This is a genomic window from Lacipirellula sp., from assembly GCF_965279485.1.
Taxonomy (GTDB): domain Bacteria; phylum Planctomycetota; class Planctomycetia; order Pirellulales; family Lacipirellulaceae; genus Lacipirellula.
This window is the reverse complement of record NZ_CBDIIC010000001.1, coordinates 1207880-1437460: the sequence shown is the minus strand read 5'-3', so window position 1 is coordinate 1437460 and position 229581 is coordinate 1207880. Positions and strand designations below refer to the sequence as shown.

Sequence of the window (229581 nt, the reverse complement as noted above, 5' to 3'; positions counted from 1 at the left end):
ACGTAAACGCGATTCGGGTCGACCTCTTCCACGATGATCATGTCCTCGATCAGTCGCTCGAATAAGCGATCGATGTGCGGTTCGTGCCAGAGGTTCCAGTTGTCCGTCGGGGCGCGGGGCGCCACGTACACGCCCTCGGCTGGTTCGTAGAGTCGTTGTTGGTTCTTCCACTGTTGGTCGTTGACTTCGGCCGGAGCGCCGCCGCCGCCGTGCATCGAGATGAACAAGCTGCGGCCGCTCGCTGGTTTTTTACCGAACGTTCGGTAGAAGATTGGCATCGTGTGATCGCCGATCGTGATGCTGCCGGAGGCGAGTTCGGCGGATCTTTCGGCATGCAGGCGACGACGCCAGTCGGTGATCAGCAGCTTGCGAGCACGTGCGGCTTCGGCTCGCGACAACGGCTGGTCGGCGAATGGCTGTTTGCTGATCGCTCCGCGTTGGCCGTCGGGCTCGGCGAGGAATTTGGCGAGTTGTTCGACCGCTGAGGATCCTGCGGCGGACGCCATCGGGACCGTCGCCACGAGGGCGAGCAGCCAAATTCCGCAGGTGCTGGCAACGCGGAGCATGTCGAGGCCTCGACGAAAAGCGGAGAAGTTCGCGGCGGGGCGTCGGCCGTGACTCGCGGCCCGTTTACGCCCCGCACGCAATGCGCTAGCATACAGGCTTCGTTGGGTTCCATCGACTGCTGCAGGGCGGTCCGCGACCGGCGGTCGCGGCTTTTTGTTGACGTTTTGTATTTGATATGGCCAAAGATTTTCTTAAAGACGCCCGCGATCACTACGACGTGGTCGTCATCGGTTCCGGTTTGGCGGGGCTGACGGCCGCGAATGTGCTGGCCCGCGCCGGGCGGTCGGTGCTGTTGCTTGAGCAGCACTATAAGCTTGGCGGCATGGCGACGTGGTTTAAGCGTCCCGGCGGGCATATTTTCGATATCTCGCTGCACGGTTTTCCGGTCGGCATGATCAAGAGCTGCCGGCGGTACTGGTCGCAAGAGATTGCCGACAGCATCGTGCAGTTGACGGGTATTCGGTTCGACAACCCGATGTTCTCGCTGACGACGACGTTCAACCGCGACGACTTTACGAAGCTGCTGATTGAAGAATTCAAAGTAGCGCCCGAGGCGGTGCAGGGGTTCTTCGATACTGCCCGTGGGATGAACTTTTACGACGACCAGCAGACGACGACGCGGCAGCTGTTCGATCGGTTCTTTCCGGGACGCGAGGACGTCATCCGGCTGCTAATGGAGCCGATCACTTACGCGAACGGCAGCACGCTCGAAGATCCGGCGATTAGTTACGGCATCGTGTTTTCGAACTTCATGTCGAAAGGCGTGTTCACCTTCGAAGGGGGCACGGACCGGCTGATTGGCCTCATGGAAGAGGAACTGAAAAAGAGCGGCGTTGATATTCGCATCAACTGCAACGTCGAGCACATCGACTGCACGGGCGGGCAGGTCCGCTCGGTGACGGTTAATGGGCGGACGATCAGCTGCGGCGCCGTGATGTCGAACGCGAACCTCAAGCAGACGATTTTTAATCTCGTCGGCGAGGAGTATTTCGACAAGGCGTTCGTCGACGATGCGCGTGAGGTGCGGCTGAATAATTCGAGCACGCAGGTGTACATCGCGCTGAAGCCGGACGACGTCATCGATGAATCGACGGGCGATTTGCTGTTCAGCAGCACGGCGCCGGTGTTTCAGACCGATTTGCTGCTAAGCCGCGACATTACCAGCCGGACGTTTTCGTTCTACTATCCGCGGACTCGGCCCGAAGGGCGGCCGCGGTGCTTGGTTGTTTCGAGCACGAACGCCCGCTACGAAGATTGGGCTAACCTGCCTGAGGACGAGTACGAAGCCAGCAAGCAAGACTTGTGCGAGACGACGCTCGACGCGCTCGACAAGTATGTGCCGAACATTCGCGAACGGGTTGATCACGTCGAGGCGTCGACGCCGGTGACGTTCAAGCATTACACGCAGCACATCGCGGGGGCGAGCTTCGGAACGAAGTTCGAAGGGCTCGCGGTGAGCCGGGCGATTCCGCAGCAGGTGAGCGGGCTGTTCCACGCGGGGAGCGTCGGCATCATCATGAGCGGTTGGCTGGGGGCGATGAACTACGGGGTGATCGTGGCGAATGAAGTTGATACGTGTTTGATGTCGCAGCATTCTTCCACATAAAAGTTTATTGAAAGGATCTCGCAGAGGCGCAGAGGCGCAGAGAAAATGCGAAGGAGCAGATCGCCTTCCATTCACTCTGCGCCTCTGCGCCTCTGCGAGAGATGTCTTAGTGTCCCTCGAACAAATCAAAGCCGCTATTCCGCATCGCGAACCGTTTTTGCTCATCGACGAAATCGTCGAGCAGTCGGAGAATCGGATTGTTTGCCGGAAGACGTTTAGCGGCGACGAGTTTTGGTATGCGGGGCACTACCCCGATTACCCGATTACGCCTGGCGTGATTTTGTGCGAAGCGTCGATGCAAGCGGGCGCCGTGCTGCTGTCGAAGCTGGTGAGCGACGCCGACGATCGCGTGCCGGTCGCGACGCGGGCGAACAATGTGCAGTTCAAAAAAATGGTGCTGCCGGGCGATACGGTGGAGCTGGAAGTCGAGCTGACCGAGCGGCTGTCGACGGCGTTTTTTATGACGGCGAAGGTGACGGTCGGCGGGAAGGTGGCCTGTCGGTTGGAGTTTGCTTGCACGTTGGCGCCGAAGAATTGAACCGCTGATCAAGTAAAGCACATGTCTGATTTTCTCCAACTCGCCGGTCGCCGTATCGCGCTGTTTGGCGTCGCCAATCGCAAGAGCGTCGCGTTTCACGTTGGCCGCGTGTTGCAGGACGCGGGCGCCGAGGTGGTGTACGTCGTGCGGTCGTCGGCGCGGCAGGCGTCGGTGGCGAAGCTCGTTGGCGAGGCGCCGGTCTATGTGTGCGACGTCGAGCATCAGGATCAGATCGACGCGCTTGCCGCGAAGCTAGCGACGGACTTTGACGGATTCCACGGGCTGGTTCATTCGATTGCTTTCGCCGCGTACGACGAGCGGGGGATGCGACCGTTTCATGAGACGTCGCGCGAGCAATTGCTGCGAACGTTCGATGTGAGTTGTTTTTCGCTGATGGCCTTAGCGAACGCGATGAAGGATCAGCTCGCCCGCGATGCGTCGGTGGTGACGATTTCGATCAGCACGACGCGGATGGCGAGTGAGAACTACGGCTTCATGGCGCCGGTGAAGGCGGCGCTTGATTCGAGCCTCGCGTTTCTGGCGAAGTCGTTTAGCCAGTTCTCGGAAGTGCGCTTCAATGCCGTGGCGCCGGGGCTGCTGAAGACGAGCGCGTCGGCGGGCATTCCGGGATACGTCGATTCGTACCTCTACGCCGAGCGGGCGACGCTGCGGGGGAGGGCGGTGGCGACGGAGGAAGTCGCGAACGCCGTGGCGTTTTTGCTGAGCCCGCGGTCGAGTGGGATGAACGCGCAGCGGCTGGTGATCGACGCGGGAATGGAAGTGAACTACTTCGACCCGCGGCTGGTGAAGCCGGCGGTCGATGCGCTGCCGCGCGAGTAGCGAGTAGGGTGGGTGTACTCACCCACCTCCGTTGTGTGGCGTGCAACGGTCTTCAAGACCTAATCGATGCGTTGCAATGAAAGGTGGGTGCAAGCACCGCACCCTACTTGGCGCGATCAAACTGCAGCTTCGGATCCATGTCGCTGATCGTCACGCTAGCGATCTTCCCTTCCGCATCGCGCTCGACGGTGAGTTTATTCATCGGCTTCGTCTTCAGCGGCGGGTAAGAGACTAGCTGGTCGAGATCGAGCACGCCCTCTTTGCCTGGGTTGACGACGCAGTAAGTTTTCGGGCCGAACCAGTCGATGGTGGCGCGGATATGCCCTGCGACTAACGTGATCACCATCGTACGGCCTTTCGCGTCTGTGTACTTGCCGATCAGTTCCTTGGCGAGTTTTTTGTCGAGTCCCTTCGCTGCCCCCGGCTTCTCACCGGCGAGGATCGCTTCGCACTTTTCTTTCACCAAATCGAACGCAGTATCGTCGTCGTTGTTCGCGAGGATGATAAGACAGCCGTCGCGCTCGGGGTCGCGTCGTACCGAAGCGAGGAAGCCGCGGACCTTTCCGCTGTGCTCGTGCACAGTGTGCTTCTCGTCAAGTTCGACGACGCGCCAACCGAGAGCGTAGTCGTCTGGCCCTGGCAGCGTCATTTGAGCGAGCGACGTGGCATTGAGCAGCTTGCCGCTCTTAAGGGCGCGATCAAATCGCCAGAGATCGACGAGATTGGTGACGATGCCGCCCATGCCGCGGTACTGAAAGCCGTACTCGCCGTAGGGGTGGTCGAGCGCCGAACGCGGGTCGCCGCCCGTCGACTTGCCAACGGCGACGGTGACTTTCGGCGGCGCCTTGTCGCCGGTGAAGCACGTGCTGGTCATCTTGCAGGGCGTGAAGATCGCCTCGCGGCAATACTCGGTGTAGGGCTTGCCGCTGGCATTGGCGATGACTTCGCTGAGGAGCGAGTAGCCTTGGTTCCAATATTCATGCTTCTCGCCGGGCGTCGTGAGCGGACCGCCCTCAAGGAATGTGGGCAGCACTTTAGCTAAGTCTGTACCTGATCCCGTCGAGTTCTTGCCAGGAATGCCTGAGGTGTGTTGCAGGAGATGGCGGACGGTGATTTCCTGGCAATTGTCGGGGATGCCAGGCAAGTGCTTGGAAATTGGATCGTCGAGCGAGAGCTTGCCTTCCTCGGCGAGTTTCAAGATCGCGACGGCAGTAAACGACTTCGTGCAGGAGGCGATTTCGAAGAGCGTCGATGGATCGAACGGCTTGCCATCGACATCGCCCACCGACACGGCGGCGATGACTTTGCCTTTCTCAGCGGCGAGGACGGCGCCGGTGAAGCCATCTTCCTTGTGGGCCTCGCGCACGGCGGCGACGATCCGCTTGCCTTTGGCGCCTTCTTCGATAACGCCATCGTATTTTGGTTTAGCTGTGGCTGGCGTGGGGGACGCCATAAGGCAAACGAGCGCCGCGATGGCGACCGACTGCGGGAACACGCGGCGAAGAGGGAGCATTGGTCTGCTTTCGCGTCGAGAGTGAGAAGGCGCTGCGGCGAGCATTGTAGGCGCGTTCTGTATCGACAATTAAGCATTCGCGGTGCTATCGCTATATCGACGAACCGCTCCCCTGAATTGGGGATGGCAAAGGTGGAGGTGAGAGCCTTTACCCCACGATGCGACGCTCGTGGTCTAGCAACCACTGCTTGCGGGCTAGCCCGCCGGCGTAACCAGTGAGACTGCCGTCGGCGCCGATGACGCGGTGGCAGGGGATGACGATGGCGACGCGGTTCTGGCCGTTCGCTGATGCCACCGCGCGTACGGCGGTTGGTTTGCCGATGCGTTCGGCTTGTGCGCCGTAGCTGCGCGTCGTGCCGTAGGGAATGGTCAGCAACTCGTCCCAGACGCGCTGGCGGAACGGCGTTGTCGGCGTGTGGAGCGGCGTTTCAAATGTGGTGCGCGTGCCGGCGAAGTATTCTTGCAGTTCGCGATCGAGCTGGCGGAGGTGGGAATTGTCGTCGGCGGGGAGGATGACGGCGTTCAGGCGTTTGCGGAGATCGGCGAACTCGGTTTCAAGCATGCGGCGGTCGGCGAATTCGCAGAGGCAGACGCCTTGCTCAGTGGCGCAGGCGATCATCGGGCCGAGCGGCGTCGAGAGCCGAACGAGGTGAATCACGGTCGCTGCGCTCGCTTGTGATGGGGGCGTGCCGAGGGCATTGCGAAAGCCGTCGGTAAAACCGCTCAGCGATTCGTAGCCGGAGTCGAACGCCGCCGCGGCGACCGATTGGCCGGCCGAGAGTTCGCGGTAGGCGCGGTTGAGACGCAGCATCCGTTGGTAGGCGTTGAACGTCATCTGGTGATGACGCAGGAACCACCGCCGCACGGTGGCCGGTTCGATGCCGCGGCGCCGTAGGTCGTCGGCGCGATAACGGAGCGACGGGTCGGCCTGCAGTTCCTCGATGAGCGCTTGGATGAATCCAGGCGTTTCGTCGGGCGCCTCCATCGGCTTGCAGACTTTGCAGGGGCGGTAGCCGTGAACGATTGCTTCGTGAGCGGTAGCAAAGAACTCGACATTTTCGCGCTTTGGCGTGCGGGCGCGGCACGTCGGATGGCAGAAGATGCCGGTGGTCTTCACGGCGGTGACGAAGGTGCCGACGTATTCGGGATCGCGGCGCGTGATCGCGTCGTATCGCTGGTCGAAGTCGGTTGTTGAGGGGAGGGCGTTGGCGGTCATCGTTTGTTCCTCGACTGTGTCCCTTACAGCATGAGGCGCGGCCCCCCTCAAAGGCAACCGCTAACGTGACAACCATATTTTTCTGGGGAGATTTTTTGCGGAATTAGACGGCGGCAGCATCACGGAGATCGGCGAGGCGACGCGCGGCGCGATGCCGGCCGTAACGCAGAGTGAGCTCGATCAGGCAATCCCAGGTCGCTTCGTTGTTAGCATTCGCGGAACCTTCGAGCAGGCGGTCGACGAAGTCGATGCCGGCCGCGTCGGCGGCCGTCGTGCAAATGATTCGTTCGCCGCCAAGCTTGGCCGCGAAGCTGCGCGGCGTCATTGCACGCTGCTTGTCGGCTCGATGGGCGCGGTGCGCGGCGGCCGATGGGCTGTAGGCGGTGAAGTAAGCGGTGCGGGCTTTCGACAACATCGCGTCGATCGCAGCGGTGGCGGTCGAGCGGCGGGTGGTGATTGCGGAGATGCTCATGGTCGGGGCGTTTATCCAACGGCGAATAAAAAACCCTCGGCCCGCCAGCGTGGCGGACCGAGGGGCGTTTCAAATTACGCAGAGGTCAGCAATCAGAATTCTTCGAACCCGTCGTGACCGGCGCCGGCGCCGACCAGTTCGAGCTCTTCGACGCGGCGGCTCGCAGGCTTCGCGGCAGTCCGCTTAGCCGGCTTGTTCGGCGTCGAGTAAGACGGAGCGGTCGCCTTCGGAGCTGTGTAGCCCGTCTTCTTCGGTGACTGCTTCGCTTCGCGATTCAGATTGAACTGAGCCACGACCGATTGCAGCTGCTCGGCTTGGCCGGAGAGGGCCACGGCCGTGCCGCTCATCTCTTCGGTTTGCGAAGCATTCGACTGCGTCACTTGGTCCATCTGAGCGACCGCCTTGTTGATCTGCTCGATGCCGACCGTTTGCTCGCGGCTGGCAGCGGCAATCTCTGCGACGATGTCGGTCACGCGCTTCACGCTCGTGACGATGGCGCCAAGCGTTTCGCCCGACTTATTGACCAGTTCCGAACCGGTTTCGACCTTCTGCACCGAGTCTTCGATGAGGCCCTTGATCTCGCGGGCGGCAGTCGCACTGCGTTGAGCCAAGTTACGAACTTCACCGGCGACGACCGCGAACCCACGACCTTGTTCGCCGGCACGAGCGGCTTCGACCGCGGCGTTGAGGGCAAGCAGGTTCGTTTGGAACGCGATCTCGTCGATCGTCGTGATGATGTCGGCAATCTTCCGCGACGAGCGGTTGATCTCGCCCATCGCGTCGACGGCTTGAGCGACGACGGCGCCACCCTTTTCGGCCGTTTCACGCGAGCTGTTCGCGAGTTGGTTGGCCTGGTCGGCGTTGTCGGCGTTTTGGCGAACCGTCGCCGTGATCTCTTCCAGCGACGAAGCCGTTTCTTCCAGGCTCGACGCCGATTGCTGGGCGCCCGAGCTCAGCTGCTCGCTCGCTGCAGCGAGTTGCTGCGAAGCAGAGCTCACCGAGTTCGAAATATCGTCAACTTCCATGATCGCCTTTGCGAACCAGCGAGCGATCAGGTAGCCAAGCGTTAGGCCGGCCAGGACTCCCACGGCAATGACGCCGATCATGAGGGTGCGAGCCTGCGTGAAGACTTCGTCGCCGGTAGCCGCCGCCGCTTTGCTAGCAGCGTCCTTCGCTTCGCAGAGCTCGTTGACGTTGCGGCCGATTTCCTTCGCTTGGGGAAGATTGCCGGCGATGATCGCGTACGACTCTTCATCCTTGTTCTCCAGGCCGAGCTGGATCGCCTTCTGCAACTCGACCCAGTAGGGGGGGAAGAGGGCCATCACGCGATCAAACTTCTCTTTGTCGGCAGGGTCGGTAATCGTGGGGCGGGCAGCTTCCAGTTGCTCTACGACCTTATTGCCGAATGCGAGGGCTTCTTCAGAATTTGCGCGGTTCGTTTCAGGATTTGTCTCCAAGACGATTTCGCGGGCCGAACGGCCGATGCGAACGATGCACATGTTGGCCTCTTTGAGGGCCGAAATGCCGACGGTTTGCTTGACGTACATCTCGTCGAGCATGGCATTGATGGTCCCGAGTTTGACCAACCCGACGACGCCGACGATCGCGCTGATCGAGCAGACCGCGGCGAAACTGAGCAGTAACTTCGTTTGGACGCTTAAGTTCTTGAACCAATTCATCATTTAACCTTCCAAGAAATGACGCCTGGGGCGTCGTGGTGAACAAATTGCATTCGGTAGTCGGTCAAAGTGACACGCGTTAGGCAGCCGATACTTGCAGGGCCGAGAAGTTCTCGGGGCTTACCAAGCGAGCGGTGTCGAGCAGCATGACGATCCGTTCGCCGAGCTTCCCCATGCCGGTGATGCAGGAAGCGTTTTCCAAACTGGCCAGTTCAGGCGGGTCGGCGATTGAGTCGGTAGGAATGCTCAGCACGTCCGAAACGGTGTCGACCACGAGCCCCACGACGCGATTAACGACGTTGACCACGACGATACACGTGAACTGGTCGTACTCCTTTTCAGTCATTGAGAATCTCGCGCGGAGATCGATGATTGGGACCACGGTGCCGCGCAGGTTCATCACCCCCCGGACGAACGGCGGTGCGTTCGGGATGGGCGTGATTTTCGAGAACCCTTTGATCTCCTGCACCTGCAGAATCTCAATGCCGTATTCCTCGTTCTGAAGGGTAAACGTCAAAAACTGCCCGTTTTCTCGGGCCAAATCTAACTCTCCCGCCGCGTAATCGTCTTGCATCGCATCCTCCGTTCATGGTTCGCCGTCGCAGGCGCACACCGCTAGCGACCCGGGCAATCAATTGATTGTCGCGGCAAGAAGCGAGTTGAACTGCAACTCAATAGCTTGGCGATGCAGCAACAGTACGCTCGCCGCTGCGCGACGCTCATTTGCCTGCGATGCGGGTATGTGCGTAATAAAAGATATCAGGCGCCAATTATATATTTAACCGCGGCAGTGCAGGTTATGACGCTGCGCCGACGTTTTTAATCACGAGCGAGCCTTGCGTGGCGACCGCTTAACAAGGCGCGTGAGACGTTTCGAGAGGGGATTGATCGCGACTGCGAGGACGTCATTTGCCAAATTGATGGCGAGGGTAATCCGTGCGCGAACAGTGTACAAAAATGCGCAATGCGCATATTCATATCCGCCAATATGTCGATTGGGTGCGCAGGAGGGTCGTGCGAGGCGTCGGTTTTTTCGACGCGAGCGCCCAGCGTTCACTGTCGCTAGCTTCAAATCTCGCCTAAATTAGAGCGATGGAGTCCTATCGAGAATTTTTGCGTCCGATCGTCTGGCTCTCGGCAGTAGCTGGTTGCCTTCTCGCAGGCCTTTCGGCGGTGATAGCGGCGGATGAGTTCGAACAGCCTCCCATTAACTACAGCGGTTCCACGCCTGATAACGCGGCGGCGCGGTTGCAGGGGAGGCTGGAACGAGGGCAGTCCCTCGGCTGGGATGCCGAGCAGGGGTATCTGCCGGCACTGCTGCGGGAGCTGAAGATCTCGCCGGCGACGCAGATGCTGGTCTTTTCGAAAACGAGCCTGCAACGCGATCGGATCTCGCCGCGGACGCCGCGAGCGATCTACTTCAGCGACGACGTGTACGTTGGGTACTGCGTGGAAGGCGAAACGCTGGAAGTGGCGGCGGCCGATCCGCAGCTTGGGGCGGTCTTTTACACGCTCGATCAAACGGAGGGGAAGGCGCCGCAACTAGAGCGGCAAACCCATCGCTGCTTGCAGTGCCACGTCGTCACCGACTCGACGCCGATTCCTGGCTTCCTGGTTCGCTCGTTGTTCACGAGCCCCAGCGGCCAGCCGATTCTGTCGGAAGGGAGCCACCGAGTGGACCATGCCACGCCAATCGCCGACCGCTGGGGTGGATGGTATGTCACCGGGACGCATGGCGCGCAGACGCATCTCGGGAATCAGCTGATTCCCGACCGTAAGGCGCCCCGACCCTGGACGAACGACGATGGCCACAACGTGGTCGATTTGACTGGCCGCTCGCGGACGGAGAATTATCTCACTCCCCACAGCGACATCGTCGCGCTAATGGTCTTCGAGCACCAAACGCATGTGCACAACCTCATCACGCAGGCCAACTTTGCTGCGCAGCAAGCAATGTACTACGAGGCGGCGCTCAATAAGGCGCTCGGCGAGCCTGATAGCCACCGCCTAGAGAGCGCCACGCGCCGCATCGCCAGTGCGGGCGACAAGCTCGTGGCCGGCCTACTGTTCGCCGACGAGGCGCCGCTTACGCACCCGATTGCCGGCACGTCGCCGTTCGCGCAAGAGTTTCAACAGTCAGGGCCGCGCGACAGTCAGGGGCGTTCGCTGCGCGAGCTTGATCTGACGACGCGGCTGTTCAAGTACCCGTGCAGTTACCTCATTTATTCGCCAGCGTTCGATGCGCTCCATCCGGCAATGAAGTCTTACGTTGGTCAGCGGTTTCGCGATATCTTGGCGGGGCAGGGGGGAGCCGACTTTGCGCACCTCTCGCCGGCCGATCGCCAAGCGATTGCCGAGATTCTCTACCAGACCAAGCATGATTTATGGTCGAGCGAGTAGCATGAGCGAACGCGACGAGTGGCGGAGCGGCACGATGCGAGGCGCGGTGGAGTCGATTCAGATCGGCCGCGTGCAGACGCTCGACGGCGTCGCTCAGGGTGAGACGCTGGCGCGACCCTGGACGTCGGCCATCGTGAAGCACGGAGTTGCGGGACCTGTTGAAGTAGGATCGCGCGGCATCGTGGGCGATGAGCAGGCTGATCCCAAGCATCACGGCGGCGTCGACAAAGCGATCCTTGCTTACGCTGCTCGCCACTACGCGGCTTGGTCGGAGGAATTGCCGGAGAAGCGATTGGGGCCTGGCGCGTTTGGCGAGAATCTCACGGTGACGGAGGTCGACGAGAGCCTGAGTTGCATTGGCGACGTCGTGCGGATCGGCGGCGTGCTGCTGCAAGTGACTCAGCCGCGGCAGCCGTGTTGGAAGCTGTCGCGACTATGGAATATCCCGCAGTTTGCGGTTCGCGTGCAGCAATCGGGGCGGACGGGTTGGTATTTTCGCGTGCTCGAAACGGGAACGCTGGCTCCCGGGGACGAGTTGATGCTTGTTGAGCGTCCTCACCCGGAGGTCACCGTGGCGAACGCCCACGCGGTGATGCACGATCGCCCACATGTGCGCGAGGTCGACCTCGCGCTCGCGGCGTGCCCGGCACTGGCTGCTTCGTGGCGAACGACGCTCACGCGGCGGGCTTCTGGTGAAGAGCTTCCGAGCCCGCTGCGGAGGCTGGAAGGCGAGGCCGCGGGATGACGGAGAAACGCTGGCGGGCGATCGGAGCGGTCGGCTAGACTGAGCGGCGTTTCGTGGAAGCCGCCGCTCGGTTGCAGCGGAGCCGTTTGATTTCTAAGTGGAATGCCATGCTACGCCGCCATCGACTACTTGCCCTTATTGGTTCCTGCACAGCGATTCTTGCCATGTCGACCGCCGCTGCTGAAGAGACGCGCGTTCCCGTGAAGTTCACGGGCGGGCACGAGATCGCGAAGAAAGACTTTGGACGGCCGATCCCGCTGATTGCGGCGGCGCTCGGCGTGAAACCGGAAGTCTTCCGCAAAGCGTTCAGCGGCGTCACGCCGGCCCGCGGGCGCGGACCTTCAGGCGATGAAGCTCGCAAAAATAAGGAGGCGCTGCTCAGCGTGCTCGGTCCGCATGGCGTCACGAACGAGCGACTCGACGAAGTGTCCGACTACTATCGCTTCCGTCCACAGAAAGACGAACTGTGGCCGGTAAAACCCGCGAAGGCGGAAGCGATCGTTGAGGATGGCCAAATCAAGCGGATCATCGTTACCGAACCGGGGCACGGGTACTCGACGCTGCCGCGTGCGAGTGTGAAGGGCTATGGCGAGGCGAAGCTGAGCGTCAAGCTGGCGTTCAGCAAAGCGTTCAAGAAGAACGGCGCCATCAAAGCGGTTGAACTCGAAAGCAAGTAGCTTCAGGATCCACGGCCCTCAGGCGACGACGCTAGGGCGCGGTTCCGATCGCGTCCGCGCACGAAAAAGCGGGCGTTTGAGAAGTGACTTCTCAAACGCCCGCTTCGTTTTGCTTCTTGCAGGTCTCGCAGCTTAGTTGCTGCTAAGGCCTAACGACGGCGAGTCCAAGCCAAGCCGACCAGACCCAGGGCTGCGAGAGCACAGCTGGCCGGTTCCGGCACAACCGTGTTCGGGCCAAGCGTATTGTTGTTCTGGGCGTCTTGCAGCGTCAACGCATGGCTGTAGATGCGCAGCTCAGCGACGCTGGCGTCGATCAACGAATCGGGCCACATCGAGCGACCGAGCCAGACGTTGACGTCGGCCAAGGTCGTGACCGGGAAGGCAGTTGCGTTCGCGGCGATGTTGAGGTTGTTCGCGATCGGGGCTGGGTCGCCATACTGCACGCCATTGCGGAAGACGGTGATCGTGCCAGGGAGACCGCCCGATTGATCGAAGACGGCGATGAGGTGCTCTTGCACGCCGACTTGCAGGTCGGTGGAATCGCCAGGGGCGTCGACGAAGCTTTCCGGGCCGGCTACGCCGTTGCTGGTGACGCGGAGGTCGTTGCCTGCGCCGCCGTCGCCGGTGCGCGGAATGATTTGGAGGTAGGGGAAGTTGTCGTTGCCGCCATCGGAGTTGCCTTCGATGCCGCTGCTGCTGATGCCGGCAGCGAAGAGGGCGGACCAATCACGATTGGTATTCATCGTGACCCACATCTCAACCGAGACGGCGCCATACTGATCCGCCGCGGCGGCGTCGCGGATGAGGAAGTTCGGGAAGTCGACGTACGATCCGCTTACCGGAACGTTGCCGTTGTTGAAGGCGCCCGAGCCCGTGTTGGTCGGGTTGCTGAGAACGATCTGGCCGCCGGCGTAGGTGGCCGTGTTGCCCATGACGACGCCATTGGCGGTGCCGACCGAGTCGTTTGCGTTGCCATCGAAGGTGTAACGATGCACCAGGGCGCCCGATGCCGACGTCGCGCAGAGCGCGAGTAGGCAAGTGCCTGCCAAAAGTTGCCGCTTCATTAGAACGGTGCCTCCAAGGAGAAAACAGAACAGAGTGCTAACTGCCGCTTACCGAACGGAGTCCGGCTGCGGCTTGTTCGAGAACACTAAGTGAAAATTGATAAGCAGACTAGTCCGATAGCAGTGCCAGCAACGTCAGCGAGCACTTGTGCAATCGAAGTCGAGCCCCAATCAACTCGACCCCCTCACTGTAATCCGCCGTTGCGAAATCTAAAAATGGTTCGCTGGCAATTTCACGGTTTCCGCAGTACGCAGAATGCAGCAAATGACCGCTTTTCAAACGCAGCGGCAAGGTGCGGTCGATCCGCTGCTGGTGATTGTTTTGTGATGTAAGTGGTTGCTGCGTATGGTGATGTGGTTGTCGGCGGGTGGCGTGGATCGCCAGGCAGCCCGCGACCGCACGCTTAACGGGCTCAAGGTAATTGAGTTTCTTTGCGGATGAAATTGTCGAGAAAAAAGACGGCAGATCTCAGTGCGATTTCAATCCTTTTCGCCGGAAATTTGTTGCAAAAGCGGTCTGCCGCAACCGTGCGACATCAATCGGACGCAGAGCGGGCTTTTTGAGATCGCTTTGCAACGGTGATTTGGGCTTTTGACGACGAGGCAGTCTGGGCGAAAGTTCCTCAAAGCTGCGCCGGGAGGGTGGTTAGGGGGACTAGGGACCAGGCGGCGTTGCGTCGTTTCTCGATCGCCCCCGTCGATTAAATCGACGCATTGCGGTCTCCCACGATCGGTTGCTGGCATTGCTGGCCGGAGCAATAACCTCATGCTATGATGGGAGTTGAGGCGACCACCCAGGCGGAGCCAGCTCCCGCGAACCGTTGCAAGTGAGGCGGCAACGACCGTGCGGACCCGTATCCAGGGAGTCCCTATGGACAGAGACAACTCATCTCGCTCGAGAGGCTCGACCAGCGGCTTGTTTCCGCAGGCGGCGGGCGTGCAGGCCTTCTGCTCACTCGCCGCGCTCCAAGCTGGCGGCGGCTTCTTGCGCACCCTTGGCTGTTCCAAGTCATGACGGCGAACGAATTTATCGATCTGGTGCGACGCAGCCAGTTGGTCGAGGAAGACCAGCTGGCGAAAGCGCTAGGCGCCGTCGCCGCCAAGAACGGCCACCGCCTGCCAGAAGACGCCGACCCGATTGCAGTCGCCATGGTCGAGGCTGGGGTGCTCACTGAATGGCAATCCGAAAAACTGCTCGCCGGGAAGCATAAAGGCTTCATGCTTGGCAAGTACAAGTTGCTGCGGCATCTCGGGAGAGTTCAGGAGTATTTAGCTGAGGATTTGGAGATCAAACGACAGGTGGCGATCAAGGTCGTCGCCGGTTATCCAAAGGCATGACGGCAAACGAATTCATCGATCTGGTGCGACGCAGCCAGTTGGTCGAAGAGGACCAACTGACGAAAGCGCTCGGCGTCGTCGCTGCCAAGAACGGCCATCGCCTGCCCGAGGAGGCTGAGCCGATCGCCGCGGCGATGGTCGAGTCGGGTGTCCTCACCGAATGGCAGTCGGAGAAGTTGCTCGCCGGGAAGCATAAAGGCTTCATGCTCGGCAAGTACAAGCTGCTGCGGCACCTTGGCAAAGGGGGCATGAGCCAGGTCTACCTCGCTGAGCATATGCTCATGAAGCGGAAGGTGGCCATCAAGGTGCTGCCGTCGAACCGCGTGGAGGATTCGACCTACCTCGAACGGTTCCGCACCGAAGCCCGCGCGGCGGCGAAGCTCGACGACCCGAACATTGTTCGAGTTTACGACATCGACAATGACGGCAAGACGCACTACATCGTCATGGAGTTCGTCGATGGCCGCGACCTGCATGTGCTGGTGAAAGAGGAGGGACCGCTCGGGTACGAACGGGCGGCCGACTACATCGCGCAGGTCGCGCGCGGCATTGCCCACGCCCATGAGATGGGGCTAGTGCATCGCGACATCAAGCCGGCCAATTGCATGGTCACCAAGCATGAGGTGGTGAAACTCCTCGACATGGGCTTGGCGCGGCTGATCGACGATGAAGCGTCGCTCACGCTCGAGAACAACGAGAACGTGCTCGGCACGGCCGACTATCTGGCGCCTGAGCAAGCGCTCAACAGCCACAAGGCCGACGCGCGGGCCGACATTTATAGTTTGGGCTGCACGCTCTACTTCTTGCTCACGGGGCATCCGCCGTTTCCGGAAGGAACGATTTCGGAGCGGTTGCTGAAGCATCAGGTCGAGCAGGCGCCGAGTATTCTGAAGGATCGCCCCGACGCGCCGTCGATCTTAGTGAGCATTTGCAATCGGATGATGGCCAAGCGGGCTGACGAACGCTATCAAACGGCCAACGAAGTCGTCGAGCAATTGACCGAATGGCTCGCGGACCGCGGGATTGCCGTAGGCGACAGCGGCAAGCGGAAAGACCCGAGCGGCTCGGGGGCTGGCGGCGGACTTGGCAGCGACGTCTTCCGCAGGTTCGCGGCGTCGATGAGCAAGGTGGGGAACGACTCGGGGAATCGCGCTCCGGCGCCTCCTCCGGGTAGCGGCGGACGAAAGCCGCCGGTCGTTGCCGTGCCGGTACGGGTCGAGCCAGAAGAAGAGATGGAGCTCGCGCTGCTGGAGGACGAACCGCCGCAGAAAGTGGTGATTCCACCGCCGCCGATAACAACCGCCCCGTCGCCATCGTCGACGGTAAACGGCTCCGCCCCGTCGGCGCCGAAGCCGCCGGAAAAGCCGAAAAAGGTGAAGTCGCTCTTCGAGGAAGAGTTCGACGCAGCTCGCGCCTCGCAACCGAAAGTTCGACCCCCGCGACGTGAAGGTGATTTTGACCCGTTGCGGCCGCCGGGATTCTCAGGTCCGAGTTATGGCCCGCCGGGGTGGGTGTTCCCCGTCATCGGCGTGGGCGTGCTCGTTGTCATCGGCGTCGTAGCGGCGGTGTTGCTCGGCGTGTTTTAGCCCCGGGCTTTGCCCAGGGGTCGGCGTGAAGTAGGGGCGACGTTCCACGGAGTGGTGCGCGACCCCCGGGCGGAGCCCGGGGCTAGGTAGGGCTCACTAGCCGCGGGCGAGGGCGTCGCTCTGCTTCACGAAGTCGTCGCCGCGCCATTGATCGTCGGCGCGAATCATCTTCTCCGCATCGTGCTTCGCCTTCGCGGCGGCACGGGCTTCGGCCTGACGCTTCACCAGATCGGCGTGCGTCGTGAAGTACGGCAGGCTGTGGCCGCGGAAGTCTTCGATCCGCTCGAACTTGTGCTTCTCCATGAACGCGAGGAGGCTTTCGCAGAGCGGCTTGATCATGCCGTAGCCATGCTTCATCACGCCGGTGCAAACCTGCACGGTATCAGCGCCGAGGAGAATGAACTGGGCCGCGTCTTCACCGGTCTCGACGCCGCCGATGCCGCTGATCGAGCGACCGGGGAATTCTTTGCGAATAACCTGTGAGATTTCCATCACCATGCGGAGCGCGATCGGCAGCACCGCGCGGCAGGAGTAACCGCCGGGGGTGGTGTAGCCTTCGACGCTCGGTTCAGGGCGGAGCGTGTCGAGGTTCACGCCCAGCACGCTGCGGATCGTGTTGATCGCACTCACCCCCTCGCACTCGGCGCGGAACGCGGCGCGGGCAGGGTCTTCGATGTGGGTGACGTTCGGCGTCATCTTCGCCCAGACGGGCTTCGTGGCGACGGCGTTCACCCAACGAGAAACCTCTTCGAGGATCTCGGGGTTCTCGCCCATCGCCGAGCCCATCTTGCGCTCCGGCAGGCCGTGCGGGCAGGAGAAGTTTAGTTCGAACGCATCGACGCCAACGGCTTCGCAGCGTTCGACGATCTCGACCCACGCGTCCTTACGGAACTCTTCCATGATCGATGCGATGAGGATCCGATCGGGATACTTGTCCTTCACCGCCTTAAGCTCATCCATCCACACGCTGAAGGGGCGATCGCTGATGAGCTCGATGTTCTCCCAGCCGATGATCTCGTCGGAGCCTTGCGCCCGCAGCCGCGCGTAGCGCGGCTGGACGTTGGTGACCTTGTCGGCGTCGAGACTGATCGTCTTGCAAATGACTGCGCCCCAGCCTTCTTCGAAGGCCTTGCCAATGACGTTGCCGTTGGTCCCTGGCGGGCCGGAGCCGATAACGAAGGGGTTGGGCAGCTTCAGGCCGTCGACGACTGTTTCGAGCGTGGGCATGTTTTTTGATCTGCTAAGAAAGGTCTCTCGCAAAGGCGCAGAGGCGCAAAGAACACGATGGGATGGCGGGATTGATTGGCACGGTCAACTGAGCAGATGAAATCACGTTCGGCGAGAAGTGTAGCCGTCTTCCTTTGCGCCTCTGCGCCTTTGCGTGAGATCTGCTTTCTAACGCTTCAATTCAAGTAATACCTCATCCAGCGTATCGACCAGAAAGTCCGCGTCGTCTTTGTTGAGGCACATCGGCGGTTTGATGCGGAGCGTGTTGCCGAAGAGGCCGCCTTTGCCGATGATCAGGCCGCGCTCTTTGGTTCGCTCCATGACGTCGGCCGCTTCGGTGTTGGCGGGCTCTTTTGTTTTGCGATCGCGGACGAGTTCGACGCCGAGCATCAGGCCTTTGCCACGGACGTCGCCAATGAGCGGGTGGCGTTCTTGCAGTTCCAGTAGGCGGTTCTTGAGGTGCTCGCCGATCGTTTTGGCGTTCTGCTGAATCTGATCGCGGTCGATCACTTCTAGCGTGGCGAGGCCCTGGGTCATCGAGATCGGGTTGCCGCCGTAGGTGTTGAAGTGGATGCGGTTCTTCATCATCGCGGCGATTTCGGGCCGCGTGGTGCACGCGCCGAGCGGGGCGCCGTTGCCGATGCCCTTGGCCATCGTCACCATGTCGGGCGTGACGCCGTAGTTTTCAAAGCCCCAGAAGTGGTCGCCCGTGCGGCCGAAGCCGCTTTGCACTTCGTCGGCAATGCACAGGCCGCCCGCTTTGCGGACGATGTCGTAGACGATCTCGAAGTAGCCGGGGGGCGGGGTGACGGCGCCGCCGACGCCTTGGATCGACTCGGCAATGAACGCCGCGACTTGGCCGCTGGTTTCGTACTTGATGACGTTCTCGACATCCTTGGCGCACTTTAGCCCACAACTCGGATATTCGAGTCCGTAGGGGCAGCGGTAGCAGTAGGGGGCGAGGGCATTCTTGACGTTGATCGTCGGGTTCTGCTTGAACTTCCAGGTGCTGTGGGCCGTGAGGGCCATCGTCGCCTGCGTACCGCCGTGGTAGCCGTTGCGAAGGCTAATCACCTCCTGGTTGCCGGTGAACTCGCGGGCCGAGAGGATGGCGATTTCGTTCGCTTCGCTGCCGGAGTTGGTGAAGTAGGTTTGCGTCAGGCCGCTGCCGTCGGGGAAATGCTCCGCCAACTTCTTGCCGAACTCGCCGATCGTCGGGTGGAGGTAGATCGTCGTGACATGCTGCAGCTTGCCGACTTGCTCCTGCACTTTCTTGACGATGTCGGGATGGCAGTGGCCAACCGAAACGGTGACGATGCCGGCGAAGGCGTCGAGGTAGCGCTTGCCCGTTTCGTCCCACAGGTACTGCATGTGGCCTTCGACCAACAGCAGCGGATCGCGGTAGTAGGTGATGAGCCCCGGCGTGAGATATTGCTGGCGGAGGGCGAGGACTTCGGACTTCGGCGGGCCGTCGTAGGGGGCGGGCGTGTGGTCGATGATCGGCAACGAAGCGCGAGATTCGGTGGGCACGGGGCGGCTCTCGATAGGCGTAGGCGGGGTTGCTGCGCTGATTCTAGCGGCTTAAACGGCTCGATACTACAGAATTTCGCTGGTCGAACCGTGTTGTTCGGCGTTGACCTGAAGAGGCTGCCGATATTTACTGAGAGCCGCAACAGCTGGCGGCAACGGCTTTTGGCATCAGACTTGGTTTCACTTCGTCCGCAAGGATTCTGTGCATGTCCGCCCCCGCGTCGCAGACGGTCGTCGATGGTTTGGTCGAGACGAGCGTCGACCTTTCACAGTCGCCCTACTACAGCCACGACATGGCGCCGACGACGCGGGCCGAGCGGCGATGGGGGATGCGCGACATCGCTGTGCTGTGGATCAGTATGTCGGCGTGCATTCCGACGTATATGCTGGCGTCGTCGCTGATCGACGGCGGTATGGATTGGCGGCAAGCGGTGCTGACGGTGTTTCTCGGCAACGTCGTCGTGCTGATTCCGATGGTGCTGAACGCTCATGCGGGGACGAAGTACGGCATTCCGTTTCCCGTGTACTGTCGCGCGAGCTTTGGGATCTTGGGCGCCAACGTGCCGGCGCTGTTGCGAGCATTGGTGGCGTGCGGGTGGTTCGGGATTCAAACGTGGATCGGCGGCGAAGCGATCTACACGCTGCTCAAAGAGTTCTTCCCAGCGTGGCGTGACTTGCCGCTACTGTTCGCAGATGCCAGCGATCCGCAGAGCACAGGGCTAGGAATCAACGGCGCCCAACTGACGTGCTTCCTGGCGTTTTGGCTGGTGAACATGTTCGTCATCTACAAGGGGATCGAATCGATTCGCTTGTTGCTGAACGTGAAGGCGCCGCTGCTGATCGTGCTGGGACTCGCATTGCTCGCATGGGCTTACGACGCGGCCGGCGGATTCGGCGAGATGTTAACGCGGCCTTCGCAGTTCGCCGAGGGGGGACCGAAGGCGGGTAAGTTTTGGGGCTTCTTCGTTTTGGCGCTGACGGGCAACGTCAGCTTCTGGGCGACGCTCGCGCTCAACATTCCCGACTTCAGCCGCTACGCCCGTTCGCAACGTGATCAAGTGCTGGGGCAGGCCATCGGGTTGCCGACGACGATGGGGCTCTATTCGTTCATTGGCGTGGCCGTCACGTCAGCGGCGACAGTGATCTACAAAAACCTGCCGGCGGACCAAGCGAAGAAACTGTGGGACCCGGTCTTCTTGTTGTCGTTGTTTGAAAACCGGGCGGTGCTGATCATCGCAATGATTTCGCTGGCGATCGCCACGCTGGCGACGAACATCGCGGCCAACGTGGTGAGCCCCGCGAACGACTTCGCCCACCTGTGGCCGCGGAGAATTTCGTTCCGCATCGGTGGATTCATCACGGGCTTGATTGGCATTCTGATTCAGCCCTGGCACTTGGTTGCTAACACGGAAGTGTACGTCGGCAAGTGGCTTGTCGGCTATTCGCTGCTGTTGGGCGCTGTGGGCGGGGTGCTGATTGCCGACTACGTGGCGCTGCGGCGGATGCAGCTCGACTTGGCGGGACTCTACCGCAAGAACGGGCCGTATTGGTACGTGAACGGCATCAACCCGCTGGCGCTTGCGTCGCTGCTGCTCGGGATGTCGCTGTGCGTGCCGGGGTTCATGGCGCAACTCGGCTACATTTGGCTCGCCGGCGACTTGAACGCTCCGCAAGGCGCCGAGACTTGGCCGTCGATCTGGGGCGATCTTTACAGCTATGCGTGGTTCACGAGCTTTGGGGCGGCGTTTGTCTCTTACTTAGCGCTGATGCTGACGTTTGGGCGGAAGTTTCGGCGCTAAGCGGCGAGTCGCTGGGGACGCTGTATGTCACGGGGTTGTAATGGCGCCATAAGTTTCCGGCCGGCGGTCGCGGTAGAACTGCCAGGTGTTGCGCACCTCGCGGATAAGGTCCATGTCGATGTCGGCGACGACGATGTCGTCTTTGTCGCGGCAGCCTTCGGCGATGATTTGTCCGCGTGGGTTGCAGAAGTAGCTTTGGCCGTAGAACTCGCCGATCCGCCACGGGTCTTCCCAACCGGGGCGGTTGATGGCTCCGACCCAGTAGCCGTTCGCGGCGGCGTGGGCTGGTTGCTCGAGCTTCCACAGGTACTCGCTCAGACCGGCGACGGTGGCTGAGGGATTGAAGACAATCTCGGCGCCATTGAGCCCCAGGCAGCGGGCGCCTTCGGGGAAGTGGCGGTCGTAGCAAATATAGACGCCGACCTTGCCGACGGCGGTGTCGAACACCGGGTACCCGAGGTTACCGGGGCGGAAGTAAAACTTCTCCCAAAAGCCGGGGTTCACCTGCGGGATGTGGATCTTGCGGAACTTGCCGAGATACGTGCCGTCGGCGTCGATGACGCTCGCCGTGTTGTAGTAGAGGCCGGAGATTTCCTCTTCGTAGATCGGCACGACGAGGACGATGCCATGCTTCTTGGCGACTTCGCACATCAGCTTTGTCGTCGGGCCGTCGGGGATGCGCTCAACGAGATCGTACCACTTTGTTTGCTGTTCGGCGCAGAAGTAGGGGCCGTAGAAGAGCTCTTGGAGGCAGACGACTTGTGCGCCTTTGTCGGCGGCTTGGGCGATGAGCGCGAGATGCTTGTCGATCATCGACTGCTTGATCTTGGCGACTGGCGCCGTGGCCGATTCACAGAGAGTGGCTTGGATCAAACCGCCGCGGACAGTGCGAGGCATCGCGTAGCTCCTACTGAATTCATGCAAGGGGAACGCCGGGGTCGTCCGCGCCGCGTCTGGGCAACCTTGGCTCGGGTGGTATCATATCGTGTTACCCACGAAACTCCTACCAGTTTTCGACGCTCGGCGGGGCGCTTGCGAGGATGTCTGATATGGCTGCTGCGACTACCGTTGACGTTGTTCCATCCTTCTCCGCCGGCCAGTGGCGCCGCGACGCCTCGGCTCGCAGCGGCGAGGTATTCAATCCTTCGACGGGCAAGCTGATCGCGCGGGTGCCGCTCGCGAGCGCGGCGGAGACTGATGCCGTGGTACGGGCCGCTAAAGCGGCTCTCGCCGATTGGGCGGAGACGCCGGCGGTGGAGCGGGCGCGGGTGATGTTTCAGTTTCGCCACTTGATGGCGGCGAAGTTTGAGGAGCTTGCGGCCCTCGTCACGCGCGAGCATGGCAAGACGCTCGCCGAGTCGCGGGCCGAGGCGCAGCGCGGGCTTGAGATGGTCGAGTTCGCTTGCTCCGTGCCGACGATGCTGATGGGCGACACGCTGCCGAACATCGCCGGCGGCGTCGACGCCGAGACGAACCGCCACCCGGTCGGCGTCTGCGTCGGCATCACGCCGTACAACTTTCCGTGCATGGTGCCGCTGTGGATGATTCCGGTGGCGATCGCCTGCGGCAACACATTCGTGCTGAAGCCGTCGGAAAAAGTGCCACTGTCGGCGGTGCGGATCGGGGAGCTATTGGAGGAAGCGGGCCTGCCGGCAGGCGTGTTCAACATCGTTCACGGCGATAAGGAATGCGTCGACACGCTGCTGACGCATCCCGACGTCGCGGCGATTTCGTTTGTCGGGTCGACGGCGATCGCGAAGTACATTTACGAAGTCGGCACGAAGCATGGTAAGCGGGTGCAGGCGGCCGGCGGCGCGAAGAACCATCTCATCATCATGCCTGACGCCGATCTCGATCAATCGGTGAAGGCGTTGGCGGCGAGTGCATACGGCTGTGCAGGACAACGTTGCATGGCGGGGAGCGTGGCGGTGGCGGTGGGCAAGATCGCCGATCCGCTGGTCGACGAGCTTTGCTCGTATGCCGGCAACTTCAAAGTGGGGCCGACTGACGGCTACGAAGCGGTCGACATGGGGCCTGTCATTCGCGCGGAGCATCGCGATCGCGTGGCGGGGTACCTCGATATCGCCAAGCAAGAAGGGGCGACCGTGCCGCTGGACGGGCGTCGCGACTTTGCTGGCGATGGGTTTCTGCTCGGCCCGAGCGTCGTCGATCGCGTTGAACCGCAGATGCGGCTGGCTCAAGAAGAAATCTTTGGCCCGGTGCTGTCGGTGGTGCGCGCCGACTCGCTCGATGCGGCGCTCGAAGTCGGCCGCAACTGCCCCTACGGCAACGGCGCCTCGATCTTCACCCGCGACGGCTACGCAGCAAGGGAGTTCAAGCACCGCTTCAACGCTGGCATGATCGGCATCAACGTCGGCGTCCCAGCGCCGATGGCGTGGTTCCCGTTCACTGGCTGGAACCAATCGTTCTTCGGCGACCTGCACATCCAGGGGACCGAGAGCGTTCACTTCTACACGCGGCAGAAGATGACGCTCACCCGCTGGTTCAAGAGCTCGGCGGATTCTTTCCAGGATCCGGTTTGGAAGACTGTTCGCAAGGGTTGAGTTGATTGAAGACTTAACTCCCGCGATACGTGCTGTAGCCGAACGGGCTCAACAGCAGCGGCACGTGGTAGTGCTCGTCGGCGCGGATGATTTCGAATTCGATCGTCACGCACGGGTAAAAATGCTCGACCTGCTGCTCTTCGAAATACCCGCCAGTGTCGAACGTCATGCGATGGCGGCCCGGGATGAGGCCGCCTTCGGAGAGGAGCGCCGGCACACGGCCGTCGTCGTTGGTGGCGCCGCGGCTGAGGAACTGCCACGAACCGTGAGCATCGCGGCGCTCGAGCGTGACGCAAACGCCGACGGCGGGTCGGCCGAGGCGGGTATCCAAAACGTGGGAAGTGATCGGCGACATCCTACCGTCGATCCTAGGACTGGTTTTATCCATTCGCAAGCTTTTCGATTCTGAGGCGGGTGATTTTGAGTTGTTCGGCGGCGGCGTTGGCTAGTTCTTGGTCGCGGCTGTTGTTGATCCGCGACTTGAGGATGGCGAGCATCTCGTCGGCCGTTTTGCCGGTGGCGAAGACGATGAAGATGAAACCGAACTTTTCAGCGTAGTCGCGGTTCAGTCCGGCTAGCTCGTGGAGCGTCGCCTCGCTCGCGGCGTCGACGCCCGATTGTTCGCCGGCGGCGAGTTGTTTGGTCGCGGCGTATTTTTTGCGGAGGCTGTCGACATCGCCGATGAGGGGGTGGGCGGCGAAGGCTTCGAGCCAGTCGGACTCAATGAGCGTGGCAGCGATCCCATCGCAGGCAGAGCACAGGGCGGCGTCGCTCGCGAACGGGCGGGCGGTGACCATGCCACTGACCCATTTCTCGGCGGCGCAGCAGTTGGTGAGCGCCACGCGGGCGTCGTCGTCGGTGAGGCCGTTGAGTTTCGCGGTGATCGACATTTAGTTTGCGGGCGGGCGGCGAAGGAGTTCGCCGATCGGGCCGGCGGGGAACTGGCCGTCGTCGTACGCTAGTTGGCCGCGGACGTAGGTGCGCTTCACGCGGCCGCGGAGGCGTTCGCCCTCGTACGGGGTGAGTTTGTGGCGGTGCTGCAACTGCTCGCCGACGACGGTCCATTCTTCCTCGTGGTTCCAGACGCAGAGGTCGGCGTCGCAGCCGACGGCGATGCGGCCTTTGCGATCGGCGAGGCCGACCAAGCGGGCCGGATTGGCGGAGAGCCACTGGGCGACGCGGGCGAAGGGAATAATCTGCGTGCGGAGGCCGCGCCACACGATCGGCAGCGTGAGCTCGACGGAGCTGATGCCGCCCCACGACGATTGCCAATCGCCGCTAGCGAGATGCTTCATGTCGGGAGGGCAGGGGGAGTGGTCGGAGCCGATCGTGTCGATCACGCCGGCGATTAGCGCTTCCCAGAGCCGTTGGCGATCTTCCTGACGACGAATCGGCGGGGCGCACTTGAACCGCGGATCGGCGTTCTCAAGTCGTTCGGCGTAGAAATGAAGATAGTGGGGGCATGTTTCAACAGTTAGCGGCAGGCCGTCTTGTTTGGCCCAGAAAAAGTGGCTGGTGAGCGGACCGCTGGCGAGGTGGACGACGTGGATTGGCGCCAAGTATTCAGCACAGAGAGCCCGTAGCAAGTTGATCGCGTTGCGTTCGAATGATTCGGGACGCGAGGCGAGCCAGTCGGCGTAGGAACGGATCTCTGTCTCTGCGGCGTGCTCGTCGGCGAGTTCGGCATGAACCAGTAGCGGAACGCGGCGTTTCGCTAGCAGCGGTAAGACTTGGCGGAACTCGCGCTCGCCCGTGGCAGGAAACTCGTCGAGCCCCGAGTCGCACATGAACGCTTTGACGCCGCAAACGCCGGCGTCGAGGAGCGATTCAACGTCCTCGATGTTGCCGGGCACTAAGCCGGCATGAAAGCCAACGTCGACCCAGCATTTGCCCGTAGCGGCGGCACGCTTCTCTTCGAGCGCCGCCACCGTCGTAGTGACCGGCGAACTGTTGAGCGGCATGTCGATGAGCGTCGTCACGCCGCCAGCGGCTGCGGCGCGGGTGGCCGTTTCAAAACCTTCCCAGTCAGTGCGGCCCGGTTCGTTGACGTGAACGTGGGCGTCGACGATGCCGGGGGAGATCACGAGGCCGTCGAAATCTTCCAGCGGAATGCCGGCGGGCGCCGACTCGCGGTCGACGATCACCTCAATCTTGCCGTTGCTGATCACGATCGCCGCGGCGCGAGTTCCCTCCGGCGTCACGACGCGGCGACTGGCGACGGCGAAGCGTTGGGGCGTGGTGCTCATGCGGTGTTCGTGCCCGAGTTCGTGTGGCTCCCTCCCCTTGGAGGGGAGGGCTGGGGAGGGGGGCCGGCGCCCGGTACCCGCTTCCGTCACCCCTCCCTAACCCTCCCCGTCGAGGAGAGGGGACCAGAGAAATCCATTTTCATGGCGGCTAACCGTGATCGTGGTCGTGAGCGTGCGCCTCCTCCGCCCGCTCGCGGCAGATGCTCGCGGTGATGTTGCCGTGCGGTTCGTCGGTCGGGAGGAACAAAATATTCGGATTGTCGAGATCGAAAGACGTCAGGTTGATTAAGTGGCGATGGAGGTTGGGCATCGTCAAGTTAATCTCTTCGACGGCTGGTTCGGCATCGAGCACAGCCGAGGCCATTTCGAACAGCGTCGCCTGCACCGAGGGGCTGAAGCGTGCCGAGAATTCGCGGATGAGGATCGTGCGGATCCGTTCGCGAATCGCCCGCCAGTTATCGGGCGTGTCGTTGTAGACCCACTTCGCCGAGAGCGTCGTCGCGAAGATGCGATCGTTCACTTCGGGCAGCGTCGTGTATTGGTCCTTCAAGAACTTCGAAAAGCCCGAGTCGGTGGTCTTCAGCAGCGTCAGGCCTTCAAGGCCGCATTCGATGGCGCCCTCCGGCTCTTCGCCTTCCTTCGGCGGCGCCGTGATGACGGCGTGGCAGGTGTTCCGCTCGGTGGAACTGCCGCTAAAGGCATGGGGGTGGGCTTCGCCGTCGATCACCAGCCGCTCCCACGGCGTTTCGGTGATCTTGATCGCCGCGTGCGAGATGTGATCGAAGTTTTCGACGAAGTGGCTGCCGAGCGTCCAAGCAAAGGTTTCGAGTTCGCATGGATCGAGCTCGCGGGCGAACGCGTAGACCGTGTTCTTCATCGTGTCGGTCGGCAGTGCGAGCGTGTTGTCGCCCTGCGTGTACACGGCGTCGAAATCGCCGTCGAGTTCAACGTCGACCGAGAGCTCGGTGTACTGGTGCACGTCGGTGTCGCGATCGACCTTGGCGAGACGGACGCGGGATTTGCCGTAGCTTTGGGTCCAGACTTGGTGTGGCATTTTCTTTATCGGGGTGGTTGCTTGCTAGGGTCACTCGCAGAGACGCAAAGGAATTACAAAGACGAGAAAGCAAGTCAGCGGTGCGGTGAATACACGTGCTTAACTGTGCGATCGAATTCGGGTTAAGGTCTTCTTTGCGTTTTCTCTGCGCCTCTGCGAGAGGCGTATTCTAATGAGCGAGTTGGTAAAGCGTCCGAGCCAGGACTTCGATGCCTGCGCGGATGGCTTCGGGGGACGAATATTCTTCTGGGCGGTGGCTCATCCCGTCTCGGCAGGGGATGAAGATCATCGCGATTGGGCAGACCAGCGACATGAACAGCGAGTCGTGGTAAGCGCGGCTGACCATCCGCTGGTGCGTGAGCTTGGCGTCGGCGCATGACTGCTCGATCGCGGCGACGATCGCCGGATCGCTCTTCGCTGGCGGGTCGGCGTTGATCATTTCGATCGTCGTCGGCACGCCGAGTTCGTCGCCGAACTGCTGGGCTTTTTGTTTGATCCGCTCAAGCACTCGATCACGGCGGGGGCCGTCGATGTCGCGGACGTCGATTTCGAGCAGCACGTCGCGGGGGATGCTGTTGACCGCGCGGGGGTGAACGTCGAGGACGCCGACGGTGCCGACCGTGTCGGGGCTGCCGGACTCGCGGGCGGCCGCGTCGACTTCGAGCGCGAGTCGCGATGCGGCGAGGAGCGGATCGCGGCGGTCGGCCATCATCACGCCGCCGGCATGGCCGCCGGGGCCGGTGTAGCGGACGCGGAGCGCGGCGGGTGCGGCGATCGCGGTGACGGCGCCAATGTCGAGATTCGCACGCTCAAGCAGCGGGCCTTGCTCGATGTGGAGCTCGGCGAAAGCGGCATAGTGGCCGGCTTCCAGTTGCACGTCGGCGAGCGGGCCGGTGAAGCCGGCGCGCTGGCGGACGTCGTCGAGGTTATGGCCGTCGGCGTCGGTGAGCTTGGCGGCGGCGTCGGGCGGGAGTTGGCCGCTGAGCAGGCGGCTGCCGAGGCAGCCGTAGGCGAAGCGGGTTGGTTCCTCGGAGGTGAACATCACGAGTTCGATGGATCGGCGGGGGGCCGGGGGCGAGGACGCCCCGGCTCGCGTGGCGCGTTGCAGCGTGCGGATGGCTTCTAGGCCGCCTAAGACGCCGACGGTGCCGTCGTACTTGCCGGAGTAGGGGATGGCGTCGGTGTGCGAGCCGGTAGCAACGAGCGGCAGCGTGGGGTCGGTTCCTTCCCAGCGGGCGAAGATGTTGCCGACGGCGTCGTGCCGCACTTTCAGACCGGCTTCTTCGAACAGGCCGACGAGATAGGCACGGGCCGCGAGGTCGGTCTCGGTGAAGACGACGCGCTGGACGGCGGGGGCGGGTACGTCGGAAAATTGGGCGAGGCGGTCGAGCTCCGCGGAGCAGCGTGCGATGTCAACTTTCAGGTCCACGTTCGGCTCGCCAATCGCTAAAATGCCAGATTCGCCGCGGCCGATTCTACTGCGGCGAGCGGCAAATTGCGAGCAGGCCCACGATTCTGGAGCGTCCGTCAATGAGCTTGGAAATTCGACCAGCACTGGTCGCCGACTTGCCGGCGATGATGGGGCTCGTCCGCGAACTCGCGGAGTACGAGCGGCTCGCCCACGCGATGGTGGCGACGGTGGAGAGTTTCCAGGCGGCGCTGTTCGGCGAACGGCCGACGGCGGAGGCGTTGGTCGCGCTCGTCGACGGCGAGCTGGTCGGTTACGCGATCTACTTCCAGAACTTTTCGACGTTCGTGGGCCGCGCGGGAATCTATCTGGAGGACCTCTATGTTCGACCCGAGCGGCGGGGCGGGGGCATTGGTAAGCAGCTGTTAGCGCGAGTCGCGCAGGTTGCTGCCGAGCGCCAGTGCCAACGGCTCGAGTGGGTCGTCCTCGACTGGAACCAGCCGTCGATCGAGTTCTACAAACGCCTCGGCGCCGAGCCGCTTGATGAGTGGACGATCTTCCGGATGACTCCGGAGGCGATCAAAAAATTAGCGGGCTCATCAACCGCTTGAGGCGATCAACGAGCCCGCTGTGATGCGAGTTGATTGGCGGACGCGTGGCTGCACTATCGCCGCTTGCGGCAAGCGATGGCGGCCAAGCCTGCGATGACAGCGAGCGCGGCCGTCGCAGGTTCTGGAACGGCGCTCACCGGCGGGGCGGGGATGCCGGCGCCGAAGTTGTCCTTCCAGGCGGTGAGGTCGAGATCGTTGACGGCCCCGTCGCCGTTGGCGTCGCCTTGGTTCTGCTGGGCGGCGCTGGCGAGGCCGAAATTCTGTTGCCAGATCAGGAAGTCGGCGCCATCGACGATGCCGTCGCCGCTGAAGTCAGCATTGATCGTCGGGGCGTTGGCGACGATGTCGTAGGAGACGGGAACGCTCAGCCGAAAGCCCTTCAGCCCAAAGCTGGTGGCGGCGCCCATCGTCATCGTCAGCGGCACGTCGCCGCCGGCTGGCGTGAACGTAGAGCTAAAATCATTCTCCATCTTGATGCCGCTCTGGACCGTGCCGATGGCGCCGCCGAATCCCCAGGTGTTCGTGCCGTCGGAGAGCGTGACGGCTTCGTTGATCGACTCGTCGAAGTTGAACGAGCGGAAGGAACTGAACTTGGTCGTCCCGTGCGAAATGGGCGTGAACGTAAAAGCTCCGCTAGGCGCCCCGCCCCACTGATAGTTGGAGGTGGTGATCGCGCTGAAGTTTAGAACTTCGCCCGTGTCGAGCGTGCCAGAATTGGCGCCGCCGTTTGCGATGCCGAGGCCGTTCGACGTATTGCCGGTGGTGCCGACGAGATTGCTTCCATTGCCGGACGAGATGGTGAAGGTCACGTCGTAGCTCAGGGTAACGCCGGTTGGAAGGTTGTTGCCGTCGAGCCAATCGTCGGCAGTCCCTGCTATCAAATCGACGCCCGCGGAAGTCGCATTCCCATTCACGGTGACGCGGCCGCTGACTGTTGTGCTCGATCCGGCTGAGAGCGTGGTACTCGGATGATTCGGGGTCTTGATGCTGCCGATCAAACCGCCGGCCGGAACAGTGAGGTAATCGATTCTCGGGCTGGCGTCGGTATCTCTTAGCGCGGCGAAGAACGGCGATTCGACGATCACGGGAGAGACGTTAAAACCGCTGTGCGTGTGATCGGTGAAGCCGAGGCCGTTGATTTGCACAGCTTGAGCCGGCGACGGCGCGAGCGAGGAAAACGCACAAGCGAACGATGCCGCGGCGAGCGGCCAAGCAAAAATGCGGCGCATGGAGAGCTACCTTCGATGCTGATCAATCGGGAGCAGAAGACCGAGCAGGCGAGGACAAGGTCACGGTGAAAAGACAGATTCCACACTAACATGCGCTTCCAGCGCCACATACAGATTAATGGCGTATGGCAAATGTAGCTGATGGGCGATCGCGGCACGGAGGCGAAATCGGAGCGGAGGATTTATAAATGGCGCCGGAGAGCCGGCATTTCGGCAATGCGAAGTTGCCCGTTCAGTTTCACGCGAATTCGGCAGGACGCCGATAACGTTCGCCACGCTGTGCGAACGGATCGTAAATCCGACACCGCAGCCGAGACGCCCGTACGCCAGCAGATCTCGCTCAGCGGCTTTCAGAAATTTAATTCAACGAGAGATGCGCCGCTGGCGGGCAAGTTCGCACTAGGTGCGATAGTCGGCGTTCAGGCGGACGTACTCGGCGGTGAGGTCCGAGGTCCAGAAGCGCGCCGAGGCTTCGCCTTCGTCGAACAGCAGCACGACGCCCGTGTTGCGGTCGGCTTCCATCTCGCGCGAGACGGCGTCGCCGTCGAAGGGAACCGGCTGGCCCCGCTCGTAAAGGAGCGAGCCGTTGAGGTGGAGGCAAACCTTCGAAGCGTCGAACTGCACGCCGGCGTAGCCCGCGGCCGAGACGATGCGGCCCCAGTTGGGATCGTTGCCGGCGATGGCCGTTTTCACCAGCGGGCTGTCGGCGACGGTCTTCGCGATTTGGATCGCTTCGTCGCGGGTGCGGCAACCGTGGACTTCGACGGTGATGAGGTGCGAAGCGCCCTCGCCGTCGGCGGGGATCGATTGGGCGAGGTCTTCGCAGACCTCGACGAGCGTCGCCTGGAACTTCGCGAGCGCGTCGCCCTTCAACTCCGGACCACCGGCGGCGCCGTTGGCGAGGAAGAGGACGCTGTCGTTGGTGCTGGTGTGGCCTTCGACGCTGATGCAGTTGAACGATTCGTCGGCGGCGTCCTTCAGTCCCTCTTGCGCGTCTGGCAAGCCGATCCGCGCGTCGGTCATCACTACCGCGAGCATCGTCGCCAGATTCGGGCCGATCATCGCGGCGCCCTTAGCGACGCCGCAGATCGAGATCGTGTGGCCGTCGATGGTGACGATGCGGCTTGAAATCTTTGGCCGCGTGTCGGTCGTCATCATCCCGCGGGCGGCGTTGACAAGCGAATCTTCGTCCGTGCCGAGGAAGGTAGCGACCTTCTCGATGCCCGGAACAATCTTCTCCATCGGCATCAGTTCGCCGATGACGCCGGTGGAAAGGACCAGCACGTCGGTATCGGTGAGGCCGCAGACTTCGGCGACGCGGGCGGCCATCGCCTTCGCGTCGCGATCGCCAAGATCGCCCGTGCAGGCGTTGGCGTTGCCCGAGTTGATGACGACGGCCCGCACCGTTTCGCTCGGCGTCCGTTCACGGCAGAGCTTTACCGGCGCGGCGAACACGAGGTTCTGCGTGTAGACGCCGGCGGCGACGCAGGGAGCGTCGGAGACGAGTAGCGACAGGTCGAGTCGCGACGTATTCTCCTTCACGCCGCTGTAGATGCCGGCGGCGCGAAAGCCTTTGGGAAGTTGCTCGGGCATAGGGGGGACCTGTTTGCCAGCGGCTATCGTTCACTCGGCGTTAGAGCGCCGTCGTTTCCTCGAAGCCGTACATCAAATTGAAGTTTTGCACCGCTGCCCCGGCGGCGCCCTTGATTAAATTGTCGATCACGCTGATCGTCACCACGCGGCCGCGAACGACGCGAGCGGTGAGGTCGCAGTAGTTCGTATTGGTCACGTCCTTGGTCGTCGGCAAGCCGTCGACGACGCGGACGAACGGCTCGTTCGCGTAGAACTTGCGGAGCTCGGCAAGGATCGTGGCGGCGTCGACCGGTTTGGTTGGCGTCGAGTACGTCGTCGTCAGGATGCCGCGATCCATCGGCACGAGGTGCGGCGTGAAGATTACCTCGGTCGCCTTGCCGCCGAAGTCGGTGAGGACTTGGTCGATCTCCGGCATGTGGCGGTGGGTGCCGACGCCGTAGGCCGAGAAGCTTTCGTTGGCTTCCGGGTAATGGAAGTTCAACTTCGGCGTGCGACCGGCGCCGCTGACGCCGCTCTTGCTGTCGACGATAATTCCGTCGGGCGAGATGAGTCCGGCCTTCAGCAGCGGTGCGAGCGGTAGGATCGTCGACGTCGGGTAGCAGCCGGGATTGGCCACCAATTGCGACCGCGGAATTCGAGCGCGGTAAAGTTCCGGCAGCCCGTAGACCGTCTCGGCCATCCGCGCTGCGTCGGGGTGATCGTGGTCGTACCACTTTTTATAGACGGCCGGATCGTTGAGGCGGTAGTCGGCGCTGAGGTCGACCGCACGCATCCCGAGCGGGAGGATCTCTTTGATCACTTCGGCGCTGGCAGCGTGCGGCAGGCAGCAGAATGCACAGTCGGCCCGTTCGGCGAGTTGAGCGGTGCTGAGGTTCTCGAGCCGCAGGTCGAGCCGACCGCGCAGCGACGGGTGGATGTCGCCGAGATGGGGCAGGTCGTCCTGGCGAGTAGTGAGCGCCGTGATCTGGGCGTGGGGATGCGCCAGCAGTAGCCGGATCGCTTCTTTGGCGGAATATCCGGTAGCGCCGAGGATGGCAACTCGAACCATAACGATGCCGCAGGCGGTTGGGGGGCAACCTGACGAACCGCCGACGAGGGACCATGCCTGGTGGCGGCCGCTCGCCAGTCGGGAACTCCCAAATATACTTTGCCGCCCGGCAGGTCGCTACGGGCGCGGGTGCCTAAACGACACGGAGCGGGGGAGTTCGGTTCAAAGATAACTTCCGGTTCCCTCCCCTTGGAGGGGAGGGTTAGAGAGGGGGAAAGAAGTGTGTACCAGCGTTCCACCCCCTCCCCAGCCCTCCCCTCAAGGGGGAGGGAGCCACAACATTTCATGTTAGTGATTGGGCGCTAGCGACTTGCGATGAGGCGTGCTTGGATGACTGCCAGGATCTCCCGGGCGACGGATTCCTTTGAGCCGGCGGCTGCGCGGAGGACTGTTCCTTGCGGGTCGAGGATCTCGACTTCGTTCTCCAGGGAGTTCATCGCCGCGACGCCGTTGGAAACCATCAGGTCGCAGCGTTTGCGTTCGAGCTTCGCCAGGGCCCGCAGGCGATGGTCGTCGGTTTCGAGCGCGAAGCCAACGACCCAGCGGGCGCCTTTTTCGGCGGCGAGAGTGGCGACGACGTCGTCGGTTTCGAGCAAGTGGAGCAGCAGCGGGGCGCCGGTCTTGGCGATCTTTTGATCTTCGACCCGCTCGGGGCGGTAGTCGCAAGGAGCGGCGGCGCCGATCAAGCCGTCGCAGCGGGCGAACGCGGTGCGGGCGGCGGCGAGCATCTCCTCGGTGGAGACGACCGGAATGACCTCCGCGGCCGCGGGGTAGGGGACTTCGACGGGGCCGGAGACGATCGTCACCTCATGGCCAAGCTCAATCGCCGCGGCGGCGAGAGCGCTGCCCATGCGGCCGCTGGAGGCGTTCGTGAGGTAGCGGACCGGGTCGAGGTACTGCCGCGTCGGTCCGGAGGTGATGAGGATGCGGGCCATGCGGGGCGACGAGTTGGGAATCAAAGCCACCGGCTATGCCGGTGGACGAAGTGGACGCGACGTTTGCCGGTTGTTTGTCCACCGGCGGAGCCGGTGGCTTCTATTAAACGGGCTTCGATTGTTCGAGCAAACGGCGGACTTCGGCGGCGATTTCCGCCGGCTCGGCCATGCGGCCGACGCCGCGTTCGCGGCAGCTTTGCCAACCTTCCGATGGGCCGACGAAGTGGTAGCCGTCTTCGCGAAGCTGGGCGACGTTTCGCTGCACCGCGGGCTTGGTCCACATTTCCTTGTTCATCGCGGGGGCCAGAATGACCGGACCGATGAACGAGAGCAGCAGCGTACTGAGCAGGTCGTCGGCCATGCCGTGGGCCGCCTTCGCGAGGAAGTTGGCCGTGGTTGGCGCGATGCAAAGGAGCTCGGCCTGGCGGGCAAGCTGAATGTGCGGCCCGAGCGGATGATCGCCACGCGGAAACGAGCGCGTGGCGACAGGGCGACCGGTGAGCGCGCGAAAGGTCGCTTCGCCGATGAACTTCCGGGCACCGCCGGTCATCACGACGGTGACGCCTACGCCCGATTGTACGAGATCACTGACGAGCGCCGCCGTTTTGAACGCGGCAATGCCGCCGGTGACGCCGACCAGAATTTCACGTGGCGCAGACATGCGGACAAACGTCCCAGACTACAGCGACGACAGATCGAATTCCGGCGGACCGCCCAGCGGGCGATGATCGGCGGCGGTGACGACACGGTTCGTCGCGTCGAGGAAGATCTTGTCCTGCAGGATTTCCTGGACGACGATCTCCATTTTGTCGTCGCTGCGGAAATCGACGAGCGGGCGAGCGCCGGAGTTGATGGCGGCCAATCGCTTTTGAATCAACGTCGACAGCTTGAAACGGCCGCCGACCTTGTTGACGATCTCTTCTTCCTTCAGTGCGTCAATCATCTTCCTACGCCTCGGGTTCTAAACCCCGACTCCGCAAAATATCGCTAATTTGGTCGACCGCCTGGTCGACCGTGTCATTCACAACTTGGTGAGAGTACTGGCTCGAGAGCTGCAACTCGTGTCGCGCGACGGCCAGTCGACGTTGCACCGCATCCTCGTTCTCGGTGCCGCGCGAGCGAAGACGGCGCTCCAGTTCTTCGACCGAATCGGGCCGGATAAAGACCGTCACCGCTTCGGGAAACTGGCGCAGAACCTCCCCGGCGCCATCCACGTCGATCTCTAAGATTACCCACTTTCCCTGGGAGAGACTAGACCTCACCTCGCTCCAGAGGGTGCCGTACCAGTGGCCGCGGCCGAAAACCTCGATGCATTCGAGAAATTCGCCCTCGCCGCGGCGGCGTTGGAACTCGGCGTCCGTCAGGAAGTAATAGTCGATTCCGTCCCGTTCGCCCGGACGGGGAGGGCGGGTCGTGGCCGAAACGCTCAGCCGGATTGCGTGGCCGAGCTTCTTCAAGACTTCCCGCACTACCGTGCTTTTGCCGACGCCCGACGGGCCGGAAATAACGACGAGCTTTCCGGGCTTGGCGGCAATCATGGGTTCTTGCACTGCGGAGTCGCACAGGCGCTCAAGAAGCTCAACGCCGAGTTCGGCGTCGTTCGAGTCGCTACTCCACGTTCTGGATTTGCTCCCGGATTCGCTCCAAGGCTGTTTTGATTTCAACGACTTCATGGGAGATCTCGGCGTCGTTTGCTTTGGAGCCGATCGTATTGGTTTCGCGGCCCATCTCCTGACAAATAAACTCTAGCTTGCGACCGGCGCTTTCGGCGGCCTGGAGGGCCTGGGAGAATTGCGCCAGGTGGCTGCGTAACCGGACTATCTCCTCAGAGATGTCGCTCCGATCGGCAAATACGCAGATTTCGCGGACCACGTCGATGGGCTCGATCGAGGCGTTGAACTTGGCCAGCACCTCGCCGACGCGGTCTTGCAGGCGTTGTCGGTACCCTTCGACGACTTGCGGCGAGCGGGCGGCGATGGCGGCCAGGCTCGTTTCGACCGTGTGGCATTGGGCTGTCAGGTCGGCGGCCAGCGCGGCGCCTTCGGCCGTGCGCATCGTGGTGAGGGCTTCCAGCGACGCGCGGAGCGTTGGCTCCAATAGCGGCCAAACTTCCTCGGCGTCGCTCGCTTCGCTGGAAAGCTGCTCGATAACGCCTGGCAGATCGGCGAGCGACTCTAGCCGAATGTCTTCGGCGAGGTGACGCTTCGCGGCGACCTTCTGGAGTTGGTCGACGTAGTTCTCCAACACCGCCACGTTGACGCGGTAGTCTTCCGCATCGCTCATGTGGCGAATGCGGAGGTTGACGTTCACCGTCCCGCGGCGGACGTACTCGCGAACCACGGCTTCGATCCGCGAATCGAGGGCGGCGTAGCCGTCCGTCGTGCGCAGATTCAGCTTGAAGTGGCGATTGTTGATCGTGCGCACTTCGGCCGTGATGGCGTGGTCGTCGCGCTCGTCGCGAGCGTCGCCGAATCCGGTCATGCTCAACAGCGGCACGGGGCAAACTTCCTGGGTGCGAGGATCAAGCGGTGAGGAGGATGAGCGTTAGTTCTCGGCCGCGGGTTCGGCCGGAGCGGCGGCTTCAGCGGCGGGCGCTTCGGTCGATGCCGCCGGAGTTGCGGCGGCGGGCTCGGTGGCAGCGGGCGCTGCGGCAGGAGCCGATTCAGTCGCAGCGGCCGGGGCCGATTCGGCCGGAGCGGCGGTCGTGGCCGCGGGGGTTTCCGTTGTCGACGACGCGGCTGGCGTGGTCGTTCCGCTCGCGGCTGCCGGCGTCGTGTCTGCTGGAGTCGTCGTTGCTGCGGCGCCGGGGGCGTCGGTCGTCGTGTCGCCCGTGGAGGCGGGCGTGCCGAGGTCCAACCGGGCGCGCTCGCTCGATCCGGTGGCGGCGAAGATGATGCAGAGCAAGATCCAAATCACCGCGGCTACCGACGTGATCCGCGTGAAGATGTCGCCGGCCTTGGCGCCGAACGCGCTCGATCCGCCCATGCCGCCGAGGGCGCCGGCCAAACCGCCGCCGCGACCTCGCTGCACGAGGATCAGCAGGATCAAAAACACGGCCACGACGCACAGCAGGAAGCCGAGCAGCGATTGACCGAGTGCGGCGAAAATGGGAAGGGGCACGTGTCGCTCCGTCTAAAAACTCAACAAGTAACTTGGTAATAGTTGCGGCGACTTGAGGGCAAGTCAGCCGGCAATATGGTGTTTAGTTCAGCCTGCCGCGGCGATGGCCAAAAAGTCGTCGGCCTTCAGGCTGGCGCCGCCGATGAGAGCTCCGTCTACATTCGGCTGCCCGAGCAGTTCGGCCGCATTGTCTGGCTTGACGCTGCCGCCGTAGAGGATCCGAACCTGATCCGCCGTTGCGGCATTGTAACGCTCCGCTATCAGCTTGCGAAGATCGGCATGGACCTCCTCGGCCTGCGTGGGCGTGGCGACTTTTCCGGTGCCAATGGCCCAAACGGGCTCGTAAGCGATCACCGTGGCTACCAGTTGCTCGGCCGAAACATCGGCCAGGGAGCCGTCAAACTGCGTGCGGATCACTTCGGCGGTCTTGCCCGCTTCGCGTTCTTCGAGCAGTTCGCCAACGCAAACGATTGGCACGATCCCGGCGGCGAGGGCGGCCAGGGTCTTCTTATTCACGTCGGCGTCGGTCTCTTTGTAGATGTGACGACGTTCGCTGTGGCCGAGGATGACATGGGTGCAGCCGCAATCCTTGAGCATCGAGGCCGAGATTTCGCCGGTGAAGGCGCCGCTCTTTTCGTGGCTCATGTTTTGGGCGGCAAGCATCACCGTGCCGCCGTTGAGCACCGACCCAACCGTCTTCAAGTAAACGTACGGCGGGGAGACCAACAGATCGACCTTGCCGTAGGCCGGCGAGGCGTCGGAAATGGCGCGAGCGAGCGCAGTCGCGCCGGCGCCATCGAGGTTCATCTTCCAATTGCCGGCGATCAACGGTTTACGCATTGATTGTTCTTCTTACGTTTTTCGTTGTTGATGATTGGGTTTTCTCTCGCAGAGGCGCAAAGGCGCAGAGAAAACGCAAAGAATACAAAAGTTGAATGGCAATGATTTCGTCTTCTCAGCAACCCCTCTGCGCCTTCGCGCCTCTGCGAGAGATCTTTTTTTTGGCTTAGCCGATCTGCTTGTCAACAGCAGCGCCGACTTTGCGGATTTGGTCCATCAGCTCCGCGTACTGCTTCGGCAGCAGGGCTTGCGGGCCGTCGCTCATCGCCTCTTCGGGCTTGTCGTGGACTTCGATGTGGACGCCATCGGCGCCAGCCGCGACGCCGGCGAGGGCACAGGCCGGAATTAAATCGGGGCGGCCGGTCGCGTGGCTCGGGTCGACGATGATCGGCAAGTGCGACAGCTTGTGAATTTGCGGCACCAGGGCGACGTCGAACGTGTTGCGGGTCGCGGGGTCAAAACCCTTCACGCCGCGTTCGCAGAGGACGACGTTCGAGTTCCCTTGAGCCATGATGTACTCAGCGCTCATCAGGAAGTCGGCCACGGTCGCGCTCATGCCGCGCTTGAGCAGCACTGGCTTGTTGGTGCGGCCGACTTCTGTCAGCAGAACGAAGTTCTGCATGTTGCGGGCGCCGAGCTGGAGCATGTCGGCATACTCGCAGACCAACTCGACGTTGCGGGGGTCGACCACTTCCGTGACCACCGGCATGCCATGGCGGGCGCCGACGTCGCGAAGGATTTTGAGGCCATCCTCGCCCAAGCCTTGGAACGAGTAGGGGCTAGTGCGGGGCTTAAAGGCGCCGCCGCGGAAGATATTCGCGCCGGCCGCGCGGACCGACTTGGCAATCGATTCCATCCGCTCTTCGGATTCGACCGCACAGGGGCCGGCGATCATCGCCATGTGGCCGCCGCCGATCTTCACCGGGCCGACTTCGATGATCGTCGGCTTCGGGTGGGCCTGCTTGCTCGCCAGCTTATAGGCGGGCATCACGGGCACGACCTCAGCGACGCCGGGAATCGCGGCCAGCGGCGCCGACTGCAGCTTGGTCTCGTCGCCGATGACGCCGATCACCGTGCGGTAGGTGCCGCGGCTGATCGAGGTCTGCAGGCCGAGCTGTTCGACCTTGCTGGCAACGTGCTTGATTTGGTCTTCAGTGACGGTTTCGTCGAGAATGATGATCATAGAACGCGCGGGTTCAAAATCTGGGAATGGGGCTGCCATAGCCCTCCCCGGCGGACCGGAGAGAAGCCCTCCAGAGTAACCTGAAGCGGGCGGCTCCACTAGCCGTCCTGGCGGGGGCGCCGCGGGGTGGGGAATCAGGCCTCGCCGGCGGCTGGCGGGGGAGGGGAGGTGGCCGCAGGGCTGGCTTGCCGGCGGAGTTGGCGGCGGGCCTGCTCGTAGATGATTTGGAGCCGCTTGAATTGCTCGACGGTGCCGCCCCGATCGGGATGAGCCTGCTTGGCCTGCTCGCGGTAGGCCCGTTCGACCTCCTCGAGCGTGGCGTCTGAGGTGAGCCCCAGAGCGGTGAGAGCCGGCGCCGGGCCTTCGCCCGTCCGCAGGCTGCCGAGCCAACTGGGGGCGGCAAACTCGCGGTATGCCCGCAGTTCTTCGCGGATGCGGTAGCCATGGATCGCCATGCCGGCGAGCGCAGCCGCCAAGCCGGCGATGGCGGCGATCTCCAGAAACTGGTGGAGTTGCAGTCCGTACAGCTTCGAACTGGCCGGATCCCGCGGGTCGGTGATGAACAGCAGCCCCATGATCGCGGCCACGCCGAGCACAGGGCCGAACAACACGAACAGGAGCGAGGCAATGGGCCCCGACCGACCCCGATTGCGGAAATGGAGCAGGATGACCGCTGTGAGCAGCAGGACGAGCGTCCCATGAATGACGATCGACCAGTGCTCAAAGAGTGTGCCGGCAGGCGAGTTCATCTTAGTGGCAGATGATAGGCGCCCGCCGGAGGAGCGGCAATCCGATTCGACTGCGGCGTTGGCAGGCTACCGAGCGCTAGGAGGCGAATCGATCGGTAGTTCAAAGCTGAACGTCGCCCCGCGCTCCGGATTGATTTCCGCCCAAAGTCGGCCGCCATGGTTCTCGATGATCGAGCGGCTGATCGACAAGCCCAGGCCCAGGCCCTCCTGCTTGGTTGTGAAGAAGGGCTGGAATAGTGACGAGAGGGCATTGGCCGCGATGCCCGCTCCATAGTCGATGACGTCGAGTCGGACGCACTCCTTTTGCAGGGAAGTGCGCACGATCACCGGTTGAGTGGCGCCAGAATCGACGGTTGATTCGAGGGCGTTGCGAATCAGATTGACGAGCACCTGTTCGATCTGAATCGAATCGGCCGCAATCATCGGCAGCGCGGGGCCGAACTCCGCGATGATCGGAATCGCCTCGGCTCGCCCCATCGCGGGGCCGAAGCACGACTTCGTCAGCGTGATCACGCTGGCGACCAGTTCGTTAACGTCGACTCCCGCCGAGAGAGACGCGTTTTTCTTCACGAACGTGGTAAGCCGTTTGACGATCTCGCTCGCGCGTTCCGTCTGCTTCGAGACGTTTTGCAGCAGGCTGAGGACGTCGGCCGGGAGTTCTTGTCCGGAGGTTAGCGGCCAGCGTTGGCACGCGCGGGCGAAGTTGTTGGCGGCAGCCAGCGGTTGATTCAGTTCGTGAGCGAGGCCTGAAATCATTTCGCCCAGCGTGCAGAGGCGATTCGCGTGGGCGATTTCCGCCAGTCGCTGTCGTTCGTTCTCCTCTGCCTTGCGCCGCTCGGTGATGTCGATGAACGCTCCGACGGATCCGCGCGGGTTACCGGACGAATCGTTCAGCGGCGCCGAGTACCCCAGCATCCGCATGATGCGACCATCTTCGTGGATAATCTTGAACTCAAGGTCGCGAATCTCGGTTCCATCGCGCGCGGAGATCTGCATCGGCAGCTGATCGTCGGGGATCAGCCGCCCGTCGAGGCCGACGCAGACGAAGTTCGTGGGACGTTCGGCCGCATCGGCGGTTTTCGACGAGTTCTCGGCCGCGTCGAGATCGAGAAAATTGGCCAGGGTGTTGTTTGTGCGGATCCGTTTGCAAAGCGGATCGAACGCCACGCCGATGCCGACGGGGATGACGTTTAAAAGTGTGTCGAGTTCCGTCGCCCGCTCATGGAGCGCCGCCTCCAGTCGAGCCACTTCTGCCTCAAGGCGAGCGATCCGCTCCTCGGCGGGAACTGGATCGGTCTGGATCGCAAGCTCCCCGACGATGGGGGCTGCGCTGCCAACAATCTGTGCGAGGACGATTCTCACGGAAACCGCACGAGGGGTTGGAGGGGATATGCGAATAATGAGGAGGGGGCCGCTTAATTGCCAGTCATTGAGTCGTGGATTTCCACGTTAGCTCGGCCCTTAACTTTCGATCAAGCACCACGACAGCGAAGAGTCTGGCTGTTTATTATGCAATATGTCACAAAAAGCGACGCAATATTGCGGAGTTGTAATCCTGTAGCCCGCTACCAATAACTCCCTCATGGGGGTTTAACCCTACAAAATCGCTCTCTCCGACCATTCCAAGTGTGCGCATGGGAATGGGCTTTTGGCTTCTTTGCGAATGATTCAGTTGGGGCTGCAGCCCTAAACTCTTGCTAGTGAGTACGGATTTGCCCGCAGCTTGGATTCACGGCCCATCGGGGGGCGGAGCGTTAGTTTCCGTTCGTGGCGAGAATAATTCAGACGTATAATCGAAGTTGGCCGACCAACGTGAAGGATGGCCGATCCAGGCCGTGACCTTGCAGAGAGTTCGACGATGAAACGAATCCGATCAATCCTCGCTACGACGGTCATGGCAACGCTGGGCGGAGCAGGGCTGGGGCACGCGCAACCCGCGGCTCCGACCGGCGCGACTCCGCCGCCGACCGATGCGCCTTACACGGAATCCACCCCGCAGTCGCAGGCCGAGATCGACAAAGCACGTGCCGCTATCTGGGAGAGCGCGGAAATGGTCGCCGCTCGCGAGTGGCTCGTCGACCACATGGCTCGTTCGGCGCGGATTACGCCTTCGCAATCGCAACGGTATATGGAAGAGTTAAAGCGCCTCTCGCCGGAGCAGATGAAGCTGTGGCTGATCACGTTCGAAGAGCAGCAAGCCGAACGAAACCGCCAGCATGAGACCTTTGAATCGGCTCGCCAAATGTCGGTCGATCGCGCGATGCAGGCCAACCAAGCGAGCCAGCAAGCGGCGGAGAACGCTACCCGCACGCGCAATCAGGCGGCGCAGACCGCGCAAGAGGCGATGCGGAATCAGCAACAAACGGCGCAGCAGCGCGCCCAGCAACGCGCAAGTGATCGCGACGCTGCCGCACAAGCGATGCTTCAACCTTCGGCGTACATCTGGTTAAATACCGCTCCCTGGGGCCCGTACGCCGGCTATCCGGTCGGCGGCGGAGCGGCCATCGATCCGGCGGCGTTCCAGGGCGTGCTGGGCGTCACCAATCGCGAGCCGGCCAACACGATTTCGCCCGGCGCCCGTCGGCCTGAGACGAATCGCTAAAGCTAATCGGCGATCGCGTGCTCTTGCTAAACGGGCAGCAGCAAATCCCACCGGCGCGAGGGCGATCGGCTTTGGGTATGCCGACCCGCGCATGAGGCTGCGGTCGCGTGGTCGCCGCATCCTGTTCGCGCGTCGCGTCATGCTGGCGACGAAGCTGAATACTCGCCCAAGTTCGACGCTATAAAAACAACGGCCCGAGAACGCGAGTGTTCCCGGGCCGTCGTGGGGAGAGTTTCGTTATCGCGGCGGCGAGATCACCACGTGAAGCCGCAGCCAAGAGCCAGACCGACCAGGTTAGCTCCGCCGATGCCGGCCGAAGCAAACGAATTGGTCGTCAGTTCGCCGATCGTGCCGCCGAAGCCGGCGCCGCCCGTTGGCGGTCCGTCGACGTCCCATTGCTGGTATTCGAGGGCCGTGCGGAAGAACGCATTGGCCGGGATGTACTTCAGCGGGAAGTCCATCTGCAGACCAATCTGGTATTCCAAGATATCAAGCTCGGCGTCGGCGTCGGCGCGGCGCACCGTCGCGGCGCCGACGAGCGGCGCGCTCGGCGAGGAGGCCACGGTGCCGTCGGAACGGCCGAACGAATCGGTGTGGCCGCCAAGGTACGAAACGCGGAAGCCTGAGAAGAACGTGAACGGCGAGTCGCCGATTTGGCGACGGACGTTGATGCCCGTCGTACCGCCGGCGCCGTTGAAGCTGAAGCCGTTTTGCAGCGTCAGGTTGATAAAGTTACCGGTCGTGAAGACGCCGAAGGCGAGGAAGTCGGACTCGGTGCCGATCATCGCCTGACGGGCGCCGAGCGAGCCGTCGATCTTCCACTTGCCCGGCCGGAAGCTGCGGACAATTTCGATGTCGGCGGTTTGGAGGTGAGCGCGATTCGTCTCGAAGATCGTGGCGAAGTTGCTGCCGGTGTTCGGAATGGCGGGATTCGGCGCCGGCGGCGTGTCTTGGTTGCTGGTTTCCAGATTCCAGTAGCGGCCGACGACCGCCCACCGCTCGTTTAATTGCAGGCCCATCCATAGGCGAGGGGCGGCGGCGAACTTGTCGTTGATGCCGTCGCCGTCGACCGTTGCGAAGGTCGAGACGCCGGGCGCCGTCGTATCGGAGAACGAAGCCGTGATCCGTCCGCCGGTGGTCGCGTTGACGTTCATCAACGTCGCTTCCGTTCCGGCGAAGAAGAACGGTCCGCTGCACTTCTGGCAGCGGGCGAGTTCGCATTGAACGGGTGCGTCGGACGCAACGACCGTTTCAGCTTCGTCGAAGAATGAGGCGACCGAATATCCCGTGTCGCCGAACGCTGAAGCCGGCGCGACAAACAGCGCAGCTGCGGCCCAGCGAAGGACCCATCCATTGGTCTTCATCGTGATTCCTTCCGGCCGTCCATTGGCCAGCGTTAAACGTGGACGGCGTCTGCAGGCATGAGACGACCGCCTCCCCAACGTCCACGGTGAAAACGATCGACCACTTGAAGCGGAAACACGCAATTCTGCGGTTGCTAGCAGTAGGGTCGCCGTAGGCCGCAAAGTCGACGATTCGCCTCAAGAGGCTGCGATAGCGTTAGATCACGGCGTCGTATTCAAGCCCCGGGCTCCGCCCGGGGGTAGGCGTCCAATCCGGTTGGCGTTGTCGCTCGTACTGCCACCCCCGGGCGGAGCCCGGGGCTAAAAGACGCCGCGGCATTCACCTGCTAGCCAACGACTTCCGACTCGGCATACGACCCGAGCAGCGAAAGGCGGAGCGACTTCTTTTGCAGCGAGGCAATCGCCCGCTTCACCCGCAGTTCGGCGGGGTGCCCCTGGAATTCGAGGAAAAACAGGTACCGCCCGCGAGCGCTCGGAATTGGGAACGATTCGATCCAGGTGAGGTTGAGGCGGTGGCGTTTGAAGATTGCCATCGCATCGGCGAGCGAGCCAGGCTCGTGGGGGGCTTCGAACACAAGCGCCGTCTTGTCGCGGCCCGAACGTTCCGCTGCGTTGGCGCCAATAACGGCGAACCGGGTGACGTTCTCCGCGTTGTCTTCGATGTTCCGCGCGAGGATCGACAATCCATTGTTGACTGCCGCTTGTTCGGCGCCGATTGCGGCGGTATCTGGTTCGGCCGCCGCCAGACTGGCGGCTTCGGCGGAACTCGAGGCTGGTTCCAGTTTCACCCCCGGCAAGTGGGCGGCGAGCCAGTTGCGGCACTGCGAGAGCGCCTGGGGCTTGCTGCAAACGCGGCGGATCTCGCTGCGGGCGCCTCGGCCGAGCAGGCAATGGTGAATTCGCAGCGGCACTTCGCCGCAGATTTGGACGTGGGTCGCGCCCGATTCGCCGCTGCCGTTACCATTGGCAACGGCGCTGAGGCGGGCCAAGCATTCCAGTGAATCGGCGACGCGGCCGTCCGTAGAGTTTTCGATGGGGACGACGCCGAACTGGGCGTGCCCTTGTTCAACTTCGTCAAACACGCTGGCGATGGTCGCTACAGGCACGAGCTCGGCGCTCTGACCGAACCGGGCGATCGCCGCCAAGTGGCTGTAGGTGTAGGCGGGGCCGAGGTATGCGGCGCGGATCGGTTGGTTTGCCGAGCGGATGCCGCTCAGCAGTTCGCGGAAGATCGCCTGGATTGCGGTGGCGGTGAGGGGGCCGTCGTTGTTTTCGGTGGCATACTTCAGCACCGCGGGGTCGGCGACGCCTGAAGCCGTTTGATCGGCGGCAGATTCGCCGCGAGCTTCGGCAAGCTCGCCGTTCGCGATGGCCGCCGCGGCGCGTTCGTTGAGCAGGTCGACCAGTTGGCGGTCGAGCTTCCGAAGCTGAGCGGCGGTGACTTTTTTGGCGGCCATGGCAGTGAGCGGGAGGCGGAGCGAACGTGGGTGTCAAACTGGCATGTCGTCCGAAATCGGGAAGCGTCGAGCGCTTGCTAAATGCTGCCAAACTGACAGTTGGCGAAATTAGTCCAGTTCGCGCCCTCAATTCTAGCTTGCGATTTAACTCGTTACTTTGCAGTACTTTACAGCGATCGGGCGGCATGCCCAGCCAGCCGGCACGGCCTTTGCATAAATATGTGACCGTACCTCGAAAAAACAAACGGCGGCTGCCGCGATGGCATGCTGCGCGTTGAAATACAGCATATCTTAAGCGATCAACCTCCAACTAGGAGAGGAGCTAACACTTATGGCAAGCGGCGAAAAAATCATCGGTATCGATCTCGGCACCACCAACTCGGTGGTTGCTGTGATGGAAGGCAAAGAAGCGAAGGTCATCCCGAACCCGGAAGGGAACCGGCTGACCCCCAGCGTCGTGGCGTTCACCGACAAGGGCGAAGTCCTTGTCGGCGACCTCGCGCGGCGCCAAGCGGTGACCAACCCGACGAAGACCGTTTACTCGATTAAGCGGTTCATGGGCCGGCGGCACAACGAAGTCGCTTCGGAAGAAACGATGGTCCCCTACAAAGTCGTGGGCGGACCGGAAGACTACGTGAAGGTCGACGTCGGCGGGCAGGAATTCACTCCTCCCGAAGTCTCGGCGAAGATCTTGCGCAAGCTCAAGGAATCGGCCGAAGCTTACCTCGGTCACAAGGTGAACAAGGCGGTCATCACCGTTCCGGCGTACTTCAACGACGCCCAACGTCAGGCGACCAAAGACGCCGGCCAAATTGCCGGCCTCGAAGTCGCGCGCATCATCAACGAACCGACCGCGGCGTCGCTCGCGTACGGCCTCGACAAGCAGGCGCAAGAGAAGATCTGCGTCTTCGACCTCGGCGGCGGTACGTTCGACGTCTCGGTGCTGGAAGTTGCTGACGGCGTCTTCCGCGTTATGAGCACCAACGGCGACACCCACCTCGGCGGCGACGACTTCGACGAAGCGTTGATGAAGTACGTGGCTGGCGAGTTCCAGAAAGAGCAAGGGATCGATCTCCGCAAAGATCGCATGGCGCTCCAGCGTTTGCAGGAAGCGTGCGAAAAGGCGAAGAAAGAACTCAGCACGGCGCAATCGACCGACATCAATCTGCCGTTCATCACGGCCGATGCGAACGGCCCGAAGCACTTGCAGATGAACATCACTCGGGCGCAGTTCGAGAAGATGGTCGACGGGCTGGTGGAGCGCTGCCGCATTCCGCTGGTGCAGGCGCTCAAGGACGCGAAGCTGAAGCCGAGCGAGATCGACGAAGTCGTCTTGGTCGGCGGTACGACCCGCATCCCAAAGGTGCAGGAACTCGTCAAAGAGATCTTCGGCAAGGACCCGCACAAGGGCGTGAATCCCGACGAAGTCGTGGCGATCGGCGCCGCGATCCAGGGCGGCGTCCTTTCGGGCGAAGTCCAGGACATCCTGCTGCTCGACGTCACTCCGCTCAGTCTCGGCATCGAGACCCTCGGCGGCGTGATGACCAAGCTCGTGGAAAAGAACACGACGATCCCGACCGAGCGGAAGCAAGTCTTCAGCACGGCCGACGACAACCAGACGGCTGTCACGGTTCGCGTGTTCCAAGGCGAACGTGAGATGTGTGCGGACAACCGGCTCCTCGGCCAGTTCAACCTGGAAGGGATCCCGCCGGCCCCGCGCGGCGTGCCGCAGATCGAAGTGAAATTCGATCTCGACGCCAACGGCATCCTTAGCGTCGCTGCGAAGGATCTCGGCACTGGCAAGGAACAAACCGTCAAGATCGAGCAATCGAGCGGTTTGTCCGACGACGAGATCAAGCGGATGCAGGCCGACGCGGCCTCGCACGCCGAAGAGGATAAGAAGAAGCGTGAACTTGTCGAAGCTCGTAACCAGGCCGACTCGATGGCTTACCAAATCGAGAAGACCATCAAGACGAACGCCGACAAGCTGAAGGACTCAGACAAGCAGGCGCTGGAAGCGGCTGTGACGAAGGTCCGCGAAGCAGCCAAGGGCGACAACGCGGCGGCCATCAAGACCGCCGTGGCGGAACTCGAAGCGGCGTCGCACGCGATGAGCGAAGCCTTGTACAAGTCGGCAGCCGCCGGCGGCGAAGGAGCACCGGAAGGGGCGTCAGCCCAAGCCGGCGGTTCGAACGCCGACGACGACGCGATCGACGCGGAGTTCGAAGTGAAGAGTTAAGTCAGGAAGCCGTAAGGCGTGCAGACTAGCGACTAGCTGCCGGCCAGGTTTTCCTGGCTGGCAGCTATTTTTTTGCAGTGAACGCGAGATTTCGTTTCAATTAACCCGTCGTTCGAGCGCCTGAAAATTCGTCAGCGCTCGGCGACGGCTCAAGATAAGTAAATAAAAAACGGTCGGCGCCGTCTCGCCGGGAAGGAGGCCCAACCTATGGCCTTTCGTTTCGATAAATTAACTCAGAAAGCTCAGGAAGCAGTGCAGCGGGCGCAAGAGATTGCGGCCGACGCGGGGAATCCGCAGATCGAGTCGCTTCATCTGCTGGCGGCGCTCATCGACGAGCAGGACGGCATCGTTCGTCCGTTGCTCGACGCGATTGGCGCCAATCAGCAGCAGTTGCGGCAGATCGTTACTGCCGAGCTTTCGCATTTGCCGAAGGCGAGCGGCGGAGCTCCGCCGCAGTTAGGCGCGGAACTGTCGCGCGTCCTCGACGGTGCGCAGCAAGCTGCCACCGAGATGAAGGACGACTTCGTCTCGACCGAGCACCTGCTCCTCGCGCTCGCCCGCGTGAAGTCGAAGGCGCAAGACACGCTAAAGCTCAACGCGGTGAGCGAGAAGGATCTGCTCGCGGCGATGCAGAAGGTCCGCGGCTCGGCCCGAGTCACCGACCAGAACCCGGAAGGAAAGTTCCAGGCGCTGGAAAAGTACGGCATCGACCTCGTGGCTCGTGCGGCGCAAGGCAAGCTCGATCCGGTCATCGGCCGCGATCAAGAAATTCGCCGCGTCATTCAGGTGCTGTCACGCCGCCGGAAGAACAACCCGGTGCTCATTGGCGACCCCGGCGTCGGCAAGACGGCGATCGCCGAAGGGCTCGCGCTGCGCATCGTGCAAGGCGACGTACCGCAGAGTCTGAAGAACAAGAAGGTCGTGGCGCTCGACATGGGCGCCCTCATCGCCGGGGCCAAGTACCGCGGCGAGTTTGAGGAGCGGCTCAAGGCGGTGCTGCGCGAGGTGCAAGATTCGCAAGGGCAGGTGATTCTGTTCATCGACGAACTCCACACCGTCGTCGGCGCTGGCGCCGCCGAGGGGGGGAACGACGCGGCGAATCTGCTCAAGCCGCAACTCGCCCGCGGCGAACTCCGCTGCATCGGCGCCACGACACTCGACGAGTATCGCAAGTACATCGAAAAGGACGCCGCGCTCGAGCGGCGGTTCCAGCCGGTGTTCGTCGGCGAACCGTCGGTCGAGGACACGATCGCCATTCTCCGTGGGCTGAAGCCGCGCTACGAGGCTCACCACAAGGGGGTGAAGATCAAGGACTCGGCGCTTGTCGCCGCGGCCGAACTCTCGCACCGTTATATCGCTGATCGATTCTTGCCCGATAAGGCGATCGATCTGATGGACGAGGCGACGAGCCGGCTGGCGATGGAACTCGAAAGCGTGCCGGAGGAGATCGACCGCATCCAACGGCGGCTCGTGCAACTCGAACTCGCGGCCCGGCAACTGGCCGACGAGAAAGAGGAGCACGCGCAGCAGCGGCTCGAGGACATCAACGAGGAAATGGACGAGCTCCGTCGCGAGCTCGCCAACCTCCGCGAGCAGTGGGAGAGCGAAAAGCTCGGCGTCGGCGACGTCGCGCAGGTCCGCGAGGAATTGCAGAAGGCCGACCACGAGTACCAGCAACTCGCCGCCAGCGTGAAGGAACGGCAGTCGATTGGCCAGATGGTCGGCGAAGACTTCTACCAGTCGCTGTACGAACTCGACACGAAGCGGAAGAAGCTGCAGCAACGGCTCGAAGAACTGGAGAAGGTGCAAGGCACGCCCGAAGCGGAGGCTTCGAAGGGGAAGAAACGCCTGCTGCGGCAGGAGGTCGGCCCCGACGAAATCGCCGAAGTGGTGAGCGCCTGGACCGGCATTCCGGTGAGCCGCATGCTCGAAGCCGAGCGGGCTAAGCTGCTCGTGCTGGAAGAACGGCTCCACCAGCGAGTCGTTGGCCAGGACGAAGCGGTGCGGGCCGTGGCGAACGCGGTGCGCCGCAGTCGCAGCGGGCTGCAGGATCCTGATCGGCCGATCGGTTCGTTCTTGTTCTGCGGTCCGACCGGCGTCGGCAAGACCGAGCTCTGCAAAGCGCTTGCCGAGACGATGTTCGACGACGAGAACGCGATGGTCCGCATCGACATGAGCGAGTTCATGGAGAAGCATACCGTGAGCCGTCTCATCGGCGCGCCTCCCGGCTACGTTGGCTACGAGGAGGGAGGCAAGCTGACCGAAGCGGTCCGCCGGCGTCCTTACTCGGTCGTGCTGCTCGACGAGATCGAGAAGGCTCATCGCGACGTCTTCAACATCTTGTTGCAGGTGCTCGACGACGGCCGGCTGACCGACAATCACGGTCACACGGTCGACTTCACCAACACGATCGTCGTGATGACGTCGAACGTCGGCAGCCAGGTGATTCAGCAGATTGCGGCCGAGGATGGAACGCAGGAAGAGATGCGCGAGGCGCTCGACGAAGCGCTGAAGACGCGATTCCTGCCGGAATTCCTCAACCGGATCGACGACATCATCGTGTTCCATCCGCTCGATCGTTCGCAGGTCGGTCGGATCGTCGACTTGCAGTTGGTGCGACTGGAAAAGCAGCTTGCCAAGCGCGGGCTGTACCTTCACGTCACACCGGCGGCGCGGGAACGGATCGCGACGCTGGGTTACGATCCGGCGTTCGGGGCTCGTCCCGTGAAGCGGGTGATCCAGCAGACGATCCAGAATCCGCTGGCGACCGAGCTGTTGCGGGGCGAGTATCCAGAAGGCTCGACGATTGAAGTCGACGTCGACGGCGAGGGGGACGAGTTCCTCTTCCGCCGCAACGACGGGGCGGTCAATCAGCCGGCTGGTTCACGAAAGTGATCCGCGAGTTCGTGAGGACGACGCTAACAACGGCGCCGTGGCGACGCACTGAGTGCGATCGTTGCGGCGCCGTTAGCGTTTCAGCAGCGACTCGTCGCGGGGCGCGCCGTGCCGCAGCGAATCCTTCAAGCTGATGAAGTCGGACAGCAAGAAGATCACCGTCACGAACGCGAGCGTGATCTCGGTGAGCGTTAGCAGCTTCGCCGGGATCGACTGCGGCGTGATGTCGCCGTAGCCGAAGAACATGAAGTTCAGGGCGCTGAAGTAGAAGAACTCGAAGACGAGCGCAGCGCCGGTCAGCGATTCGTTGACGCCGGCGAAGCTCTCACGCCGCAGTACGTCGAGCAGGTGAAAGTCGAGCGCGAACGAGGTCATGATCTGCCACATATTCACGAGCATCAGCAGCATGAACTTGTGGTAGGGCGTGTTTTGCGCCGTGGCGTGCCACAGCTGGCGGATGTTCTCTGCGCCGAAGAAAAGCGTCTTCGCCCAGGCGACGATCAAGATCGTCGCGATCACCCACGGCGCAGCGAGGCGGCCGGAGTCGATGACTTCCAGAATCGCCCACCACGCGCCGAAAATTACGGCAAACTCCAGCGCGTTGCGGACGATCATTCTGATCGGATTGAGCCGCATGCCGCGTGGCGCCTCGGGCTAGGCTTAGCGATCGCTCTCGACGAGCTTCCAGCGATCGATCAGTTCTTCCGCGCCAGGCGTCAGGTTGCGGAGCTTGCGGGCGATTTCGGTCTTTTCCGACTGCGTCGCCTTCGGCAGCTTGCCCTTCAGCTTGGTCAGCTTTTCCTGGCGCGAACGGCGTTGACGAAGATCACGTTTACGTTGAGAGGCGCCCACGCGATGGTTCCTTAGCTACGGTCGTTAGTCGGTAAATCGAACGGCGATCGAGCCCGAAACTGACAGGGCGACCGCAACGCTTCGTCGAGAATCCCCGGTTCTAACAGCCACGCCCGCCCCCGTCAATTCCGTCCGCCCGCTCGGAGGCGAGAGAGACCGCCAACCACCGCCAAGCGAAACTCCGATAGCGGCGAAACGCCCTGTTTGGCAAAATCTACCAATGGACTATCCGGGAATAGACGGGTTTTTGGGAACGCGAGCATCGCTCATGCTCGACGTCGTTTTCCTGGCGATGTTCGCGATCGTTCCGGCGCTGGGGTGGAGCATTTGGCTGGTAAAATTCCGCCAGAACTACCAACTCCACAAGCAGATCCAGGTCGTGCTGATGGTCGTCCTGGGCGTCGCCGTCACACTGTTCGAACTCGACGTCCGGTTCCTCAGCGGCTGGCGGGAACGGGCGGAAGCGTCGCCGTACTATGCTTCCGTCGAGTCAGCGGGGCCGGTGTGGGACGCCATCTTCGTGAAGGGGCTAGGGCGTCCGGCAACGCCGGGTTGGGTCTTCCGGATGCTGCTGATCCACCTCCTTTTTGCGGTGACGACGGCGATTTTGTGGGTGTGGGTTGGCGTAAGAGCGCTACGGCGCTACCCGCATCCACCCGTGCCGGCGCCGCATAGCCGCAGCCACATCTTGTGGGGCAAGATCGCGGCGTGGGACATGCTGATGACTGCCGTCACGGGCTGGATCTTCTACTGGCTGGCCTTCGTGGCGTAGCGCTTACGCATTTCTAGCCCCTGGCTCCGCCAGGGGGTCGGTCACCATGCCAATAGGCGCCGCCAAACGAAACGCTACCCCCTGGCGAAGCCAGGGGCTAAGGGTTGAAGAGCCTTCCGGCCCTACATCGGCGTGCCAGGGGGGAAACGCACATCGACTAGCGTTCCCGGCTTCAGCGGCAGATCCGTCGGCAGCGTGATTCTCACCGGCAAACCGCGGGTGGTGGCGCCGCCGCTGGTGCCGTCGTAGATGATCGCCGAAGCGACGATCGGCCCGATGCCCTCAATCTCGGCTGCTGCCCAACGATTACCTCCGCCGCGCAAGCGGACGGCGACCATCGTTCCCGGTTCCGGGGGCTTCGACCCGTTGTCCGGCACATGGCAAGTGATGAACGTCGGCTTCGAGGAGGCGATTTGTAGAATCGTTTCGCCCCGGCCAACCCACTGGCCCGGTAGGCCGCTGACTTTGGTGACCACGCCGTCGATCGGCGCCGACAAGTCGAGGGAGCTATCCTCGCCAACGGCCAGTGCAATGCGCGCGGCCGTGACGCCGGCGGAGACTTTGCCGAACAGCGGCCATTGGCCGCCTGGTTGCCCCTCAACCGGTTCCAAGCGGCCATCGACAGGGCTGCGAATATCGACGATTTCCGCTCCGACTTCGCCATGCACGAACGGCGCGACGCGGCCTTGCTGTTGCCACAGCCAGCCGCATGCAGCGAGCGTCGCCGCCAAGCAAATGGCGGGGAGCGCTCGTTCGCGGAAGTTCTCCCAGCGCTGGGCGGAGGGAATCGGAATTCGTTCGGGACGCGCGTTCATGAAGCGAATTAGCAGCCGCGAGCGGCGGCATGCCTATTGGAAATCTTTTTTCGACGGAGCGGGTTGGTGGACGTACGAGACTTCGTGCAGCTGACCTTCGTCGGCGAGTTCCATGCGCAGGTCGCCGGAACGCGATCGATCGCGGAGGTGGAGGCGGTAGGTGACGACCGAACCTTGGCCAGGCGTCGTCTGCTCGGTCGCGACGTCCCAGCGGCTGGCGTGGCGGTAGAGGAGCCGGTTCATCGCGTCGCGTCCCAGCTTCTGGTCGCCTGATATTTCCACGCTGAGCTGGCCGTCGTAGCGGCGATCGACGCCAAAATTAGTAATGCGCAGGTACGCGAGCACGATGCCGATCGCAATCGTGCCGATGACGGCGGTTGAGTAGCGGAACGTGCCGACCGACATCCCCTCAACGATCGCCCACAGGACGAACACAGTATCGCGGGTGTCGCGCAGCACATTGCGGAAGCGAACGACGGCGAAAACCGCCAACAGCCCGAACGCCACCATCAGACTGCCGGCCATCAGCATCATCAACAGGGCGACGATCACTGGCATCACGACCAGCGAGGCGACGAACGCTTTGGTGGCGTCAGGCGCCGTGTTGGTCGCCAGGTAGACCCAGCCGATGATTTGGCCAATGGCAAAGGCCAGAAGCAGCGTAAAAGCGAGCGTCGTCGGTTGAGAGAGAGAGCCGTGATCGCTGTAGAGGATCATGTCGATCCACGAACCGATGTTCATCGCGATCAGCCTGCCTTCGAGGGACTGGGGGCTTGCCCGGAGATCCCTAGTATATCCAGCCCTTTGACGAACTTCGAGAACGAGGTGCGGCGGAGCTTGAATTTCTTCAGGGTGTCCCGCAGCCAGAGGGGGCGCGTGCCGGCGTACTTGAACTCAAGCAGCACGTTCAGGCCGCCGATGTTCGAGCCGAAGCGAGGGGCGTTCAGGCCGGCGGAACGCATGGCCGCGTTCGTGGTGATGCGACGATCGAACGTGATGCGGACGCGCGGTTCGTCCTTCGAATTGTAAGCTTCGCGTTCGTAGGCGACGAACAGCTTCGGGTCGGCGCCGAGGGTCTGCCGGCGCTGGGCGAATTCTTCGAGGGCGGTGCCGCGGGCGCCGTTGCTGAGGGCGTGCTGCAGATGTTCGCAGTTCGGGTTGCGAAGCATCGACTCGATCATCGACTTGTGAATCGAGAAGCGACGCTTGAAGGTGAGCCCCTGCGACTTCTGCTTTATTTCGACGTAGGCGATTCCCTCCGGATCGTGGTCGTAGTAGCGGATGCGAAGCTTGACTCGCTCCTTCAGCCCTTGCCGGCTCTGCTGGTAGAGATCAAGCGCTGGGGTGTCGAGATAAAGGCTCAGCACCTGGTAGCCGCGCACGCTCTCCGGCGGGGTATGGGCGTCGACGTCGAGGTAGGGAAGCAACTCGTTGCGGAGGGCGACGGCCATCGTGTCCGTCAAAAGATATTTCCGCTCGTAACGGCCAGTCGGAAAGTCACCGAGATCATTCATCGTCTTGGCGGGAGATGGAGGAGTGGCGGGAGGGTTAGAACGGCAGGCTTTCGATTTGCTCTTCGCCGTCGCGAGAGCAAAGGCTCATGATGACGTCTTTTTCGATTTCATCCGCGGCGAAGTGGGCGGAGCCGTCGCACATCAAGAAAGTCGCGCCGCCGGGATGATCAGAGAAGATTGTCTCCTTGTACCAAGCGTCTGGGGCGGTCTCTCGATTGACGCCCTTGGTGATGTGGCTGACGTTGCTGCCTGAGGCCCAGGCGCCGTTGAGCGACTTAATTTCCCCGTCGTCCATTTCGACGCCGCGGCCGGTGCATTCGGCGACGGCGATCGTGTTGGAGAGCCCGTCGGTGACGTGGGCAACCTTTACTGGCGGCGGTTCGAGAATGGTGTCCTCGTTCGGCATCCCCTTCGTGCCGATGAGCACGCCGCGCTGTCGGCCGTACGGTTCGGTCGAACCGGGCGGCTTGTCGTCCTTATCGGGGCCCGACGAGCCGAGGTAGTCAATGCAGGCCATGCCGCCGCCGGGGACGCCAAGTTCAATCAACCGTCCGTCTTCGCCACGATGGGCTTCGATGCGGACGGTGCTCGGGCAGCGATAGACTTCGATGATCGTGCCGGTCACCGGCAGGTTCGAGGGATCGGCGAGGGGAACGGCAAAGTTCAGCTTCGGCAGCAGGTTTCCTTGCTCCATGTAATTGAGCAGGAACGATGACCAAGCGACTTGCTGCGTCTGCGGCAGGCTGCGCTTGTTGGTCCACTTCTTCCCGGCAGGGAATTTGTCTTCAGCAGCAATGTGGTTCTGCAGTCCCAGGCCAATCTGCCGCAGATTGTTAAGGCACTGGCTGCGACGACTCGACTCGCGGGCCGCCTGAACGGCTGGCAAGATGAGGGCCACGAGCACCCCGATGATGGCGATAACCACCAGGAGCTCAACGAGCGTGAAGGCGGTGGTAAGGCGACGGGATTTCGCCCGATGATCGCCCCTCAGCGGTAGCCCGCTTCGGTTAGCAACGCTTCGATTAGCAATACTGTTGATAGGCATCGATTTCCAGGCGATCACTCGCGAAAAGGGCCGGAATCTGCGTACCTGTTTTTGCAGGAGGGGAGGCGTTCGCGCGAATGCCGACGCGGCCACCTACTGCCTGCCGCAGCTATCCTGCAGCAAACCACATGATAATGGCCATTTTCGCAGCCAACAATGAGAATCCTTATAAATCCTTCACGGGAACTTCATGTATTTGCTGTAGGGGTTGGCGGCGTTCATTGCTTGCCAGAACGGGGGCATACCCGTGGGGCTGACGATTTCGCAATCTGCAGCCAAGCGGCGGAGTCGCTGTGCAGGGGCGGCGTCGAAAAGAGGGTTTCTGCGTGCCCTGGCGTCGCTCTTTAACCGTCCGTAGGATAGTGAGACTCGCCGCCAATTCGCGGCTCACGGTCGGGTGGCAGAGCGGTTGAATGCACCGGTCTTGAAACCAACTTGGCACGCTCCACCATGCCCCAATAACGCAATATATTGGGGCAATCTTACTTCCGCCGCCCTCAGTTGACTCCACTTAGACCTGCCTACAGGTGTCGTGGTGTCGCCCTTTTTCAAGCCTGTCGGGTGTCGGATGCCATCAATGGGATGGTAATAGGAGTTTTCGCCGTGAACGAACGTAAAGCCGCCCTCATCGCTCGCATTCAACAGCTTCACAATGCTCGTCTGGCCGAGATTCGGGCCATCGCTCGTCTGGAGGCTCGCCCACGCATTCGCATCCTAGACCGGGCGTTTGCCCAGATTGGCGCCGCCTGCCTCATGTTGGCCATCTTCGCCGGCTCCGCGGAGGCTCGCACTATTTCCAAGCCGATCGGCTATTGGGTCCGCTCTGGCGGGCAAACAACGGTTGTCGTGTACGCTCCGCCATTGCGGCAGATGATCGTCTACCAGACGAACGTGATTCGGCCGACCTGCCCGCCAGTTGCGGCACCGACGCCGCGTCCTCGGTTCCAAGGCTCATCGAAGTACGCAGCCGGCAACTGATCGAACCAAACAGCCCCGAATCAGCGAAACCCCGTCTCAGTTGAGGCGGGGTATTCTGTTTGCTAGCGTGCTGGAGTGATGTTGGCGGTGCGACTCAGTACCCATTAGAATCCTAGCGGTCCGCTATATCCCCGTGCCGCATGGAGGCCCCGTATGTTGCGTGTAACTTTAGCAGCGTTTTCGATTTTCGCTCTACTGAGCGGGAAGGGAGTGGAGCAAGAAAAGGCCCACATCCTCGTGACGTATCCTGTTGGGGATTTATCGGTATGGTCACAAAAGGATGGTAAGACGAGCTTTGAACCATCTATCCTAGTAAGCCTCTTGAAGAACATCGAACCTGATTCTTGGGTGGCGTCGGGCAAAGGCGAGGGCGAAATCATGGCCCACGTATGGGATGAATCACTCGTCATCGCACAATCAAAAGAAGTACATGCCCAAATATCGGCGTTGCTTGACAAAATGCGAAAGGACGCCAGCCATCAAGGTGCCGTAGAATCCTGGAAAAGCACCCGCCATCGCACAACCCGTGTCTATGCGGTGAGCGATTTAGTTACGCCGTGGCCTCTCGATAATAAGGGGAAGCCGGATTTTGATTCGTTGGTCGACTTAATCAAAGCGACAACCGGTGCAGGACAATGGGACGCTGAATCAGAAATCACGGTTGACGAAACTCGTTATCTGTTGACGGTAGTTCACGCTCCAGTCGTTCAGTCGGAGATTGAGGACTTACTGGGGAAACTTCGCGAGGGCAATGAGCAGTACGCGAGTCGCATTGACAATGGAAAATGTGGCCACTGCGGGCTTGGTGCTGCTCCAGAAACTGGCCAGCGGTGCGACAAATGCAATATCCTGCGTAGTGACCCTTACACGGCTCCGTCACGCGACTGAGGCACCCACAATCATCAAACGCAAAAGGCCTCCAGGGTTAAACCTGGAGGCCTTAATCATTTATCGGGAGTCGATGCGGCTTGGCGATCGTTAATTAAACCCTCCGCCGCGCGCCGCGGTATGGCTAGGGCCTCTGCTATTTGCTGGTAGGTGAATCCCAACTCCCTAAGTCGTATTGCTTTCGGCCGGAGCTTCTCCAGCCATGATTCATAGTTGGTCATGCTGCCTCCCTACCAGTTCACTATGACGCCGTCGTCACGTTGCGTGATGCCCATCCCTTGCCCGTTGAGCAACTGTTGCAGCTCGCGGAACACGTCGGCGCCGTGTTCAAACGGGAATGCCCGTTGACGTACCAGCGGTTCCGCGTCGACTGCCGCCAGCAGCTCCTCTGAGTATTGCTCAAACAATGTTCTAGCGATTGCGGCGGCCGCCGGGTCGATCCGATCGCTAGCCGCTTGGATTAGTCGGTCCTTGAGATTCATCGTGGAACCCTCCGCCGCTCTGGCGGCAAGTTGAAGAATGCTTCTAGGTTGTTCTCGCTAATGAACTCATCGCGGACCCACGCCGCACTTACGGCATCGTCTGAGCGGTGCAGCGTCACACGGCAACCGTTATCGAGCACGATGGACGATTGCCACTTGTCATTGACCCAATGAACGTCAACGAACCCGCTCGCCCGTGCCTCTGGTTCAACTGTCTTCACACGCTCGCCGAAGAATTCTTCCACTGAGGATAGCTTCATATCGAGTCGCTCGGCGATGCGTTCATTGTCGAACCCTTCCCGGCGGAGCATGTCAGCCCACACGGCATTCGGGTATCGCGTTGGCGATATCGCCATGTTCACTTCGGTTCCGGTGATGTTGAGCAGGAGGGCGACTTTAGGCACGCCGTAACCAGCGTCCATCAATTCTGCGATTCGTTTTCTCATTGTGTCTTCCTTGTGATTGATAAACCCGCCCGCCGGCGGAATAGTAAACACCGGCGGACGGGCCAGACTTCAAGCGGCAGGGCGCATCCAAGCCGCGAGTCGATGGATTGAAAAGCCGCCGCCGGTGACCTTAACCAACACCGGCGACGGCACGACTCAAGGCGGGAATGGGTAATTCGCCTGAGTCGTTGTAAGAGCGCCGCCCACGTTTCGCCTGGAGAACGTGAACGGCTAACGTCAGCAGCACGCCGCAACTGACGTGTAAGGCGCCACGGCGACAAGGCGGCACCCCGCCGCCGCGGCTCAAGATCATTCGTTCTCAAGCATCCAATGGATATTGAGTGCGATTTGAGTAGGCGAAGTAGCCGTTCCTACGATGATCGCGAATTCTCCGCTCGCTTCCGTGTACTCAGTCGTCAACCCGCCGGGGACGGTTGGGCTTAAGTAATAGACCGCCCGTGGAGTGAGACTCCAGGCTGGATTGTCGACGACGCCGGTAGTCCTGTAGCTAACAGCTTCTCCGTTGACAGCCGTTACCATGCCGATTGCGAACGCCTTGTCGTCGCTGTCGTCGACAGCCGGGCTAGCTTGTGCCAAATCAACGTGACCGTCTCCGCTCGCATAGATAACGTCGCCCACATTCATGGGAACGTCTGCCACGGCTGGAGTATCCGGATTGACTAACCTGTTGAACGGCCCGCCGCCCGGTGTAAGAAAAGTTGTCATTAGCTCTGCTCCAACATGTAATGGATGTTCAAAGCCAACTGAGTCGCAGACGTAGCTACGCCAAGAATCACAACAAAGTGGCCAGCGGTCTCCGGGTAAATCGTCGTCATGCCGCCCGGTGTGAACGGGTCGAGGTAGTAAACCGCCTTGGGAACCAAGGCCCACGCCGGGTTCGTCACGACGCCGGTTGTGCGGTAACTGATCGCACTGGAGTTGACACTCGTCACAATGCCGATTGCCGTCGTCGTCTCACCGTCATTGGCCTGCGCCTTGTCGACACGCCCCGGCCCGCTCGCATAGATAACGTCGCCCACATTCATGGGAACGTCCGCCACGGCGGGAGTGTCGAGAACGGCGTCTTTTCCATCACGCCCAGGGCGGCCGCGTTGTGCGTAGACGACGGCTTCGCCATCGGCCCCATCGGCGCCGGCGGCTGCAAGTAGCTGCCAAGCCTTCCCCGGTGGTTCCGATTTGGTTTCCACCTTGGCGATATAGCTGCTGCCCTCGTGCGTGACGACGCTGTTGGCGCCGTAGACTCGATTGCGTTTGTATTCGCCAGCAAGAATGAGTTCGGCATTTTTGCCATCAACGCCATCCCGGCCGTCTTTTCCATCACGCCCATCGGCTCCGGCGGTGCCTTCGATCGCTTGCGGCAACTCCGGAAGGTAGTTGGGCGTCACGGCTTCGATCCAATCTGGCGACGGCGGGAGATTCGCGGTCTGCCGAATTGGGGTCCAGGCTTTTCCGTCGACTACGAAAACCTCCCCTCTCTTAAAACTTTTCCGCATAGTCACTCCGTAGCCGAATCAACTCGGCGTAATTGTCGCTGTTGTCGTACATCCAATGCCAAAGTTTGTCCGCGAGTAGTTGCCCGCCTTTCGGCATCATCTTTTGACTGACCTGCAAGCGACGGTTGTATTCGTCGTCAACGGCCCGCTCGGCGTCCTTAATCGCTGTCGCGAGCGCATGGCGGGCGTAGTCGTGTTCATGCTTCGCCATCTTGGCTTTCAATGCCGCCAGTTCGGCTTTCGTGGCGGTCACGTCGGCGCCGAGAACCTCATTCTCTGCTGCCAGCAATTCCTGATATTGGATTGAGAAGCTGACGGCGGAGGACCAAACGGAGTACCACTCTTGCAGGCTCATTGACACGAACCCGATTGAGACTTCCTCCCTTGAAAGATTCGTTGCTTCTACAACCGCTTCGATGGCGTCCGCTAGTGGAAGCTGGAAGCAAATCAATTTGGCCGCTGTTGCTGCGGACCATAGGCCGCCGTCCTCTCTAGCTGCGAATCGTCTCATTAGACGGCCCTCCGTTTGCGTTCGACGAACATGCTTTCACACTCAATTTGACGGCCGCGGCGATGAACGCTCGGCGCCAATCTGAATCAGGTACTGTTGTGTTCAACAGTCGATCGGCCTCCAGGCCGGAGACGAGTTCACGCAACGAACGGTGAGCCACCGCCCTCGGAACATTCGCCGCCAGAATTTCGCCGTCTGCGATCACCACATAAGTGGCGTCGGGGTAACGCTTCGCGAGGATCATGCATCACCTCCGACCGGCGGCGCCGACTCCAGCAAGCTGCCCAGAGCATTCTGGGCATCGGCGATACGCTGATTCTGGGCGGCCACTGCGGACGCATGACGTTCTAGTTCTTGAATCCGAACTCTCGCCAACATCGTGACGCCCGCTTCCCGGTCTCCGTTCGGCTCACGCCATTGGGCCTCTACTCGGTCGAGTGCGGCCAGCTCGGAGGCAGTGCGGGACGAATCCCACAACATGTTTTTCCGGATGGCGTCTACTTCTTTAAGTGCTGCCGCAACCGCTGGGGTTTCGAGGTGGGCATTCAGTTCGGCCAAGACTTCCAACGAATCATCGTCAACGCCCGCGGCGGCCTTGGCGAAGGCCAGCAATCGCGCGTTGCGGTCTTGCATGGCATAGGCCTTATCGAACGGAGTCTTTGTTTCAAGGTTCTCAGCCGCCCGTTCCATCTGTGTTCGATTGTCTGCGATTGCCAACTTCGGCTTGAACGCCTCGTGCTCGGCTCGCTCATGATGGCTCATCGGCTCACGGTCGAGGCCGTTGAACTGCTCACGTTGCGTCAGCTTGCGGCCGGCTCGCTTCTCGCGAGCGGCAATCACGGCTTCGCCGTGAGCTTGTGCCTTGGCGTAAGCATCGCGGGCGGCCTGAGAGTTCGACCCTTGTTTCTGGTCGTATTGAAATTTCGTTTGTGGATCGGCGGCATGAGCGGCGAACCCTAAACCAGTAAGAAGCATTCTGTATTTCCTGCGACGGCGTGTCGCGGTTAAGTGAAAAGAAGCCGGCCACCTCCACGGACTATGAAGGCAGCCGGGCAACTCGCTCAGAGGGTGCCGGTCCGCTGAGCAGACTCCCCGCCGTGTAACGCGGCGGGGTCGCAGACGATCGTTGTGGCCTCAGTAGCTTTGCTGAGGGTCCGTCCAAAACGATCGGCGTTGAGAGAAGAACCCCACGACAACAAGTCGCGGGGAGCGGCAGCGTCCGCCAAGACTTAGCCGCGTGAGTTAGGCCGCGTTGCGACTGCGATAGGCCTTATCGAGTTCGCCGAACGAATAATCGCCGGAGAGTAGGCCTTGAGCTTGGAGTTTGCGAATCAGTGATTCTTGATGTTCTTCCGCCTCTAGCTGCGTGCGGAACTCATGTTCCGATAACAGACACGCATAGCGGTTCCGTCCAAGTTGTTTCGTGAATGTGTTCATCTAGGCAATGCTCCGCTGATAGGCCGCCTGGAGGGTGTTCACGTTGTATTGCGGTTCCTTGCCGATGTAGCCGCCGGCTTGCAACGCCGCGATTGTCGCGGCTTGGGCCGCACGAGCGGTTGCCCACGCCGCGGCGGTACTCTCAACACTGTGCGAGTAGGACGCGACCACGGCGCCGGAAATCATACATTTGATGTTCCGCCGCGAGTCGCCGACGCCGCTGCTGGCCGTGCTGAAAAAATCTGTGTTGTTCATTGTTGTTCCTCACTGTTGAAAAGTTGAAAGACTGGCCGCGATGCTCTCAAGAGACGCGGCGATACGTTCGGCCTTGTCGTCGATCGACGTAAGGCGGGTGACGATGGCGACGAAGTCGTCGCCGAAACAATCGTCGAGCGCCGGAATAACGTGACTCGCGATAGCCGCCGCTGAAATGGTGGTTCGGGGTAGGTCGCTCATTTGTTCTCCAGAGCACTTGCGATGCGTGACAGTGAAGACGCAATACTCTGGTTGTATTCAGAGTTGTTAAGTGCGTTCACGATGGACGTTTCAACGGCCTCCCCGACCGCTTTACCGACCATCGGAGCTATCAGAGTGGTTAGGGCGTTGACGAGTGCTGTCATCTTCAATTCTTCTTTGCTCATTCTTTCCCTCAATCGTTTCTCTCGCCGCCAGCGAGCGTTGTATTCAAGGTGTCGTTGATATTTTTCGGGGTCGAGCCGACGATTAACCCACTGGGGCGACCAACCTACGCAAGCCGCGGCAGCAGTCTGGTCCGTGATGCTACTGATCCAGGAGGCTCTTTCCGTTCGGCTCGGTATCGAAAACAGGTCTCCGCAACGGTCGCGAATCTTCGCCATTTCGGGATCGTAAATCGGGCGCATCACTTCCCCTTACGGCTCTTGATAAATGCATCCAACTCGGCAGCATCCCAACGCTGCGAGCCTCCTAACTGAATGGGTGCCGGCAGTTCGCCTTTGCGAACCAGCGTCCGAACGGTGTCAGTGGTCACTTGCAACTTTGCGGCGACATCGCCGACTTTCAGAAAATCAGACATGGTGAGAACTCCTCTAAGAACGGTGTATGAAAAGAAACGACGGCCGCCGGCCAACTCTTCCGCACGGCCGCCGTCCCAACTAGGCGGGTAGGTTGACCACGCGGATTCCCTCAATCAATGAGACGCGGCCTTTGGTGGTTGGCTCATGCGGCAACTCTTGATATCCCTTTGGTCGCACCATTCGCCGCGGTGGTTTGACTCCGGCGAGCAACTTGCTCAACATGCCGGGGAAGGATTTCTGACTGATATGGTCTCCGCCGTTGTCGTTGTGCCAGCGGTCATACAATTTGTAGAGGGCATCGCTGGAGACGCACGAACCACGGTCTAGCTGAATGTGATCGTCAACAAACGCTTGCAGCGGCGACGACGATTCAGCGAAGGATTGCAACGCCGCTAGTGACGACTCCGGCAACTGAAACGATCCGCGGTTGTAGAGCCGCTGGAATCCCTCCAGACACCAATTGAGAATCGCCGGCATTTCCGGTTTCAGCTTCTCGAAAAACTGCATGTCGGGATTCTGAATCTTCTTGTGAAAGTAGAGAATCACTAACCGGCGCAGAATCGAACCTTGGCTGTCTTTGATGTGTGCCAGAATGTCGTTGCTGTTGAGCAAGGGCGTTGGGAGGTGAGTCAACTCGACATAGCTCCCATGCTTCACGTCGACCGATGCTTTGTCTCCGCCGCTGTAACGCTTAATGAGCGTGACAAACTTCGCCAACGTCTTAGAGTCTTCCGTCTCTGCCTCTGGCACGGCAAACACCGTGCGGCCTTGCATGTCGGCTTGTCCGAAGCCGCGTAAGGCTTGATCTATCTCGCGAGAGAGGCCGTAGGTTCCGGCAATCTCCAACGTCGCCAACATGTAGACGCCTTTGCCTCCGCCGCCGGCACCTTCCGTCAGAATGATGTACTGGCCGGGGAAGCCGTAGAACACCGCGAACCCCATTGCTTCCTGGAGGTTGCGTAGCTCATCGTCGGAGAATTCCAAATCGCGTAGGTACTTGTCCCAATTGGGACGATGCTGCGCCTTCGGATCGTAGTTCACTTCACTTGCGAACCGGTGGAAGAGTGCAGGGCTGCGATTAGTGCAGAAATGCGGTTCACCGGTCGCGAAGGCAACGGGATTCAGCATTCCATTGCCGACGACAAAAACGTGATTCGCATCATCCCAAGCTGGCGACGATATCACCGGCTCCCCGGTCCACCATTGCGGCGGACGGCCGCCGATCATGATTTGGGTACGGCTCTGCATTTCGCGGAGCACTAGGCCTAAACCTTTGTCGTCTAGCTTGAACCCGATTTCGCGGGCCTTTGTCTTCAACATCGGCAGCAGGATTGTCTTGGCGGCTTCACGGCTCAGCGTTAGATACTTCCCCTCAAGCCAGACGTAACGCTCGTCAAAGTCAACGGCGTAGAAGCAATGGAGTTGATCCAAGGCGAGCTTGGCTAAGACTTCAACCGGCTCTTGGCATACCGGGCACGGCGAACCGATGGCGGTTTCAAGATCGGCGAGCAACAAACCTTGGCACTTGGAGTGCTTGCAGTTCGGCTCAACCTTGCCATTCTTCCACACGCGGATTGCGGCAGCGCCGTCGTTCTCGTCCGGACGGAATGGGCAGACCTGGAAAAGAATCAGTGAGAAGTTGTCGTCGTGTTTCGTTTGCTTGTAACCGAATGGCGAGCCTTTAGCCCAATCTTCGATGAGTGTGACGTTGTTCGCGTGCCGCGAGTTCTTACGCGACTTCGCTTTCGGTTTGGCCGGCGTCATTGCCGCGAGTTGGTTTGATCCAATCATTTCCTAAAATCCTAGTGGGGATACGAACGCCATCCCGGACGTTCCAGGTACCGATAAGGCGAGTTAGCCGGCCGCTGTTTGAGCAGCTCACATCGACACAGTTAAACTGTTCGTTGAGGCCGTGCAGAAAATCTTTCACTTGCTTGTTGGATGCCCGATCCGTTGGGAGATCGGTTTCGTAAATCAGGCCGTACCCATTTCCAGTGAAGGTTTCAATTAACACCGGCCAGCCTAGATGGGCCTTCACGGCATCCTTTTGGCGTTCGGCCTCATCGAGCGGAACGCCGTGGCCGTCTATGTCGATAAGTAGCCGACTGCGGCGGGCAATCATCACGTCTTTGACGGAAGAGCCGTGCTTAGGCCGAACGCTTAGATAGCGTTCCTGCAACGGATTGAGGTTGCAATAAACGGCGTTGTATTGCTCTGCCAGCCACTCGATTTGGTCAATGCGGTCGGTCTGGTCAACAGGCCATAGAACTTGCATCGGCGGTGCTCGATCGTCGACAGGCTTGCGAGCAACGATCGCAACCGGATGGCCGATGCGATCAAGGAATTCAACGATGGTTTGTTTCATGCTGCCCTCTCTTTCAGACGACGTTCCGGCGGATTATTTAAGACGGCGAACTCGCCGTGATGCTGTTTGACGTAGTTGTCACGAACCCAACCGGCAGAAATCAGGTCATCGAACAGACCTAGACTCTTGTTTCTGCCGTTGACTCTGGCTTGGGCGTTCCATTTCTGAGAGGCCTTATGCCAAGTCACGCCGATGAGTCCGCTGGAGTTGTCAGTACGCTTACGCTTATTGCGTTGCTGCTCGGTCCTCGTAGCCGAACGTAGGTTGCCGCGGGTGTTATCCAAGGTGTTGTGATTTTCGTGGTCAACCGTGCGACCATTCGACAGGTCCAAGCCGATGAGTTCCGCAATGAATTGGTGCATGAGTTGAGAGGTCCACTTGCCACCACGGCGGATATTGCGTTGTGCGTAATAGGTGTTCGTCATCTTGCTTTTGCAAGCACGCCACTTGTGAGCGTTCACGGCTTCAAAGTCTTCGGCGGAGACTAGGGCAACTTGCTCTTGGGTTAGTTGAATCTGGCGCATACCGGGAGCCTGTAGGAGGATTGGAGAGGCCCCTAGCAGCGTGCTAGAGGGGCGGAAGAAGGGAACCAAGCAATCCAGTGGTTCAAGCGTTCAGTGGCCTGCCAGAGGCAGGGAGGCGTCGGAGTCAGTGGTTCACTGATTCCTTGCGGTGCCGAGAGGCGGAACACTAGGTCCCGCTGTAGTAGTCTTGTCTCACTCTTGCCCGGCTCCGGCCGAAATCTGCCAGAAACCGGGAAATAGTTGTCCCGCTGTAGTAGTCTTGTGACAAAGTGGACCCGATTCGCCCGAATTCTTTAAGAATTCCGAAATCGTCCAGGCAGTGACAGGCACAATCCAGGCATTTTGAGCGCCGTCAACATGCGTTTGAGCCTATGAAAATAGGCCTTTTTGAGCAATCGTCCAGGCATGACAGGCATTTCGACGATTCCAATTCTCTTTCGCTATGAACGTAGCGTCGCACGTTATAGCTATTACGTTAGACACGTCGTTACCTACAGAAACTAATTCAGAATGAAAAATGCCTGGCTTGCCTGGACGATTTAGGTGTAACTCCTTAGGGCTAAAGGAGATACGGCGACGCCGAAAGCATCAAAGTGCCTGGATTGACCCTGTCTGTGCCTGGACGTGCCTGGACGATTTAGGCGTCTAGACCGTTCTCAAACGTATTGAGGCCGATCAACTGCTCAATCACGCCATCCGTTTTCGGCGCTTTTTGAAAAAGCAGCCTCCAACACGCCCGGCCGCCACCGCGGTCGCAGGGGTACCCTACAACCGGCCGGCCGTCACAATCCCACCTCCGAGGCCTCATTTGACGGATTCGACCACATTTCGCTTGGAATGTAGTTGAATTCGTAGGGCTATGAGGCAGACTTTGAGTAATGTGGTCAATCTCGTCTTTTGAGGTCTCGTCATGACTTGGACCGTCGCCCGTAGCCGCGTGCTGACCCGCTCTGAAATTCAGGCCGTGCTGGCCGACCTGAAGCGTAAGGCCCGCCGCTCGCCTAACACCGCTCAGAACCTGATACTCTTCCGGCTCGCGTGCTGCTGCGGCCTACGGGCCTCTGAGCTAACGCGGCTGCGGTTGTGTGACCTGCGAGTGAGCAGCACTAAGCCGACAATCAAGGTGCCTAAGACGATCGCCAAGGGTGCCAAGGAACGCATTGTGCCGCTATGGTGGGACGGTTCCACGTTGGACGACTTGCGAGCGTGGAAGGCCGCCAGAGAGGCCCAAGGGGCATTGGGCAGTGATTCCTTGCTGGTCACTCGCACGGGAGGCCAGATTGACCGCCTGAACGCTCGCAAGCGTTTCCAGGCGTGTTGCCGCGTTCTCGGCGCCGAGCGCCACGTCACCATCCACGACGGGCGGCACTCGTTTATTAGCCATGCGTTGCACGCTGGCCGTAGTATCGCCGAAGTGCGAGACGCGGCGGGGCATAGCAACATCGCAACCACTAGCGTTTACACGCATCTAGTGAGCGATGGCGATGAGACTGTTGGCAATCTCTTTGACTAGCAGCAACAGCCTTGCTTAATGCTGCTACCTGGATGCCGGGGTGGTGCCGCCCGCCGGCCCGGCGCCGGGGGTGGGTTGCAGCGGGTCGATGATGGTCGGTCGTATCGACTGTGCCGCCGCGTGCCCTATAGCGATTTCTTGAGCCGTTCGGCCAGCCTGAAAGCAGACAACAAAATCCACAATCAGGGAGGCGGGTGGATCAAATAAGTCGCTGAACCCTTGGTTGTTACGGAGCCGTCCAGGACAGTCGCGTCTCTTCAGCGTCGGCTTTCATAATTGCATCCAGTGAACCACCGCCGGCCTCCACGGCTCGCCGATGCAATACCGCCCAGAATTCGCGGCCGACGCTTGTCGTTAGTCCCTCTCGCGAACGTCGCATGATGATAATGAAATCAGGCCCGCCGGAACCGTTTATGCACCCGTAGGTGAGCATCGTCATTGTGGGATGTAGATTGCCGCCGGCGACAAATTCTTTCACCCGATCGGAGGCGAGTTTTTCAATCACTATCCTCTGGCGGTCTGCGAACAAGAGCGGCTGGAGGTGGGCAAGCAAGTACATGCAATCGTCTAGGTGGTAGGTCAGATCGCAACCACGAAAACGAATGATTTCATCGGCTTGATTGTCGCCCAGAATCATGGCGTCGCGCCATTCGTCCCGCCACTCATCGTGGAATTCTTTGCCGTCACACTCCAGGCCGACGCGGCGCCCGCCCACTTCCACCATGAAATCTAGGCGGAACTTTCCGCATAGCGTTTGCACCTCAACTTGAGGCTGTATCGACACGCCCCGCGGAAGTCGCTTCAAAAGTTGATCGTGAAAGAGTCTTTCCAGAGGGCTTTCAAAGGCATCCATTGCGTTTGTCCTGTGCGGGATAGGGGACAGGATTCTAACAGGATTGTGCCGATTGATCGAACCAGCGGGTTCAATCATTCCCCTGGTTCATCATTGAATCTGTTCAACGCTCTTTGAACCAGCGATGAATGTCCTCTCCATAGGACCAAAGGCCGAACGGTATCAGTAGAGGAATTGCGATTGCCCAACCGCTAATAACCACTGCCAGAAACGGGCGAACAAGCTCTACCACGGCATTCAGCAAACCGAAGGGGAATTCGTGGTCTAGGGTGAACTCCCAAACCCGCCCCTTGCTCGCCCAAACCTCTAATAGACCCTTCGCAACGCCGAAATACATAAGCAAGCAACCAAAGATGTAGACGCCAATCCAGATTTTGACCTTCCGCGACAAGAGCGGCGCATCTTTTTCCCGTTCTCGTTTTTCCGCCTCATAGATGAACTCTCGTTGCTCCCAAGTGAGGGCGTCCAATAGCTCATAATTGGGCATTTCGCTGATATTCATTCGGTTTTCCCTCCGAAAATTGCAGGTCCGAAATGTGTTCTACACTTTAGATGGTCCTCAGGGGAGTAGCCGTGAAAGCCTTCATTCAGAAACGAATCCGACAGGTCGAATCGTGGTTGAAAGAACTCCCGATCGGCGAGCCGGGCGGGGATTGTTTCCGCGATGAGTGCTTGAGCATTGGTCGTGAGATCAAGGCGGAGGCGATTCGGACCGGCCATCCGGCAATTGTCGAGCTTTGCCAGCGGAGGAACGGTGGACTGCGGTACACGCAACGTCTACTCGCGGATTGCTTGGCGACGTTTGCGCCAGAGACGTTGACTCCGCCGGAAGTGGCTCGCCGCTTGAAGAAGTCGCCGGACTATGTGCGGGATTGCATCCGCCGCGGGCAGTTGAAAGCCTCTAATCTTGGAAAAGGCCGGCCGCGTTGGGTGGTGACTACAGCCGAGCTTGATAGGTTCATGCAAGGCAAACAGTCATTGGCGCCGACGACGCCGAAACGCCGAGTCAAAACAGGCTCATACAAGAGATATTCGACCTAGCGTCCAGTCGCCAACAAAGTTGACGCACTTCTTCAGCTGCTCATCGAAAACCTTTTGGCGGTAGACGGCCGGAATATCGTGTTCGGCGTGGCCCATGATCGCATTGATAATGGCTTGCGGAACCTCGGACGCGGTTGCAACCGTCTCGAATGTGCGCCGTAGGCTGTAGAACGTCGTGACGCCTTCGCGGTAGACGCCCGTTCCGATGCAGAGTGCTTGGAACGCTCTGGCGACAACGTGCCGATTCCAACAGCCCTCAAACACGGGTCCGCTGGTTCGTTCGCCAATCACGGCCTGGAGTGCGGCGGCAGTGCTTGGCCAGAGTGGGCAACGCCGCTTCACTCCCGTCTTAGGGCGTGAGAACGTCTGCCAACCGCCGACCAAATCGAGGGCCTCAATCGGCACTTGCCGACAGTCGGCAGGGCCAAACCCACAATTGATTCCTAGTAATGTCATGGCCCGCAGCGGAGGCGTGGCCGCCTTCACTATTTTCTGGATATCATCGGGCGTAAACAGTCGCTCGCCGATGGCTTCGCGAGCCGCTCGGATCGCTTTCGCCGGCGGGGTTCGCAATGCCTTTTTGTATTTGATGCTCGTTCCTAATTCCTCATTAGCGAAGTAGAACGGCATCCGAGCGAACGTCAGCAATCGCTTTACAGAAACAGGGGAGGCTGGCTCGCCATTCAGCTTCGTACTGAGCCGCCGGCGCAGTTTGGTGAAGTCAGCCGGAGCCAGATGGTCGATGGCTCGCCGCTTCCCGATCGTCTCGGCGATTATGTCGCAGACGGTTTCATATTCCTTGAACGTCCGGGTAGCGAGTTCGCCCGCGTCCAGAGCCTGTTTCTTGCCCTCCATAAAGGCATCTAGCAGGTGTCCGATGGTGTCGCACTCGGCGGGAGGGGCGATGCCCGCGTGAAGATAGTCCTTTTTCTCCAGGTAGGTCGCTACGGCTTTGTCTTTGTCCGTGCCGAAATAATAGAGCTTCCCCTTGATCTTCTTGGCATATTGGCCATTCTGATGGGGGAACAACGGACAGTCTGGATCGGACTTTGCCATGTTCCAAGTTTACCACATGGCTCATAAGGTGTCGAAACGGGTGTCGTGCGTCAAAAAGGGAAACCGCCCAATTTGACAAACCCGTGAAAATAAGGCATATTATGAGTGTGGTCGGGTGGCCGAGCGGTTTAAGGCACCGGTCTTGAAAACCGGCGTACACGAAAGTGTATCGGGGGTTCGAATCCCTCCCCGACCGCCTTTGGAGCGTTTGAAAAGGTCTGCAGCTGCAGGCCTTTTCGCGTTTAACGAGGAGGCCCGGCAAGCAGTCGATCTGCCTGCTTAAAGCCACCGGCTCCGCCGGCATCCATAGTTCGATCGTCAGCGGCTTAGAACGCCGCGGGATGTCCGCAACAGATCAAGCCGTCAATCCGATGATGTTGCGGCCGGCGTCCGCTCAGGTGCGGAGATAGATTGCCGTCATCCATCCCAAGACGGCTCCGTAAGGCGCTGAAGCAGCCAGCACCGTTCTCGCGGTGAATCGGAACGAGAGCGCCAACGCCGCGGCCAGGCCGGTCAGGAATGCCAGGCACGCCGCCCACAATGGAAAACGGACGTCAATCGGCGCGTCGTCTGAAGCGAAAAGCGAGGCGCGAAACCGTTGGTCTTCGTTCTCTTTTGCCGATCTAGCGGCTTCTTCGGGGCTGAGTTTAATCGATTCCACCCTCATCCCCCGCAGCCACGCGAATCGGAGGATGGGATTGTTGAGCTTGAAGGCAACGCACGCGACTTGCCCCTGCCAAGCATGCAGCGAATATGCATGCTTTTCGCCATAGCAGCCGCTGAGTACGGCGGCGTCTCGGTAGGCGAACGCCCACAACGTCACCGTGAGTAGCAATCCGAGGAGGCTTCCTACGCCGAGCATCATCGCCGCGGCGCGGACGACCTTCGACCCGTCAATCAACTCTCGAAGCGTTGCCATGCGGGCATCGTACTTCGAGAGTTGAATTAACGCGGCGCGACTTTCGCGATTTCAACTAATTCCCGATCAGTTGCCAGCGTCGCGGGCAAGCTGCTTCCCGCGACCTGCGCTGCTGGCGTTGGAAAAGTCGGCGAAGTGGGTAAAAGGCTGGCGCCTGTTCCTATGTACCGATCTCCGCCAAGATCGAGCCTGCCGCCGAGCGATCTGAATACGCCATCAGGTACTGCAGGTAGTGCGGCCGCTTCACTGCCGGCATCTCGGAGGGAAGACTGTCGGCGAGTTGGATCAGCTTCGCGGCGGCGTCGCGGTCGATGCGGGCTAGCGCTTCGGCGGCGATCGCTGCTGCTGCGGCGAAGTCGCCGCGCTCGAAGCTGCTAGTCGCCAACGCATCGGCCTCGCGGAAGCAGCCGCGGGCGACGTGGATCGCGTTGCGAATTTCGGAACGGAGCGGCGTGCCGCCGGGGAAGCGAAGGGCGAGCTGCTCGGCGGAGTGGAGCGCCGCGCGGACTTCGCGCAAGCCGAAGAGAAACGTTTCGGTGCCATTGGCGTCAGCGATATTCACTCCGGGCGCCATGTTAAGCGTCCGATCGACGTTCATGATGCCGGCGGCGCGGCCAGCAATCACGCCGAGGCGAATCTTCAATTGTTCAACGTTCACCGTAGTCATTTCGCGGGTAGCCATGCCGAACGTCAACCGGGGTCGGGGGGGGAGGGCGAACTACGCCTACCCATCGACTGCCGCTGCGGTAAACCTCGCGGATTGGCGAAGGATTTCGCCTTCTGACGGTTATGCGGGCGGGAGGCGTGCCAATTGCCGGCCGGCGCCTCGTGCTTGCGACCCCGTCTTGCGGCCGGTAAAAACGCAGTCAACCGGCTCTCGCGGGCTGGCCGAAGGCTCGAAACTTTGAACTCGCCGCGGGGCGGCGGCTATTGGGAAGGACGGCAGGGATGTCAGTCATTGCGAAAACAGTGCTACTCCTCACCGCGTCGAACATCTTCATGACGTTCGCGTGGTACGGGCATCTGAAGAACTTGGCGACCAAGCCGTGGTACATCGCCGCGCTGGTGAGTTGGGGGATCGCTCTGTTCGAGTACCTGCTGCAAGTGCCGGCGAACCGGATCGGGCATACGCAGCTCGAAATCGGCCAACTGAAAATCATGCAGGAGGCGATTACGCTGACGGTGTTCGTGCCGTTCGCGATCTTCTACATGAAAGAGCCGGTGCGGCTGAACTATTTGTGGGCGGGCCTCTGTTTATGCGGAGCCGTGTATTTTGTCTTCCGTAAGTAGCAGCAGTGTGGGCCGGCCAGCGTCTAGGACGTTCGATCGGCGGATGACGAGCGCCTTTGCGCTCTTTCTGTTCGTTTGGATGCTCGCCGACAGCAGCCAAGTGGTGGCGGCTAACGCTGCGCAGCGGTTAGTAGTCGGCCGCGTCTGGACCGGCGTCGTCGCGCAGCCATGGGCCGAGGCGGTGGCGATTGACGGCGACCGCATTGCGTTTGTTGGCAGCCGCAGTAATGCAGCAGCCAAGTTGCGGCCCGACGCGCAAGTGATTGACGCCGGCGACGGACTCGTCGTGCCGGGGATGATCGACTCGCACATCCACCTCATCGATGGCGGGCTCCATCTCACCTCGGTGCAACTCCGCGACGCCGCCACGCGCGAGGAATTCGTCAAACGCATCGCCGAGTTCGCCAAGCGGGAGCGTCGCCCCGGCGCCTGGATCACCGGCGGCGATTGGGATCACACCGTCTGGGGCGGCGAGATGCCCGACCGTGAGTGGATCGACGCCGTCACGCCCGAGACGCCCGTGTGGATCTCGCGGCTCGACGGGCACATGGCGCTCGCCAACAGCGCGGCGATGCGGGTGGCTGGCGTCGGTGACGACGTGAAGGACGTGGCCGGCGGAGAGATCGTCCGCGATGCGAATGGCCGACCGACGGGCGTGTTCAAGGACAACGCGATGACGCTCATCGATCGTGCGGCGCCGCCGACGTCGCAGGGCGAACGCCTCGAAGCGGCCGTCGCGGCGATGACATACCTCAACGCCCAGGGAGTGACGGCGGTCCACGACATGGGGACCTGGCGCGACCTGGAAGTCTTTCGCTTGGCTCACAAACAGGGGCTGCTCAACGTTCGCGTCTACTCCTGCACGCCGCTGGGACAGTGGGAGCGGCTGGCAGAGGAAGTGAAGCGGGCTGGCCGCGGCGATGAGTGGCTGCAAATCGGTGGCTTGAAGGGGTACGTCGACGGTTCGCTCGGTTCGCACACGGCCGCTTTCCTGGCGGCGTTCAACGATTCGCCAAAGGACAGCGGACTCTTGGTGAACACGGTCGAGGATCTCGAAGAGTGGACCGCCGGCGCCGATCGGGCCGGCTTGCAGGTCGCCGTTCACGCGATCGGCGATCGTGCGATTCGGCTGCAACTCGACGTCTTCGAACGCGTCGCTAAGCGCAATGGCGAGCGGGACCGGCGGTTCCGCATCGAGCATTCGCAGCATATCGATCCGGCCGATATCCCACGGTATGGCAAGCTGGGCGTGATTGCCAGCATGCAGCCGTACCACGCGATCGACGACGGCCGTTGGGCCGAGCGCGTCATTGGCGCCCGGCGGAGCGAGACGAGCTATGCCTTCCGCTCGCTGCTCGATTCCCGCGCGCATCTGGCATTTGGCAGCGACTGGTACGTGGCGCCGGCGACGCCGCTCGAAGGGATCGACGCCGCGGTCAATCGCCGGACGCTCGACGGCAAGCATCCCGACGGCTGGGTGCCGGTGCAGAAGATTTCCGCCGCCGAAGCCCTGCAGGCCTACACCAGCGGCGGGGCCTACGCGGCGTTCCGCGAGCACGATTTGGGAACGCTGGCAGCGGGTAAACTCGCCGACCTGGTGATCATCGACCGCAATATCGTCGAGGGAAATCCCAACGAAATCGCCGACGCCCGGGTCGATTTGACAATGGCGGGGGGACGCATTGTCTACGAGCGGAAGAACGGGGAGAATATCGAAGCTCGGCCCTGAGTTTCGCCCACCGCCATCGCTCCCGCCCCCTCCATGCCGCAAATCACCCTCTCCGACGTTACGATTGCCTACACCGGCGCCGCACTCCTCGATGGCGTCACCTGCCACATCGAGCCGGGCCAGCATATCGGGTTGCTCGGCCGCAACGGCTGCGGCAAGACGACCCTCATGCGGATGGTGGCCGGCATCGAGCAGCCTGACCATGGCTCGGTCGATCTCTACCCCGGCACGCGGGTGGCGCTGTTGCCGCAGGACGTGCCGGAGGGGATCAGCGGCGATGTGCACAGCATCGTTGCCAGCGGCGTGCACGAGCTTGCTGCCAAACACGAGTCGGAGTGGGAAGAAGAGCAGCGGATCGAACGGACGCTGCGCGACATGCAGCTCGACGGTACGGCCGACTTTCAATCGCTGTCGACCGGCATGAAGCGCCGCGTGCTGCTCGCCAAGGCGATCGCCGGCGAGGCGGACGTGCTGCTGCTCGACGAACCGACGAACCATCTCGACGTCAGTTCGATTGTGTGGCTCGAAGACTTCCTCGCGCGGTGGCGGGGGACGCTGCTGTTCGTGACCCACGACCGGGCGTTTCTTACGAAGCTGGCGGAGCGGATTCTCGAAATCGACCGCGGTAAGATCTTCGACTGGTCGTGCGACTACCCAACGTTCCTCGTCCGTAAGGAAGAGGCCCTCGCCGCGGAGGAGAAGCAGAACGCGCTGTTCGACAAGAAGCTGGCCCAAGAGGAAGTTTGGATCCGCCAAGGGATCAAAGCTCGTCGCACGCGGAACGAGGGCCGCGTGCGGGCGCTGCAGGAATTGCGGCGCGTTCGTAGCCAACGTCGCGACGTCGTCGGCAACGTTCAGCTCGACATCGACGATGGCGAGCGGAGCGGCGCCCTCGTGCTGAAGACCGAAGGAGCGTCGTTCGGCTACGGCGACCGTGTGATCATCCGCGACCTGACGACTTCGATCATGCGGGGTGATAAGGTCGGCATCATCGGGCCGAACGGCGCCGGCAAGTCGACGCTGCTCAAGGGCTTGCTGGGGCAGCTCGCCCCGCTCGACGGTTCGGTGCGGCAAGGGACGAACTTGCAGATCGCCTACTTCGATCAGACCCGCGACCAGCTCGATCCCAACCAAACGGCCGAAGACAACGTCGGCGAGGGGAAGTCGAGCATTACGATCGCGGGGAAGACAAAGCACATCATCGGCTACCTGCAGGACTTCTTGTTCACGCCCGAGCAAGCGCGGCAGCCGATTCGGTTCTTCTCCGGCGGGCAGCGGAATCGATTGCTGCTGGCGAAGCTGTTTGCGAAGCCGGCTAACTTGCTGGTGATGGACGAACCGACGAACGACCTCGACAGCGAGACGCTTGAGTTGCTCGAACAGCGGCTCGTCGCCTACGAGGGGACTGTGCTGATGGTGAGCCATGATCGCGCGTTCCTGAACAACGTCGTCGGCAGCACGCTCGCGTTCGAGGGGGATACGCTTCGCGAGTATGTCGGCGGTTACGATGATTGGTTGCGGCAGAGCCGTGCGAGCGCATCGCGCGAAGTGACTGCTGCGGCGCAATCCACCGCCAAGTCCGCTGCCTCTTCATCGGCAGCTCCGGCGGTCGCTGCCGCCGGCGCCGAGAAGAAGAAGCTGAACTTCAAGGACCAGCGTGAGCTAGAGCAGTTGCCAGGAAAGATTGAAAAGCTGGAAGCGAAGCTCGCCAAGCTCCATGAGGAGATGGCGAAGCCGGAGTTCTTCAAACAGGCGGGCGCGACGTTGGCGGTGAAGCAAACTGAGGAGCGCGCGGCTTCGACGGAACTGACGGCGGCGTATGCTCGGTGGGAAGAGCTGGAAGCGCTGCGCGGTTGAGTGGTATTCCGAGCCGCGGTTTCTGAGCTGCGTTGTCTAACGGCGTGGAGACCGACCCCCGGGCGGAGCCCGGGGCTAGGGGAGTGGCGTCATTCCGGAGTCGCGAGCTACAGCGCATCGTCGCCGTAAGGGCCGATCGCTTTCTTGTAGTCGTCGACGCCGTCGTAGAGGGTGAGCGATTCAACCGCGCTGAGCATCACGACGGCCTTGCGCCCCTTCATCCAATCACCGTCTTCGCCCGTGTCGGCGTGCAGACCTTCGAGCATCTTCTCGCCGGCGAGGTCGCTGACGCGGACCTTCTCAAGCGTGTACGCCAAATCGTCGTCGCGGCCTTTGAAGTAAACCAGGACGAGCTTCCCGGCGAACCGATCGGCCTCTGCTGTTTCTTTACCGGGCGCCATCGCCGATGTGCTGACTGACCAGAGGCAACATAACGTGACGAGGACGAGGCAGGTTGCGATCGTGAAGCGGCGCATGACGTGTATCTCCTGGAGCGTCGTTGATTGTTGGCGTGTTACAAGCCACCGGCTCCGCCGGTGGACGAAGTGCTGGCTCGCCGTCTTTTGCTCCGTCCACCGGCGGAGCCGGTGGCTCTCATGGTTGGGCACGCAGCAGAATCTAACGCGCCTGCGGGCTGCTTCAACTCCAAAACTGCCGATCAAGCATCCGGTAGTTCACCGCCTCGCCGAGGTGTTCGCATCGGATCGCGTCGCTATCGTCGAGGTCGGCGATCGTGCGGGCGACGCGAAGGATCTTGTCGTGAGCGCGCGCGGAGAGGCCCTGCTCGTTGACGCTCGACTCCAGCAAGTCGCGGCTCGCGGCGTCGAGCGAGCAGACTTGCCGCACTTGCCGGCTGGTCATTTGGCCGTTGGTCTGTTTGGCCGAACCAAGCTTGCGGAATCGCTCGGCCTGTCGACTTCGTGCGATTTCGACTTGCTCGCGCATCGTCGAGCTGTCGGTCCCGCGGGGACCAGTCGAGAGTTCTTTGAACGGCACGGCGGCGACTTCGAGATGGATGTCGATCCGATCGAGCAGCGGGCCACTTATTTTCGACATGTAACGCTCAATTTGGGGCACGGAGCAATGGCATTCGCGGCGGGGATCGTTGCGAAAACCGCAGGGGCAGGGATTGAGCGAGGCGATGAGGATGAAGTCGGCAGGAAACTCGCTCGCGCGGAGGGCGCGGCTGATCGAGACGGTGCCATCTTCGAGCGGTTGCCGCAGCACTTCGAGCGTCGTGCGATTGAACTCGGGCAACTCGTCGAGGAAGAGGACGCCGTTGTGGGCGAGGCTGATCTCACCGGGCGCCGGCGTTGACCCGCCGCCGACGAGGCCGGCGTTGCTGATCGTGTGATGCGGCGAGCGAAACGGGCGGCGGACCATTAACGGTCGGCCCGCGGGGAGCTTGCCCATCGCGCTGTAGATGCGGCTCGTCTCGATCGATTCTTCGGCGGTGAGCTGCGGCAAAATGGTTGCGACGCGCTTGGCGAGCATCGTTTTTCCTGATCCCGGCGGCCCCACCATCAGCATGTTGTATGCAATTCAACCCAGGGCAAGCGTAGCCCCGAGGAATGATAGGACGAAACCGAGAACAACGCATACGGGTCGGCGCTGGCCAGCGCCCTAGACACCGTGCCGGCAACGTGGCTTCTACTCCCCACGTTGCCGGCCGGTATCGCCCGGCTAGGAGTAGAACAACATGGAAGTGCAGCCCCCCCGCGTCCGCTACGTTCGGCGGCTTGCGGCTAAGGCAAGTGACTACATCTTGCCATTCAACATCTCATACGGTGACAGAGTAATCCTCTGCGTCCGTGTTTCTCGCCGGGCCCAACGTTGTGCCGGCAATCTTGCGGACCAACGTGAGGCCCTACGCGCCGCCGTACAACGCGCTGGTGGCGTGCTGGTGGGCATTGTGTTGCATACCGGCCACGGTGCCGATCCCGGCTGGTTAGCGCCTGCGGCCAACCCGGCCCGCCTACGCGGTGCATTGTTGCTGGCGGAGAGCACCGACCGCTTTATCCGCAGCCCGGACTACCATTCAGCCGACAGCCCGGACGCACAAGCGGGTGAAGAAGATTTGGCGAGACTGGCTGCCGTTACGCGAGGTTGCCGCTTGATGACATTGCTCGACCCGGGCGCGCCGCCAACTGAAGTTCGGTCGTACCAACGGCAACGCGGGCAGGAACGGAAAGCGCGTCGGGGCGGCCGCGGCAACCGCGCCGTTGGTGCCGCGGCATGCTCGCCGGGCGCAACGAAGCGGCGCCGGAAGACTTGGCTGAGGCACGTGCTGAGTATGTATCGCGCAGGCGCAAGCTACGGAGAAGTTAGTAGGGGCACCGGCATCTCGAAGATGACTTGCCACAACTGGGTTTCCTTCTGGTCTTAGCGCGTACCATTTTTGCTTTCGGGCTAGAGCCGGTCGGGGCGCTTTTGGCCGAATACACCCCAATTTGGTGCGGTTGGCACGCTGGTGCCGCGAGGCGAAACCATTAGTACCGAAGGTACTCCCTAACACCGGTACCAATCGGCATATTAAAGCTAGGATCTCGCTGCTCCCAACTACCAGAATGCAGTGCTAAATTGATCGCAGAACTTTCGCGACCAATCTTATCGGCGAATGCGGCAGTTGAACTATGAATTTGAGGCACCTGCAACTCGATACGCTTTGCGAGTACCCGCTCGGTGCTTCCAACGGCGTTAGAAAACGAAACGTCAAGCTGCGGCAGAATTTCCTTAGAGGTGGTGCCAGCAGAGCATGGTTTTATCAACAAAACCCCTTCGCGTGGCATTTGGCCCGCCGGCTATCTGGCCTCGACGACAGTCCAATAAGCGGCGGTGTTTGGCCAATCCAACACTGGCGCTGCGAGCGGAAATACGGCAACCCTGGAACCGATATATTTCCACCGTTGAGTCCGATGCCGCCGGACGACTCTGAAATTTACCGCCTTTGTCTGGATTACCGAATCATTGGTTATCACCGTGCGGCGAATGCAAATGAGGCAAGGAGATTGCTCGACGCAGGCCGCCTTGAGGTTCGTTACGCAACGGAACTCACATCGGAATGGTACGACCCGGTACACGGCATCCTAGAAGTTCCAGAGGGTAATCCTGAAATCCTTGGGTCGCATGGAATTCCTATTGGACGGATGGTTCGCAACGACGGGGAGTTGTGGTTCAATTTCGAGAATTCATGGGGTGGTGCGTGGGGACTCGAGGGCCAAGGGATTTTGTCGGTCGAGCATTTCGATAGGTTCATGATCGAGGCCTGGGATCCGTTGAACCCGAGCTTCCAAGTGCCGTTGTCAGCCCGAACGGGGATTGTCTGTTTGGAATGGAAATGGTCCGCCGATGGAGAAATAGCCCTTTTCGGACGGGAAATTATCAACGCTGCCACGAACGATCCGCTTGCGTGGGCCTATTGCAAGCGTCGCGGTCGATTCTTGGATGTGGAGGAGTTTTTTGTTTGGCCTACGGAGAGAGGCAAGGGCTATGGACGAGAGTTAGCACGCATGGTGCGTGAACTGGCTTCGATCCTGGATTTGCCACTACGCATGGTCGTTTCTTATGCCGACACAGAGGAGTGGAATCGAGAAAACCTTGAAGCGGCCGCACGGCTGCTAAACGTTGAGCTATCGGAAAGCGGCGAAAATTGGGCACACCTTTTTGGGGAAGCACAGCCCCGGCCCCAGGCCGTAACTAGACCGCGTCCGTCGGCACCGGCGTTTCCACTTGAGATGCTTCGCCCCCGAGATGAGCAGGCTATTTCTGAGCCGGTTACTTATACGGTCTTTTTCGGGACGAACCGTCCCCGCCTCGACGGATCGCGTCCCCACGAATTTGCGTCGGGGCGAGGCACTGAACTCACGCTTGGTAGCCTTCAAGTCAAGATTCGACAAACCCCAACGTTTGGAAGCGTCGGCAGGTTTTGGACTGAGTTTTGGAGATGCTTTTCAGCCGACCACTCCGACTTGTTGTCGAGAAAAATCTACGCCGACGAGGCTGCAATGGGCGCAGCGTTGTCAACCCTTGCTGAGCGATGGGGTGAGCGCCCACATAACGTCCTTTACATACATGGGTTCAACACGACCTTTCCTGCAGCTATCCGCCAGGCAGCCCGCTTCGGTGTCGATCTGAAAGTACGTGGGCAAACCTTTTGTTTTTCGTGGCCATCCGCTGGCAAACTGCCTGGTTATCCAACTGACGAAGCGACCATCGAAGCAAGTATCCCATACCTACGAGACTACATTCGTATCGTCCTCCGTCAGACGGGTACTACGCCGCTAAGCGTAATCGTTCATAGCATGGGAAATCGCGCACTAGTACGTTGTCTGGTCGAATTGGCTCGAGACGAGGAGTTCGTCCAAAGCAAGCGGCTGAATCAACTGGTACTCGCCGCGCCTGATGTTGATGCAGAGGTGTTCACTCAGGCTTGTACGGATTTTCTTCCACTCGCGAAAAGAACGACGCTTTACTGCACGCGAGGGGATACGCCGTTATTCGCTTCCGAATATCTGCATCAGTACCCAAGAGCCGGTCTCGCTCCGCCGGTGCTCGTAGTCGACGGCATGGATACAGTGCTGGTTGAAGGATTCAACCTTTTCAACCTTGGGCACAACTATTATTCCGAAGCGAGTATTGTCCTTCACGACATTTTTCAACTAGTGCACCTCGAATCAGAGCCGGACGCACGGCAATTCATTACAGAAACTGCTACAGCAGCGGGCCATCGATATTGGAAGCTGCCTCATCACAGATAATTCCAGCAAATCTTCGAAAAAGAAGAGTCTACAGTCTGTATTTGTCTCCCTAAGCTGCGCTTGAGCGGGGCCGCGTTGGTCCCCGCACGCCCCAGCCCGGAGACAAAATATGGCCGCAATTAGTACCCGCCAGCCTTCGATTACTATTTCTTACTTGACCGCCCGTGGCACCCGCCGCAGCAAGAACTTTGCCGGCAATGACTTGGCCGCAGCCCGCGCGTTCTTCGCCCAAAAGCTCGCGGCCGCGGCTGATCCGCAAATTACAGGCGCGAAACCAGCCGATTGGGACGCGGCGGGGGACGTAGCGACGGAAGAGCTCACCGCCGCCGTGAACATAGCCATCGAAGCTAATCCGGCTCCCGTTCGCACTAAGTTGGGCGTGGCCCCCAACACGAAGACCAGGGCGTACTATGCCGGCGTGGAAATCGCAAAACGCGGGATGGCGGGAGGCGTGACGAAGGAAATGATCCTCGCCGTAGATCAAGCCTACGGCAAAAGAAGCAACCTGATCGAGAGTGAAATAGCTTGCCGCTCAGTTTGGCATGGGCTTGCCGGTGCAGGTTTTCAAACGGCCGCTGCCGCCCAGTGACGGCCCTCGGCCAACCTGCCCGCCAAGTTTGCGGGCAGGCTACCGCGGGCCGCCAGCGCCCCGCCATGGGCGGCGACAACCATGCACGGGGCTATGCCGATGCAATCGACGAGTGCATATTGGGGCAAACTCTCATCAAAGCCCCGAGACTTGGCGTGTCAATGTCAGAGCAACGTAAATCGCCAGTTGGAATCTACCGACGTCAGAACGGCCCACTCCCCACGGACGAGATCCACGAATTTGAGGATGATTGGTTTGACTCAGGTCTACCTTCTTCAACACCGCCTGCGCAGCGAATTTTGCAATACCTCAAGTGCCGCCGCGCGGTGGTTGAGCAGATGGCCAGGAATCTCAGCAACGCGGATTATCGCGGTCCCACTAGCGATGCGAGAAAACTCGCACAGCGAGCATGCGCGCAGAACTTCCAGTGGGATGCAGAAACTGCCTTGAAACAGATGGACACTATTGCCGCCATGTTCGTTACCGAGGGCGACAGAAGCGTCCCAATTGATCTCCAAAAGACATTCATTGAGGCAGTTAAGCTGGGAAAGACTTTAGAGCGTCTTTACGTCCGGCGGCTTGAGTTTTGGGCAATGCTCGGCCACCGGAATCGCGGCGGTCGAGACAGCGTACTGGAGCCCCATGAATGGGTGCTTGTTTGCGACGCCGTGGATAAACGAACTGAAGAGCTCGACAGCATCGCCATACGCAAAGTGAACTCTCGTAGGGCGCGATCCGACATCATGGTCACATTGGCAATCGGCGAATTTCCCGGTATAGAGCGCGAAGTCGAGCTAGAAGACGAGCTCCTCCGCCAGAGATGCCGGAAATGCAGGGAGCAGGCTGATTGAACAGCCTAGGCCATTTCCTGGGAAAATCTTGATCGTCCCAGGAACGGCGACTTCCTTCGATACACTCCACCCATCGGCATCACTTCGGTGCCATTTCTCATGGGTCAGGAGTAGAACAATGAGTATCGGTACAAAGGCACGCAGGCATTTGCGGCGCGTGACACAGGCATTTGGAGACATTGAAGCCTACGAGGCTTCGCAGGGTCTGAGACCACGCCCGCCCATCGAATCGAGGTGGATTGGCTATGCTTTGAGCGAACTTGCTTTCGTTGAAGCCCAGCAAGTTACAAAGAAGCGCAACGCATACTACGTGTTTGAGGCTGTGGTAATACAGCCGGGGTTCATCCTTGCAGCACATGTCGGCAAGGAACCTGCGTGGCACTACGCCTTCGTATTCTGCCAACACATGGGCCATGGCAAGAAGGCTAGCGCCAGGTTTGCCGACGCCGTAATGCGTCTCTTCTTGCGACGCGCGACCTGTCCAATGCCGTGGACAGACGAGGACTTGTTGAGCCCAACACGTCACGAGGGGAACGTCCCTGAGCCCAATTGGCCAGAGGCCAACGGTATTTTAGTCGGCTGTGGCGAGGAATAGCCCGGCAAAACACTCAACCAAGTTACTGTGAAACCTGAACTCTTAACATCAAAGCGGGAGATTGAGTCATGTCTAAAAGTAGCCTTAACTACGCATACCATAAATTTGCGTCCGCGCGCCGAGCGTTGATGGCTCCCATCATCAGCGGGGAGGATGGGTGCTTTGCAAACGCCTTCAATGCCTGTGCCGACGGCCTCAAGAATGTTAGCGAAGATGATATCACGGAGCCCGATATGATCGCTTCGTACCGGCTAGTAAAAGAAGCGATCAATGTTGATGAGCGGCGCGGTCAACCCTTGGATGGCCTCTATGTCGCGAAGTCGCGCGCTATGAGCGTTGAAGAACTCCGGCAGTTCTCAGATGCGGTCGATAGTCTTGCGACCTGGTTCTTACGGGAAGAGCTGGAAGGCCGAAAATAGCAACCAAAACACGCAACCAAACCCGCCAACAACACCCGGCGTATTGGCAGCAGCCCTACAACGCCCTTAGTGGCCCCTGCCATTGCCCAATGCGTCAGTAGGTCGTGTGTGCGTTGCAGGCTGTGTCTAGTTGGGCGGAGGCTAGTCGCTTGAAGCAGTAGTGGTGAGCCTGCGAGAGAAGTCCATTGCAGGCATCCAGTAGTCGACAAGGGATACCCTCGGTGCACCATTCGTGGGCAGCGGGTGGGGAGGAGTCGGGCACTAGACAGTGGGCTCCGATTGCCCACTGACTAGGCGGAAGACGCTGCCCGGAGACTATGCACGGAGAAAGTAGCCTACTTGTAAACAACCAGTGTGGTCCAAACCACCCCGCGAAATACCGGCGCTGTTGCGTTGCATTGGCCCGCTCGCATGCCAAGCGCGGTCTTTAGTTGGTACTTGCCACGGTACCCGCGGCGACACCCATCCCAACGTGACGCGGCCGGTGCGGGGCCGGGGGCGGTGGATGAGCGGAGTGCAAGGATAATACTCCACCCCCCTCCTCCCAAAAGGAAAGAGGAGCTTAATGAGGATGGTAAGGTTGTGTATTGTCCACCATCTCAATTTTCAGCGTTTTTTACTTTCATCCTTAGCACCGGATCCAAGCTGCTCCGGTGACGGAGAGAGACGTCCACCGAAGTACGCCTTGACCAAGGGGACCATACCGGCGAAACCGGCGGCCCAAAAGATGAAGAAAAGAAACATCAGCCGGCGATGTTGGACGAGTTCCGAAAAGTTCTTCCGCCCAATCATCATTACGAGCATCAATGCCATGCTCGCGGTGTAAGGCACAAGAAACACAAGAATATATCGCGGTTTGATTGCCATGCCCGTATTGTAGCTGCCGCACAGCACTTTTGTCGAACTTAGTTACCTCGGCATTCTTTACACGTACTGGCGCTTGGCGCCGCCCCGACGCCCGTTACAGTACAAAGCCGCAGGCCTATATACTCTATCGGGAGCCGTAAATATGAAACATGTAGCCATTTACTGCCGTGTGTCCGGGAAGACCCAGGAGACCCGCAGCCAAATGCCCGAGCTGGAGCGATACGCCGCGGCCCATGAGGCCGAGGTGATCTGGTACATCGATAAATTCTCAGGAAAAACGATGGATCGCCCAGCATGGCTGAAGCTTCAAACCGCCATCAATCACCGCCAGGTTTCCGACGTCGTGGTGTGGCGGCTAGACCGGTTGGGAAGAACCGCGAAGGGTCTCACCGCACTCTTTGAAGATTTGCATGAGCGAAAGATCAACCTGGTATCACTCCGCGAAGGCATCGATCTTACCACACCGGCTGGCCGCATGATGTGCAATATCCTGGGAAGCGTAGCCGCCTATGAGACTGAGGTGCGGGGGGAACGGGTGCTGGCTGGACAGGCGGCCGCACGCGCCGCGGGAAAGAAATGGGGCGGTGGCACCAAGGGCAAGAGAACAAAAGTCACGCCGCAGAAGGAGGCGTTGATTCGTTCGATGTACGCCGAGCAAACGCCCATTACGGTGATAGCGCAAACACTGCACCTATCCCGCCCCACGATTTACACCGTGCTGAACGCCGACAAGCCGGCAGAAACCGCGGCCACCTAAAAAAGATGGTGACATCGCGAAATTCGGCTTGCTTCATCCATATCCTGTTCGGCAAGTTGTACGGAGTTGCCACACCACCCGCCGCACGCCCGTAACGCCCATGGCCAACGACACCGCCACTAAGCCCGCAAGTACGCGTCCAACCACGCGGGCGGGTCGTCGCGCGCGACAGGCGGTGACGTTTGCCGATCGGTTCGAGCCCAAGTTCCTGGAGACGACGGATCAACGCTGCAAGGTGGTGCGGTTGATCCGCGAGCGGATCAAGCAACTGACGGAAGACGCAGGCATCGACTGTATCCAGAAGGAACTGTTGGCGAAGCAAGCGGTGTTTATCAGCGTGCAGCTAGAGACGATGCAAGTAGACGCCCTCGAGGGTTGCGAGTTCGAAGTCGGCCGTTTTTGCAACCTAACGAATACGTTGGTTGGCTTGTTAAAAACTCTGGGCATTTCCAGAACTACGCCCAAAGCAGTGAACCTCAAGGCGTACTTGGGGAGCAAAACGTGAACATCATTGAAGCCTTGGATGACGAGCAATTGTTAGGTGCTTACCTTGGGCCCGGAGCTTGGGGCCCCTGGCGCACAGTACTCCGCGTTTTGTACGGGCTGCCCGTGACGAGCGAGCGAGGCCGCGACCTAATCCGACAATGTACCGGCCGCGATCCGGACAAGCTTCCTGCTAACGGTTTCCAGCATGCAGTGGTGCTCGTTGGAAGGCGCTCTGGGAAATCTAGATGTCTTGCAGCCTGCACCGCCGTTTTTGAAGCCGTATTGGCGGGCCATGAATCTCGGCTGGCGGCCGGTGAGCGTGGTGTGGTGCCCGTGATTGCGCCCAGCAAATACCAAGCGCGCGTGATTGAAGACTACGTACGCGCTGCACTCAATACCCCCATCCTAAAGCACGAAGTTTTATCCGACACGCGGGAAGGCGGGATCGAGCTGAACAATCGTAGCCGCATCCAGATTCTGGCCGGCGACTGGCGCACGATTAGAGGCTATACGCTCCAAGCCGCGGTGGTAGACGAGGCGTGCTTCTTCCAGAGCGATGAAGATAGCAAGGTGAAGTCAGATACCGAATTGGTGCGAGCAATCACCCCGGGTCTCGCGACCACTGGTGGGAAGCTGATCCTGGTGAGCAGTCCGTACGCTAGACGCGGCTACTGCTTCGAAGCGTACCAGCGCCACTACGGGGATGACGCCAGCAACATTTTGGTATGGAACGCGGCCTCGCGAGTGATGAACTCCACGCTTCCTCAGAGCGTTGTGGATGACGCATTGCGTGCCGACTTGCAGGCGGCAAAATCGGAGTTCTTAGGGGAATTCCGCGATGACATCGCCCAATTTATTTCCCGTGACCTAATCGATAACTTAGTGGTAATGGGGCGGCGCGAGCTCATGCCGCAGAAGCAGCACCGCTACTTCGCGTTTGTTGACATCGCCAGCGGCACTCGCGGCGGCGACGACGCCGTACTGGCCATTGGCCACATGGAAGACCGCAAGGTTATCGTCGACCGCGTGATGGTGTTCAAGCCACCGTTTGACCCCTACGGCGTTTGCAGCGACATGGCCACCGAGCTTTCCGATCGCTGGGACGTAACTTACTTAGTGGGCGACAACTACGCCGGCGCGTTCACTGCCCAAGCTTTCGCATCTTGTGGAATGGTTTACGAGAAATGCGACAAGGATAAGAGCGCCCTGTACGGCGAACTGCTGCCGCGGTTGTGCTCGGGTGAGATCGAGCTTTTAGACAATGAGGTGTTGCTCAATCAACTAAGCCGGTTGGAGCGCCGCACCCGAGCGGGTGGCCGTGACAAGATTGACCACCCATCTAGTGGACACGACGACGTGGCCAATGCGGTAGCCGGGCTAGCCTACGTAGCCGCCTGCCCGCATGTTGTTGAGGTTGGAGGTTGGCGCTAGCGCCAAGCATTTAGAAAGGAATCAAATCTATGTATACGCCAATTGGTGGAAACGCCCGGTTTGTGAAGGCAGCAGAGGAGTTCGACGCGAAGCATGGCGGCGACCCGGTGTTCATCGGGGAAGCGGGACTTGGCGGCTACTACCTGTTCCGTGACGGCGCTACGCGGCCGTACGACGATCAGTGCCTTGCCCACGGCGTCGAGCCGCCCGGCAATCGCGATGAACGCATTCTCCTCATTCTGCAATGGCATGAATTGCACGCGAAGAAGGCGGCGGCAGCCTTCAATAAGTTGCGCAATCGCCTCAACCGAATGGCCCACAACGCCCAGGAATTCGCCGGGCGGGGTGACGGGCAACAGCCGCCGTCGGATGCCGACATCGAGCAATTGCAGAAGCTCCAGATTGAGGCGCGCGTACGGCAAACGTTGTTCGAGAAAGTGAGAGAAGAGTTTGGGAACAAACAACACCCTGCGATTGAGACGCGGCAGGTTTACGCAAACCACGTGCGTGATCGGGCGCTGACGCAGGCTGCGAAAATCGAAGACATCAAAATCTAGCCGCCACCACATACGGTGATGGCAACAAGTACGAAAGGAATCAAGCCAATGGCATGGGCAACCTTAGATGGGAAGCATGTGTTCGATGACGAACCGATGTTCAGTAATGTGGAGGTCCAAGTTGGCGACCAAATAGTCACGATCTGCCAGCCGGGACGTGGTTACGGAGGGGAGCCTGAGGTCATTGGGAGTAGGCCGGTCCGCCCAACCAACAACGCGGAAAGTCCGTACCTGGCACCCAACCTCAATGACTTGCTGGCCGGTGACGATTCCGCGGAAGTGAACCACGCGCGAATGGGCATGCGTTACGACGGCGACCCCGCGGCCGACAACCGCCAGCGAATGGGTATCGACGTCGAACTTCTAGACCATGAGCCGATGCCGGTGATGAACGCCAACGGCGAGATGCCCTACGTTTGGGAGGGTTTCCAAACCAACGTGGCCCCACCACAACGCCGACCGCAGACGAAGGCCAATTACGGTGGTAGTGGCGGTGGTGGCGGGCGACACGTTGAGCAACCGTACGCCGCGCCCAAGCTGACGTTTTAGGCGAACGAAGTATACGAAGTGCGAGGTGCCACTAGAGCGTTGTAATCTCTTTGGGGCTCGAACGGTTGCCTCGATGCGGTTGGCTACCCTCAAATTCCTGAACCGGCCGGCCGTTGTGTAAGGCAACCACGTAGCGCCTCGCACTTCGTTTTATCCACAGGGGGCACGGCAGCGGGCTTGATCACCCGCGGCCCGGGCGGCGGCCGACCTCCCCGCCGCCCACGCCCCCTTTTTCACGCTTGGGAGGTGGGGAGGTATCTATGTCAACGGACAGCAAGCCGCGGGTCTATTCCTACCTGCGGTTCTCACGGCCCGAGCAGGCACTTGGTGACAGTGAACGTCGCCAGATTGAAGGTGCTCGTGCATTTGCTAAACGGAAGAACCTTCCGTTTGACGAGAGCATATCGCTGCAAGATAGAGGGCGTAGCGCGTTCACCGGGGCCCACCGCAAGAAAGGGAGTCTAGGGACGTTCTTGGCGCTGGTACGCGCGGGTGCGGTTCCGCGTGGTAGCATCTTAGTTGTCGAGAACGTCGACCGATTGAGCAGAGAAGGCGTGGCGGCCTCACTGCGTAAAATCATCTTCGACTTATTCGACTTCGGCATAACAATCCAGACGCTAAACCCGGAAATTGCCTACGCCCCGGGTTGTGAGAACGACCCAACCTTCATCGCGTTGTTCATCTATCTGGCACGCGCCTACGACGAGTCCAAGCAGAAAAGCACGCGCCTCTCGCAGGCATGGGAGCAAAAGCGGAAGACGGCGAGAGACGCGGGTGAGATGTTAACCCGCATCCGGCCCGCGTGGTTGGCGGTGACAGGTGAGCGCACGTTCAAAATTATTGAGCCCGCGGCCGAGGCCGTACGCGCCATCTTCACTATGTATCTTCAAGGCCTGGGAACCAGACGGATTGTGGCCACGTTGAACCGCGGTACGACCTACTGGAAGCCGCCGCACAATCCAAAGCGTAAGAGCCCCGATTGGCGGGCATCGTATGTTCGGAAGATCCTTAACGAACGCTCGGTGCTTGGCGAGTACCAGCCGCATAAGATGGTCGCCGGCAAACGTACTCCGGACGGGGATGCGATACTCGATTATTTCCCTGCCATCGTTCCCACCGACCTTTTCAACGCAGTGGCCGCAAAGCTGCACGGCAACGAAATCCGCGGCGGCCAGACCGGCAAGGCGTCTAGCCTGCTAACGCACATGGCCTACTGCGGCTACTGCGGCGAGCCCATGCATTTCGTGGACAAGGGCAAAGGCCCTAGGGGCCGGCAGTACCTCCGTTGCGCTAACGAAGCCTCCGGGCGCGGGTGCGATTGCGGCAATTTTCGCTACGACGAGGTGGAGGAGTTAGTGCTCAGCAACTGCCCCAAACTCAACCCTGCGGAGGTACTGCCCAATCCCGACGACCAAGCGAAGCAGTGCAGGGGGTTGCGTACCCAACTGGCGGCCAATGATGAGCAATTAACGCAAACTGAGCGTCGGCTAGCGAACCTGACGGATCAAATGGCCGATGCGGGTGACAAGGCCGTCCGCTCACGGTTGCAGGCCAAGATGGAGGAACTTGAGGCATCAAAGCAAAAGCTCCACCAACTCGGCGCCGAGTTGATGCGTGACCTGCGGGCTAGCGAAAACGACATCGTTGAATTTGGTAAGTGGAAGCAAGATCTGGGCGAACTTTCCAAGCAACTTGCTTCCGGCGATGTCGACCTCCGGCTGCGGGTGCGCTCTCACCTGCGGCAATTCATCCTGCGGGTCGAATGCTATACGCACGGCACACCCGCCGATGGTGAACGTGCCGAACCCACCAAACCTCTGCGCACTGTAAAGAAGGGTCAGGTGGCGTGCTTCCCCAAAGGCGAGTATTCCGACGATATTGCTGAATACATCGAAGCCATATTCGACGAGTACGATCTACCGCGGGGCAAGCCGGGCGTGTTCAGTGAATTTCTTGAGTACGCTGCAGCGCGTAGGAAAACTCGCGCGGCCAGATACATCAAAGTGATATTCAACACCGGCAAGGTGCTTCGCCTAGTGCCTCTCGGGAGCATCGCCGATGGCCTTGCTTGGCGCGGCGACGCACAATGGGATATCGTGAGGCCCGACATCGACCAGCTATGGCGGCAATTTAAGAAGGCCCGTTACGAACTGCAGAGGCAAAAAACGGGCTGTAGCGGTGCGGGTTGAATTGCACATAACCTAAGCAAATTGTGCGCGCCGCTCGCCGCGATCGTGACGGCGCGCTTCGCCATTTCCTGACCACGGACGTCGGCAAAATCTTCCTCGTAGCGGCCGAGTTCTTCAAACAATTCGCCGACGCGCGACGGGGTGGGATCGATGTGGAGTTGTTCGATGAGAAACGCGGCCGCTTGGGTGACGCTGTCGACGGGGATCACCTCGATCCCTTCCACAACGGCAGCCTCGGCGGCGTTCGCGCTGGGGACGATCAACCCGCGAACACGGCCCCCCGCCGCGGCGGCCATCGCCATCGACAGCGCGCCCTTTACAGGCCGCATCGCGCCGTCGAGGGCGAGTTCGCCAACGACGGCGTACTGAGCAAGAAGTTCCGAAGCAATTTGCCCGCTCGCGGCGAGCAGGCCGAGGGCGACGGGCAAGTCGAACGACGCCGCTTGTTTGGGGAGTTCGGCCGGGGCGAGGTTGATGACGATGCGATTGGCCGGGAGGACGAACCCGCTGTTCACGAGGGCCCGCTCGATGCGGTGGATGCTCTCCTTCACCGCCTGCTCGGGGAGGCCGACGAGGACCGTCTTCGGCAGCGCCGCGGGCGAAACATCGACCTCAACCTCTACGGGGAGGGCGTCGATTCCCAGGAGTGAGAAGGTGTGGAGCTTAGCGAGCATGGGTAATAGTGTACCAACCGCATCGGGAACTATGTTGTTTGGCTTGGCGGGGCGGGGAGTTGGTTTGATTCTTTGACAGGATGACGGGATCGGAAGGGAGTGACAGGATGGGGCCGGGGGGATGGTCGTGTCGTGTCGCTTGGTGTCGTGATTGCGATTTTTGGCGACACGATATGTCGCATTGTAAAGTCCTTGAGAGATTGGTGTTATGTCGTTTTCTATCGCTGTGGAGCGGAATTTGACGCGACATTCGAAGTCAAAATGGGCGGTTTGGCGTTCGACGATGCCGATGGTGATCGCTTGCCAGCGCGGCGATCTTCGAGCTACCAGCACGAGGCGCACTTGCCCCCAGTGGCGGCGCTTGACGCGAAGGCTCCTGGCATGGACAAATGTGCATTGTCCAGATCGAGTGGCCCAGTTTCAACCAAAATCTTTCAGTTCCGCTTGAAATTGGGATATTAGAGAACTCTCACGTACGGGGCCGTGGCGCAGAGGTAAGCAAGTTCATCGGGCGAACGATCGTCGGGGCTGTGAGATGACGTTGCGTAGGCGAGGGGACGGCGCCGTGTTCATCGCAGGGCGATGCGAAGGAGAGAAGGTATGGGGCTGTTCGGCCGAAGAAAGATTTCGATTAAGGATGTGAGCGTTCAGCTGAGCGGCTGGGAACTCGTGGAACGAAACGCCTCCATCGAGGCGTATCAGCATGAGAACGGCGACCTATTTACGATTAACTTCTTCGACTTGCCGCCCGACATCGGGGCGTCGCTAGCAGACGTCGACGGCGTGCGAGACTTTTATCGCCAGATGCTCGTCTCCAATCACTTGGCCATGCTAGAGTGCGAGATCGAAAGCTTGGACGGGTTGCCGACAGTCTATGTGCTCGCCAAAGCGCCGCTCCAGCCGACAGGTTTCGCGTTTATCGCATCGCAAATAATTCCCCGTCAAGATTGCAGTGTCGTGCTCAAGTATCAGGCCGTCGAAGAGGGCGTCACTGGGATGCGCGAATCAATAGTGATGTCACAGCTAATGCAGCCGGAGCAGGGAAGCTTCGCGGATCAACTCAGCAGTTGGTGCGCTGATCCGTACGACCCTTCGCTGAAGTATCCAGTAATGAGAAACCGGGCGGACTCGCCGGAATTCGATGAGAAGTTCCCAGACCATCCGCTGTCTCGTGCGCGGGCGTTCATGAATCAGTTGCCGGCGCGCGTGACTATTTTCAAGAGTCTGCGGAAGGCTCCGGAGTTCAAGCGATGATGCTTGCGGGGCCCCACAGCGGATGTGAGGGCGGTTTCTAGCCTATCCATACGAAAGGCGGGCGTTTGATCGCCCGCCTTTCGAGCGTGCTCCGCTTGTCGCCTCGTTAAACCACGGTGACTACCTGGATATTGGCGATTTGATTGCCGCCAATATAGATTTCCACCCAATCGTACGTTGCATTGGCTTTGTGGTAGCGGACTGGCTTTTTGACGACTAGCGCTGGCCAAATTCCTGGTCGTTGAATGAAGATCAACTCCATGAGCAGGATTCTTGGGTTGAATCCCTGAGGAACTTTGGGAACCAGCAGAACCTCTACTCCGGGATTCGCTACTTCGACTTCTCCAGTGACGAAGAAATCATCTGGCTTCGGCGGGGAAAGGTCGTTCCATGCGTACCAATCGGCTGTCACCGCTGCTCGAGGTTCGAAGTATGCGTCATCACCGGAGCCGTTCGCTTTGACGGCGACCAAATCGCATTCATCGAGGCGGAAGTAAAGTTCGCCCAAACGATTGCAGAAAATGCCATTGAAGAGCGGAAGCGTGTGGACGATCAACGCTACATGCGCTCCGATCGGCGCTTCGGCCTGAATCGTGCTGCCTTGGGCGGTGATCAATCCGCTGGCGCTTGGCAAGCCGTTGATGATGAGCGTCGCGAACGCCCCGGTATTCCCGCACAGATCGGAGTGGACGTTCCTGACTACCATCATCTTCGATGTGACTTGCCCAACTTTGTGGGCGATGAAAGAACTAGCTCCAGATTCGCCGACTCCGCCCTTCGCCACAGTGATGCATGCCGATGAGATAGCAGACATTGAGAGTCTCCCGGGATGTGGAGGTTGCTAAGTACCGAGAGGAAGTCGGTACAACGGCTGCACGGTCTGACGCCCTATTCTATTGCAGGCGTTGGTACGCCGAGGGGAGTACGCTCTACGCACTGGCGCATGCAAGCACGTCGCGTACTCGTAGTTGTGCAGCTCAATCAGCATAAGAGCACTTTAATGATGGTCAAGTACTCTATTTGGGGGGGCTTGCGTTGAATTCAACGAAAAATGCAGGATGACAGCGTCTGCTGGCTGGTCCCACACTTTGCTGGAATTAGCCTTGGGCAGTTGCGTGTTGTACCGGCGTTGACCGTTCGAGCCACTGGTCGAATGACGTGGCGCCGATGCGGGCCTCTCCGGCGGGGACGAGGGCCCGCTTCGCTAGGGCGGCGCCGAAGTAGCCAGTTTGGTCGTCGGCGATAACCCGCCGCTTGTCGCCTTTCGCTTGCAAGTAGGCGCCGACGATTTCCGCCATCGGGTAGGCGACGGGACCGGCGACGTCGAGCGTGGCGTTCGCTGGCGATTCAAGGGCGACGTCGGTCACCGCGGCGGCGACGTCGTCGGCTGCGATCGGTTGGAGCAGCGAGGTGGTGAGTCGGATCTCGTCGCCCCCGCCGCTCGCGTCGGCGATGCCGCCGAGGAATTCCATGAACTGCGTAGCGCGGAGAATCGTGTAGGGGACGCCGCCCGCTTTCATGAGATTCTCTTGCGCGACCTTGGCTCGCATGTAGCCGCTATCGGGAAGGCGGTCGGCGCCGACGATTGAAAGAGCGACGTAGTGGCCGATGCCGGCCGCTTTCGCGGCGACGAGAATGTTTTGCGTCGACTTCTCAAAGAACTTGAGGACGGCTTGGTCTTCCCACAACGGGGAGTTCGCGACGTCGATGACGACCTGGGCGCCGCGGAGGGCGTCGGCGAGGCCTTCGCCGGTGACGGCGTTGACGCCGCTGCGGGGCGAGGCGCTGATCGCTTCGTGGCCGCGGGCGTTGAGGTTGTTGACGACGCGGGAGCCGATGGCGCCGGCGCCGCCGATGACGATGATTTTCATGATAGGTCCTCGAGGTTGAGGTGCTGCCCGTGGGGGGCGTGGTGGTTTAGCTTCAAGCCACCGGCTTTGCCGGTGGACGCAGTTGAAAGAAGGCGGACTCGCAGTTCGTCCACCGGCGGAGCCGGTGGCTTTTATTCGTTCAGGTGTGATTCGGAACCGCTGCGGGAGACTCGCTTAGATTCTTCGTAACGGCGTACAGCAAAAATGCGGCCCCGGCGGCGGAGAATACGGAGTAGTCGAGCGGCGGCTTGGGGCCGAGCGCGATGGTCATCGATGTCGCGAACAGCGTGAGCAGTACGGCGGCGCTTAGGGCGAAGCAACTCAATCGCCAGCCGATGAGCAGGCCGAGCGCGATGCAGGTTTCCGCGCCGGTGGCGATCCAGCCGACGACCGGAATGAGAGCGGCCGGCAGGAAGTAGAGTAGCGTCGCGGTGTACGCGTTGTAATTAGGGACGCTCCCCCAGGCGACGCCGGGGCTGCCGGGCGGTCCCCACAAGCCGAGGCGGTCGGCGACGGCGGAGAGGAACGACGCGGCGAGTCCGAGGCGGACGACCCAGGCGGCGATGACGGTGGTGCGGTTCATGGGGCTGCGTGTGGCTGATGCAGGTTTGCAGTTAGTGTTGTCTTCAGCTAGCCGCGGGAAGCAAGGAAGAAATGAAACCTTGAGGTCCCCTCTTCTTGAGGGGGAGGGTTAGGGAGGGGTGACGGGAGCGGGTACCAGGATTCCACCCCCTCCCCAGCCCTCCCCTCAAGGGGGAGGGGGCCAGAACATTTCTCTCGTGGAGCGTGCAGTTGAGTGAGCTTCTCCGGCCGGGGGGACGTCACGCGGGACGACGCCTATCGGTATGGTTGCCGACCCCCGGGCGGAGCCCGGGGCTAGGAACGCTACTTGGACTGCGGTTCGGGAATCGCCACTTCCTTCGCGTCGCGGGGATGGAGCACGATGGCGACGAGTTTCGTCTGCTCCGTCTTCGACGGGTTGCGCGAGACGCGGTGGAGGCAGCCGCCTGGTTCGTAAAAGCTTTCGCCCGCTTTGAAGATTTCGGTGGGCTTGTCGTCGATGCCGAGTTCGTACGTTCCTTCGATGACGTAGACGATGCCAGGGCCGGGATGGCGATGGGCGAGACCTTCCTTACCGGGGGCGATTGTTACTTCGACGACCGAGGCGGTGGCTTCCTCGCCATCGAGCTTTTCACTCATCAGGTGTTGGGCGATCAGTTTGACGCTCTCGCCGTCGTGGGGGGCTTTGTCGTCAGCGTTGTGGGCGACCGCGAAGCCGCCAGCGGCGAGCAGGATGGCGAGTGTGGCGAATAGACGTTTCATCGAAAACCCTCCTAGATCGGTGTGAATGCCTGGGGATGAGTCCCATTCCGGCAAGTTGACGGTTAGGGGACGCAGGCTGTGACACGCTGCTAGAAAATTTCTTCAGTATTCGCGTTTCTCCTGCGCCGTCGTAGCGAAACCGCCTGTTTTTTGCCCCGTTTCGTGCTGCTCAGAAATTCTTTTACGTTGTCTGTCACAAGCGGAGCGGCTCGTCCGTCAACTCGGCGAAGCTAACAACGACAGCAGTTTTATCGATGAGTTAAGGAGTGGATCATGCAATCTAGCAACTTCGCGGGCGGAACGGAAAATCGCGATCCTCACGGCCAGATTATTGTCATCGGCGGCGGGCTGGCGGGGCTGACGGCGGCGGCGATGCTGGCGCGGCGGGGCAGGGGAGTGACGCTCGTCGAGCAGGCGAAGCATTTTGGCGGCCGCGCAGCGACGAACGTGAAGCAAGACGTTTCGCTGAACCTCGGCGCCCATGCACTTTATTGCGGTGGCGAAGCGTTTCGCATTCTCAACGAACTGGGCGTCACGTTTCGCGGCGGCTTCCCAAGCCAGGGACGCGGACAGTTGGTCGATCATGGCGCCGGGCATCGGTTGCCGCGCGGCGTGGCGAATATTTTGTCGTCGGGCTTTTTTTCGCTGCGCGACAAGTGGCGGCTGACGCGGCTGCTTGGTTCGCTGGGCAAGCTCAATACGCGTTCGCTCGATCGAGTGACGCTGCAGTCGTGGATCCATGGGCATGTCGGCGAGGGGCGGGCCGCGCGGTTTTTGGAAGCGATGTTCCGGCTCACTACCTACGGCAATCGGGGCGAGCTGGAATCGGCCGGGGCAGCGATCGATCAGATGCGGCTGGGGTTCGCAGCGAACGTGTGGTACCTCGACGGCGGTTGGCAGACGCTCATCGAAGGGCTGCGGACGCAGGCCGTGGATCGGGGCGCCGTGATTAACGCATCGAGCCGTGCGGTCGAGGTTGCAACTGATGACGGCGGCGTTGAAGTGCGGTTGGCTGACGGCACGACGCTGCATGGCGCCGCGGCAGTGCTGGCGACTGGGCCCCACGAAACACTAGAATTGCTGGGCGAGTCGAGCCCCGCCGCATGGCGGAAGCAGTTGACGGAGTTGTTGCCGGTGAAGGCGTCGTGTCTCGACATGGCGCTTGAGAAGTTGCCTGATCCCGAGGCTCGATTCGCGCTTGGCGGCGACGAGCCGCTGTATTTTTCCGTCCACTCGGCAGCGGCGAAGTTGGCGCGCGACGGCGTGGCGGTGGTGCATGCGATGAAGTACCTTGGCGCCGAAACGGCGTCGGCGGCGGACGAATCGCAGATCGAGCGGCTCGTCGATCGCGTGCAGCCAGGGTGGCGTGACGAAGTCATCGTGCGGCGGACGCTCCCGAACATGACGGTGACACATGCCTTGGTGACGGCGAGTGAGGGTGGGCTCGCGGGTCGGCCTGGCGTGGCGATTCAGGGCGAGCCGCGGTTATTCCTGGCAGGCGACTGGGTCGGCGGGCGGGGCATGCTCGCCGACGCGGCGGTGGCAAGCGGCGAGGAAGCCGCCGACCGCGCTGCGAAGTTGCCCGCGAAAACGAACATTCCCGACAAGCGAGTCAGCTATGCGTGAAGCAGATGAGATTTTCGAAGAACTGCGGCCGTCGCTCTCGCGATTGGCGTATCGCATGCTGGGCTCCCTGGCTGATGCGGACGACGTGCTGCAGGAAGCGTACTTGCGTTGGAATCGCGAGCCGCGGGCGGAGGTGATTGTGCCGCATGCGTGGCTCAATACCGCGGTGACGCGGCTCTGCATCGATCGACGACGGGCCATCGACGCCCGCAAGGAGACGTACGTGGGACCGTGGCTGCCCGAACCGGTGGTGGAACTCGAAGCGCCGGCGGCCGACGCGGCGGAATCGGTGTCGATGGCGATGATGGTCGTGCTTGAAAGTCTGACGCCGGTGGAGCGGGCCGCGTACTTGCTGCGGCGGGTGTTCGATTACAGCTACGCCGAGATTGCGACGATGCTTGAGAAGAGCGAAGCGAATTGTCGGCAATTGGTGAGCCGAGCGGAAGAGCACGTGCGGCAACGGCGACCGCGGTTCGATGCGACGCGGGCGGAAGCGGAGCGCGTGACGGAGGCGTTTGTGGCGGCGTGTGCGAGCGGCGATCTGGACGGGTTGGTCGAACTGTTGGCGAGCGATGCGGTCGTTTACTCCGATGGCGGCGGGAAGGCGAAGGCGGCGCTGGCGCCGATCTTTGGCGCCGATCGGATTAGCCGGTTCTTCCTCGGCATTATTCGCAAGACGCCCGATTTGGCGAAGCTCAAGGCGATTACCGTCAACGGGATGCCAGGATTGATGGCGACGCTTGAAGGTCAAGTGGTACTCGTGCTGACGTTCGAGATCGTCGAGGGGCGGATCGTGAAGGGATTTATTATGCGGAATCCTGACAAGTTGGCGCGCGTCGGCATTGCGGAGTAGCGGCGCGCTGGCGAGAGAGCGTGAAACTGGACTGGACGGCGGGATAGCGGCGGGCGAAGTTAAGCCGCTGCGATTACGTTCTCACCGGAGTCTCTGCTCACGATGAAGTCCGCGATTCGAGTTGCCGCTGTTGCCCTGCTGTTGCCGGCGGCAGGATGTTTGGAGAGTGAGCCACTAGGCGTCTCGATGCGCGGGCGGGCGCACGACGGCGACGAACTCGTGCAGTTCTCGCTGCTGTCAGCGCTGGCTGCGGGTGATTACGCCGGCGGCGCGCCGTTGCAGCAAGTATTGCAGTTTGGCGACTTCGGCGTGGGAACGTTCGACCGACTCGACGGCGAGATGATCGTTCTCGACGGCGACATTTTCCAGGTGAAGGCTGATGGTACGGTCGTGCCGCGCGACGGGGTAGGGGCGACGCCGTTTGCGACGGTCACGTTTTTCGAAGCCGATGGGCAACTTGACGGTATCGCGGCGAAGTCGCTCACGGAGCTGGATCATCAGCTCGATCGCCGCGTCCCGAACGCGAAACGGCCGGTGGCGTTCAAGGTGACGGGGGAGTTTGCGGAACTCACGCTGCGGAGCGCCCCGCCGCAGAAGCCGCCCTATCGGCCGCTGGCGGAAGTGATCGATCAGCAGCAGGTGTGGACGCGCCGGAGTGTGAAGGGCACGCTCATCGGCATGCGCTGCCCAGAGTGGATGGGGACGCTCAACGTGGCTGGGTACCACTGGCATTTTTTGAGCGACGACCGCACGATCGGCGGGCATGTGCTCGATTGCCGCGTGGAAGGGGCGCACGGGGCGTACGACGAATGTTCGTCGCTGCTCGTGCGGCTGCCGGAATCGGAATCGTTTGATGCGATCGACGTGAGCGGCGTGACCGATGCCGACGTCGACAAGATTGAGCGGCAGCGTGGCGATGACGCCACGAATTAATGCGACCGTCGCGACGAGTGACACACTACTGGCACCGAAGCGGCAATGAGATTGGCCATCATCTAAGTGGCATAAGTCGGCTCCAGATTTAGGATGGTCGGTGTTCCACTTTGAGGAACGTCGTCTTCTCAAGTTACAGGAGTTCGATGATGGAGTTCCACGTATACAAAGATGGGGTCGGGGAGTGGCGTTGGCGCCTTCTGGCGACGAACAAGAAGATCATCGCCGATTCCGGCGAAGGATATTCTGCCAAAGCTGATTGTCTATCGGGGATCAAATCGGTGCAGGGGAGTAGCGGAGCCGCTGTCATCGAAGACAAGTAGCGACGCGACGCATGAACTCGGCGAGAGGGCCGCATGGATGCGTTGGCTCTGGCCGGAAGAAACGCATGCTCCCGGTCGCTGAGGCGTTTCCATCCAGCCTCAGCGACCGCGGAGCTCCTTCGCACGCCGCCTAGCGAAGGTGGCGTCGGCGAAGTGCGGGCATTGCGGCAGCGAGCGCGATGAATGCGACGGCTGCGGAGGAGGGCTCAGGGACCGCGCCGGCGACCGGCGTGGCGGGCACGCCGCTGCCGAATTGTCGCTGCCAGATGAGGAAGTCGGCGCCGTCGACGTCGAAATCGCCGTCAGCGTCGCCGTCGAAGGGTTCGGCATTTCCTTTTTTGCCAAAGCCAGTCTTCCAGTGAGCCAAATCTGAGGCGTCGACGTCGCCGTCTAAATCAAAATCGGCGGCGAAACCGCTGCCCGTGACGACCGACAGCGTGAGGGCGGTCAAACCGTAATCGACGTCCCAACTCAAGCCGCTGCCGAGCGCGGGAAGCGCGGTGGTGGCGAATGTCCCTGCCAAGCCCCCCGTCGCGGTGAGCAAGCGGAACGAGTCGCCGAGTTTTGGCGTCAGATTGCCGGCAAGTTTGACGTTGAGCGTGCCCGCGAGCGTCGCCATGCCGCCGACTTCGACCTGCCCATTCTCATCGGTCGCGTCGGTAGCGCCCAATTGCAGGCCGAGGAGCGACGAGGGCGAGAAGCTGAGGTTTTCGAGCATCACCGCGTCGGAGCCGGGGAAGACATGCAGCTGGCCATTGTTCGTGACGACGTCGTGAAAGATGGCCGTCGCCTTATTCGCGACGACAATTTGCGCGCCGACCTTGTTGTCAACGAGGCCCGACACATCGACCGTCCCGCCGGTGATCGCGAGTTGTGCGCCGGAGTTGTTGGCAAGACCGGCGCCCTGGAAGCGGAGTGCGCCGATGCGGGCGGTGATATCGCCGGTATTAACGAGCGAGGTCAGCGTTTCAACTTCGCCGACTTCAACGTTGATGGCGCCGGCGTTGGTGAGCGCTCCGCTAACCAACAGGGTGCTGCCGCCCTGCACGCGGATTTCGCCGGCAGTGGTGTTGGTAACCGCGCCACCGATGCGACCGCCGCCGCGGATCAAGCCTTGGTTGCTCAACCCGGCGGCTGAAGCGACGTCGAGCCGACCGCCCGAGAAAGTGAGCTCGCCGTTGGCGCCAATCCGCGCGGCGCCGGTCGTTGTCACGAGCGCACCGCCGCTAATGGAGAGCGACGCTTCGCCCGGTTCCGATACGTCGAGCGAGCCGGCGATTTCCCAAATGGTGTTGGCGCCGTCGACGTAGACTTCACCGCGACTGCCGGCGTTGTCGGCGATGACGGCGTTGGTCGAATTCACGCGACCGGCGTTGAAGATTCGCAACGTGCCGCGGCCGAACTCGCCAACCGTCAGCGTCGTGCCGACTTGCCAGGAGGAACCCGCGCCAGAGACGAGCGCCGTTGCTTCGCTGCCAGCGACGCCGGCGATTTTTGCCGCGCCGGTGTTGGTGACGCGACCCCCTTCGAGGATGCTGTAGGTTGCCTGCCCGCTGGCGCCGACGGTGAGCGAGCCGCTGATTTTCCAGTGCGAGCCGACGCCGCTGATCGTCGCGGTCCCGCGGCCGCTAGCAGCTCCGCCGAGCGTGGCGTTCGTTGTTTCGATGCGGGCTTGCGTAAGGATTTGCAGTGTGCCGGCGCCGGCGTCGCCGACCATCATCGTGCTATCTTGCCGCCACCAGGTGCCGTTGCCGGTGAGGGTGACGATGCCGTCGCCAGTGACGACGCTACCGATGGTGGTCGCGTCGGCGAAGACGACGGCGGCGGAGGAGACTTGCATCATGCCGACGCCCGCTTGGCCGATGACCAGATCATCGCCGGCGTTGAGCGTCGTGCCGAAGCCATCAAGGAAAAGATCGCCTTTGCCGCCGTCTTCGACGCCGAGAAAGACGTCGTCGGTAGTCGTCACGCGGCCTTGCGCGGCGACGGTGAGGCTGCCGAAACCGCGATTTCCGATCGTAATGTCGTTCGCCGTCGCGAAGTTGGTGTTGAACCCGTTGATCGATAGCAGCCCCGAGACGCCTGCATCGTCGCCGATGGTGGCGCTGCCGCCGGTGACGTTGATGGAGGTCGTCGCCGTGAGCGCCACGCTGCCGAAGCTGCTGTCGCCAATTATCAGCGGCGCCGCGACGTTGCCGCCGGCGGTCGGCGGGGCAGGGGTGACGTTGCCGACGGTTTGGAGCGCAGCCTGGACGGTAGGCGCCAGGATTGCAGCTATCGGCAGTGCGAGCGCGAGGGCGCGCGGACGGCTGAAATGAAAGGAGCGGCGCAGCAGTGCTAGTCGGCGGGCGAACGGCGAAGAACTCGTCACGGTAGGAACCTCGGGGAAGGCGTGGAGCGGCCGCCTCGGCGTGCATCGCCGATGGCGTTTCGGACCGTTCCATGCCCGCCCGGCGCCGGCGTCGATTGCCGTCGCGCAGCCGCCGTCGAGGGGGACAATGCATGCGCATCGCCCCGTTCTTCCCTGGCTCTGTCTGCCGCAGATAAAGCTGGCCGGTCGTCGCGGCCGCCGTCACGCGATCGTGCTGCGGGAAGAATGAAAAAAAGGCCGCCCTGCCGCGAAAGTACGGCAGAACGGCCTCTGGGTCGCAAACTCGTTAGTCTTCCTGCTCGAATATTGCGGTTCTCAAATCCGAAGTGACATTGCGGGTCGACTTCGGCCTGAGCGAGCGGGGCTAGGTTTTTACTGCAGGGCAACTAGCGACTGAGCGTTTCCATTGACGCTTGGCGAGTGCGCGTCTGCTCCCACTCGCGTCCTGCCTCCGCACACTGGTAAGCGACTTTGATGAGTCCCTGCCGGCGCGGCTGGTCGAGATTCTGCATGTCGATTGCCACTTGTTCGATTGCCTCAGGACGCTTCTCCGCCGTGTACGAGAGGTTCGAGACGAACGACATCGTGTCGGTGAAGTTGCGATCCGCCGTTTGGCCCACGAAGGGGTGAACAGCCTTCGCGACAAGTTCGAGCCCCATGCGATCAAGCTTGATGAACGCATCCATACGAGCGGCGACGAAGCGGCGGCCGTTGGTTTCTTCCTTCGAACCGCTCGTCAGTACGATGACGCACTGCGCGGAGAGCGGCTGTTGGAACGGCTTGCCGGTGTAGCTCCCGTTGCACAGCATCACGATCCGATTTTGCGCGCCCTCTTCGCACGTTTGTTCGACGACGATAATCGTCCCCGTTGTGCCGGCGCCATCGCTGATTTTGCAGGTCCGCTCGTCGATGCGCTTCAGCTCGACGTGGCTCACGCCGAGATGCCGCCACATTTCGACCATCACTTCCGGGTTTTGCGCCAGGAACGTGAACAGTTCCGGCCGGCAATCGACGACGCTTGTCGGCATGCGCCGAAAGATCGTCGGATCGGCAAGCACCGATTGGACCGCGGGCCGAAACTGCGGATCGATTTTCGCGATTGGAATGGCCCGCATCGCCTCGGCCTGCGTCGTCTCGGAGGTCGAAGCCCCCGTCGGCTCGCCGGCAGTCGATGCGGTCGCCGTCGCCAGCAATGCCAGCAAAGACCAGCCGCAGCGCCTCAGGTGCGCACGCGCTCCCTGGTACGCTAAGCGTATACCCCCCACCATGTATCCCCCCTTCCCCTATGACTCCGCACCAGTGAGAAGCTGTGCGGGTCATGGGGATATTTCGGCTCGCGGCGGGGGGATGCGTCAGTCAAAAAAATTAGCCCCCGGTTTGCGGCCGGGGGCTAATTTCCATCGATTTATTAAAGGCGGCAGCGCCTTATTCCGCAGCAGGCTTTCCGGTCAGATCTTTGATCCGCATGTTGCGGTACCAGGCTTCGTCTCCATGGTCTTGGAGGACGATGTGTCCCTTCGCGTTCTTGCCGAACTTCGGCCACGTGGCAAACTTGCTCGCGGCGAGCTTCTTGTCCCAGTCGTCGCCGCTTAGCTTGACGTCGACGACCTTTTCGCCGTTCAGGAAGTGCTGGACGTGGTCGCCCTGGACGAGGATCCGCGAGCGGTTCCATTCGCCGGCCGGCTTCAAGACGTCCTTTTCGGGCGGGTACATCGCGTAGAGCGAGCCGGAAGAGGTGACCTTGTTCTGGCCATCCTTGTGCTTGGCGTCGTCGAGCACCTGGTACTCGGGGCCGGTGAAGTAGGCGGGTTCTTTCTCTTCGCTGACGCGGTACATGACGCCGCTGTTGCCGCCGGGGGAAATCTTCCAAGCGAACCGCAGGTCGAAGTCGCCGTATTCGTTCTTGCTCATCAGATCGCCGCCGGAACCGTGGCGATGGAGGACGCCCTTCTCGAGCTTCCAGCCTTCGGGCCAACCTTCCTTGCCGTAGGCCTTCCAGTGGTCGGCGGCGGCGTCGCCCTTGAGCAGCGGGGTGAAGCCTTCTTCTTGCCGGCGTTGGCGGCCGCGACGGGCCGACTTTTCTGCTTTAGCGTCCTTCGCGCCGGCTTCCTTGGTCTCTTGAGCAGAGCAGGTCGGCGCGGCGGCGAGCGCGAAGGCTCCAGCCGCCAGGAGGGCGAAGCTGATCGCCAACCGGGCCGATTTAGAGAAATGGAAACTCATGGTCGATAACTCCCTGGGAATGAGTATGCTGGCACGAGGGACCGCCGGAACGGACTGGACCGGCATTTTAAGCGGCTGCCGCCCCGGCCGCTACGAACGGCCGGGGGAATATTTAGAACCGCCGATAAACGCAGATGAACGCCAATAAATGCAGTCAGAGAGCTGCATTGGGGACTTGGAGCAATCTCCATTCCTATCTGCGTTCATTTGCGTCCATCTGCGGTTCCAAAACGTCGCTTAGCTTTTCGAATTCAAGTTTCTAACAGGATCTGCCCCGCGTGCTCGATTTTGTCACTGCCCTCTGGCTGGGATTCGTCGGCGCGTGCATCGGCAGTTTTCTCAACGTCGTCGCCTACCGCATGCCGCGCGGCATGTCGGTGGTGTGGAAGCCTTCGCACTGCCCGAAGTGCGGCCACGATATTCGCGCCCGTGACAACCTGCCGGTGCTGGGCTGGCTACTGCTCCGCGGTCGGTGTCGCGATTGTGGCGAGCCGATCGCGCCGCGCTATGCGATTGTCGAAGGGTTCGTGGGGATCGCCTTTTTTGGGTTGGCGTATATCGAACTCTTCAGCGGCGCCGCGAATTTGCCCGACGCGCTGGCCGACCCGGTCGGCGCGCTCGACAGCGTGGTGAACCCGAATTGGGAGCTGCTCACCCTTTACGGTTTCCACTGCCTGTTGTTGAGTTTGCTGATGGCGATGGGGCTCATCGATCAGGATGGGCAGCGCATTCCGTGGAGTCTGCCGCTCTTCGCGGGGATCGTCGTCACCGCGGGACTCGCGTATGAATGTTGGTACTTGTACCCCGAGCGGACGCGCAACATTCATGTGTGGGAATGGAAGGCGCCGTTCGATGCACTGTTCGGCGCGATGTGGGGGGCGGTGGCGTGGTCGATTCCGCAACTGGTGCTGCGGCGGCGTTCGTCGCCCGCGATGAAACGCTTCCTCCGCAACGCGGCGATCGCTTCGGCGGTGACGGGGGCGTTTCTGGGATTGCGGCCAGTAGTGAGAATCTTCGGGCTCTGGCTCGGCGGCATTATCGCGGCTCGTGGCTTGCGAAACGCGATGAAGGTGCGACTCAGCCCGCTGCTGGTGCTGTGGGGCGTGACGCTATTGCACCTGAGCCTGTGGGGACGGCTGTCGGATCTGTTCTCTTGGTGAGTTCGCGATTGCGCCGTAAGGCGTGATCGCATCCCTAGCCCCGGGCTCCGCCCGGGGGTGGCGCGACGCGCGGCGATGCCTCATGAGATGGATGCCGACCCCCGGGCGGAGCCCGGGGCTAGGGATGCGCGCTAGAGCAACCGAGCCGCATCGCGGGCGAAGTAGGTGAGCACGCCGTCGGCGCCGGCGCGTTTGAACGCGGTGAGGCTTTCGAGCATCACCCGCTCGCGGTCGAGCCAGCCATTTTGTGCGGCGGCGACAAGCATCGCGTACTCGCCGCTCACCTGGTAAACGAACGTCGGGGCGGCGAACGTTTCTTTCACGCGGCGGACGATGTCGAGGTACGGCATCCCCGGCTTCACCATGACGCTGTCGGCGCCTTCGGCGAGGTCGAGCGCCACTTCACGCAGCGCTTCGTCGCCGTTGGCGGGATCCATTTGATAGGTCCGTTTGTCGCCGCTGCCGAGATTTCCGGCGGAACCGACCGCCTCGCGGAACGGGCCGTAAAACGCCGACGCATACTTAGCGGCGTAGGTCATGATTTGCACGTCGAGGAAGCCCGAACCGTCGAGGGCTTGCCGCACGGCGCCGACGCGGCCATCCATCATGTCGCTTGGAGCGATGACGTCGCAACCTGCAGAAGCTTGCACAATGGCTTGCTGGCAGAGCATGTCGACGGTTTCGTCGTTCACCACATAGCCGTCGCGCACGAGGCCATCTTGCCCGTGGCTTGAATAGGGATCGAGCGCGACGTCGCAAATGACGCCGATCGCATCGGCGTACTTCTCCTTGACGGCGCGGACAGCGCGGCAAACGAGGTTCTTGGGATTGACCGCTTCTTCGCAGCCGGGAGTTTTTAGCTTGGCATCGGTCGCCGGGAAGAGCGCGACGGCTGGGATGCCGAGCTTTACGGCTTCGCCGACGGCTTCGACGATAAGGTCGACCGAGAGCCGCTCGACGCCCGGCATCGAAATGATCGATTCACGCTCGTTCGACCCTTCGCGAATGAATAGCGGCCAGATGAGGTCGTTGACCGACAGCGTTTCCTGACGAACGAGCCGCCGCGACCAATCGTGCCGCCGCACGCGACGGAGCCGCGTGTGGGGGTAGCCGGCGGGGAAACCTTCGGGAGAGCGGTCGGACATGCGGGGCCTGGCGCGGGGCTGTCGGCTGTCGGCTATCGGCCGCCAGCCAAATAGGTGGTGGTTAGCACGCTGCTACTTCGAGTGGATCCATGCTGATCATGCGAGGGAGATTCAAATTTTCTGGCCGAGGGCTGACAGCCGATAGCCGACAGCCCAAACTTCCCCTTCCATTATCTGAAGCGGCGTCTCTAAAATCTACGTCATGCGCCAGCGGCGCGATATCCCCGGATTTTCCTGCAGAGGCGCCTGACTGCGACATGGCTGACGAACCTCGTATCCATCTTGGCCCGTTTGAGTTTCGACCCGCATCGATTCAGATGTCGGGCCGACCGGCGCTGGCCGAGTGGAAGGGGCCGTTGCAGTTTGCGATTTGGTGCCAACGGGCGAGCCCGTGGTGGATTGGCGACTTGATCAATCGCGGCGAGGATGTATTCGGCGAAGAGTTTGCCGCCGTGTGGGGCGAGACGCTCTCCACCGAGATGGTGAGCCGGTACGCCTCGGTGGCCCGCCGCGTGCCGCCGCAAAATCGAAAGGCAAATCTTTCGTGGTCGGCCCACGCGGCCGTGGCGAGGCTGTCGCACCCCGAGCAGCGGCGGATGCTCGCACTGGCGCTCAAGGAGGGTTGGAACAGCGACGACCTCAACAAGAAAGTTCGCGAATTGATCGCCGAGCGGAAGAACGAGCCAAAGAAGGCGTAGCGTTTCGCCCGCATGGCGTCGCAGCGAAGTTACCGCCTACCACGTCGCAACGCCCATTCAGCCCCGGCCGCTTTTGGCGGGTTTTTTGTCGAACTTGCGGCGCGCGCGGGCTGCCGCCCGCGGCTAAATGGGCGTTGTGGTGATCAGTCGCTGACGCGCTGCAAAAACCCACCGATCACCAGTCACTGATCCCCGATCCCGCAATCCCTCCATGCAGTACAGTCTCGAAGAGTTTCTGACCGTCGCCATCGTCATGACGATCGGCAGCGTGCTGCAAGGGGCGATCGGGTTTGCCTCGGGGCTGATGGGCGTGCCGATGCTCGTGCTGTGCGGTTTTTCGTTGGTCGAGGCGACCGTCATCAACTTCGTGTCGACGGCAGTGCAGAATTTTACTGGTGCCTTTCAGTTGTGGTCGCACATCGAAGCGCGGGACGTTACGTTGCCGGCGATTTTGCGCTGCGTCGGCTTGCCGCTGGGGACGCTCGCGCTCGCGGCGACGCCGAATCTTGATCAAGATCTGGTGAAGCAGATCATTGGCGTCGTGCTGCTGGTTTCGGTGCTGATGCTCGTCTCGGTGCGCGTGCGGCCGCGCGACAGTTTGGGGTATGGGTGGATCGGACTGACGTTCATCAGTTCTGGTTTCTTGATGGGTTTTGCATCGATCGGCGGGGCGCCGATGGTGATGTACGTCAACTCGCTAACCTGGTCCGCGGCGAAGAGCAGGGCGTTCATGTTTTTCTGCTCGGCGGCGATCATGCCGTTCATGGCCTGCGCGCTCATTTGGCAATTCGGCGAGCAACTGCTGAAGCCGGCGTTCCTGGCGGTGCTAATTTTGCCGCCGTGCTTGCTGGGACTGTGGCTGGGGCTCACGCTGGGGGCTCGGCTCGACAAGGATCGCTTTCGCCGACTTTCCTACGGATTGCTGCTGGTGGTGGCGATCGCCACAATTCTGTCGCCAGTGGTGTTCAACGGGCGTTGAGTGCGGGATAATCTCCGGTGCTTTTCTGGACTTCACACGGGCTACCGCCGCGCGGCTGAATGGCCGTAGCGAGATGGAACTTATCACCCACTGACAACTGACAACTAATATGTACCTCGCCTCTTCCACGCGTTACGACTCGATGACCTACGACCGCTGCGGACGGAGCGGGCTGATGCTGCCGGCCGTGTCGCTCGGGCTGTGGCACAACTTTGGCGGCGTCGACGCCTACGAGACGGGGCGGGCGATCGTCCGCCGCGCGTTCGATCGCGGCGTCACCCATTTTGATTTGGCCAACAACTACGGCCCGCCGCCCGGTTCGGCGGAAGAGAATTTCGGGAAGATGCTACGCGACGACCTGGCACCGTATCGCGACGAGATCGTCATCTCGACGAAGGCCGGTTACCGCATGTGGCCCGGGCCGTACGGCGAGTGGGGGTCGCGCAAGTATTTACTGAGCAGCCTTGACCAAAGCTTGCGGCGGATGGGGTTGCCGTACGTCGACATTTTTTATTCGCATCGGCCTGATCCCGACACGCCGCTCGAGGAAACGCTTGACGCCGTCGCGACTGCGGTGAAACAAGGAAAGGCAATTTACGCCGGCATTTCGAACTACACCGCCGAGCAAACTCGCAACGCGTGCCGCATTTTGCGCGACCTTGGCTGCCCGTGCCTGATTCATCAGCCGAAGTACTCGATGTATGAGCGGTGGGTCGAGGCGGAACTGCTCGACGTGCTCGAGCAAGAGGGCGTTGGCTGCATTCCATTCTCGCCACTCGCGCAAGGGCTGCTCACCGATCGCTACCTGCAGGGGATTCCCGAGGGGAGCCGCGCGAGCAAGCCGCATGGGTTCCTTAAGAGCAATCAAGTGACGCCCGAGCGGGTTGAGCAGTCGCGGCAGTTGAATGCCATCGCCAAGCAGCGAGGGCAATCGCTGGCGCAGCTCGCACTGGCGTGGGTGTTGCGCGACCGGCGGATCACGACGGTGCTCATCGGGGCAAGCAGCGTCGAGCAGCTGGATCAAAACCTCGGCGCCTTGGAGCGGCGAGATTTCAGCCAAGAAGAGCTTGCCGCGATCGAAAAGATTCTCAGGTGACGTTCGCCTTTGCTTGGCGATCGGGTTTTACGGGGGGGAATTGACTATGCTGCTGCTGTTTTCACGCCGGTTGATTCTCTTGGCGGGACTTTGGGCGGGAGTCGGCTTCGCCGCTTCGCATGCTGCGGAAACGCTCGCTGAGCTGCAGCCGCAGATCGAAGCGCTCGTAGCCCCAGTGATCGAAAATCGCGGCGTCGTTGGTTTTGCGATCGGCATTCGCCGCGGCGACGAAGAGCTGTTTCTAAACTACGGGAAGGTCGACCTCGAAAAAGAGGGCGCGCCGACGCCCGACACCGTCTACGAAATTGGCTCGGTGACGAAGACGTTCACCGGAACGCTGCTGGCCGATGCGTCGCTGCAGACGGGGCTCGACCTCGACGCGACCGTCGCGAAGACGCTACCGACCAGGGCGCCGCAACCGGCGGAGTCGGAACAGCCGATCACGCTCGCGCATTTGGCGACGCACACGTCGGGATTGCCGCGATTGCCCAACGACCTGAAGCCGAAGGACCAGCGGAATCCCTACGCCGACTTCACGGCCGACGATGCATATGCCTTTTTCGCGGCCCACAAACCGGCGCGTAAACCGGGCGAGTATGAATACTCGAACTACGGCATGGGATTGCTGGGGCAGTTGCTCGCCGATCGCGCGGGGAAAGATTACGAAGCGCTCGTCATCGAGCGGATTTGCGAACCGCTCGGCATGCACGACACGCGCCAGCGGCTCACGCCGGAGATGACGGCGCGGCTCGCGCCGCCTTACAACGGCGATCTGGGGCGCGAGTCGAACTGGGACTTCCAAGCACTGGTCGGCGCGGGCGGGCTGCGCTCGACGGCGCGCGACATGCTGAAGTTCGTGGCCGCGATGTATGCCGAGGATGATCGCGACGTGACGAAGGCCTTTCAACTTGCCGGACAGCCGCGGATGAAGTTGCCGGATGGTCGCAGTATTGGCCTCGCTTGGCACTTCGCCCGCGACGGCATCACGCGGCTGCACGACGGGCAAACCGCCGGCTACAGTTCGTTCGTCGCCTGCATCCCGGAGAAGAAGCTGGCGGTCGTCGTGCTCAGCAACACGGCGAAGCACGAATTCACGTCCGCCGTCGGCGAGAAGATCGCGCAGCTTGCCCTGGGGATGCAGGTCGAACCGCTGGCGATGCGGAAGGTCGTCGACATGCCGGTCGAGACACTGAAGAAGTACGTCGGCAAGTATCCGTTGAGTCTGTTGTTCGCGTTAAACGTAACGCTCGACGGCGAGCAATTGAAGGTGCAGGCAACCGGGCAGGATGCGTTTCCGATTTATCCGAGCAGCGAGACGGAGTTTTTCTATCGCGTCGTCGACGCCCAAATTACGTTCGTCGTTGACGAGAAGGGAGAGGCGACGAAACTCATCTTGCATCAGAATGGGAACGACATTGAAGGCTTGCGGCAGAAGTAGGGGGCCGCGCGAACAGTAGCATTCAAAATCAAGCCCCGGGCTCTGCCCGGGGGTAGCGTGACGTTGGGGCGAGGCCGATCGGAATGGCAGCCACCCCCCGGGCGGAGCCCGGGGCTAGTTGGCGGGGGCTTCGCTCCCCACCTTTTTGAATGCGATCCAAAAGAGGACCGCGAACACTAAATCAAGGACGCCGAAGAAGGTCGTCGTTGCCGAGAGCCGGCCTGTGGCGAACAGGGCGAGCGCCGGGATGCCAAAGCTCAGTTTCTCGAGGATGCCGGGGATCATGATCAGCCGGTAACGGGCCGGATCGCGGGCGATGATCAGGAAGGCCACCTGCCACGCGGCCGCGACGCCGACGAAGCCGTAAAAGTGCTCGGGATGCACGGCGCCCGGCACGTTCGCTTCGCCGAGTTGTTGCTTCACGAACTCCGGCGGCAGCAGCTCCATGAAGTACTGCGGCAGCAGCACCGCCAGGCCGTAGATGCCGGCGATGTGGAAGACCCGTTGGGCGAATAGCATCCTTGCTTCCTTCTACCTGATGTTGATGCGACGTCTCAAGATTAGAGGACGACGGGCTTCCCTAGCTTGCGACGCACGACGGCGAACTGTCCCGCGTGAAGCAGCGGATGGGCGCCGAGTAAGCCGAACATCGCTGCCACGGTGGGAACGAACTTGCGAAGCCGTTCTGGCGACGGGTCCTCAAGTCGCTCGGGCGGCAATTCGCGCAGGACTCGCTTCGTCGTCTCTCGCGCGCCGTCGTATAAATCGATGTAGGCCTGCTTGGTCAAGAACGCCGCTGGATCGTCGACCTGGCACTTGTCCTTTGCATGCGCCTCGGCAAACCCTTCGGGCAGCTTGAAGCCGTTGCCAGGGCTGACCGATTCAATCAGCCCCGCTTCGGAGGTGATCAAATGCCCGAGTTGCCAGGCGAGGTTGTTGCAGCCCGGCCCGGGACGCTCCAGGAGCGCCGCGTCGTCGAGATCGCTCAGATACATCTTGAGAATCCCGAGCCCTGAATTCAACGAAGTTTCGAGTACTTGCTTGGCGTCCATGTCGTTCGATCCCCGGTTGTGTGAAGGGCCTTGCCCGAAAGTCTGTGGAAGGGGGCTCTGACCCCGAGGCAGCATCAGGGTATCACAAAGGTCTGTGGTGTAGAGCGTCATCGGCGTCGGAGACGCCTCGCACAGTTGAGTGCGTGGAAGTGGCGATCAGCCCGCCGCGCCTGCCGTCGCCGGTTCTTGCTTTGTCACGACCTCGACCTTGCCGTTGCGATCGCGGGTGAAAGCGTGCAACTGGTTCCCCTTGGCGTCGATGAACTGCACCGTCAGCAGCTCCGGCGTCACGTGGACGTGATTGAACCCGAAGACCTGGTTGTTCACGAAGCCGCGGTCGGTCGTGCGGCAATCGTACAGCCGCGCGCCGCCGGCGCCCGAGACGATGAAGCTCGGCTTGTAGCCTTCGACTTGCAGATGCTGCAGCGTGTGGTCGTGCCCTGCGAATGCCAGCGAGATATCGTGCTCCTTGAGCGCGGGGCCCCATTCTTCGATGAGCCGCTTGTTATCGCCGCGGTCGACCGTTTCGCTGAAGAGCGGGTAATGGTTCACCATCCAGGTCCAGGGGGCCTTGGTCTCTTTGGCGAGTTCCGCCTTGAAGAAACGGCGCTGCTCGATCTTTTCTTGCGGGGTGAGGCCGCCTTCCCAGTAGCTGCCGTCGAGGACGATCATCCGCACGAGCGGGTTCTCGGGGTTCGGCAATTCGACCGTGTACCACTTGCTGGGGAGCTTCCAACGCGATGTCGGATTGTTCTTCGCGTAGTCGAGCTGCAGCGCGAGCTTTCCTTCTTGGAAGTCGTACTTCGCGGTACCGTAATCGTGGTTGCCGACGCAGACGTAAAAGGGGCAGTCGAGCGAATCTTTCGAGTACATTTCCTCGAACTGGCGTTCGATGCGGCCCGGCTTGATCGTGCTGTAGAAGTTGTCGCCGAGTGCGAGCACGGCAGCGAGCGGTTGGCCGAGGCCGTCGGCGAACTTGGCCATTTGCTTGGCGACCGAGGTTTGCGCGTCGTTGCCGTTGGTGCCGTAGTCGCCGAGGGCGAGGAGGTGCATGCCGTCGCCGAGCGAGGCGGCCGCTTCCTTCGCCTGCAGGGCGCCGAACTGTGCGGCGGCCCAGGCGCCGCTGCTGAAGACGACCGCGCGGCGAATCGCTTCGCGGCGCGTGATGGGAGAGTTGAACAAGTTCGAAGCTGGCATCGCGGTCACTCTGCATTTGGTCCGATGAAACGCCGCCTTGGCTGCAGCGAGCTGAATTCATCATAACCCAAACGGACATTCGCCGAGAACCCTTGGAGGCGGTGTAATGGAAGCAGGTGAGTTGCCTATCTTGCCGAGAGAGGCGAGAATTCATTCGTCCCACATGTGCGGTTCGCCGAACGTTAACAAATTCGCAAGATTTTGTTGTTGGCGTCCTCGCGATAATCACGCCGAGCCGCGCAGAGTTTGGGGCGTGCGCACCATCGACGCGTAAAGGGTTGAATCCTGATGCGAAGTGTTTTATTCGTTGGCGGTAATTTTCTTTCGCGCTGCGGCGCCGTCTTATTAACGGTGGCGTTGGCTTGGCCGTCGGCCGTCGTTGCGCAAACGCCGACTGCGACCGCCGCCGGCAAGGAAGAGAAGGCGGCGGCCAAGGAAACCTCGGCGCCCGCGCTTAGCGACCCGACGATTCTGTTGGTGCGCGACGCGGCGGTGCGGAAGGCGTTGCAGCTCACTGGCGAGCAGCGTACATCGCTCGATGCGCTGCTGAGGACTCACAATCGGATGTTACTCGCCATTCGCGACGTCGGCCCGACCGGCGCCGACGAAACCGCGCAACCAGCGCTCGCCGAAATTCGCGCGGAGCTCAACAAGATTCTCAACGCCAAGCAGAAGCTGCGGCTGCAGCAACTCGTGTTGCAAGTGCAGGGATACGATTGTCTCGCGCGGCAGGACGTCGCCCGGCAGCTGAAGCTGTCGCCGGAGCAGCAGCAACGTTTGGCGCAAATTGGCGACGAGTTCCGCGCCAGTGTGAAAGCTTTTACTGAAGGGGGCGGTGGCGGCGACGCCGAAGCAAACGCCGCGGAACTCGCGCGGCTGCAGGCAGCGCGTTTAGAGAAGATTCTTGCCGAACTTGAAGAACCGCAGGAGGCGGCGTTTTCGAAGTTACTCGGCGAACAGTTTAACTTTGCTCAGGTGAATCCGAGCCCGGCCGATGCACCGGAGTTCGTCTCGATCGAAGAATGGGTAAACAGCGAACCGCTCACCATGGAGTCGCTGCGCGGCAAGGTGGTGGTCGTTCACTTCTTCGCCTTCGGCTGCATCAATTGCATCCACAACTACCCCTGGTACCGCGAGTGGCAGGAGGCGTATCAAGGAAAGGACGTCGCCCTCATCGGCATCCACACGCCCGAGACGGAGACGGAGGAAGACAACGCGAAACTGAAAGCGTCGCTCGTGAAGAACGACCTGAAATTTCCTGTCGCGGTCGACAAAGAAAAAGCGATGTGGAAGGCGTGGTACAACGGCATCTGGCCGAGCGTCTACATCATCGACAAGCAGGGAAGGGTGCGCTACTGGTGGTACGGCGAACTCGACTGGAAGGGCGCCGGCAATCAAAAAGTTGCGAGGCAGCAGATCGAAAAGCTCCTCGCGGAGAAGTACGTCGAACAGGCGGAAAAGAGTGGGGAGCTCACCGCTGATAAACGCTAATGGGCGCTAATAGAAAAATCCAGCAGTCAATTCGTTCGTACTAATCTCTGAATTGCATTTCTTTGCGCCTCTGCGCCTTTGCGTGAGATCTTCTTAAAGAAAGGCAGGTCTCACGCAAAGGCGCGAAGGCGCAAGGGAAATTCAGAGACATGATCTCCCCCTTGGCGCTCTTGGCGTCCTTCGGTCAATCTTCCCCTTCAGAAGAATCGCGGTGAAATCTCACCGCCCCCCGCGAAAAACCACGCCTTGTCACCCGCCCGTCGCGAACCGATAATCCTCGGTTGGCCGTCTGATCTCTCCTCGCGACAAGGATTCTCCGTTGGCTTACTACATTGGCGTCGACGTGGGCGGAACCACCAGCACCCTCGCGGTCGGCAACGATCGGAACGAGGTGGTTTACGTCTCTCCGCAGTTTGCCACGACGCCGGACCTTGGTCCGCAGAGCTCGATCGCCGCGATTGTCGTCGCCGCTCAGGAAGCGATGGCCCACCTCGGCGCGCCGCTCACCGAAGTCGCCGGCGCCTCGATCGCCACCCCCGGCCCCGCGACGATGGACGGCGTGCTGCTGGCGACGCCGAATCTCAATCGCGAGCTGTGGAACAATTTTAATATTCGCGCGGGACTTGAAGCGGCGCTGCGGCAGCATCACCCGACGCTCAACGTTCGCTACATCGGCGACGGCCAGGCGGCGGCGCTCGGCGAGTACGCCATCCGCAGCCGTGCGCTCACTTGGAGCCATGTTCCCGCGGAGACGTTGCCGAACGAAACGCTTGACTCGCTGTTCATGGTGATCGTCGGCACCGGCCTCGGCGGCGGCGCCGTCTTGGGCGGGCAGGCGATCCAAGGAAGCCAAGGCCGCGCCGGGCACGTCGGGCACATTTTGCTGCCGTCGTACGCGTTCCGCTACGAGCACGATCAAAAGCTGCTCAAGGGCAACGCCTATGCGACGTCGGAGTCGGCCGTCTCGCTCAGCGGGTTGGCTCACCAACTCGAGTATCGCTTGAAGTTGCCGGAGTGGGCGTCGCACTCGTTGAATCAGGTGGAAGGTTCTGCGCGCGAGAAGGCGAAGCGGTTGCGAGAGCTTGTCGCAGCGGGCGATCCGCTCGCGCAGCAGTTGTTCGACGACCAAGCGCGGGCGCTCGGCATAACGCTGCTGTCGGTGAACTACCTCGGCGACTACGACCGGCTGGTGATCGGCGGCGGCGTCTGCGATCTCATTCCGTCAGTCCGCGATCGCTACCGCCAGTTGGCAGAGGAAGAGTATCGTCGCCATTCGCTCGACGGGTTCCGCAATCTCGATCGCTTTGAGTTTTCCGTTTGCGGCGACGAGGCCCCGGTGGTCGGTTCGCTGCGTTGGGCGATGCTCTCGTAGGTTGGGCATTCCTGCCCGACGGCAGTGCAATCGGTTCCCCAAGTCCCGCGAAGTTGCGACGAGAAACGCCAGTGGCCAAAAAAAAGTGGTCAAAATCTTCCGGGAACTTGGTGAATAATCTGAGTATCGCCGACGCGCGCCATCTCATTAAGTGCGAGGGGGGCGAGCTGACGATCGGCGAGTTGCTGATCGAGATTGCCACCTCGCTGATGGTCGCCGGAGCGCTCGCCCGCGCGATTTGGGTCGGCGACGCGACGGCGTGGCATCTCTTTCTGCCGATGGTCGCGCAGTATCTCGCGCTGCTCATTGCGATTCCTGCGCTCTACATTTTCTTCCGGCACCCGGGGCTGCGAAAAGACGTCGTCGGCTCGCTGCGGTTGTGGGCGTTCATGGCGATCGCGAGCGGCGTCGCGTTCGCGGTGCAAACCCATCGCAGCGGCGTGCCGTGGCGGGAGCAGCTGAACGACAATCTCACCCAAGCGTGGCGGTGGATTTACGACGCTCACATGCATTGGCCGATCGTGCTGGCGGTCGCCGCGATCTTGTGGGGCTTGCCGCGGCGGATTCGCAATTTGTACGAGCATGGGCCGCCGTTTTCCGGCGTCAGTCTCGGCTGCGCCATGCGATTGGTCGTGCCGCTGCTGGGGGCGTTTCTCGTGCCGTTCGTGGCCTCGGGCGAGCTTCCCGTCGTCTGGGTGTTGTGGGCGATTATTCTGCTCGCCGATTTCTTGGCGCTCGCGATGCATTGGGACCTGCAGCGGCGGCTGCGGAGATTTGACGAGCAACAGTTGAAGAACGAGCGTACGACGCTGTGACAACGTGCACCCGCGTGCGAGTTGTTTTTGAACCGCTGATTGACGCTAATGGTCGCTGATGAAATGTGGTCAGCGTCCATATGCGTGTATCGGCGGCTAACGCATTTCTGATCTTGATTTACGTTCACTACTTGATTCAGCAGCTAGAGGGCAGGCGTCGCGAATGGCACAACACTTCAACATTTGTCGCGGTTGCTTCTTGGCAGTCGTTGGGTTTGTATTTGTATCAGCGGTGACTGCATTCGCCGCGGAACCGGCAGCCACGGTCAATAGTGGTCCCGCGCTGCCGATCTTGGCCTGGGAAGGCGTCCCCGCGTTGCACGCGACTCCCGAGCGGTTTAAGGAACTCGCCGACGCCGGATTCACGATCTCGTTTAGCGGCGCTCCGGACAACGCGACAGTCGCGAAGATGCTCGACGCTGCGGAGACGGCGGGCGTGAAGCTCTACATCCACTCGCCGGAACTCCAGGCCGATCCCGAGGGAACGGCTCGGCAGTTTATGAGCCATCCGGCGCTCGGCGGTTATCATCTCGTCGACGAACCGTCGGCCAAGTTGTTCGGTGATCTCGGCGCATGGACGAAGCGGATTCAGTCAGTCGACGCCAAACACCCGGTCTACATCAACCTACTGCCGACGTACGGCAATCCAGATCTCTGGGGCACGCCAGATTTCGAAACGTACGTCCAACGGTTCGTCGCAGAGGTTCCGACGCAGCAGCTGTCTTACGATCACTACCCGATCATTCGTGGCGGCGCGGACGCATCGACCGACGTGCTGCGTCCGGACTTCTATCAGAACCTCGAAATCTGCGCCGCCGCTGCCCGCGAATCCAACCGGCCATTGTGGACGTTCGCGCTGCTGGTGGCCCACACGCCGTACCCGATTCCGACGCTCGCCCACCTGCGGCTGCAGGCATACAGCGACTTGGCGTACGGCACCGAGACGCTGCAGTACTTCACCTACTGGACGCCGGTGAGCACGATTTGGAATTTTCACGAGGCGCCGATCAATCCAGAAGGAAAACGGACGCCGACGTACGACTTAGTGAAGGCGTTCAACGCCGAACTACAAGCGGTGCGCGGCGTGTTCGTCGGCAGCCAAGTGGAGTCGGTTGGCCACACGGGGGCGGCGATTCCCGCAGGGACGAAGCCGTTCGTCGCCGCGGCGCCGATCAAGTCGCTGCAGACCGAGGGAACCGGCGTCGTTGCGTCGCGGCTAGCGAAAGGGAACCAGCGGTTCTTGGTGCTCGTGAATCGCGACCTGCATCAGCCGACGACGGCGACGGTGGAGTTCGACGGCAGCACGGCGATGAGTGCCGTGGCGAAGGATGGGACGCTGCAGCCGCTGGAGGGGACGACGCATTCAGTCACGATCGAGCCAGGCGATGTGGCGATTTACGCGTGGCAGGCTGAGTAGTAGCTAACGCATTTCTAGCCCCGGGCTCCGCCCGGGGGTGGCGTTACGTTGGGCGACGTTGATCGAAATAGTGGCCGACCCCCGGGCGGAGCCCGGGGCTAGGACGCTCACGGGCAGAACCGGCTCTTCGCCAGATCGCTCATGCCCTTGAGATCGAGCTTCCCCGTGCCGAGCACCGGAATCTCTTCCACTTCCAAGAAGCTATCGGTCCCCGGGATCCACAGATTCGGCAGGCCCAACTGCTTGAGATGCTCGCAGACCTCCGCTGGCGTCTTGCTGATCTTCGTGTGGAGCACGACAAGTCGTTCGCCTTTTTTGTCATCGGGAACCGAAGCGACGACGGCCGTGAGCTCTTCAGGATTGGCGCCTTGCAGGAACTGCTGAATGGCGTCCTCAATGTTTTGATGCGGCACCATTTCGCCGCCGATTTTTGAGAAGCGGCTCAATCGGCCGGTGATCTCGATGAACCCGTGGCGGTCGATCCGCGCGATGTCGCCGGTAACGTACCAGCCGTCGCGGATTACCTCAGCCGTTTTGTCGGGCTGGTGGAGGTAGCCCTTCATGACGTTGGGGCCCTTCACCAGCAGCATGCCGGGCGTTTCGATCGGCAAATCTTCGAACGTTTCGGGATCGACGATCTTCGCGGCGACGCCGGCGACGGGGCGGCCGACGGTTCCTTCCTTCGCGTCGATTTCTTTCGACTGCGAACGACTTGGCGGAATGTTGACGCTCACGAGCGGCGAGAGCTCGGTCGTGCCGTAGCCTTCGACAGGGCGGACGCCAAAGCGTTCTTCAAACGCCTCGAACAGCGCGAGCGGCATCTTTTCGGCGCCGGCGACGGCGACTTCGAGGTGGGTAAAATCTTCGGGATCGCAGCGGCGGATGTAGTTCCGCAGGAACGTCGGCGTGGCGAGCATGATGGTCGCCTCCCACCGCTTCGCGAGCTTGCCAATTTGCTGCGCTTCGAGCGGCGAGAAGTGGTAGACGCACCGCACGTCGAGCCCGAGGATCGTCCACAGCGTGACGGTAAAGCCGAGCGAGTGGAAGAACGGCACGATGCCGAGCACCGTGTCGTCGCGGCGGAGGTGCACCGCCTGCAGGATCGCTTCGACGTTTGAGCCGACGTTGTGATGGGTGAGGACGACCCCCTTCGGTTCGCCGGTGGAGCCGGAGGTGAAGATGACCGTCAGTTCGTCGTCGCCGCTCATGCGGTGGAGGCCGAGCTGGCGGTCGAGCAGCGCCGCCGGCATCGCGTAGGCCATCGCGGCGCTCGTCAGCTTGTCGGCCTTGGTGACCTTGTCCTTGAAATCTTCCAGTAGGATGACCTTCGCATCGAGCTGCATCCCCAGCTTGTCGAGCACCTTTTGGCTGGTGAGGATGTGCTTGATGCCCGCCTTCTTGATGCACTTGTTCATGATCTCCGCGGAGACCGTGTAGTTCAGATTGCAGGCGACGCGTCCGCAGAGCGTGACGGCGGCGTTGACGAGCACGGCGCCGTTCGACGGCGGCAGCAAGATGCCGATGTATTTTTCGTCCTCGACCTTCGGCGCGAAGACCTCGCGCAGTAGAAGGCGGCGGAGGATTAGCGCCCGCATGAGAATCTGCGCCCCGGTGAACGACTGCCCGGTCGAGTCGGCGATCTTCCAGCGGAACATCGCCTTCCGGCATTTGCGAATCATCAGGCGGGGAAGAACCATGGCGCGCTGTTTCCTGCGGGTGACTGCCAAAGCGCCAAGCGCCTGGACGGCGTTACGGATTTCGTAGGCGTTGCTCGGTTCGTGGAGCGGTTCGCCGAACCAGATCGAAACGCGGCGCGGGCTGAGTTCAGGCGATTTTCCGAAAAGTTTGCCGCCGCGGAAGCTGAAGATACTCCCCCAAAGTTCGTCGAGGTAGACCGGAATCACCTCGGCGGTCGATCCTTTGAGGATCTCCAGGACGCCTGGCTTGAACGTTTGCAACTGCCCGCTGGGGCTGATGCGGCCCTCGGGGAAGATGCAAACGATTTCGCCGTTGTTGAGCGCCTCGCGAGCGGTGTCGATCGCTGAACGTAGTGCTTTGGGCGAATCGAGGATCGGGATGACGCCCATCAGGCGCGCCAAACCGCGGATGTACCACTTCTCGATGTAGCTGCGGCTGACGATCAGCCGCACCGGCCGTGGCGAGACACAGACGAGCATCAGGCCATCGAGCCAGGAGACATGGTTTGGCGCGAGCAGGGCCGGGCCCTCTTCCGGTAGGTTCTCGCGGCCGAAGACGCGAACCTTGTAGAAGGTGTGCGTGAGGAGCCACGCGATGAAGCGGATCGTCGCCTGCGGGATCAGGACGATGATGTAAATGAACACCGGGATCGTCAGGGCGCCGCAGAGGAAAAAGATTTGCCGCGCGGTGAGGAGCGGGTGGCCGACGAGTTCTTGATAGACCTCGCGAATGACAACCGCTTGCTCGGGGTTTTCTTCGGTGATGCGGTGGATGTCGATCGACTCGCCCGCTGCTTGCTCAGCCTGGAATTTTGCCCACCAAGATTCGGCTTCGGCCAGCTTTGCCGGATCCTCGGCGAACTGGACTTGCGCCTGCAGGTGTTGCAGGGACCCTTCGTGAACTGGCAGGCGCATGACGCCGAAGCCGAGTGCGGCGACGAGCATGCCGCCGAAGGTGAGCAGATTGCTGGCCGCGAGGACCGAGCCGCGGCGATCGCTCGGGCTGTAATGTTGCATGTACGACGCGAGCGGCACATCGAACAGGCCAGCCGAGCAGCCGAGCATCACCAACAGCAGGATGGCGACGACGTAGCTGAGCGTCCAGTCGCCGCTCGGTTCGAAGAACTCGCCCTGAACAGTGTAGAGCAGCATCGGCGCGATGATGAGGCCGAGGGCGCCGAGCGGCAGGATGCCAAGTTCGACGCGGCCGGCCGACCAGACGCCGGCCAGGACGCTGCCGACGCCGATGCCGATGACGAGCGCCGCCAGCAGCGGGGCGACTTGCGTCTGCTTGCCGCCGCCCCCTTCGAAAACAAACTGATCGATGTTCAAGTGAGCGAGCGCGCCGAGCGTCCAGAAGAACATGATCCCCATTGCCACGCGGAGCATCGCGGGGGTGTGGGCGAGCGTCTTCAGATCGCGCCAGCTTTGTTGGGCCATGTCCCACGGGAACTTGCGCGTGACGTCGGCAGCCGGGAGTTTCGCGATGAGCAAACTGGTGAGCCAACCGGCGACGGCGAACCCGAGCAGCACGAGCGCCGACCACTGCCAATGATCTTGCCCCTTGTCGCCCGTGACGTCGGCGAGCCAGCTGCCGAGAAAGGTGCCGGCCATCGTCGAGAAGACGGTCGTGAGGCCGATGAGACCATTGGCCGCGGAGATGCGGCTGTCGTCGACCATTTCAGGAATGCTGCCGAGCTTGGCTGGCCCGAAGAGCGCCGCCTGGGCGCCCGCCAGCCCGAGCACGAGTAACATCATCCAGATATGGCCGAAGAGGATGGCGCCGATCGCCACGGCCATGATCACCGCCTCGCCAACCTTGCAGAGGACGATGACCTGCCGCTTGCTAAACCGGTCGGCCAAGTAACCGGCCGGAGCCGCCAGCAAGATATACGGCGCGACGAAGACCGCGGTGCCGAGCGCGAGCAAGTTGCTTACGTTAACGTCGGCGTAATCCTTGCCGATTCCGATCACCAACCAGCGCAAGATGTTGTCGTTCGTCGCCCCGAGGAACTGGGTGAACAAGAGCCCCAGAAAACTCTTCGAGACGAGCGAGCGTTCGCGCGGGACGGCGGCAAGATGCTTGCTGCCGCTGGCAATCGGGCCGGAATGCATGTCTGGTCAAAAGCTGTCAAAGAATGCTGAAGGGGTCCGCCTAGTAGGAACTACTTTAGCTGAAAAGAGTTCCGGCGGCAGAGGGCAGTTGCTGGCAGGGGCTGGGGGTGGGCGACGGAGCGTGCCGGACCAACCGAAACCGTGTCATTCCGAGCGGAGCGAGGAATCTGGCGGGGCGTCGCAGCATCGGGTTTTAGAACTTCCGTCGGTACTCTGCGCGGACCCCTCGGGGTCCCTCGGGGTGACGGGTGCTGGGGCCTCCGAGTGACTGCTGCTGGCTCCCGTCAACTCGCCTTGACGCTCCTAGGCCGATCGGGTCAACTCCTTTCGCTCTCGCCGCAAAACCTCCCCCAGAGGGGCTTGCAGCGGCCGCCACGTAGGGCGCCGCGCGGGAGCACCGAAGACGCGAGAATGGATTCTCGCGATGCGACGAGTGCCTTGGCCGTCCGCGATTCGCAGATGGCCGGGGGACGACACCCGAGTCGCCGCCGCGGTTGTCTCCACGAGGCCGCCGCGACCGGCACGCAGGCAAGGAGGCCTGTCCGATGTCGCAAGAACAAGCTATTGGCGTTGCGCTCGATCATCTGTTTTCGGGCGCCTGCCGCACCGGGGCCAAGGGAGCCTCGGTCACCAGCTGCACCAGCGATTGGCGCCGCGTTCAACCAGGCGACGCGTTTGTCGCCGTTCTCACCGCCGACAACGACGGCCACGACTTTGCCGACCGCGCTGTGAAGCGCGGCGCCGCGGCGATCATCGTCGAGCGGCCGATTCCGGTGCACTCGGTTCCCGTCTACCACGTTGAAGATACTCGCGTCGCCCTCGGCGAGCTTTGCCACGCGCTGGTCGACAATCCCTCGCAGCGGATGCGAGTGATTGCCGTCGTCGGCGATCAAGGCAAGGCCGCGACGGTGGCGCTGCTCGAATCAATCTACGTCGCCGCCGGTTACGAAGTCGGCGTGCTGAGCACGATCAAGTCGTTCGACGGCATGACGCGCAGCGAAGGGATCGACGACGAAATCACGCCGTCGGTGCTTGCCGCGCGATTGGCTCGCATGGAGTCGGCCGGCTGCAGCCATGCGTTGCTCGAAGTCACTAGCCAGTCGCTCGCGCAGATGAAGCTGGCGGGCATTGAACTCGATACGGTTGTCGCCACGACGGTCGATTCGGCGCGGCTCGACTTGCACCATACGGTGAAGAACTATCGCGACGCTCAGCGCCGCGTGCTCGACTATCTCTCGCCGACAGGGCTGACGATCGTCAACGCCGACGACGCGGTGAGCTGCCGCTGGCTGAGCCAAGTCGGCGGACCCGCGCTCACCTACGGCCTCGGCGACGAAGCGCAGATCAACGGCATCATCGTCGAAGAGAATGCCTGCGAAACGGTTTTCATTCTCGGCGCCGGCACCGACTCGGCCGCGGTGCGGACCTCGATCGTCGGTCGCCAACAAGTGACCAACTGCCTGGCGGCCGCAGCCGTCGCGCTGGCTCACGGCGTCGAGTTCCAAACGATCGCCCAAGGCATTGAGAGCGTCAAAAAGTTGCCAGCTCGTATGGAACGGGTTGACTGCGGACAAGACTTTCCTGTATTCATCGACGCCGCTCATACGGCCAGCGGTTTGCGGGCGACGCTCCGTGCGGCGCGGGCGCTCGCTACCGGTCGCGTGATCTGCGTCATGGGCGAGAACGTTCAAGCAACCGCTGAAGAATCGGAAACGATTCGCAGCGTGCTGCGGAAGATGGCCGACGTCACGATCGTCACCGACGCCGTGACCGAACTCGACGAAGCGTGGCTGACCGAACACTCAGCCGCGCCGAAGAGCGAGAAACTACAGATTGCCGCCGACCGGCAAGAAGCGATCGCCTGGGCCGTCGCGATGGCGGGGCAGGGGGACGTCGTGGTGCTCGCCGGCAGCCGGACGCCGACCGACTTCACGTTTGGCGGCGCCCAGATCAGCGACACCGACGTCGCTCGCGAAGTTTTGTACGCCGCCGCTCGTCCAATGCTGCGGCTCGTCGGCTAACGCCGCACACCAACCATTCACTAGTTATTTTCACCCTAAAAAGGTTGGCTGAGTTCGACGAGTACGACGCGACAACTTCGCCCCGCTCCGACAACTCGCTTGCCACGCAGAATCATGGACCTTTCGCATTCGACTTCCGGTTTCCTCAATCCTGCCACGTTCACGGTCGGCCCGGCCTCGGCCAATCCCGTGGCCTTGGTCAACGTGTCGGGCGCGACGCTCATGCACACGGCGAACTGCACGCCGGCCGCTGCCGATGCAGCGCTGAAGGTGCTTCGCGAGTCGCGTGTGGTGCGTCGCCGCGTCGTCTGGATCAACCCGACCGAACTGAGCCGCACCCCCAACGCCGACTTGCGTGCGTGGGGCCGGAAGCTGGTCGAGTTCGGTCACGCGGACCTCGTCGTCGCTTGCGGCACGGGTGCTCGCGATTTGTGTCTCGCCGTTCGCGATGCCGGGCTGTCGATCGGTCGCGTCGTGGTCTGCACCGACGACGCCACCTCGCGAAATGTGCTTACCGACTCAATTGTTGCCGGAGACACGATACTTGCTCTTGGCACGACTTCGGAAAGCTGTTACAAGCTCGCCGAACGATTGGAAACACGGTTCGAACGCGAACTGCTTGTCGCTTAGTTAATCGTCAGTTGTCCGTGGTCAGTCGTCAGTTGCGTTCGAGATAGAACTTGTCCTAGCAACTGATAACGGACTACTGGCGACGGACAAAACTTTCAAAGAAACCATTTCAGACTTCATCGTTGATCGGCGTCGATTGCGGGGTCAATGCCGATCGCCCTCCCTGGGGTAGGAGCTCATAACTCGCTGCGGGCGGCTTCTGGGTCAGTCGCTCGCGTGAGTGCTTCACGATGAAGTCTACGTCTGAGCGCCGGGGGGGCGAGTCCATCGCCCCCCCGGTTGCTCAGCGGAAACAACGGGGAAAAGGGGAAAGTGGAAAGGCGAAAGTCGATATGCAGCCCACGCGGCAGCAGTTGACTTCCCCTCTCCACTTTCCCCTTTCCTCTTTTATGCGAGAGGATCCACCATGCCCGCTACGCCACACGTTCTCTTCGCCGGCGGCGGTTCTGCCAGCCATCTCTATCCAGGGATGGCAGTCGCCGAGCATCTGCGGCGATTGATGCCCACTGCCTTGGTGACCTTCGCCGGTACGGGCGCCGCGCGCGAACGCCATACGGTGCGAATCGCCGGGCACCACTACTCGACCATTCCGACCCACCCGATGCCGCGCAATCCGCTGCAAGCGGTGCGGTTCGTCACTGACAACGTCGCCGGGTACTGCGCCGCTCGCTGGATGTTGCGCGAACAACGGGTCTCGCTCGTCGTCGGCCTCGGCGGTTCAACAAGCGTCGCCGTCGTCCGCGCGGCCGTTGCCCGCGGCATCCCGGTGGTGCTGCTCGAACAGAATGCGGTCCCTGGTCGCACAACGCGGTGGCTCTCGCGGGCTGCGGCGATGGTGTGTGCGGCGTTTGAGGAAGTGCGACCTCATCTCCACGTCCAAGCGCCGATGACCGTCACCGGCAACCCCTGCCGGATGGTGTTTGAAGATCTCTACAAGCGAACCCTCGGCCAGGCGGCCTCGGTTCGCGCCGATCTCACTGAACGGAATGCGGCGGGCGGTCTCGCGACGAACGGCCCGCGTCGGCAAAACCGGCTGGTGATTCTCGGCGGCTCCGGCGGCGCGCGGTCGCTCAATGAATCGATTCCACCGGCGCTGAAACGGCTCGGCGATCGACTCCACAATTGGCAAATTGTCCACCAAACGGGCGACGGCCAGCTGCAGGAGACGGAGTCGCGTTACGCGCAGCTTGGCATGAAGGCGCTGGCGGTGACGCACATCGATGAAATTGCGTCGGTGTTGTTTGCTAGCGATTTGGTCGTTTCGCGGGCGAGCGGTACGACGCTCGCCGAACTGGCCCTCGCTGGCGTGCCGGCGCTCTTGGTGCCGTTCCCGCAGGCCGCTGATAACCACCAAACGGCCAACGCCAAAGTCTTCACGTCGGCCTCGGCTTGCCGGATGGTCGACGAATCGCAGCAGTCGGGCGCTCTCGATGCCGCGCTAGCTCGCGAACTCGATTCGTTGGTGAGCGACCACCACCTCCGCGTCGAGATGGGGCGCAACATGCAAAAGCTGGCCCGTCCGCAAGCGGCGTCGCAAATCGCTGGCGCCATTGCCGACCAACTGTGCGGCGGCAGCGTCTCGGGGTTGATGGCGGCCTAATAGCCGCGGGTCAACGACCCGCCGGAGCGTACTGCCGAGCGATAACCCGCGGCGGTTGAGTTGCCGGCTCACGCTTCCATCGCCCCCGGCACGCCGCCGGTGAACTTCTCGTCGTCTGCGGCGTGGCCGGTAAGGACCTGGGCCTTGTACCCGCCGCGGGACTTGAAGTAGATGATTAGGATCAGGTAGCAGACGAACATGATCGCCGGCAGCACCGCGATCTTGGCGAGGGCCTGCTGCTTGGTGACGCGTTGAGCGGCGTCGATGCGTTCGCGCACATCTTCTGGTTGCTTTGCGATTAGCAGCGGATCGATCGACTGATACTTATAGAAGAGGCCGTCGGTTTCTTTCACGAGCTGAGCGTGCACCGCTGGCATCTCTCGGAGCACAGCCTCGTTAAAGCTGCGATCTTGCATGCTGCCGATGGCGGGACCGCCGATGGTGCCGACGGCGATCATGCCGACGCCGGAGATGGCGTTCAGCAGCAAGGCGCCGCCGCGCGGGTATTGCTCGGAGACGACGCCGAGGGTCGTCGGCCAGAAGAAGGTCTTGCCGAAGCCGTAAAGCGTCGCCGCTGCCAGCAGCGTGAAGAGCGAGGCGTTGATCGCGGTGCCAAGCCACAGCAAACCGCCCGTCGCAATCGCCGCCGAGACGGCCAGCAACCCGAGCGGCGAGATGCGGTGCACAATCGGCCCCGCAAAGAACCGCAGAACGAACATGATCGCCGAGGTGTAGATCAGGAAGAACGTTCCCTTAATCGGGCTGCCGAGCACGGAGCCCATGATGTCCTGGATCCAGCCATCGGTGCCGAGTTCCGTCGTCGCGAGTAGGAACATCACCAGCATCAGGAAGACGAACATCGGCCGGCCGAACGAGCGGATCACAATGCCGAACGCAACCGCGGGCACGATGGCGAGCCCAGCGACAAGTTTGACGTCGAGCGGCTTCAGATTGAACACCGTGATGAGCTGGCTGAGGCCCATCAGAATCAGGAACGAGACGATGTAGGCGCTGCCCCAGCCGAATTCTTCGAGCATCGTGCGGTAGCTGATGCCCGCTTCAACGCGTTCTTGCTGCGGGAACTTCTGGCCGAAGAGTAGGAAGCCGTAGACCAGGATCGGCAGCAGCAGTAGCGCCATCTGCCACTGCCAGAGCTTGCCGGGCAGGCTGGCGCCCATTTGGGCTCCGCCGAGCGTCACGGCAATCGACAGCAGCCCCGCCAACACCAGGCCGCCCGGCCAACCGGCGTGCAGGATGTTTAGCCAGTGCGTCTTATTGTCGCGATGAATGGTCGCGACGACAGGGTTGATGACCGCTTCAATGGCGCCGTTCGAAAGGGCGCAGATAAACGTCGCGATGTAGAGGACTTGGAAGTTCGGCGCGAAGATCGTCAGCAACGCGGAGACCAAGTGGCCGCAGAATGCGAAGGCCATCGTCGTGCCGTAGCCGATGCGGTCGACGATCAGGCTCAGCAAGATAATGGAAATGGCGAACGGGAAGAGCCCGACGCCGTTGATGATTCCCTTCTGCTCTTCTGAGAGGTCGAATTGGACGGCCCAATCTTTCAGCACCGCGCCGCGAACGGCGAAGGCGAAGGCGGTGGCGACGAGCCCAACGAAACACCCCAAGAACAGCCGTCGCGCCGATTGGTTGTTGTCCGCCATCAATGCCTCGTAAGAAAAGGACGCCAAGGCGCCGGAAAAGAGAACAGCGATTGAGATTGCGACGCAGTATAGCCCGCTAGCGGGGCTGCTCCAAGCAGGTGAACGCGCGGAGAAACTTGAGATATTTCACGCCACCGAGTGCGCTGTCGCAACGCGCGACCCGCGCGTCGCCGACGGCAAAGAATCTCATGGCCGCTGACGACTAGCGTCATTATGGTGAGAACGGAAAGCCGTCGTTGCGTGTTTTCAGACGCGGAAGTCGTGGGCTACGAGCGACTTCCGCGTGTTGCACCCGCGCGGCGAACATGCCATGCTTAGTTTTGTCGGCCTGATTCGCTCGGCTGGCGGCACTTTTCCTCGGATCAACAGACCTCTCTCAGGCTCACCACTGGCGGAGATTCCACCAATGCGTCGTTCTGCAATGCTGCTCGTTTCGTTGGCCCTTGGCCTGTGCGCTCAGACGGTTTCGGCCAAAGTGACCGAATCCGATTTCGGCAAAACCAAGGCGGGCGTTGAAGTGAAGAAGTTCGAACTGACCAATAAGAATGGCATGAAGGTTCGTCTGTCGAGCCGCGGGGCGGCGCTCATCGGCGTCGACGTCCCTGATCGCGACGGCAACGTCGCCGACGTCGTGTTCGGCTTCGACGACGTCGCCGGCTACGAGTCGGACGCGAACGACTACTTCGGCTGCACCACCGGCCGCTATGCCAACCGCATCGCGAAGGCGAAGTTCACGCTCGACGGCAAGGAATACAAGCTGGCCGCCAACAACGGCGTCAACCACCTCCACGGCGGCAAGACTGAGAGCCTCGACAAGGTGGTCTGGACCGGCGCGCCGTTCGAAAAAGATGGCGTTTCGGGCGTGAAGTTCAGCTACACCAGCCCCGACGGCCAAGAAGGATACCCCGGCAAGCAGGACATGACGGTGACGTTCACGCTCAATGACAAGAATGAGCTGAAGATCGACTACTCGGCCAAGAGCGACAAGCCGACGGTGATCAACCTCACGAACCACGCCTACTTCAACCTCGGCGGCGCAGGCTCGCCGACGATCAACGATCACGTCCTTAAGCTGAACGCCGACAAGTACACGCCGGTCGACGACACGCTGATCACCACGGGCGAAAAGGCCCCGGTGGAAGGCACACCGCTCGACTTCCGCACCCCGACGGCTATCGGCAAGCGGGTTGATGAACTCACCAAGACGTCGGCCCTCGGTTACGACCACAACTTCGTGATCAACCGCGGCGACGCCGGCGAGGGCGAACTGGTGGAAGCGGCGAAGCTCGTCGACCCCAAGTCGGGCCGCACGCTCACCGTGATTACCGACCAGCCCGGCATTCAGTTCTACGGCGGCAACTTCCTGAAGGGCAACAGGGGCAAGGGGGGCAAAACCTACGGCCACCGCAGCGCCTGCTGCCTGGAGACGCAGGTCTTCCCCGACTCGCCGAACAAGCAGGGCCTCGAAGGCTGGACCGATTGCGTGCTGCGTCCCGGCGACGAGTACAAGCACACTTGCATTTATGCGTTTGGCGTGGAGAAGTAACGCCGAGTAGCGTCAAGCACTGACTCAAAGACGCCGCCTGATCAGATCAGGCGGCGTCTTTTTTGTGCGCTGGCGTCAGTACCGGTGCTGTCCCGGAAGGGACTCGGCCGAGCGAGCGTTCGCTACGAATCCTCCCCCAGCAACTGCCGCAGCATCTGCTCGGGCCGGTTTAAAAACGTCTGCGTCACCCGGTAGTGCTCCGTCTCACGGTACTCGACGCGCTGGATCCCCTGCGGCCCAAACTCGTAAATCCACGCATTCGGGTACGCCATGATAATTGGCGAGTGGGTCGCAATGACGAACTGCGCTTCTTTCTCCACCAACTCGTGCATCGCCACGAGAAACGCCAACTGCCGCTGCGGCGAGAGAGCCGCTTCGGGTTCGTCGAGCAGGTAAAGCCCGTCGCCGCGCAGCCGGTTTGTTATCAGATCGATGAACGACTCGCCGTGCGACTGCTCGTGGTACGAGCGGTGGCTGTAGAGCGTGTCGAGCCCCAGCTTTTCGATTTCGCTCGCCACGTTGTAAAAACTTTCCGCCCGCAGGAAGAAGCCGTCGCTTCGGCGGCGCCCGCGTGAACTGCGGCCGAGTCGCACCCACTTGTAGAGGTCGGAGTGCGAGTCTTTCGAGTGGAAGTCAAAGTTCCGCGTCCCGCCTTCGGCGTTGAATCCCTCGGCGACAGCCATCGCTTCGAGCAGCGTACTTTTGCCGCTGCCGTTTTCGCCGATGAAGAAGGTGACGCGAGGATGCAGTTCGAGCCGGTTGAGGGATTTGATCGCCGGCAGTTCGGCTGCATACTGCGAGTCGAGCGTCGCCCGCGAGCGGTCGAGCAACACGTAGACGGCATGGGGCTCGTAGGGATGCTGCATGCGTCAGCCGCTCGGCGGATTGGGAAGTTTGCGAATCGAACCGGGAACAATCGGTTCGTGCCGCATTGCGCTCGCCACCGCGGCGAAGGCGAGTTCCAGGCTACGCAAATTGCTGCGGCCATCGTTCGAAGGCTGCCGCTTTTCTTCGATGGCGCACAGCAACTCGCCCATTGCTCCGTGGAACCCGTCGGGGAACCATGCGCCAGTGAGCTTAGGACGGTAGTCGCCGCCGTCGCGCGACAACTCCACCGTTTGTTGGTTCACGTTGGGCCCGAAGCTTCGCAGCGTGCCGTGGCTGCCAGCGACGTAGGCTTCGTCCCACGGATTGTGCGCCGCGTGCCCGTCGAACACCAGCGTGGCTTGGGCGCGTGGATACTCGATCGCCGCTTGCCCGAGCAGCGCCGGGACGATGGTTTGCGTCGGCGACACGGCAGTCGATGCGTAGACGCGCAGAGGCCGCTGTTTGCCCATCACGGTCGCCAGAAAATCAAACCAGTGAATGCCGAAGTCGTAGAGAATCAGGTGGTAGACCTTCTCGAAGATCGTGCCGCGGACCCAACTGTGGTCCCAGTGGACGCCGCAGTGGACTGAGGCGACTTGGCCAATGAGGTCGGCCTCGACAGCCTCGCGCATGTAGCTGAAGTGGGGCGCCCAGCGGGCGTTTTGATTCACCGCCAGCAGCACGCCTCGCTTGTCGGCGAGGTCGGCGAGCCGCTCCCCTTCATCAAGGTCGATGACGAACGGCTTTTGGCTGAGCACATGCCGGCCGGCCTCGAGGCAGGCAGCGATGATCGGCCCGCGGATCTCGGGGTGCGTCGTCACATCGACGACTTCCACGTCGGCGTTCCGTAGCATCTCGCGGTAATCGGTGTAAACGCGGGCCTCGGGGTAAAACTCATCCCGGCGCTTTTCGGCCGCTTCTTTCACCACGTCGCACAGAGCCGTCACCCGATACCCGGCCGCAGTGTACGCACGGAGGTGGTGCGTCGTGATCCCGCCGCAGCCGATCACCCCAATTGCGGGGTTGTACGATTGCGGATCAATCGGCTGGTAGGGAAGCGCCGGCAGGCAGAAACTTGGTACCGTTTGCGCGGGTTTCACCATGATTTCAGTTGGATCAGGCATCGCGGGAATCCGCAAGTGCGCGAGGGGCGAACAAGCCGGTCACCCGGCCGGCTGCGGCGATTTTGGTAGCTTGGCGAAACCTTGGGGCGTTTCGGGGCCGCTTGTAAATCGCCTCTTCCTCGCTAAGTTTAATGGTTTGCTACTCATTTTACCGCTTCGTCTGCTGGCTTGAGTCCACAGCCTTCCGACGGGGCGGTCACGAGACTGACCGAGCAAACTACGGTTTGCAACTCGCATACCATTGAGCCCCCGCCCAGCGGCACGGCCCACACCCCGATACCTGAACGATGGCTAAAAAAGCTTCTAATAGCGACAAGCGGATTCTCCTGGTCGACGACGACGCCGAAATCATCGAGTCGCTGCGACTGGCGCTCGAGGCCCAGGACTATCAGGTATTGGTCGCCCGCGACGGCAACCAGGGGTTGGCCCTCATCGAACGCGAGAACCCGGACCTCATCATTCTCGACATGATGATGCCCAAGCGGAGCGGCTTTCTTGTCCTCGAACGCCTGAAGCGTCTCGGCGAGAAGAAGCACCGCATCATCATGATCACGGCTAACGAAGGGAATCGTCACAAAGCCTACGCCGAAATGCTCGGCGTCGACGATTACGTCCGCAAGCCGTTCCCGATGGATCGGCTCATTCAGAGCGTCGATCGCTTGCTCTCTGAGTAATCGCAGAGCGGCGTTTTCTCCACTCACGCTGCGATTCGCGCTGATCGCTGCTGCGCGCCGCATATTTTCTTGGCGTTCGCGCCGCCACGCCGCTACAATACCGCCTTTCGCGGTGCGAATAGCTGCTGCGCGGATAGTCATACGACCGGCGCTGGATAGCGCCGGCACTCTTTGCTCTTCACGGGAGATTGCGGCATGAACTACGCGAATCGACTCGGCGTCACGCTCGCCATGACATTGCTGCTCGGCAGCTTCCTTTGCTCGCCGACTGCCTACGCGGAGCCCGCCGAACCCAAGTCGGTCGACGAATTGCTCGATCGCGTCGAGCAATCGATCAAAGACCTGCCGGCGTACAGCTTCGACTTCGACATCGCGATCAACGTCGATGCGAACGGCAACAAGCAAAGCATCGAAAGCGAATTCGACGTCAAAATCGAACGCCCCAATCGTTGGGCGGTGGTCAAGCAATCAGGCCAGTTTGGCGCCACGTCGATGAGCGACGGCAAGGAAGAAACGATCTACTTGCCGATGCTGAAAGCCTACATCGTCAGACCGCTCGACGAGGCGACGGGCGAGAACAATGAACTGGCGAGCTTGCCAGTGACGTTTCTTGGCCCTGCCGGCAAGGTGCAAGCGCTGATGGGCGAGGGCCTCAAAAAGTTCATGCTCGACGGCGTGACTGAGTCGAAGCTGGCCGGCGAGGAGGAAATCGACGGCGTCGCCTGTTGGAAATGCGAATTCAAGCAAGAGGGACTCGACTGGCAACTGTGGGTAACTAAGGCGGATCAGCCGCTCCCGCGTCGCGTGGTCCTAGTACCCGATTACTCCGCCAATCCTGGCATGCCGAAAGGGATGTCGATGACCGCGCAGATCGATGTAGCGAACTTCAACGCTGAGCCGAAGTTCACCGACGAAGATTTCAAGTTCACCCCGCCCGAAGGCGCCCGCCAAGCCGACTCGCTGCAAGACGCGATGCCGAAACCTGGACCGAGTCCACCACATGCATTGATCGGTGAAGAGGCTCCGACGTTTGAAGTCGATGTGCTCGACGGCGAGGCCTTCAAGCTGCAGGACGTGCTCGGCAAGAAAGTCGTCATGCTCGACTTCTGGGCGACGTGGTGCGGCCCGTGCGTCGCAGCGCTGCCCGAGATTTCCGCCGCCGCAAACGAAATGAAGGACAAGGACGTTGTGTTCTACACCGTCAACCTCCGCGAAGAACCGGAGGCCGTGAAGGAGTTCCTCAAGGAGCAAGAACTCGACGTGCCGGTACTGCTCGACGCCGAGGGTGAGATTGGCGATCTCTACAAGGCCGAGGCGATTCCGCAAACGGTGCTCATCGGCAAGGATGGCCGCGTACAGGTCGTCCATGTCGGCTTCGGCGGCGATGCGAAAAAGAAGCTCATTGAGGAACTGACGGCGCTGCTCGAAGGGAAGGAGCTTGCCCAAGAAACTCTCGATAAGTGGGAAGCCGACCAGAAAAAGGCCGAGGCCGAAGAGGATGAGTCGGCGGAGTCGGAAGATGACGATGCGGCAGACGCGGAAGCCGAAGGGGCCGATGTTGAAGTGGAGGAGGCCGCGGTTGAAGTTGAGAAATAGTTGATGTCGCGAGCGACGACACAAAACGAGTAACAGAAAAACGCCGCCGTCGACCGTTCGACGGCGGCGTTTTCGCTTGAAGTAATCCGCTGCATTTAGGCGAAACCCACCGTTGGGCAACCGACTCAGTCCGACAAACTTGTCCTCTCAGGAGTTCTCTGTACCGAGTCGAAGGCGAAGCATCGGTCGGGCCATTTCTCGGCGTCGCCCGGCGTCCAGGATTTAGCTGGAACGCACCTCCCTGGGGGCTAGTGATTTGTCATATAATTTCTTGACTTGCTCATTCAGCGTCGCTACGCTGACCGACTAGGTGGCAGTCCGTCTCAGACTGCTGCCTTCTCATCTTCAATCTTCGGATTGCTCGTCTAGATTCTGTGGGGGGCGGCTATGGGGATCTCGTTTTTCCGCGTCGCGTCGGCGGCGGCGATCGCTTTGTTCGGCATTGGCTCGACGACTTTCGCTGCGGGATATTCGCAGGCAATCACCAGCACACCGGGATTGTTGGCCTACTACCAATTCAGCGGCGACTACAGCAGTTCCGTGAACGGCTACTCCGGCACGGCGACCACGGGGGCGTCGATCGGCGCGGCCGGTACGGGGCCGCAGCTCGGTGATCAGCCCAACAATCGCCCGCTGCTTCTAGACGGCACTGATGGCAACGGCGTCACGACCAGCGTGACGAGTGGAATCTCGACGGCAGGCAGCATTGTGGCGTTTATCAACGTCGCCCAGCTTCCTTCGGTTGCCGGCCGACATTTTTCGATCGCGGGCGTATCGCAGAGCGGTAATGACTTCGACCTGCTGCTTTTGCAGGATGACAACACGATCCGTTTCTATACTGACAACACGGGCCCAGTGATCGGCCCGGCACTGACCGCGTCGGACCTCGGCAAGAATATTTTCGTCGCCGCGACGTACGATTCGATTTTGGGGCGTACGCTCTACGTCAACGGCGTGCAGGTGGCGACGACCGCCGCCGGCGTCCACGTCGCCCCGGTGGGAACGCCGTTCGCAATCGGCTATGCCACGGCGTACGCCAACCGTGCCTTCGTCGGATCGATGGACGAAGTGGCGCTTTTCAACAGAAGCTTGACTGCGGCCGAGGTCGCCGGGATCTATGCCTCGCGAGCGGCCGTCCCGGAGCCAGCTTCTGTCGCGATGCTCGTCATCGCCGCCGCGGCAGTAGCAGCGCACCATCGCCGCTGCTGTTGAGTGGTTGCGTTTGCCAGACGACCGCCAGGCCCCAAGCAATCGCTAGGCCTTAGTCCAGCGAGATCGTCCGCGCCAGCGGCTGCAGTACCGAGTCAATGACGTAGTTATCGACCACGTCACGACAGACGTCCCACAGTTTGTCGAGCATCGACGCATATGTCTGATTTGGCGGTAGGCTGCCGTATTGCCGAGCGGTGACATAGACGCTGAGCTGTTCCTCTTGGAACTCGTTTGTGCGGATCTGGTAGGCGTTCGTGCGGGCTTCGATGTTGAAGCGGCACTGGATGCGGCATTCGTCGTCGAGTGCGAAGGTAAACGACGGCTCGTAGTTGATGATCGTCGCGCCGGGGATCGTCGCCATTCGCTCAAGGGCAGGGCAGACGCCGAGCGCTTCGGCAATCAGTTGGTTGTGGTTACCGCGATAGCTGAAATCAAAACCCATCAGCAGGTCCATCGCCTCGCAGTCGAGCGGGCTGACCGACAGGGCGTAAGGCGCGAGTTCCAGCGTCAGGCGATGCTGTTCGAGCGTTTCCTCAACCGAGGCCGGATTCACCTGCCCGGAGCAGATCCGCCGCGGCTCGATCGAACACCAACGATACGCGCCGCGGTCCTTGTCTTCTTCGAGGATGAAGTCGTTCTTGTCGCGGGCGTAGAAGTTCCGCATCTGCGGATACTGCTTCTGAATCTGTTCGAAATAGTGCAGCACCGTCTCCCGACTGCTCGGGAGATCCATCTCAGTGCTGAGATTCATGTTGATGTAAAAGTCGTCGGCGAGCGAGCTATACGGATTCATCGGGGATGGCGTCCTCCAGAGATTCGAAATCCTAACCGGCAAGGCCCAGTGCGGGGGGGAATCGAGTCCCCGGGGCCAAGTGGCCGCGTCATTGCTCGCCTCTCGTGTAAGTATAGGTCCGCTGGGAAATTAGTGTCAAAGACCCAGGAGGCTAAAAGCCTGCGTATTGCCCCGCATTTGGGCCCACCGGCGGCGAGATTTGCCGGTTTCGTGGACCCGTCGTCGTCAGCCCAAATCGGCCGTGGTAAGCTGAACCCCGCCCGTGGCGGGGCGAGCTTGACACGGAACAGCAGCGACATGGAGGCGATCAGTGGCAACCTTGAGGACCAGGCAAAACGTGACGCCATCGTTCTCGGCTGGCGCCAGCGAACTCGGTGGCTTGGCGGTGGCGGTGTCCAATGGAGTGGTGATCGGCGTCTCCTTCGGAAACCGTAACGTCCAAGCGGCGGAAACCGCACTGCGCCGAAAGCTCGACCAGTATTGGCCGGCGCCAGACGATGCCGCGGAAGCCAGCGACGACGACCTCGACTTGGCGGAACAGGTGCTCGATCAGCTGCAACGCTTCGCTGGTGGCGAACCGGTCGACCTGAAGAAGATCCCGATTGCGGTCGATCACCTCTCGAAGTTCCAGCAGCGAGTGGTGAAGGCGTGCCGCGCGATCAAGCGCGGGGCGACTTTGAGCTACGGCGAGGTCGCCGCCAAGGCTGGAAGTTCTGGCGCCGCCCGGGCCGTGGGATCGGTCATGCGGAACAATCGGACCCCGCTGATCGTGCCCTGCCACCGGGTGGTTGCCGCCGGGGGACGAATTGGGGGATTCTCAGCCCCCGACGGGCTGGTTATGAAGCGGCGTCTGCTAGAATTGGAGTCTGACGTACAGTTCCGCTGATAGCTTTCTCGCCGATTCACGGCCTGTTGCCATGACGTTCGCGAACACGATCGCTCGATTCCGATGCCGGGCCGCAGCAGCGGTCGTCGCTGGCGCAGCGATTCTGATCGCAACTCCGGTCAGCGCCGTCAACCTTGTCATTAGCTACCAGTACGACGCGCTCGACTTCTTCGGCGCGGGCAATCCTGGCGGGGCGAATGCCGGGAACCAAGCGAAAGCGGCGCTCGAAGCCGCGGCGAGTTTCTACTCGACGATACTCACCGACAACTTCTCGGCAATTCAGAAGCCGGCCGATCTCGTTAGTTCGGCGTCGAACGGCGTCGCATTCTGGAACTGGACGGCTAACTTTAGCCATCCCGCGACCGGCGCCCTCGAGACGCTCAACAATCCGACCATCGTCGCGAATGAATATCGAATTTACGCTGGCGCTCGCTCGCTGAGCGGCTCGACGCTTGGCATCGGCGGTCCTGGCGGCATGGGCTGGTCGTCGAGCAACAATGGCGGCACCTTTAGTTCAAACGAAATCAGTCAAATCAATCAAACCACCAACAACTTCAAGGCGATGGTCGAACGCCGCAACGAGCCGAGCGGATTCACTCGCTGGGGCGGATCGATCACGTTTGACAGCGACGTGAACGCGAATTGGCAATACAACCACACGATCGCACCGACGGTCGGTAAGAATGATTTTTACTCGGTCGCTCTTCACGAACTCGGCCACGCCTTGGGCTTGGGCGCCTCTAGCCAATGGAAGGCGTTGGCAAGCACGGCCTTATTCACGGGATCGGCGGCGACGTCGTTGATGGGCGCCAATCCACCGTTGGGGCCAGTCGACTCAGCCGACGGCACGCGCGGGCATTGGGCCGAGGGGACGATGAGCAAAGTGTACGGCTCGAACATCGCGCAGGAGGCGTTGATGGACCCGACCATCACCTCGGGAACGCGCAAGCGTTTGACCGCCCTCGACGCCGCTGCGATGACCGACATCGGTTGGAGTGTCACGGCCCCGCCTCCGCCCAGCTATCTTCCGGCCGACTTTAACGACGACGGCCTGGTGAACGCCGCCGATCTCACCATCTGGAAAGGCGCCTTCGGCGTTAACGCGAACGGAGACGCCAATGGCGATAGCGTCACCAACGGCGCCGATTTTTTGGTCTGGCAGCGGCAGTTTGGCCAAACGCCTGCCGTGGCCGCGACAAATCCAGCGGCGCTCGCTGTGCCCGAACCTTCGGCCGCCACGCTTTCCGTGATTGCTTCGATGTTGCTTGCAGCAACTCGTCGTTATGCCGCTTCGAGCGGACGCATCTTCGCGGCGAAGCCGACCCACTGAGCAATCCGCTCGCTCGACGGCGCGGGGCCGTTTCGCAAAATCCGCAGCCCCTGCGAACTGCGGCACGTGTCGCCGACGCGCTTCACGAGTTCGTCGACCTTCGTCTTCGCGACTTGCTCGGCTTCGTGGAAGCCGCTCGCCACCAGCAGTTGAGCGCCGACGCCCCGCAGTTCGGGGATGCGGCACACGAGCCGCGCCTCGCGCTGCCACCGGGTGATGACGGTTGCCGTCACTTTCGCTTCGCCCAACTCTTCGGCGGTCGATTCAGGGTTGGCGTTGAGTAAATCGGCGACGGTGCGAATACCGACGTTCGCCAGCCGCTCGGCGGCGATCGGGCCGATCGACGGCGCATCCACCACCGCACTGTGGCGATGAAGGAAGAACCGCAGCGGGCCGGTCGGCTTGGCCGGCTTCGCTGGTTTGGCGGTTTGTCGATTCGCAGCAGGCTTGTTCTTGGTCGCAGCGACCGCGTTTTTGGCGGGCGAGGTTGCGGTGCGGGATGTAGTTGCCGGACGATCGACCCACGAGTATCGCGACTTGGCGAGCGTCCAATTCTCACGCTGCGTCCGCGCGAGCTTTTGCGTTTCGGCGAGCGCGTCCCGCGTATAGCGGGTACGCAGCGCGTGGAACCGGCGGCCCCGTTCGCTGGCGATGAATTGCTCGATCGACTCGGCCAGCAGCCGCACGTCGATGGCGTAGAGCGCTTCTGGCGAGCCGATCTCGTTCGCCGCGAGCACTTGCGCATCGTTGAGCGACACGTTCGGCACGAAGCACATGAGGCTCATGTGATTCTGCCACAGGCGAACCGCCTCCGCCGTGATCCCGGGGCGGGCGAGTCGCGCAGCCACTTCGTCGGCATCGGCCGTCAACAAGTCGCCGACCTTCGCGATTTTGAGCTCGGCGAACACCTTGGCCGTGTCGTTTCCCAACACCGGGAAATCTTCGATCGAGGCGTCGCGGGTCAGGAAGAACACGTCGCGATCTTCGTCGTCGTGCGACCACTCGCCGGCGATGCGGAGCTGAGGCTTGCGCTCGCCGACCGTTTCGCGGACGATCTTCACCGTCGTCGTTGGCTCCGCCGGAGTCTCGATCGCCACGGGGGCCGGAGCCGGTTGTGGATGCGACTCCCGCCGCAGCGCGTCGAGGTCGCGGACTTGGTCGCCCAACGATTCAAGCCGCCGAGCTGCTTCGCGATCTTCGGTGAAGAGCACCACTTGCCGCCCTTCGCGGGCAAATTCGTGCAGCACGCCCGCCATCGCGGCGGCGCTCCGCGGATCTTGCCGCAGGAAAGGTTCGTCAAGGAACAACGGCAAGTTGATGCCGCGGGCCGAGAACGACGACACGAGCGCGAGCGTCAGCGATAGGTAGAGCTGATCCTGCTGCTGCGGCGTCAGCTCCTCGACGGCGAGCGTGCGGCCTTCGCGATCGATGACTGTGGCGCCGCCCCCTTCGCGATTCATGCGAATCTGCAACAGGCGGCCGTCGGTCAGTTGGGCGAGCACGTCGGAAGCCCGCCACAGTCGGCGATGCGAGGTCGCGGCCGAGTCGTATTCCGCGCGAGCCGTTTCGTTGGTGTGAAGCGCTTGCTGAATTTCGATTTCGAGCCGCTGCAGAGTGGCGCGGAGTTCGTCGAGCGTCGACCGCGTGGCCGTTTGCGCGCGGTCGAGCTGCAGCGTCTGCCAGCGGGCTTCGAGAGACTTGATCTCGCGCTGCAGCGCATCGCAGGCCTGCCGCAGGTTGTTACGCTCTTGTTCCGCTTCGGTGCGCCGAGTGCGGGCGAGCGCTTCTTGCCGACCGCGATCGGTCCGCGCAAGGACCATCGCATCAGCGTTGCGGACGAATTCGGCGTGGCCGTCGCATTGGCAATGCGTCGCCGCCGGCGATTGCGGCAGCGTTACCAACGGGCGGTAGGTGAGCTGAGCGGCGTGAACATGCGCTTGCCGCCTCTGCAACAGATGCTCCAGTTGCTCACTCAGGTCGGTTTGCGCGCGTGAAAGTTGTCGGCTTTCGGAGTTCAACTGCACGCGACGCACAGAACGCTCTTGCTCCGTCACCTGCCCGCACAAGGCGTAAAGCTGCTGACGAAGCATTTGGGCGACCGGCGACAGCCGGGCGTGCGAATCGCAGCCAACGCAGCGTCCTGGTTCGTGCGAGCGGGCGAGCTGCGACACTTCTGCGTCGAGGTCGTCGAGCAGCCGTTCGAACACGCCGACCGTCGCCCGTTGGTCGGCCAGCACGCTCGCGCTGTCGGCCGTGCCGTCGGGTTGCACTTCGGCGAGCTCGCGGCGGACCGTCGCTTCGCGCAACTGCAAGTCGCTGAGCGTTTGCCGGCAGCGGCCAATTTCGGCGTCGAGCCGTTCGAGGTCGATGCGATGTTGTTCGACGTCGATTTCCGGGCCGCGGCGAACGGCCGATTCAAGCGAGTAGTACCGCAGCCGCGTCTCGATCTCGGCGAGCTTCGCATCGGCCGCGCGGAGCTTCACTTGCAGTTGCTCGGCCTTACGGCGGCGATCGGCGAGGATTGCTTCCAACTCGCCGAGGTTCTTCTGCAGGTCGCCGCTTTCGCGACGGCGGGCCGACATTTCTTGTTCGATCTGCTGCACGACGGCGTCGCGACGGGCGACAAGCTCGTCGACGCGGCGGCGATTGAGCGGTAGCCGCGGCGATTCACTGTGCGTTTGGCAGACGGTTCCCGTCGCGTGAGCGGAGGCAGCGTCGTCGGCCGCCGGGTTCAGGGCGAGCGCAAACTCGCGGGCGAACTCCCGGTCGAGCAGCGTCGCGGCCCGCGGTTGCTGGGCGAAGTCGACCGTGTAAAGTTCTGCCGCCAGGCGAGGCGAGATGCCGGCCAGCAGCGAGCGAATCGTGCCGCTGTCGACCGCCGGTCCGCCGGCGGCAGCGACCGAGAGTCGGCCGTAGGGAGAACCATCGCGATGCCGCCGCAGCAGGTAACGGCCGCGCGGGCCGTCGACTTCCAGCGACCCCTCGGCGAGCGGCGTGCTTTGCCCAAACTGCCGCCGCCATTCGCTGTCTTGCTTGCCGTAGAGCAATTGCGAAGCGAGCTGCGCGACGGTGCTCTTGCCGGTCCGTTGGTGACCGAAGAAGACGTTCAGCTCTGTTGAGAACTGATCGACGAGGAGCTCTGGCCAGGCTCCTTGCCCGGCGAGGCGAAGTTGGGTGACGTTCATCCGTGGCGTCCTTGCGTGGCAGCGAGCCATCCTGGCTCGCCTCGTATCGCACGAAGCGGGTGTCGCCGCGGACATTCAACTCAAGCGGGGAGCTGGGACCATAGGTCCGGCAGGACGCCCGCGGCGGGCGTAGTTCAGCCAGCAACGTAACCCATCGCTGGTGATTGAACAACGCGAGTATCGCGCAGCCCGCGCATGCGCCCATCGGCCAGTCCGTTCTGCTAGCACGCTTGCGACTTGGCGAATCGCTGCCGGCAAAAAAATTGCCGATCGTTCGCGCCCAGTTGCTATCACCGTTGAGCGGGGACTTTTCGGCGTGGCGCGTAAGTTCGCACGGCGGAAACGCGAAGTAATGGCTCATTCGCGCAATTTGCCACGTTGCCGATTGTTTGACGCCCTGCCCAAATAACGCCATAAAGCATTCGTAGGCACCCTGTTGAGGCATCGATGAATTTGATTTTTGCTCTGATCGCGAGCGCCACGCTCGGCATCGCTGATAGCCATTTTCAGGATCAGCAGCAGTTGCAGCCGCTTCCTCCCGAAGAGCCTGCCGAGCTCGTGCACATCCCCGAGCCTTCAACGATCGCACTCGCCGCTCTTGGCCTGATCGGTATGGGCTTCTGCCGTCGCCGCCGCATTGACGGCGGTTCTCACTAGGGTCCCTTCTGGTCGCAGCGCTTGCGGCAGCATTTCTAGCCCCGGGCGGAGCCCGGGGCTATCAGCGCCGCAACGATTCTCGGGTACATTGCCGATCTGGTTTGCGTCCCAGATTGCTAGCGTACGCCTTGAGTCGCCATGCCTGCTCCACCTTACGATGTGATCGTCCTCGGCGCCGGCGGCGTCGGCACTGCGGCAATGTGGCAGCTGGCGGCCCGCGGGCTGCGGGTCCTCGGCATCGATCGTTTTGATCCGCCGCACAGTCACGGCAGTTCGCATGGCCGGACGCGGATCATCCGCCAGGCCTATTTTGAACATACCGACTACGTACCGCTGCTGCTGGAAAGCTATCGCCTGTGGGAAGAACTCGAACATCAAACGGGCGAGCAACTGAAACTCGAAACCGGCCTGCTCGAGGTAGGCCCCGCTGACGGCATCGTTGTTCCCGGCGTCCTCGCTGCCGCGCGGCAACACCAGCTCTCCGTCGAGGAGCTCACCGCAGCCGAGATTGCCAATCGCTGGCCGGCGTTTCGCATGCCGCCGAGCAGCGACGTGACCGGCGTCTTCGAACCGCGGGCCGGCTTGTTGTTCGTTGAGCAGTGCGTCGCCGCTTGCCTTGCCGAAGCCAAACGCCATGGCGCCGAGTTGCTCACGAACGTTGAAGTCATCGACTGGAACGCCGACGCCGCTGCCGGCATTGTCGTGCGCACCACCGCCGGCGAGTTCCGCGCGAACCGGCTGGTCATCACAGCCGGCGCTTGGGCCGGCTCGCTGTTGCAATCGCTCGGCGTGCCGCTCGAAGTCCGCCGTAAGCCGCTGATGTGGTACGACTCGACCGCTCCCGCGCAAACCGCGGCGAGTGCGTTTCCTTGCTTCCTCTTCGAACTTTCGCACGCCGTCTTCTACGGTTTCCCCGCGGTCGACGAGCAAGGGGTGAAAGTCGCCGAGCATTCGGGCGGCGAGCCGATTGCCGATCCGCTCCAAGTCGATCGCCAACTTCGCGCCAGCGACACGCCACTCGTCGACCAATTTGTGCGGGACTTCATTCCCAGCCTCCAGACGCCGTGCCGCGACCACGCCGTTTGTCTGTACACGATGTCGCCCGACGAACATTTTATTGTCGACCGCCACCCCGCCGACCCGCGGGTCGTCTTCGCCGCGGGGCTGTCGGGGCATGGTTTTAAGTTCACGCCGGTGCTGGGGGAGGCGCTGGCGGAGTTGGCGACCGAAGGCGTCACTCGCCAGCCGACGGCCTTTCTGTCGCTCGAACGTTTTCGGCGGAGCTAACAACGCTGCACCTGTGGAGGGTGACGCGGCCAATGGGTTCCAGCGGATTGGGCTGTCGGCTATCAGCCGTCAGCTTTCAGCCAGACGGTAGGGTTCAGTCTCTGCGCAGGGTTCAATAGGTGTCGCTTGGCTGTGGTGACGGCGAGTTCGCAGGTGATTTTTGTTGCGAGAGGCGTTTTTTGGGGCGGCACAATTCACAAGTTGTTTCAGGGGTGGAATTCGGTGTGATGCGCCGGGCGATCGTTGGCGCTGACGGGCTTTGCCTAAAAAAATCTGTGGGAGGGGTTTCCGACCCCGAAGCGCCTTGGTGAGACCACAGCGGCTTGTGGTAGTGGCCGAAATCGGCGTCGGAGACGCCTCCCGCCAATGCTCTTTGGGCAACGCTGCGCTGACGGCGACCGATCGGGAGCGGCGCGTGGTGGCGGCGGCTAACAACGCCTGGTTTTGGCGAGTCGGCCATGTTGACCGTCTTGACCGTGTTGACCGTCTTGACCAAGTGTGTTTGATGGTCAACTTGGGCGCGCCGATCGGCGCGACTTCCGCTGGTCTTGCAAGCTGGGCCTGTCTGCCGACGCTGCCATGACCGCCGATGCGCGTGGTCTCCTTGTGACTGGGTTTTCTGTGACTGGGTCTTCTGCAATTGGGCCTCTTGCGGCTGCGCCGCCCGGGTAGGCGAGTACGCCAACCCGGGCCACCCGGCGAGTGGCGGCGATTCGGTGCCGTGACGAATTGTGTCGCCAAACGCGTTTTTGGCGACACAATTCGAAAGTGCTTGCGCGGGTTGGAGTTGCGGCGTCGCTGACAGCGACGGAAGTGACAGAGGCGACGACAGAGGTTGTCGCGCGCCAGTGGAGTGCGCCGCCAACCGTCGCGATGCGACCTCACTCGCCGTGTTCACTGGGAGCGAGCCAGCGGCGAACGTCGTCAACAGCGGCGCGGGTGCGGGTAGGGGATGGGCCTCTCCCGGCGGATAGCGCGTCGGCGCAGCGGTGACGCAGCATGTGAACATGCGATCACTTTAGCGGATCGAGTGGCTATTTTCTAGATGGGAGTTGATAGATTTTTCGCGCGGTGCCGTTCGCCGCGGCGAATGTGCAGCGGGTAAAGTCTAGGTCGGTAGATAACAATTGGTAGAATTTGGATTCCGGCGACTTGATGCGAACTTACTCTAAATCCGATCTGTCTTCTCGCCCTGTACCTTCAGCGAGGAAGCAATGCCACACGTCGATACCCAAGCCTGCCTGCTTAAGGCTGAACCGTTGATCCAATTGGGCGATGCAGACTCGCTTCGTTACGCGAGTTTGCAGTTACGAATGGGTATTGAGTACCTGTTTTATGAACTCGTGCCGCTATACAAGCAGGAATTGCCCGATGACATTCTGTCGGCCGGTTGGCAGCCGCAGCGAATCTTGGATGCAATTTTAGAGTGCGACCCAGACGCCAATCAGGATAGTCGTCTAGCGTTCGGCCAAGCGGGCGAAAATGGAGTGACCAACTGGGCTGATACAATTCTCGAAGCAAAGGCTCCGAACAAACAACTCCTCAAGAAGCACTATCATCGACTTGGCTTCTACCTTCATGCACCCGTTGATATGGTCGCTCCAAAGCTGGAAAAGTGGCGGATCGACCTGGAGAAGGCTTCGTCTGCTTTATCCGAGTTCAAAGTGGGGCAGGCTCTCTCGAACTTCAGGGAATTAGTAGACATACCCTGTAATTGCTGCGGGCGAACAGTTTATAGGAATAAGCGGGGAGTCGAAGCTACTGGGGAAATGCGTTGCCTAAACCCAGAATGCCGGGCAATCTACGACGTTCGGTTTGAGGGGGACGCAGCACATTTCCAACTACGCCAGGAATCATTCAACTGCCAGAGATGTGGGACCACCAACTTCATTCCAACCTCCGCAATCGGAGAAGGGGCGGTTCTTATCTGCGATGAATGTGAGCAGAGAGTCGTCGTCCGATCTACATTCCGTCTACAGCCATTTGATGCTGAACCCCCCGACCCAGAATCAATGAGTGATGTAGAACTGCTCGCATTTCAGGCAAAATTGGGGAACAGCGTAATTCATAAACTCAAACAGACTCAAGCTGTTGGAGACGTTGGCACAGCCATCGACGCAATGTACTCGCGAATAGTGCAATCTGGAAGCACTTTATTGATGCTGCACAGTGACGCTAAGGAGCATGATTGGTCGTTTGATGGCAACTCTATCCTGCGAACTATCTACGATGTTTCATTGCAGGCGTTGTACATCTTTCACGATCCGAATGAGTCCGAAACTCTTTCACGGCGTTACATCGACTTCAGTGCTGTTGAACGCAAGCGCTTTACTTTGCTGTTCGATAAACAGGCCAACGATTTCTCTCGCCGAATGTCACGAAGTGCCAAGCGTCCTGCCGTTGAAGCTGCGATAGATGCTGAGTATCAGCGAGTAATGAGAAAGTATGGCTACGATAAGCTGAAAGAACCACCAAAAAATTGGTACAAGGGGTCGTTGAGAGACTTGGCGGCGAAGGTCGGATACGAAGACGAATACGAACTGCTACAAAAGCAACTGTCTGGTGTAGTGCATTCGACCTACGATGGCGTGCGGGGTATGCCACGATATGAGGACGCTCACCTGGTCAGCCTCTACTGGACTTTCGCGTTCCGAGTTCTCGATAAAATCGCACAATACATCGGAATTCAATTGGACGACACTGAACGCCTGATGCTGCACCGTGCGAAGAAGAATATTTTTAACAGCTAGCTTTTACTGCCGTGATCATTTGAGGATGCCTATGAATGATTCTCAGAATCTATTTGCGATATTTTTCGCCATAGTTTGGGGGACATCATCGAATGCATGGGGACGTTGGAAGCCGTTCCAGTGGCCGCTTTTCACGAGGTCCGATCGCGTTTTCCGCCGAACACTTTGGTCTATCACGATGTTCAACATCTTACCGTTGCTCTACTTTTGGCTAATCTCTGTGAAGCTGAGCTCGTGTACCGCCAAACCATTCACCGATCATTGCACGGCATTCCAATTCATCATTTCATCCGTGATACCAGCATTTGGGGTTTTCGGGTTCTACCGACTGTGGCTGGGCGTGGTCGAATGGAGAGGTGACTACTTCTACTACAAGAACCGGGACGAACTGCAGGAATTCGCGGATTCGATTCACAAGAAGCTTAATTGCAAAATCGAGCCTACGAGTGACGGACTCGGATTCCAAGCATGGGGGCACCAAGCGAACATAATCGCCGGACTGCTCTACATGGCCTTAGGGTTTTTCTCGTGCTTGCATCTTTAGTCGCCCTAAACCACAACTCACCCACACATGGCACGCGACGAATTTAAGACAGTCACGATTGAGCGTCTGGGGCAGAGGGTGAATTTTCGTTGCTCGAACCCACGTTGTGCAGCTCAAACATCCGGTCCGTCATTTGATGACGACAAGGCAGTCTCGATTGGCGTTGCAGCCCACATAACGGCGGCTTCACCGGGCGGGCCAAGATTCGATCCTGAACTAACTCCGGAGCAGCGTCAGTCCTTCGCTAATGGAATCTGGCTGTGTAATAATTGTAGTCGAGTAGTCGACGCAGACGCGGGGCAATTCACTGCTGAAGTGCTGCGAAAGTGGAAGCGACTCGCCGAAATGGCGACTGCGAAGGGGCTTGGTGTTCCAACCGCAGTGCCATCTAGTAATTTGGCACGAATTGCACCAGCACGCCGCTTCGGTGCTGATAGTGCTGTGGTTGTTGGCGGTCGATATATCAGTTTCACGCGGACAGGATTTGATAATTTCGACAACACCGATTCAGTAACGTGGTTCGTCCAGGGCTTTGCCGTTCAATTCAAGGTTCAGAAGCGCGATGCTCTTGCCGCAATTATCGTTGATGGACTAGAAGCAACGGTTCACAACTATCAGCCAGTCCCTGAGTACCAAGTTCTTTACGGTGTGTACCCGATTGAATCCAGCCTCTACCTGATTGAAGTTGACCGCACAACTTGTGACTTGCCACGGCAATTCTCCGCAACAAAATTCTATGAACACATTCCAGGAACGGGCACTGAGCGATATTCCGAAGTCGCTCGCGTGGCAGTACCAGTTATTGTCAACGACTCTAGCCCGCACGGAATTGTCGTCCGCTTCAACGCAAAGACGCCGGGACTCTACACGATTTCGCTAGACGTGCTGGTGTCAGCCGGCGATATGTCCGAACGGTGCCAAGTCATGGAGCCAAGGCAGGTTCTATTCGACGCCCCTGAAATTTTCGACGATGAATGAGGCGGGAAAGGATATTAATTTGTCCCAATTTTGGAAAGGTGGCTTGCCAGTCGGCAGGTGGCCGAGGGCGATGTCTTACACCTAATTCGGCGGGTGGCATGTCGTCGCGTACCGTCGGCATGTTGGGGTTTGGACGGCGGTGCCCACTGAGGGTTCGGCATGCGTACGCGATCGCGAAAGCATGGCACCCCGCGCGAGTCGCCGTTGCGAAGGACTCCGCCGTCGCTGATTTGCAGCAGGCGATCGACTAGGAAAAGAAAAACGGCGCCGCGATTCAGGAGAGTTTGAATGACCGGCTCGCCGCATACTAAGCGGGCAGAAACTGGATCGAGCCGGCCGGCTTCCGCCAGCAGCATCCCCCCGCGTCGCTGCTCGACGAGTTCCTGCAGGCCCGCTGGTCTCGCCCGCAGCGGTAGAGTCCGCCTAGTCAGCTTCGGCTTCTTCGCGCCGCGAAGTGTCGCGGTCGGCCGCAGCGCTCATTTGCGTTTTTCTTCCGCGAAGTCGCGCATATGCGCATGGCTTGGCTTGGACCGGCAACCTGACTTGGCTACTGTTGAATTATCCCCCCTCGATTCCGCGCAGCGCGCTGGAATCTGGCGGCCGTGGCGATTGGGTCTCGCGCAACGCGGAACGACCCGGCTCGCCGGTCGCCCAGCACGCCGGTCGCAACGATTGTGGCGATGGTGCGCACGCCGCGTTCGCTGTGCCGCGACGAGGCCGCAGGGTGGGCAACTACAATGGATCGAAGCGGCGAACGTTTTCTCGGAGCAGAGGTTTTTGTATGCATCGCGTGTTGTTGCTCGGCGCCGGCAAAATCGGCCGGATGATTGCTCGGTTGCTTGTTGATACCGGGGACTACGACGTCGTCGTCGGCGACTCGAGTCGCGAAGCGCTGGAGTTGATCTCCAGCCGCATTGGCGTGAAGACGGTGCAGCTCAACGTCGAATCGTCGGACGAGTTGGCGAAGGCCCTCGCCGGGCGCGACACCGTCATTTCGGCGCTGAGCTATTACCACAACCCGCGCGTCGCCGAGGCTGCCCTCGCCGCCGGGGCGAGCTATTTCGATCTGACCGAAGACGTTGAGACGACCCGTCGCGTGCGCGCCGTCGCGGAGAAGGCGAAGCCGGGGCAGGTCTTCATGCCGCAGTGCGGGTTGGCGCCGGGTTTTATTTCGATCGTTGCCAACGATCTTGCTCAGCAGGTTGAGAAGCTTGACACGGTTCGGATGCGCGTCGGCGCCTTGCCGCAGTTCCCTACCGGGGCCCTGAAGTACAACCTCACCTGGTCGACCGACGGCCTCATCAACGAATATTGCAACCCGTGCGACGCGATCCATGGCGGTCGCCGCATTGAGGTGTTGCCGCTGGAAGGGTACGAGCAGTTCTCGCTCGACGGCGTTCGTTACGAAGCGTTCAACACGAGCGGTGGCCTAGGCACGCTGTGCGAATCGCTCGACGGCAAGGTCCGCGATCTCAATTACAAGACGGTGCGGTACCTGGGCCACTGCAATCAGGTGTCGCTGCTGGTGAACGAGCTGCGGCTCAGCGAACGCCGCGATTTGCTGAAGGACATCCTCGAGAACGCGGTGCCGATCACGTTCCAAGACGTCGTCGTTACCTTCTGCACGGTTACCGGCTATCGCAACGGGCAGTTGGTGCAGATCACCGACGCCCGTAAGATTTATCACCAGGAAATCGGCGGCGAGAATTGGTCGGCGATTCAGGTCACCACGGCTGCGGGCATTTGCGCGGTGATCGACATGCACGTTGCGGGGCAGCTCAACAGCAGCGGGTTCCTGCGGCAGGAAGACGTCGACTTCGCCAACTTCCTCGGCAACCGGTTTGGCCGGCATTACGACACGCGGATTGCGACGCGGTTCAGCAACGCGTCGTCGCACGGCGGCGCCACGACTCGCGAAACGGCTGATAATGAAGTTGTGCGCGAGCCGTCGATCTAACGCGTCGCGCTCGATCGCCACGTCGACATAAGAATTCCACATGAATCGATGGGCGCCACTGGCAAGAGGCAAGTGGCGCCCCAATTTTCAATATTTGAAAGCTCTTGTTATGAACGCAGCCGTTGCTCAAGCACTCAAGACCCTGGGCGTGGCCGATGCCGTGAGCGCCGTTAGCAATGGCGCCGATTGGCAAGCCGGCCGCGGCGAGAAGGTGGTGAAGCACTCGCCGATCGACGGTAGCCCGCTCGCTGAGTTCGCTGGCGCCGACGTGGCGCAAGTCGACGCTGCGATCGATGCTGCCGCTGAAGCGTTCATCAAGTGGCGCGTCGTTCCCGCTCCCGTGCGCGGCAACTTCGTCCGCCTCTATGGCGAACAGCTTCGCAAGTACAAGAGCGAGCTGGCCACGATCGTCAGCTGGGAAGCGGGCAAGATCACGCAAGAAGCCTTGGGCGAAGTCCAGGAGATGATCGACATCTGCGAGTTCGCCGTCGGCCTCAGCCGGCAGCTGTACGGCAAGACGATCGCCAGCGAACGCCCCGGCCATCGCCTGATGGAGCAGTGGCACCCGCTCGGCCCGGTGGGCGTCATCTCGGCGTTCAACTTCCCGGTGGCCGTGTGGGCGTGGAACGCCGCGCTCGCGTGGGTTTGCGGCGATCCGATTGTTTGGAAGCCGTCGGAAAAGACGCCGCTCTGTGCGATCGCGTGCCAGGCGTTGTTTCAGAAGACGCTCGCCGAAGCGGAGGGCGTGCCGGCCGGTATTTCGACGCTCGTCATTGGCGGCGCCGATGTGGGCAAGCAACTCACCGCCTCGCCGAAGGTGCCGCTCGTTTCGGCCACTGGTTCGGTGCCGATGGGCCGCGCCGTGGCTGAAGTCGTCGCCAAGCGACTGGGCCGCTCGCTGCTCGAGCTCGGCGGCAACAACGGCATGATCGTCACCCCGTCGGCCGACCTCGATCTCGCGGTTCGCTCGATCGTCTTCGCCGCCGTCGGCACCTGCGGTCAGCGCTGCACCACTTTGCGCCGCCTCATTGTTCACGAATCGATCGCCGATGAACTCCGCGATCGCTTGCTGAAGGTTTACGCGAAGCTGCCGATCGGCGATCCGACTGCGGCGGGGACGCTCATCGGGCCGCTGGTTGACGAAGGCGCCGCGAAGCAATTTGATGCGGCCCTCGCGGCGGCGAAAGAGCAGGGGGGCGTCATCCACGGCGGCGGCCGCGTCACTGACAACGTCCCGGGCGGCGGCGCTTACGTGCGGCCCGCGCTCGTGGAGATCGACGCCAGCGCGAAGATCGTTCAGCACGAAACGTTCGCCCCGATTCTGTACGTGATGCGTTACAAAAATCTCGACGAAGCGATCGCGACGCACAACAACGTGCCCCAAGGCCTGTCGTCGGCGATCCTCACCAGCGACGTTCGCGAGGCCGAGCTCTTCTGTTCGCCTGCCGGCAGCGATTGCGGCATCGTCAACGTCAACATCGGCACCAGCGGCGCCGAAATCGGCGGGGCCTTCGGCGGCGAGAAGGAAACCGGCGGCGGCCGCGAGTCGGGGAGCGACTCCTGGAAGCAGTACATGCGCCGCGTGACGAACACGGTGAACTACTCGCGCGATTTGCCGCTGGCGCAGGGCATTAAGTTCGACGTGTAGTGCGGTAGCCGATCACCACCAGTAGCCGCGGGTCAACGACCCGCCGGAGCGGTGATCAAATGGGGAATGCTGAATGTGGAATGGGGAGTACGGAGCCCTTTCCCTCCCCATTCCGGATTCAGCATTCGACATTGTGAGAGCCCCGCTCCGGCGGCTCGTTGAGCCGCGGCTACAGGCCTGCGAGCTTCGCCGTTTCGTCGAAGTTGCGAATGCCCGCTGTGGCGCCAAGCCGCGTCACGCAGCAGGCGCCGGTCGCGGAGCCTAATCGACCGGCATCGGCTGGGCTCATGCCGCGCAACAGTCCTGCCAGCAGCCCGCCGAGAAAGCAATCGCCGGCGCCGGTCGTATCGACCACGTCGCCTGGCGGCTTCGTGATCGCCACGTCGACAAACTCGCCCGCCTTCGGACTGAGAATCGCCCCGCGGCTGCCGAGTTTTACGCCGAGCATTCCCGCGGCGCCGGCGCTGCGATAGGCCGCGATGATCTTTTGCGGATCTTCCTCGCCGGTTTGATGATGGGCTTCGGCGAGGCTCGGCACATACAAATCGAGATGCGGCAACACCGGCGCGAGCGGCCCCATCTCGCCACCGTCGCCCGCCGCGTCGAGCGCCGTCATGCAGCCGGTCTTGCGAATCGCTGCGAGCACCTCCGGCAAATCGTCGATGAGGTTCGGCAGCAGCGGATAGTACCCGAGCAGCATCGACCGGCTCCGCGCGAACAGGTCGAGATGATCCATAAACGCCGCTCGATTGAGCAGCTTCGGCGCCCCGACGCAATGCAGGAACGACCGCTCGCCGCTGGGGTCGATCAGCACGGCCGTCGTGCTTGTGGCGCCGGTGGGGTGGGTGAGCAGCCCCGCATCGTCGAGCCCCTCGGCCGCATACCGCTGCCGAATCACCTCGGCCCACGCATCGTTGCCGACGTAGCTGAACGCCGCGGCCCGCATCCCGAGTCGCGTGAGCGTGATCCCCGAATTGGCGACGATCCCGCCAGTGGTCAGCTCGAGCGGCTCCGCCTGGATCAGCTTACCGCCCCCGATCGCCCGCTCCAAATCGACCGGCCGCACGAGCACGTCGACGACGCACGACCCACAAACAATCGCATCAAAATCTTTGCTCATAGAAATCTAACTTCGTTGCGTCGTCACTGTTATTCTGCGAATCCGCATTTCCTTTGCGCCTCTGCGCCTTTGCGTGAGATCTTCTGAAGGAGGACAAGTCTCACGCAAAGGCGCGAAGGCGCAAAGAAGAAAACTAAAGGGACATGCAGACTAGGGGGCGATTCCGTAAGCCTCGCGCTCGAACGGATTGTCTCGATAAGCATCCCCGCCGCGGGCCCAGATTAGCGCCGAGCATAACAGATAGGCGGGGACGAACAACGGTCCCCACCGCTCATACTGACGGATGTGAACCAATTCGTGAGCGCGCGTAACGTCGAGGCAAACCGCGTCCCGCCCGAGCACCACGTGCCCCAGCGTCATCGCCATCGTGAACGGCCCGCCGGGCCATTGCGAAATGATCCACGGTACGGCCCCGCCATAAAACTCAATCGCCACCCCCGGCCGTTGCACCCGCCCGCCTGTTGCGAGGCCAATGGCGCCAGCCGCCAACCCCACCGCCGTCCACGGCATCGCCCACACCCAACCGAGCAAACTGATCGGTTTAATTGGCATGCTTTTAAGTCTCTCGCAGGGGCGCAAAGGCGCAGAGAAACGCAAAGAATACAAAAAAGATAATTGGCGAAAGATGTGGTCTAGGTTCTTAGCCTTCTCATGACCTGGATTTTGCTTGTCTTCTTTGCGTATTCCTTTGCGCCTCTGCGCCTTTGCGAGAGACCTTCGTATTTCAAATTTCACGCAAAGGCGCGAAGGCGCAAAGAAATAGGAAAAGAAAAAGCGTAAGAGAGGACCTATAAGCCGGGTTTTGTACGCAGCTTGCGCCGCGCGACGATCATTCCTCTACGACGACGATTGCTCGCCGCCTCTAGCAGCCTACCCGGAAGTCGTAACGAATCGGACCGATTCTGCTCCCTGTTTGGCCTTGCGTCGGGCGGGGTTTACCTAGCCAAGCGAGTCGCCTCGCCTGCTGGTGCGCTCTTACCGCACCGTTTCACCCTTACCGCTTGCGCGGCGGTTTACTTTCTGTTGCACTTTCCCTGATCTCACGACCGGTGGGCGTTACCCACCACCCTGTCCTACGACGCCCGGACTTTCCTCCCGTTTGACCCTTGCGAGCCAAACCGGCGATCGCCCAGTCCTCTCTTACGCTAAGACACTATCGTACGCGATCGAGGTCGGCTTCGCTAACAGAGCCGTTTCGAAGACTGGACAGGATCACAGGATTTCGCGGATCGACAGGATTCAATACAGATGGAATGAAGAGGCGAATTGGCTGCCGCGACCAAGCCTCAGTCCCCCATCTAGTCAATCCGCGAAATCCTGTGATCCTGTCAAAAAAGCGATTAGCGCAGCCTAGGCGTGCAGCCGGCCCTGATAGGATCCGCGGCGCACAAACTCCGCCTCAATCGCCCGCTTCACCGCCGGTTTGTCGAGGCACCAGTCGGGCCCAATAAAAAAGTCGGGCGGGGCGTCGCCGCTGATTCGTTCGATGATCATCGTCGGCGGCAGCAACTCCAGGAAGTCGACCACCGTTTGCACGTAGTCGTCCTGGCCCATCAGCGTCACATCGCCGGCGGCGACTTGGTCGGCGAGCCGCGTGTTCTTCACGCAGTAGAGATTGTGGATCTTCACCGCGTCGATGTTCACGCGCGCCAACTCGCGGGCGGTAGCCAGCATGTCGTCGTGCGATTCGCCCGGCAGGCCGAGCATCACATGCGCGCAAATTTCAAACCCGCGGCCGCGGCTCCGCTCGACCGCATCGAGGAACGACTCGTGATTGTGGCCACGATTCATCCACTCGAGCGAGCGGTCATGCATCGTCTGCATGCCGTACTCGACGGCCAGATACGCGCGGCCCGCCATCTCTTCGAGCAGGTCGAGCACCTCGTCCGGCACGCAATCGCTGCGGGTGCCGATCGCCATGCCGACGACTTGTGGATGGGTGAGGGCTTCCTCATACAGCGGTCGCAATCGCGCGACGGGGGCGTAAGTGTTCGTCGCCGGTTGGAAGTAGGCGAGAAACTTGTCGCAACCGGCGTAGCGGTTCCGCATCCGGACGATGCTTTGGTCGATTTGCCCCAACACCCCCGCGCGGGGGAGCCGCCGGCTAGGGCTGAAGCTGCGGTTATCGCAAAACGTGCAGCCCCCTTTGGCGACGGTTCCATCGACATTTGGGCAGGTGAACCCGGCGTCGAGGCTCACTTTTTGGACCCGTCCCCCAAACCGTTGCCGCAGGAAGTGGTTGTACGAGTAGAACGGCAGACCCGCCTCTCGCCAGGAGGGCGCGGTTGGCGTCGACGTAAGGGGTTTGGTTGACGACACTTGCGGATTTGCTTAAAGTAAATGGAAGGCCAGGGCAGGGCGTCCCGGCGCCCGAGCGTGGGGGCTCGGCGGGTCGAGCAGGCGTCCCTAAATGTTGAGGCGTGGGGTTTCATCCTAACTCAATCATCGTTGGGGCTAAACAGGCTTACTGCGAGACACCTACCACTATGTACGGCGAATTAATCCCCCAAGGGGGCGGCGATCCCATCCCGCTCCTCAAAAAGCAACTTCTGATCGGCCGTCGCGAGAGCTGCGATATCGTGCTCCGCTTCGCCAACGTCTCCGCCCACCACTGCCAGTTGTTTATCAACGGCGGTTACTGGTTCATTCGCGATATGAAAAGTCGCAACGGCGTGAAGATCAACGGCATTAAGGTCCAAGAAAAGCGGATCGATCCGGGCGACGAAGTTTGCGTTGCGAAGCACAAGTACGAGCTGATGTACTCGCCATCGGACCTCGGCGCCGTCGGGCCGCCGCCGGCCGACGATCTGCCGAACGAAATCATGCGTGAATCGCTCCTCTCGCGCGCCGGTTTGCAGTCGGTGCCCAAAAATATGCCGGCTCCGCGTGACAAGCGGAACGATCATGGCAGCACGCGCTACGACGTCCTCGACGACGGCGCCGGCCAGATCGAACTGCCAGATCGTCCTGTGTAACGCAGGCAGCGATTGGCGTTCTGCATTCAGCCAAAGGAAGGCGAGCGAGTTTGAAGATAGTTTTTTAGCTGACCGCTGAAAGCTAGCTGTTGACCGCTTCTCTCCCCATGGCCAAGAAGAAACGCCAAGTCCGCGCCGACTTCCGCAAGAATCGCAACGTTCGCGCTCGCGAGAAAAACTGGGAGCGGGGCGTCGATCCCGAGAGCGATCAGCTCGACAGCGTCGCGCAGAACGAGAGCGTTAGCGGCAAGGGGGCGCTCACGCGCAAGCGGGTGATCGCCGGCGCCGAAATCGTTGAAGACGGTTCCGGCACGAGCGTTCAGTTGTCGATCGACCCCGAGATTTGCCGGCTAGGCCGCGTGCTGCGCGTGCAAGGCCTGCACAGCATGGTGCAACTCGACGACGGCTCTCTCCGCCGCTGCGCCACGCGACGGATCCTCAAGACGCTCGCCACCGACCAGCGGCACGTCGTTGCGGCGGGGGATCGCGTTTGGGTGCGGCCGGAGCGTGCAGAAGAAGGGATCATCGAACGGGTTGAACCTCGGCACGGCGTGCTCAGTCGCGCTAGCCGCGGACGGCAACACGTGCTGGTGACCAACGTTGACCAAGTGATTGTCGTTGTGAGCGCTGCGGAGCCGAAGCTCAAGCCCCACCTGGTCGATCGCTACCTTGTGATGGCCGACCGGAACGGCATTGAGCCGATCATCTGCATCAACAAAGCCGACCTAGTCGACGCGGCTGACTTGCAACCGTTGATCGGCGTCTACAGCCAACTCGGCTACCGCGTGATGCTCGTCTCCGCCGAGCGTGGCTGGAACATCGAGCACCTGCGACGACTACTGAAAGACCGGCAGTCGGCGTTCGCGGGGCAAAGCGGCGTCGGCAAGTCGAGCCTCCTCAACGCCGTCGAACCAGGCCTTGAGCTACGCGTCCGCACGGTGAGCGCCGAAAACGAAAAAGGTCGCCACACGACCACGACTGCTGAGCTGATTCCGCTCGCGGCCGGCGGGTATGTGTTCGACACGCCCGGCATCCGTCAGTTCCAACTGTGGGACGTCATCCCGCAGGAAGTCGCCGGCTTCTTCCGCGACCTGCGGCCGTACGTGAGTCAGTGCCGCTACCCGAACTGCTCGCATAACCACGAAGAACCGTGTGCGGTGAAGGACGCCGTGGCTGACGGTTTTATTGACGTGCGGCGATACGAGAGCTACTTGGCGATGCTCGATGACGAAGCATAGTTCTTACTCTCCTCGCATTTCTTTGCGCCTCTGCGCCTTTGCGTGAGATCTTAAAATGCATGTCTCTCGCAAAGGCGCAGAGGCGCAAAGAAATACGCAAAGAAGACAAGGGGAAATTAGAGGAGTGAGAAATCAGACGAGGTACTTCGCCGATTCTCTTTTCGCATTCTTTGCGTTCCTCTGCGTCTTTGCGCCTCTGCGAGAGACTTAAAACGATGCCTCTCGCGAAGGCGCAGAGGCGCAAAGAAACACGCAAAGAAGACTAGCTGTGCAGAGTGGTTATTCTTCGCAAAAATTCGCGGTTAATCTTCCTTTGATCCCCAAACTTCTTGCATCAGCGCGTAGCCGTCGGGATCGAATTCTTTGAGCTCCGCGCGATCGAATGGATAGAAGTCATTCTTGCCGAAGTAGGCTTCGGTCGTTTCGGCAAAGTATTCTTCGTCGTTGTTCAGCGCGTAGTGGCGGACTGATTTGCCGTTGATGTGGCGAATCTTCTCAAACGTGCCACTTGATTTGGCTCGTTCGTACGCTTTGCGCACACTAGGGTGGCCATGCTTGAGCACTTGATCGTGGTAGCCGTGCGCCAGTTCATGCAGCATCATCCACGGCTGCTCGCGCGACCATTCGACGAAGTGCTCGGGGTTCGAGATATCGACCGAGTCGACCTTTTCTGGGTTAAAGCCGTTCTCGCGCAGCCAGTCGACGCTGGGGTGGTAACACGCGCACGGGAATTTTGGGTGAAACCGCTCGACCCAGATTTTCGTTTTCTGGAGCTGTTCGACTTTGTCTGCCGGTAGTGTTTCGACGATCGCCGCGAGTTGCCGCGTCATCTCCGTGCGCACTTGCTCGGCTAATTCCGGGGCGTCCTTCAACAGCCGCTTGTGGAAGTAGACGTTCCACCCTTCGATCGGTTCGACCTCATAAGCCGAAGTCGGTTCAAACGCCGCCGGCGCGGAGGCTGGCTCCGCGCCGGCAAGGCTGAAGTTGGAAACCGCGAGGCCGCCTAGCAGCAGCCAACCAATCAACAGTACTGGTCGCACGCTGCGTCTCCGGATTACATCGGCGTGAAATCGGCGTCCTTCTCGAGGCTGCACGCGAACTCGGCGAGCAGGTCGGCTGCTCGATCGAGATCGTGCAGCGACACCATCTCGACGGCGCTGTGCATGTAGCGGTTCGGGATGCTCACTAGGCCTGCGGCGACGCCGGCGCGGGCGATCTGAATCGCGTTCGCATCGGTGCCGGTCGCACGACCTTGGGCGTTCCACTGGCAGGGGATATCGGCCTTTTCCGCCGCCTTGCGAAGGCGTTCGACGACGATGGGATTCATGTTTGGCCCGCGGTGGAGCACCGGGCCGCCGCCGAGCTTCAGGTCGCCTTCCTGGTTCTTGTCGATCGTCGGGCAATCGGTCGAGAACGTCACGTCGACCGCGATGCCGACCTGCGGATCGATGCCGAACGCGCTGGTGTGGGCGCCGCGGAGGCCGATCTCTTCCTGCACCGTCGCGACGGCGTAGACCGAGACGTTGAGTTTCTTCTTCGCCTTCGCGCGGCGGGCGGCTTCGATGCAAACCCACATGCCGGTCTTGTCGTCCATGCCGGGCGAATTGCAGAGGCCGTTCCGCATCTCCTGGTAGCCAAGCTCGAGCGTCACTGGATCGCCGATGCGGACGAGCGACGCCGCTTCCTCGCGATTCTTGGCGCCGATGTCGAGCCACATGTCCTTCAGCTTTACCACCTGCTTGCGTTCTTCTTCATCGAGCAAGTGAATCGGCTTCCGCGAGATGACGGCGGGGATCGGTCCGTCGGCGGTCCAGATCGTCATCCGCTGGCCGATCAGCTGCTGCGGATCCCAGCCGCCGATCGTGGCGGTGTAAATAAACCCGTTGTCGTTGATGTGCGTGACGAGCAGGCCGATCTGATCGGAATGGCCGGCGAACATAATGCGGAGCGGGGCGCCCGGATTCACGCCAACAATGACGTTGCCGTGGAGATCGGTGCGGACTTCGTCAGCGAACTTGCCGGCGTACTCGCGGACAATCCGCTGCACCGGCTCTTCGTAGCCAGACGGGCTGGGCGTTTCGAGAACCTGCTGAAAAAACTTCTTCGCGGAGGCTTCCATGATGGCGGTCATCCTTGAACGTAAAAGTGGTTGGTGTCTGAGTTGATTCAGTGAATAGCGTGGTTACTTACAGAGTTCTGCGAACATCTCCGCCTGCGATGGCCACTCGCCGAGTTCGATAACGTTGCCGTCGAGATCTCGGAAGAAGGCCTGGCGGTAATGGTAGGTTGGCAGCACATGAACGACATGTTCGACTTCGTGCGCGGTCAACTGTGCGACCGCGGCGTCGAAGTCGTCGACGTGGATTGCTAAGTGATTCGTTCGTGAGTTGATCGGCGTGGCGAGCTTCGGCTCGAACTTCGCATCGTGGATCAAGTGGAGCATCACGCCGACCTCGCGGTGGAGTAGCCAGGCGCCGCGGAACGAGAAGGCCGGGCGCGGCGTGACGACGAACCCCAGCACGTCGCAGTAGAACTTGGCGCCCCGCTCCGGATCGGCGGTCGGCAAAGCGATGTGGTTCATCGCGCCAATCGAAACGGGCGGGGGCGTCACGGTTGGGGAAGTCCTCGGGTTGCGGGCTGCATTTCGCAGGCGCCAGCGTCGGCCGGCGCGAAGCTCTAGCGATTCTAACGATTTTCTGGACTTCCGCTAACCGCCCCGTCGATACCCCACGAGGAGCCCGCGGTCCATCCGCCGGGGCTCGTTGCAGGGGGGATTCTGAGAATGTTGATGCGAACTCGCGTCGCCGCGAGCCTGGCGATGCTTTGCCTGCTCGCCGTCGGCTGCAGGTCGGCGATGAACTGTTCTGAGGGCTGCGCCTGTCCCAGCGGGTCGCCGCTGGCCGGCATGCGATATTGCGAGCCGGGATGCGCGCCTTACGCTGCAAAGACGCCCGCCTGCGGAGAATCGTGCGCGGCAGGCTGCACCGATGCGTGCGGCGAGGGATGCAGCGGCTGCAGCAAGTGCGCGGCGAAGGGGCTCAGCGGCTGCACTGGCTGCGGCGAACGCTACTGGTGCGATTGGTACAACCATCCGCCGCAGCTTTGCGAACCGTGCGATTGCCACGGCAACTACACGGGGCCGGGCGTCGATCGCTACATCCTGCCGAACGCCAGCGGGCGGGCGGGGACGCCAGTGGGGACGGAGACTTCCTGGCCGCACTAAGCCATTACTGAGGCAGCGCTAGACGGGGTCGGGGGCCTTTTGCCACTAGTGGCTAGCCACTAAAAATTAAATCTCTAGTGGCAAAAGGCCCCCGACCCCTTCAGGGCATCAATCTCAAACGCGGAACAGCTCCCGCGCGTTTGCCGTCGTCTGGCGTCCCAACTCTTGCGGCGAGACGCTGCGTGCGATCGCGATGCACGTCGCCGTGTGCGCGACGTACGCCGGTTCGTTCGGCCGCTTGCCGCGGACCGGTTCGGGCGAGAGGTACGGGCAATCGGTTTCGATGAGGAGCCGTTCGGCGGGAATCGTCGCCGCACAGTCGCGCAGCGGTTGCGACTTCTTGTACGTCACCATCCCCGCGAAGCTGATGTGGAGCCCGAGCCCCACGCACTCGGCCGCCATCGCGGCGTCGCCGGTGAACGAGTGCATGATCCCTCGTAGCAATCCGCGGCGGCGATGCTCGGCTCGCAGCGCCTGCATGATGTCGGCGTCGCAGTCGCGCATGTGGACGATGAACGGCAGATCGAGCCGCCCGGCGAGCGCCATGTGCCGATCGAAGTAATCTTGCTGCATCTCGAACGGCGTGGAGTCCCAGTAGCGGTCGAGGCCGGTTTCGCCGATCGCGACGACGCGCGGCTCCGTGGCTAGGCGTTCGATCTCCGCCCAATCGTCCAGCCCGCACTCGGCGATGTAGTTCGGCTGCAAGCCAACGGCGGCGTAGACGCTGCCATACTTGGCGGCGACCTCGATGCACTTGCGGCTCGCGGCCACCGTGGTGCCGACGGCGATGATCGTCTCGACGCCGGCAGCACGGGCCCGCTCGATGACGGCGTCGCGCGTATCGTCGAATTCTTCTTGGTCGATGTGGGCGTGGGTGTCGAAGAGGGGCATGCTGCGGCGGGGGAGAATGGGACGCGGATTTACGCGGAGTTGGCGGATGCTCGCGGATGAAGAAGCTGGGGAGCAACGCGAGCACTGGGCTCTATTTGACTGTTCCGCGCGAATCCGCTCAATCCGTGAAAGTCCGCGTGCTATTCGCCGCGTCATACCCCCGGTTTGAAGAACCGGGGGCTAAGAGATACGACCGCAGCGGAGTGCCGCAACTACGCCTTCATCGCGGCGATCGACTGAGCGACTTCGCGGAGCGTATCGAGATGGCCCTTCGACATGCCGAGGGCCTCTTCCGCCAGTGAGCGGGCGGCGGCAAACGTTTGCAGGCGGTGGACTAACTGCTCGATCATCGCGACGTCCTGCTCCTGGTAACGCACCGCGGTGAGGATCACGTAGTCGATGTCGAGATCGTGCAGGTCGGTGAACTCCATTGGGAATTCGCCGGTGCGGGGGAGGGCGTCGGCGTCGATGATCATCCGGCTGATTCGCTCGGCCATGATGTCTTGATCGAGCGCGATCGCGTCGACCGCCTCAAGTTCTTGGCCGCGGCCGGCGGGGACGTGCGGACGAGCCCAGCGCACGTACTGCGGGAACGATCGGCAGTGGATCGCCAGCAGTCGGTTCAGCCAGTGGATGACGTCGGCTTTCATGCGTCGGGCAGGCTCGCTGGTCTAATGGAACAATCCGGAAGCGGCGCTCTGCGCCCAGGCGGCGACCGAGTTCGGCAACACGCCGTAGATCACGACCGGCAGCGTCATTGCCAGGACGAAAGCCGATTGCAGGAAGCCGAGGGAAACAGGTCGCGTCGAGTCGGGCTCGCCGTCGATGCACATCGTCTTCGCCACGCGCAGGTAGTACACGAGCGACAACGCCGTGTTCGCCGCGGCGACGACCATCACGAACGTCAGCAGCGTGCTGTGCGATTCGAACAACGCCTGCAGCACCCGCAGCTTCGGCCAGAAGCCGGCGAGTGGCGGCAGACCGACGAGGCTGAACAGAATCAGCGTGAAGGCCACCGCAATCACCGGGCTGCGGTTGATCAGCCCCGAGTAATCTTTGATCTCCTCGCTCTGCATCGAGTTGCGGAGGAATGCGATGATCGAGAAGGCGCCAAGATTCATGAACAAGTAAATCGCGGCGTAAAGCATGAGCGCTGAAATCGCTTCGCTGGCCGCTGCCGTTTTGCCCTCGCCGAGCAGAGCCACCGCCGCGGCGACCGGCATCATCATGAAGCCGGCGTGAGCGATCGTTGAATAAGCGAGCATCCGCTTGATGTTCCGCTGTCCGTAGGCGGCGAGGTTGCCGAACGTGCAGGTGACGATCGAGACGACGCCGATGAGCGTGATGAGGAAGCTACGAACGGGGCCGAGCGGCGTTTCAGCGCTGGTCGCGGCGGCGCCCCGCTGGCTGACCTCCGGTTGCTGCTGAGCAACCAAACGAATCGGCGCCGCGGCGTGGTCTCGCTCGCTAGCTGCGACGTGAGGCGAAGGCTCGCCCGGCTTCGCGGCGGAGGGCGATTCGTAACTAAAGCCGACCGCGACTCGCACCAGCAGCGCTAAGGCCGCCGCTTTCGAGGCGACCGATAGAAACGCGCCGACTTCCGCCGAGGCCCCTTCGAAGACGTCGGGACACCAGAAGTGAAACGGCACGGCCGATAGCTTGAACGCCAACCCGACGCCGACCATCAGTCCTGCCAGCGCGAGCACCATGACTGTGAGTTCACGGTCGGCCATCCGCGTCGGCAGATCGAATTCGATCAACCGTTGCGTGAGCGTCGGGAAGTGTGCAGAGCCGAGCAGCCCCGCCAGCAGGCTCGTGCCGTACAGCATCACCCCCGCGGCCCCGGCTCCGTAGACTGCATATTTGAGTGCGGCCTCGCTGCTACGGCGGCGACCTTTGACGATGCCTGCCAAGACGTACGACGGCACGCTCGCCATTTCGACGCCCAGGAACATCGTCAGCAGATGATTCGACGAAACCATAATGCACATGCCGATCGTGGCGCCGAAGACGAGCGAGAAATAATCTTGCCCATCCTCGCGGTCGGCGATGCCGGTAAGCTGCGACAGGACGACGAACAGTACGACGAACGCCATGAGAAACAGGCGGAAGTAGGCCGTCATGCCGTCGTAAACGAGCAAGCCGGTGAACAGCTCTTCGCGTTCGATCGCGTGGAACGTGCCGAGCCCGCCCGGCGGGATCGCCGCGACGAAGGCGGCCAGCGAACCGATGAAGGCGATCACCACTGGCGGGATCCGGTCGAGCAGCGGGATCACGCGCGTCAGCAGCAACACGACGATCGTCACGCACAGCGCCAACTCCGGTCCAAAACGAGGCAAACTCGTTTGGACCGTGTCGCTAATCAGGTTGTCGACGATCTCGTGCAAATTCACTGCGTAAGTCTCGCAGGCGATGGTTCGTTAGTGACGCGAGTGCTGAATGGCATGGCTGACTATGGAGCGGCGGAAGCAACTTGCGGTTCTTCTTTGCCGAGCGACTTCCTTAGCGTTTCTTGCGTCTCGTCGAACCGTTCGGTCCAGTCGGCGAGTTGCTGCACCTGCTGGTCGACGGAGGGTTGCATGTAGTTCAGCACTGCCTGCGGATACACGCCGAAAACGATCGCAAACACGGTGAGCGGCACGGCAATCGCGAACTCGCGCGGCAACATCGGCGTCAGCGCCTCGCCATGGGGGCCACGATATTCGGCGCCAAGGTAAACGCGTTGGATCGCCCACAGGATATACGCGGCTGTGAGGATCACTACCGCCGCCGAGATGACGGCGAGCAGTTGGCTGTACTTCCAGACCGAGAGGACGACGAAGACTTCGCCGATGAATCCGCACAGTCCCGGCAAGCCGAGGCCGGCGAAGAAGATGACGATCGCAAAGCCGCTGTAGACCGGCATCCTCGCCATAATCCCGCCAAACTCGTTGAGGTTGCGGTGATGGACGCGGTCGTAGAGGACGCCGACGCAGAAGAACATGCCAGCCGAGCTGATGCCGTGGGCGATCATCTGGAACATAGCGCCGTTGACGCCCATCTTCCAGTAGTCGGCGTTGTAGCTAAACGAACCGGGCGCCGTGGCGCTCCACATGCCGAGGCTCCAAACGCCCAGGCCGAGGACGACGTAGCCCATGTGGCTCACCGAGCTGTAGGCGACCATCCGCTTGAAGTCGTTTTGCGCGAGTGCCGCGAAGGCGCCCCACACCATGCTGACGACGCCAATCGAGCAGACGATGTAGGCGAGGTCGTACCCTGCCGCGGGGCAAATGGGGTAGCAGATGCGAATGATGCCGTAGCCGCCCATTTTCAGGAGGATGCCGGCGAGGATCATCGAGATCGGCGTCGGCGCCTCGACGTGCGCGTCGGGAAGCCAGGTGTGCAGCGGCACGCTAGGCACCTTGATTGCGAAGCCGATAAAGAGCAGCACGAACGCCCACCACTGAATGCTCTTGCCGAGCCACGCCTCGCGGAGGAACGGCGATTCCTCGTGCTGGCCGATATGCTGCAGCGCGAGGATGTTGAAGGTGTGGAGTTGCCGGCGCTTGGCGGGATCGGTTTCGGCAGTGATTTCCTTGAACCGCTTGGCCAGCGCGTCTTCGCTCTCTTTCCACGCGGCGAACGCCCCCTCGGGCGTTGCACGCGGCCCGCTGACGTCGACCTTCACGACGCCGGCGCTCGCGAGCTGCTGCGGGTTGAGCAGCGTGAGGTCGCTGTTGAAGTAGAGCATCAGGATCGCGATCAGCATCAGCACGCTGCCGACGAGCGTGTAGAGGAAGAACTTGATGGCCGCGTATTCCTTGCGCGGGCCGCCCCAGACGCCAATCAGGAAGTACATCGGCAGCAGCATCACTTCCCACAGGACGTAGAACAGGAAGAAGTCGAGCGCCATGAAGACGCCGATCATGCCTGTTTCGAGCAGCAGAAAGAGAATGCAGAAGGCCTTCACATGCTTCGTGATCGACCAGCTCGCGGCGAAGGCGAGGATGCTGATGAACGTCGTCAGCACGACGAGCGGAAAGCTGATGCCGTCGAGGCCCATCAGGTATTGGATGCCGAACGAGGGGATCCAGGGCGCCGAGAACATGTCTTGCATGTTGGCGACGCTGCTTTTGAATTGCACGCCGCGAGCGTCGAAGAACAGGCCGAGCGAAAGCATGAAGGTGAGGATCGTCACCCCAAGCGCGAAGTACCGGGCCGCTTCCTCCTTGCCGCGCGGAAAAAACGCGAGCACCAGGGCGCCCAGCGCCGGTAGGAAGACCATCAAGCTCAGGTAAATAATTGGGTCGCTCAGATTCATGATGACGAGACGATCCTTAAGACATCAAAACAAAGGCCGCCGCGAAATACGCGAGGCACATGAACCAAGTCCCCATCACGATAAACAGCACGTACTGCCGCAGGCTTCCCGTTTGGAACCGCCGCAGCAGTAGGCCGAAATCCCACGTCCAGTTGGCGAACGTGTTGACGCTGCCGTCGACCAGCGTTCGGTCGAACACCGTCGAAAAAATGCCCGCGATTCCACGGCAGACCCACGCGCAGCCATGCAGGAACCAATCGATCACGCCACGATCGAACAGCGCAATTTGCTTTCCGATGAACAGGGCAGGGCGGATGAACAGCACGTTGTAGAGCTGATCGAAGTACCACTTGTTCCAGAGGAGCGTGTAGATCGGCCTGAAGGTTTGCTTGATTTCGTTCGGGTTGAGGTAACCCCAGAGGTACACGACCGCGGCGCCGAAGACGCCGATCAGCGCGGAGCCGAACGCCGCGAGGCCGGCCCGCAGTTTTATGTCCGGCGCGTGGCTCAGATGCTCGGCCGGGACGACGAGGTCGTCGATTAACATGCCTGCACCGCCGGCGGCGGTGCCCACCGGTTGCGCCTGTTCCAGCACGCGCGTCAGATTGAAGGCTGGCCAAGCAACCGCGATCGCAAACGTCGCCAGCAAAATGAGGGGCCACGTCATCGCGCGCGGCGATTCGTGGGCATGATCGTACTTGTGGTGGTCGCGCGGGGCGCCGGTGAACGTCATGAACCAGAGCCGGAACATGTAAAACGCGGTCATCGAGGCGCCGAGCACCGCCATCACGAGGAAGATCCAGTAGCCGCCGCCGTTCGTTTGGGCATGGCTCCAAGCTTGCTCGATGATCGAATCTTTCGAGAAGTAACCGCTAAACCCGATGGGCGTGAGAGGTACGCCGGCCCCGATGATCGCGAGGCAGCCGATCAGCATCGTGTACGCCGTGATCGGCATCTTTTTGCGGAGGCCGCCCATCTCGGTCATGTCGTTCGTGTGCACGGCATGAATTACCGAGCCGGAGCACATGAACAACAAGCTCTTGAAGAAGGCGTGCGTGATGAGATGGAACAGCCCCGCGATCCAGCCGCCGAGGCCGAGCGCGAGCATCATGTAGCCGAGCTGGCTGACGGTCGAATAAGCGAGGACGCGCTTGATGTCGGTCGCCGTGATCGCAATCGTCGCCGCGAGCGAGAGCGTGATGCAGCCGATGACGGCGATCACCAGCAGCGCTTCGGGGCTGAACGCTGGGTAAAAGCGGCCGACAAGGTAGACGCCGGCCGCAACCATCGTCGCCGAGTGGACAAGCGCGGAAACGGGCGTAGGGCCTTCCATCGCGTCGGGGAGCCAGACGTGGAGCGGGAACTGAGCGCTCTTGCCGACGCAACCGCAGAAAATGCCAACGCCCGCGACCAGCAGCAGCCAGTGGCCCGCTTTGCCCGCGGCGGCGTCTTCGGCCTCGATCGTCGGTTGCTGGCGGGTTTCTTCGGTAACCATGCTCGGCGGCGGCACGAGGCGGTAACCATTTTCCGCGGTCCGCAACTGGCTGAAGATCCCCGGCTCGGCGATCGCCCCCGAGTCGGTCAGCAGCGTCTGCCCCTTGGCGTCTTGCTTGTCGCCGAAGGCAAACGTGCCGAGGCTCGCCCACAACGCCATCATGCCGATCAGCATCCCAAAGTCGCCAACGCGGTTGACGATGAACGCCTTATTGGCCGCCGTGCTCGCGCTGTGGCGCTCGAAGTAGAAACCGATCAGGAAGTAGGAGCAGATGCCGACCAATTCCCAGAAGACGAACACCATCGCCACGTTGCCGGCGATGACGATGCCCAACATGCTGAAACAGAAGAGCGACAGATATTGGAAGAAGCGGTGGAAGCGGCCGGGCCGACTGAGATGATGACCGTGGACGATTACTTCGTGGTCGTGATACGGGTCGTGCAACTCGTCGTGCATGTAGCCCGTGGCGTAGATGTGAACGCACGAGGCGATGAGCGTCACCATGCAGAACATCGTCACCGTGAGGGCGTCGATGTAGTAGCCGATGGTCAGCTTCAAGTTGCCGAACTGGCCGAGCGCGTACCAATCGCCGAAGTAGTACGTTGGCGGCGGATTCGCGGCGTGGCCCTCGGCCGCAGAGTGTTCATCGGCGTGCGATTCTTCTTGGAACGCGACCAACTGGAACGGCGAGTCCGCCGCCGCGTGTGACGCCAGCGGCGCTGGCTCGCCGATCATTGCCGAATCGTGATGATGATCGGCGCCAGCGGGAGCGTCGTGATTATCGCCCTCTTCGTGGTGTTCGCCGTGATGCGCGACGGGCAGCTCGTGGTTCGGCAGCCAGACGATAAACATCGCCGTGAAGCTGAGCAGAAACGCCGAGACGATCGCCCCTGACGCCACGTAGCCGGCCCACTTGCCGTGGGGGCCAAGTCGTTTGCCGATGAACAAAATTACCACGAACGACGCCAACGGCAATAGCCAGGCGGCGGCGAGCAGCTTCGGCAGCGCGGTAGCGGGGGTCAAGTCCATCGCAATCCGTCGGCGTTAGCCTTGCAGTTGATCGGCGCGGTCGACGTCGATCGAGTCGTGGTTGTTGTAAAAATTGAGCGCGATCGCCAGGGCCACCGCCGCTTCCGCTGCGGCGAGCACGATGACGAACAACGCAATCAACGGCGCGTCGAGCCCCAGGTCCGGCCCGCCGTTGTTGAGGTATTTGCTGCCAAAGGCGACGAAGTTGAGGTTGGCGCCGTTGAGCACTAACTCAATCCCCATCAACACGCCGAGCGCATTCCGCTTCGTCGCCATGCACATGGCGCCGCAGACGAACATCACCGCGCCGACCGTCATGTAGTGGGCCGGTCCGGGCGGTTCAGTCAGCAGGTTGGCGAGCAGCGAAATGGTCATGGATTAGTCAGGAAGAACAGTTGATTGAAATCATAGCGAGCGCTACCAGCGAGCCGACGGGTTTATCCCGTCGGTAATGGATGCGCCCGCCGTTTCGCGCGAGCCAAATAGGCCGCCCCAATCAGCACCACCAGCAAATGAACCGACACAATTTCAAACGGAAACAAGTATCCCGATCTTCCCGCTTGATTGCTCGCGGGGGCGTCGATGTTATCGACCCGGGCGCCGAGCAGTCCCATGCCGATGGGCGTGGCATTCGGTTCTGCCTGCAACTTCTCGACGGCCGCCCGCTCGGGGCTGCGCCACTCGGGGACGCTAAACGCTGCGGCCGTTAGCAGGCTGAGCAGCGCTCCGCCGGCAATCATGCCGATCACCCAATCGCCGGCGGGCGTCTTCATGTTCACAAATCGCTCTTGCGACGTGAGCATGACGCCGAAGATCAGCAGCACCAAGGTACCGCCGACGTAAATCAGTAGTTGCATCGCGCCGACGAATTCCTGGCCTGCCAGGAAGAACAGCCCCGCCGTCGCCGCGAGGGCGAGCACGAGATAGAAGGCCATGCGGACGATGTTCGTCGACAGCAGCACCGCAAGCGAGAAGGCGCACGCAAGCCCGCCAAACAACAGGAAGAAAACCGAGGGCCAGTAGATTTGCTCCATCGCTAGTCCCTCCGTCCTTGGCTAGCGAAGTGCTGATTGTGCGTGTGGGAGGCGTCTCCGACGCCGATTCCGCTGTTCACTTCATGCCGCGCTCGCCCACCAAGCTGCTTCGGCGTCGGAGACGCCTCCCACAGGTCGGCTTCGTGATCTTCTCGCACGTCGACCACTGCAGGTCGCGCCGGCTCAACGGTCGCTGCTCGCGGCGCGTCCCAACCTTCGTCGACTGCGAACATTGCCGTGGGAGCCGGCAGCAGTCCGAAGAACGTGCGACCGGGCAGATTGTATTGCCAGAGCACCGCGCCGAGGAACATCACCGCGGCAATCGGCGTGCAGTACTTCAGGCAGGTCGCCATCACCTGGTCGATCCGCAACCGCGGCAACGTCCAGCGAATCCAAATCATCACGCAGACGCCGATGACGCCCTTGAACAGCACGTTCGTCAGCCCAATCAGGTTGCCGAGGTAGCCGGTGAGTTCGCCGTTCTCGTATGTCAGGCCGAGGATCGACGCGATCGGGATCGGCCCATTCCAGGCGCCGAGGAACAGCACCGAAGCCAGAATGCTCACCGACAGCATCGAGCCGTACTCGGCCATGAAGAAGAAGCTCCACCGCAGGCCGGAGTACTCCGTGTGGAAGCCGGCCACCAGTTCGCTTTCCGCTTCCGCCAAGTCGAACGGCGCGCGATTGACGCTCGCCGTCGCACACGTGAGGTAAACCCAGAATGTGATAAACGTCGCCGGATCGTGGAAGATGAACCAGTTGGTGAAGAGCCCCGCCTGCTGGTTGCCGATAACGACCATGTCCATCGACCCGGCAATGAGCACAGGGACGACAGCGCACATGCCGAGCGGCACTTCGTAGCTCACCACCTGAGCCGCTTCGCGCATGGCGCCGAAGAGCGACCACTTCGAGGCCGAACTGTACCCGGCGAGAATGACGCCGAAAACTTCGAGCCCCAGCACGGCGACGACGAAAAAGACGCCGGTGTTGAGGTGCTGCGCGATCCAAGGATAAGGACCGCCGGCAAATGGAATCGCGATGAACGCCGCGATCGAGGCGGCGAAGCTGACGTACGGCGCGATCTTGAACAGAAAACCGTCCGCCCCATCGGGCATCAGGTCTTCTTTGGTGATCAGCTTCAGGCCGTCGGCCAGCGTTTGCAGCCAGCCGAACTTACCGCCGACGCGCGTCGGACCGAGACGATCCTGAATACGGCCGGAGATCTTGCGTTCCAGCCAAATGAACACGAGGGCGCCGACCGCCACAAGGTTCAGAATCAACACGATGTGAATCAGCGCAGCGACAACGTAGCCAACAGCGCTGTCCGACGGGATCGACCAGCCGAGTCCCGACAACAGCCAACTGGACAGCAGCCAGTCGAGCAAGTTGTTGATTCCAGACGCCACAGCAAACTTCCGTGAGTTGTGAGCGAGCTAACGACCGCTCATGAAAAGTGGGTGCTTTGCCCGACTTTTGCTAACAATGACAAAGCACTCGGAACCCAAACCATCGATCCAGGCATGCCAGCGGAAGTTCGTGAAATATGGCACAATGCCGTGCAAGTGTATAGTCTCTCCGCACTCCAAATCTGAGAAACAACGTTGCGGGATTGTCAGTTGTCCGTCGCTAGTTGTCAGTTGCTAAAGACCGCGGGCGGAAGCCCCTACGACAGCCGCAACTGACTGCAGACCACTGACAACAGGCTTTCCTCACCGATCAATCTCACCCATCACGATGTCGAGCGAACCGACGATCGCCGGCACGTCGGCGATCAGGCAGTCGCGGCACAACTCGCTCGCGACCGACAAGTTGCAGAAGCTGCTGCTACGTGCGCGGGCTCGCCACGGGATCGCATCGCCGCTGCTCACGATGTAAAAACCCATTTGCCCGCGCGGCGCCTCGGTCTCTAGGTACACTTCACCCTTCGGCAGCTTCTGGTTGAGCTTCATCGGCTCGCCGTAGTTGCCGCTGGCCACGCTGTAACGATCGATCGCTTGCCGCACGAGATCAATCGACTGCATCACTTCGAGCATCCGCACGTAGAACCGGTGCCAACAGTCACCGAGGATCGCCTCGCGCGGTACGGCCGGGTAGTCATGATCCTTCGGGTAGTGGCCGTTCTTCTCGACGATCACCTCAAAGGCGTAACCATCGTACATCGCGGTGTAGATTTCTTCGCCGTCGCGGCGGAGATCGTGGTCGACGCCGCTGCCGCGGAGCACCGGCCCGCTCGTGCCGTAGTCGATGGCCGTCGCGGCAGACATGACGCCAATCGCCGCGGTGCGCTTGATGAAGATCGAGTTCGTCGTCAGCAGCGTGTGGTACTCGACGATGATCGGTTCAAGCTGCGTAAGGAACGCCTCGCACTTCTGCAGCCAGCCGTTGGGCAGATCGGCCGTGCAGCCGCCGACGGTGATGTAGCTATAGGTGAGCCGGGCGCCGCAGACCTCTTCGAACAGGTCGAGAATCCGCTCCCGCTCGCGGAACGCGTAGAGGAACGGGCTGAACGTGCCGAGGTCGAGCCCATAGGCGCCCATGCCGACCAAGTGACTGGCGATCCGACCCATCTCGGCGATGATCACCCGCAGATGCCGGCCTTTTTCCGGCGGCTCGTATTTCATCAACTTCTCGACCGCGAGCGCCCAGCCGAGATTCATATTCATCCCGGCGAGGTAGTCCATCCGATCGGTGTACGGAATGAACTGCCGCGGCGTGAGGTTCTCGCCAATCTTCTCGGCGCAGCGATGCAGATAGCCAAGATGCGGCGTCACCTCCGACACGATCTCGCCATCGGTGCGCAGCACCAACCGCAACACGCCATGCGTGCTCGGATGCTGCGGGCCCATGTTGACCAGCATCTCGTCCGTGCGGACGTCGAATTCGATGGTGCGCGGGTCGTCGATGGTTGAAGACATTGCGTTGCGAGGTCGAGGGCCAGAGTTCGGAGTTCAGAAAAAGTCGTTCGAGTTGCGGTGCGAGTTACCTCCCACGAATCCCGTGGTACTCAAGCGGCATCTCGTAATCTTTTCGCAGTGGATGCCCCACCCAATCTTCGGGGCAGAGAATGCGCCGCAGATTCGGGTGGCCAATAAAGTGAATGCCGAGCAGGTCGTAGCATTCGCGTTCGTGCCAGTCGGCGGTGCGCCAGACGTGCGCGACCGAGTCAATCTCCGGCAAGTCGCCCGGTTCGTCGCCCTTCCACCGCGGCAGCATCACCTTCAGCACCAGACTGTGTTTGTGCTGCATACTGAAGAGATGGTAGACCACTTCCAGATGCGGCTGCCATTCGCTCTTGGCCGCCTTCTTCTCGTCGGTGTGAACGTAGTCGACGGCGGTGACGCTGTTGCAATAGTCGAACGCGAGGCCCGGCTCGTCGCGCAAGTAAGTGCAGACGGCGACGATCGAATCGGGCGCCACTTCGATCCACGGATCGACGTTCTCTAGGTTTGCGCCGGTGATCGCCGCGCCGAACTTATCTTTGAGCTGGTCGACTAAACTCATTGCGGCTTGTCCGTGGTCAGTAGTCCGTTGTCAGTTGCGAATGCGAGAACAGCGTTTCATCGTTGGGGAGTTGCACTCGCGACAGCAGCCCGCGACAGCAGCCACTGACCACTGACGACGGACAACTGACGCCCTAAGCAGACAAAATCGACCCCGTAGCCCGCCCGCGCTTTTGTTCCAATTCCAGCGTCACTGGCGCCCGTTCGACGACTTCGCCGGCATGGCTCCGCACCGAGCGGACCCAGTCCAGATCGCCGCGCCGCCAGACGTAGGCGAAGCCGACCATCAGCACCGCGAAGAACACGCCGATGTCCCACAGCGAGGCCCGCGCCATTTGGCGAGAAGTCGCCTCGACCGTCGCTTTCATCACCGAGCCGTTCGTGGCGGTCCCGCCCAGCTCACGCATCTCCGCCGGCGAGAGGGCGCCGATCGTCGCTTGCGATGGATTGCGGACGCCAAGTTCCCGCAGCCGTTCCGTCGCTTGCGGCGTCAGCTCCTCCGCGGAACCTCGCTCCGGATCGAGATCGGCCATCACGACGGGCATGTTGGGCGCCGTCAGTTGTGTTGCCTTGCCGAAGACCGTCGCCCACGGGAAAAAGAACGCCACTTCGACGTCGAAGATAATGAAGAGCAGCGCGACGACGTAGAACCGCAGGTCGAACTGCACGAAGCTCGAACCGATCGTCGGCTCGCCGCACTCGTAGACTTCAAGCTTCTCTTGATTCGGCAACCGCGGCCGCAAAAACCGGCCGAGCAGCAAGTTCACGAACAAAAACGCCACCGCCAGGCCCGCGAACAGGCCGAGGTAAGCGACGATGGCGATAGGCGTGGCCATTTTCTAGCTGTCCGTGGTCAGTGATCCGTTATCAGTTGCGAAAGCGGGGACGTTGTCTCATCGTGGGAAAGTTTTCCTCGGCGACAGCAGCCACAGACTACTGACGACGGACAAATGACGCCCCTACTGATTCGGTCCCCCATGCACCGGCTCGACGATCACCTTCGACTGGGCGACCGCCGTCGGGTTGATCGTGGCCCGGCCCCAGGCGACATCGAGCGGCAGTCGGGCAAAGTCGACGATGCACCCGTCGCGACTGTAACAACTCAGGTCGTGGCTCGCCCCCATGAAGATGCAATCGACAGGGCAGGGCTCGACGCACAACGCGCAGAACATGCACTTGCTGTAGTCGATCGCGTAGCCCGTGATCTTGAAGCCCTTGCTGCCTTGCACGCGCTCCTTGCCAATGTAGATGCAATCGACGGGGCAAGCCTTCGCGCATTGATCGCACGAGATGCAGGTCGTGAGGTCAAACCGATGAAAGCCGCGGTAACGCGCGGCGACCGGCACGGGGAGCTCGGGATACTCGAAATGCTCGGTGAACGTCTTGCGATCGGGGCGATACGTCTTAATCGCCGTTCGCAACGTCACCCACATCCCGGCGCCAACTGTGGCGACAGCTTCGAGGATATTCCCCAACCAGGGAAAGACTCGCTTGAGCCAGGCAATCATGGGCGAACTTCACCTTCGTCCCGATGGGGGCGGATGAGCAAATCAGCCGCGGCCGTCAGGGAGTTCAACCAATCGTTCTACTCGCGCCTTTAAACGAGTGCGATGCCGCATCCGATGCAGCAAGGCCGAAGCGCAAGCCAAAGCAGTGGGGTCGATTATAGAGATGTCGACCCGCGCTGCAACTGTTCGCTTGATGCAATGAATGCGAATAGAGAAATAGTCAGCGCCCGCGGAGGCCTCATGCGCTGGTCGTGTGGGCTCCGCTCGATTGAATGAACATGCGAATGCGAGTCGCACTCAGCAATGAGAAGCTGCGTGCCAGTAACGGGACGCTCTGGTGAAATTGGCTCGAAGCCGCCCCGCCGATTCGAGCAGGGAGTGAGAGGACGCGACGAGCCCGCCGTGAGATCCGAGGCGGAGCGGTAGTGCAGCAGGTCGCGGCCGCCCAACGCCCATTCGACCGGTGGACACTAACAGCCAGCCCTCGTCGGCTGATTCTGGCGGGTCACCCCGTGTCAGAATCGCGGCAACGCTAGCGATGCGCTCTCGATTTGGGGCTCGGTAAACGCTTAGGTCATCGGAGAAGGCGTGTGGGCCGAAACCCGAGGCCCTGGTAGAGTCGTAAGTCGTTTAATAAGAGAGGTTTACGTTTGATCGGCGCGTCGTATGATCGGGCGGCAAAGCGCCAAGTCGAATCACCGTCCCTGTTTCCTCACCCGCAAAACTCCACCTACCCCGCAAAAAATGGGCCGGCGGGCTGTCATCATTTCTTGACTAGCCCCAATCACCACGTAGAGTGGAACGAGGGGAATGGTCTCCATTCCCCGCCGAGGGCGCCCTAATTGGCCGTGCAAAAGGGGTTAGGATCGCTCACGGCAACGGCATGAAGGCAGCTACTTTGGAGGGCCGCCGGGCCAACCCGCGAAGGAATCGATCATGTTAGTTCTCTCACGCAAGAAGAACGAAAGTATTGTCATCAACGATGACATTACGATCGTCGTGGTGGAAATCCGCGGCGACAAGGTTCGCTTGGGAGTGGAAGCTCCCAAGGAAGTCCCCGTTCATCGCAACGAAGTTTACGAAGCAATTCGTCGCAACCAGCAACAAGGCGCCGATGGCGAGGCCCATGAAGCCGACGCCAACACTGCCGAGTAAATGTGGTCGCTCGTCCGCTTCATGTCCACGCCCCTAATTGGGGGGCGTGAACCGCTTTTGCCATTTGAGTTCGCGCCGCACCCGCGAACCCCATTCCAAGTCGGCTGCAGCTTTTCTTAGCCGACCGAAGTCGTTTTCGACTTGCCGTATTTCGGCGATTTTGCCGTAGTTTTCGGCTCTCTCCGCTCTCGGCCCTTGACGATTTGCGTTGTGCCCGCACAATGCGAGTTTCGTCGCCGAATGGTCGATAAGACTGTTCTCGGCACAAATCGCAGGGCAGTCGCTCGCCGACGTGCCTGCCACGTCCGGCCCCATCGTCTAGCGGTTAGGACACCGGCCTTTCACGCCGGTAACACGGGTTCGATTCCCGTTGGGGTCACTGAGGCCCAGAGTGCGCACCAGCGTGCTCTGGGCCTCTTTGCGTTTAGTCGCCGTGACGAACAAGAATGGAACCGCGCTGGGGGGAACATGGAACCGCCGATGGACGCAGATGAACGCAAATAAATAAAATGCGTTCAGAGCTCAGGGCGTTTCTTCCATCTGCGTTCATCGGCGGTTACTCCGCGGCCTTTCTGAAAGCAGCCACTCCATGGCTCAACAGTACGATGCCATCCTGATCGTCTCCTTCGGCGGCCCCGAAGGCCCCGACGAGGTGCTGCCGTTTCTTGAAAACGTCCTCCGCGGCAAGCCGGTGCCGCGCGAGCGGATGCTTGAGGTCGCCGAGCACTACCAGCACTTCGGCGGCGTCAGCCCGATCAACAAACAGAACCGCCAGCTGATCGCGGCGCTGCAGACCGAACTCGACGAGCACGGCCCGCACCTGCCGATCTACTGGGGCAATCGCAACTGGCATCCGCTGCTCGCCGAGACGCTCGCCGAGATGGGCCGCGACGGCGTGAAGCACGCCCTGGCGTTCTTTACCAGCTCGTTCAGCTCTTACTCCGGCTGCCGGCAATACCGCGAGAACATCGCCGCCGCCCAAGCCGAGGTCGGCCCTACGGCGCCGCAGGTCGACAAGCTCCGTGTCTTCTTCAACCATCCCGGCTTCATCGAGCCGATGGTCGAATCGCTTGCCGCTTGTGTGGCGAAGATCCCGGCCGAGCGTCGCGGCGCGGCGAAGGTGCTGTTCACCGCTCACAGCATCCCGACGTCGATGGCGGAGAACTGCCGCTACGAAGTTCAACTCGCCGAGGCCTGCCGGCTCGTCTCCGAGGGCGCCGGCCTCGCGGCGTCGCAGTGGGAGCTCGTTTACCAGAGCCGCAGCGGCTCGCCTCATGTGCCGTGGCTGGAGCCCGACGTTTGCGACCGGATCAACGAGCTCCACGCCGCAGGCGAGCTGCAAAACCTGGTCCTGGTCCCCATCGGTTTCATCTCCGACCATATGGAGGTGCTGTTCGACCTCGATACCGAGGCCCGCGAGCTGTGCGACGAGCTGGGCGTCCCCATGCAGCGTGCCGCGACCGTGGGCGTTCACCCCCGGTTTGTCCGGATGATCCGTGAGCTAATTGTCGAACGAATCGACGCCAGCACCGATCGGCCTGCTCTGGGGGTGCTTGGCGCCAGTCATGACGTTTGTCCGGCCAACTGCTGTCTCTACTCCCCACAACGCCCCGCTTCTGGGGGCTGATAATGGCCAGCTTCGAGGGGTAGAATTTATCGGCTGGCCGCATTGGCCCCCGAATCACCAGACACCCTTTTCGGAGTCGAACGATGAAGTTCACCTATTCATTCGCCCTGGTCGCCGCTCTCGCTGGTCTAGCTGGCTGCAGCGACAACACGAAGACCCAGACCAAAGAAGCGGTCAAGGAGTCGACTGAAGCCTTGGAAGCTGCCGCTGCTGACGCGAAGGCTGCTGGCGAGAAGGCCGTCGAAGACACGAAGGCCGCAACCGGCGCCGCCGTCGATGCTGCGAAGGACGCCGCCAACAGCGCTGCCGACGCCGCCAAGGACGCCGCTGCCTCGGCTCACGAAGCTGCCGATAAGGCTGCTGATGCCGTGAAGAGCGAGTAATCGCAGCTCCGCATCGTGTGCCACTGCTGGCTTGCCCAGCAGTGCGAACCGGGTACACGCTGCGCACTGCTGGACGAGCCAGCAGTGGCACATTCGAGAGCAATAAGAACCAAGCTGGAGCGTCGCCAGACGTTCCAGCTTTTATTTTGCGCGAATGCCGCTGCAGCGATCAGCGCTTCGCATGGAACCCGACAATCGGCGCATCGCCCGGAGGCAACTCCTTTGCCAGCGCACTGATCTGCTTGAACTCCGGCGTCCCCGCCCGCTCGCACCATTCGAAGAGCGCCGCCTCGGTCGTCGTGATCGTCACGCCGGCCGACTCCATCCGCCGCAGCGCCACGTCGCGATCAATGCGGGCCCGCGTCCCCGTCGCATCAGCCGCCACATAAACCTGATAGCCAGCCGACAGCAGATCGAACGCTGTTTGCGCGACGCAAACATGCGTCTCGATGCCGCACAGCAGCACCCGCTCAACCTGCTCCGCCCGCCACTGGGCGAACAGCTCGCCGCACGCGCCGGCGCTAAACGCGAGTTTTGCGTGAGCTGGCGCCGCGATCCGCTCCGCCAGCGACGGCTCGGTCGGGCCGAGCTTTTCCGGGTACTGCTCCGTCACCGCCGTGCGCACGCTGAGGATATTGGCGCCGTCGAGCAGCCGTCGGCAGTTCCAGACAATCCGCGGCCCCTCGTGAACGACATTCAGCAGTCGCTCCTGCGCGTCAATCAGCAAAAGCGCCGTATCGCTCGGCCGCATCAAGTCGATGCTCCGCGGCAACGGGGCAGGGGAGTGGCCAGGAGAGTTCGAAGGTGCTTGCGAGTAGATCATCCCCAAAACATACCAGGGGAAAGAACGAACCGCCAAGGACGCCAGCAGCGCCGAGAAGAAATGCTTTTTTACCACGAAACACACGAAGCACACTAAAGGCAAAGCATGAGCGGTTCAGCTCCTTCTCGTCTTTATAGTTTTGTGTGCTTCGTGTGTTTCGTGGTAAATCTCCCCGTATTCCCTGGCGCTCATGGCGTCCTTGGCGGTGAGTGCATTCCGCATGCATCTCTCAAGTCCTTCCCCCCTCCGCCATCCGCCCTCACAATAAAGCGTTCCCACCTTTATCCGCCCGCCGCGATGCTGCCATGAAATTCCGCTCCACCACGATTCTCACCGTCCGCCACAACGGCCAAGTTGCCATGGGGGGCGACGGCCAGGTGACGATGGGCCAGACGGTCGTGAAAAGCGATGCCGTGAAAATCCGCCGGTTGATGGATGGCCAAGTGATCGTCGGCTTCGCCGGCGCCGCAGCCGATGCGTTCGCGCTGATGGAACGGCTTGAAGCGAAGCTGAAGGATTACCCCGCCAACGTTCCCCGGGCGGCGACGGAACTGGCGAAGGAGTGGCGGATGGATCGCGCCCTCCGCCGGCTTGAGGCGCTCGTCGCCGTCGTCGATGCAAAGAACACGCTGCTCCTCTCCGGCACCGGCGACGTCATCCAGCCGAGCGACGGCATCCTCGGCATCGGCTCCGGCGGCAACTACGCCCTCTCCGCCGCGCGGGCGCTCGTGAACCACACCAACCTCTCGGCCGCCGAGATCGTCCGCCACTCGCTCGACATCGCCGGCGAGATTTGCGTCTACTCCAACCGCAACATCGTGATCGAAGAAATCAAGTGAAGACTCTCACTCCCCGCGAAATTACTCCTCGCGAAATTGTCGTCGAGCTCGATCGCCACATCGTCGGCCAAGGCGCCGCCAAACGGGCTGTCGCGATCGCGCTCCGCAATCGCTGGCGGCGGCAGCAACTCGAAGACGACCTCCGCAAAGAGGTGGCGCCGAAAAACATTCTCATGATCGGCCCGACCGGCGTCGGCAAAACCGAAATCGCCCGCCGCTTGGCCCGCCTCACCGGCTCGCCCTTCATCAAGGTCGAAGCGTCGAAGTACACCGAAGTCGGTTACTACGGCCGCGACGTCGAGAGCATGGTCCGCGAACTCATCGAAAACGCCATCGGCCTGGTCCGCGAGACCGAGCGCGCCGGCGTTGAGGAAGAGGCTAAGCGCCGCGTCACCGAACGGCTGCTCGATCTGCTCGCCCCCGCGCCGGCGACGATCGACATCGGCTCCGATCAGCCCGACGATCCCAACCGTTACGAGCGAACACGCGAGAAGATGCGGGCGATGCTCCTCGGCGGCGAACTCGAAACCCGGCAGGTCGAGATCAAGATCGAGCAGAAAACCCAAGCGATGGTCCTCCCCGGCATGGGCGGCCCCGGCAACGACCACATGGACGTCGACTTCCAGGGGATGCTCGAAAAGATCATGCCGAAGAACGTCGTCCGCCGCACGCTCACCGTCGCCGAAGCCCGCCGCGTGTTGTTCGAGCAAGAAAGCGAAGCGCTGATCGACAAGGAAAAGGTCAACGCAAAGGCGGTCGAACTTGCCGAGCAGACCGGCATGATCTTCATCGACGAGATCGACAAGATCGTCGCCAGCGAAGGAGGCCGCGGCGCTGATGTCTCCCGCCAAGGCGTGCAGCGCGACCTGCTGCCGATCGTCGAAGGGACGACCGTGCAGACTCGCTATGGCTACATCAAGACTGACCACATCCTGTTCATCGCGGCGGGCGCCTTCCACACGGTCAAACCATCAGACCTGATGCCGGAACTGCAGGGGCGGTTCCCAATTCGTGTGGAACTCGACGACCTCACGCAGGAAGATTTCGTGCGAATCCTCTCGGAGCCGCGCAACTCGCTCACTCGCCAGTACACGGCGCTGATGAAGACCGAGGGGGTCGAGGTCGTGTTCACCGACGATGCGGTCGCGGCGCTCGCCAACTACGCTCACCGCGTGAACCAGTCGACGCAAAACATCGGCGCCCGCCGCTTGCACACGATCATGGAGCGACTGCTCGAGGAGTTGTCGTTCGAGGCCCCGGAAATGCACATGGGCCGCGTCGAAATCAACGCCGCCTACGTCCGCGACCGCCTAGACGAAATCGCCCAAGACGAAGACTTGAGCAAGTTCATCCTGTAGCTGTAGCCGCGGGGCAACGACCCGCCGGAGCGGTGATAAAAAAGACCGGCGAGTTGTTAGTAGAAAATGTTTTGGCTCCCTCCCCCTGGAGGGAGCAACGAGCACGGTCGCCAGCGGCGAGCGAGCGCAGGCGGTAGTCCGTGCGCAGCACCGGGCTGGGGAGGGGGGAGAATCCTGGTACCCGCTTCACTCACCCCTCCCTAACCCTCCCCCTCAAGGGGAGGGGACCAGAAGAGAGAAGTTTAGCGGGACAGAGCCTTCTCAATTTCTTTCACCCGCTCAGCAATCCCCGCCCCGTGTCCCGTCAGCGTAAACCGCCGCTCCGTTTCCCCCGTCGCCTCGCAGCGAATCTCCAAATACTCCCGCGGCAAGCAGCGCTCCACGCGATCGGCCCACTCAACGAACGTCACCCCGTTCGATTCGAAGTATTCGTCCGGCCCCAACTCGATGAACTCATCGTCGTCGCGCAGCCGGTAAGCGTCGAAGTGGTAAATCGGCAGCCGCCCCTGGTACTCGTTCACGAGCACGAACGTCGGACTCGTCGCTACATCTCGCGGCACGCCATGCGCCGCCGCAAACGCTTGCACGAGCCGTGTCTTCCCGGCGCCGAGCGTCCCAATGAGCGCGACCGCCGTCCCGCCCGGCAGCGCGTCGGCCAGCGCCGCCCCCAACCGCTCCGTATCCGCTTCACTCTTCGCAACAAATTCAAACATGCTCATCTCATAAAGTAGCCGCGGGTCAACGACCCGCCGGAGCGAACCTCGATCCGCTCTAATTCTTTTTGTTTTACTCAATCAAAAACTGGCACGCGACGAATGGTGAATCAGTCGATCACCGCTCCGGCGGGTCGTTGACCCGCGGCTACTCGTGGCGGTAGCCGCTGGCTTCCAGGGAAGTTAATCCGCCGTTGGACCCGCGTTGCCACAAACCCGCCTCCGCCACGCATTCGCCGATGATCGTCACCGGCACGCCCAGCGGCTGCTCGCGCACCATCTGCTCCGCCACGGCTGCCGGCGCGGTGAATAGCAACTCAAAATCTTCCCCATCGCCGAGGGCATGTTCAAGCGGTGAGCGGCCATCGCGTTCGGCAAGCCTGCGGGCGTCGTCGCTCAACGGAATCGTCTCCAGCCGCAGAGCCACGCCGCAACCGCTCGCGGCGGCGAGTCGCGACGCATCGAGCGCCAGCCCGTCGCTGATATCCATTCCGGCAGTCAGTTCGTAGCGCTCATTGAGCAGCAGTGCCTCGCGTACCCGCGGCTTGACGCTGAGGTGCCGCCCCAAAATGCTGCCGCCGAGCGCACCGGTCACGAGCACCGCGTCGCCCGGCCGCGCCCCGCTGCGCGTCAACGGCCCGCGTTCGGTCGTCCGCCCAAACGCGGTCACCGAAATCGCCAGCGGCCCATCCCACGAGTTCGTATCGCCGCCGGCGATCGCCACGCCGAACCGCTCTGCCAGCGGCAGCATGCCGTGGTACAACTCGATCGCAAGTCCCTTGGCGTCGAACCCCGCGCCGCCGTTGCGCGGTAGCACCAACGACACCACCGCCGCCACCGGCTCGGCCGCCATCGCCGCGAGGTCGCTCAGGTTCACGCCGAGCGCCTTGTGCCCCACGAGCCGCGGATCGGTCTCCGCGAGCAGGAAGTCGACCTGATCGGTGATCGCGTCGGTCGTTACCACAAGCTCGCTGTCCTGCGGCCAGCGCAGCACGGCGGCATCGTCCCCAATCCCGATCCGCAGCAGCGGGTGGGAGGGAAGATTCTCGCTCAGCCAGCGAACTAGCTCGAGTTCCACGCTGTCCTCAAAAAGTAAATTGTCGCCGCCTAAACTGCGTTCATTGCCTAGTATCACAATCTTGGCATTGCAGGAATAGGCGGATTGTGCGGTCCAAACGCTTGCAAACCCCTGCCGGCGCCACTACCGTTAGTTCCATGCGGCGGCCCGTAGGCCGGCCTTGCTAGCCCCCACGCCGGGCGAGATGGAGATCCCCAACGTGCTGGTAGTCTCTCGAAAAATCGGCGAACGCATTCTCATTGGCGACAAGATCGCCATCACCGTGGTGAAAGTCTCGGGTGGAGCGGTGCGCCTCGGCGTTGAAGCCCCGGCCGAACTCGCCGTCATGCGCGAAGAGCTGGCGATCGAAATCGAAGAGTCGCAGAAGGCCGCGCTCGACGAAACCGAAATCTTCGGCAAGTAGCCGCGGGTCAACGACCCGCCGGAGCTATTTCAAATGGGGAATGCAGAATGCAGAATGGGGTGAGCGCTCCATCCCCGTGAGCTGCACTAGTCGCCCCCATTCCGCATTCCCCATTCGACATTCGTGAATCGCCGCTCCGGCGGGTCGTTGACCCGCGGCTACTACTTCACCACGTCGTCTTCTGGCTTCTTCACCATTCGCTCGGTCGGCTTCTTCACCATGCGCGGGCCGACTTGTAGCCCGCCGCGGACGTTGATCGTTCCGGGGGCGTCAAGCGAGTCGAGCGGCCCGTATTTTTTGATGCACTCCTGCAGACGCTCCAGCTTCACGGCAAACGCATCCTCGCCAGGCAGTTTGGCACGCGGTGCCGGGCCCCATTGAATCCGCGTGCCGTGCCGCGAAACGAGCTCATAGACGAAGTACTGGTGCGTGCCGGAGACTTCTGGCCGCGTCGACGGCGTGATCTCCTGCAGGTGGAGTTGCTCCCATAGGTGCCCCAGCATCGCTGCTATTTCCACCGCGCCGTAAACACGCGGGTCTTCCCACGCCTGCCCAACCGGCGGCTGTCCGACGATCCCCGTCACACGCGGCAAATGCTCACGGCGGATCAGCGGCACTTCTTCAGCCGGCAGCAGGACGCCCATAATGTCGGCTGGCAACAGCTTGCGGGAATTGCCGTCTGGCGTTTCAATCACCGCCACCGGTTTGCGATAGGTGACCTCCAAAAACACGCCGGCCGGCACGCGCTTCTCGACGCGATCGACCGAGCGGATCCAAGGATGCATCGCAAACGGCTGCTTCACCGACTCGGCAAAGCCTGGATCGAGAATCGACAGCCGCCGATCGAGGCCGGCAGTTTCCACCACCTGGGCGCGAACGTCGCTGACAATCCACTCCGGCGGATCGGTGACCGTGATTCGGTCAGCGGGAACGAGGTATCCTTCGCGGGCGGCAATCGTCGGCGCCGCGACGCGCCATGCCGACTTCGCCCCCCATGCCATGAGGCCGACGACGCCAATTGCAACGGCCGCTTTAAACCGTCGTCGCGTCATTGCGTCAGCGATCTTGGGCCCAAGGCCGCCGGCCGGCTCGTCGTCGACATATTCGTCCTCGACCACGGCCTTCGACCGCTTCGATTTCCCCGTCGCGGGTGCGGCAGCTTCTTCCGAGGCCTTTGAACTCTTGCGAGCCATCACTCACCGCCGTGTGTGCTGATTTTCCCCTCCCTAGAAGGGAGGGGCTAGGGGAGGGATTCCCGACTCCAACGCATCCGCCAAAGTGAGAACCCAGCGTATTCCTTTCTTCGCCACGCGAGCCGCTCCAGCCTCAATGAACTCGCGCACCCCAATCGTACCCCGCTAACCGACAAGAACGGCAAGGTCGCCCTAGCCCCGGGCTCCGCCCGGGGGTCGCGCACCACGCCGATGGAACACCGCCTTTACTCCATGCCGACCCCCGGGCGGAGCCCGGGGCTAGAAATACGGCGCGCAGCACTGCGCAGTTTGAACAGCAGAGTTCAGCGCGAGCGGGCCAAAGAAAAATCTCTCCCCGCAGGGGAGAGGGCCCGGCTACCAGATCTCAAGCTCAGTCTCGAGCTCCACGCCTAGCCGCTCGGCAACGCGGCTGCGGATCAGGTCGATCAGTCGCAGGACATCCTGGCTCGAGGCCCCGTCGCCCGCGACGATGAAGTTGGCGTGCCGTTGGCTCACCTCGACGCCGCCGACGCGGGTCCCCTTAAGGCCCGCCTGCTCGATCAGCATCCCCGCGCTCATGCCGCGGGGATTCTTGAAGACGCAGGCCACGTTCTGATGCGACAGCGGCTGGCCTGCCTTCTTAACGATCCACTGCTTCTGCATCCGCTTGGTGAGCTGAGCCGGGTCGTCTTGCTCCAGCTGGAACTCGCCGCTGAGGATCACCAGCTCGTCGAGGCTGCTCTGGCGGTAGGCGAAGACAAGGTCTTCGCGATTGCGGTGCACGATGTCGCCAGCGCGGGTCATCACCGTCGCCCGGCAGGCCCACTGGCCGATGTCGCCGGCACGGCTGCCGCTGTTTCCATGGAGGGCGCCGCCGACGGTGCCAGGGATGCCAACCAGCGGCTCCAGACCAGCCAGCCCAGCCCGCACGGTTTCGCTGATCGCGTGGGCCAGCTTGACGCCGCCGCCCGCGGTGAGCCGGTTGCCGGCGATACGGATCTGCGAGAACGCGGGGCTCGTGAGGCTCACGACCATCCCGTTGACCCCTTCGTCGCGGACGAGGACGTTCGAACCTCCGCCCATCAGGCGGATCGGAACGTCTTCGTTGCGGCAGCGGCGAACGAGAGCAGCCAATTCGTCGACCGAATTGGGCTCGGCAAAGAATTCGGCAGGGCCGCCCAGCCGGAGCCATGTGCGCTCCGCTAGCGGCTCTTGTTGCCGAACGATTTTCTCAAAGCCGCTTACCAGGGTCATGTTCGCACTATCCTTGACGAGTAGGCGCCATCGTGACTGATTGGCCCCGAATCGTCAATTCAGCCGGCATAAATTGCCCAGTCTGGGTGAGTTGCGTCGCGGTATCCCGAAATCGAGCTGAAGTGGTGGTTTCCCGCGTTTTCCGAAGGGGCGCCGCGCCGTCGGAGTCGCCCCGCCGGTGTCGAATTAATGATCGGCGGGCCAAGGCGAGAAGATCACGATTGCTCCCCGCATGCCGATCACGCCGCCTGCTTCAGTTCCGCTCAACCATCCCACTGCCGCAACGCTTCGTACATGGCGATGGCCGCACTGTTCGAGAGGTTGAGACTGCGAACTTCCGGCCGAGTCGGTATCCGCAAACATTGTTCCTGTCGCCCCGCGACAATCTCTGGCGGCAACCCCTGCGATTCCCGCCCAAAGACCAGCACGTCTCCCTCGGCAAACTCCGCCGACGTGTAATTCTGCTTGCCAAACTTCGTGAAGTACCAGTGCCGCTCCACCGCCAACGCCGCGACGAGCGCCTCCCAATCGTCGACCACCTCCCACTCAAGGTGTTGCCAATAATCGAGCCCCGCACGCCGCAGGTAATAGTCGTCGACGCGAAACCCCAACGGCCGCACTAGCCACAGCTTCGCCGCCACAGCGACGCAGGTCCGCCCGACGCTCCCCGTGTTGTATGGGATCTCGGGCTGAAACAGGACAATATGCACCCGCGGGACATACTTCGGTCCCGTGGCGTCGTCCGCCGCTGCGCTTGGTTGATCGTCGCTCGCCAACTTTTCCCTCTACAGATATTCAGCGTGGAACCGCATAATACGCAACTTCACAGGAATGCAAAATCACTAGCCGCCAAGGACGCCAAGAGCGCCAAGGAGACATGCTTTTTACCACGAAACACACGAAGCACACCAAAGGCAGAGCATGCGCTATCGAGCTCTTCCTCGTTTCTCAGTTTTGTGTGCTTCGTGTGTTTCGTGGTAAATCTCCCCGTAGTTCTTGGCGCACATGGCGTCCTTGGCGGTTCAATTCGAATTCTCAAGAAGGCTCATCAGATGGCGATTGGCTTCGGAATTATCGGCGCAGGGATGATCAGTCGCTTCCACGCGAAGGCGATCCTCGACGTCAAAGGGGCGAAGCTCGTCGCCTGCGCTGATCGCACGCCGGGCAAAGCCGAGGCGCTTGCCAAAGAGTTCGGCTGCACAGCGTACGATTCGGTGGAAGCGATGGTCGCCGATCCGAACGTCGACGCCGTAACGATCGCCACCCCCAGCGGCGCCCACATGGAGCCGGCCGTCATCGCCGCGAAGGCGGGCAAGCACGTGATCGTCGAGAAACCGCTCGAGATCACCCTCAAGCGTTGCGACAAAATCATCGACGCCTGCGAGAAGGCGGGCGTGAAACTCGCCGCGATTTTTCCGTCGCGGTTCCACGATTCTTCTCGCCTGCTGAAGGGCGCCGTCGATGCTGAGCGCTTCGGCCGCATCACTCTCGGCGATGCGTACGTCAAATGGTTCCGCACGCAGCAGTACTACGATAGCGGCGCCTGGCGCGGCACCTGGGCCCTCGACGGCGGCGGCGCGCTAATGAACCAAGCGGTCCACACCGTCGACCTCCTCAGTTGGCTGATGGGCCCTGTTGAAGAGGTGCAAGCCTTCACCGCGACGCTCGCCCACGATCGCATCGAAGTCGAAGACGTCGCCACGGCGACGTTGCGGTTCGCGAGCGGCGCCCTCGGCGTCATCGAAGCGACCACTGCCGCGTTCCCTGGCTACCTCAAGCGGATCGAACTCCACGGCAGCGAAGGTTCCGCGGTCCTCGAAGAGGAAGACATCAAGGCCTGGGACTTCGCCAAGAAACTCCGCAGCGATGCTGCAGTTCAACGCCAGATGGCGAGCCGCAAAAGCACCGGCGGCGGCGCGGCCGACCCCTCCGCCATCGGTCACCATGGCCACATGCTGCAGATCCAAGATTTCGTCGAAGCCATCCGCAAAGATCGCGCCCCCGCCGTCGACGGCCCTGAAGGCCGCAAATCAATCGAGATTATCCTGGCGATCTACCAATCGGCCATCACTGGTAAAAAAGTAACGCTCCCCCTAAAATCCGACCCCAAACTCACGAAGTAGCCACGGGTCAACGACCCGCCGGAGCGGAACGCACAAGGTCCCCACCAGCCGCAGGGCCATGCCCTCCGGTCTCCGTGCTTCATGCCGCGGCGCGCTCGCACCTTCGTCGACGCTTCTCCCGGACGGCGTGGCCGTCCGGCTAGCAGCTTTTCGAATGGCAATCGTCGTGGCGCCGCTCGCCCCGCGCCGGCGCTCCCGTTTTCGCGGTGAATTCACGCCATTCCCGCCGTGGCACGTCGCTTGCACTGGAGTTGCGAGTCTTCTCCAACTCCACCGATGCGGCTTTTCACTCATGACTCGGCGGCTCAAAATTCCAGCCTCGTTCGCCCCCGAAGATCTTGCGCGTCTGGCGCACCTTCGGTACGTCACCGACCAAGAGCCCGGCATGGGCCGGCGACGGCATGGCCAGGGTTTTTCCTACACCACGGCTCGCGGCACGCCGCTGCGCGATCCTCGTAAAATCACCCGCATCGAAACGCTCGCGATTCCGCCTGCGTGGCGCGACGTGTGGATCTGCACCGTGAGTGCGGGGCACCTCCAAGCCACGGGCCGCGACGCCCGCGAGCGGAAGCAATACATCTACCACGAGCGTTGGCAGGAAGTGGCTGGCCTCGCCAAGTTCGCGCGGCTCGCAGCGTTCGGCGCGCAGCTCCCCAAGCTCCGCCGCGCCATCGCGACGCACCTGCGCGGTCGCAGTCTCACGCGCGAGCGCGTCCTCGCCGGTATGTTGGCTGTGCTCGATCTCACCGGAATCCGCGTCGGCAACGAAGAGTATGTCAAAGAGAACGGCTCGTACGGGCTCGCGTCGCTCCGCAACCGTCATGTGACGATTGGCGCCCATCGCGTCGAACTCCGCTTCCGCGCGAAGGGGGGCTTTCAACGCAACGTCGAGATCGATGCCCCGGCTGTCGTTCGCGTGATCCGCGACTGCGCCGAATTGCCTGGTAGCCGCGTTTTTCAATATCTCGACGCCGACGGCAAAATCCACGCGGTCGAGGCAGGTGAAGTGAACGAGTTCCTCCGCGAACTTAGCGGCGAGGAGTTCACCGCCAAAGACTTCCGCACGTGGAAGGCGTCGACATTCGCGGTTGGCGAACTGTTTCGAGCGGAAGTGGAAGAGACCCTCACGGCTCGGAAACGATCCGCTCGCGAGGTCGTCTGCGGAACTGCCGAGATGCTCAGCAACACGCCGGCCGTCTGCCGCAACTACTACATCCACCCGGGGCTGCTGGAGAGCTTCGAGGGCGGAACCTTCCGGCAAGAAGCGGGTGCAACCACTCCCCGCGCCCGCGACCTCTTCTCGACCGACGAGCAACTCCTCATGCGGTTTCTGAAGCACTGGAAGCCGACGCTCAACTAGCCCCGGGCTCCGCCCGGGGGTCGCGCACTACGCCGATGGAACGTTGCCCCTACTTCACGCCACCCCCGGGCGGAGCCCGGGGCTAGGGATGTGGCAGCAGTCCGGCAAGCGGCTAGCAATTCCCCCGCCCACGAATTCCCCCCGCAATTCGCACTGGCTCGCTCCCCGCAAATTGTGCAGAATACCGCCGCTTCCAGGGAAGGAATCGCCGCTGCCGTGACACGTTCGAAGCCGATCATCGACTACACCGCGTATCTCGCGGTCCGCACGTTCGTCTGCATCATCCAGGCGATGCCGCTCTCCACGTGCCAGGCTTGGTCGCGGCGCCTCGGTTGGCTCTTCTGGCACGTGCTGAAAGTTCGCCGCGGCACGGTCGAGGACAACCTCAAAACCGCGTTCCCCGAACGCTCCCCACGCGAGCACGAGCAGATCGCCCTCGGCATGTGGGAACATCTGCTGCTGATGGTCTGCGAGATTGCCCACGCCCCGCGGAAGATCAACCGCACCAATTGGCGCACGCACCTTGCGATGCCGCAGATGGAGCTCATGGTCCGCCGCCTGCTCGCCCCGCGGCCGGTGATCATCATCAGCGGTCACCTCGGCAACTTCGAGATGGGGGGCTACCTCCTCGGCTTGCACGGTTTCCCGTCGCACACGATCGCCCGCACGCTCGACAACCCGTACCTCGATCGCTGGATCAACGACTTCCGCGGCGCTACCGGCCAGTTCATCCTCCCCAAGCATGGCAGCAGCCAACGAATTGAAGAGCTCCTAAAGTCCGGCGGCACGCTCGTGCTGCTGGGCGACCAGCATGCCGGCGAGGCCGCCTGCTGGGTCGATTTCTTCGGCCGCTCGGCCTCGACGCACAAAGCGGTCGCCCTGTTTACCCTCAGCGGCAACGCCCCGACGGCCACCGGCTGCGTCTACCGCAAGGGGGCGCCGATGCACTTCGAAATGGAGGTCGCCGGCCTCGTCGACCCCGCCGCCGCCGACTTCAATCTCGGCTCGATTCCGCTCTTGAGCACGTGGTACACCCGCGGTCTGGAGAATCTCATTCGCGTGGCCCCCGATCAGTACTGGTGGCTCCACCGCCGCTGGCGCGAACCGCCGGCCCGGCAGAAAAAACTCCGCGCCGCAGAGCCGAGCGATCCCGCCGCCGCCCGTCCCGCCGCGTAGGCGCCATCCCGCCGCACCGTCGCCGCTTCGTCCGCTGAGGTTCGCCGCTACCTACCTTTGCCCCATCCCGCCCGCGTGACATAATCACGGCTTGCGCGCCGTTTGCCGCCGCTGCCCAACACGGACTCGCCTCGTGTATCGCCTCCGAGCCTTCCGCAACTCCGATCCGCCCCACCTGGCCGCCATTTGGCGCAGCCAGCCGGCGCAGCGCGGAATCCTCCAGCCGATTTCGCCGCCGCTGCTCGAGTACGCCGTCTTCTCGAAGCTGAACTTCGAACGCGGCGGCCTCATCGTCGCCACCCGCGACGACGTGCCGGTCGGGTTCGTGCATGGCGGGTTCGGGCCGACGGAGGATGGCCTGTACCTCGACACCTCGCTCGGCGTCACGCAGATGCTGATGGTGCAGGGGGGAAGCGAAACCGAGGCATCGCTCGCCGACGACCTCCTCCGCGCCAGCGAAGAGTACCTCCGCGGCCGCGGCGCCACGGTCCTCTACGCCGGCGGCGTCAATCCGCTCAACTCGTTTTACCTCGGCCTCTACGGCGGCAGCGAAATCCCCGGCGTCCTGCAAACCGATCACATCCTGCGGAACGCTGCGCAACGCGCGAATTACCGCGAGATCGATCGCGTCCTGATCATGCAGTGCGACCTCGCCCGCGTGCGGCCGCCAGTGTCGCGCGAGCTCCGCGCGATCAAGCGGACGACCCAGCTAATCGAGAAGATCGACCCCGAGCCAAAAACGTGGTGGGAAGCCTGCATCTGGGGCTCGCTGCAACGTGATGTCTTCAGCCTGTTTGACAAGACGCAGAACCGCACGGTCGCCACGGCGTCGTTCTGGGACATGCAGCCCCTCTCGACCTGCTGGGGGATGACGGCCGCGGGGCTGTTCGACCTCGAAGTCGACGCGAAGTTCCGCCGCAAGGGCTACGCAAGCTACCTGCTCGGCGAAGCGATCCGCGTCCTCCGCCGCCGCGGCGTGACGACGATCGAAGCCCAAACGATGGCCACCAACGAAGCCGCCCGCGACTTTTATTTGAAGTTCGGCTTCACCGAAATCGACCATGGGGTCGTTTTTCGGAAGGACTCGACGTTGTAAATGCGGGAGCGGGGATTACCACTCCACGCCCAGCATCTGGCAATTGATTCCCGAGCCGATGCCTAGCATCGCCACGCGGTCGCCTTTCGCGAAGCGCCCTGCCTCGGCCGCCAGCGCCATCGTGGTCGGCAGCGCCGCCGCGCCGGTATTCCCCAGCGTTTCAAAGGTCGAGTAATCGAGCGCCTCGTCGAGACCCAGCGTTTCAAACAGCAGCTTGCGATGGGCGACGCCAACCTGATGGCAGATCGTCTTGGTGATGTCGCCGCGCGACCAGCCGACCTCGCGCAAGAACGGCTCAAAGGTCCGCCGGCCCGTCTCCACGCCGTTGAGCATCAGCTGCTCGCTGTCGGTCCGCATGAACGTCTCCAGCCCCTCGCTCTGGCAAAGCGAGTGCCCCTCGGTATTCGCGACGACGGCGCCGCCGAGCAACCGATGCCGCTCGCGGCTGAGCGCCTCGTCGCACAACACGACGCCCACGCTCGCTGATCCAATGGTGAGCGACGCGACGTACGCTTTCACCCCGCGACGATCGATCGATTGATCGTTGTTGAGCCGCGCGACCGTCGTCTCCACGAGCGACCGCCCGTCTTCTGTCCCCACGATGAGCCCCGCGCGAATCTGCCCCAGCTCGATCATGTTCGCCACCTGCACCATCCCGCTGAGGATGCCGAGGCAGGCGTTCGAGACGTCGTAAATGAGGCAGTCGCCCGACAGCCCGAGCGCGTGATGCACGCCGCACGCCGTCGCCGGTTCGAGATAGTCGCGGCAGACCGAACCGTGGACGAGCGCCCCAATCTCCGCCGGATCGATCCCCGCCGCCGCGATCGCCCGCCGGCCGCTCTCGATGCTGATCTCCCCCGGCCGCGTCCCCGGCGGATAAAACCGCCGCTCGCGGATGCCGGTCATCAGTTCCAGCCGTCCCTCGGGCAGCCGCAGCCGCTGGTATGCCGGCGCTAGCCAGCGCTCGAGTTCGTCGGTCGTGACGACCTCCTCGGGCAGCGTGTAGCCGAAGCTTTCGAGATAAACGCGACGGTAACGCATGGCTGGCAGGGGAGGGCGGGGCAGCGGCAAGAATCAAGCGGCAATAGCGAATTACTTACCGTACCGCTCTCCCCGCCGCGGGTAAAGGAACCGCCGCCCGCATCTGCCCCGCACTGAACTCGCCCGCCCGCCGGCCCCCATTCAGCGTTCCCCGTTTCGCCGATTTCAATTAAAACCACCGCACACCCTGCGGATTGCTTCTTTGTCCGAACTCTCGCCTATCGCCGCTCCGCCGCGCCCGCGCGATCTCGTCGCGGTCGTCGTTGCGCTCGTGCTGCCGACGATCGTCACCTGGCTCTACTTTTTTCAGGCCGACGACATGCGCCCCGCCGCGCAGCTGCTGATCTTCAACACGGTGAAGACAGTCCAGTTTTGCTTCCCGCTCTTCTGGGTGCTCGCCATCCAGCGCGGCCGCGTCACGCTGCGGCCGACAACGACGCGCGGAATCGACATCGGCATCACGTTTGGCGGGGTCGTCGCGGCGACGATGTTCGCGCTCTACCTGATCTTCCTCCGCGCCTCGCAACCGGTCGTCGACGCCACCGAAATCATCATCGACAAGGTCAGCGGCTGGGGGATCGACGAGCCCTGGAAGTACGGCCTCCTCGGCCTCTTCTACGCCCTCATTCATTCGTTCCTCGAAGAATACTACTGGCGCTGGTTCGTCTTCGGGCAACTCCGCCGTTTCATTCCCCTGTGGCCGGCGGTGACAATCTCGGCCCTCGGCTTCATGGCCCACCACGTCTTGGTGCTCGGCAAGTTCTGCGGCTTCGACAGCCCGCTCACGTACTTCCTCTCAGCCTGCGTGGCGATCGGGGGGGCTTTTTGGGCCTGGCTCTACGACCGCTCCGGCTCGCTGATGGGCCCCTGGCTCGGCCACATGCTGATCGACGCCGCCATCTTCGCGATCGGCTTCGACCTCATCCGCGGGTACTTTGCGACGTAAGGGGCCAACCACGAAAGCTCGAAGTCACGAAGGGCAGCACAAAGAAGACTTAACCGCTGATAGAACGCTAATTCAGCGCGAATAAAACAATTCATTAGCGATCATCAGTGTTCATTAGCGGTGAACCCTCCTCCGATTTTCGTGTCATTTCGTGTGTTTTGTGGCCAAATCTCCCCGTATTTCATCTCATCATTGCGGCGAATGCTCTTGCTAGCGGTCTGTGGACGAGCGCGCACAAAACCTCACAAACCCGCCTATGTAGTGCTAGCACTTCCTGTCCGCCGCAATATCGTCTAACGGTTTGCGTCTGCTAACGAAGTCGTTACATTTCGCTTCAGACTTGCATCCACGATCCGGACCGGTGACACGGTCGCCCATTGAAGGAGTTTCGAGGCCAGAAGATAGGGAAGTCGTTCCGACCCAGTTCCCCGTGCGGGCACAAAGCGTCGGACAGCCGCCTCAAGTCAAACATTGCCGCGCCCGAGCGCCCACGGATGGGTGGTCACGCCAGCTTCAGCTAGCCGACACGCTTGCCGCGCTACAAGTTCGCCTTGATCTGAGTGTTGTTGTCCGATCAGACTTTTTGCCGCCCGTGCGAGGCGACAGCGAACGATTCTCCGCCGGCCTCTCTGAGCGAGCCCCCGCAAGCTCGCCGTTGTAGGGAAACCACAGGGTGCGCCATGATGGCGCCGGAAAGGATCATTCCATGTCCAAGCCGCTTATCGGTATCAACACCGACTTCCGTTCGTCCAACCAAAACTCGACCGAATTCGCCTACGTCGCCGCCGGATACTTCGACGCGATCTTCCAAGCAGGCGGCCTGCCGGTCCTCATTCCCCCCTACGAGAACGAATCCGATCTCGAACACCTGCTCCAACGCCTCGACGGCGTGCTGCTCATCGGCGGCGCCGACCTAGATCCCCGCCGCGACGGCTGGATGCTCCACCCGACCGTCCGCCTGCAAGATCCCCGCCGTGAGAACTCCGACCGCATGCTCGTCCGCCTCATCGCCGAACACCGCACCCCGGTCCTCGGCATCGGCGCCGGCATGCAGCTGATCAACGTCTCGCAAGGCGGCAACCTGATGCTGCACATTCCGGAAGATATGCCGGGCGCCCTCCCGCATCTCGACCCGCTTGACCCCGATCACCGCCACACGCTGCAGCTTGCCTCGGGCTCGATCATGGATCGCGTTTACGGCGACGGCGAACTCCGCGTCAACAGCATGCATCACATGGCTGTCGACGAAATCGCCCCCGGCTTCCAAGTGACCGCCCGCTGCCCCGACGGCATCGTCGAAGCGATCGAAAGCACGATGGAAGATTGGTTCGCCTTCGGCACGCAGTTCCACCCCGAAGCGTCGACCGCCTCGGCGCTCGACATGCGAATCTTCGAAGAGTTCATCATGGGCGTCGAAATCGCCCGCGGCATGGTCCCCGCGGTCCACGAACTCGTCGCCGCCTGATATAGTGAGAGCTTTCACCCAATGGCGTAGCGGGCTTCAGCCCGCAACGTAGAACCCAGAGTGCGTGCTCCAGCGGCCTGAACGGATTCAGAGTGGCCGCTACGTTTGAAAAGGTCGGGCTCGGCGTTGGTAGAGGAAGCCAACGCCGAGCCTTTTTTATGCGCTGAATACTTAACCACCAAGGCTCAAAGGCACGAAGGAAATCACGAAGTGAATTCCTTCTTCACTCATGCCTTCCTTCGTGACCCCTTCGAGTCTTCGCGACTTCGTGGTTAATCTCTACTTAAGCAGCTTCAAAAACTCGCGCATCCACGCCGGGTTCCCCGGCCACGCCGCCGCCGTCACCAAGTTGCCATCTACCGTGACGCCGTCATAGCCCGCAGTCGGCTCTTCCCAAATGGCGCCGGCCCAGGCCAGCTCGCGCCAGCACGAAGGATAAGCTTGGCACCGCCGCCCCTCGACCACTTCGGCTGCGGCCAGAATCAATCCGCCATGGCAGGTTGACGCGACCGGCTTATCGTCGGCGAAGAACTTTCGCACGATCTCAAGCACGCGCTCATCGAGCTGCAAGAACTCCGGCGAGCGGCCGCCTGGAATGATGAGCCCATCATAAGTCGATTCATCGACCAGCCCCCAGTCGATGGTGATCGGAAAGTTGTGCCCGCGCTTCTCGGTGTAGGTTTGGAACCCTTCGAAGTCGTGAATGGCCGTGACGACCGTCGACCCGGACTCCTTGCCAGGCGAAGCCGTATCAATGTGATGCCCCGCCATTTGCATCGCTTGATAGGGAAAAATCGCTTCGTAGTCTTCCACGAAGTCGCCAACCAACATCAACAGCCGCTTCGCGCTCATCGTAGTCTCCTAATTCGAATGCTAGCCACGAAGACTCGAAGGGACGAAGGACGCACGAAGGAAGCCAATTCTGTTCTTACGGTTCTTTGACTTCTTCGTGACATCCTTCATGTCTTCGAGTCTTCGTAGTTAACTCCTAGTCTTTAATAATCGACTCCGGCATCCGCCGAATATTCCCCTCGCGGTCGACGCAAGCAATCGTACTCGCTCCCTCGGCGATCAACTTTTCGTTCACGATCACGCGGTAAGCGTGTTCGATTCGCGCCATCGTCGCCTTGGTCACTTTGGTTTCGATCCGCAGCCGATCGCCGAAGCGGGCAGGGCGGTGGTACTTGGCCGAGATGCTGTGGACGACGAGGAACGCCCCGTCGCGTTCGAGGTCTTGGTAATCGTGCCCCATCGTCTTGAGCATCTCGACCCGCGCGAGTTCGAAGTAGCGGAAGTAATTCGAATGGTGGACGACTCCCTGCCCATCGGTCTCGTAGTAGCGAACGTCGAGTTCAAACGCATGTTCCATCATCAAACACTTTCAGGCGGGGCAGGGATGCGGCGGTCAAACGTCGCGTCAGTAGCCGCCGGTCAACGACCGGCCGGAGCGGAGGGACCAACATCCTACAAAACCGCCCGCCCCCCAGTCAGTGGCCGCGCGAAACGGGGTCGGGAGCCTTTTGCCACAAGCGGGCGCCAATTCGATGTTAAGCCTCCAGTGGCAAAAGGCTCCCGACCCCTTCCCGCGCACCATCCCATCGCGGTCCGTCCCTCCCCCAAACCACGTTGCATCCCCCAATTCACCCCCCTATAGTAAATCCCATTCCAAAGGAGTCCCCTAGGCCCCACCCGGCCCAGCAGGAGCGGCATCGATGAGCAGTAGCGGCGGCGGCGAGCATTCTGGAATCGATTTCGCCACGATGCGCGGCCGCGACTACCCCTCCATTCGCCAATTCACGGTCTTTCTCGAGAACCGCGTTGGCCAACTCCTGGAAGTCGTCCGCCGTTTCGAGGGGAGCAACGTCCGTATCGTCGCCCTGACGATCTCCGATTCGACCGAATGTGCGGTCGTCCGCTTCTTGCTGAGCGACCCCGAAGCGGGCCGCGAAGTGCTCGAACGGGCCGGCCTGGCGATCGTCGAGTCCGACCTGATCGGCGTCGAACTCCCCGACACGCCGCAGCCGCTGCTGCAGGTTTGCACGGCGCTGCTGCAGTCCGAGGTGAATATCACCCAGGTCTATCCGCTCCTCTCCCGCCCGCACGGCCGTCCGGCCGTCGCCCTGATGGTCGACAACATCGAGATCGCCCTCGATACCCTCACCTCGAAGGGTTTTACGCCGATCAACGAAGACGATCTCAAAGAGATCTGAGCCGATCGTCGGCGGCGCTCCCTTCTCGTTGGGTGGCCAAAAATAGAGACTCGAAATTAGCCCCCCAATCCTCTATCAATGGGGGAGGCAAGTGCCCGTCAAGCCGCCTACGGTCCGCGCTGCGGATCGGTTGCGCTCACCACGCACTGACGCCCATTTAGTCCCGTCCGCTCGCGGCGGGCGAACCGATAATCACTTCCGCATACAATGTCGCATATCGCCCTTAATGTCGCCTCCACGACGCGACATTAAGGGTTAAAATCAACCTAACGGCCGACCAGGAAACGCCTTAAGTCAAGCTTCTTAGTGTCGCCTAAAATCGCTTTTCCTCTCAGATAGAACGCGTCGCCATGCCCATTCATGTCATTTGCCCCACCTGCCATGCCCGTTTCAAGGTCGGCGACCAGCACGGCGGCAAGTCTGGCAATTGCCCCAAGTGCAAAGGGGCGATCCAGATTCCCAAGGCTGAGGACGAGGTCGTTATTCACGCCCCCGAGAGCGAAGCCGGGGCCAAGGACGCGAAGGGCCGTAATGTTCTCAAGCCGATCAAGCGAACCGAGACCAAGTTCCAACTGAACGCCGCCCTCATCATCGGCGGCGCGGTGGTGCTCGTCTTTGCCGTCGCGTTTTTGATTGGCAACAGCCGCGATCAACTTAAGGACGTTCTCACCTACATCATGGCCGGCGGTTTGGCGATTATCGGCCCAGCGCTTGCGTATGCCGGTTACACGTTCCTGCGCGACGACGAATCGGGCGCCTTCATGGGAACCGATTTGCTCGTTCGCGCTATCGGCAGCGGCCTAGTCTATGCCCTCACCTGGGGCGTTTACTGGTACGTCGGCTACACCGTTTTCGGCAGCGAGCCCTACCTGATCACCGGCCTCGAACTCTGGCAGATCGGCCTGCTCGTCGCCATCTGCATCGGCATCGGCACGTTCACAGCGTTTGTCGCATTCGACTTCGAACCAATGACCGGCTTCTTTCACTTCGCATTGTTCTTCGTGACCACCGTGCTGCTGCGGTTTCTCATCGTCGGCAACTTCCTTCCGGGAATGAACCGCGAGGAAAAGAAGCCCGGCGTGCGTGCCGAGGTGATGGAGGTCGTGCCGCAGGACAGCATCGTAACCATCGGATTTTCCTACGGCCCGAAGTATCAGTTGGACGCTTAATCCCAGTCCCAGCGGGACGCCTGACAATAGCCCAGCAATTTATTGCTGGGGCTAGATCGTTCGTACAGCAAGGAAGTCCCAGCGGGACGACTGAAAACCTGACCGCAGAAACGACAAGCCATCCATCAGTTGGTCCCTCCAGGACAAACAGGTCAAACAAGCCGCCAAACCCAGCAGTAAACTGCTGGGCTACTATCAAATCTCCCTCCGGGAGACGTTTACGACTGCTCACTGCCGACCGCCCACTGCTCATGTCCACCATCCGCGAAATCCCTGAAGTCGCCGCCCTCCGTGCGAGCCGGCACCTCATCCGGATTCCGCCGGAGATCGACGTTCCTCTCACCCGCCGCGTTCGCCAACTCGTCGACGCCCCCGAGTTCCGCCGCCTCGCAAACATCAGCCAGCTTGGCCTGGTGAGCCTCGTTTACCCCGCCGCGAACCACACGCGGTTCGAGCACTCGCTCGGCGTCTACCGGATGGCGCTCCTCTATCTCGATCGCCTCGCCGACAACGATCGGTTTGAAGCGGCGGTCCCCCCCGCGGCGGCCGAGCGGTTCCTCGTCGCCGCGCTGCTGCACGACCTCGGCCACTGGCCCTTCTGCCACCCGATCGAAGACATCAGCCTCCGCCAAGTGCCGAGCCACGAACTGTTCGCCAACAGTTTCTTGCTTGAGGGAGAGCTCGCCGACATCCTGCGGCACGAGTGGAACATTCAGCCGCGTGACGTCGTCGAGATGCTCACCCACAAGCCGGCCGACCGCTGCGGCCGGCTGCTGCGGAGCATGCTCTCGGGGCCGATCGACGTCGACAAGATGGACTATCTCATGCGGGACAGCCTTCATGCCGGCGTTCCGTATGGCCGTAATTTCGACCAGCCGCGGCTGATCCAAAGCCTCTGTCTCAACGAAGCCGGCGACACACTAGCGATCACCGACAAAGGAAAAACCGCCGCCGAGATGATGGTCTTCGCCCGCTACGTGATGTTCAGCGAAGTTTACTGGCATCACGCCGTTCGCTCGGCCACCGCGATGCTGCAGCGGGCGTTCTTCCTGCTGCATCCCCATCTCGACGTCGATTCGCTCTTCCGGCTCACCGAGCACCCAATGATCGACGCATTGCGGAAGGCGGCCGGCGACGGTCCGTCTGCGGAGTTGCTCGACGGCCTCTTCGGCCCCTCGCGCAAGCTCTACAAACGGGTCGCCCAGTGCAGCCTGTTCCAAGAGCCGGCCCTTTACGAGCGACTCGCCCGCCGGCCGTACCCATGGCTGGTGCGTTGCGCGGAGCAATTCGCCGGCCTCGCCAGCCGAGCCCTTTCGAGGGTCGTAGCGCCGCACGAGATTCTGTTCGACGCCCCGCCGGTGGAACTCGAAGTTGAGTTCCAGATCGAAGTCTTCTTCCCGAAGGAAGGCTGCTACCGGCAACTCGGCGATGTTTCGCCGGTGGTGAAGACGCTGGCGAAGCAGCAGTTCGACGACTACGTGAAACGCGTCCGCCTCTTCGCCCACCCGCGCCTAGCCGCCGACCTCCGCGCACTTCCCGGCCTCACGGATCTCCTGGCCCAAGCCATCGACCTCGCCACGTAACTGCGTCACGCAACGGGGTCGGGGGCCTTTTGCCACTAGCGATCGTCAATGCAGTGGAACGCCTCTAGTGGCAAAAGGCCCCCGACCCCTTCCGGTGCACCACGCCGTTCAGCGCAACAAAAAACCCCCGGCATAAAGTGCCGGGGGCTAAGTGTTTCATAAACGGCAATAATCGACCGCGTACCAAACCTACGCGTTTGCTAACTCCAACTCCGGCTCCGCCTGGCGCGTGCTACGCCGGTACGCCGCGTACTGCTGATCGATGACGTCGGCCGGCATGAAGTTGTGCTCCACAAGGATATCGCGGAGCCCCGCCATGTGGCGGCTCTGCTCTTCGAGCAGCAAGTTCAGATCGTCGTTCGTGAGGTAACCAAGCCGCACGGCAATCTCGCCGAACATCTGGTTCGGCGTATCGCACTGTTCCTGCAGGATGACGAACATCTGCTTGACAGTCAGCTTGCGGGTTTGGATCGCCATCGTCCCCAGCGGTGGGCGCGACCGCATCTGCAGTTTCAGGGCTTTGTAGAACGCCTGCGTTGAAAGGAGCCCGTTGTCGACCAGGTACATACCGAATTGCATAAGATTCTCCACTTAAGGGGCTGCCGATCAGCGGCGTGGGGCCTCCGTCGCGGGAGGCAGGCGGGAGAGGAGCAAAGGGGAGGACTCCTCATTGCAAGCCTATGTCGCGCCCGCCCCAAAGGTGGGGGCGCCCGCCTGTCGATTCCGTCATGCTCTGCGAGTTCGCCCGAACATTCGCGCTGAACCTTAAATTCCGAGCCCCCTCGCAGTGGCGAGCCACTAGGCGACTAGGGGAAGCCACGCCTCTCGATCGACTTCCGGGCCTTCTCCGTTGATTCCGCTGGCCGTGCCGGGATTCCGTGCAGGGATGCGGCGGAGCTAGGCGATCCCACGGTCCGCGGACGCCGCTATCTCTCGGCTGGATCCCTCGCCGTGATCCCCGCCAACCGCCGCAACTCCATATTTTGCTAGCTGTTGCGCGGCCTACCGCAGCTCTCTCACTGCCGCCCGGCGATCCTCGCCCAGCTATCGGCATACTAGTTGCGTCTAGCCCGTTCATCTCTCTTCCGGCGGCCTTCGCAGGACGTGAACCGCAGTGATCGATTCCGTGTCGATCTAGTTGAACGACCGCCCCGCTGATGCGGGCGGCAAGGAGTTGGATGACATGCTACGCGATACCAGTGCCTACGATCTTAGCGCGACTCCGATCCCGTTCCGGGCGGCTGCCGTTGATCAGCAGGTTGCGCCGGTCGCGGTGGCGCCTCCTTCCGACGCACGCCTGATCGAACAAGAGATCGCCCGGCTCACGTGGATTGTCCTCGACGGCGGGGCCACGCTCTCCGATCGCCAACGGCTTGCCGAGTTGGTCAACGCTCAGCACGCCCAACGTCGTCGCTTCGACCGCTAAGCCGGTCGATCGTTACAGCCGGCGCGACCGGTCCTGCCTTTGCCCGCCGCGGCTTCCATGGCCGCAGTTTCGAGCCAATTCGCTCCGCTTTTTCAGTTGTTAAGCTGGAGCGATTGCGAAAACACTGCCGATACCGTTCTCTAGATCGAGCAAGTGCCACGGTCTGATTCGCAAGGGATGCGACTCCCCGCCCCCAGTCACCGCCTCGGCTCCAGGAAGCCACTGCCGAGGTTCCCGCCCGATGAGTTTGGCGACTTCAGTTCGGCCGACTCTGCTGGAACGACTGCGATGATGACCGCTCCCGCCGCGCACTACCTGCTGTTCGTCGAAGCCTCGATCGAACCGAATCAAGCCGGAACCTGGCGCTTCGTCCTCGAGAACGTCGCCACCGGCGAAAGCTTCTCGGCAACCGACGGCGAAGCGATCGAATGCCACGAGCGTCTCGAACTGCTGGCCGTCGTCCGCGGACTCGAATCGATCGATCACTCGGCCCGCGTCACGCTGGTCACCAAGAGCCGTTACGTCAACCGCGGCCTGAAGCGCGGCCTGAACGACTGGCGCGCCAACGGCTGGCAGTGGGAACGCTTCGGCCGCGTCGTCCCGGTCCGCGACCACGACCTGTGGAAGCGCGTCGACCGCGCCCTCAACTACCACCAAGTCGACTGCCGCCTGTGGCAGTTCGGCGGCGAAGTGGAAGCCGAGCCGGCAGTTGAAATCGAAACGCCAGTCGAATCGGTGGTGATCGCCGGTCCGCGTCGCGGTCGGTTCACGCTCGCCGCGGAAGGCTTCCGCCGGGCGACCCAAGCGGCCGCTTCGCTGGGCGACGCCCTCATGCCCACGAGCCTCGCCGGCTAAAGAGTCCCGCCCAACCTTGAGATTTTCGCCCGTAACGAGCGACTTACGCGTTCAGAACGGCGCCCAGAGATTGCCTCCCCGAGTCACGCAGCAACCATTACCGGCCGCCCAAGCCCCAAGCAAGCTGCTCCCGTTTCAAGTACAACAGTTAGCAGGATAGACCACCGTGCGATCCACCGTCGACGTCAACGCGATTAACCCAGTTATCCACGGCTACCACGAGAATCCGTTCGAGGTGCTGGGCCCCCACGTGATTGAAGAAAACGGCCGCCAGGCGTTGGCGGTGCGGGCCTACTTGCCGCAATCGCAGCAGGCATGGTTGGTTGATCCCAGGGCAGGGGAGTCGAAGCCGATGCGGCGGATTCACCCGGCCGGCCTGTTCGAAGCCATCTGTGGACCGGAGATGCATGACGTGGAACAAGGGCGGACCTACCAACTGCGTGCGGTGAATTCAGCAGGCGAGCAGACGACGATGCACGATCCTTATGCGTTCCCCCCGCTGCTCAGCGAATACGACCTCTACCTGCTCGGCGAAGGCCGCCACTGGCAGAGCTACGAGAAGCTCGGCGCCCACATGCGGACGGTGAGCGGCGTCAACGGCGTCAACTTCGCCGTGTGGGCCCCCAACGCCGAGAGCGTCAGCATCATCGGCGACTTCAACGGCTGGGACCGTCGCAAGCACGCGATGCGGAAGCACGTCCCCACCGGCGTGTGGGAACTGTTCATCCCCGATGCCAAGCCGGGCCTGCTGTACAAGTTCTCGGTGAAGGCCCGCGGCGGCCAGGTCACCGAGAAGTGCGATCCATACGGCTTCGCTGCGGAACTTCCGCCGCGCACGGCCAACATCGTGGCTGACCTGAACAGCTACCAGTGGAAAGATCACGAGTGGATGGCTCGCCGGGCCGAAGGGGGCAACGCCCTCGACGCCCCGATGTCGATTTATGAAGTTCACCTCGGCAGCTGGAAGAAGAACCACGGCGGCGAAACGCAGTGGATGAACTACCGCGATCTGGCCCACCAACTGGTCGCCTACTGCCAAGAGATGGGCTTCACCCACCTCGAACTGATGCCGATCAGCGAGCATCCGTTCACTGGCAGTTGGGGCTACCAGACGGTTGGCTACTACGCCACCACCAGCCGCTACGGCACGCCCGAAGACTTCATGTACTTCGTCGACTTTTGCCACCAGAACGGCATCGGCGTGCTGATCGACTGGGTGCCGGCTCACTTCCCCAAAGATACCCACGGCTTGGCCTCGTTCGACGGCACGGCGCTCTACGAGCACGCCGATCCGCGGCAAGGCGAGCACCCCGACTGGGGCACGAAGGTCTTCAACTACGGCCGTAATGAAGTCCGGAACTTCCTCACCTCGAACGCGCTGTTCTGGCTCGATAAGTTCCACATCGACGGCCTGCGGGTCGATGCGGTCGCGTCGATGCTGTACCTCGACTACAGCCGCAACGACGGCGAGTGGATCCCGAATCAGTACGGCGGTCGCGAGAACCTTGAGGCGATCTCGTTCCTCAAGGAATTCAACGAACAAGTCCACCAGCAACACCCTGGCACGCTGACGATCGCCGAAGAGTCGACCGCCTGGGGCGGCGTCTCGCGGCCGACCTACCTCGGCGGCCTCGGGTTCAGCCTGAAGTGGAACATGGGCTGGATGAATGACACGCTGCGGTACTTCCGCCACGAGCCGATCCACCGCCAATACCACCACGACGAGCTGACGTTCTCGCTGATTTACGCCTTCACCGAAAACTTCACGCTGCCGTTCTCGCACGACGAAGTGGTGCACGGTAAGGGCGCCTTGCTCGACCAGATGCCGGGCGACCTGTGGCAGAAGTTTGCGAACCTGCGGTTGCTATACAGCTACCAATGGACCCACCCGGGCAAGAAGCTGCTGTTCATGGGCTGCGAGTTCGGCCAATGGAACGAGTGGAACCACGACCACGAACTGCAGTGGGATCTCCTGCAATGGGATACCCACCAGGGCGTGAAGAAGATGATGGCCGACCTCAATCAGCTCTACCGCAACGAGAAGTCGTTCCATCAGGTCGACTTCGAGTCGGGCGGCTTCGAGTGGGTCGACTGCCACAACTACGCGAATAGCATCCTGTCGTACCTCCGCCGGGCCGAAGATCCGAACGACTTCACCCTGGTGGCCTGCAACTTCACCCCGGTGCCGCGGCATAACTACCGCCTCGGCGTGCCGGAAGGTGGTTGGTACGGCGAGATCTTCAACTCGGACTCGGCCTACTACGGCGGCAGCAACGTCGGCAACTACCCCGGCGTGATGGCCGAAGAGAGCGAAAGCCACGGTCGTCCGTTCTCGATCGAGCTGACCCTGCCGCCGCTGTCGGTGGTGGTGCTGAAGCCGAACCGCAGCTAGTTGATCGCGGTTTAGTTTGAAACGAACAAAGCCGCCTTCCACATCGAGTGGAAGGCGGCTTTTTGTTTATATCGTTCAGGCCTTCTTCTAGCCCCGGGCTCCGCCCGGGGGTGGCGTTACGTTAACCAACGCGACGACTACCGGGATAGAGGCCGACCCCCCGGCGGAGCCGGGGCTAGACGCAACGCGATTGCCTCGGGCTACCGCGACTTCTCCCGCTGCCGTTGCCGTTCCACCTTCCAATCTTCGTCAATGACCAGACCAGCGCGATTCTCGATCATCTCAGCCCGAACAGCGTTCTGGAACTGCGAGGCATGCTTGACGAGCATGTCCTGGCCGCCGCGCCAGTATTCCGCTTCCTGCAAGAAAAGCTTCTTGAGGTCGTCGTCGCTGAGCTCCTTACGGGCGAGCCGCAGCACGTAGGCGGCCGTGTGGTCGTAGTTCAGGAGGCTCACCGTCTCATTGTCGACGAGGCTGAAGGCCTTCTCCATGAACTCAGGGCTGATTCCCTTGAGCTCCGGGACGTCGCTGAGCATCGGCTGGGCATCGGCGTCGGTGCGACCGGCGGGGTAGTTCAGCCAGCTGAACAACGCCGTTTCCTTAACCACTTCATAGCCGCGATCCGCAAAGAAGAACTGATCGAAGGGCGTGTTCCCCTTCACGACCTCGGCGGCCAGCTCTTGAGCCTTTTTCTCGGCGAGCTCCGCAGCTTTCCGCTGCTTCCAGGCCGTCACGACCTGATCTCGGGCTTCCTTGAAGTCGGGGATGCGGCGGGCGATATCTTCCGACTTCACCACGATGAAGGCGTCGCCTTCCATCTCGCTAGCGAGCATCGGCTCGTATGGCTTGAGGCGATTGAACGCCGCTTGGGCGACGCTCATCGTTTGTCGATCATCGATCGCCTTGCCAACGGGCGTTTCGTACAATTCGCGGATCGTCAGCGGGCTCGTTTTTTCGTAGGTCATGCCGTACTTGTCAGCGAGCCACTGGAGGTCCGTGAGCTTTGCTGGCGGCTTGGGAGGCTTCTTGCCCGCCTCTTCAGCCTCGATCGCGGCGACCTCGTAGGCGTTGGCTTCGGCTTGCAGCTGAGCCATTGCTTCGGTCATGATCCGGATCAGTTCCTTTTCCGCAGCCTCTTGAGCCAACACGCGGCGGATTTCGTCGCGGACGGCGTCTAGCGACTCGTACTCTTCGGCCGGCGGCTTCGCGGCTGCCGGAGTTGCGCTTTCCGTGGCTGCCGGGGCGGTCGTCGCGGGAGCTGATTCAGCGGCGGGCGCCGCAGGCTCTGCGGCTGGGGCGGCTTCGGCCTCGACGGCGGCGGGAGCCGTAGCTTCCTCCGCGGCGGGCTCGGCCGGGGTCGATTCCTCTTGGAACGAAACCAAGCGGAATGGGCTGCTGCGGCGCGCGTCGGACGATTCTTCCGTAGCGGGCGCGGCAGCCGGCGAGGCTTCCTCGGCCGGGGCGGCATCGCTCGCCGGGGTCTCAGCGGCAGGCGTCGCCCCTTCAGCTGGCGTCTCCGCCGCTGGCGTTTCGGCTGCGGGAGTTTCGGCTGCGGGAGTTTCGGCTGCCGGCGTGGTCGACTCGGTGGTCGGAGGAGTCGTCTCGCTCGTGGCCGGCGCCGCGTCGATCTTTACGAAGTTCTCTTTGTTTTGCTCGTAGTAGTACGCGATGTCCTGTTCGGTGATCGTGTCGAGCAATTTCTCGGTGAGCACCGGAATGCTCGCCTTCAGGTACTCGATGCGGACGCGCTGCGGCTCGGCAAAGCCGGGATTGGGCGAGTTGACGTCGTAACCGCCGAAATTGACGCGCAGGCCCGGATCGTAATCCTTGAATTCGTTGTAGAGGCCTTGGAGTTGCTCGTCGGTCGGCTCGGGAACTTCGGCCAGGAACTTCTCGATTGGCAGGATCGCCGCTTGCACCGAGATTCGCTCGTTCACCTGACGCCAATCGGCCCACTTTTGTTCCGGAGTGACGACCCAACCGGCGTCGGAGTACATGCGCGTGTAGAAGTAAGCCGCCAGCGCCTTCCGCAGCGTGCCGAAGACGATTCCCTCAGTGGTGCGCGGATTGCCGTTGCCGAGGTTCGCGAAAATTTGCTCGGCTTGTTGATCGGAAACCTTGTTGAGGCCCAACTTCTTAATGTACTGGCTGATCAGCTGATCGCTGACGGTGATGCCAGCCTCTTTCGCGAGCTCGGCTTCCACCTCCGTGTTGATCACAATCTGATCGAGAATGTCCATCTCCTGGTCATTCGTCAGCAAGATGCCTTGGAGCGGAATGTCTCGAGGCAGGTCGTAACCGGTGGTGCCTCCGCCCGCGCCAAAGACCCCGAGCAGAAAATCGTTGGTGATCTTCCGCTGCGCCATGAGGGCCTGCAGTTGGCTTTGGCTCAGCGAGCCGCCGTTCCAGGTGGCGACCTTCCCGTCGGTTCGCGGCCCGTCGTTGCTGCGCCCGCTGCTAAAGGAGCTGCCGACCACCCAGATAAACATCAACAGCACCACCGCCACGGCCATGAAAGCTTTGGTGTGCTTGCGGAAATATCGAAACGGACTAGACATGAAATCGCCCTGAAGAATCGTGCTATCGCTGGCCGGTGACTTGACAGGCGGCCATGTCGAAAAGTAATGATTGACCAGCGGGAGTCGCGAAATGAAGGATGCTGATTCTATTGGGAATCGACGTAAACGCAATCCCAACAAGGGAGTATCGCCGATTGGCGCGTGCCGGTGAAGGGGCTGACAGCGGTTTGCTGGGCCGTCGGTCGTGCCGGTTAGAGGAGGTTGGCAGGAGCCCAAGCCGTCGACGGTGATAGCTGGCGAAACTTTAACGTCTGCTGCCGCCTGTGCCGGTTGCCCGAGATTGTCCGCAGCTACCGCTTAGCGAAAGTTTGTTTACGGCCGACTTGCCCGTGAACGGATAATTTCAGCACACGACGGAATACTATCGCATTCACGCGATTTGATATCGCCTTGCCCGCAGCCGACCGTATGGCCAAAAAAAGCTCCACCTCCGAATCCGCCGGCCAAGCGCTGGTGATTGTCGAATCTCCCGCCAAAGCGCGGACGATCGGCAAGTACCTGGGCAAGAACTTCCGCGTCGAGGCCAGCATCGGCCACGTCCGCGACTTACCGCAAGGCGCCAAGCAGGTGCCCGCGGAATATAAGAAGGAGTCGTGGGCCAACCTCGGCGTGAACGTCACCGACGGCTTCACGCCGATCTACGTCGTCCCGCCCGGGAAGACGAAGCAGATCAAGCTGCTGAAAGATCAACTGAAGGGGGCCAACGCCCTCTATCTGGCGACGGACGAGGATCGCGAAGGAGAGGCCATTAGCTGGCATCTGCTTGAAATCCTCAAGCCGAAGGTGCCGGTCCACCGTCTGGTGTTCCACGAAATTACGAAGGACGCGATCCAGGCGGCGATCGAATCGCCCCGACAGGTCGACGAAGGGCTGGTCCGCGCTCAGGAAACGCGCCGCATTCTCGACCGGCTCTATGGTTACGAAGTCTCGCCGCTGTTGTGGCGCAAGGTACGGCCGAAACTTTCGGCCGGTCGCGTGCAAAGCGTCGCGGTGCGGCTGATCGTCGAGCGCGAGCGTGAGCGGATGGCGTTCGTCTCCGCCACTTGGTGGGATTTGCTCGGCAGTTTTGCGAAGGCTGATAAGCAGTCGCTTGAGGCGACGATGGTGTCGGTCGACGGCCGCCGTATCCCGGTTGGCAAGGACTTCGATTCGTCTACCGGCAAGCTGAAGAACCCGGAGATGATGCTGCTCGACGGCGACGCGGCGGCAGCGCTCGCGGCGAAGATCCGCAGCGGCAAGTTCCGCGTCGCGTCGATCGAAGACAAGCCGTATAGCAGCAAGCCGTCGCCGCCGTTTACGACGAGCACGCTCCAACAGGAAGCGAACCGCAAGCTCGGGTTCACCGCGCGGCGGACGATGCAGGTCGCGCAAAGCCTGTACGAAAACGGCCATATCACTTACATGCGTACCGACTCGACCAACCTCGCGTCGGTCGCCATCGAGAGCGCCCGCGATCTGGTCGACAAGAACTACGGCGGCGAATTCCTGCCGGCTGAGCCGCGGATCTACCGCTCGAAGGTGAAGAACGCTCAGGAAGCTCACGAGGCGATTCGCCCCGCGGGCCATCCGTTCGAGCTGCCGGACACGATGCGGCCGCAGCTCGGCGTCGACGAGTTCCGCATTTTCGAGATGATCTGGAAGCGGACGATCGCGAGCCAAATGGCCGATGCCCGCGGGCGGCGGATTTCGATCACCATCGAAGGCGAAGGCTGCGTTTTCCAGGTGAGCGGCAAGACAATCGACTTCCCCGGTTACTTGCGGGCGTACGTCGAAGGCTCTGACGATCCGAGCGCCGAACTCGCCGACCAGGAAAAGGTGTTGCCGAGCGTTGAAGTCGGCGAACTGCTGGCTTGCACCGCGCTCGATGCCAAAGAGCACACCACTCAGGCTCCGGGACGGTTCAGCGAAGCGTCGCTGACGAAGGCACTTGAAGAACGCGGCATCGGCCGGCCGAGTACGTACGCGTCGATTATCGACACGATTCTGGCCCGTAACTACGTCTTCAAGAAGCAGAACGCGTTGGTCCCGACGTGGGTCGCGTTCTCCGTCGTGCAGCTGCTCGAAGATCACCTGTCGTCGCTGGTCGACTACCAGTTCACCGCGCAGATGGAAGACGACCTCGACGCGATTAGCCGTGGCGAACAGGAGTCGGTCAGCTACCTAGACAAGTTCTACTACGGCAACGGCGCGCCGGGGCTGAAGAAGCAGCTCGAGAACAAGATCGACGAGATCGATCCGGCCCGCATCGGCCGCATCCTCATTGGCACGCCCGAGGGACAGGCGCCAGTGTTCGTCCGCGTTGGCCGCTACTCGCCGTTCGTCGAACAGGGCGAACGGACCGGATCGCTGCCGGAAGAGACGCCGCCCGATGAAGTGACGCTTGAGATGGCGCTCAAGCTGCTCGATCAAGCGGCGCAAGGCGACGAACCGCTCGGCATGTGCCCTGAGACGAACAAGCCGGTCTACCTGAAGACGGGCCGCTTCGGACCCTATATCCAACGCGGCACGCCCGAAGACGAAGAGAAGCCGCAGAACGCGTCGCTGCTGAAGGGGATGAGCCCCGCCGACATCGACCTGGCTACGGCCCTGAAGTTGCTGACGCTGCCGCGGAACTTGGGCGAGCATCCCACGCTGAATCAGCCGATCATGGCGTTCAACGGCCGGTTCGGACCGTACGTAAAGTGTGGCGACGAAACCCGTTCGCTGCCCGCCGACGTCTCGCCGCTCGACGTGACGATGGAGCAAGCGGTCGCGCTGCTGGCTGAACCGAAGACCCGCGGCCGCGGCGCCGCGGCGAAGAAGGAACCGCTGCGGACGTTCGAACAGCCGTCGCCAGTGACCGAGAAGCCGATCCAAGTGCTCGACGGGCGCTACGGACCGTACATCACCGATGGCGAGACGAACCTCTCGCTTCGCAAGGGGATGACGGTTGAAGAGCTAACGTTCGACGAAGCCGTCTCGATGCTCGCCGAGAAGGCCGCGATGGGCCCGCCCAAGAAAAAGGCGGCGAAGAAGAAAGCTGCTCCGAAAAAGGCCGCCGCGAAGAAGGCAACGCCGAAGAAGGGCGTAACCAAAAAGCCAGCGACGAAAAAGGCGGCCAAGAAAACGACGAAGAAGACCGCCAAGAAAGCGGCTGTCGAAGAGGGCGCCGACGGAGACGACTGAGACCCAAGCTCGTTATCGCCGGCGGCAAACGAGCTTCGCGGCTAGTCGTCCAGCGGGTCAGCTTCGGCGATTGCATAGGCAGTCGCGTGGCTGCGGCAGTGCGAAATGCTGATGTGCATGTGAGCGATTCCGGATCGCTCGAACACTTCACGCGCGCCGCCGCACAACGCAATGATCGGCGCGCCGCCCGCTTTGTGGCGGACCTCGACGTCGCGCCAGCTGATGCCGCGGACCCAGCCGGTGCCGAGCGCCTTCAGCACCGCTTCCTTCGCCGCCCAGCGGCCGGCGTAGTGCTGCGTCGCCGCGCGCTTCGACGAGCAGTAGGCGATCTCGTGATCGGTGTAGACGCGGCGGATGAACAACTCGCCGTGGCGTTCGATCATCTGGGCGATGCGGAGGCACTCGATAATGTCGGTGCCGATGCCAATGATGCGGGCGGCCATCGTTAATATCCTTTCGCACCGCAAGCGGCTTGAGCGCGAGCCAGCGTCGCCGCGGCCTTCGCGCGGGCTTTCTCGGCGCCGGCCTTGAGCACATCGCGGACGTCATCGGGGCGGGCGGCCCAGTCGGCGCGGCGTTCGCGGGCGGCGGCGAAGTAGGCCTCTGCAGCGTCGGCCAGCGCCTTCTTCACCTCGCCGTAGCCGAATCCGCCGCGGGCGTAGAGAGCGGTCATGTCGGCGATCTGCGTTTCGGTCGCCACCAGCTTGTACAGATCGAACAGCACATCCCCTTCGGGATTCTTCGGATCTTCCATCGGCCGGCTGTCGGTCGTGATCCGCATGATCTGCTTCCGCTGGGCCTTCACGTCGTCGAAGACGGCGAGCGTGTTGTTGTAGCTCTTAGACATCTTCTCGCCGTCGAGGCCCGGCACCTTGGCCGAGGCGTCGAGGACTTGCGCCTTCGGCATGACGAACGTTTCGCCGAAGTGGTGGTTAAAGCTACCGGCAATGTCGCGGCAGACTTCGATGTGCTGGATCTGATCTTCGCCGACGGGGACGACGTTTGAGTCGTACGCCAGAATGTCGGCCGCCTGCAGCACCGGGTAGGTGAACAGCCCGGCGTCGGCCTTCAGGCCCTTGGCCATTTTGTCTTTGTAGCTGACGCAGCGTTCGAGCAGGCCCATCGGAGTGCCGGTGAGCAGCAGCCAGCAGAGTTCGCTCACTTCGGGGACGTCCGACTGCACGAACAGCACCGCCTTCTCCGGCTTCAGGCCGAGGGCGAGCAGGTCGATGGCGCCGTTGAGCGTGTACTCCTGCAGCTTTGCCCGATCACGCACCGTGTTGAGCGCGTGAAGGTTCGCGATGAAGTAGTACGCTTCCGCGGCCTGATCTTGCAGGTCGACGTACTGCTGAATGGCGCCGAAGTAGTTGCCCCAATGGAACGGGCCGGTCGGTTGGATGCCGCTGAGAACACGCATGGGCAAAGGTCTTTTCGAGGATTAGTTTCGTTTGAGTTGCAGCGAGCCGACGACTTCCGTCACGCTCTTGGCTCCGAGCGATGCGATCGCCGCGGGGAGGGCGTCGAGCACCGACATCGAGACGGTTGGATTGTAGAAGTTGACCGTTCCAAGTTGAACGGCCGACGCGCCGGCGACGATGAACTCCATGACGTCGTCGACGGTGGCGATGCCGCCGATGCCAATGAGCGGCGTCTTCACCGCTTGGGCCGCCTGGAAGACGCAGCGGAGGGCGATTGGCTTGATCGCGGGGCCGCTCAGGCCGCCGATGACGTTGCCGAGGACCGGCTTTCTTCGCTTCCAGTCGATCGCCATCCCTTGGCAGGTGTTGATCAGCGAGATCGCGTCGGCCCCGCCTGCTTCGGCCGCCTTGGCGATCTCGGCGACGCTGGTGACGTTCGGCGTTAGCTTGGCGATGATCGGCAGCCGGCACGCGGCGCGGCAATCGGCGACCAGCTTTTCGCAGAGCGCTGCGTTTACGCCGAAGTCGACGCCGTGGCTCACGTTCGGGCAGGAGATATTCAGCTCGACCGCCGCGGCGCCCTCAGCGTCGCCAACCATGGCGGACATCTCGACGAACTCTTCCGCGCTGCGGCCCGCGACGCTCACGATGATCGGCGTCTGCCGGCTGGCCAAGTAGGGGAGGTGGTGCGCGAGGAACGCGTCGACCCCGTCATTGTCGAGGCCGATCGCGTTGAGCATTCCTGACGGCGTTTCGACCGTACGCCAGGGGGCGTTGCCGGGCCGGGCTTGTCGAGTGACGGTCTTCGGCAGAATGCCGCCGAGGCGCGAGAGGTTGACCAGCCGCTCCATTTCCCGCGCGTAGCCGAACGTTCCCGAGGCAACGAGGACGGGATTCGGAAGCTGCAATCTTCCGAGCGTGACTTGCAGATCGACGGCGGCCGGGGATCCCGGCGGTAGGGCGGTAGCGGTCAACGAGATCGGTGGAGCAGGGGTGGGAGGGCAGCTAGCGACGCATCCCTGAATTTACCGGTTTAGGCCCTACCGCGAAACGGGCGCATGCAATCAGCGTGCGAGAGCCGCGGAGGCCCTCGCACGCCGTGCGTGGATGGGGTTCACGTCAGATTAGGCCCGCAGGCCCAATCGACTAGATGATGCCGCCGTGGACGCTGTGGGGCGTCAGGTGCGAAGGCATATCGAGGAACCAGATCCGTTCCCACTCGTCGAGCAGCAAACGGAGGTTTTCAGAACTGTAAAACAGCTCTTGAGCACGCCGCGCGGGATCGCCGGAGTAGATGGGGATAAGACAGCCCGTGCTGCTCAGCAGCGTGCAGGCGAGCGCGGTTGATATGAGCCAATTGCGCATGTGCGTAGCTCCTCCTTGAGCTGCAAACGGAACGTCACGTCCTGCAATGGACGACGTAACGCCCAACGATCTCACGATTTACGCTTTGTCGAACGCGTCCATGCGCTTACTTGTGGGGCGCGATCAACGTGGTTCGATAAGGTCTCAGACAAGCGATCACCGTCGACAACATATCGCCAAACGGCGGAATCCTAGCGACGGTACTGACTTGCGTCGAGACTGACCGGCAGCACCGATAGGACGGCACTGCTGGCAGGCCCGACTGATTCGTAGCGGCGTCGACGCTGAGTTACCCGGGGCTTTGCCCGTAACTCGTTGCGGAGCCATGTGTTTCGTGTGGCGGAGGGGCGGCAGGCGGCGAATCGACGACCTGACCATTTTGCAGAGCCTGCTGGCGAGCGGCCTCATTGGCGCGGCGCTCGAGCTCGCGGACTCGTTCCTCCATTTCTTTGCCCGGTTTGAAGGTGACCACAAACTTTTCGGGGACAAAGACTTTTTCGCCGGTGCGTGGGTTACGCGCCTTACGGGCAGCTCGTCGCTTCACTTCGAAGACGCCGAAATTCCGCAGCTCAATGCGATGATCTTCTACCAACGTTTCGACGATGGCGTCGAACGTCTTCTGGACGATTTCTTTCGTCTTCAACTGCGTGAGGCCGATCTCCTCGGAGATGGTCTTCACGATTTCTTTCTTGGTCACGACGAGTTCCCCTGTGACAAGGCTCGAGGTCCTTTTCGGCGGACGACGACCGTGCTAGTGAAGGGCATTCACTCGCTCCAAGTGTAATTGGCGTAAGCATTAGAGTCAAGAAAGGGAGACCCAGCGTCGAAGCCCGGAATCGCCGTAACTTGGCGAGGCGGCGCGACGACTTTTCGGCACTTACGCCGATTTTTTGCGTGGCTATTAGCGGCAAATTGTCAAAGATCAGACTGTCGGGCGTGCCTATGGCTACCCAGAGACAAGCATCGACCCGCACGACCGCCAGACTTCAGCTAATCGTTAAAGTCGACCAAATAATTCCAGCCAGCATGCTGGCGCCCGTCTTGAGGAGGCGAGGCAGCTGCGGGACCTGCCAGCAGAATCTGCCCGGCGAGACGACTTTCAGTCGGAGGGCCACGCCCTCCGGTCGCCCGGACCGAGTGGCGGTACGGCTAGGGGGTCTCGCTAGCAGGCTGCAAGAGTGCCGCAGCAATCAGATCCGAATGACCGCCGCCTGCTCTTGGATCGTTTCGATCGAGTAGAGCTTCCCCTTGCCGCTGCCGGGGCAAACATCGCACGTCGCTTGCCAATCTTCGGGCGTCCGGATCGTCGAATCCCAGAAGGGCCAGGTGCGACACTGGCGCGGGCGCTGTTCGTAGACGGTGCACTTGCGGGTTTCGCTATCGAGCAGCACGCAGTCGTAGTTCCGCTTCTCTTTGATCGAGCGGCGGACGCCGATCTGCTTCACGTACTTCTTTTCAAACGCCGCCGGCGTCATTTCCATTCGGGCGGCGATGGCGTCGATTTCGGCCTGGTTCACCCAGACGTAGCCCGGGCCGCCGCCGCAGCAATCGCCGCAGCCGGTGCAGGTGAACTGCAGTCCATCGGCGTACCACGGTTCGCTGCCAGCAGAATTGGCGGGGATTTTGGCCATTGTCGGGTGAACTCCATTCGTGCGATCAATCGCGTCACGCGGTGGCCACGGCCGTCGCCACGGCAAGCACTTCGTCGATCTCTTCGACCGTGGTGGCCCAACCAACGCTCATGCGAACCAAGCCGCCCGAGTCGAACGTGCCGAGCGCCTGATGCATCCGCGGGGCGCAGTGGAGGCCGGCTCGGGCTTGGATGCCGCGGGCCGCATCCAGGGCGGCGGAAAACTCCTGCGGATCATATCCCTCGACGCTGAAGCTGACAACGGGCCCGCGGAGGGGGGAGGGGGGAGGGCCGTAGAGCCGCACCACGCCGAGCGCTGCCAGGCCGTTCCATAGGCGTTTGACAAGCATTTGCTCGTGCGCGCAGACAGCCGTGATGGTCCGCTGCCGCAAGTAACGAACCGCTTCGACGAGGCCCGCGAGCCCGGGGCCGTTGAGGCTGCCCGCTTCGTACCGCGTCGGCAGCTCGTCGGGCATCCGGTCGAGCTGACTTTCGAAGCCGGTGCCGCCTTGGCGGATGGGGTGAACGAACTGCTCCACGCCTTCACGGATAAACAAAAATCCGGTCGCCGCGGGGCCGAGCAGTCCCTTGTGACCACTCGCTGCGAGTAGGTCGGCCTGCAACGCCGTGACGTCGATGTCGACATGCCCGGCCGACTGCGAGGCGTCGACCATGAGCAACTTGTCGGCGGTTTTCGTAACGGCGGCGATCTCGGCGAGCGGCTGGATCGCGCCAGTGACGTTCGAGGCGTGCGTGGCGATCACCATCCGCGTCTCCGGGCGAATGGCCCGCCGCACGTCGTCGGGGTCGATGAGCCCCTGCCCGTTGCAGCCGACGTAGGTGACCGTCACGTCGCGCAATCGCGTCGCATCGGCCAGCGGTCGCAGCACCGAGTTATGGTCGGTTACCGACGCGACCACATGGTCGCCGGGCCGCAGCGTGCCGTGGATCGCCAGGTTCAGCGAATCGGTGCCGTTGCAGCCGTGGATGATGTGGCTGGGGTTCGGGGCGCCGATGAGGGCGGCGATCTCGCGGCGGGCAGCCTCGACGATGCGCTGAGCTTCGATCGCGTCGTTGTACCCGCCGCGGCCGGCCGCGATGCCGATCTCGCGCTGGTAGCGGTCGACGGCGGCGTAGACGGCGTCGGGTTTGGGCCAACTCGTGGCCGCATTATCGAGATAGATGCGCATGGTGCTTGTGCTGCTTGGCCTGGGGAATTACCCAGCCTACCAAGTTTGTCGCTAGCGCTCGACCTACAGTAGCCGCGTGGCGACCTGGTAGGTAATCAGGGCCGCCACGTACGCCAGGGCCGTCATGTAGCCGAGCTGGATCAGCGGCCATTTCCAGGAGCCGGTCTCACGGCGGGTGACGGCTTGCGTCGGCAGGCACTGCATCGCCAGGACGTAAAAGACGAGCAGACTGAGGCAGGTGGCGGTCGTGAAGACCAGCGAACCGTCGGCATGCTTGGAGGAACCCATCGAGGCGAGCAGCGAGTTCACTCCGTCGTCCGCCCCCTCGGCGCCGAGGCCGTAGAGGACCGCCAGCGTCGAGACGATCACTTCGCGGGCGGCGAAGGAGCTCAAGACGCCGATGCTCATTTTCCAGTCGAAGCCAAGTGGTTCGAACACCGGCTCGATCGTCCGGCCAATCCGCCCGGCGAACGAATGCTCGAGCTCCACCTGCTGCGTGAGGTGCTCGACGCCTGCTTCATCGCCTGCGGCTTCCATCTCGGCGAGTTGGGCCTGCACGTCGGCCGGCATTTGGTCGACGCTCGTCTTCGGGTAGGTGGCGAGCGCCCACAGCACGAGCGAGATCACAAGAATGGTCGTGCCGGCGGTTTTCACGAATGCCCAGGCGCGGTCGTAAGTGAGCAACAGCGCGTTTCGCAGCGACGGCAACCGGTAGTTGGGCAGTTCAATCACCAGCGGCCGCACGGGACCCTTCAGCAGCGTTCGCTTAAAGACCCACGCCATGGCGAGCGCCGCGGTAATGCCAAGCGCGTAGGCCGCCGTGAAAATGAGGGCCCGTTGCAGCGAGCTATTGGGAAACAGCAGCGTCGCCACCATCGCGTAAACCGGGATCCGCGCGGAGCAGGTCATCAACGGGGCGATAAGAATCGTCGCTAGCCGGTCGCGGCGGTCTTCGATCACCCGCGTCGACATGATCGCGGGGATTGCGCACGCGTGGGCCGAGAGCAGCGGCACGAACGCCTTGCCGGGCAGGCCGACCTTGTGCATTAGCCGGTCCATCACCAGCGCCGCGCGGGCCATGTAGCCCGAATCTTCCAGCAGCGCGAGGACGAAAAATAGCAGGCAAATCTGCGGCAGAAACACGAGCATGCCGCCGAGGCCGCCGATGACGCCGTCGGTGAGCAGGCTCTGCAGATCGCCCTCGGGCACCCATTTGCCGATCGTCTCGCCTGCGGCGCCGAACAAGCTGTCGATGAGATCCATCGGGAACGTCGCCGCCCAGAAGATCGTCAAGAAGGTCGCCGCCATCACCAGGGCGAAGCTCAACAGTCCGCCGACACGGTGCGTCAGGACGCGGTCGATCGCTTCGGTAACGCGGCCTTGCTTCACCGCTTCGCCGCGAACTGTGGCGTGGCTTACCCGCGAGGCCCAGTCGTAACGGGCCGAGAATTGGCAGCCGTTGCAGGAACCACATGCGGCGAGTTCGGCATGAACTTCCGGGGCCTTGCGCTCGCGCAGCGTCGTTTGCACCACTTCGAGCAGTTGGTCGATTCCGCTTCCGGTGCGAGCCGAGACCGGCACGACGGGGCAGCCAAGCCGCTGCTGCAATTCCGCGAGGTCGAACGTGATGCCCTGCTTCTCGGCGGCGTCGCTCAGGTTAAGCGCGATGACCGTCGGATCGCCGAGTTCCAGCACCTGCCCGGCTAGGAACAGGTTCCGTTCGAGGTTCGTTGAGTCGACGACCAACAAGACCAGATCAGGGTCGGGCGTCCCGGGGAGCAGGCCTTCCAATGCTTGGCAGGCGACTCGCTCGTCAGGCGTTGTCGGATCGAGGCTATAGAGCCCCGGCAGATCGACGATCGTCACCGGCGTGTTGCCGAGCGTGACGTCGGCGCGGCGATGCTCAACCGTGGTGCCGGGAAAGTTCGCCGTCTTTGCCCGCAGACCGGTGAGGCGATTGAACAGCGACGTTTTGCCGGCGTTGGGATTGCCGACCAGAGCGATCGTCGTAGGCCCGGCCCCAGTCGGCGCAGACGCCGTCGAGAGAATCGGCAGCGATAGCTCTGGCGTGGCGGAACTCACGATGCGTTAGCCAAAGGAGCGAATGGCAGTGACGCATCGAGCGGTTCGACGCGAACTTCAGCAGCGAGCCGGGCCGAGAGGCCGACGCGGGCGCCGACGACGGTGATCACCATTGGATCGCCTGCTTTCAGCAATTGCAGCCGTCGCCCGACGCAAACGCCGAGCGCCTGCAGCCGACGAATATCGTCGTTCGCCGCCACGACCTCGACGACGCGAGCGTGAGCCCCCGCGGCGAGAGCGGACAGCAGGACCGTTTCCACCCGCGGTTGCGGCTGGCGGTGAACCGGCGTCGTCGGTGCGGCTTCGACGGTGCTCATGGTCGCTCGAAAGAGGCCGAGGGCTTGGGCTGTTGAGAATGAATCTCAGTTCAAACCTAAGCAGATCGCGAGATGGCCGCAAGGGGTAGTTGACCAACGGGTTGCGGATTTCGCGGCAACTCGCGGAGAGCGGCTCGGCGGGCATGCGGCTGCGACCGCGTTACTTACTTCTTCCGCTTGCGATTTTTCGCCGCGTTGCGAACTCGTGCTAAAGGGCTGATCGGTTTGGCGGGTGCGGCGTCGACCCCCGTACTCTCGTCGCCCAGCGGCGACGACGGATCGCCAGGCCCGAGCGGGAACATCATCTTTTGCCCCTGGTCGTCGACGACGTCACCGGCGCTAAGGAGCCGCAGTTCCTTGTTGACCATCACCAGCAGCGCGTGGATGAAGGCGACCAGCATCGGGCCGACAAGAATGCCGACCGGCCCGAGCGCTTTCACGCCGCCGAGGACGCTCATCAGCGCGAGCAGCGGGTGGAGGTTCGACTGGCCGTGGAGGACGAGCGGTTTGATGACGTTGTCGATCGTCGACACGATCCCGCCGCAGTAAATGGCTAGCAAGATGGCCGACCACGGATCGCCAGTGACGGTGACGCCGTCGACGACTCGCTCTTGGTAGAGATAAATCCAGATGCAGGTCGGAATCCAAATGCCGGCGGCGCCGACGAACGGAATTACCGACGCGATCATCGTCACCATCATCAGCAAGAAGATCGGCGCGCTGGGCGCCATCGCGAAGTAGAACCCGAGCCCTGCCAACAGCCCCTGGACGACGGCCGCGGCCAGCACTGCGACGACGACGGCGCGGCTGACGTTGGCGAACTTGTCGAGCAGCTCGCGCTCATATTCGTTGTCGAGCGGCGAAAGCCGCATCATGGTATTGATCATCGCCGGGCCGTCGACGAGGAAGTAATAGATCGCCAGCACCATAATAATAAGGCCTAGCAGCATCCGGAGCACGCCCTCGAGCGTGTCGTATAAGTTGGCTCCGATGAAGCCGATGGCGATGTCGACCAGGTCTTTTACAGTGAACGACTTTCTGCCGCTTGGCTCTGGTTTAGTGACGGGAGTGGACGAACCGTCCGCTCCCCCGACTGAGATGCTAATTTCGGCCTCTGCATCAGATGTTTCGGCTGCCTCAGCAACTTTCTCTGCAGCCTCATCGCTGGGCGACGCTTCTTCCGTCGCCGCGGCGTCTTCAGGTTCAACCGGCTGTGTTTCGGAACTCGCTGGCGAATCGGTTTCCGCCGTCAGCGACGCCGGCACCATCTGCTCGTAGAACTCGGCGAACGGTGCGGCCGCCGCTTCGATCTTAATGATCAGTTGTTTGCGGTTATCGGGGATCTTCAGGTAGTTGACCTGCTGCAGGCCTTCGAGGTAGGCGTTCCAGCCTAGCCACGCCGTCGGCAACAAGACGACGAGCATGATGAGAAACGTCGTCACCAGCGCTGAGAGCCGCACTCGGCCTGGCAAACGATCGCGGACCCACACGTGCAGCGGTTTGAAGACGACCACCAACACCGCCGCCAGGAATAGCGGCAGCACGAACTGCGCCATCACCTTGAAAAACATCGCAGCGATGAACGCCAGGATGGCTACTAGAACGATAAACGAAACGACGCGCGGCACGGCCGGCTCCTTCGGGAAATGCGAGTGAACTCGTTCATTCTATGCGTTTCTTCGCCAGACCCTAGACCAGCTTGCCGGGCGTGCTGGGAGGAATGTAGCGATGACGCGGGGATTTGCCGGTAGATTCGCCGTCGCAAGGTGCTGCGGGCGGCCTCGCCCCGCACAGGTTGCGGGGATTCTGGTATGTTGAAATAGGCTGCGTCGATCTCTAGCCCCGGGCTCTGCCCGGGGGGAATTGCCGGTTGACGCGATTGCAGACGCGATGCGACCCCCGGGCGGAGCCCGGGGCTAGAAATACGGTCGGAATGGGTCACATGATCAGCATCGTTATCCCGCTACTGAACGAAGTCGGCACGCTCGAACAGCTCCACCACGAGCTGAGCGAGCTCGCTGCTGCGCGCGGATACGAACTGCAAATGATCTTCATCGACGACGGCTCGACCGACGGCTCCTGGCAGATCGTCGAGCGGCTGGCGGCAACTGACGCGCGAGTGCTGGGAATTCGCTTCCGCCGCAACTTCGGGAAGGCGGCCGCCCTCTCCGCTGGCTTCGATGCGGCCCAGGGCGAAATAATTGTCACGATGGACGCCGACTTGCAGGACAGTCCGGCGGAAATCCCCAAGCTGCTCGCCGTGCTCGACGCCGGCGCCGACGTGGTGAGCGGGTGGAAACGCGAACGCCACGACCCTTGGCACAAGCGTTACCCGTCGAAAGTCTTCAACGCCCTCGTCGGCAAAATGACCGGCGTTCAATTGCACGATCACAATTGCGGCTTAAAGGCCTACCGCCGCGACGTGATTCACGAGATCCGCCTCTATGGCGAGCTCCACCGCTTTGTCCCCGTGCTCGCCGCGGCCCGCGGCTTCCGCATCGGCGAGACGGCCGTCGAGCATCGGCCGCGGCTCTCGGGCGTGTCGAAGTACGGCTGGACGCGGATTCCCAAGGGACTACTCGACCTGCTCACCGTGCAGTTCATCACCCGCTACGGCCAGCGGCCACAGCATTGGCTTGGATCGGCCGGGCTGATTTCGCTGCTGCTCGGCGGGCTCGGGATGGTTTACCTCGCGTTCATTTGGGTCTGGTCGCGGATGCCGTGGTCGGAGCATGTAGTGCACCTGCACGAGACGGCCGCGCTGTTCTATTCGCTTGCGCTGCTACTATTCGGCTCTAACTTGCTTGCGATGGGGTTTGTCGCCGAGATGATCGCCGCCTCGGTGTCGCGGCATCGCGATGAGTTTTCAGTGGCACAGTACACGCCTCCGCAGGGCAAGAACGCCGGCGCCGGGCCGCACGCGACGACGAACCAATCGGCTGGCCAGGAGCACGAGTCGCGATGATCGAGGCCGCCGCTGATCCGACCCGCCTGCTGCGGCGCGGCGTCTACGCCCTCCTCATCGCGCTGGCGGCGGGCAACATGGCGGGGCGGCTGCTCGCGGTAAACGCCGTCAACCGGCAGGAACTCGAAACGAGCCGCATCGCGCAGCGCGTGGCGGACGCTGAGAAGCAATTTCTCGCCGAAGGTCTTCGCGAGGATGTGCTGCAGGCGAAGCTCGTTGCCGCCAAGCAGCTGATCGAACGCGAAGAACGCCGGCAGCGGCCGTTCCTCAGCGCCAACGACCGGAGCCGTTGGCTCGCCATCCGCGCGCTTGCCGACACCGGTTCGTTCGAGATCGACCCGGTGATGGACGCGAACGTCTGGAACACAATCGACATGGTGCAACATCGCGGTCGCGACGGCGAGTTGCATCTGTACTCCAGCAAGCCGCCGCTGCTGATCGTGCTGCTGGCGGGCGAGTACTGGGCGATTCAGAAGACGACCGGCTGGACCCTTGCCGACAATCCTTACGAAGTCGTGCGGCTGATGCTGTTCACCGTGCAGGTGATGCCGACGCTGTTGCTGCTGGCGATCGTCGCAAGTTTAGCTGAGCGATTCGGCACGACCGATTGGGGGCGGATCTTTGTCGTGGCCGCGGCGGCGTTCGGGACGATGCTCACGCCGTTTGCCGTGGTGCTGAACAACCACACGATCGCCGCAGTGAGCGAGGCGGTGGCGCTCGAGGCCTTCGTGCGGATCTGGTTCGACGGCGAGCGGCGCTGGCGGTGGTTCGCGCTCGCCGGACTCGCGGCGGCGTTCACGGCGGCGAACGAGTTGCCCGCGCTGTCGTTCTTCGCGCTCGTGGCGGCGGCCCTATTGTGGCGTAATTGGCGGATGACGCTGGGGGGATTTGCCCCGCTCGCGGCGGTCGTCCTGGTCGCGTCGTTCGCGACGAATTACTGGGCCCACGACAGTTGGCGGCCCCCCTACGCCCACCGCAGCGCCACCGACCCCGCCGACAACTGGTACCACTACAGCTACACGCTCGGCGGTAAAGAGCGGCAAAGCTATTGGCTCGATCCGCAGGGTCTCGACCGCGGCGAGCCGAGCAAAGTCGACTACGCGATCCATTGCCTCGTCGGCCATCACGGTCTCTTCTCGCTGACGCCGATTTGGCTGCTGAGCGCGTGGGGACTATGGATCTGGGGCGTTCGCGGCACGACCGAGCAGCGGCAGCTGGCGGCGGGCATCGCGCTGCTTACCGTGGTCTGCCTGACGTTTTACATTGGCCTGCGGCCGCAGATCGATCGCAACTACGGCGGGATGACGAGCGGCTTGCGGTGGTTGTTCTGGCTCGTGCCGCTCTGGCTGACGGCGATGATTCCGGCGGTGGATCGGCTGGCGCAGTGCCGCAAAGGTATGGCGGTCGCGCTCGTGCTGCTCGCGTTCTCGGTGCTGTCGGCGAGCTACCCGACATGGAATCCTTGGACGCAGCCGTGGATCTACAACTGGCTGCAATCGTGCGGCTGGCGCGGGGCGGTTTAGAGATTTCACAGGCCGGTGCGCGACTTGCATCCTAGCCCCTGGCTCCGCCAGGGGGTGGGCCTCCCCACCGGTATGCGTTGCCCAACGCGACGTCACCCCCTGGCGGAGCCAGGGGCTAGAGAATCTCGCTCGGCAGGTTGAGAGCCTCCCAAGTCGCCGGCAGCGGCGCGACGATGTCGACCGGCTCGTTCGTCATCGGGTGCCGGAAGCCTAACTGCCGGGCGTGGAGCGCAATCGGTTTTTCCCGCTCGTCGAGGCCTGGATCGCCGAAGATCTGCGTGCTGCCATACTGCGAGTCGCCAACGACGGCATGGCCGCGTGAGCTCGACTGAATGCGAATCTGGTGCGTGCGGCCGGTCTCAAGTTCGATCTCCAGCCACGCCCCCGTTGGCCCTTGCCACATCACCCGGTAATGCAAGACCGCATGTTTCGCCGCCGGATGATCGGCCGTGACTACTTCGGCCTGCGCCATGCCGTGCCGCTTGTGAAGGTAGTCGGTCCATGTTCCTTCGTCGGGCGTGACGACGCCCTCGACGAACGCCCAATACGACTTGTTGATCGTCCGATTTTCAAACTGCGCCGACAGTCTTTGCGCCGCCCGTAAGTGTCGCGCGAAAACGATGGCGCCCGACACCGGCCGATCGAGCCGGTGCGGCAGCCCTAGATAAATGTTCGCATCGGCCGGCTTTCCTTCGCGCTCGCGAAAGAGCTCCTTTACCTGGATCTCGAGGCTATCAATCCCCGCCGGCGCCTGCGTCAGCACGCCGGAAGGCTTGTTGATTACGAGACACGGCCCATCGTCGTACAAAACGTCAAGCATCGATTCAGTAGCCGCGGGTCAACGACCCGCCGGAGCGAGGATGAAAATGGAAACAAGTTATGCCGACTAGCGATTCCGTCGGCGCCCACAAAGTGTTGCAGGTGCGCCGACCAAATTTCGCCGACAACTTCGTCGTCGAAAGAGCAGCGGCTGAGCCACCGCCAGCGCGATCATGCTACCAGTTGCCGGTTCTGGAATCGCGAACTCAGCCAAGATCGGATAGTGGTCGGAGGCCGTGTAAGTGGTCAAATTAACCTCGAACCGTCCCAACTGCTGCACCCGCCACGCCGGCGAACGGTAGAAGATGTAGTCGATCTGCGTCGTGCGCGCGAGACCGGGATTGGCGATATTCGTCGCATCATTCCACACGCCGGCGAGCGCAGCGTACGACGTGGTCGAGGGACGCGAGTTCATGTCGCCTGCGAGCAGCGCGGGAGTCGCCGAACTTGCTACGAGACCATTGATGTACGCCGCCTGAGCGTCGCGGTTACTTTGATTGCTCGCGTCGAGATGCGTCGCGAAAAAGTTAAATTCGACCGTCTGCGGGTCGGCGTCGAATGATAGCCCCATCTGAATGACGGCCCGCGCCTCGCCGCCGCCGGGACTGGGGAGCGCGCGGTTCGTCGTGCCGACGATCGTCAGCCATGGCGCTACGAGCACGCCATTGCCGTACTCGCCCCCCATATAGTTGATCGTGCGGCCGAAGTAGCCCTGCATATCGGTCCGCTGAGCGAGTTCCTGCAACTGGAAAACGTTTGCGCCGCTGCGCGTGTTCCCTTGGTCGAGCTCTTGTAGCGCGACGAGGTCGGGTTTCGCCGCCAGAATGACGCTGGCGATTCGATCAAGATCGTAGACGCCGTCGCGCCCTTCCGAGTGGTGGATGTTGTACGAGAGAACCCGCAGCGTTCGCGCTAGCGCAGGCTGAGCCGCCGTGAGCATGAGAACGGCGAGAACGAATCGGAGCGGAAACATCACGGCTGTGCTGGCTGGCGGAAGAGCAGAAACGCGAACGGCGTCTATCTGTTGTGGCTTGCCGCCGCGAGCTTGGCCAGGGCCCGATCCACCAAACCAGGAAAAAGTCGGTTCGCCGCCACCAATGCGCGGCCCCGCCAGTTGGGGAAAATCTCGTGACGCCCCCGTTCAAGCGCTCGCAATGTCTGCTCGGCGACCGCGGCTGCCGGGATCGCCGTTGAGTCGCCCCACGGCAAGTCTGACCGCTTGGCGATGAGGTGGTCGAAAAACTCCGTTTCGGTGGTCCCTGGGCTGACGAGCAGCACGTCGACGCCGTCGGCTGCGAGTTCCGCCCGCAGCGACTCGCTCCAGCCTCGTAGCGCGAACTTGCTGGCGGCGTACTCGCTATTCAGCGGCAAGCCGCGATGACCGATGATCGAGCCGATGTTGACGATCGCCGCCTGTCGGCTCCGTTTAAGCAAGGGCAGGGCGAGCCGCGTTAGTTCCGTCGCTGCGAAGAAGTTCACTTCGAGGATCTTCCGTAGCGTCGCTTCGTCGCTTTCGGCGAAGCGGCCGTGAGCGCTAATGCCGGCATTGTTCACCAGCACGTCGATCCCTTCCCACAGTGCGACGGCGCGCTCGATGAAAGCCGCACGAAATGCGGAGTCGGTTACATCGCCGGCAAGCGTCTCCGCCGTCGCGCCATGCTGCCGGCACTCGGCGGCAACGGCGGCAAGTTCTTGATTGCGTCGCGCTGTCAGCAGCACACGGCTGCCGCGCCGCGCGAACGCCAGCGCAAGTTCCCGGCCAATGCCGCTGGAAGCGCCAGTGATGACGACGCGGCAGTTGGCGAGCGATCGGCGGGCCATTACGAGCATCCGTTAGGCCACTTCGTCGACGGCGTCGTCGTTAGCGACGCTATGCCGAACGATGGGCGATGCGACGTAAGGATGGACTTCAATCTCTGGATCGTCCCGCAATGAGCCGAGATGCTTCCGCGATAGCCGGCAATGCACGGTTGCGTGATCGCCCGCGAACGTCCTGCTGATCACCTCGCCATACTTCGCGAGGTAGGCCAGCAGCCGACCATTGCTGACGCTGAAGCGGAATTCCAGGTCGAGGAAGTCTTGGCTGAGCGCATCGCTCACGGCGGAGGCAAGCCGCGGCAGCCCATCCGCCGTGCGGGCGCTAATTAGCACCGCCGAAGGATAGAGCTGGCGAATGGCTTGCAGCCGCGTCGGGTCCTCAACCTGGTCGACTTTGTTGAGGGCCAGCAGCGTGTCCTTTTCCTCGATGCCGAGTTCGCGGAGGACGTCGTACACCGCTTTGATCTGATCGAGCGCCACCGGGCTGCTGGCGTCGGCGACGTGGATCAACAGGTCGGCTTGACGGGCTTCCTCGAGCGTCGCCTTGAAGCTCGCGATCAGGTTATGCGGCAGGTTGCGGATGAACCCGACCGTATCGCTGAGCAATACCGGCCCCCACCCCGGCAGCTGCCACCGGCGGGTGCGAGTATCGAGCGTGGCGAACAGTTTGTCTTCGGCCAGCACGTGCGAGTCGGTGAGCGCGTTCATGAGCGTGCTCTTGCCGGCGTTGGTGTAGCCGACGAGCGACACCGTCATCCGATCGCTACGACCAGCGACTTCGCGCTCTTTGCGGCGCTGAACCTTTTCGAGTTCGCGGCGCAGATCGGTGATCCGCTTCTCGGCCAACCGGCGGTCGGTTTCGAGCTGCTTTTCACCAGGGCCGCGCATACCGACGCCCATCTTCATACGCGACAAGTGCTTCCACATGCCTTTGAGCCGCGGCAGCGAATACTCGAGCTGCGCGAGCTCGACGGCCAAGCGCGACTCGTAAGTTTGCGCCCGACTGGAGAAGATGTCGAGAATCACCTCGGTGCGGTCGAGAACCTTCACCTTCAGCGCCTCTTCCAGATTTCGCATTTGCGCTGGGGAGAGGTCGTTGTCGAAGATCACCACGTCGGCCTCGGTGGCCTCGACGAGAAACTGCAACTCGTCGACTTTCCCGTGACCGATGTAAGTCGCGGCGTCTGGCGCTTGCCGCTTTTGAGTCATCCGCCCCACGACTTCGGCCCCGGCGGTTTGCACCAGACCGGTCAACTCGTCGAGGGGATCGCCGTGATATCCATCGTCAGAAAGCTGAACGCCAACCAGGACGGCGGACTCGCTGTCGACGCTCTGCTTGCGATCGGTATTTGACACGTGTGGGAAGGGACTCCTTCTGGTGGCCTAATCTTGTGGCGGCGGCGGAAGGGATGAGCAGGTTGCCGCCTCGCTTGATTATACCCTCGAGGACGCAAGGGACCTAGGCGGGGTTCGCGCGGGAATCCCGGTCGATTGCCCGCTTCGGGGGGGGGCGCAGCGGCGCCAAATAAAACGGTTGGAACGTGACAGTTGCGAGCGGTCGGATGGCGGCGACTTTGGAAGTTCTGTCTGGCGACAGGGAGTCGCACGCGTCCCCGGCGCCGCAGCGGGAATTAGTGAAAGTTTCGCGACTTCGATCGTAACGTATCGATTGCGTCGTCTAGGTTCTCGATGCGGGTAACGAGGAGATGTCTCACTCCCTGGTGGTTCTGCAGCCGGCCGCTCGCAAGGTAGGACCGCGCCGCAGCAGCGACGCGGTGGTATTTCTTCCAGACCTCCATGCGGATGATGAGATTCGCCACGCCGCTCTCGTCCTCTAAGGTGACGAACGTCACCCCCTTGGCAGTTTGCGGTCGCTGACGCAGCAATACCAACCCGGCGACGCGCACGAAGGCGCCGTCGGCGACGTGGGCGAGTTCGGCGGCAGTCACGACTTGCAGCTTGCGGAGGCGTTCTCGAAAAAACTGGACGGGATGCGCTTTGAGCGACAACCCGGCGGTTTCGTAGTCGGCGAACACTTCCTCTTGTTGAGCCATGGCCGGCAATGCGTGAGACGGTTCGTCTTCATCAATGTCGGCGAATAGGGACGCTGTCGACGGCTTTCGCAACGACTGCCAGAGCGAATCGCGGCGGTTGAGTTGCAGCGACCCAAAGGCGTCGGCGCGAGCGAGCAGTTCCACTGTCGCGGGCGGCACGCCGCAGCGGTGGAGTTGTTCAATGGAGCGGAACGGCCGCGACTGTGCGATGCGTTCCGCGTCGATGTGCCTCATGCCGACGAGCATGCGGTAGCCGAGCCGGATTGCTCCCTCTTCGAGCGTGCAGTTCCAAGTGCTGTGGTTGACGTCGACCGGCAGCACGCGGACGCCATGCTCTCGGGCGTCGCGCACCAACTGCGGCGGCGCGTAGAATCCCATCGGCTGCGAGTTGATGAGCGCTGCGCAGTACGCCGCCGGAAAGTGACATTTTAAGTACGACGAGACGTATGCCAGCAGCGCGAAGCTTGCCGCATGGCTTTCTGGAAAACCATACTCGCCAAACCCGCGAATCTGCGTGAAGACTAACTCCGCGAAATCGTCGCCGAGTCCGTTGGCGCGCATGCCGGCGATGAGTTTAGCGCGAAATTCGTCGATGACGCCCGGCCGGCGCCAGGCCGCCATGGCCCGCCGCAACTGATCGGCTTCGCCGGGAGTGAACCCGGCGGCGACCATCGCCAATTGCATCGCTTGTTCCTGAAACAGCGGCACGCCCAGCGTCTTGTCGAGCACCGCCTTGATGGCGTCGTTGGGATAAACGGGCCTTTCCTTATTGGCGCGGCGACGCAAATAGGGATGCACCATATCGCCCTGAATGGGTCCTGGCCGCACAATCGCCACTTCGATGACCAGATCGTAATAGGTCCGTGGCTGCAAGCGCGGCAGCATCGACATTTGCGCGCGGCTCTCGATCTGGAAGACGCCAATCGTGTCTGCCTTACAGATCATGTCGTAAGTTGCGCCATCTCCTTCGGGAATGTTGGCAAGCGTCAGCTGCTTGCCATGATGCAGCTCAACAAATTCAAAGCATTTGCGAATGGCCGTGAGCATCCCGAGCGCCAAACAGTCGACTTTGAGGATTCCTAACTCGTCGAGATCGTCCTTGTCCCACTCGATGACGGTGCGGTCCGCCATGGCGGCGTTCTCGATCGGTACGAACTCGCACAGTGGCGAGTGGGTGATCACCATACCGCCGACATGTTGGCTCAAATGCCGCGGAAAACCGACCAGCGTGCTCACCAACGCGTGCAGCTGTCGGCCGAGGGGCGATGCCAGTTCGACTCCCGCTTCGCTCCATCTTGCTGGCGAAAAAGGTTGGTAAGGATCCTGTTGTTTCGCGAGGCCGTTGACGCGATCGAGCGATAGTCCCAGCGCTTTGCCGACGTCGCGAAGCGCCGAGCGGGCACGGTAGGTAATCACCTCCGCGGTCATGCCGGCGCGATCGCGACCGTACTTGTTGTAGACGTACTGCAACACTTCCTCGCGGCGCTCGTGCTCGAAATCGACGTCGATGTCGGGCGGCTCGTTGCGTTCGCGACTGACGAATCTTTCGAACAAGGCGTCGATGCGCTCGGGATCAACCGACGTCACTCTCAGGCAATAACAGACGGCTGAATTGGCCGCCGACCCCCGTCCTTGGCACAAAATATTCTTCTTACGCGCGTAGTTCACCAAATCCGACACCGTGAGAAAGAAAGCTTCGTACTTTAGCTCTTCGATGAGCTGAAGTTCGTACTGCAACTGCCCGCGAACCTTATCGGGAACGCCGTTTGGATAACGCGTTTGAGCGCCGGCCCAAGTCAGGTTGCTCAGGTGTTGCATCGGCGTCAGGCCGGGCGGGGCGAGTTCAATCGGATAGTCGTACTTGAGTTGATCTAAAGCAAAGTCGCAGCGGTCGGCGATCTCGACGGTGCGTCGCAACGCGCCGGAGGCCGTCGCGAACAATTCCTGCATCGCTTCAGGCGACTTTAAGTGACGGGCCGCGTTGGGGAACAATAACTCTCCGGCAGTTGCAACGGTGCAACCATGCCGAACCGCCGTCAGTACGTCGGCCAATGCTCGTCGCTCGGGGGCATGGAAATGAACGCCGTTCGCCGCCGCCAACGGCACGCGTGCCGCCTTTGCGAGTTTGACTCTCTCGGCCAGTTCACGCTCGTCGTCCACACCCCGATGAAGCTCGCCGAGCAGATAACAGCGATCGCCGAAGAGTTCTCGATAACGCCGCAATCCTGCGACCGTCGCGTCGCCGTAAACGCACGCCAGGATGCCATCGGCATATTCAGCCAAGTCGTCGAACTGTAGATGGCATTCGCCTTTCGGCGCGCGGCCTTTGCCGACAGTTAGCAGTCGGCATAGTCGGCCGTAGGCGGCGCGGTCGGTCGCCAGCAGCACGGCGGAAGAAGCGTCGCTTGGCTGCACGTCGGCGCCAATGAGGAGCTTGAGACCAATCTGCTTGGCAGCAGCGTGAGCGCGGACAACGCCGGCCAAACTATGGCGATCGGTAATGGCAAGTGCTCGGTAACCCAATCGGGCCGCTTGATCAACGAGCTCATCTGGATGGGACGCGCCTTCGAGAAATGAGAAGTTGGTTTTGCAGTGCAACTCCGCATAGCCAATCGCGGAGTGGGTCCGCACGGTCGGTTCAAGCGAACGCCGTTTAGGTTCAGGTAGCTGGGGCATCAGTCAAACGCTCCATGCAAGAACCAGTTGCTGCTGCGAAGCTCGCGGAACAGCCAAAATCGCTTTCCCTCGGCCGTCTCGACGCGATAGTAGTCGCGTTGGACGTAGCGGCCGCGCCACCAGCTCGTTTGAATCCGTTCAGGCCCCCAAGCTCTTCGCACTCGATGTTCGCCATGCCACCGGAATTGCCGCGGCGGTCCCAGCGGGGCGGCCGCCCAGGCTTCGATCGGCTGCGGCTGGAGTTCCAACCGCAGCGGCCGCGGAAGCGGAGAGAAGCGGCGCTTCGACTTCGGCCGCGCGGCGCCGGCCAGCGGTTCGTAGCGGATGGCAAGTTCAGGCTGAGCTTCTGCCTGCGGCACAGCGCGGACGACTGCCTCGCGACCTAACCGATTGCTCAGCCGATCGACCAACTGGCCCAGACGCTGGCCACCCTCGCGGCGAGATTCCTCGAACAGCTCTTGTTGCCAACTCACGAGCGGGGCTTGCGAAAGGACTCCGATCTTCACGCAGTCGATAGGGCTTGGCAGTTCAAGGCGATCCAACTGCATTGTCGCCAGTTCGAGCAGATGCGCGGCATGAGCGCTAGGCCGAAAGAGGCTCGCCGTGAACGCGATAGTTGAATGCTCGCCTTGAAGTTCGCAACGAATCTCCAGCGCTCCCTGTTGACGCTGGACAAGCTCAACGGCGACTCGCTGCAAAAGCTGCTCGATGATCATCTGCAACGCCTGCCGATCGTGCACAGGATGCTCGCAGCGCTGCTCGACTTGAATTTCAGGCTGCGGGCGGTGCGAAACAAGCGGCTCGGAGATTTCTCCCAACGCTTGATGAATTCTGTGCAGCAGTTGCGGCCCAAATCGGCTGGCCAGGGCTTCGCGTGGGAGCGCCAGCAACTGGCTAATGCTCTTAACGCCTAGCTCTGCGAGGATGGGGGTCTCGTCGTCGAGCCGTAATGCTTCAACTGGCAGCGATTTAAATAGCGTCGTTCCTTGGACGAATGTCACGGAAGGGGGGCCGTAGTGCACTGCCCCCCACGCAATGCCGATCGTGTCGGCAACTGCCGCGCGAACGTTCAAACCGCGCCGGCGAAGCGAGTGCACAACTCGTTTGACGAGCCGCTCTTCATTGCCAGTGAGATGCTCCAGGCCGGCGATATCGAGACAAAGACAATCGGGAGGCTCAACGCCTACCACAGGGCTGAACTGCTCGCACCATGCCGCCAGATCTGCCAGTGCACCTTGGTCGGCGAGCGGATCGTGCAGTTTCACTTTGCCGCTCATCACCTCGGCCCGCGGCGTTCCCGTTGGATAGCGATCAGAAGCGACGACTCGCAGCGCCCCGCGCTGCTGCGTGCAGAGCGTCAGTTCGCACCGCTTAAGCGCTGGATGAACGAGTCGCATGCGTTGCAGCGGCCAGTTGGGAAACCACAGGCACAAGATGCGCTGCTGGGTGCGTCGTCGCGTCATCTTGCAGCTCCACAATGGCCGACGCCCCCGCGTGGCCGCTGCGCGACCTCACGACTTCAATCCGCAGTCGCCGCTGCCGCTCGTTGCTCGGCATGGCCTCGATTCGCAATTGCACGTCCGACCAAGTGGGGCGACCGCACACGTTCACCGGTCTGACGAACAGCCCCACGGCGCCGCTTTGTTCAGCGACGACTTGCAGCCCGCGAATGGCCCGCTCCTCGACCGACTCCAACCAACAAATCGCCGCGCCAACGCCGGGACAGCGCAGCGTTTGATTCAACGCCCAGAGCTCATCCTTGCGCGAGCGTGGCCGAACGAAGATTGTTTCGTGCGTGACGCCGAACAAAGCCGCTGCCGCTGGGTAAAAAGTTCGCAGCCGGTCGACGACGACTAACGCCCCCCCTGCGCGGCAGGCTTCGCGAGCCGTGAGCAGCGCGACCGCCGTGGCGCCCGAACCTGCCTCAGCGATGAACTCGACCAACGAGCCACGGCGGAACTCCGACGGCAAATTTCCGCACAAACCGCTCGCAAAGGCTTGCCGCGAACCTATCGCCTCCCCCTGCAGCCTTTGCCGCAGAGCTTCGACCGTTTCGCGTTGAGCGGGGCGTGCTAGCATGGTGTAGTGTACTTGCGTACAGATTACTTGCCAAGGGAATTCGTGCAAGAGCGAGTTAAAAAACAAACGCTCCGCGCGGTCCGCGCACGCCGCAGACCGTTCAACGTTCGCCCACCAAAGCAGGACCGCAACGCTACTGGTCGCGGCGTGTGTACTGCGACACGAAGCAGTTGCGGCGATATCGCCGCTCAGGTGGAGAGGAGGCGTGCGATTTAGTCCCTAAGAAAAGCAAACTCAAGCAGAGTTCCTAACGTGGCCCCGACAGCGCATCTTTTCAAGAAGGCCAAGTGAGCGGCTTCCGCACTCAGGTCAAACGCAGGTACTGCAGGCACGGACACGATGAAGACGCCTAGTAGCATCAGGCCGAGCAGTCGGACCGGATGCCCTGGGCGAGCTTCCTGGCTATCAATTGGA

209 protein-coding genes, 2 tRNA genes and 1 other RNA gene (2 of these 212 only partly in view) are annotated in these 229581 nt (G+C 61.7%); 88 read left to right on the top strand and 124 right to left on the bottom strand.

The genetic code is table 11. The features are described from left to right. Positions 1-566: the 5' portion of a dienelactone hydrolase family protein gene (locus ACQY7R_RS06115; protein ID WP_428304702.1), read on the bottom strand. 670 nt of this gene lie to the left of the window's left edge; the window shows 566 of its 1236 coding nt (coding positions 1-566); the start codon lies at positions 564-566; its stop codon lies beyond the left edge, outside the window. 176 nt (positions 567-742) lie between these two features. Here ACQY7R_RS06115 and ACQY7R_RS06110 point away from each other — a divergent pair, with 176 nt between their 5' ends. From ACQY7R_RS06110 to ACQY7R_RS06100, 3 genes are all read left to right on the top strand, one after another. Beyond that, a complete protein-coding gene (locus ACQY7R_RS06110; protein WP_428304701.1) occupies positions 743-2173 on the top strand; it encodes a phytoene desaturase family protein in 1431 nt (476 codons plus the stop codon). A gap of 109 nt (positions 2174-2282) precedes the next feature. Next, positions 2283-2711, top strand: a complete 429-nt coding sequence (gene fabZ, locus ACQY7R_RS06105; protein WP_428304700.1) for a 3-hydroxyacyl-ACP dehydratase FabZ — start codon at positions 2283-2285, stop codon at positions 2709-2711. 21 nt (positions 2712-2732) lie between these two features. Next, a complete protein-coding gene (locus ACQY7R_RS06100) occupies positions 2733-3551 on the top strand; it encodes an enoyl-ACP reductase FabI (RefSeq protein WP_428304699.1) in 819 nt (272 codons plus the stop codon). A 103-nt stretch (positions 3552-3654) separates the two neighbouring features. Here ACQY7R_RS06100 and ACQY7R_RS06095 read toward each other — a convergent pair whose 3' ends face one another. The 5 genes from ACQY7R_RS06095 to ACQY7R_RS06075 all read right to left on the bottom strand — a co-directional run bounded on the left by ACQY7R_RS06095 (position 3655) and on the right by ACQY7R_RS06075 (position 9005). Further along, positions 3655-5064 (bottom strand): serine hydrolase domain-containing protein, encoded by a 1410-nt coding sequence (locus tag ACQY7R_RS06095; RefSeq protein WP_428304698.1) that lies wholly within the window; start codon positions 5062-5064, stop codon positions 3655-3657. A 148-nt stretch (positions 5065-5212) separates the two neighbouring features. Continuing rightward, positions 5213-6280, bottom strand: coding sequence for a bifunctional transcriptional activator/DNA repair enzyme AdaA (locus ACQY7R_RS06090; RefSeq protein ID WP_428304697.1), 1068 nt, complete (start codon positions 6278-6280; stop codon positions 5213-5215). Between the two features lie 103 nt (positions 6281-6383). Next, positions 6384-6752, bottom strand: a complete 369-nt coding sequence (locus ACQY7R_RS06085) for a hypothetical protein (protein WP_428304696.1) — start codon at positions 6750-6752, stop codon at positions 6384-6386. 92 nt (positions 6753-6844) lie between these two features. Beyond that, on the bottom strand, positions 6845-8431 hold the full coding sequence (locus tag ACQY7R_RS06080; RefSeq protein WP_428304695.1) for a methyl-accepting chemotaxis protein: 1587 nt from the start codon (positions 8429-8431) through the stop codon (positions 6845-6847). A 79-nt stretch (positions 8432-8510) separates the two neighbouring features. Continuing rightward, complete coding sequence (locus ACQY7R_RS06075) at positions 8511-9005, bottom strand: chemotaxis protein CheW (protein ID WP_428304694.1); 495 nt, start codon at positions 9003-9005, stop codon at positions 8511-8513. 518 nt (positions 9006-9523) lie between these two features. Here ACQY7R_RS06075 and ACQY7R_RS06070 point away from each other — a divergent pair. The 3 genes from ACQY7R_RS06070 (at position 9524) to ACQY7R_RS06060 (ending at position 12253) form a co-directional block, all read left to right on the top strand. Beyond that, positions 9524-10831: a hypothetical protein gene (locus tag ACQY7R_RS06070; protein ID WP_428304693.1), complete on the top strand. Its 1308-nt coding sequence runs from the start codon at positions 9524-9526 to the stop codon at positions 10829-10831. Between the two features lies 1 nt (position 10832). After that, complete coding sequence (locus tag ACQY7R_RS06065) at positions 10833-11576, top strand: MOSC domain-containing protein (protein WP_428304692.1); 744 nt, start codon at positions 10833-10835, stop codon at positions 11574-11576. 164 nt (positions 11577-11740) lie between these two features. Then, the gene (locus ACQY7R_RS06060; protein ID WP_428304691.1) at positions 11741-12253 is read left to right on the top strand and encodes a hypothetical protein; all 513 of its coding nucleotides are present in this window, start codon (positions 11741-11743) and stop codon (positions 12251-12253) included. A gap of 149 nt (positions 12254-12402) precedes the next feature. On the opposite strand, the gene ACQY7R_RS06055 is transcribed toward ACQY7R_RS06060, so the two are convergent. After that, the gene (locus ACQY7R_RS06055; protein ID WP_428304690.1) at positions 12403-13317 is read right to left on the bottom strand and encodes a LamG-like jellyroll fold domain-containing protein; all 915 of its coding nucleotides are present in this window, start codon (positions 13315-13317) and stop codon (positions 12403-12405) included. Positions 13318-14328: 1011 nt separating this feature from the next. Here ACQY7R_RS06055 and ACQY7R_RS06050 point away from each other — a divergent pair. Together ACQY7R_RS06050 and ACQY7R_RS06045 are read left to right on the top strand one after the other, a co-directional pair. Then, positions 14329-14655, top strand: coding sequence for a hypothetical protein (locus ACQY7R_RS06050; protein WP_428304689.1), 327 nt, complete (start codon positions 14329-14331; stop codon positions 14653-14655). Continuing rightward, positions 14652-16241 carry a serine/threonine-protein kinase gene (locus tag ACQY7R_RS06045; protein ID WP_428304688.1) on the top strand — a complete coding sequence of 530 codons (1590 nt, stop codon included), beginning with the start codon at positions 14652-14654 and terminating at the stop codon, positions 16239-16241. Before ACQY7R_RS06050 ends, ACQY7R_RS06045 begins: the two co-directional genes overlap by 4 nt. A 96-nt stretch (positions 16242-16337) precedes the next feature. Here the strand turns inward: ACQY7R_RS06045 and preA are convergent, their stop codons facing one another. Both preA and ACQY7R_RS06035 read right to left on the bottom strand, forming a co-directional pair. Beyond that, positions 16338-17468 carry an NAD-dependent dihydropyrimidine dehydrogenase subunit PreA gene (gene preA, locus ACQY7R_RS06040; protein ID WP_428304687.1) on the bottom strand — a complete coding sequence of 377 codons (1131 nt, stop codon included), beginning with the start codon at positions 17466-17468 and terminating at the stop codon, positions 16338-16340. A 168-nt stretch (positions 17469-17636) separates the two neighbouring features. Further along, the gene (locus ACQY7R_RS06035; protein WP_428304686.1) at positions 17637-18998 is read right to left on the bottom strand and encodes an aspartate aminotransferase family protein; all 1362 of its coding nucleotides are present in this window, start codon (positions 18996-18998) and stop codon (positions 17637-17639) included. A 206-nt stretch (positions 18999-19204) separates the two neighbouring features. Here ACQY7R_RS06035 and ACQY7R_RS06030 point away from each other — a divergent pair, with 206 nt between their 5' ends. After that, the gene (locus ACQY7R_RS06030) at positions 19205-20797 is read left to right on the top strand and encodes an NCS1 family nucleobase:cation symporter-1 (RefSeq protein ID WP_428304685.1); all 1593 of its coding nucleotides are present in this window, start codon (positions 19205-19207) and stop codon (positions 20795-20797) included. Positions 20798-20824: 27 nt separating this feature from the next. Here the strand turns inward: ACQY7R_RS06030 and ACQY7R_RS06025 are convergent, their stop codons facing one another. Further along, positions 20825-21694: a nitrilase-related carbon-nitrogen hydrolase gene (locus ACQY7R_RS06025; protein ID WP_428304684.1), complete on the bottom strand. Its 870-nt coding sequence runs from the start codon at positions 21692-21694 to the stop codon at positions 20825-20827. A 152-nt stretch (positions 21695-21846) separates the two neighbouring features. On the opposite strand from ACQY7R_RS06025, the gene ACQY7R_RS06020 reads away from it, so the two are divergent. Continuing rightward, on the top strand, positions 21847-23361 hold the full coding sequence (locus tag ACQY7R_RS06020) for a CoA-acylating methylmalonate-semialdehyde dehydrogenase (protein WP_428304683.1): 1515 nt from the start codon (positions 21847-21849) through the stop codon (positions 23359-23361). A gap of 13 nt (positions 23362-23374) precedes the next feature. Here the strand turns inward: ACQY7R_RS06020 and uraH are convergent, their stop codons facing one another. From uraH to ACQY7R_RS05995, 5 genes are all read right to left on the bottom strand, one after another. Beyond that, positions 23375-23716 (bottom strand): hydroxyisourate hydrolase, encoded by a 342-nt coding sequence (gene uraH / locus ACQY7R_RS06015; RefSeq protein ID WP_428304682.1) that lies wholly within the window; start codon positions 23714-23716, stop codon positions 23375-23377. A 25-nt stretch (positions 23717-23741) separates the two neighbouring features. Then, a complete protein-coding gene (uraD, locus tag ACQY7R_RS06010) occupies positions 23742-24251 on the bottom strand; it encodes a 2-oxo-4-hydroxy-4-carboxy-5-ureidoimidazoline decarboxylase (protein ID WP_428304681.1) in 510 nt (169 codons plus the stop codon). Further along, positions 24252-25607: an allantoinase AllB gene (allB, locus tag ACQY7R_RS06005; RefSeq protein ID WP_428304680.1), complete on the bottom strand. Its 1356-nt coding sequence runs from the start codon at positions 25605-25607 to the stop codon at positions 24252-24254. It lies immediately after the preceding gene. A 148-nt stretch (positions 25608-25755) separates the two neighbouring features. Next, a complete protein-coding gene (gene pucL / locus ACQY7R_RS06000; RefSeq protein WP_428304679.1) occupies positions 25756-26661 on the bottom strand; it encodes a factor-independent urate hydroxylase in 906 nt (301 codons plus the stop codon). Between the two features lie 169 nt (positions 26662-26830). Next, the gene (locus tag ACQY7R_RS05995; protein WP_428304678.1) at positions 26831-28090 is read right to left on the bottom strand and encodes a M20 family metallo-hydrolase; all 1260 of its coding nucleotides are present in this window, start codon (positions 28088-28090) and stop codon (positions 26831-26833) included. Positions 28091-28191: 101 nt separating this feature from the next. Here ACQY7R_RS05995 and ACQY7R_RS05990 point away from each other — a divergent pair, with 101 nt between their 5' ends. Continuing rightward, on the top strand, positions 28192-28680 hold the full coding sequence (locus ACQY7R_RS05990) for an N-acetyltransferase family protein (protein ID WP_428304677.1): 489 nt from the start codon (positions 28192-28194) through the stop codon (positions 28678-28680). Between the two features lie 53 nt (positions 28681-28733). Here the strand turns inward: ACQY7R_RS05990 and ACQY7R_RS05985 are convergent, their stop codons facing one another. The 13 genes from ACQY7R_RS05985 to ACQY7R_RS05925 form a co-directional block, all read right to left on the bottom strand. Further along, positions 28734-29909 (bottom strand): dockerin type I domain-containing protein, encoded by a 1176-nt coding sequence (locus tag ACQY7R_RS05985; protein WP_428304676.1) that lies wholly within the window; start codon positions 29907-29909, stop codon positions 28734-28736. A gap of 399 nt (positions 29910-30308) precedes the next feature. After that, positions 30309-31502: a bifunctional glutamate N-acetyltransferase/amino-acid acetyltransferase ArgJ gene (argJ, locus tag ACQY7R_RS05980; protein ID WP_428304675.1), complete on the bottom strand. Its 1194-nt coding sequence runs from the start codon at positions 31500-31502 to the stop codon at positions 30309-30311. Between the two features lie 40 nt (positions 31503-31542). Next, positions 31543-32550 carry an N-acetyl-gamma-glutamyl-phosphate reductase gene (gene argC / locus ACQY7R_RS05975; RefSeq protein ID WP_428304674.1) on the bottom strand — a complete coding sequence of 336 codons (1008 nt, stop codon included), beginning with the start codon at positions 32548-32550 and terminating at the stop codon, positions 31543-31545. 302 nt (positions 32551-32852) lie between these two features. After that, positions 32853-33485 (bottom strand): phosphopantothenoylcysteine decarboxylase, encoded by a 633-nt coding sequence (locus ACQY7R_RS05970; RefSeq protein ID WP_428304985.1) that lies wholly within the window; start codon positions 33483-33485, stop codon positions 32853-32855. A gap of 103 nt (positions 33486-33588) precedes the next feature. Next, positions 33589-34146, bottom strand: coding sequence for a flavoprotein (locus tag ACQY7R_RS05965; RefSeq protein ID WP_428304673.1), 558 nt, complete (start codon positions 34144-34146; stop codon positions 33589-33591). An 18-nt stretch (positions 34147-34164) separates the two neighbouring features. Next, positions 34165-34428, bottom strand: a complete 264-nt coding sequence (locus ACQY7R_RS05960; protein ID WP_152098431.1) for a DNA-directed RNA polymerase subunit omega — start codon at positions 34426-34428, stop codon at positions 34165-34167. A gap of 4 nt (positions 34429-34432) precedes the next feature. Next, positions 34433-35023 carry a guanylate kinase gene (gmk, locus tag ACQY7R_RS05955; protein WP_152101830.1) on the bottom strand — a complete coding sequence of 197 codons (591 nt, stop codon included), beginning with the start codon at positions 35021-35023 and terminating at the stop codon, positions 34433-34435. A 70-nt stretch (positions 35024-35093) separates the two neighbouring features. Continuing rightward, on the bottom strand, positions 35094-35981 hold the full coding sequence (locus ACQY7R_RS05950) for a YicC/YloC family endoribonuclease (protein WP_232536346.1): 888 nt from the start codon (positions 35979-35981) through the stop codon (positions 35094-35096). A 48-nt stretch (positions 35982-36029) separates the two neighbouring features. Next, a complete protein-coding gene (gene secG, locus ACQY7R_RS05945; protein WP_428304672.1) occupies positions 36030-36605 on the bottom strand; it encodes a preprotein translocase subunit SecG in 576 nt (191 codons plus the stop codon). A gap of 87 nt (positions 36606-36692) precedes the next feature. After that, the gene (gene tpiA / locus ACQY7R_RS05940; RefSeq protein WP_428304671.1) at positions 36693-37445 is read right to left on the bottom strand and encodes a triose-phosphate isomerase; all 753 of its coding nucleotides are present in this window, start codon (positions 37443-37445) and stop codon (positions 36693-36695) included. A 166-nt stretch (positions 37446-37611) separates the two neighbouring features. Continuing rightward, a complete protein-coding gene (aroF, locus tag ACQY7R_RS05935) occupies positions 37612-38628 on the bottom strand; it encodes a 3-deoxy-7-phosphoheptulonate synthase (RefSeq protein ID WP_428304670.1) in 1017 nt (338 codons plus the stop codon). 134 nt (positions 38629-38762) lie between these two features. Further along, the gene (locus ACQY7R_RS05930; RefSeq protein ID WP_428304669.1) at positions 38763-39377 is read right to left on the bottom strand and encodes a J domain-containing protein; all 615 of its coding nucleotides are present in this window, start codon (positions 39375-39377) and stop codon (positions 38763-38765) included. A gap of 66 nt (positions 39378-39443) precedes the next feature. After that, a complete protein-coding gene (locus tag ACQY7R_RS05925) occupies positions 39444-40739 on the bottom strand; it encodes an ATP-binding protein (protein WP_428304668.1) in 1296 nt (431 codons plus the stop codon). A gap of 496 nt (positions 40740-41235) precedes the next feature. Here ACQY7R_RS05925 and ACQY7R_RS05920 point away from each other — a divergent pair, with 496 nt between their 5' ends. Next, complete coding sequence (locus ACQY7R_RS05920) at positions 41236-41979, top strand: hypothetical protein (RefSeq protein WP_428304667.1); 744 nt, start codon at positions 41236-41238, stop codon at positions 41977-41979. 254 nt (positions 41980-42233) lie between these two features. Here ACQY7R_RS05920 and ACQY7R_RS05915 read toward each other — a convergent pair whose 3' ends face one another. Both ACQY7R_RS05915 and pheA read right to left on the bottom strand, forming a co-directional pair. Next, complete coding sequence (locus tag ACQY7R_RS05915) at positions 42234-43343, bottom strand: hypothetical protein (RefSeq protein WP_428304666.1); 1110 nt, start codon at positions 43341-43343, stop codon at positions 42234-42236. 326 nt (positions 43344-43669) lie between these two features. Further along, positions 43670-44800 (bottom strand): prephenate dehydratase, encoded by a 1131-nt coding sequence (pheA, locus tag ACQY7R_RS05910; protein WP_428304665.1) that lies wholly within the window; start codon positions 44798-44800, stop codon positions 43670-43672. 331 nt (positions 44801-45131) lie between these two features. On the opposite strand from pheA, the gene dnaK reads away from it, so the two are divergent. Both dnaK and clpB read left to right on the top strand, forming a co-directional pair. Next, on the top strand, positions 45132-47039 hold the full coding sequence (gene dnaK, locus ACQY7R_RS05905) for a molecular chaperone DnaK (protein WP_428304664.1): 1908 nt from the start codon (positions 45132-45134) through the stop codon (positions 47037-47039). Between the two features lie 207 nt (positions 47040-47246). Then, on the top strand, positions 47247-49934 hold the full coding sequence (clpB, locus tag ACQY7R_RS05900; protein WP_428304663.1) for an ATP-dependent chaperone ClpB: 2688 nt from the start codon (positions 47247-47249) through the stop codon (positions 49932-49934). 72 nt (positions 49935-50006) lie between these two features. Here clpB and ACQY7R_RS05895 read toward each other — a convergent pair whose 3' ends face one another. Both ACQY7R_RS05895 and ACQY7R_RS05890 read right to left on the bottom strand, forming a co-directional pair. After that, entirely contained in the window at positions 50007-50570 is a 564-nt protein-coding gene (locus tag ACQY7R_RS05895; RefSeq protein ID WP_428304662.1) for an ion channel, read from the bottom strand. 24 nt (positions 50571-50594) lie between these two features. Continuing rightward, positions 50595-50786: a DUF6800 family protein gene (locus ACQY7R_RS05890; protein WP_428304661.1), complete on the bottom strand. Its 192-nt coding sequence runs from the start codon at positions 50784-50786 to the stop codon at positions 50595-50597. A gap of 268 nt (positions 50787-51054) precedes the next feature. Between ACQY7R_RS05890 and ACQY7R_RS05885 the strand changes: the two genes are divergently transcribed. After that, positions 51055-51558, top strand: a complete 504-nt coding sequence (locus tag ACQY7R_RS05885) for a DUF420 domain-containing protein (RefSeq protein ID WP_428304660.1) — start codon at positions 51055-51057, stop codon at positions 51556-51558. A gap of 122 nt (positions 51559-51680) precedes the next feature. Here the strand turns inward: ACQY7R_RS05885 and ACQY7R_RS05880 are convergent, their stop codons facing one another. The 4 genes from ACQY7R_RS05880 to ACQY7R_RS05865 are packed head-to-tail and all read right to left on the bottom strand — an operon-like array spanning position 51681 to position 54812. Beyond that, positions 51681-52373: an HlyD family efflux transporter periplasmic adaptor subunit gene (locus ACQY7R_RS05880; RefSeq protein ID WP_428304659.1), complete on the bottom strand. Its 693-nt coding sequence runs from the start codon at positions 52371-52373 to the stop codon at positions 51681-51683. Positions 52374-52406: 33 nt separating this feature from the next. After that, complete coding sequence (locus ACQY7R_RS05875; protein WP_428304658.1) at positions 52407-53114, bottom strand: DUF4956 domain-containing protein; 708 nt, start codon at positions 53112-53114, stop codon at positions 52407-52409. Between the two features lie 5 nt (positions 53115-53119). Then, positions 53120-53887 (bottom strand): VTC domain-containing protein, encoded by a 768-nt coding sequence (locus tag ACQY7R_RS05870; RefSeq protein ID WP_428304657.1) that lies wholly within the window; start codon positions 53885-53887, stop codon positions 53120-53122. Positions 53888-53921: 34 nt separating this feature from the next. Further along, positions 53922-54812, bottom strand: a complete 891-nt coding sequence (locus ACQY7R_RS05865; protein ID WP_428304656.1) for a DUF1559 domain-containing protein — start codon at positions 54810-54812, stop codon at positions 53922-53924. Between the two features lie 723 nt (positions 54813-55535). Between ACQY7R_RS05865 and ACQY7R_RS05860 the strand changes: the two genes are divergently transcribed. Both ACQY7R_RS05860 and ACQY7R_RS05855 read left to right on the top strand, forming a co-directional pair. After that, a complete protein-coding gene (locus ACQY7R_RS05860) occupies positions 55536-55910 on the top strand; it encodes a hypothetical protein (RefSeq protein WP_428304655.1) in 375 nt (124 codons plus the stop codon). Positions 55911-56063: 153 nt separating this feature from the next. Further along, positions 56064-56798, top strand: a complete 735-nt coding sequence (locus tag ACQY7R_RS05855; RefSeq protein ID WP_428304654.1) for a hypothetical protein — start codon at positions 56064-56066, stop codon at positions 56796-56798. Positions 56799-57028: 230 nt separating this feature from the next. On the opposite strand, the gene ACQY7R_RS05850 is transcribed toward ACQY7R_RS05855, so the two are convergent. The 14 genes from ACQY7R_RS05850 to ACQY7R_RS05785 all read right to left on the bottom strand — a co-directional run bounded on the left by ACQY7R_RS05850 (position 57029) and on the right by ACQY7R_RS05785 (position 65132). After that, entirely contained in the window at positions 57029-57280 is a 252-nt protein-coding gene (locus tag ACQY7R_RS05850; RefSeq protein ID WP_428304653.1) for a hypothetical protein, read from the bottom strand. Further along, positions 57277-57726, bottom strand: coding sequence for a hypothetical protein (locus ACQY7R_RS05845; protein ID WP_428304652.1), 450 nt, complete (start codon positions 57724-57726; stop codon positions 57277-57279). Before ACQY7R_RS05845 ends, ACQY7R_RS05850 begins: the two co-directional genes overlap by 4 nt. Before the next feature lie 309 nt (positions 57727-58035). After that, positions 58036-58386 (bottom strand): hypothetical protein, encoded by a 351-nt coding sequence (locus tag ACQY7R_RS05840; protein ID WP_428304651.1) that lies wholly within the window; start codon positions 58384-58386, stop codon positions 58036-58038. 65 nt (positions 58387-58451) lie between these two features. Further along, a complete protein-coding gene (locus ACQY7R_RS05835) occupies positions 58452-59132 on the bottom strand; it encodes a hypothetical protein (RefSeq protein WP_428304650.1) in 681 nt (226 codons plus the stop codon). 91 nt (positions 59133-59223) lie between these two features. After that, the gene (locus tag ACQY7R_RS05830; RefSeq protein ID WP_428304649.1) at positions 59224-59751 is read right to left on the bottom strand and encodes a hypothetical protein; all 528 of its coding nucleotides are present in this window, start codon (positions 59749-59751) and stop codon (positions 59224-59226) included. A gap of 240 nt (positions 59752-59991) precedes the next feature. Then, entirely contained in the window at positions 59992-60807 is an 816-nt protein-coding gene (locus ACQY7R_RS05825) for a hypothetical protein (protein WP_428304648.1), read from the bottom strand. A gap of 186 nt (positions 60808-60993) precedes the next feature. Beyond that, positions 60994-61188, bottom strand: a complete 195-nt coding sequence (locus tag ACQY7R_RS05820; protein WP_428304647.1) for a hypothetical protein — start codon at positions 61186-61188, stop codon at positions 60994-60996. Continuing rightward, complete coding sequence (locus tag ACQY7R_RS05815) at positions 61189-61443, bottom strand: hypothetical protein (RefSeq protein WP_428304646.1); 255 nt, start codon at positions 61441-61443, stop codon at positions 61189-61191. Between the two features lie 9 nt (positions 61444-61452). Next, positions 61453-61644, bottom strand: a complete 192-nt coding sequence (locus ACQY7R_RS05810; RefSeq protein WP_428304645.1) for a hypothetical protein — start codon at positions 61642-61644, stop codon at positions 61453-61455. Beyond that, on the bottom strand, positions 61641-61829 hold the full coding sequence (locus tag ACQY7R_RS05805; RefSeq protein WP_428304644.1) for a hypothetical protein: 189 nt from the start codon (positions 61827-61829) through the stop codon (positions 61641-61643). The genes ACQY7R_RS05810 and ACQY7R_RS05805 overlap by 4 nt, the downstream gene beginning before the upstream one ends. A gap of 239 nt (positions 61830-62068) precedes the next feature. Beyond that, a complete protein-coding gene (locus tag ACQY7R_RS05800; RefSeq protein WP_428304643.1) occupies positions 62069-62242 on the bottom strand; it encodes a helix-turn-helix transcriptional regulator in 174 nt (57 codons plus the stop codon). Between the two features lie 79 nt (positions 62243-62321). Continuing rightward, complete coding sequence (locus tag ACQY7R_RS05795; protein WP_428304642.1) at positions 62322-64034, bottom strand: phage/plasmid primase, P4 family; 1713 nt, start codon at positions 64032-64034, stop codon at positions 62322-62324. Beyond that, entirely contained in the window at positions 63973-64608 is a 636-nt protein-coding gene (locus tag ACQY7R_RS05790) for a hypothetical protein (RefSeq protein WP_428304641.1), read from the bottom strand. The genes ACQY7R_RS05795 and ACQY7R_RS05790 overlap by 62 nt, the downstream gene beginning before the upstream one ends. Then, a complete protein-coding gene (locus ACQY7R_RS05785) occupies positions 64605-65132 on the bottom strand; it encodes a hypothetical protein (protein ID WP_428304640.1) in 528 nt (175 codons plus the stop codon). The genes ACQY7R_RS05790 and ACQY7R_RS05785 overlap by 4 nt, the downstream gene beginning before the upstream one ends. Before the next feature lie 910 nt (positions 65133-66042). Between ACQY7R_RS05785 and ACQY7R_RS05780 the strand changes: the two genes are divergently transcribed. Further along, positions 66043-66645, top strand: a complete 603-nt coding sequence (locus tag ACQY7R_RS05780; protein WP_428304639.1) for a tyrosine-type recombinase/integrase — start codon at positions 66043-66045, stop codon at positions 66643-66645. Between the two features lie 226 nt (positions 66646-66871). On the opposite strand, the gene ACQY7R_RS05775 is transcribed toward ACQY7R_RS05780, so the two are convergent. Together ACQY7R_RS05775 and ACQY7R_RS05770 are read right to left on the bottom strand one after the other, a co-directional pair. After that, positions 66872-67498, bottom strand: a complete 627-nt coding sequence (locus tag ACQY7R_RS05775) for a hypothetical protein (RefSeq protein ID WP_428304638.1) — start codon at positions 67496-67498, stop codon at positions 66872-66874. A 103-nt stretch (positions 67499-67601) separates the two neighbouring features. Beyond that, positions 67602-68000, bottom strand: a complete 399-nt coding sequence (locus ACQY7R_RS05770) for a hypothetical protein (RefSeq protein WP_428304637.1) — start codon at positions 67998-68000, stop codon at positions 67602-67604. A 71-nt stretch (positions 68001-68071) separates the two neighbouring features. Between ACQY7R_RS05770 and ACQY7R_RS05765 the strand changes: the two genes are divergently transcribed. Further along, positions 68072-68539 (top strand): helix-turn-helix domain-containing protein, encoded by a 468-nt coding sequence (locus tag ACQY7R_RS05765; RefSeq protein WP_428304636.1) that lies wholly within the window; start codon positions 68072-68074, stop codon positions 68537-68539. Here ACQY7R_RS05765 and ACQY7R_RS05760 read toward each other — a convergent pair. After that, complete coding sequence (locus ACQY7R_RS05760; RefSeq protein ID WP_428304635.1) at positions 68516-69595, bottom strand: tyrosine-type recombinase/integrase; 1080 nt, start codon at positions 69593-69595, stop codon at positions 68516-68518. The genes ACQY7R_RS05765 and ACQY7R_RS05760 overlap by 24 nt on opposite strands. A 109-nt stretch (positions 69596-69704) precedes the next feature. Between ACQY7R_RS05760 and ACQY7R_RS05755 the strand changes: the two genes are divergently transcribed. Beyond that, positions 69705-69791 (top strand) — tRNA-Ser (locus tag ACQY7R_RS05755). Between the two features lie 198 nt (positions 69792-69989). On the opposite strand, the gene ACQY7R_RS05750 is transcribed toward ACQY7R_RS05755, so the two are convergent. Together ACQY7R_RS05750 and ACQY7R_RS05745 are read right to left on the bottom strand one after the other, a co-directional pair. Beyond that, the gene (locus tag ACQY7R_RS05750) at positions 69990-70514 is read right to left on the bottom strand and encodes a hypothetical protein (protein ID WP_428304634.1); all 525 of its coding nucleotides are present in this window, start codon (positions 70512-70514) and stop codon (positions 69990-69992) included. Between the two features lie 160 nt (positions 70515-70674). Continuing rightward, positions 70675-71196 carry a hypothetical protein gene (locus ACQY7R_RS05745; protein WP_428304633.1) on the bottom strand — a complete coding sequence of 174 codons (522 nt, stop codon included), beginning with the start codon at positions 71194-71196 and terminating at the stop codon, positions 70675-70677. Between the two features lie 266 nt (positions 71197-71462). Between ACQY7R_RS05745 and ACQY7R_RS05740 the strand changes: the two genes are divergently transcribed. The 3 genes from ACQY7R_RS05740 to ACQY7R_RS05730 are packed head-to-tail and all read left to right on the top strand — an operon-like array spanning position 71463 to position 75390. Beyond that, positions 71463-71804: a DMT family protein gene (locus tag ACQY7R_RS05740; RefSeq protein ID WP_428304632.1), complete on the top strand. Its 342-nt coding sequence runs from the start codon at positions 71463-71465 to the stop codon at positions 71802-71804. A gap of 43 nt (positions 71805-71847) precedes the next feature. Beyond that, positions 71848-73533 (top strand): amidohydrolase, encoded by a 1686-nt coding sequence (locus ACQY7R_RS05735; RefSeq protein WP_428304631.1) that lies wholly within the window; start codon positions 71848-71850, stop codon positions 73531-73533. A 33-nt stretch (positions 73534-73566) separates the two neighbouring features. Then, positions 73567-75390: an ATP-binding cassette domain-containing protein gene (locus ACQY7R_RS05730; RefSeq protein WP_428304630.1), complete on the top strand. Its 1824-nt coding sequence runs from the start codon at positions 73567-73569 to the stop codon at positions 75388-75390. A 107-nt stretch (positions 75391-75497) separates the two neighbouring features. On the opposite strand, the gene ACQY7R_RS05725 is transcribed toward ACQY7R_RS05730, so the two are convergent. Further along, entirely contained in the window at positions 75498-75866 is a 369-nt protein-coding gene (locus tag ACQY7R_RS05725; protein ID WP_428304629.1) for a hypothetical protein, read from the bottom strand. Positions 75867-76029: 163 nt separating this feature from the next. Next, complete coding sequence (locus ACQY7R_RS05720) at positions 76030-76914, bottom strand: YifB family Mg chelatase-like AAA ATPase (RefSeq protein WP_428304984.1); 885 nt, start codon at positions 76912-76914, stop codon at positions 76030-76032. A 1109-nt stretch (positions 76915-78023) separates the two neighbouring features. On the opposite strand from ACQY7R_RS05720, the gene ACQY7R_RS05715 reads away from it, so the two are divergent. The 5 genes from ACQY7R_RS05715 to ACQY7R_RS05695 all read left to right on the top strand — a co-directional run bounded on the left by ACQY7R_RS05715 (position 78024) and on the right by ACQY7R_RS05695 (position 82601). Next, on the top strand, positions 78024-80147 hold the full coding sequence (locus tag ACQY7R_RS05715) for an alpha/beta hydrolase (RefSeq protein ID WP_428304628.1): 2124 nt from the start codon (positions 78024-78026) through the stop codon (positions 80145-80147). Positions 80148-80256: 109 nt separating this feature from the next. Continuing rightward, positions 80257-80736 carry a hypothetical protein gene (locus ACQY7R_RS05710; RefSeq protein ID WP_428304627.1) on the top strand — a complete coding sequence of 160 codons (480 nt, stop codon included), beginning with the start codon at positions 80257-80259 and terminating at the stop codon, positions 80734-80736. 65 nt (positions 80737-80801) lie between these two features. Then, positions 80802-81587 carry a hypothetical protein gene (locus tag ACQY7R_RS05705; protein WP_428304626.1) on the top strand — a complete coding sequence of 262 codons (786 nt, stop codon included), beginning with the start codon at positions 80802-80804 and terminating at the stop codon, positions 81585-81587. A gap of 118 nt (positions 81588-81705) precedes the next feature. Continuing rightward, positions 81706-82182, top strand: a complete 477-nt coding sequence (locus ACQY7R_RS05700; RefSeq protein WP_428304625.1) for a hypothetical protein — start codon at positions 81706-81708, stop codon at positions 82180-82182. Between the two features lie 128 nt (positions 82183-82310). Then, a complete protein-coding gene (locus tag ACQY7R_RS05695; RefSeq protein ID WP_428304624.1) occupies positions 82311-82601 on the top strand; it encodes a hypothetical protein in 291 nt (96 codons plus the stop codon). 606 nt (positions 82602-83207) lie between these two features. Here the strand turns inward: ACQY7R_RS05695 and ACQY7R_RS05690 are convergent. Next, positions 83208-83468 (bottom strand): hypothetical protein, encoded by a 261-nt coding sequence (locus ACQY7R_RS05690; RefSeq protein WP_428304623.1) that lies wholly within the window; start codon positions 83466-83468, stop codon positions 83208-83210. Positions 83469-83610: 142 nt separating this feature from the next. On the opposite strand from ACQY7R_RS05690, the gene ACQY7R_RS05685 reads away from it, so the two are divergent. The 6 genes from ACQY7R_RS05685 (at position 83611) to ACQY7R_RS05660 (ending at position 89437) form a co-directional block, all read left to right on the top strand. Then, the gene (locus tag ACQY7R_RS05685) at positions 83611-84225 is read left to right on the top strand and encodes a recombinase family protein (RefSeq protein ID WP_428304622.1); all 615 of its coding nucleotides are present in this window, start codon (positions 83611-83613) and stop codon (positions 84223-84225) included. Between the two features lie 100 nt (positions 84226-84325). Further along, entirely contained in the window at positions 84326-84730 is a 405-nt protein-coding gene (locus ACQY7R_RS05680) for a hypothetical protein (protein ID WP_428304621.1), read from the top strand. Beyond that, positions 84727-86142, top strand: a complete 1416-nt coding sequence (locus tag ACQY7R_RS05675; protein WP_428304620.1) for a hypothetical protein — start codon at positions 84727-84729, stop codon at positions 86140-86142. The genes ACQY7R_RS05680 and ACQY7R_RS05675 overlap by 4 nt, the downstream gene beginning before the upstream one ends. Before the next feature lie 29 nt (positions 86143-86171). Next, complete coding sequence (locus tag ACQY7R_RS05670; RefSeq protein ID WP_428304619.1) at positions 86172-86699, top strand: hypothetical protein; 528 nt, start codon at positions 86172-86174, stop codon at positions 86697-86699. 48 nt (positions 86700-86747) lie between these two features. Then, entirely contained in the window at positions 86748-87248 is a 501-nt protein-coding gene (locus tag ACQY7R_RS05665) for a hypothetical protein (protein WP_428304618.1), read from the top strand. Positions 87249-87508: 260 nt separating this feature from the next. Next, on the top strand, positions 87509-89437 hold the full coding sequence (locus ACQY7R_RS05660; RefSeq protein WP_428304617.1) for a recombinase family protein: 1929 nt from the start codon (positions 87509-87511) through the stop codon (positions 89435-89437). Here ACQY7R_RS05660 and ACQY7R_RS05655 read toward each other — a convergent pair. Then, a complete protein-coding gene (locus ACQY7R_RS05655; RefSeq protein WP_428304616.1) occupies positions 89392-90111 on the bottom strand; it encodes a magnesium chelatase domain-containing protein in 720 nt (239 codons plus the stop codon). The genes ACQY7R_RS05660 and ACQY7R_RS05655 overlap by 46 nt on opposite strands. Positions 90112-90711: 600 nt before the next feature. Between ACQY7R_RS05655 and ACQY7R_RS05650 the strand changes: the two genes are divergently transcribed. Next, positions 90712-91365, top strand: coding sequence for a hypothetical protein (locus tag ACQY7R_RS05650; protein WP_428304615.1), 654 nt, complete (start codon positions 90712-90714; stop codon positions 91363-91365). A gap of 106 nt (positions 91366-91471) precedes the next feature. Here the strand turns inward: ACQY7R_RS05650 and ACQY7R_RS05645 are convergent, their stop codons facing one another. From ACQY7R_RS05645 to ACQY7R_RS05630, 4 genes are all read right to left on the bottom strand, one after another. Beyond that, positions 91472-92179, bottom strand: coding sequence for a hypothetical protein (locus tag ACQY7R_RS05645; RefSeq protein WP_428304614.1), 708 nt, complete (start codon positions 92177-92179; stop codon positions 91472-91474). Positions 92180-92462: 283 nt separating this feature from the next. Next, a complete protein-coding gene (locus ACQY7R_RS05640; protein WP_428304613.1) occupies positions 92463-93236 on the bottom strand; it encodes an SDR family oxidoreductase in 774 nt (257 codons plus the stop codon). Positions 93237-93375: 139 nt separating this feature from the next. Further along, complete coding sequence (locus tag ACQY7R_RS05635) at positions 93376-93819, bottom strand: DoxX family protein (protein WP_428304612.1); 444 nt, start codon at positions 93817-93819, stop codon at positions 93376-93378. A 302-nt stretch (positions 93820-94121) separates the two neighbouring features. After that, positions 94122-94559, bottom strand: a complete 438-nt coding sequence (locus ACQY7R_RS05630; RefSeq protein WP_428304611.1) for a cupin domain-containing protein — start codon at positions 94557-94559, stop codon at positions 94122-94124. A gap of 273 nt (positions 94560-94832) precedes the next feature. On the opposite strand from ACQY7R_RS05630, the gene ACQY7R_RS05625 reads away from it, so the two are divergent. The 4 genes from ACQY7R_RS05625 to ACQY7R_RS05610 all read left to right on the top strand — a co-directional run bounded on the left by ACQY7R_RS05625 (position 94833) and on the right by ACQY7R_RS05610 (position 98294). After that, entirely contained in the window at positions 94833-96185 is a 1353-nt protein-coding gene (locus ACQY7R_RS05625; protein ID WP_428304610.1) for a phytoene desaturase family protein, read from the top strand. After that, positions 96178-97038, top strand: coding sequence for an RNA polymerase sigma factor SigJ (gene sigJ / locus ACQY7R_RS05620; RefSeq protein ID WP_428304609.1), 861 nt, complete (start codon positions 96178-96180; stop codon positions 97036-97038). Before ACQY7R_RS05625 ends, sigJ begins: the two co-directional genes overlap by 8 nt. Positions 97039-97140: 102 nt before the next feature. Then, positions 97141-97971, top strand: coding sequence for an acetolactate decarboxylase (gene budA / locus ACQY7R_RS05615; protein WP_428304608.1), 831 nt, complete (start codon positions 97141-97143; stop codon positions 97969-97971). 149 nt (positions 97972-98120) lie between these two features. Continuing rightward, positions 98121-98294 (top strand): YegP family protein, encoded by a 174-nt coding sequence (locus ACQY7R_RS05610; protein WP_428304607.1) that lies wholly within the window; start codon positions 98121-98123, stop codon positions 98292-98294. Positions 98295-98424: 130 nt separating this feature from the next. Here ACQY7R_RS05610 and ACQY7R_RS05605 read toward each other — a convergent pair whose 3' ends face one another. From ACQY7R_RS05605 to ACQY7R_RS05595, 3 genes are all read right to left on the bottom strand, one after another. Then, the gene (locus ACQY7R_RS05605; RefSeq protein ID WP_428304606.1) at positions 98425-100665 is read right to left on the bottom strand and encodes a hypothetical protein; all 2241 of its coding nucleotides are present in this window, start codon (positions 100663-100665) and stop codon (positions 98425-98427) included. 386 nt (positions 100666-101051) lie between these two features. Beyond that, positions 101052-101867, bottom strand: a complete 816-nt coding sequence (locus tag ACQY7R_RS05600) for a hypothetical protein (protein ID WP_428304605.1) — start codon at positions 101865-101867, stop codon at positions 101052-101054. 223 nt (positions 101868-102090) lie between these two features. Beyond that, positions 102091-102885 (bottom strand): 3-keto-disaccharide hydrolase, encoded by a 795-nt coding sequence (locus ACQY7R_RS05595; RefSeq protein WP_428304604.1) that lies wholly within the window; start codon positions 102883-102885, stop codon positions 102091-102093. Between the two features lie 278 nt (positions 102886-103163). Between ACQY7R_RS05595 and ACQY7R_RS05590 the strand changes: the two genes are divergently transcribed. Further along, positions 103164-104045, top strand: coding sequence for a prepilin peptidase (locus ACQY7R_RS05590; RefSeq protein ID WP_428304603.1), 882 nt, complete (start codon positions 103164-103166; stop codon positions 104043-104045). A 131-nt stretch (positions 104046-104176) separates the two neighbouring features. On the opposite strand, the gene hemB is transcribed toward ACQY7R_RS05590, so the two are convergent. Continuing rightward, positions 104177-105190 carry a porphobilinogen synthase gene (gene hemB, locus ACQY7R_RS05585; protein WP_428304602.1) on the bottom strand — a complete coding sequence of 338 codons (1014 nt, stop codon included), beginning with the start codon at positions 105188-105190 and terminating at the stop codon, positions 104177-104179. 257 nt (positions 105191-105447) lie between these two features. Here hemB and ACQY7R_RS05580 point away from each other — a divergent pair, with 257 nt between their 5' ends. From ACQY7R_RS05580 to ACQY7R_RS05565, 4 genes are all read left to right on the top strand, one after another. Next, on the top strand, positions 105448-105888 hold the full coding sequence (locus ACQY7R_RS05580) for a hypothetical protein (protein WP_428304601.1): 441 nt from the start codon (positions 105448-105450) through the stop codon (positions 105886-105888). Between the two features lie 211 nt (positions 105889-106099). Continuing rightward, a complete protein-coding gene (locus ACQY7R_RS05575; protein WP_428304600.1) occupies positions 106100-106867 on the top strand; it encodes a TSUP family transporter in 768 nt (255 codons plus the stop codon). Positions 106868-106976: 109 nt separating this feature from the next. After that, positions 106977-107963: an L-glyceraldehyde 3-phosphate reductase gene (gene mgrA, locus ACQY7R_RS05570; protein ID WP_428304599.1), complete on the top strand. Its 987-nt coding sequence runs from the start codon at positions 106977-106979 to the stop codon at positions 107961-107963. Between the two features lie 46 nt (positions 107964-108009). After that, a complete protein-coding gene (locus ACQY7R_RS05565; RefSeq protein ID WP_428304598.1) occupies positions 108010-109401 on the top strand; it encodes a serine hydrolase in 1392 nt (463 codons plus the stop codon). Between the two features lie 114 nt (positions 109402-109515). Here the strand turns inward: ACQY7R_RS05565 and ACQY7R_RS05560 are convergent, their stop codons facing one another. From ACQY7R_RS05560 to ACQY7R_RS05550, 3 genes are all read right to left on the bottom strand, one after another. Continuing rightward, positions 109516-109920, bottom strand: coding sequence for a hypothetical protein (locus ACQY7R_RS05560; protein ID WP_428304597.1), 405 nt, complete (start codon positions 109918-109920; stop codon positions 109516-109518). A gap of 41 nt (positions 109921-109961) precedes the next feature. Next, entirely contained in the window at positions 109962-110453 is a 492-nt protein-coding gene (locus ACQY7R_RS05555) for a DinB family protein (protein WP_428304596.1), read from the bottom strand. Between the two features lie 156 nt (positions 110454-110609). Continuing rightward, positions 110610-111650: a metallophosphoesterase gene (locus ACQY7R_RS05550; protein WP_428304595.1), complete on the bottom strand. Its 1041-nt coding sequence runs from the start codon at positions 111648-111650 to the stop codon at positions 110610-110612. A gap of 288 nt (positions 111651-111938) precedes the next feature. On the opposite strand from ACQY7R_RS05550, the gene ACQY7R_RS05545 reads away from it, so the two are divergent. The 4 genes from ACQY7R_RS05545 (at position 111939) to ACQY7R_RS05530 (ending at position 116745) form a co-directional block, all read left to right on the top strand. After that, positions 111939-113141 carry a redoxin domain-containing protein gene (locus ACQY7R_RS05545; protein WP_428304594.1) on the top strand — a complete coding sequence of 401 codons (1203 nt, stop codon included), beginning with the start codon at positions 111939-111941 and terminating at the stop codon, positions 113139-113141. A 319-nt stretch (positions 113142-113460) separates the two neighbouring features. After that, entirely contained in the window at positions 113461-114513 is a 1053-nt protein-coding gene (locus ACQY7R_RS05540; protein ID WP_428304593.1) for an ROK family protein, read from the top strand. Between the two features lie 110 nt (positions 114514-114623). After that, entirely contained in the window at positions 114624-115328 is a 705-nt protein-coding gene (locus ACQY7R_RS05535) for a hypothetical protein (RefSeq protein ID WP_428304592.1), read from the top strand. Positions 115329-115491: 163 nt separating this feature from the next. Next, the gene (locus ACQY7R_RS05530; RefSeq protein ID WP_428304591.1) at positions 115492-116745 is read left to right on the top strand and encodes a hypothetical protein; all 1254 of its coding nucleotides are present in this window, start codon (positions 115492-115494) and stop codon (positions 116743-116745) included. A 107-nt stretch (positions 116746-116852) separates the two neighbouring features. Here the strand turns inward: ACQY7R_RS05530 and ACQY7R_RS05525 are convergent, their stop codons facing one another. Continuing rightward, on the bottom strand, positions 116853-120557 hold the full coding sequence (locus ACQY7R_RS05525; RefSeq protein WP_428304590.1) for an MFS transporter: 3705 nt from the start codon (positions 120555-120557) through the stop codon (positions 116853-116855). A gap of 545 nt (positions 120558-121102) precedes the next feature. Between ACQY7R_RS05525 and ACQY7R_RS05520 the strand changes: the two genes are divergently transcribed. The 3 genes from ACQY7R_RS05520 to ACQY7R_RS05510 all read left to right on the top strand — a co-directional run bounded on the left by ACQY7R_RS05520 (position 121103) and on the right by ACQY7R_RS05510 (position 124808). Beyond that, positions 121103-122578: a Mur ligase family protein gene (locus ACQY7R_RS05520; protein WP_428304589.1), complete on the top strand. Its 1476-nt coding sequence runs from the start codon at positions 121103-121105 to the stop codon at positions 122576-122578. A gap of 114 nt (positions 122579-122692) precedes the next feature. After that, on the top strand, positions 122693-123208 hold the full coding sequence (locus tag ACQY7R_RS05515; RefSeq protein ID WP_428304588.1) for a hypothetical protein: 516 nt from the start codon (positions 122693-122695) through the stop codon (positions 123206-123208). 406 nt (positions 123209-123614) lie between these two features. Beyond that, entirely contained in the window at positions 123615-124808 is a 1194-nt protein-coding gene (locus ACQY7R_RS05510; protein WP_428304587.1) for a UDP-N-acetylglucosamine--N-acetylmuramyl-(pentapeptide) pyrophosphoryl-undecaprenol N-acetylglucosamine transferase, read from the top strand. Between the two features lie 68 nt (positions 124809-124876). Here the strand turns inward: ACQY7R_RS05510 and ACQY7R_RS05505 are convergent, their stop codons facing one another. Next, entirely contained in the window at positions 124877-126472 is a 1596-nt protein-coding gene (locus ACQY7R_RS05505; protein ID WP_428304586.1) for an MFS transporter, read from the bottom strand. A gap of 406 nt (positions 126473-126878) precedes the next feature. Between ACQY7R_RS05505 and ACQY7R_RS05500 the strand changes: the two genes are divergently transcribed. Next, entirely contained in the window at positions 126879-128018 is a 1140-nt protein-coding gene (locus ACQY7R_RS05500) for an aldose epimerase family protein (protein ID WP_428304585.1), read from the top strand. 122 nt (positions 128019-128140) lie between these two features. Here ACQY7R_RS05500 and ACQY7R_RS05495 read toward each other — a convergent pair whose 3' ends face one another. Both ACQY7R_RS05495 and ACQY7R_RS05490 read right to left on the bottom strand, forming a co-directional pair. Beyond that, entirely contained in the window at positions 128141-128884 is a 744-nt protein-coding gene (locus tag ACQY7R_RS05495) for an AAA family ATPase (RefSeq protein ID WP_428304584.1), read from the bottom strand. Positions 128885-128887: 3 nt separating this feature from the next. Next, positions 128888-130009, bottom strand: a complete 1122-nt coding sequence (locus ACQY7R_RS05490; protein ID WP_428304583.1) for a Gfo/Idh/MocA family protein — start codon at positions 130007-130009, stop codon at positions 128888-128890. Positions 130010-130296: 287 nt separating this feature from the next. On the opposite strand from ACQY7R_RS05490, the gene ACQY7R_RS05485 reads away from it, so the two are divergent. The 3 genes from ACQY7R_RS05485 (at position 130297) to ACQY7R_RS05475 (ending at position 133491) form a co-directional block, all read left to right on the top strand. Then, positions 130297-130683, top strand: coding sequence for a response regulator transcription factor (locus tag ACQY7R_RS05485; protein WP_428304582.1), 387 nt, complete (start codon positions 130297-130299; stop codon positions 130681-130683). Positions 130684-130878: 195 nt separating this feature from the next. After that, positions 130879-132279 (top strand): DUF2092 domain-containing protein, encoded by a 1401-nt coding sequence (locus ACQY7R_RS05480; RefSeq protein ID WP_428304581.1) that lies wholly within the window; start codon positions 130879-130881, stop codon positions 132277-132279. Between the two features lie 387 nt (positions 132280-132666). Then, positions 132667-133491, top strand: a complete 825-nt coding sequence (locus tag ACQY7R_RS05475; RefSeq protein ID WP_428304580.1) for a LamG domain-containing protein — start codon at positions 132667-132669, stop codon at positions 133489-133491. Between the two features lie 49 nt (positions 133492-133540). On the opposite strand, the gene ACQY7R_RS05470 is transcribed toward ACQY7R_RS05475, so the two are convergent. Next, positions 133541-134284, bottom strand: a complete 744-nt coding sequence (locus tag ACQY7R_RS05470) for a hypothetical protein (RefSeq protein WP_428304579.1) — start codon at positions 134282-134284, stop codon at positions 133541-133543. Between the two features lie 337 nt (positions 134285-134621). Here ACQY7R_RS05470 and ACQY7R_RS05465 point away from each other — a divergent pair, with 337 nt between their 5' ends. Together ACQY7R_RS05465 and ACQY7R_RS05460 are read left to right on the top strand one after the other, a co-directional pair. Then, positions 134622-135170 carry a methylated-DNA--[protein]-cysteine S-methyltransferase gene (locus tag ACQY7R_RS05465; protein ID WP_428304578.1) on the top strand — a complete coding sequence of 183 codons (549 nt, stop codon included), beginning with the start codon at positions 134622-134624 and terminating at the stop codon, positions 135168-135170. Positions 135171-135201: 31 nt separating this feature from the next. Continuing rightward, the gene (locus tag ACQY7R_RS05460) at positions 135202-136500 is read left to right on the top strand and encodes a matrixin family metalloprotease (protein ID WP_428304577.1); all 1299 of its coding nucleotides are present in this window, start codon (positions 135202-135204) and stop codon (positions 136498-136500) included. Here ACQY7R_RS05460 and ACQY7R_RS05455 read toward each other — a convergent pair. Beyond that, positions 136452-139685, bottom strand: coding sequence for a DUF4332 domain-containing protein (locus ACQY7R_RS05455; protein ID WP_428304576.1), 3234 nt, complete (start codon positions 139683-139685; stop codon positions 136452-136454). The two genes, ACQY7R_RS05460 and ACQY7R_RS05455, sit on opposite strands and share 49 nt — an antisense overlap. 447 nt (positions 139686-140132) lie before the next feature. Here ACQY7R_RS05455 and ACQY7R_RS05450 point away from each other — a divergent pair, with 447 nt between their 5' ends. The 6 genes from ACQY7R_RS05450 (at position 140133) to amaB (ending at position 149506) form a co-directional block, all read left to right on the top strand. Then, complete coding sequence (locus tag ACQY7R_RS05450) at positions 140133-140342, top strand: PEP-CTERM sorting domain-containing protein (RefSeq protein ID WP_428304575.1); 210 nt, start codon at positions 140133-140135, stop codon at positions 140340-140342. Positions 140343-140480: 138 nt separating this feature from the next. After that, positions 140481-141629: an N-methyl-L-tryptophan oxidase gene (solA, locus tag ACQY7R_RS05445; protein ID WP_428304574.1), complete on the top strand. Its 1149-nt coding sequence runs from the start codon at positions 140481-140483 to the stop codon at positions 141627-141629. 1214 nt (positions 141630-142843) lie between these two features. Further along, entirely contained in the window at positions 142844-144379 is a 1536-nt protein-coding gene (locus ACQY7R_RS05440) for a DUF5677 domain-containing protein (RefSeq protein ID WP_428304573.1), read from the top strand. Between the two features lie 571 nt (positions 144380-144950). Continuing rightward, positions 144951-145901, top strand: coding sequence for a hypothetical protein (locus tag ACQY7R_RS05435; protein ID WP_428304572.1), 951 nt, complete (start codon positions 144951-144953; stop codon positions 145899-145901). A gap of 781 nt (positions 145902-146682) precedes the next feature. Next, on the top strand, positions 146683-147858 hold the full coding sequence (locus ACQY7R_RS05430; protein WP_428304571.1) for a saccharopine dehydrogenase family protein: 1176 nt from the start codon (positions 146683-146685) through the stop codon (positions 147856-147858). Positions 147859-147967: 109 nt separating this feature from the next. Continuing rightward, positions 147968-149506: an L-piperidine-6-carboxylate dehydrogenase gene (gene amaB, locus ACQY7R_RS05425; RefSeq protein ID WP_428304570.1), complete on the top strand. Its 1539-nt coding sequence runs from the start codon at positions 147968-147970 to the stop codon at positions 149504-149506. Between the two features lie 169 nt (positions 149507-149675). On the opposite strand, the gene ACQY7R_RS05420 is transcribed toward amaB, so the two are convergent. From ACQY7R_RS05420 to ACQY7R_RS05405, 4 genes are all read right to left on the bottom strand, one after another. Beyond that, positions 149676-150626, bottom strand: a complete 951-nt coding sequence (locus tag ACQY7R_RS05420; RefSeq protein WP_428304569.1) for a carbohydrate kinase family protein — start codon at positions 150624-150626, stop codon at positions 149676-149678. Between the two features lie 150 nt (positions 150627-150776). Continuing rightward, positions 150777-151178 (bottom strand): hypothetical protein, encoded by a 402-nt coding sequence (locus ACQY7R_RS05415; RefSeq protein WP_428304568.1) that lies wholly within the window; start codon positions 151176-151178, stop codon positions 150777-150779. Positions 151179-151401: 223 nt separating this feature from the next. Beyond that, positions 151402-151767, bottom strand: an RNA gene (rnpB, locus tag ACQY7R_RS05410) — RNase P RNA component class A. Between the two features lie 209 nt (positions 151768-151976). After that, the gene (locus ACQY7R_RS05405) at positions 151977-152945 is read right to left on the bottom strand and encodes a TIGR01212 family radical SAM protein (protein WP_428304567.1); all 969 of its coding nucleotides are present in this window, start codon (positions 152943-152945) and stop codon (positions 151977-151979) included. A gap of 167 nt (positions 152946-153112) precedes the next feature. Here ACQY7R_RS05405 and ACQY7R_RS05400 point away from each other — a divergent pair, with 167 nt between their 5' ends. Next, entirely contained in the window at positions 153113-153601 is a 489-nt protein-coding gene (locus ACQY7R_RS05400) for an FHA domain-containing protein (RefSeq protein WP_428304566.1), read from the top strand. Positions 153602-153708: 107 nt separating this feature from the next. Continuing rightward, the gene (gene rsgA, locus ACQY7R_RS05395) at positions 153709-154839 is read left to right on the top strand and encodes a ribosome small subunit-dependent GTPase A (protein ID WP_428304565.1); all 1131 of its coding nucleotides are present in this window, start codon (positions 153709-153711) and stop codon (positions 154837-154839) included. Between the two features lie 302 nt (positions 154840-155141). Here rsgA and ACQY7R_RS05390 read toward each other — a convergent pair whose 3' ends face one another. The 3 genes from ACQY7R_RS05390 to ACQY7R_RS05380 form a co-directional block, all read right to left on the bottom strand. Continuing rightward, positions 155142-155879 (bottom strand): anthrax toxin lethal factor-related metalloendopeptidase, encoded by a 738-nt coding sequence (locus ACQY7R_RS05390; protein ID WP_428304564.1) that lies wholly within the window; start codon positions 155877-155879, stop codon positions 155142-155144. Between the two features lie 14 nt (positions 155880-155893). Next, positions 155894-156958, bottom strand: coding sequence for a M42 family metallopeptidase (locus ACQY7R_RS05385; RefSeq protein WP_428304563.1), 1065 nt, complete (start codon positions 156956-156958; stop codon positions 155894-155896). Positions 156959-157021: 63 nt separating this feature from the next. Further along, on the bottom strand, positions 157022-157420 hold the full coding sequence (locus ACQY7R_RS05380; RefSeq protein ID WP_428304562.1) for a VOC family protein: 399 nt from the start codon (positions 157418-157420) through the stop codon (positions 157022-157024). A gap of 207 nt (positions 157421-157627) precedes the next feature. On the opposite strand from ACQY7R_RS05380, the gene ACQY7R_RS05375 reads away from it, so the two are divergent. Then, positions 157628-158062: a hypothetical protein gene (locus ACQY7R_RS05375; protein ID WP_428304561.1), complete on the top strand. Its 435-nt coding sequence runs from the start codon at positions 157628-157630 to the stop codon at positions 158060-158062. Between the two features lie 114 nt (positions 158063-158176). Here the strand turns inward: ACQY7R_RS05375 and ACQY7R_RS05370 are convergent, their stop codons facing one another. From ACQY7R_RS05370 to ACQY7R_RS05315, 12 genes are all read right to left on the bottom strand, one after another. Next, positions 158177-158953, bottom strand: a complete 777-nt coding sequence (locus tag ACQY7R_RS05370) for a TatD family hydrolase (RefSeq protein ID WP_428304560.1) — start codon at positions 158951-158953, stop codon at positions 158177-158179. 212 nt (positions 158954-159165) lie between these two features. Beyond that, a complete protein-coding gene (locus tag ACQY7R_RS05365) occupies positions 159166-159603 on the bottom strand; it encodes a hypothetical protein (RefSeq protein WP_428304559.1) in 438 nt (145 codons plus the stop codon). A gap of 21 nt (positions 159604-159624) precedes the next feature. Beyond that, on the bottom strand, positions 159625-161346 hold the full coding sequence (locus tag ACQY7R_RS05360) for an NADH-quinone oxidoreductase subunit N (RefSeq protein WP_428304558.1): 1722 nt from the start codon (positions 161344-161346) through the stop codon (positions 159625-159627). Between the two features lie 59 nt (positions 161347-161405). Next, entirely contained in the window at positions 161406-163253 is a 1848-nt protein-coding gene (locus ACQY7R_RS05355; protein ID WP_428304557.1) for a complex I subunit 4 family protein, read from the bottom strand. Between the two features lie 16 nt (positions 163254-163269). Then, entirely contained in the window at positions 163270-165777 is a 2508-nt protein-coding gene (gene nuoL / locus ACQY7R_RS05350) for an NADH-quinone oxidoreductase subunit L (protein WP_428304556.1), read from the bottom strand. Between the two features lie 15 nt (positions 165778-165792). Next, positions 165793-166152 (bottom strand): NADH-quinone oxidoreductase subunit NuoK, encoded by a 360-nt coding sequence (gene nuoK / locus ACQY7R_RS05345; protein WP_428304555.1) that lies wholly within the window; start codon positions 166150-166152, stop codon positions 165793-165795. A 62-nt stretch (positions 166153-166214) separates the two neighbouring features. Beyond that, complete coding sequence (locus ACQY7R_RS05340) at positions 166215-166811, bottom strand: NADH-quinone oxidoreductase subunit J family protein (protein WP_428304554.1); 597 nt, start codon at positions 166809-166811, stop codon at positions 166215-166217. 2 nt (positions 166812-166813) lie between these two features. Then, positions 166814-168217, bottom strand: a complete 1404-nt coding sequence (nuoH, locus tag ACQY7R_RS05335; protein ID WP_428304553.1) for an NADH-quinone oxidoreductase subunit NuoH — start codon at positions 168215-168217, stop codon at positions 166814-166816. A gap of 303 nt (positions 168218-168520) precedes the next feature. Next, positions 168521-169726: an NADH-quinone oxidoreductase subunit D gene (locus ACQY7R_RS05330; protein WP_428304552.1), complete on the bottom strand. Its 1206-nt coding sequence runs from the start codon at positions 169724-169726 to the stop codon at positions 168521-168523. A 64-nt stretch (positions 169727-169790) separates the two neighbouring features. After that, positions 169791-170312: an NADH-quinone oxidoreductase subunit C gene (locus ACQY7R_RS05325; RefSeq protein ID WP_428304551.1), complete on the bottom strand. Its 522-nt coding sequence runs from the start codon at positions 170310-170312 to the stop codon at positions 169791-169793. A gap of 133 nt (positions 170313-170445) precedes the next feature. Then, the gene (locus ACQY7R_RS05320) at positions 170446-171147 is read right to left on the bottom strand and encodes an NADH-quinone oxidoreductase subunit A (RefSeq protein WP_428304550.1); all 702 of its coding nucleotides are present in this window, start codon (positions 171145-171147) and stop codon (positions 170446-170448) included. A 123-nt stretch (positions 171148-171270) separates the two neighbouring features. Beyond that, positions 171271-171819 carry a 4Fe-4S binding protein gene (locus ACQY7R_RS05315; RefSeq protein ID WP_428304549.1) on the bottom strand — a complete coding sequence of 183 codons (549 nt, stop codon included), beginning with the start codon at positions 171817-171819 and terminating at the stop codon, positions 171271-171273. A gap of 936 nt (positions 171820-172755) precedes the next feature. Between ACQY7R_RS05315 and csrA the strand changes: the two genes are divergently transcribed. From csrA to ACQY7R_RS05295, 4 genes are all read left to right on the top strand, one after another. Then, positions 172756-172974 (top strand): carbon storage regulator CsrA, encoded by a 219-nt coding sequence (csrA, locus tag ACQY7R_RS05310; protein ID WP_428304548.1) that lies wholly within the window; start codon positions 172756-172758, stop codon positions 172972-172974. A 307-nt stretch (positions 172975-173281) separates the two neighbouring features. Beyond that, positions 173282-173353, top strand: a tRNA-Glu gene (locus ACQY7R_RS05305). Between the two features lie 210 nt (positions 173354-173563). Further along, positions 173564-174601, top strand: coding sequence for a ferrochelatase (locus tag ACQY7R_RS05300; protein WP_428304547.1), 1038 nt, complete (start codon positions 173564-173566; stop codon positions 174599-174601). 83 nt (positions 174602-174684) lie between these two features. Further along, the gene (locus ACQY7R_RS05295; RefSeq protein ID WP_428304546.1) at positions 174685-174984 is read left to right on the top strand and encodes a hypothetical protein; all 300 of its coding nucleotides are present in this window, start codon (positions 174685-174687) and stop codon (positions 174982-174984) included. A gap of 169 nt (positions 174985-175153) precedes the next feature. Here the strand turns inward: ACQY7R_RS05295 and ACQY7R_RS05290 are convergent, their stop codons facing one another. Next, the gene (locus ACQY7R_RS05290) at positions 175154-175807 is read right to left on the bottom strand and encodes an isochorismatase family protein (RefSeq protein ID WP_428304545.1); all 654 of its coding nucleotides are present in this window, start codon (positions 175805-175807) and stop codon (positions 175154-175156) included. A gap of 305 nt (positions 175808-176112) precedes the next feature. Here ACQY7R_RS05290 and hslV point away from each other — a divergent pair, with 305 nt between their 5' ends. Next, positions 176113-176646, top strand: coding sequence for an ATP-dependent protease subunit HslV (gene hslV / locus ACQY7R_RS05285; RefSeq protein WP_152098559.1), 534 nt, complete (start codon positions 176113-176115; stop codon positions 176644-176646). Next, positions 176643-178004: an ATP-dependent protease ATPase subunit HslU gene (gene hslU / locus ACQY7R_RS05280; RefSeq protein WP_428304544.1), complete on the top strand. Its 1362-nt coding sequence runs from the start codon at positions 176643-176645 to the stop codon at positions 178002-178004. Before hslV ends, hslU begins: the two co-directional genes overlap by 4 nt. Before the next feature lie 242 nt (positions 178005-178246). Here hslU and tsaE read toward each other — a convergent pair whose 3' ends face one another. Both tsaE and thiL read right to left on the bottom strand, forming a co-directional pair. After that, on the bottom strand, positions 178247-178717 hold the full coding sequence (tsaE, locus tag ACQY7R_RS05275; protein ID WP_428304543.1) for a tRNA (adenosine(37)-N6)-threonylcarbamoyltransferase complex ATPase subunit type 1 TsaE: 471 nt from the start codon (positions 178715-178717) through the stop codon (positions 178247-178249). Positions 178718-178865: 148 nt separating this feature from the next. Continuing rightward, on the bottom strand, positions 178866-179795 hold the full coding sequence (gene thiL, locus ACQY7R_RS05270) for a thiamine-phosphate kinase (RefSeq protein ID WP_428304542.1): 930 nt from the start codon (positions 179793-179795) through the stop codon (positions 178866-178868). Between the two features lie 160 nt (positions 179796-179955). Here thiL and ACQY7R_RS05265 point away from each other — a divergent pair, with 160 nt between their 5' ends. Beyond that, complete coding sequence (locus ACQY7R_RS05265; protein ID WP_232536354.1) at positions 179956-180198, top strand: carbon storage regulator; 243 nt, start codon at positions 179956-179958, stop codon at positions 180196-180198. 161 nt (positions 180199-180359) lie between these two features. On the opposite strand, the gene ACQY7R_RS05260 is transcribed toward ACQY7R_RS05265, so the two are convergent. From ACQY7R_RS05260 to ACQY7R_RS05250, 3 genes are all read right to left on the bottom strand, one after another. After that, positions 180360-181391, bottom strand: coding sequence for a cell division protein FtsQ/DivIB (locus ACQY7R_RS05260; protein WP_428304541.1), 1032 nt, complete (start codon positions 181389-181391; stop codon positions 180360-180362). Positions 181392-181766: 375 nt separating this feature from the next. Further along, positions 181767-182645 (bottom strand): UDP-N-acetylmuramate dehydrogenase, encoded by an 879-nt coding sequence (gene murB / locus ACQY7R_RS05255; protein WP_152098563.1) that lies wholly within the window; start codon positions 182643-182645, stop codon positions 181767-181769. A gap of 263 nt (positions 182646-182908) precedes the next feature. Continuing rightward, positions 182909-183421 carry a tRNA (cytidine(34)-2'-O)-methyltransferase gene (locus ACQY7R_RS05250; RefSeq protein ID WP_428304540.1) on the bottom strand — a complete coding sequence of 171 codons (513 nt, stop codon included), beginning with the start codon at positions 183419-183421 and terminating at the stop codon, positions 182909-182911. 276 nt (positions 183422-183697) lie between these two features. Between ACQY7R_RS05250 and ACQY7R_RS05245 the strand changes: the two genes are divergently transcribed. The 4 genes from ACQY7R_RS05245 to ACQY7R_RS05230 all read left to right on the top strand — a co-directional run bounded on the left by ACQY7R_RS05245 (position 183698) and on the right by ACQY7R_RS05230 (position 188400). After that, positions 183698-184768, top strand: a complete 1071-nt coding sequence (locus ACQY7R_RS05245; RefSeq protein WP_428304539.1) for a Gfo/Idh/MocA family protein — start codon at positions 183698-183700, stop codon at positions 184766-184768. Positions 184769-185060: 292 nt separating this feature from the next. Continuing rightward, positions 185061-186128 carry a DNA topoisomerase IB gene (locus ACQY7R_RS05240; RefSeq protein ID WP_428304538.1) on the top strand — a complete coding sequence of 356 codons (1068 nt, stop codon included), beginning with the start codon at positions 185061-185063 and terminating at the stop codon, positions 186126-186128. 216 nt (positions 186129-186344) lie between these two features. Further along, positions 186345-187304, top strand: a complete 960-nt coding sequence (locus ACQY7R_RS05235) for a lysophospholipid acyltransferase family protein (protein WP_428304537.1) — start codon at positions 186345-186347, stop codon at positions 187302-187304. Positions 187305-187437: 133 nt separating this feature from the next. Further along, positions 187438-188400 (top strand): GNAT family N-acetyltransferase, encoded by a 963-nt coding sequence (locus ACQY7R_RS05230; RefSeq protein ID WP_428304536.1) that lies wholly within the window; start codon positions 187438-187440, stop codon positions 188398-188400. Between the two features lie 15 nt (positions 188401-188415). On the opposite strand, the gene ACQY7R_RS05225 is transcribed toward ACQY7R_RS05230, so the two are convergent. After that, positions 188416-189441, bottom strand: coding sequence for a 3-oxoacyl-ACP synthase III (locus tag ACQY7R_RS05225; RefSeq protein ID WP_428304535.1), 1026 nt, complete (start codon positions 189439-189441; stop codon positions 188416-188418). Between the two features lie 202 nt (positions 189442-189643). On the opposite strand from ACQY7R_RS05225, the gene ACQY7R_RS05220 reads away from it, so the two are divergent. After that, positions 189644-190387, top strand: a complete 744-nt coding sequence (locus ACQY7R_RS05220; RefSeq protein ID WP_428304534.1) for a lysostaphin resistance A-like protein — start codon at positions 189644-189646, stop codon at positions 190385-190387. Between the two features lie 706 nt (positions 190388-191093). Beyond that, entirely contained in the window at positions 191094-191852 is a 759-nt protein-coding gene (locus ACQY7R_RS05215; protein ID WP_428304533.1) for a gamma-glutamyl-gamma-aminobutyrate hydrolase family protein, read from the top strand. Between the two features lie 279 nt (positions 191853-192131). On the opposite strand, the gene ACQY7R_RS05210 is transcribed toward ACQY7R_RS05215, so the two are convergent. Together ACQY7R_RS05210 and ACQY7R_RS05205 are read right to left on the bottom strand one after the other, a co-directional pair. Further along, complete coding sequence (locus ACQY7R_RS05210) at positions 192132-192704, bottom strand: DJ-1/PfpI family protein (protein WP_428304532.1); 573 nt, start codon at positions 192702-192704, stop codon at positions 192132-192134. Positions 192705-192840: 136 nt separating this feature from the next. Next, positions 192841-193221, bottom strand: coding sequence for an acyl-CoA thioesterase (locus ACQY7R_RS05205; protein WP_428304531.1), 381 nt, complete (start codon positions 193219-193221; stop codon positions 192841-192843). Between the two features lie 343 nt (positions 193222-193564). Between ACQY7R_RS05205 and ACQY7R_RS05200 the strand changes: the two genes are divergently transcribed. The 3 genes from ACQY7R_RS05200 (at position 193565) to ACQY7R_RS05190 (ending at position 196814) form a co-directional block, all read left to right on the top strand. Further along, on the top strand, positions 193565-194062 hold the full coding sequence (locus ACQY7R_RS05200) for an acetolactate synthase (RefSeq protein WP_152098573.1): 498 nt from the start codon (positions 193565-193567) through the stop codon (positions 194060-194062). 350 nt (positions 194063-194412) lie between these two features. Then, a complete protein-coding gene (locus ACQY7R_RS05195; protein WP_428304530.1) occupies positions 194413-195231 on the top strand; it encodes a hypothetical protein in 819 nt (272 codons plus the stop codon). A 251-nt stretch (positions 195232-195482) separates the two neighbouring features. Continuing rightward, positions 195483-196814, top strand: a complete 1332-nt coding sequence (locus ACQY7R_RS05190) for an HD domain-containing protein (RefSeq protein ID WP_428304529.1) — start codon at positions 195483-195485, stop codon at positions 196812-196814. A 189-nt stretch (positions 196815-197003) separates the two neighbouring features. Here ACQY7R_RS05190 and ACQY7R_RS05185 read toward each other — a convergent pair whose 3' ends face one another. Further along, positions 197004-197393 (bottom strand): hypothetical protein, encoded by a 390-nt coding sequence (locus ACQY7R_RS05185; protein WP_152098576.1) that lies wholly within the window; start codon positions 197391-197393, stop codon positions 197004-197006. A 604-nt stretch (positions 197394-197997) separates the two neighbouring features. On the opposite strand from ACQY7R_RS05185, the gene ACQY7R_RS05180 reads away from it, so the two are divergent. From ACQY7R_RS05180 to glgB, 3 genes are all read left to right on the top strand, one after another. After that, a complete protein-coding gene (locus ACQY7R_RS05180; protein WP_428304528.1) occupies positions 197998-198240 on the top strand; it encodes a hypothetical protein in 243 nt (80 codons plus the stop codon). 288 nt (positions 198241-198528) lie between these two features. Beyond that, the gene (locus ACQY7R_RS05175; protein WP_428304527.1) at positions 198529-199095 is read left to right on the top strand and encodes an RNase H family protein; all 567 of its coding nucleotides are present in this window, start codon (positions 198529-198531) and stop codon (positions 199093-199095) included. A gap of 166 nt (positions 199096-199261) precedes the next feature. Then, positions 199262-201487, top strand: coding sequence for a 1,4-alpha-glucan branching protein GlgB (glgB, locus tag ACQY7R_RS05170; protein WP_428304526.1), 2226 nt, complete (start codon positions 199262-199264; stop codon positions 201485-201487). Positions 201488-201687: 200 nt separating this feature from the next. On the opposite strand, the gene ACQY7R_RS05165 is transcribed toward glgB, so the two are convergent. Beyond that, complete coding sequence (locus tag ACQY7R_RS05165; protein WP_428304525.1) at positions 201688-204045, bottom strand: hypothetical protein; 2358 nt, start codon at positions 204043-204045, stop codon at positions 201688-201690. Positions 204046-204474: 429 nt separating this feature from the next. On the opposite strand from ACQY7R_RS05165, the gene topA reads away from it, so the two are divergent. Next, a complete protein-coding gene (topA, locus tag ACQY7R_RS05160; protein ID WP_428304524.1) occupies positions 204475-207231 on the top strand; it encodes a type I DNA topoisomerase in 2757 nt (918 codons plus the stop codon). A gap of 41 nt (positions 207232-207272) precedes the next feature. Here topA and acpS read toward each other — a convergent pair whose 3' ends face one another. The 10 genes from acpS to ACQY7R_RS05110 all read right to left on the bottom strand — a co-directional run bounded on the left by acpS (position 207273) and on the right by ACQY7R_RS05110 (position 216861). Further along, positions 207273-207674, bottom strand: coding sequence for a holo-ACP synthase (acpS, locus tag ACQY7R_RS05155; RefSeq protein WP_428304523.1), 402 nt, complete (start codon positions 207672-207674; stop codon positions 207273-207275). Between the two features lie 2 nt (positions 207675-207676). After that, the gene (gene trpS, locus ACQY7R_RS05150; protein WP_428304522.1) at positions 207677-208648 is read right to left on the bottom strand and encodes a tryptophan--tRNA ligase; all 972 of its coding nucleotides are present in this window, start codon (positions 208646-208648) and stop codon (positions 207677-207679) included. Between the two features lie 21 nt (positions 208649-208669). After that, positions 208670-209623 carry a dihydroorotate dehydrogenase gene (locus ACQY7R_RS05145; RefSeq protein ID WP_428304521.1) on the bottom strand — a complete coding sequence of 318 codons (954 nt, stop codon included), beginning with the start codon at positions 209621-209623 and terminating at the stop codon, positions 208670-208672. A gap of 172 nt (positions 209624-209795) precedes the next feature. Further along, positions 209796-210014 (bottom strand): hypothetical protein, encoded by a 219-nt coding sequence (locus ACQY7R_RS05140; protein WP_152098585.1) that lies wholly within the window; start codon positions 210012-210014, stop codon positions 209796-209798. Between the two features lie 289 nt (positions 210015-210303). Further along, positions 210304-210711, bottom strand: a complete 408-nt coding sequence (locus tag ACQY7R_RS05135) for an HU family DNA-binding protein (RefSeq protein ID WP_428304520.1) — start codon at positions 210709-210711, stop codon at positions 210304-210306. 493 nt (positions 210712-211204) lie between these two features. Then, a complete protein-coding gene (locus tag ACQY7R_RS05130; RefSeq protein ID WP_428304519.1) occupies positions 211205-211645 on the bottom strand; it encodes a YkgJ family cysteine cluster protein in 441 nt (146 codons plus the stop codon). A gap of 34 nt (positions 211646-211679) precedes the next feature. Next, positions 211680-212834, bottom strand: coding sequence for an aminotransferase class V-fold PLP-dependent enzyme (locus ACQY7R_RS05125; RefSeq protein ID WP_428304518.1), 1155 nt, complete (start codon positions 212832-212834; stop codon positions 211680-211682). Between the two features lie 63 nt (positions 212835-212897). Then, positions 212898-214916, bottom strand: coding sequence for a ferrous iron transport protein B (gene feoB / locus ACQY7R_RS05120; protein WP_428304517.1), 2019 nt, complete (start codon positions 214914-214916; stop codon positions 212898-212900). After that, positions 214913-215233, bottom strand: a complete 321-nt coding sequence (locus ACQY7R_RS05115) for a FeoA family protein (RefSeq protein WP_428304516.1) — start codon at positions 215231-215233, stop codon at positions 214913-214915. Before ACQY7R_RS05115 ends, feoB begins: the two co-directional genes overlap by 4 nt. Positions 215234-215397: 164 nt before the next feature. Further along, complete coding sequence (locus tag ACQY7R_RS05110) at positions 215398-216861, bottom strand: AI-2E family transporter (protein WP_428304515.1); 1464 nt, start codon at positions 216859-216861, stop codon at positions 215398-215400. A 314-nt stretch (positions 216862-217175) separates the two neighbouring features. Here ACQY7R_RS05110 and ACQY7R_RS05105 point away from each other — a divergent pair, with 314 nt between their 5' ends. Both ACQY7R_RS05105 and ACQY7R_RS05100 read left to right on the top strand, forming a co-directional pair. Continuing rightward, positions 217176-218198: a glycosyltransferase family 2 protein gene (locus ACQY7R_RS05105; RefSeq protein WP_428304514.1), complete on the top strand. Its 1023-nt coding sequence runs from the start codon at positions 217176-217178 to the stop codon at positions 218196-218198. Further along, positions 218195-219721: a hypothetical protein gene (locus ACQY7R_RS05100; RefSeq protein ID WP_428304513.1), complete on the top strand. Its 1527-nt coding sequence runs from the start codon at positions 218195-218197 to the stop codon at positions 219719-219721. Before ACQY7R_RS05105 ends, ACQY7R_RS05100 begins: the two co-directional genes overlap by 4 nt. Before the next feature lie 115 nt (positions 219722-219836). Here the strand turns inward: ACQY7R_RS05100 and ACQY7R_RS05095 are convergent, their stop codons facing one another. The 8 genes from ACQY7R_RS05095 to ACQY7R_RS05060 all read right to left on the bottom strand — a co-directional run. Further along, positions 219837-220541 (bottom strand): RluA family pseudouridine synthase, encoded by a 705-nt coding sequence (locus ACQY7R_RS05095; protein WP_428304512.1) that lies wholly within the window; start codon positions 220539-220541, stop codon positions 219837-219839. A 66-nt stretch (positions 220542-220607) separates the two neighbouring features. Beyond that, positions 220608-221513: an endonuclease/exonuclease/phosphatase family protein gene (locus ACQY7R_RS05090; protein ID WP_428304511.1), complete on the bottom strand. Its 906-nt coding sequence runs from the start codon at positions 221511-221513 to the stop codon at positions 220608-220610. Between the two features lie 44 nt (positions 221514-221557). Further along, positions 221558-222361 carry an SDR family oxidoreductase gene (locus ACQY7R_RS05085; RefSeq protein ID WP_428304510.1) on the bottom strand — a complete coding sequence of 268 codons (804 nt, stop codon included), beginning with the start codon at positions 222359-222361 and terminating at the stop codon, positions 221558-221560. A 12-nt stretch (positions 222362-222373) separates the two neighbouring features. Next, positions 222374-223714 carry a GTPase HflX gene (gene hflX / locus ACQY7R_RS05080; protein WP_428304509.1) on the bottom strand — a complete coding sequence of 447 codons (1341 nt, stop codon included), beginning with the start codon at positions 223712-223714 and terminating at the stop codon, positions 222374-222376. Positions 223715-223989: 275 nt separating this feature from the next. Beyond that, positions 223990-227088 carry an error-prone DNA polymerase gene (locus ACQY7R_RS05075; RefSeq protein ID WP_428304508.1) on the bottom strand — a complete coding sequence of 1033 codons (3099 nt, stop codon included), beginning with the start codon at positions 227086-227088 and terminating at the stop codon, positions 223990-223992. Continuing rightward, on the bottom strand, positions 227088-228551 hold the full coding sequence (locus tag ACQY7R_RS05070) for a Y-family DNA polymerase (RefSeq protein WP_428304507.1): 1464 nt from the start codon (positions 228549-228551) through the stop codon (positions 227088-227090). Before ACQY7R_RS05070 ends, ACQY7R_RS05075 begins: the two co-directional genes overlap by 1 nt. Continuing rightward, the gene (locus ACQY7R_RS05065) at positions 228460-229167 is read right to left on the bottom strand and encodes an ImuA family protein (protein ID WP_428304506.1); all 708 of its coding nucleotides are present in this window, start codon (positions 229165-229167) and stop codon (positions 228460-228462) included. The genes ACQY7R_RS05070 and ACQY7R_RS05065 overlap by 92 nt, the downstream gene beginning before the upstream one ends. 212 nt (positions 229168-229379) lie before the next feature. Beyond that, on the bottom strand, positions 229380-229581 hold the 3' portion of the coding sequence (locus ACQY7R_RS05060) for a hypothetical protein (RefSeq protein WP_428304505.1). It continues 155 nt past the right edge of the window; 202 of the gene's 357 nt are visible here — the last part of the coding sequence; the start codon falls outside the window, past its right edge; it ends in the stop codon at positions 229380-229382.

Excerpts from the sequence above, each read along its gene's own strand:
- ACQY7R_RS06110 (WP_428304701.1), top strand. The coding sequence starts at position 743 with ATGGCCAAAGATTTTCTTAAAGACGCCCGCGATCACTACGACGTGGTC.
- ACQY7R_RS06100 (WP_428304699.1), top strand. The coding sequence starts at position 2,733 with ATGTCTGATTTTCTCCAACTCGCCGGTCGCCGTATCGCGCTGTTTGGC.
- ACQY7R_RS06095 (WP_428304698.1), bottom strand. The coding sequence starts at position 5,064 with ATGCTCCCTCTTCGCCGCGTGTTCCCGCAGTCGGTCGCCATCGCGGCG.
- ACQY7R_RS06090 (WP_428304697.1), bottom strand. The coding sequence starts at position 6,280 with ATGACCGCCAACGCCCTCCCCTCAACAACCGACTTCGACCAGCGATAC.
- ACQY7R_RS06085 (WP_428304696.1), bottom strand. The coding sequence starts at position 6,752 with ATGAGCATCTCCGCAATCACCACCCGCCGCTCGACCGCCACCGCTGCG.
- ACQY7R_RS06080 (WP_428304695.1), bottom strand. The coding sequence starts at position 8,431 with ATGAATTGGTTCAAGAACTTAAGCGTCCAAACGAAGTTACTGCTCAGT.
- ACQY7R_RS06075 (WP_428304694.1), bottom strand. The coding sequence starts at position 9,005 with ATGCAAGACGATTACGCGGCGGGAGAGTTAGATTTGGCCCGAGAAAAC.
- ACQY7R_RS06070 (WP_428304693.1), top strand. The coding sequence starts at position 9,524 with ATGGAGTCCTATCGAGAATTTTTGCGTCCGATCGTCTGGCTCTCGGCA.
- ACQY7R_RS06065 (WP_428304692.1), top strand. The coding sequence starts at position 10,833 with ATGAGCGAACGCGACGAGTGGCGGAGCGGCACGATGCGAGGCGCGGTG.
- ACQY7R_RS06060 (WP_428304691.1), top strand. The coding sequence starts at position 11,741 with ATGTCGACCGCCGCTGCTGAAGAGACGCGCGTTCCCGTGAAGTTCACG.
- ACQY7R_RS06055 (WP_428304690.1), bottom strand. The coding sequence starts at position 13,317 with ATGAAGCGGCAACTTTTGGCAGGCACTTGCCTACTCGCGCTCTGCGCG.
- ACQY7R_RS06050 (WP_428304689.1), top strand. The coding sequence starts at position 14,329 with ATGACGGCGAACGAATTTATCGATCTGGTGCGACGCAGCCAGTTGGTC.
- ACQY7R_RS06045 (WP_428304688.1), top strand. The coding sequence starts at position 14,652 with ATGACGGCAAACGAATTCATCGATCTGGTGCGACGCAGCCAGTTGGTC.
- preA (WP_428304687.1), bottom strand. The coding sequence starts at position 17,468 with ATGCCCACGCTCGAAACAGTCGTCGACGGCCTGAAGCTGCCCAACCCC.
- ACQY7R_RS06030 (WP_428304685.1), top strand. The coding sequence starts at position 19,205 with ATGTCCGCCCCCGCGTCGCAGACGGTCGTCGATGGTTTGGTCGAGACG.
- ACQY7R_RS06025 (WP_428304684.1), bottom strand. The coding sequence starts at position 21,694 with ATGCCTCGCACTGTCCGCGGCGGTTTGATCCAAGCCACTCTCTGTGAA.
- ACQY7R_RS06020 (WP_428304683.1), top strand. The coding sequence starts at position 21,847 with ATGGCTGCTGCGACTACCGTTGACGTTGTTCCATCCTTCTCCGCCGGC.
- uraH (WP_428304682.1), bottom strand. The coding sequence starts at position 23,716 with ATGTCGCCGATCACTTCCCACGTTTTGGATACCCGCCTCGGCCGACCC.
- uraD (WP_428304681.1), bottom strand. The coding sequence starts at position 24,251 with ATGTCGATCACCGCGAAACTCAACGGCCTCACCGACGACGACGCCCGC.
- allB (WP_428304680.1), bottom strand. The coding sequence starts at position 25,607 with ATGAGCACCACGCCCCAACGCTTCGCCGTCGCCAGTCGCCGCGTCGTG.
- pucL (WP_428304679.1), bottom strand. The coding sequence starts at position 26,661 with ATGCCACACCAAGTCTGGACCCAAAGCTACGGCAAATCCCGCGTCCGT.
- ACQY7R_RS05990 (WP_428304677.1), top strand. The coding sequence starts at position 28,192 with ATGAGCTTGGAAATTCGACCAGCACTGGTCGCCGACTTGCCGGCGATG.
- ACQY7R_RS05985 (WP_428304676.1), bottom strand. The coding sequence starts at position 29,909 with ATGCGCCGCATTTTTGCTTGGCCGCTCGCCGCGGCATCGTTCGCTTGT.
- argJ (WP_428304675.1), bottom strand. The coding sequence starts at position 31,502 with ATGCCCGAGCAACTTCCCAAAGGCTTTCGCGCCGCCGGCATCTACAGC.
- argC (WP_428304674.1), bottom strand. The coding sequence starts at position 32,550 with ATGGTTCGAGTTGCCATCCTCGGCGCTACCGGATATTCCGCCAAAGAA.
- ACQY7R_RS05970 (WP_428304985.1), bottom strand. The coding sequence starts at position 33,485 with ATGGCCCGCATCCTCATCACCTCCGGACCGACGCGGCAGTACCTCGAC.
- ACQY7R_RS05965 (WP_428304673.1), bottom strand. The coding sequence starts at position 34,146 with ATGTCTGCGCCACGTGAAATTCTGGTCGGCGTCACCGGCGGCATTGCC.
- ACQY7R_RS05960 (WP_152098431.1), bottom strand. The coding sequence starts at position 34,428 with ATGATTGACGCACTGAAGGAAGAAGAGATCGTCAACAAGGTCGGCGGC.
- gmk (WP_152101830.1), bottom strand. The coding sequence starts at position 35,023 with ATGATTGCCGCCAAGCCCGGAAAGCTCGTCGTTATTTCCGGCCCGTCG.
- tpiA (WP_428304671.1), bottom strand. The coding sequence starts at position 37,445 with ATGCGTAAACCGTTGATCGCCGGCAATTGGAAGATGAACCTCGATGGC.
- aroF (WP_428304670.1), bottom strand. The coding sequence starts at position 38,628 with ATGATCATCATTCTCGACGAAACCGTCACTGAAGACCAAATCAAGCAC.
- ACQY7R_RS05930 (WP_428304669.1), bottom strand. The coding sequence starts at position 39,377 with ATGAACTCGCCTGCCGGCACACTCTTTGAGCACTGGTCGATCGTCATT.
- ACQY7R_RS05920 (WP_428304667.1), top strand. The coding sequence starts at position 41,236 with ATGAAACGAATCCGATCAATCCTCGCTACGACGGTCATGGCAACGCTG.
- ACQY7R_RS05915 (WP_428304666.1), bottom strand. The coding sequence starts at position 43,343 with ATGAAGACCAATGGATGGGTCCTTCGCTGGGCCGCAGCTGCGCTGTTT.
- pheA (WP_428304665.1), bottom strand. The coding sequence starts at position 44,800 with ATGGCCGCCAAAAAAGTCACCGCCGCTCAGCTTCGGAAGCTCGACCGC.
- dnaK (WP_428304664.1), top strand. The coding sequence starts at position 45,132 with ATGGCAAGCGGCGAAAAAATCATCGGTATCGATCTCGGCACCACCAAC.
- clpB (WP_428304663.1), top strand. The coding sequence starts at position 47,247 with ATGGCCTTTCGTTTCGATAAATTAACTCAGAAAGCTCAGGAAGCAGTG.
- ACQY7R_RS05895 (WP_428304662.1), bottom strand. The coding sequence starts at position 50,570 with ATGCGGCTCAATCCGATCAGAATGATCGTCCGCAACGCGCTGGAGTTT.
- ACQY7R_RS05885 (WP_428304660.1), top strand. The coding sequence starts at position 51,055 with ATGCTCGACGTCGTTTTCCTGGCGATGTTCGCGATCGTTCCGGCGCTG.
- ACQY7R_RS05880 (WP_428304659.1), bottom strand. The coding sequence starts at position 52,373 with ATGAACGCGCGTCCCGAACGAATTCCGATTCCCTCCGCCCAGCGCTGG.
- ACQY7R_RS05875 (WP_428304658.1), bottom strand. The coding sequence starts at position 53,114 with ATGAACATCGGTTCGTGGATCGACATGATCCTCTACAGCGATCACGGC.
- ACQY7R_RS05870 (WP_428304657.1), bottom strand. The coding sequence starts at position 53,887 with ATGAATGATCTCGGTGACTTTCCGACTGGCCGTTACGAGCGGAAATAT.
- ACQY7R_RS05855 (WP_428304654.1), top strand. The coding sequence starts at position 56,064 with ATGTTGCGTGTAACTTTAGCAGCGTTTTCGATTTTCGCTCTACTGAGC.
- ACQY7R_RS05850 (WP_428304653.1), bottom strand. The coding sequence starts at position 57,280 with ATGAATCTCAAGGACCGACTAATCCAAGCGGCTAGCGATCGGATCGAC.
- ACQY7R_RS05845 (WP_428304652.1), bottom strand. The coding sequence starts at position 57,726 with ATGAGAAAACGAATCGCAGAATTGATGGACGCTGGTTACGGCGTGCCT.
- ACQY7R_RS05830 (WP_428304649.1), bottom strand. The coding sequence starts at position 59,751 with ATGAGACGATTCGCAGCTAGAGAGGACGGCGGCCTATGGTCCGCAGCA.
- ACQY7R_RS05820 (WP_428304647.1), bottom strand. The coding sequence starts at position 61,188 with ATGAACACATTCACGAAACAACTTGGACGGAACCGCTATGCGTGTCTG.
- ACQY7R_RS05815 (WP_428304646.1), bottom strand. The coding sequence starts at position 61,443 with ATGAACAACACAGATTTTTTCAGCACGGCCAGCAGCGGCGTCGGCGAC.
- ACQY7R_RS05810 (WP_428304645.1), bottom strand. The coding sequence starts at position 61,644 with ATGAGCGACCTACCCCGAACCACCATTTCAGCGGCGGCTATCGCGAGT.
- ACQY7R_RS05805 (WP_428304644.1), bottom strand. The coding sequence starts at position 61,829 with ATGAGCAAAGAAGAATTGAAGATGACAGCACTCGTCAACGCCCTAACC.
- ACQY7R_RS05800 (WP_428304643.1), bottom strand. The coding sequence starts at position 62,242 with ATGTCTGATTTTCTGAAAGTCGGCGATGTCGCCGCAAAGTTGCAAGTG.
- ACQY7R_RS05795 (WP_428304642.1), bottom strand. The coding sequence starts at position 64,034 with ATGATTGGATCAAACCAACTCGCGGCAATGACGCCGGCCAAACCGAAA.
- ACQY7R_RS05790 (WP_428304641.1), bottom strand. The coding sequence starts at position 64,608 with ATGAAACAAACCATCGTTGAATTCCTTGATCGCATCGGCCATCCGGTT.
- ACQY7R_RS05785 (WP_428304640.1), bottom strand. The coding sequence starts at position 65,132 with ATGCGCCAGATTCAACTAACCCAAGAGCAAGTTGCCCTAGTCTCCGCC.
- ACQY7R_RS05780 (WP_428304639.1), top strand. The coding sequence starts at position 66,043 with ATGACTTGGACCGTCGCCCGTAGCCGCGTGCTGACCCGCTCTGAAATT.
- ACQY7R_RS05775 (WP_428304638.1), bottom strand. The coding sequence starts at position 67,498 with ATGGATGCCTTTGAAAGCCCTCTGGAAAGACTCTTTCACGATCAACTT.
- ACQY7R_RS05770 (WP_428304637.1), bottom strand. The coding sequence starts at position 68,000 with ATGAATATCAGCGAAATGCCCAATTATGAGCTATTGGACGCCCTCACT.
- ACQY7R_RS05760 (WP_428304635.1), bottom strand. The coding sequence starts at position 69,595 with ATGGCAAAGTCCGATCCAGACTGTCCGTTGTTCCCCCATCAGAATGGC.
- ACQY7R_RS05750 (WP_428304634.1), bottom strand. The coding sequence starts at position 70,514 with ATGGCAACGCTTCGAGAGTTGATTGACGGGTCGAAGGTCGTCCGCGCC.
- ACQY7R_RS05745 (WP_428304633.1), bottom strand. The coding sequence starts at position 71,196 with ATGGCTACCCGCGAAATGACTACGGTGAACGTTGAACAATTGAAGATT.
- ACQY7R_RS05740 (WP_428304632.1), top strand. The coding sequence starts at position 71,463 with ATGTCAGTCATTGCGAAAACAGTGCTACTCCTCACCGCGTCGAACATC.
- ACQY7R_RS05735 (WP_428304631.1), top strand. The coding sequence starts at position 71,848 with ATGACGAGCGCCTTTGCGCTCTTTCTGTTCGTTTGGATGCTCGCCGAC.
- ACQY7R_RS05730 (WP_428304630.1), top strand. The coding sequence starts at position 73,567 with ATGCCGCAAATCACCCTCTCCGACGTTACGATTGCCTACACCGGCGCC.
- ACQY7R_RS05725 (WP_428304629.1), bottom strand. The coding sequence starts at position 75,866 with ATGCGCCGCTTCACGATCGCAACCTGCCTCGTCCTCGTCACGTTATGT.
- ACQY7R_RS05720 (WP_428304984.1), bottom strand. The coding sequence starts at position 76,914 with ATGGTGGGGCCGCCGGGATCAGGAAAAACGATGCTCGCCAAGCGCGTC.
- ACQY7R_RS05715 (WP_428304628.1), top strand. The coding sequence starts at position 78,024 with ATGAATTTGAGGCACCTGCAACTCGATACGCTTTGCGAGTACCCGCTC.
- ACQY7R_RS05710 (WP_428304627.1), top strand. The coding sequence starts at position 80,257 with ATGGCCGCAATTAGTACCCGCCAGCCTTCGATTACTATTTCTTACTTG.
- ACQY7R_RS05705 (WP_428304626.1), top strand. The coding sequence starts at position 80,802 with ATGGGCGGCGACAACCATGCACGGGGCTATGCCGATGCAATCGACGAG.
- ACQY7R_RS05700 (WP_428304625.1), top strand. The coding sequence starts at position 81,706 with ATGAGTATCGGTACAAAGGCACGCAGGCATTTGCGGCGCGTGACACAG.
- ACQY7R_RS05695 (WP_428304624.1), top strand. The coding sequence starts at position 82,311 with ATGGCTCCCATCATCAGCGGGGAGGATGGGTGCTTTGCAAACGCCTTC.
- ACQY7R_RS05690 (WP_428304623.1), bottom strand. The coding sequence starts at position 83,468 with ATGGCAATCAAACCGCGATATATTCTTGTGTTTCTTGTGCCTTACACC.
- ACQY7R_RS05685 (WP_428304622.1), top strand. The coding sequence starts at position 83,611 with ATGAAACATGTAGCCATTTACTGCCGTGTGTCCGGGAAGACCCAGGAG.
- ACQY7R_RS05680 (WP_428304621.1), top strand. The coding sequence starts at position 84,326 with ATGGCCAACGACACCGCCACTAAGCCCGCAAGTACGCGTCCAACCACG.
- ACQY7R_RS05670 (WP_428304619.1), top strand. The coding sequence starts at position 86,172 with ATGTATACGCCAATTGGTGGAAACGCCCGGTTTGTGAAGGCAGCAGAG.
- ACQY7R_RS05665 (WP_428304618.1), top strand. The coding sequence starts at position 86,748 with ATGGCATGGGCAACCTTAGATGGGAAGCATGTGTTCGATGACGAACCG.
- ACQY7R_RS05660 (WP_428304617.1), top strand. The coding sequence starts at position 87,509 with ATGTCAACGGACAGCAAGCCGCGGGTCTATTCCTACCTGCGGTTCTCA.
- ACQY7R_RS05655 (WP_428304616.1), bottom strand. The coding sequence starts at position 90,111 with ATGCTCGCTAAGCTCCACACCTTCTCACTCCTGGGAATCGACGCCCTC.
- ACQY7R_RS05650 (WP_428304615.1), top strand. The coding sequence starts at position 90,712 with ATGGGGCTGTTCGGCCGAAGAAAGATTTCGATTAAGGATGTGAGCGTT.
- ACQY7R_RS05645 (WP_428304614.1), bottom strand. The coding sequence starts at position 92,179 with ATGTCTGCTATCTCATCGGCATGCATCACTGTGGCGAAGGGCGGAGTC.
- ACQY7R_RS05640 (WP_428304613.1), bottom strand. The coding sequence starts at position 93,236 with ATGAAAATCATCGTCATCGGCGGCGCCGGCGCCATCGGCTCCCGCGTC.
- ACQY7R_RS05635 (WP_428304612.1), bottom strand. The coding sequence starts at position 93,819 with ATGAACCGCACCACCGTCATCGCCGCCTGGGTCGTCCGCCTCGGACTC.
- ACQY7R_RS05630 (WP_428304611.1), bottom strand. The coding sequence starts at position 94,559 with ATGAAACGTCTATTCGCCACACTCGCCATCCTGCTCGCCGCTGGCGGC.
- ACQY7R_RS05625 (WP_428304610.1), top strand. The coding sequence starts at position 94,833 with ATGCAATCTAGCAACTTCGCGGGCGGAACGGAAAATCGCGATCCTCAC.
- sigJ (WP_428304609.1), top strand. The coding sequence starts at position 96,178 with ATGCGTGAAGCAGATGAGATTTTCGAAGAACTGCGGCCGTCGCTCTCG.
- budA (WP_428304608.1), top strand. The coding sequence starts at position 97,141 with ATGAAGTCCGCGATTCGAGTTGCCGCTGTTGCCCTGCTGTTGCCGGCG.
- ACQY7R_RS05610 (WP_428304607.1), top strand. The coding sequence starts at position 98,121 with ATGGAGTTCCACGTATACAAAGATGGGGTCGGGGAGTGGCGTTGGCGC.
- ACQY7R_RS05595 (WP_428304604.1), bottom strand. The coding sequence starts at position 102,885 with ATGAGTTTCCATTTCTCTAAATCGGCCCGGTTGGCGATCAGCTTCGCC.
- hemB (WP_428304602.1), bottom strand. The coding sequence starts at position 105,190 with ATGTCCGACCGCTCTCCCGAAGGTTTCCCCGCCGGCTACCCCCACACG.
- ACQY7R_RS05580 (WP_428304601.1), top strand. The coding sequence starts at position 105,448 with ATGGCTGACGAACCTCGTATCCATCTTGGCCCGTTTGAGTTTCGACCC.
- ACQY7R_RS05575 (WP_428304600.1), top strand. The coding sequence starts at position 106,100 with ATGCAGTACAGTCTCGAAGAGTTTCTGACCGTCGCCATCGTCATGACG.
- mgrA (WP_428304599.1), top strand. The coding sequence starts at position 106,977 with ATGTACCTCGCCTCTTCCACGCGTTACGACTCGATGACCTACGACCGC.
- ACQY7R_RS05565 (WP_428304598.1), top strand. The coding sequence starts at position 108,010 with ATGCTGCTGCTGTTTTCACGCCGGTTGATTCTCTTGGCGGGACTTTGG.
- ACQY7R_RS05560 (WP_428304597.1), bottom strand. The coding sequence starts at position 109,920 with ATGCTATTCGCCCAACGGGTCTTCCACATCGCCGGCATCTACGGCCTG.
- ACQY7R_RS05555 (WP_428304596.1), bottom strand. The coding sequence starts at position 110,453 with ATGGACGCCAAGCAAGTACTCGAAACTTCGTTGAATTCAGGGCTCGGG.
- ACQY7R_RS05550 (WP_428304595.1), bottom strand. The coding sequence starts at position 111,650 with ATGCCAGCTTCGAACTTGTTCAACTCTCCCATCACGCGCCGCGAAGCG.
- ACQY7R_RS05545 (WP_428304594.1), top strand. The coding sequence starts at position 111,939 with ATGCGAAGTGTTTTATTCGTTGGCGGTAATTTTCTTTCGCGCTGCGGC.
- ACQY7R_RS05530 (WP_428304591.1), top strand. The coding sequence starts at position 115,492 with ATGGCACAACACTTCAACATTTGTCGCGGTTGCTTCTTGGCAGTCGTT.
- ACQY7R_RS05525 (WP_428304590.1), bottom strand. The coding sequence starts at position 120,557 with ATGCATTCCGGCCCGATTGCCAGCGGCAGCAAGCATCTTGCCGCCGTC.
- ACQY7R_RS05520 (WP_428304589.1), top strand. The coding sequence starts at position 121,103 with ATGTCGCAAGAACAAGCTATTGGCGTTGCGCTCGATCATCTGTTTTCG.
- ACQY7R_RS05515 (WP_428304588.1), top strand. The coding sequence starts at position 122,693 with ATGGACCTTTCGCATTCGACTTCCGGTTTCCTCAATCCTGCCACGTTC.
- ACQY7R_RS05510 (WP_428304587.1), top strand. The coding sequence starts at position 123,615 with ATGCCCGCTACGCCACACGTTCTCTTCGCCGGCGGCGGTTCTGCCAGC.
- ACQY7R_RS05505 (WP_428304586.1), bottom strand. The coding sequence starts at position 126,472 with ATGGCGGACAACAACCAATCGGCGCGACGGCTGTTCTTGGGGTGTTTC.
- ACQY7R_RS05500 (WP_428304585.1), top strand. The coding sequence starts at position 126,879 with ATGCGTCGTTCTGCAATGCTGCTCGTTTCGTTGGCCCTTGGCCTGTGC.
- ACQY7R_RS05495 (WP_428304584.1), bottom strand. The coding sequence starts at position 128,884 with ATGCAGCATCCCTACGAGCCCCATGCCGTCTACGTGTTGCTCGACCGC.
- ACQY7R_RS05490 (WP_428304583.1), bottom strand. The coding sequence starts at position 130,009 with ATGCCTGATCCAACTGAAATCATGGTGAAACCCGCGCAAACGGTACCA.
- ACQY7R_RS05485 (WP_428304582.1), top strand. The coding sequence starts at position 130,297 with ATGGCTAAAAAAGCTTCTAATAGCGACAAGCGGATTCTCCTGGTCGAC.
- ACQY7R_RS05480 (WP_428304581.1), top strand. The coding sequence starts at position 130,879 with ATGAACTACGCGAATCGACTCGGCGTCACGCTCGCCATGACATTGCTG.
- ACQY7R_RS05475 (WP_428304580.1), top strand. The coding sequence starts at position 132,667 with ATGGGGATCTCGTTTTTCCGCGTCGCGTCGGCGGCGGCGATCGCTTTG.
- ACQY7R_RS05470 (WP_428304579.1), bottom strand. The coding sequence starts at position 134,284 with ATGAATCCGTATAGCTCGCTCGCCGACGACTTTTACATCAACATGAAT.
- ACQY7R_RS05460 (WP_428304577.1), top strand. The coding sequence starts at position 135,202 with ATGACGTTCGCGAACACGATCGCTCGATTCCGATGCCGGGCCGCAGCA.
- ACQY7R_RS05455 (WP_428304576.1), bottom strand. The coding sequence starts at position 139,685 with ATGAACGTCACCCAACTTCGCCTCGCCGGGCAAGGAGCCTGGCCAGAG.
- ACQY7R_RS05450 (WP_428304575.1), top strand. The coding sequence starts at position 140,133 with ATGAATTTGATTTTTGCTCTGATCGCGAGCGCCACGCTCGGCATCGCT.
- solA (WP_428304574.1), top strand. The coding sequence starts at position 140,481 with ATGCCTGCTCCACCTTACGATGTGATCGTCCTCGGCGCCGGCGGCGTC.
- ACQY7R_RS05440 (WP_428304573.1), top strand. The coding sequence starts at position 142,844 with ATGCCACACGTCGATACCCAAGCCTGCCTGCTTAAGGCTGAACCGTTG.
- ACQY7R_RS05435 (WP_428304572.1), top strand. The coding sequence starts at position 144,951 with ATGGCACGCGACGAATTTAAGACAGTCACGATTGAGCGTCTGGGGCAG.
- ACQY7R_RS05430 (WP_428304571.1), top strand. The coding sequence starts at position 146,683 with ATGCATCGCGTGTTGTTGCTCGGCGCCGGCAAAATCGGCCGGATGATT.
- amaB (WP_428304570.1), top strand. The coding sequence starts at position 147,968 with ATGAACGCAGCCGTTGCTCAAGCACTCAAGACCCTGGGCGTGGCCGAT.
- ACQY7R_RS05420 (WP_428304569.1), bottom strand. The coding sequence starts at position 150,626 with ATGAGCAAAGATTTTGATGCGATTGTTTGTGGGTCGTGCGTCGTCGAC.
- ACQY7R_RS05415 (WP_428304568.1), bottom strand. The coding sequence starts at position 151,178 with ATGCCAATTAAACCGATCAGTTTGCTCGGTTGGGTGTGGGCGATGCCG.
- ACQY7R_RS05400 (WP_428304566.1), top strand. The coding sequence starts at position 153,113 with ATGTACGGCGAATTAATCCCCCAAGGGGGCGGCGATCCCATCCCGCTC.
- rsgA (WP_428304565.1), top strand. The coding sequence starts at position 153,709 with ATGGCCAAGAAGAAACGCCAAGTCCGCGCCGACTTCCGCAAGAATCGC.
- ACQY7R_RS05385 (WP_428304563.1), bottom strand. The coding sequence starts at position 156,958 with ATGGAAGCCTCCGCGAAGAAGTTTTTTCAGCAGGTTCTCGAAACGCCC.
- ACQY7R_RS05380 (WP_428304562.1), bottom strand. The coding sequence starts at position 157,420 with ATGAACCACATCGCTTTGCCGACCGCCGATCCGGAGCGGGGCGCCAAG.
- ACQY7R_RS05375 (WP_428304561.1), top strand. The coding sequence starts at position 157,628 with ATGCGAACTCGCGTCGCCGCGAGCCTGGCGATGCTTTGCCTGCTCGCC.
- ACQY7R_RS05370 (WP_428304560.1), bottom strand. The coding sequence starts at position 158,953 with ATGCCCCTCTTCGACACCCACGCCCACATCGACCAAGAAGAATTCGAC.
- ACQY7R_RS05365 (WP_428304559.1), bottom strand. The coding sequence starts at position 159,603 with ATGAAAGCCGACGTCATCCACTGGCTGAACCGACTGCTGGCGATCCAC.
- ACQY7R_RS05355 (WP_428304557.1), bottom strand. The coding sequence starts at position 163,253 with ATGAATCTGAGCGACCCAATTATTTACCTGAGCTTGATGGTCTTCCTA.
- nuoL (WP_428304556.1), bottom strand. The coding sequence starts at position 165,777 with ATGGACTTGACCCCCGCTACCGCGCTGCCGAAGCTGCTCGCCGCCGCC.
- nuoK (WP_428304555.1), bottom strand. The coding sequence starts at position 166,152 with ATGACCATTTCGCTGCTCGCCAACCTGCTGACTGAACCGCCCGGACCG.
- ACQY7R_RS05340 (WP_428304554.1), bottom strand. The coding sequence starts at position 166,811 with ATGGAGCAAATCTACTGGCCCTCGGTTTTCTTCCTGTTGTTTGGCGGG.
- ACQY7R_RS05330 (WP_428304552.1), bottom strand. The coding sequence starts at position 169,726 with ATGTCTTCAACCATCGACGACCCGCGCACCATCGAATTCGACGTCCGC.
- ACQY7R_RS05325 (WP_428304551.1), bottom strand. The coding sequence starts at position 170,312 with ATGAGTTTAGTCGACCAGCTCAAAGATAAGTTCGGCGCGGCGATCACC.
- ACQY7R_RS05320 (WP_428304550.1), bottom strand. The coding sequence starts at position 171,147 with ATGGCCACGCCTATCGCCATCGTCGCTTACCTCGGCCTGTTCGCGGGC.
- ACQY7R_RS05315 (WP_428304549.1), bottom strand. The coding sequence starts at position 171,819 with ATGATTGCCTGGCTCAAGCGAGTCTTTCCCTGGTTGGGGAATATCCTC.
- csrA (WP_428304548.1), top strand. The coding sequence starts at position 172,756 with ATGTTAGTTCTCTCACGCAAGAAGAACGAAAGTATTGTCATCAACGAT.
- ACQY7R_RS05300 (WP_428304547.1), top strand. The coding sequence starts at position 173,564 with ATGGCTCAACAGTACGATGCCATCCTGATCGTCTCCTTCGGCGGCCCC.
- ACQY7R_RS05295 (WP_428304546.1), top strand. The coding sequence starts at position 174,685 with ATGAAGTTCACCTATTCATTCGCCCTGGTCGCCGCTCTCGCTGGTCTA.
- ACQY7R_RS05290 (WP_428304545.1), bottom strand. The coding sequence starts at position 175,807 with ATGATCTACTCGCAAGCACCTTCGAACTCTCCTGGCCACTCCCCTGCC.
- hslV (WP_152098559.1), top strand. The coding sequence starts at position 176,113 with ATGAAATTCCGCTCCACCACGATTCTCACCGTCCGCCACAACGGCCAA.
- tsaE (WP_428304543.1), bottom strand. The coding sequence starts at position 178,717 with ATGTTTGAATTTGTTGCGAAGAGTGAAGCGGATACGGAGCGGTTGGGG.
- ACQY7R_RS05260 (WP_428304541.1), bottom strand. The coding sequence starts at position 181,391 with ATGGCTCGCAAGAGTTCAAAGGCCTCGGAAGAAGCTGCCGCACCCGCG.
- murB (WP_152098563.1), bottom strand. The coding sequence starts at position 182,645 with ATGACCCTGGTAAGCGGCTTTGAGAAAATCGTTCGGCAACAAGAGCCG.
- ACQY7R_RS05245 (WP_428304539.1), top strand. The coding sequence starts at position 183,698 with ATGGCGATTGGCTTCGGAATTATCGGCGCAGGGATGATCAGTCGCTTC.
- ACQY7R_RS05240 (WP_428304538.1), top strand. The coding sequence starts at position 185,061 with ATGACTCGGCGGCTCAAAATTCCAGCCTCGTTCGCCCCCGAAGATCTT.
- ACQY7R_RS05225 (WP_428304535.1), bottom strand. The coding sequence starts at position 189,441 with ATGCGTTACCGTCGCGTTTATCTCGAAAGCTTCGGCTACACGCTGCCC.
- ACQY7R_RS05215 (WP_428304533.1), top strand. The coding sequence starts at position 191,094 with ATGTCCAAGCCGCTTATCGGTATCAACACCGACTTCCGTTCGTCCAAC.
- ACQY7R_RS05210 (WP_428304532.1), bottom strand. The coding sequence starts at position 192,704 with ATGAGCGCGAAGCGGCTGTTGATGTTGGTTGGCGACTTCGTGGAAGAC.
- ACQY7R_RS05205 (WP_428304531.1), bottom strand. The coding sequence starts at position 193,221 with ATGGAACATGCGTTTGAACTCGACGTTCGCTACTACGAGACCGATGGG.
- ACQY7R_RS05200 (WP_152098573.1), top strand. The coding sequence starts at position 193,565 with ATGAGCAGTAGCGGCGGCGGCGAGCATTCTGGAATCGATTTCGCCACG.
- ACQY7R_RS05195 (WP_428304530.1), top strand. The coding sequence starts at position 194,413 with ATGCCCATTCATGTCATTTGCCCCACCTGCCATGCCCGTTTCAAGGTC.
- ACQY7R_RS05190 (WP_428304529.1), top strand. The coding sequence starts at position 195,483 with ATGTCCACCATCCGCGAAATCCCTGAAGTCGCCGCCCTCCGTGCGAGC.
- ACQY7R_RS05185 (WP_152098576.1), bottom strand. The coding sequence starts at position 197,393 with ATGCAATTCGGTATGTACCTGGTCGACAACGGGCTCCTTTCAACGCAG.
- ACQY7R_RS05180 (WP_428304528.1), top strand. The coding sequence starts at position 197,998 with ATGCTACGCGATACCAGTGCCTACGATCTTAGCGCGACTCCGATCCCG.
- ACQY7R_RS05175 (WP_428304527.1), top strand. The coding sequence starts at position 198,529 with ATGATGACCGCTCCCGCCGCGCACTACCTGCTGTTCGTCGAAGCCTCG.
- ACQY7R_RS05165 (WP_428304525.1), bottom strand. The coding sequence starts at position 204,045 with ATGTCTAGTCCGTTTCGATATTTCCGCAAGCACACCAAAGCTTTCATG.
- topA (WP_428304524.1), top strand. The coding sequence starts at position 204,475 with ATGGCCAAAAAAAGCTCCACCTCCGAATCCGCCGGCCAAGCGCTGGTG.
- acpS (WP_428304523.1), bottom strand. The coding sequence starts at position 207,674 with ATGGCCGCCCGCATCATTGGCATCGGCACCGACATTATCGAGTGCCTC.
- trpS (WP_428304522.1), bottom strand. The coding sequence starts at position 208,648 with ATGCGTGTTCTCAGCGGCATCCAACCGACCGGCCCGTTCCATTGGGGC.
- ACQY7R_RS05140 (WP_152098585.1), bottom strand. The coding sequence starts at position 210,014 with ATGCGCAATTGGCTCATATCAACCGCGCTCGCCTGCACGCTGCTGAGC.
- ACQY7R_RS05130 (WP_428304519.1), bottom strand. The coding sequence starts at position 211,645 with ATGGCCAAAATCCCCGCCAATTCTGCTGGCAGCGAACCGTGGTACGCC.
- ACQY7R_RS05125 (WP_428304518.1), bottom strand. The coding sequence starts at position 212,834 with ATGCGCATCTATCTCGATAATGCGGCCACGAGTTGGCCCAAACCCGAC.
- ACQY7R_RS05115 (WP_428304516.1), bottom strand. The coding sequence starts at position 215,233 with ATGAGCACCGTCGAAGCCGCACCGACGACGCCGGTTCACCGCCAGCCG.
- ACQY7R_RS05105 (WP_428304514.1), top strand. The coding sequence starts at position 217,176 with ATGATCAGCATCGTTATCCCGCTACTGAACGAAGTCGGCACGCTCGAA.
- ACQY7R_RS05100 (WP_428304513.1), top strand. The coding sequence starts at position 218,195 with ATGATCGAGGCCGCCGCTGATCCGACCCGCCTGCTGCGGCGCGGCGTC.
- ACQY7R_RS05095 (WP_428304512.1), bottom strand. The coding sequence starts at position 220,541 with ATGCTTGACGTTTTGTACGACGATGGGCCGTGTCTCGTAATCAACAAG.
- ACQY7R_RS05090 (WP_428304511.1), bottom strand. The coding sequence starts at position 221,513 with ATGTTTCCGCTCCGATTCGTTCTCGCCGTTCTCATGCTCACGGCGGCT.
- ACQY7R_RS05085 (WP_428304510.1), bottom strand. The coding sequence starts at position 222,361 with ATGGCCCGCCGATCGCTCGCCAACTGCCGCGTCGTCATCACTGGCGCT.
- ACQY7R_RS05075 (WP_428304508.1), bottom strand. The coding sequence starts at position 227,088 with ATGCCCCAGCTACCTGAACCTAAACGGCGTTCGCTTGAACCGACCGTG.
- ACQY7R_RS05070 (WP_428304507.1), bottom strand. The coding sequence starts at position 228,551 with ATGACGCGACGACGCACCCAGCAGCGCATCTTGTGCCTGTGGTTTCCC.
- ACQY7R_RS05065 (WP_428304506.1), bottom strand. The coding sequence starts at position 229,167 with ATGCTAGCACGCCCCGCTCAACGCGAAACGGTCGAAGCTCTGCGGCAA.